The organism is Luteibacter sp. 3190 (assembly GCF_031456385.1).
GTDB lineage: Bacteria > Pseudomonadota > Gammaproteobacteria > Xanthomonadales > Rhodanobacteraceae > Luteibacter.
In genome coordinates this window covers 1,306,265-1,533,025 of the sequence record NZ_JAVDUO010000001.1, presented here as the reverse complement: position 1 = coordinate 1,533,025, position 226,761 = coordinate 1,306,265, and the positions used below count along the sequence as shown (strand labels likewise).

General features: G+C 67.7%; 204 protein-coding genes, 2 tRNA genes, 1 pseudogene and 1 riboswitch (2 of these 208 only partly in view). Of the genes and pseudogenes, 107 read left to right on the top strand and 100 right to left on the bottom strand.

Going from position 1 to position 226,761, the window contains the following annotated elements:
- Nucleotides 1-46, top strand: partial view of a response regulator gene (locus tag J2X58_RS07025; RefSeq protein ID WP_090052947.1) — the end only. It extends 329 nt beyond the left edge of the window; only the last 46 of its 375 coding nucleotides appear in the window; its start codon lies off the left edge, out of view; it ends in the stop codon at nt 44-46.
- Between the two features lie 12 nt (nt 47-58).
- Here J2X58_RS07025 and J2X58_RS07020 read toward each other — a convergent pair whose 3' ends face one another.
- Both J2X58_RS07020 and J2X58_RS07015 read right to left on the bottom strand, forming a co-directional pair.
- Nucleotides 59-757 carry a BON domain-containing protein gene (locus tag J2X58_RS07020; RefSeq protein ID WP_310047223.1) on the bottom strand — a complete coding sequence of 233 codons (699 nt, stop codon included), beginning with the start codon at nt 755-757 and terminating at the stop codon, nt 59-61.
- 103 nt (nt 758-860) lie between these two features.
- A complete protein-coding gene (locus tag J2X58_RS07015) occupies nt 861-1,559 on the bottom strand; it encodes an HAD family phosphatase (RefSeq protein ID WP_310047222.1) in 699 nt (232 codons plus the stop codon).
- A 145-nt stretch (nt 1,560-1,704) separates the two neighbouring features.
- Between J2X58_RS07015 and J2X58_RS07010 the strand changes: the two genes are divergently transcribed.
- The gene (locus J2X58_RS07010) at nt 1,705-2,742 is read left to right on the top strand and encodes a DUF4105 domain-containing protein (protein WP_310047221.1); all 1,038 of its coding nucleotides are present in this window, start codon (nt 1,705-1,707) and stop codon (nt 2,740-2,742) included.
- Here the strand turns inward: J2X58_RS07010 and J2X58_RS07005 are convergent.
- Nucleotides 2,709-3,713: a TraB/GumN family protein gene (locus J2X58_RS07005; protein WP_310047220.1), complete on the bottom strand. Its 1,005-nt coding sequence runs from the start codon at nt 3,711-3,713 to the stop codon at nt 2,709-2,711. The genes J2X58_RS07010 and J2X58_RS07005 overlap by 34 nt on opposite strands.
- A gap of 108 nt (nt 3,714-3,821) precedes the next feature.
- Between J2X58_RS07005 and J2X58_RS07000 the strand changes: the two are divergent.
- The 5 genes and pseudogenes from J2X58_RS07000 to J2X58_RS06980 form a co-directional block, all read left to right on the top strand.
- Nucleotides 3,822-4,523: pseudogene (locus tag J2X58_RS07000) on the top strand (NAD(P)-binding domain-containing protein); the annotation flags it as partial.
- Nucleotides 4,524-4,683: 160 nt separating this feature from the next.
- Nucleotides 4,684-4,929: a DUF2188 domain-containing protein gene (locus J2X58_RS06995; protein WP_090175723.1), complete on the top strand. Its 246-nt coding sequence runs from the start codon at nt 4,684-4,686 to the stop codon at nt 4,927-4,929.
- Between the two features lie 64 nt (nt 4,930-4,993).
- Complete coding sequence (locus J2X58_RS06990; RefSeq protein WP_090052955.1) at nt 4,994-5,230, top strand: hypothetical protein; 237 nt, start codon at nt 4,994-4,996, stop codon at nt 5,228-5,230.
- Nucleotides 5,231-5,240: 10 nt separating this feature from the next.
- Nucleotides 5,241-5,495: a DUF3820 family protein gene (locus J2X58_RS06985; RefSeq protein WP_090052957.1), complete on the top strand. Its 255-nt coding sequence runs from the start codon at nt 5,241-5,243 to the stop codon at nt 5,493-5,495.
- 402 nt (nt 5,496-5,897) lie between these two features.
- The gene (locus J2X58_RS06980) at nt 5,898-8,741 is read left to right on the top strand and encodes a TonB-dependent receptor (RefSeq protein WP_310047219.1); all 2,844 of its coding nucleotides are present in this window, start codon (nt 5,898-5,900) and stop codon (nt 8,739-8,741) included.
- On the opposite strand, the gene J2X58_RS06975 is transcribed toward J2X58_RS06980, so the two are convergent.
- A complete protein-coding gene (locus J2X58_RS06975) occupies nt 8,713-9,417 on the bottom strand; it encodes a Crp/Fnr family transcriptional regulator (protein WP_310047217.1) in 705 nt (234 codons plus the stop codon). The two genes, J2X58_RS06980 and J2X58_RS06975, sit on opposite strands and share 29 nt — an antisense overlap.
- 255 nt (nt 9,418-9,672) lie before the next feature.
- Between J2X58_RS06975 and J2X58_RS06970 the strand changes: the two genes are divergently transcribed.
- Nucleotides 9,673-9,843 carry a hypothetical protein gene (locus tag J2X58_RS06970; protein ID WP_310047216.1) on the top strand — a complete coding sequence of 57 codons (171 nt, stop codon included), beginning with the start codon at nt 9,673-9,675 and terminating at the stop codon, nt 9,841-9,843.
- Here J2X58_RS06970 and J2X58_RS06965 read toward each other — a convergent pair.
- The 3 genes from J2X58_RS06965 to J2X58_RS06955 all read right to left on the bottom strand — a co-directional run bounded on the left by J2X58_RS06965 (nt 9,840) and on the right by J2X58_RS06955 (nt 13,434).
- On the bottom strand, nt 9,840-9,989 hold the full coding sequence (locus tag J2X58_RS06965) for a hypothetical protein (RefSeq protein ID WP_175472744.1): 150 nt from the start codon (nt 9,987-9,989) through the stop codon (nt 9,840-9,842). The two genes, J2X58_RS06970 and J2X58_RS06965, sit on opposite strands and share 4 nt — an antisense overlap.
- 65 nt (nt 9,990-10,054) lie before the next feature.
- The gene (locus J2X58_RS06960) at nt 10,055-12,070 is read right to left on the bottom strand and encodes a response regulator (RefSeq protein ID WP_310047215.1); all 2,016 of its coding nucleotides are present in this window, start codon (nt 12,068-12,070) and stop codon (nt 10,055-10,057) included.
- 2 nt (nt 12,071-12,072) lie between these two features.
- Nucleotides 12,073-13,434, bottom strand: a complete 1,362-nt coding sequence (locus J2X58_RS06955) for an amidohydrolase family protein (protein ID WP_310047214.1) — start codon at nt 13,432-13,434, stop codon at nt 12,073-12,075.
- 149 nt (nt 13,435-13,583) lie between these two features.
- On the opposite strand from J2X58_RS06955, the gene J2X58_RS06950 reads away from it, so the two are divergent.
- Complete coding sequence (locus tag J2X58_RS06950; RefSeq protein ID WP_256374571.1) at nt 13,584-13,709, top strand: hypothetical protein; 126 nt, start codon at nt 13,584-13,586, stop codon at nt 13,707-13,709.
- Between the two features lie 125 nt (nt 13,710-13,834).
- Here the strand turns inward: J2X58_RS06950 and J2X58_RS06945 are convergent, their stop codons facing one another.
- Both J2X58_RS06945 and J2X58_RS06940 read right to left on the bottom strand, forming a co-directional pair.
- A complete protein-coding gene (locus tag J2X58_RS06945) occupies nt 13,835-14,020 on the bottom strand; it encodes a CsbD family protein (protein WP_090052964.1) in 186 nt (61 codons plus the stop codon).
- 92 nt (nt 14,021-14,112) lie between these two features.
- Nucleotides 14,113-14,730, bottom strand: a complete 618-nt coding sequence (locus tag J2X58_RS06940) for an NAD(P)H-dependent oxidoreductase (RefSeq protein ID WP_310047213.1) — start codon at nt 14,728-14,730, stop codon at nt 14,113-14,115.
- Nucleotides 14,731-14,831: 101 nt separating this feature from the next.
- Between J2X58_RS06940 and J2X58_RS06935 the strand changes: the two genes are divergently transcribed.
- From J2X58_RS06935 to J2X58_RS06925, 3 genes are all read left to right on the top strand, one after another.
- A complete protein-coding gene (locus J2X58_RS06935) occupies nt 14,832-16,151 on the top strand; it encodes an Nramp family divalent metal transporter (RefSeq protein WP_310047212.1) in 1,320 nt (439 codons plus the stop codon).
- Between the two features lie 72 nt (nt 16,152-16,223).
- Nucleotides 16,224-16,427 carry a hypothetical protein gene (locus J2X58_RS06930; RefSeq protein WP_310047211.1) on the top strand — a complete coding sequence of 68 codons (204 nt, stop codon included), beginning with the start codon at nt 16,224-16,226 and terminating at the stop codon, nt 16,425-16,427.
- A gap of 28 nt (nt 16,428-16,455) precedes the next feature.
- Nucleotides 16,456-17,058, top strand: coding sequence for a DNA-binding protein (locus J2X58_RS06925; RefSeq protein WP_310047210.1), 603 nt, complete (start codon nt 16,456-16,458; stop codon nt 17,056-17,058).
- Nucleotides 17,059-17,110: 52 nt separating this feature from the next.
- Here the strand turns inward: J2X58_RS06925 and J2X58_RS06920 are convergent, their stop codons facing one another.
- Nucleotides 17,111-17,269 carry a hypothetical protein gene (locus J2X58_RS06920; RefSeq protein WP_310047209.1) on the bottom strand — a complete coding sequence of 53 codons (159 nt, stop codon included), beginning with the start codon at nt 17,267-17,269 and terminating at the stop codon, nt 17,111-17,113.
- A 521-nt stretch (nt 17,270-17,790) separates the two neighbouring features.
- On the opposite strand from J2X58_RS06920, the gene J2X58_RS06915 reads away from it, so the two are divergent.
- The 8 genes from J2X58_RS06915 to J2X58_RS06880 all read left to right on the top strand — a co-directional run bounded on the left by J2X58_RS06915 (nt 17,791) and on the right by J2X58_RS06880 (nt 23,750).
- Nucleotides 17,791-18,903, top strand: coding sequence for an S-(hydroxymethyl)glutathione dehydrogenase/class III alcohol dehydrogenase (locus J2X58_RS06915; RefSeq protein WP_090052969.1), 1,113 nt, complete (start codon nt 17,791-17,793; stop codon nt 18,901-18,903).
- 8 nt (nt 18,904-18,911) lie between these two features.
- Nucleotides 18,912-19,328 (top strand): ketosteroid isomerase-related protein, encoded by a 417-nt coding sequence (locus tag J2X58_RS06910; RefSeq protein WP_090052971.1) that lies wholly within the window; start codon nt 18,912-18,914, stop codon nt 19,326-19,328.
- Between the two features lie 68 nt (nt 19,329-19,396).
- The gene (locus tag J2X58_RS06905) at nt 19,397-20,383 is read left to right on the top strand and encodes an MBL fold metallo-hydrolase (protein WP_310047205.1); all 987 of its coding nucleotides are present in this window, start codon (nt 19,397-19,399) and stop codon (nt 20,381-20,383) included.
- Nucleotides 20,384-20,416: 33 nt separating this feature from the next.
- Nucleotides 20,417-20,641 carry an RNA-binding S4 domain-containing protein gene (locus tag J2X58_RS06900; protein ID WP_090052974.1) on the top strand — a complete coding sequence of 75 codons (225 nt, stop codon included), beginning with the start codon at nt 20,417-20,419 and terminating at the stop codon, nt 20,639-20,641.
- A 71-nt stretch (nt 20,642-20,712) separates the two neighbouring features.
- The gene (locus J2X58_RS06895; RefSeq protein ID WP_310047202.1) at nt 20,713-21,771 is read left to right on the top strand and encodes a methyltransferase; all 1,059 of its coding nucleotides are present in this window, start codon (nt 20,713-20,715) and stop codon (nt 21,769-21,771) included.
- Nucleotides 21,768-22,475 (top strand): pseudouridine synthase, encoded by a 708-nt coding sequence (locus tag J2X58_RS06890; protein WP_310047201.1) that lies wholly within the window; start codon nt 21,768-21,770, stop codon nt 22,473-22,475. Before J2X58_RS06895 ends, J2X58_RS06890 begins: the two co-directional genes overlap by 4 nt.
- Nucleotides 22,476-22,588: 113 nt before the next feature.
- Nucleotides 22,589-23,119 carry a superoxide dismutase family protein gene (gene sodC, locus J2X58_RS06885; protein WP_090052979.1) on the top strand — a complete coding sequence of 177 codons (531 nt, stop codon included), beginning with the start codon at nt 22,589-22,591 and terminating at the stop codon, nt 23,117-23,119.
- A 7-nt stretch (nt 23,120-23,126) separates the two neighbouring features.
- On the top strand, nt 23,127-23,750 hold the full coding sequence (locus J2X58_RS06880; protein ID WP_310047198.1) for an alpha-ketoglutarate-dependent dioxygenase AlkB: 624 nt from the start codon (nt 23,127-23,129) through the stop codon (nt 23,748-23,750).
- Between the two features lie 8 nt (nt 23,751-23,758).
- On the opposite strand, the gene J2X58_RS06875 is transcribed toward J2X58_RS06880, so the two are convergent.
- From J2X58_RS06875 to J2X58_RS06865, 3 genes are all read right to left on the bottom strand, one after another.
- The gene (locus tag J2X58_RS06875; RefSeq protein WP_090052983.1) at nt 23,759-24,817 is read right to left on the bottom strand and encodes a GGDEF domain-containing protein; all 1,059 of its coding nucleotides are present in this window, start codon (nt 24,815-24,817) and stop codon (nt 23,759-23,761) included.
- A gap of 236 nt (nt 24,818-25,053) precedes the next feature.
- Entirely contained in the window at nt 25,054-25,983 is a 930-nt protein-coding gene (locus tag J2X58_RS06870) for an oxygenase MpaB family protein (RefSeq protein ID WP_310047195.1), read from the bottom strand.
- Nucleotides 25,984-25,985: 2 nt separating this feature from the next.
- Nucleotides 25,986-26,948 carry a CorA family divalent cation transporter gene (locus J2X58_RS06865; protein ID WP_310047194.1) on the bottom strand — a complete coding sequence of 321 codons (963 nt, stop codon included), beginning with the start codon at nt 26,946-26,948 and terminating at the stop codon, nt 25,986-25,988.
- A gap of 150 nt (nt 26,949-27,098) precedes the next feature.
- Here J2X58_RS06865 and J2X58_RS06860 point away from each other — a divergent pair, with 150 nt between their 5' ends.
- From J2X58_RS06860 to J2X58_RS06845, 4 genes are all read left to right on the top strand, one after another.
- A complete protein-coding gene (locus tag J2X58_RS06860) occupies nt 27,099-27,389 on the top strand; it encodes a GNAT family N-acetyltransferase (protein WP_310047192.1) in 291 nt (96 codons plus the stop codon).
- A 193-nt stretch (nt 27,390-27,582) separates the two neighbouring features.
- Entirely contained in the window at nt 27,583-29,637 is a 2,055-nt protein-coding gene (locus tag J2X58_RS06855) for a S9 family peptidase (RefSeq protein ID WP_310047190.1), read from the top strand.
- A 295-nt stretch (nt 29,638-29,932) separates the two neighbouring features.
- Nucleotides 29,933-31,480: an EAL domain-containing protein gene (locus J2X58_RS06850; RefSeq protein WP_090052991.1), complete on the top strand. Its 1,548-nt coding sequence runs from the start codon at nt 29,933-29,935 to the stop codon at nt 31,478-31,480.
- 73 nt (nt 31,481-31,553) lie between these two features.
- Entirely contained in the window at nt 31,554-34,574 is a 3,021-nt protein-coding gene (locus tag J2X58_RS06845) for a diguanylate cyclase (RefSeq protein WP_310047188.1), read from the top strand.
- A 541-nt stretch (nt 34,575-35,115) separates the two neighbouring features.
- Here J2X58_RS06845 and J2X58_RS06840 read toward each other — a convergent pair.
- Complete coding sequence (locus J2X58_RS06840) at nt 35,116-35,598, bottom strand: YajQ family cyclic di-GMP-binding protein (RefSeq protein WP_090052994.1); 483 nt, start codon at nt 35,596-35,598, stop codon at nt 35,116-35,118.
- An 81-nt stretch (nt 35,599-35,679) separates the two neighbouring features.
- Between J2X58_RS06840 and J2X58_RS06835 the strand changes: the two genes are divergently transcribed.
- From J2X58_RS06835 to J2X58_RS06820, 4 genes are all read left to right on the top strand, one after another.
- A complete protein-coding gene (locus J2X58_RS06835; protein ID WP_310047187.1) occupies nt 35,680-36,855 on the top strand; it encodes an NAD(P)/FAD-dependent oxidoreductase in 1,176 nt (391 codons plus the stop codon).
- Between the two features lie 24 nt (nt 36,856-36,879).
- Nucleotides 36,880-37,770 (top strand): NAD(P)-dependent oxidoreductase, encoded by an 891-nt coding sequence (locus tag J2X58_RS06830; RefSeq protein ID WP_310047186.1) that lies wholly within the window; start codon nt 36,880-36,882, stop codon nt 37,768-37,770.
- A 90-nt stretch (nt 37,771-37,860) separates the two neighbouring features.
- A complete protein-coding gene (locus J2X58_RS06825) occupies nt 37,861-38,142 on the top strand; it encodes a hypothetical protein (protein ID WP_090052999.1) in 282 nt (93 codons plus the stop codon).
- Nucleotides 38,143-38,202: 60 nt separating this feature from the next.
- Nucleotides 38,203-39,060: an arginine deiminase-related protein gene (locus J2X58_RS06820; RefSeq protein ID WP_310047184.1), complete on the top strand. Its 858-nt coding sequence runs from the start codon at nt 38,203-38,205 to the stop codon at nt 39,058-39,060.
- Between the two features lie 127 nt (nt 39,061-39,187).
- Here the strand turns inward: J2X58_RS06820 and J2X58_RS06815 are convergent, their stop codons facing one another.
- Together J2X58_RS06815 and J2X58_RS06810 are read right to left on the bottom strand one after the other, a co-directional pair.
- Complete coding sequence (locus tag J2X58_RS06815) at nt 39,188-39,661, bottom strand: YaiI/YqxD family protein (RefSeq protein ID WP_310047182.1); 474 nt, start codon at nt 39,659-39,661, stop codon at nt 39,188-39,190.
- Between the two features lie 2 nt (nt 39,662-39,663).
- Nucleotides 39,664-40,539, bottom strand: a complete 876-nt coding sequence (locus tag J2X58_RS06810; protein WP_090053003.1) for a PhzF family phenazine biosynthesis protein — start codon at nt 40,537-40,539, stop codon at nt 39,664-39,666.
- A gap of 138 nt (nt 40,540-40,677) precedes the next feature.
- Here J2X58_RS06810 and J2X58_RS06805 point away from each other — a divergent pair, with 138 nt between their 5' ends.
- The 9 genes from J2X58_RS06805 to lpxK all read left to right on the top strand — a co-directional run bounded on the left by J2X58_RS06805 (nt 40,678) and on the right by lpxK (nt 53,101).
- Nucleotides 40,678-41,283, top strand: a complete 606-nt coding sequence (locus J2X58_RS06805; RefSeq protein ID WP_310047179.1) for a rhomboid family intramembrane serine protease — start codon at nt 40,678-40,680, stop codon at nt 41,281-41,283.
- Nucleotides 41,284-41,451: 168 nt separating this feature from the next.
- Entirely contained in the window at nt 41,452-42,384 is a 933-nt protein-coding gene (locus J2X58_RS06800; protein WP_310047178.1) for a histone H1-like repetitive region-containing protein, read from the top strand.
- 111 nt (nt 42,385-42,495) lie between these two features.
- Nucleotides 42,496-43,128: a hypothetical protein gene (locus tag J2X58_RS06795; protein WP_310047176.1), complete on the top strand. Its 633-nt coding sequence runs from the start codon at nt 42,496-42,498 to the stop codon at nt 43,126-43,128.
- 204 nt (nt 43,129-43,332) lie between these two features.
- A complete protein-coding gene (locus J2X58_RS06790) occupies nt 43,333-45,633 on the top strand; it encodes a DNA internalization-related competence protein ComEC/Rec2 (RefSeq protein WP_310047174.1) in 2,301 nt (766 codons plus the stop codon).
- Between the two features lie 116 nt (nt 45,634-45,749).
- Complete coding sequence (locus J2X58_RS06785; protein ID WP_310047173.1) at nt 45,750-49,106, top strand: GH92 family glycosyl hydrolase; 3,357 nt, start codon at nt 45,750-45,752, stop codon at nt 49,104-49,106.
- A 146-nt stretch (nt 49,107-49,252) separates the two neighbouring features.
- Nucleotides 49,253-49,912 (top strand): MotA/TolQ/ExbB proton channel family protein, encoded by a 660-nt coding sequence (locus J2X58_RS06780; RefSeq protein WP_254779039.1) that lies wholly within the window; start codon nt 49,253-49,255, stop codon nt 49,910-49,912.
- Between the two features lie 3 nt (nt 49,913-49,915).
- Nucleotides 49,916-50,344: a biopolymer transporter ExbD gene (locus J2X58_RS06775; protein WP_090053011.1), complete on the top strand. Its 429-nt coding sequence runs from the start codon at nt 49,916-49,918 to the stop codon at nt 50,342-50,344.
- Nucleotides 50,341-52,116: a lipid A export permease/ATP-binding protein MsbA gene (gene msbA, locus J2X58_RS06770; protein WP_310047170.1), complete on the top strand. Its 1,776-nt coding sequence runs from the start codon at nt 50,341-50,343 to the stop codon at nt 52,114-52,116. The genes J2X58_RS06775 and msbA overlap by 4 nt, the downstream gene beginning before the upstream one ends.
- A 4-nt stretch (nt 52,117-52,120) precedes the next feature.
- Nucleotides 52,121-53,101: a tetraacyldisaccharide 4'-kinase gene (lpxK, locus tag J2X58_RS06765; RefSeq protein ID WP_310047169.1), complete on the top strand. Its 981-nt coding sequence runs from the start codon at nt 52,121-52,123 to the stop codon at nt 53,099-53,101.
- Nucleotides 53,102-53,332: 231 nt separating this feature from the next.
- Here lpxK and J2X58_RS06760 read toward each other — a convergent pair whose 3' ends face one another.
- Nucleotides 53,333-53,782 (bottom strand): glycine zipper 2TM domain-containing protein, encoded by a 450-nt coding sequence (locus J2X58_RS06760; protein ID WP_090053015.1) that lies wholly within the window; start codon nt 53,780-53,782, stop codon nt 53,333-53,335.
- A gap of 115 nt (nt 53,783-53,897) precedes the next feature.
- On the opposite strand from J2X58_RS06760, the gene J2X58_RS06755 reads away from it, so the two are divergent.
- Nucleotides 53,898-55,376: a deoxyribodipyrimidine photo-lyase gene (locus J2X58_RS06755; RefSeq protein ID WP_310047167.1), complete on the top strand. Its 1,479-nt coding sequence runs from the start codon at nt 53,898-53,900 to the stop codon at nt 55,374-55,376.
- Here the strand turns inward: J2X58_RS06755 and J2X58_RS06750 are convergent.
- Together J2X58_RS06750 and J2X58_RS06745 are read right to left on the bottom strand one after the other, a co-directional pair.
- The gene (locus J2X58_RS06750) at nt 55,315-56,502 is read right to left on the bottom strand and encodes a cation:proton antiporter (RefSeq protein ID WP_310047165.1); all 1,188 of its coding nucleotides are present in this window, start codon (nt 56,500-56,502) and stop codon (nt 55,315-55,317) included. The genes J2X58_RS06755 and J2X58_RS06750 overlap by 62 nt on opposite strands.
- Nucleotides 56,503-56,567: 65 nt before the next feature.
- Complete coding sequence (locus J2X58_RS06745) at nt 56,568-57,929, bottom strand: MFS transporter (RefSeq protein ID WP_345784562.1); 1,362 nt, start codon at nt 57,927-57,929, stop codon at nt 56,568-56,570.
- A gap of 213 nt (nt 57,930-58,142) precedes the next feature.
- On the opposite strand from J2X58_RS06745, the gene ligA reads away from it, so the two are divergent.
- From ligA to J2X58_RS06730, 3 genes are read left to right on the top strand one after another with little or no spacing between them, the layout of a single operon-like run.
- The gene (gene ligA, locus J2X58_RS06740) at nt 58,143-60,533 is read left to right on the top strand and encodes an NAD-dependent DNA ligase LigA (protein ID WP_310047161.1); all 2,391 of its coding nucleotides are present in this window, start codon (nt 58,143-58,145) and stop codon (nt 60,531-60,533) included.
- Nucleotides 60,530-61,480 (top strand): EF-P lysine aminoacylase EpmA, encoded by a 951-nt coding sequence (gene epmA, locus J2X58_RS06735; protein ID WP_310047159.1) that lies wholly within the window; start codon nt 60,530-60,532, stop codon nt 61,478-61,480. Before ligA ends, epmA begins: the two co-directional genes overlap by 4 nt.
- Nucleotides 61,481-61,485: 5 nt before the next feature.
- Complete coding sequence (locus J2X58_RS06730) at nt 61,486-61,869, top strand: VOC family protein (protein ID WP_090175664.1); 384 nt, start codon at nt 61,486-61,488, stop codon at nt 61,867-61,869.
- 106 nt (nt 61,870-61,975) lie between these two features.
- Here J2X58_RS06730 and J2X58_RS06725 read toward each other — a convergent pair whose 3' ends face one another.
- Nucleotides 61,976-62,662, bottom strand: coding sequence for a DUF2461 domain-containing protein (locus J2X58_RS06725; RefSeq protein WP_090053028.1), 687 nt, complete (start codon nt 62,660-62,662; stop codon nt 61,976-61,978).
- A gap of 8 nt (nt 62,663-62,670) precedes the next feature.
- Entirely contained in the window at nt 62,671-64,095 is a 1,425-nt protein-coding gene (sbcB, locus tag J2X58_RS06720; protein WP_310047158.1) for an exodeoxyribonuclease I, read from the bottom strand.
- Between the two features lie 105 nt (nt 64,096-64,200).
- On the opposite strand from sbcB, the gene orn reads away from it, so the two are divergent.
- From orn to J2X58_RS06700, 4 genes are all read left to right on the top strand, one after another.
- On the top strand, nt 64,201-64,767 hold the full coding sequence (gene orn, locus J2X58_RS06715) for an oligoribonuclease (protein WP_090053031.1): 567 nt from the start codon (nt 64,201-64,203) through the stop codon (nt 64,765-64,767).
- A gap of 4 nt (nt 64,768-64,771) precedes the next feature.
- Nucleotides 64,772-65,677, top strand: coding sequence for a dihydropteroate synthase (folP, locus tag J2X58_RS06710; RefSeq protein ID WP_310047156.1), 906 nt, complete (start codon nt 64,772-64,774; stop codon nt 65,675-65,677).
- An 83-nt stretch (nt 65,678-65,760) separates the two neighbouring features.
- Nucleotides 65,761-67,164: a phosphoglucosamine mutase gene (gene glmM, locus J2X58_RS06705; protein WP_310047155.1), complete on the top strand. Its 1,404-nt coding sequence runs from the start codon at nt 65,761-65,763 to the stop codon at nt 67,162-67,164.
- A gap of 64 nt (nt 67,165-67,228) precedes the next feature.
- Entirely contained in the window at nt 67,229-68,167 is a 939-nt protein-coding gene (locus J2X58_RS06700; RefSeq protein WP_310047154.1) for a 2-oxoglutarate and iron-dependent oxygenase domain-containing protein, read from the top strand.
- Nucleotides 68,168-68,376: 209 nt separating this feature from the next.
- Here J2X58_RS06700 and J2X58_RS06695 read toward each other — a convergent pair whose 3' ends face one another.
- The 5 genes from J2X58_RS06695 to J2X58_RS06675 all read right to left on the bottom strand — a co-directional run bounded on the left by J2X58_RS06695 (nt 68,377) and on the right by J2X58_RS06675 (nt 74,216).
- Nucleotides 68,377-69,273, bottom strand: a complete 897-nt coding sequence (locus tag J2X58_RS06695; RefSeq protein ID WP_310047153.1) for a DMT family transporter — start codon at nt 69,271-69,273, stop codon at nt 68,377-68,379.
- A gap of 158 nt (nt 69,274-69,431) precedes the next feature.
- Nucleotides 69,432-71,579 carry an AsmA family protein gene (locus tag J2X58_RS06690; protein ID WP_310047151.1) on the bottom strand — a complete coding sequence of 716 codons (2,148 nt, stop codon included), beginning with the start codon at nt 71,577-71,579 and terminating at the stop codon, nt 69,432-69,434.
- Nucleotides 71,580-71,811: 232 nt separating this feature from the next.
- On the bottom strand, nt 71,812-72,561 hold the full coding sequence (locus tag J2X58_RS06685) for a siderophore-interacting protein (RefSeq protein WP_310047149.1): 750 nt from the start codon (nt 72,559-72,561) through the stop codon (nt 71,812-71,814).
- Nucleotides 72,558-73,163: a PadR family transcriptional regulator gene (locus J2X58_RS06680; protein WP_254779041.1), complete on the bottom strand. Its 606-nt coding sequence runs from the start codon at nt 73,161-73,163 to the stop codon at nt 72,558-72,560. Before J2X58_RS06680 ends, J2X58_RS06685 begins: the two co-directional genes overlap by 4 nt.
- A gap of 81 nt (nt 73,164-73,244) precedes the next feature.
- Nucleotides 73,245-74,216 (bottom strand): thioredoxin family protein, encoded by a 972-nt coding sequence (locus J2X58_RS06675; protein WP_310047148.1) that lies wholly within the window; start codon nt 74,214-74,216, stop codon nt 73,245-73,247.
- Between the two features lie 118 nt (nt 74,217-74,334).
- Here J2X58_RS06675 and J2X58_RS06670 point away from each other — a divergent pair, with 118 nt between their 5' ends.
- Nucleotides 74,335-75,852, top strand: coding sequence for a fumarate hydratase (locus tag J2X58_RS06670; RefSeq protein ID WP_310047147.1), 1,518 nt, complete (start codon nt 74,335-74,337; stop codon nt 75,850-75,852).
- A 102-nt stretch (nt 75,853-75,954) separates the two neighbouring features.
- On the opposite strand, the gene J2X58_RS06665 is transcribed toward J2X58_RS06670, so the two are convergent.
- The 3 genes from J2X58_RS06665 to J2X58_RS06655 all read right to left on the bottom strand — a co-directional run bounded on the left by J2X58_RS06665 (nt 75,955) and on the right by J2X58_RS06655 (nt 80,221).
- Nucleotides 75,955-76,986, bottom strand: coding sequence for an acetate/propionate family kinase (locus tag J2X58_RS06665; protein ID WP_310047146.1), 1,032 nt, complete (start codon nt 76,984-76,986; stop codon nt 75,955-75,957).
- On the bottom strand, nt 76,983-79,349 hold the full coding sequence (locus J2X58_RS06660) for a phosphoketolase family protein (protein WP_310047145.1): 2,367 nt from the start codon (nt 79,347-79,349) through the stop codon (nt 76,983-76,985). The genes J2X58_RS06665 and J2X58_RS06660 overlap by 4 nt, the downstream gene beginning before the upstream one ends.
- Before the next feature lie 86 nt (nt 79,350-79,435).
- Complete coding sequence (locus J2X58_RS06655) at nt 79,436-80,221, bottom strand: restriction endonuclease (RefSeq protein ID WP_310047144.1); 786 nt, start codon at nt 80,219-80,221, stop codon at nt 79,436-79,438.
- 214 nt (nt 80,222-80,435) lie between these two features.
- On the opposite strand from J2X58_RS06655, the gene J2X58_RS06650 reads away from it, so the two are divergent.
- Nucleotides 80,436-80,963, top strand: a complete 528-nt coding sequence (locus J2X58_RS06650; protein ID WP_310047143.1) for a hypothetical protein — start codon at nt 80,436-80,438, stop codon at nt 80,961-80,963.
- Between the two features lie 31 nt (nt 80,964-80,994).
- Here J2X58_RS06650 and J2X58_RS06645 read toward each other — a convergent pair whose 3' ends face one another.
- A complete protein-coding gene (locus J2X58_RS06645) occupies nt 80,995-82,038 on the bottom strand; it encodes an HDOD domain-containing protein (RefSeq protein ID WP_310047142.1) in 1,044 nt (347 codons plus the stop codon).
- A gap of 114 nt (nt 82,039-82,152) precedes the next feature.
- Between J2X58_RS06645 and J2X58_RS06640 the strand changes: the two genes are divergently transcribed.
- Both J2X58_RS06640 and J2X58_RS06635 read left to right on the top strand, forming a co-directional pair.
- Nucleotides 82,153-83,016, top strand: coding sequence for a pseudouridine synthase (locus tag J2X58_RS06640; RefSeq protein ID WP_310047141.1), 864 nt, complete (start codon nt 82,153-82,155; stop codon nt 83,014-83,016).
- A gap of 44 nt (nt 83,017-83,060) precedes the next feature.
- Entirely contained in the window at nt 83,061-84,458 is a 1,398-nt protein-coding gene (locus tag J2X58_RS06635; protein WP_310047140.1) for a DHA2 family efflux MFS transporter permease subunit, read from the top strand.
- A 48-nt stretch (nt 84,459-84,506) separates the two neighbouring features.
- Here the strand turns inward: J2X58_RS06635 and aat are convergent, their stop codons facing one another.
- From aat to trxB, 3 genes are read right to left on the bottom strand one after another with little or no spacing between them, the layout of a single operon-like run.
- A complete protein-coding gene (gene aat / locus J2X58_RS06630) occupies nt 84,507-85,217 on the bottom strand; it encodes a leucyl/phenylalanyl-tRNA--protein transferase (protein WP_310047139.1) in 711 nt (236 codons plus the stop codon).
- Nucleotides 85,214-86,347: a GNAT family N-acetyltransferase gene (locus J2X58_RS06625; protein ID WP_310047138.1), complete on the bottom strand. Its 1,134-nt coding sequence runs from the start codon at nt 86,345-86,347 to the stop codon at nt 85,214-85,216. Before J2X58_RS06625 ends, aat begins: the two co-directional genes overlap by 4 nt.
- A gap of 38 nt (nt 86,348-86,385) precedes the next feature.
- Nucleotides 86,386-87,348, bottom strand: a complete 963-nt coding sequence (gene trxB, locus J2X58_RS06620) for a thioredoxin-disulfide reductase (protein ID WP_090053057.1) — start codon at nt 87,346-87,348, stop codon at nt 86,386-86,388.
- 223 nt (nt 87,349-87,571) lie between these two features.
- Between trxB and J2X58_RS06615 the strand changes: the two genes are divergently transcribed.
- From J2X58_RS06615 to lolA, 4 genes are all read left to right on the top strand, one after another.
- On the top strand, nt 87,572-88,636 hold the full coding sequence (locus J2X58_RS06615) for an alanine dehydrogenase (protein WP_090053058.1): 1,065 nt from the start codon (nt 87,572-87,574) through the stop codon (nt 88,634-88,636).
- Between the two features lie 97 nt (nt 88,637-88,733).
- Nucleotides 88,734-91,013, top strand: coding sequence for a DNA translocase FtsK (locus tag J2X58_RS06610; protein WP_255364459.1), 2,280 nt, complete (start codon nt 88,734-88,736; stop codon nt 91,011-91,013).
- A gap of 6 nt (nt 91,014-91,019) precedes the next feature.
- Nucleotides 91,020-91,448 (top strand): hypothetical protein, encoded by a 429-nt coding sequence (locus J2X58_RS06605; RefSeq protein ID WP_090053061.1) that lies wholly within the window; start codon nt 91,020-91,022, stop codon nt 91,446-91,448.
- Between the two features lie 32 nt (nt 91,449-91,480).
- Complete coding sequence (lolA, locus tag J2X58_RS06600; protein WP_310047135.1) at nt 91,481-92,131, top strand: outer membrane lipoprotein chaperone LolA; 651 nt, start codon at nt 91,481-91,483, stop codon at nt 92,129-92,131.
- A gap of 107 nt (nt 92,132-92,238) precedes the next feature.
- Here lolA and J2X58_RS06595 read toward each other — a convergent pair whose 3' ends face one another.
- Nucleotides 92,239-95,253 (bottom strand): ATP-binding protein, encoded by a 3,015-nt coding sequence (locus tag J2X58_RS06595; protein ID WP_310047134.1) that lies wholly within the window; start codon nt 95,251-95,253, stop codon nt 92,239-92,241.
- An 87-nt stretch (nt 95,254-95,340) separates the two neighbouring features.
- Between J2X58_RS06595 and J2X58_RS06590 the strand changes: the two genes are divergently transcribed.
- The 7 genes from J2X58_RS06590 (at nt 95,341) to J2X58_RS06560 (ending at nt 104,510) form a co-directional block, all read left to right on the top strand.
- Nucleotides 95,341-98,070 (top strand): DUF2339 domain-containing protein, encoded by a 2,730-nt coding sequence (locus tag J2X58_RS06590; protein ID WP_310047133.1) that lies wholly within the window; start codon nt 95,341-95,343, stop codon nt 98,068-98,070.
- Nucleotides 98,060-99,412: a DUF3999 family protein gene (locus J2X58_RS06585; RefSeq protein ID WP_310047131.1), complete on the top strand. Its 1,353-nt coding sequence runs from the start codon at nt 98,060-98,062 to the stop codon at nt 99,410-99,412. The genes J2X58_RS06590 and J2X58_RS06585 overlap by 11 nt, the downstream gene beginning before the upstream one ends.
- Before the next feature lie 64 nt (nt 99,413-99,476).
- Nucleotides 99,477-100,805, top strand: coding sequence for a replication-associated recombination protein A (locus J2X58_RS06580; RefSeq protein ID WP_175472750.1), 1,329 nt, complete (start codon nt 99,477-99,479; stop codon nt 100,803-100,805).
- Between the two features lie 156 nt (nt 100,806-100,961).
- Nucleotides 100,962-101,534, top strand: coding sequence for a hypothetical protein (locus tag J2X58_RS06575; protein ID WP_310047129.1), 573 nt, complete (start codon nt 100,962-100,964; stop codon nt 101,532-101,534).
- 452 nt (nt 101,535-101,986) lie between these two features.
- Nucleotides 101,987-103,267: a serine--tRNA ligase gene (gene serS, locus J2X58_RS06570; protein WP_310047128.1), complete on the top strand. Its 1,281-nt coding sequence runs from the start codon at nt 101,987-101,989 to the stop codon at nt 103,265-103,267.
- Between the two features lie 99 nt (nt 103,268-103,366).
- A tRNA-Ser gene (locus tag J2X58_RS06565) sits at nt 103,367-103,456 on the top strand.
- 841 nt (nt 103,457-104,297) lie between these two features.
- Nucleotides 104,298-104,510 carry a hypothetical protein gene (locus J2X58_RS06560; protein ID WP_310047127.1) on the top strand — a complete coding sequence of 71 codons (213 nt, stop codon included), beginning with the start codon at nt 104,298-104,300 and terminating at the stop codon, nt 104,508-104,510.
- 1,412 nt (nt 104,511-105,922) lie between these two features.
- Here J2X58_RS06560 and J2X58_RS06555 read toward each other — a convergent pair.
- Together J2X58_RS06555 and J2X58_RS06550 are read right to left on the bottom strand one after the other, a co-directional pair.
- On the bottom strand, nt 105,923-106,540 hold the full coding sequence (locus J2X58_RS06555) for a DUF5710 domain-containing protein (protein WP_310047126.1): 618 nt from the start codon (nt 106,538-106,540) through the stop codon (nt 105,923-105,925).
- Between the two features lie 666 nt (nt 106,541-107,206).
- Nucleotides 107,207-109,531 (bottom strand): AAA family ATPase, encoded by a 2,325-nt coding sequence (locus tag J2X58_RS06550; protein ID WP_310047125.1) that lies wholly within the window; start codon nt 109,529-109,531, stop codon nt 107,207-107,209.
- A 480-nt stretch (nt 109,532-110,011) separates the two neighbouring features.
- Here J2X58_RS06550 and J2X58_RS06545 point away from each other — a divergent pair, with 480 nt between their 5' ends.
- Nucleotides 110,012-110,767 carry a reverse transcriptase domain-containing protein gene (locus J2X58_RS06545; protein WP_310047122.1) on the top strand — a complete coding sequence of 252 codons (756 nt, stop codon included), beginning with the start codon at nt 110,012-110,014 and terminating at the stop codon, nt 110,765-110,767.
- A 349-nt stretch (nt 110,768-111,116) separates the two neighbouring features.
- Here J2X58_RS06545 and J2X58_RS06540 read toward each other — a convergent pair whose 3' ends face one another.
- Entirely contained in the window at nt 111,117-111,872 is a 756-nt protein-coding gene (locus J2X58_RS06540) for a hypothetical protein (RefSeq protein ID WP_310047120.1), read from the bottom strand.
- Nucleotides 111,873-112,362: 490 nt separating this feature from the next.
- The gene (locus tag J2X58_RS06535) at nt 112,363-114,393 is read right to left on the bottom strand and encodes an ATP-binding protein (protein ID WP_310047118.1); all 2,031 of its coding nucleotides are present in this window, start codon (nt 114,391-114,393) and stop codon (nt 112,363-112,365) included.
- A gap of 70 nt (nt 114,394-114,463) precedes the next feature.
- Between J2X58_RS06535 and J2X58_RS06530 the strand changes: the two genes are divergently transcribed.
- Nucleotides 114,464-114,892: a hypothetical protein gene (locus J2X58_RS06530; protein ID WP_310047115.1), complete on the top strand. Its 429-nt coding sequence runs from the start codon at nt 114,464-114,466 to the stop codon at nt 114,890-114,892.
- A gap of 45 nt (nt 114,893-114,937) precedes the next feature.
- Here J2X58_RS06530 and J2X58_RS06525 read toward each other — a convergent pair whose 3' ends face one another.
- Together J2X58_RS06525 and J2X58_RS06520 are read right to left on the bottom strand one after the other, a co-directional pair.
- Nucleotides 114,938-115,741 (bottom strand): acetoacetate decarboxylase family protein, encoded by an 804-nt coding sequence (locus J2X58_RS06525; RefSeq protein WP_310047113.1) that lies wholly within the window; start codon nt 115,739-115,741, stop codon nt 114,938-114,940.
- Between the two features lie 161 nt (nt 115,742-115,902).
- Nucleotides 115,903-116,865, bottom strand: coding sequence for a GlxA family transcriptional regulator (locus tag J2X58_RS06520; RefSeq protein ID WP_310047112.1), 963 nt, complete (start codon nt 116,863-116,865; stop codon nt 115,903-115,905).
- 111 nt (nt 116,866-116,976) lie between these two features.
- Between J2X58_RS06520 and J2X58_RS06515 the strand changes: the two genes are divergently transcribed.
- Nucleotides 116,977-117,618, top strand: coding sequence for an HD domain-containing protein (locus J2X58_RS06515; RefSeq protein ID WP_310047111.1), 642 nt, complete (start codon nt 116,977-116,979; stop codon nt 117,616-117,618).
- Between the two features lie 91 nt (nt 117,619-117,709).
- Here J2X58_RS06515 and J2X58_RS06510 read toward each other — a convergent pair whose 3' ends face one another.
- The 3 genes from J2X58_RS06510 to J2X58_RS06500 form a co-directional block, all read right to left on the bottom strand.
- Nucleotides 117,710-118,744: a hypothetical protein gene (locus tag J2X58_RS06510; protein WP_310047109.1), complete on the bottom strand. Its 1,035-nt coding sequence runs from the start codon at nt 118,742-118,744 to the stop codon at nt 117,710-117,712.
- Between the two features lie 442 nt (nt 118,745-119,186).
- The gene (locus J2X58_RS06505; RefSeq protein WP_310047898.1) at nt 119,187-119,339 is read right to left on the bottom strand and encodes a DUF2256 domain-containing protein; all 153 of its coding nucleotides are present in this window, start codon (nt 119,337-119,339) and stop codon (nt 119,187-119,189) included.
- A 77-nt stretch (nt 119,340-119,416) separates the two neighbouring features.
- Entirely contained in the window at nt 119,417-120,337 is a 921-nt protein-coding gene (locus J2X58_RS06500; protein ID WP_310047107.1) for a LysR family transcriptional regulator, read from the bottom strand.
- Between the two features lie 141 nt (nt 120,338-120,478).
- Between J2X58_RS06500 and J2X58_RS06495 the strand changes: the two genes are divergently transcribed.
- Together J2X58_RS06495 and J2X58_RS06490 are read left to right on the top strand one after the other, a co-directional pair.
- The gene (locus J2X58_RS06495; RefSeq protein ID WP_310047105.1) at nt 120,479-121,231 is read left to right on the top strand and encodes an SDR family oxidoreductase; all 753 of its coding nucleotides are present in this window, start codon (nt 120,479-120,481) and stop codon (nt 121,229-121,231) included.
- Between the two features lie 31 nt (nt 121,232-121,262).
- Nucleotides 121,263-122,012 carry a glucose 1-dehydrogenase gene (locus J2X58_RS06490; RefSeq protein ID WP_310047103.1) on the top strand — a complete coding sequence of 250 codons (750 nt, stop codon included), beginning with the start codon at nt 121,263-121,265 and terminating at the stop codon, nt 122,010-122,012.
- Nucleotides 122,013-122,049: 37 nt separating this feature from the next.
- Here the strand turns inward: J2X58_RS06490 and J2X58_RS06485 are convergent, their stop codons facing one another.
- The gene (locus tag J2X58_RS06485) at nt 122,050-122,688 is read right to left on the bottom strand and encodes a response regulator transcription factor (RefSeq protein WP_310047101.1); all 639 of its coding nucleotides are present in this window, start codon (nt 122,686-122,688) and stop codon (nt 122,050-122,052) included.
- Nucleotides 122,667-122,975 (bottom strand): GNAT family N-acetyltransferase, encoded by a 309-nt coding sequence (locus J2X58_RS06480; RefSeq protein WP_310047100.1) that lies wholly within the window; start codon nt 122,973-122,975, stop codon nt 122,667-122,669. Before J2X58_RS06480 ends, J2X58_RS06485 begins: the two co-directional genes overlap by 22 nt.
- A gap of 227 nt (nt 122,976-123,202) precedes the next feature.
- Here J2X58_RS06480 and J2X58_RS06475 point away from each other — a divergent pair, with 227 nt between their 5' ends.
- The 5 genes from J2X58_RS06475 (at nt 123,203) to J2X58_RS06455 (ending at nt 129,458) form a co-directional block, all read left to right on the top strand.
- Nucleotides 123,203-124,465 (top strand): c-type cytochrome, encoded by a 1,263-nt coding sequence (locus J2X58_RS06475; protein WP_310047099.1) that lies wholly within the window; start codon nt 123,203-123,205, stop codon nt 124,463-124,465.
- Nucleotides 124,458-124,949 (top strand): 2Fe-2S iron-sulfur cluster-binding protein, encoded by a 492-nt coding sequence (locus tag J2X58_RS06470; RefSeq protein ID WP_310047096.1) that lies wholly within the window; start codon nt 124,458-124,460, stop codon nt 124,947-124,949. The genes J2X58_RS06475 and J2X58_RS06470 overlap by 8 nt, the downstream gene beginning before the upstream one ends.
- Entirely contained in the window at nt 124,946-127,231 is a 2,286-nt protein-coding gene (locus tag J2X58_RS06465; protein WP_310047095.1) for a molybdopterin cofactor-binding domain-containing protein, read from the top strand. The genes J2X58_RS06470 and J2X58_RS06465 overlap by 4 nt, the downstream gene beginning before the upstream one ends.
- A 71-nt stretch (nt 127,232-127,302) precedes the next feature.
- Nucleotides 127,303-128,511, top strand: a complete 1,209-nt coding sequence (locus J2X58_RS06460; protein WP_090053100.1) for an MFS transporter — start codon at nt 127,303-127,305, stop codon at nt 128,509-128,511.
- Nucleotides 128,508-129,458, top strand: coding sequence for an MBL fold metallo-hydrolase (locus tag J2X58_RS06455; protein ID WP_310047092.1), 951 nt, complete (start codon nt 128,508-128,510; stop codon nt 129,456-129,458). The genes J2X58_RS06460 and J2X58_RS06455 overlap by 4 nt, the downstream gene beginning before the upstream one ends.
- 52 nt (nt 129,459-129,510) lie before the next feature.
- On the opposite strand, the gene J2X58_RS06450 is transcribed toward J2X58_RS06455, so the two are convergent.
- Complete coding sequence (locus J2X58_RS06450) at nt 129,511-130,218, bottom strand: alpha/beta hydrolase (protein WP_090053103.1); 708 nt, start codon at nt 130,216-130,218, stop codon at nt 129,511-129,513.
- A 209-nt stretch (nt 130,219-130,427) separates the two neighbouring features.
- Here J2X58_RS06450 and J2X58_RS06445 point away from each other — a divergent pair, with 209 nt between their 5' ends.
- Nucleotides 130,428-131,291, top strand: coding sequence for an alpha/beta hydrolase (locus tag J2X58_RS06445; RefSeq protein WP_090053105.1), 864 nt, complete (start codon nt 130,428-130,430; stop codon nt 131,289-131,291).
- A complete protein-coding gene (locus tag J2X58_RS06440) occupies nt 131,288-132,229 on the top strand; it encodes an MBL fold metallo-hydrolase (RefSeq protein WP_310047090.1) in 942 nt (313 codons plus the stop codon). Before J2X58_RS06445 ends, J2X58_RS06440 begins: the two co-directional genes overlap by 4 nt.
- A gap of 1 nt (nt 132,230) precedes the next feature.
- Here the strand turns inward: J2X58_RS06440 and J2X58_RS06435 are convergent, their stop codons facing one another.
- Nucleotides 132,231-132,881, bottom strand: a complete 651-nt coding sequence (locus tag J2X58_RS06435; protein WP_310047089.1) for a response regulator transcription factor — start codon at nt 132,879-132,881, stop codon at nt 132,231-132,233.
- Nucleotides 132,882-132,950: 69 nt separating this feature from the next.
- The gene (locus tag J2X58_RS06430) at nt 132,951-134,216 is read right to left on the bottom strand and encodes a hypothetical protein (protein WP_310047087.1); all 1,266 of its coding nucleotides are present in this window, start codon (nt 134,214-134,216) and stop codon (nt 132,951-132,953) included.
- 260 nt (nt 134,217-134,476) lie between these two features.
- Between J2X58_RS06430 and J2X58_RS06425 the strand changes: the two genes are divergently transcribed.
- From J2X58_RS06425 to J2X58_RS06415, 3 genes are all read left to right on the top strand, one after another.
- A complete protein-coding gene (locus tag J2X58_RS06425) occupies nt 134,477-135,277 on the top strand; it encodes a response regulator transcription factor (RefSeq protein WP_310047085.1) in 801 nt (266 codons plus the stop codon).
- 70 nt (nt 135,278-135,347) lie between these two features.
- The gene (locus J2X58_RS06420) at nt 135,348-136,217 is read left to right on the top strand and encodes a glyoxalase (RefSeq protein ID WP_310047084.1); all 870 of its coding nucleotides are present in this window, start codon (nt 135,348-135,350) and stop codon (nt 136,215-136,217) included.
- Nucleotides 136,218-136,343: 126 nt separating this feature from the next.
- Nucleotides 136,344-139,307 carry an ATP-binding protein gene (locus J2X58_RS06415; protein ID WP_310047082.1) on the top strand — a complete coding sequence of 988 codons (2,964 nt, stop codon included), beginning with the start codon at nt 136,344-136,346 and terminating at the stop codon, nt 139,305-139,307.
- A 16-nt stretch (nt 139,308-139,323) separates the two neighbouring features.
- Here the strand turns inward: J2X58_RS06415 and J2X58_RS06410 are convergent, their stop codons facing one another.
- The 3 genes from J2X58_RS06410 to J2X58_RS06400 form a co-directional block, all read right to left on the bottom strand.
- Nucleotides 139,324-140,019 carry a dienelactone hydrolase family protein gene (locus J2X58_RS06410; protein ID WP_310047080.1) on the bottom strand — a complete coding sequence of 232 codons (696 nt, stop codon included), beginning with the start codon at nt 140,017-140,019 and terminating at the stop codon, nt 139,324-139,326.
- Nucleotides 140,020-140,114: 95 nt separating this feature from the next.
- Nucleotides 140,115-141,962, bottom strand: coding sequence for a S8 family serine peptidase (locus J2X58_RS06405; protein WP_310047078.1), 1,848 nt, complete (start codon nt 141,960-141,962; stop codon nt 140,115-140,117).
- 8 nt (nt 141,963-141,970) lie between these two features.
- Complete coding sequence (locus tag J2X58_RS06400) at nt 141,971-144,112, bottom strand: YadA-like family protein (protein ID WP_310047077.1); 2,142 nt, start codon at nt 144,110-144,112, stop codon at nt 141,971-141,973.
- Nucleotides 144,113-144,259: 147 nt separating this feature from the next.
- On the opposite strand from J2X58_RS06400, the gene J2X58_RS06395 reads away from it, so the two are divergent.
- Nucleotides 144,260-145,918: an ATP-binding protein gene (locus tag J2X58_RS06395; RefSeq protein ID WP_310047076.1), complete on the top strand. Its 1,659-nt coding sequence runs from the start codon at nt 144,260-144,262 to the stop codon at nt 145,916-145,918.
- On the opposite strand, the gene J2X58_RS06390 is transcribed toward J2X58_RS06395, so the two are convergent.
- From J2X58_RS06390 to fumC, 4 genes are all read right to left on the bottom strand, one after another.
- A complete protein-coding gene (locus J2X58_RS06390; protein ID WP_310047074.1) occupies nt 145,878-146,606 on the bottom strand; it encodes a response regulator transcription factor in 729 nt (242 codons plus the stop codon). The genes J2X58_RS06395 and J2X58_RS06390 overlap by 41 nt on opposite strands.
- 88 nt (nt 146,607-146,694) lie before the next feature.
- Nucleotides 146,695-148,197, bottom strand: a complete 1,503-nt coding sequence (gene mqo, locus J2X58_RS06385; RefSeq protein WP_310047073.1) for a malate dehydrogenase (quinone) — start codon at nt 148,195-148,197, stop codon at nt 146,695-146,697.
- Complete coding sequence (locus tag J2X58_RS06380; protein WP_310047072.1) at nt 148,194-148,589, bottom strand: cupin domain-containing protein; 396 nt, start codon at nt 148,587-148,589, stop codon at nt 148,194-148,196. The genes mqo and J2X58_RS06380 overlap by 4 nt, the downstream gene beginning before the upstream one ends.
- Nucleotides 148,590-148,601: 12 nt before the next feature.
- Nucleotides 148,602-150,050: a class II fumarate hydratase gene (gene fumC, locus J2X58_RS06375; RefSeq protein WP_310047070.1), complete on the bottom strand. Its 1,449-nt coding sequence runs from the start codon at nt 150,048-150,050 to the stop codon at nt 148,602-148,604.
- Between the two features lie 275 nt (nt 150,051-150,325).
- Here fumC and J2X58_RS06370 point away from each other — a divergent pair, with 275 nt between their 5' ends.
- The 8 genes from J2X58_RS06370 to J2X58_RS06335 all read left to right on the top strand — a co-directional run bounded on the left by J2X58_RS06370 (nt 150,326) and on the right by J2X58_RS06335 (nt 158,009).
- Nucleotides 150,326-150,805: an AraC family transcriptional regulator gene (locus tag J2X58_RS06370; RefSeq protein WP_310047068.1), complete on the top strand. Its 480-nt coding sequence runs from the start codon at nt 150,326-150,328 to the stop codon at nt 150,803-150,805.
- Nucleotides 150,806-150,915: 110 nt separating this feature from the next.
- Nucleotides 150,916-151,350, top strand: coding sequence for a pyridoxamine 5'-phosphate oxidase family protein (locus J2X58_RS06365; RefSeq protein ID WP_090178620.1), 435 nt, complete (start codon nt 150,916-150,918; stop codon nt 151,348-151,350).
- A 174-nt stretch (nt 151,351-151,524) separates the two neighbouring features.
- A riboswitch (TPP riboswitch) is annotated at nt 151,525-151,631 on the top strand.
- 59 nt (nt 151,632-151,690) lie between these two features.
- Nucleotides 151,691-153,514, top strand: coding sequence for a phosphomethylpyrimidine synthase ThiC (gene thiC, locus J2X58_RS06360; RefSeq protein ID WP_310047067.1), 1,824 nt, complete (start codon nt 151,691-151,693; stop codon nt 153,512-153,514).
- Complete coding sequence (locus J2X58_RS06355) at nt 153,498-154,493, top strand: FAD-dependent oxidoreductase (RefSeq protein ID WP_310047066.1); 996 nt, start codon at nt 153,498-153,500, stop codon at nt 154,491-154,493. The genes thiC and J2X58_RS06355 overlap by 17 nt, the downstream gene beginning before the upstream one ends.
- On the top strand, nt 154,490-154,684 hold the full coding sequence (thiS, locus tag J2X58_RS06350) for a sulfur carrier protein ThiS (RefSeq protein WP_310047065.1): 195 nt from the start codon (nt 154,490-154,492) through the stop codon (nt 154,682-154,684). Before J2X58_RS06355 ends, thiS begins: the two co-directional genes overlap by 4 nt.
- A gap of 2 nt (nt 154,685-154,686) precedes the next feature.
- Nucleotides 154,687-155,466, top strand: a complete 780-nt coding sequence (locus J2X58_RS06345) for a thiazole synthase (RefSeq protein ID WP_310047064.1) — start codon at nt 154,687-154,689, stop codon at nt 155,464-155,466.
- A 366-nt stretch (nt 155,467-155,832) separates the two neighbouring features.
- Nucleotides 155,833-157,554, top strand: coding sequence for a ubiquinone-dependent pyruvate dehydrogenase (gene poxB / locus J2X58_RS06340; protein WP_310047062.1), 1,722 nt, complete (start codon nt 155,833-155,835; stop codon nt 157,552-157,554).
- Nucleotides 157,555-157,607: 53 nt separating this feature from the next.
- Nucleotides 157,608-158,009: a hypothetical protein gene (locus J2X58_RS06335; RefSeq protein ID WP_310047061.1), complete on the top strand. Its 402-nt coding sequence runs from the start codon at nt 157,608-157,610 to the stop codon at nt 158,007-158,009.
- Between the two features lie 58 nt (nt 158,010-158,067).
- Here J2X58_RS06335 and J2X58_RS06330 read toward each other — a convergent pair whose 3' ends face one another.
- From J2X58_RS06330 to J2X58_RS06315, 4 genes are all read right to left on the bottom strand, one after another.
- Nucleotides 158,068-158,343, bottom strand: a complete 276-nt coding sequence (locus J2X58_RS06330; protein WP_090053138.1) for a hypothetical protein — start codon at nt 158,341-158,343, stop codon at nt 158,068-158,070.
- Nucleotides 158,344-158,473: 130 nt separating this feature from the next.
- The gene (locus tag J2X58_RS06325; protein WP_090053139.1) at nt 158,474-158,740 is read right to left on the bottom strand and encodes a hypothetical protein; all 267 of its coding nucleotides are present in this window, start codon (nt 158,738-158,740) and stop codon (nt 158,474-158,476) included.
- Nucleotides 158,741-158,802: 62 nt separating this feature from the next.
- Nucleotides 158,803-159,606: a 2,5-didehydrogluconate reductase DkgB gene (gene dkgB / locus J2X58_RS06320; RefSeq protein ID WP_310047058.1), complete on the bottom strand. Its 804-nt coding sequence runs from the start codon at nt 159,604-159,606 to the stop codon at nt 158,803-158,805.
- 110 nt (nt 159,607-159,716) lie between these two features.
- A complete protein-coding gene (locus J2X58_RS06315; protein WP_310047057.1) occupies nt 159,717-160,289 on the bottom strand; it encodes a TetR family transcriptional regulator in 573 nt (190 codons plus the stop codon).
- Nucleotides 160,290-160,401: 112 nt separating this feature from the next.
- Here J2X58_RS06315 and J2X58_RS06310 point away from each other — a divergent pair, with 112 nt between their 5' ends.
- Entirely contained in the window at nt 160,402-161,247 is an 846-nt protein-coding gene (locus J2X58_RS06310) for an SDR family oxidoreductase (protein WP_310047055.1), read from the top strand.
- Nucleotides 161,248-161,292: 45 nt separating this feature from the next.
- On the opposite strand, the gene J2X58_RS06305 is transcribed toward J2X58_RS06310, so the two are convergent.
- From J2X58_RS06305 to J2X58_RS06285, 5 genes are all read right to left on the bottom strand, one after another.
- On the bottom strand, nt 161,293-162,420 hold the full coding sequence (locus J2X58_RS06305; RefSeq protein WP_310047054.1) for an L-dopachrome tautomerase-related protein: 1,128 nt from the start codon (nt 162,418-162,420) through the stop codon (nt 161,293-161,295).
- 120 nt (nt 162,421-162,540) lie between these two features.
- The gene (locus J2X58_RS06300; protein WP_310047052.1) at nt 162,541-162,873 is read right to left on the bottom strand and encodes a hypothetical protein; all 333 of its coding nucleotides are present in this window, start codon (nt 162,871-162,873) and stop codon (nt 162,541-162,543) included.
- On the bottom strand, nt 162,870-163,871 hold the full coding sequence (locus J2X58_RS06295; protein WP_310047051.1) for a VOC family protein: 1,002 nt from the start codon (nt 163,869-163,871) through the stop codon (nt 162,870-162,872). Before J2X58_RS06295 ends, J2X58_RS06300 begins: the two co-directional genes overlap by 4 nt.
- A 128-nt stretch (nt 163,872-163,999) precedes the next feature.
- Complete coding sequence (locus tag J2X58_RS06290; RefSeq protein ID WP_310047048.1) at nt 164,000-164,269, bottom strand: DUF3253 domain-containing protein; 270 nt, start codon at nt 164,267-164,269, stop codon at nt 164,000-164,002.
- Nucleotides 164,270-164,334: 65 nt separating this feature from the next.
- Nucleotides 164,335-165,096, bottom strand: coding sequence for an SDR family NAD(P)-dependent oxidoreductase (locus tag J2X58_RS06285; RefSeq protein WP_310047047.1), 762 nt, complete (start codon nt 165,094-165,096; stop codon nt 164,335-164,337).
- A 194-nt stretch (nt 165,097-165,290) separates the two neighbouring features.
- Here J2X58_RS06285 and J2X58_RS06280 point away from each other — a divergent pair, with 194 nt between their 5' ends.
- Complete coding sequence (locus J2X58_RS06280) at nt 165,291-166,010, top strand: hypothetical protein (RefSeq protein WP_310047045.1); 720 nt, start codon at nt 165,291-165,293, stop codon at nt 166,008-166,010.
- 21 nt (nt 166,011-166,031) lie between these two features.
- On the opposite strand, the gene J2X58_RS06275 is transcribed toward J2X58_RS06280, so the two are convergent.
- Entirely contained in the window at nt 166,032-166,781 is a 750-nt protein-coding gene (locus J2X58_RS06275) for a 3-oxoacyl-ACP reductase family protein (RefSeq protein WP_310047043.1), read from the bottom strand.
- Nucleotides 166,782-166,894: 113 nt separating this feature from the next.
- On the opposite strand from J2X58_RS06275, the gene J2X58_RS06270 reads away from it, so the two are divergent.
- Nucleotides 166,895-167,833 (top strand): LysR family transcriptional regulator, encoded by a 939-nt coding sequence (locus tag J2X58_RS06270; protein WP_310047041.1) that lies wholly within the window; start codon nt 166,895-166,897, stop codon nt 167,831-167,833.
- Between the two features lie 120 nt (nt 167,834-167,953).
- Complete coding sequence (locus J2X58_RS06265) at nt 167,954-170,218, top strand: FdhF/YdeP family oxidoreductase (RefSeq protein ID WP_310047039.1); 2,265 nt, start codon at nt 167,954-167,956, stop codon at nt 170,216-170,218.
- A gap of 12 nt (nt 170,219-170,230) precedes the next feature.
- Here J2X58_RS06265 and J2X58_RS06260 read toward each other — a convergent pair whose 3' ends face one another.
- The 11 genes from J2X58_RS06260 to J2X58_RS06210 form a co-directional block, all read right to left on the bottom strand.
- The gene (locus J2X58_RS06260) at nt 170,231-171,796 is read right to left on the bottom strand and encodes a cryptochrome/photolyase family protein (RefSeq protein WP_310047037.1); all 1,566 of its coding nucleotides are present in this window, start codon (nt 171,794-171,796) and stop codon (nt 170,231-170,233) included.
- Between the two features lie 7 nt (nt 171,797-171,803).
- A complete protein-coding gene (locus J2X58_RS06255) occupies nt 171,804-172,460 on the bottom strand; it encodes a ChrR family anti-sigma-E factor (RefSeq protein ID WP_090053165.1) in 657 nt (218 codons plus the stop codon).
- Nucleotides 172,457-173,035 (bottom strand): sigma-70 family RNA polymerase sigma factor, encoded by a 579-nt coding sequence (locus tag J2X58_RS06250; protein WP_310047035.1) that lies wholly within the window; start codon nt 173,033-173,035, stop codon nt 172,457-172,459. Before J2X58_RS06250 ends, J2X58_RS06255 begins: the two co-directional genes overlap by 4 nt.
- Nucleotides 173,036-173,105: 70 nt before the next feature.
- The gene (locus J2X58_RS06245) at nt 173,106-173,657 is read right to left on the bottom strand and encodes a lipocalin family protein (protein ID WP_310047033.1); all 552 of its coding nucleotides are present in this window, start codon (nt 173,655-173,657) and stop codon (nt 173,106-173,108) included.
- A gap of 11 nt (nt 173,658-173,668) precedes the next feature.
- On the bottom strand, nt 173,669-174,754 hold the full coding sequence (locus J2X58_RS06240) for a cyclopropane-fatty-acyl-phospholipid synthase family protein (protein ID WP_090178675.1): 1,086 nt from the start codon (nt 174,752-174,754) through the stop codon (nt 173,669-173,671).
- Nucleotides 174,751-175,539, bottom strand: a complete 789-nt coding sequence (locus tag J2X58_RS06235; protein WP_090053171.1) for a DUF1295 domain-containing protein — start codon at nt 175,537-175,539, stop codon at nt 174,751-174,753. Before J2X58_RS06235 ends, J2X58_RS06240 begins: the two co-directional genes overlap by 4 nt.
- A complete protein-coding gene (locus J2X58_RS06230) occupies nt 175,536-176,765 on the bottom strand; it encodes a cyclopropane-fatty-acyl-phospholipid synthase family protein (protein WP_310047897.1) in 1,230 nt (409 codons plus the stop codon). Before J2X58_RS06230 ends, J2X58_RS06235 begins: the two co-directional genes overlap by 4 nt.
- 53 nt (nt 176,766-176,818) lie before the next feature.
- Nucleotides 176,819-177,589 carry a DUF1365 domain-containing protein gene (locus J2X58_RS06225; protein ID WP_090053173.1) on the bottom strand — a complete coding sequence of 257 codons (771 nt, stop codon included), beginning with the start codon at nt 177,587-177,589 and terminating at the stop codon, nt 176,819-176,821.
- On the bottom strand, nt 177,586-178,857 hold the full coding sequence (locus J2X58_RS06220) for an FAD-dependent oxidoreductase (RefSeq protein WP_310047031.1): 1,272 nt from the start codon (nt 178,855-178,857) through the stop codon (nt 177,586-177,588). Before J2X58_RS06220 ends, J2X58_RS06225 begins: the two co-directional genes overlap by 4 nt.
- 1 nt (nt 178,858) lies before the next feature.
- Nucleotides 178,859-179,818 carry an acyl-CoA desaturase gene (locus J2X58_RS06215; protein WP_310047029.1) on the bottom strand — a complete coding sequence of 320 codons (960 nt, stop codon included), beginning with the start codon at nt 179,816-179,818 and terminating at the stop codon, nt 178,859-178,861.
- A 426-nt stretch (nt 179,819-180,244) separates the two neighbouring features.
- Complete coding sequence (locus J2X58_RS06210) at nt 180,245-182,158, bottom strand: glycoside hydrolase family 76 protein (RefSeq protein WP_310047028.1); 1,914 nt, start codon at nt 182,156-182,158, stop codon at nt 180,245-180,247.
- 137 nt (nt 182,159-182,295) lie between these two features.
- On the opposite strand from J2X58_RS06210, the gene J2X58_RS06205 reads away from it, so the two are divergent.
- Nucleotides 182,296-183,048, top strand: coding sequence for a nucleoside/nucleotide kinase family protein (locus J2X58_RS06205; RefSeq protein ID WP_310047027.1), 753 nt, complete (start codon nt 182,296-182,298; stop codon nt 183,046-183,048).
- Nucleotides 183,045-184,472, top strand: a complete 1,428-nt coding sequence (locus tag J2X58_RS06200; protein ID WP_090178691.1) for a sugar porter family MFS transporter — start codon at nt 183,045-183,047, stop codon at nt 184,470-184,472. The genes J2X58_RS06205 and J2X58_RS06200 overlap by 4 nt, the downstream gene beginning before the upstream one ends.
- Before the next feature lie 213 nt (nt 184,473-184,685).
- On the opposite strand, the gene J2X58_RS06195 is transcribed toward J2X58_RS06200, so the two are convergent.
- Together J2X58_RS06195 and J2X58_RS06190 are read right to left on the bottom strand one after the other, a co-directional pair.
- Nucleotides 184,686-185,153, bottom strand: a complete 468-nt coding sequence (locus J2X58_RS06195; protein ID WP_310047024.1) for a nuclear transport factor 2 family protein — start codon at nt 185,151-185,153, stop codon at nt 184,686-184,688.
- Between the two features lie 89 nt (nt 185,154-185,242).
- Nucleotides 185,243-185,791 (bottom strand): isoprenylcysteine carboxylmethyltransferase family protein, encoded by a 549-nt coding sequence (locus tag J2X58_RS06190; protein ID WP_175472754.1) that lies wholly within the window; start codon nt 185,789-185,791, stop codon nt 185,243-185,245.
- A gap of 225 nt (nt 185,792-186,016) precedes the next feature.
- Between J2X58_RS06190 and J2X58_RS06185 the strand changes: the two genes are divergently transcribed.
- The 4 genes from J2X58_RS06185 to J2X58_RS06170 all read left to right on the top strand — a co-directional run bounded on the left by J2X58_RS06185 (nt 186,017) and on the right by J2X58_RS06170 (nt 187,903).
- Nucleotides 186,017-186,538 carry a demethoxyubiquinone hydroxylase family protein gene (locus tag J2X58_RS06185; RefSeq protein ID WP_310047022.1) on the top strand — a complete coding sequence of 174 codons (522 nt, stop codon included), beginning with the start codon at nt 186,017-186,019 and terminating at the stop codon, nt 186,536-186,538.
- A 63-nt stretch (nt 186,539-186,601) separates the two neighbouring features.
- Complete coding sequence (locus J2X58_RS06180) at nt 186,602-186,790, top strand: DUF3606 domain-containing protein (protein WP_090053183.1); 189 nt, start codon at nt 186,602-186,604, stop codon at nt 186,788-186,790.
- Nucleotides 186,787-187,020: a hypothetical protein gene (locus J2X58_RS06175; RefSeq protein WP_090053185.1), complete on the top strand. Its 234-nt coding sequence runs from the start codon at nt 186,787-186,789 to the stop codon at nt 187,018-187,020. Before J2X58_RS06180 ends, J2X58_RS06175 begins: the two co-directional genes overlap by 4 nt.
- A gap of 136 nt (nt 187,021-187,156) precedes the next feature.
- Nucleotides 187,157-187,903 (top strand): glucose 1-dehydrogenase, encoded by a 747-nt coding sequence (locus J2X58_RS06170; protein WP_090053186.1) that lies wholly within the window; start codon nt 187,157-187,159, stop codon nt 187,901-187,903.
- A gap of 53 nt (nt 187,904-187,956) precedes the next feature.
- On the opposite strand, the gene J2X58_RS06165 is transcribed toward J2X58_RS06170, so the two are convergent.
- Both J2X58_RS06165 and J2X58_RS06160 read right to left on the bottom strand, forming a co-directional pair.
- Entirely contained in the window at nt 187,957-188,151 is a 195-nt protein-coding gene (locus J2X58_RS06165) for a 2-hydroxymuconate tautomerase (protein ID WP_310047020.1), read from the bottom strand.
- A gap of 13 nt (nt 188,152-188,164) precedes the next feature.
- Nucleotides 188,165-189,079 carry a LysR family transcriptional regulator gene (locus J2X58_RS06160; protein WP_090053189.1) on the bottom strand — a complete coding sequence of 305 codons (915 nt, stop codon included), beginning with the start codon at nt 189,077-189,079 and terminating at the stop codon, nt 188,165-188,167.
- 115 nt (nt 189,080-189,194) lie between these two features.
- Between J2X58_RS06160 and J2X58_RS06155 the strand changes: the two genes are divergently transcribed.
- On the top strand, nt 189,195-189,971 hold the full coding sequence (locus J2X58_RS06155) for an SDR family oxidoreductase (protein WP_090053191.1): 777 nt from the start codon (nt 189,195-189,197) through the stop codon (nt 189,969-189,971).
- 22 nt (nt 189,972-189,993) lie between these two features.
- On the opposite strand, the gene J2X58_RS06150 is transcribed toward J2X58_RS06155, so the two are convergent.
- Entirely contained in the window at nt 189,994-191,961 is a 1,968-nt protein-coding gene (locus J2X58_RS06150; RefSeq protein WP_310047019.1) for a M13 family metallopeptidase, read from the bottom strand.
- 313 nt (nt 191,962-192,274) lie between these two features.
- Between J2X58_RS06150 and J2X58_RS06145 the strand changes: the two genes are divergently transcribed.
- A complete protein-coding gene (locus tag J2X58_RS06145; RefSeq protein WP_310047017.1) occupies nt 192,275-192,964 on the top strand; it encodes a hypothetical protein in 690 nt (229 codons plus the stop codon).
- A 116-nt stretch (nt 192,965-193,080) separates the two neighbouring features.
- Here the strand turns inward: J2X58_RS06145 and J2X58_RS06140 are convergent, their stop codons facing one another.
- The 4 genes from J2X58_RS06140 to J2X58_RS06125 form a co-directional block, all read right to left on the bottom strand.
- The gene (locus J2X58_RS06140) at nt 193,081-193,449 is read right to left on the bottom strand and encodes a hypothetical protein (RefSeq protein ID WP_090053194.1); all 369 of its coding nucleotides are present in this window, start codon (nt 193,447-193,449) and stop codon (nt 193,081-193,083) included.
- A gap of 372 nt (nt 193,450-193,821) precedes the next feature.
- Nucleotides 193,822-194,214 (bottom strand): limonene-1,2-epoxide hydrolase family protein, encoded by a 393-nt coding sequence (locus J2X58_RS06135; RefSeq protein ID WP_090053196.1) that lies wholly within the window; start codon nt 194,212-194,214, stop codon nt 193,822-193,824.
- 53 nt (nt 194,215-194,267) lie between these two features.
- Nucleotides 194,268-195,473, bottom strand: coding sequence for an MFS transporter (locus J2X58_RS06130; protein WP_310047016.1), 1,206 nt, complete (start codon nt 195,471-195,473; stop codon nt 194,268-194,270).
- Between the two features lie 130 nt (nt 195,474-195,603).
- Nucleotides 195,604-196,467 carry a hypothetical protein gene (locus J2X58_RS06125; RefSeq protein ID WP_310047015.1) on the bottom strand — a complete coding sequence of 288 codons (864 nt, stop codon included), beginning with the start codon at nt 196,465-196,467 and terminating at the stop codon, nt 195,604-195,606.
- A gap of 84 nt (nt 196,468-196,551) precedes the next feature.
- Here J2X58_RS06125 and J2X58_RS06120 point away from each other — a divergent pair, with 84 nt between their 5' ends.
- The gene (locus J2X58_RS06120; RefSeq protein WP_090053200.1) at nt 196,552-196,890 is read left to right on the top strand and encodes a DUF3140 domain-containing protein; all 339 of its coding nucleotides are present in this window, start codon (nt 196,552-196,554) and stop codon (nt 196,888-196,890) included.
- Nucleotides 196,891-196,966: 76 nt separating this feature from the next.
- A complete protein-coding gene (locus J2X58_RS06115) occupies nt 196,967-197,419 on the top strand; it encodes an acetyltransferase (RefSeq protein WP_310047014.1) in 453 nt (150 codons plus the stop codon).
- A 25-nt stretch (nt 197,420-197,444) separates the two neighbouring features.
- Here J2X58_RS06115 and J2X58_RS06110 read toward each other — a convergent pair whose 3' ends face one another.
- The gene (locus J2X58_RS06110; protein WP_310047013.1) at nt 197,445-198,341 is read right to left on the bottom strand and encodes an AraC family transcriptional regulator; all 897 of its coding nucleotides are present in this window, start codon (nt 198,339-198,341) and stop codon (nt 197,445-197,447) included.
- Nucleotides 198,342-198,451: 110 nt separating this feature from the next.
- Nucleotides 198,452-199,399 carry a helix-turn-helix domain-containing protein gene (locus J2X58_RS06105; RefSeq protein ID WP_310047012.1) on the bottom strand — a complete coding sequence of 316 codons (948 nt, stop codon included), beginning with the start codon at nt 199,397-199,399 and terminating at the stop codon, nt 198,452-198,454.
- Between the two features lie 101 nt (nt 199,400-199,500).
- Between J2X58_RS06105 and J2X58_RS06100 the strand changes: the two genes are divergently transcribed.
- On the top strand, nt 199,501-200,508 hold the full coding sequence (locus J2X58_RS06100) for a zinc-binding alcohol dehydrogenase family protein (protein WP_310047011.1): 1,008 nt from the start codon (nt 199,501-199,503) through the stop codon (nt 200,506-200,508).
- A gap of 30 nt (nt 200,509-200,538) precedes the next feature.
- Here the strand turns inward: J2X58_RS06100 and J2X58_RS06095 are convergent, their stop codons facing one another.
- Nucleotides 200,539-201,573, bottom strand: coding sequence for a permease (locus J2X58_RS06095; RefSeq protein WP_310047010.1), 1,035 nt, complete (start codon nt 201,571-201,573; stop codon nt 200,539-200,541).
- 80 nt (nt 201,574-201,653) lie between these two features.
- Between J2X58_RS06095 and selD the strand changes: the two genes are divergently transcribed.
- Nucleotides 201,654-202,694: a selenide, water dikinase SelD gene (gene selD / locus J2X58_RS06090; RefSeq protein WP_310047007.1), complete on the top strand. Its 1,041-nt coding sequence runs from the start codon at nt 201,654-201,656 to the stop codon at nt 202,692-202,694.
- 191 nt (nt 202,695-202,885) lie between these two features.
- Here selD and J2X58_RS06085 read toward each other — a convergent pair.
- From J2X58_RS06085 to J2X58_RS06050, 8 genes are all read right to left on the bottom strand, one after another.
- A tRNA-Sec gene (locus J2X58_RS06085) sits at nt 202,886-202,981 on the bottom strand.
- Nucleotides 202,982-202,989: 8 nt separating this feature from the next.
- A complete protein-coding gene (selB, locus tag J2X58_RS06080; RefSeq protein WP_310047006.1) occupies nt 202,990-204,924 on the bottom strand; it encodes a selenocysteine-specific translation elongation factor in 1,935 nt (644 codons plus the stop codon).
- Entirely contained in the window at nt 204,921-206,342 is a 1,422-nt protein-coding gene (gene selA, locus J2X58_RS06075; RefSeq protein WP_310047004.1) for an L-seryl-tRNA(Sec) selenium transferase, read from the bottom strand. The genes selB and selA overlap by 4 nt, the downstream gene beginning before the upstream one ends.
- A 12-nt stretch (nt 206,343-206,354) precedes the next feature.
- Nucleotides 206,355-207,302: a formate dehydrogenase accessory protein FdhE gene (gene fdhE / locus J2X58_RS06070; protein ID WP_310047003.1), complete on the bottom strand. Its 948-nt coding sequence runs from the start codon at nt 207,300-207,302 to the stop codon at nt 206,355-206,357.
- Nucleotides 207,299-207,958, bottom strand: coding sequence for a formate dehydrogenase subunit gamma (locus J2X58_RS06065; protein WP_310047002.1), 660 nt, complete (start codon nt 207,956-207,958; stop codon nt 207,299-207,301). The genes fdhE and J2X58_RS06065 overlap by 4 nt, the downstream gene beginning before the upstream one ends.
- Entirely contained in the window at nt 207,955-208,875 is a 921-nt protein-coding gene (fdxH, locus tag J2X58_RS06060) for a formate dehydrogenase subunit beta (RefSeq protein ID WP_310047001.1), read from the bottom strand. The genes J2X58_RS06065 and fdxH overlap by 4 nt, the downstream gene beginning before the upstream one ends.
- A gap of 10 nt (nt 208,876-208,885) precedes the next feature.
- Nucleotides 208,886-211,960 carry a formate dehydrogenase-N subunit alpha gene (gene fdnG, locus J2X58_RS06055; RefSeq protein WP_090053219.1) on the bottom strand — a complete coding sequence of 1,025 codons (3,075 nt, stop codon included), beginning with the start codon at nt 211,958-211,960 and terminating at the stop codon, nt 208,886-208,888.
- A gap of 443 nt (nt 211,961-212,403) precedes the next feature.
- Entirely contained in the window at nt 212,404-213,717 is a 1,314-nt protein-coding gene (locus J2X58_RS06050; RefSeq protein WP_310046998.1) for an epoxide hydrolase, read from the bottom strand.
- A 307-nt stretch (nt 213,718-214,024) separates the two neighbouring features.
- On the opposite strand from J2X58_RS06050, the gene J2X58_RS06045 reads away from it, so the two are divergent.
- Together J2X58_RS06045 and J2X58_RS06040 are read left to right on the top strand one after the other, a co-directional pair.
- The gene (locus J2X58_RS06045) at nt 214,025-214,816 is read left to right on the top strand and encodes a histidine phosphatase family protein (RefSeq protein WP_090053223.1); all 792 of its coding nucleotides are present in this window, start codon (nt 214,025-214,027) and stop codon (nt 214,814-214,816) included.
- Nucleotides 214,816-215,664 carry an NAD(P)H-hydrate dehydratase gene (locus J2X58_RS06040; RefSeq protein WP_310046997.1) on the top strand — a complete coding sequence of 283 codons (849 nt, stop codon included), beginning with the start codon at nt 214,816-214,818 and terminating at the stop codon, nt 215,662-215,664. The genes J2X58_RS06045 and J2X58_RS06040 overlap by 1 nt, the downstream gene beginning before the upstream one ends.
- 6 nt (nt 215,665-215,670) lie before the next feature.
- Here the strand turns inward: J2X58_RS06040 and J2X58_RS06035 are convergent, their stop codons facing one another.
- Nucleotides 215,671-216,312, bottom strand: coding sequence for a hypothetical protein (locus J2X58_RS06035; RefSeq protein ID WP_310046995.1), 642 nt, complete (start codon nt 216,310-216,312; stop codon nt 215,671-215,673).
- A gap of 191 nt (nt 216,313-216,503) precedes the next feature.
- On the opposite strand from J2X58_RS06035, the gene J2X58_RS06030 reads away from it, so the two are divergent.
- The gene (locus tag J2X58_RS06030; RefSeq protein WP_310046993.1) at nt 216,504-219,491 is read left to right on the top strand and encodes an ATP-binding protein; all 2,988 of its coding nucleotides are present in this window, start codon (nt 216,504-216,506) and stop codon (nt 219,489-219,491) included.
- Here J2X58_RS06030 and J2X58_RS06025 read toward each other — a convergent pair.
- A complete protein-coding gene (locus tag J2X58_RS06025; protein WP_310046991.1) occupies nt 219,488-220,126 on the bottom strand; it encodes a response regulator transcription factor in 639 nt (212 codons plus the stop codon). The two genes, J2X58_RS06030 and J2X58_RS06025, sit on opposite strands and share 4 nt — an antisense overlap.
- 284 nt (nt 220,127-220,410) lie before the next feature.
- On the opposite strand from J2X58_RS06025, the gene J2X58_RS06020 reads away from it, so the two are divergent.
- The 4 genes from J2X58_RS06020 to J2X58_RS06005 all read left to right on the top strand — a co-directional run bounded on the left by J2X58_RS06020 (nt 220,411) and on the right by J2X58_RS06005 (nt 224,314).
- On the top strand, nt 220,411-220,917 hold the full coding sequence (locus tag J2X58_RS06020; RefSeq protein WP_310046990.1) for an AraC family transcriptional regulator: 507 nt from the start codon (nt 220,411-220,413) through the stop codon (nt 220,915-220,917).
- 65 nt (nt 220,918-220,982) lie between these two features.
- Entirely contained in the window at nt 220,983-221,630 is a 648-nt protein-coding gene (locus tag J2X58_RS06015) for a hypothetical protein (RefSeq protein WP_310046989.1), read from the top strand.
- Between the two features lie 86 nt (nt 221,631-221,716).
- Nucleotides 221,717-222,868, top strand: coding sequence for a calcium:proton antiporter (locus tag J2X58_RS06010; RefSeq protein WP_310046988.1), 1,152 nt, complete (start codon nt 221,717-221,719; stop codon nt 222,866-222,868).
- Nucleotides 222,869-222,952: 84 nt separating this feature from the next.
- The gene (locus tag J2X58_RS06005) at nt 222,953-224,314 is read left to right on the top strand and encodes a chloride channel protein (RefSeq protein ID WP_310046986.1); all 1,362 of its coding nucleotides are present in this window, start codon (nt 222,953-222,955) and stop codon (nt 224,312-224,314) included.
- Between the two features lies 1 nt (nt 224,315).
- Here the strand turns inward: J2X58_RS06005 and J2X58_RS06000 are convergent, their stop codons facing one another.
- Nucleotides 224,316-225,479, bottom strand: coding sequence for a zinc-dependent alcohol dehydrogenase (locus J2X58_RS06000; RefSeq protein ID WP_310046985.1), 1,164 nt, complete (start codon nt 225,477-225,479; stop codon nt 224,316-224,318).
- Nucleotides 225,480-225,573: 94 nt separating this feature from the next.
- Nucleotides 225,574-226,761 carry the 3' portion of a carbohydrate-binding protein gene (locus J2X58_RS05995; protein ID WP_310046983.1) on the bottom strand. The gene runs 105 nt beyond the window's last position, so the window shows 1,188 of its 1,293 coding nt (coding positions 106-1,293); its start codon lies beyond the right edge, outside the window — the gene reads right to left on this strand; the stop codon is at nt 225,574-225,576.

The following is a 226,761-nucleotide window of genomic DNA, read 5'->3' as shown; positions in this document are numbered from 1 at the left end:
GGAAACCGCATTGCACGAGGCCAGCCGACCGCAGCGGGTCAGCTGACCTCCGGCAACGTCAACCCAGCGACGGTTCGTCGAACAGGCCGCGTTCGCCGCGGCGATCGGAACCGGCCACCCTCAGCGTGTTCTCGACATCGCGGACGCCCACGGCGTCGGCCACGGTGTCTTCGGCCAGGTGTTTCATGTAGCGCTTCGGCACTTCGCCGGTCAGACGCACCACGCCCGTTGTCACCGTCACTTCGATGGCCGAGGCGTCGATCGCGTCGTGCTCCGTCAGCCGCTCGCAGATGTCGTCGCGAATGCGCTCGTCGCTGCGCTCGTAGCCCTTCGGTCCGACGCCGCGCCATCCGCCCGGATAGCCGGACGGACTCCAGGCGCGACGGGCGTCGTCGTCGCCGCGACCGAAGTCGCGGTGACCGGGGTGCCGTCCGTGCGTGTCGTAAGCATGGTGACCACCGAAGTCGCGGTGGCCCGGACGACGGCCACCGTCGCGTTCGTCGTCGCGCTGCCCGGTCCAGCCACCTCCCGAGAAATCGTCGCCCGGGCGGTAGTCGCGTCCGCCCGCGACGTCGCGCCGGGCATCGTAGGGACTCGCGCCAGCATCGCGATGGAGCCCCGCATCGCGGTGCCCATAGGTGCCTCCGAATTCATCGCCGGGATAGCGCGTGTCGTCGCGGCGTCCGAGGGGCCGTGCCCAGACGCTGTCGTCGTCGGGATGGCGGGTCGTGCCGTGGCGATCGTCTTGACGGTTCATGAGCGGCTCCAGCGTGAAGGACCACGCCAGTCTTCGCGCCGTGCCATGCAATACGTGTTGCGCGCGCGTCAACGCGGCGGAAACGTTTCTGAAGCGACGAGGCTCAGTGGGCCGGCGGCGCGGTCGCCACGCCGTGGGCCGTTTCACGCAGCCACTGGTTCACTTCGTCCAGATTGGCGGCCACGCTCGCGCACAGCCGGCGCAGTTCCGCGCTGGGCTGTTGCAGGTCGGGCACCATGATCGTCGGCACGCCCGCCGCCGTCGCGGATCGCACCCCGGCGAGCGAATCCTCCAGGGCGAGGCAGCGTGCCGTGGGCGTGTTCAGGATCCGGGCCGCTCGCAGGTAAGCGTCGGGATACGGCTTGCAGCGCTCGCAGTCGCCGGACGCCACCAGGGCGTCGAAGCGCTCGCGAAGGCCGAACGCGTCCAGGTGGTGGATCGCCGTGGCATGGGGAGACGACGTGGCGATCGCACGAGGGATGCCAAGCTCGTCGAGGGTGTCGAGCAGCCGGGTCACGCCGGGCTTCAGCCGCAGGTCGGTGTCGAAGAGAGCGTGGTATCGGGCGGATGCCCCTTCCCAGACGGCATCGAGATCGACCTCGTCGCCGACGTGTTCCCTGAGCAGAAGTCGCGCCGCGTGCCCGTGCAGACCCACCATCCGCTGGCACAGGGAGAGGGGCAGGTGGATGCCGACTTCGTCGGCGGCGGCGAGCAGCGCGTCGCGGTAGAGCGCCTCCGTGTCGAAGAGGACGCCGTCCAGGTCGAAGACGATCGCCTGGGGTGTCGCCGGAAATCGGACCATGCCAGCCCCCGTGCAGCAGTGCCGGACGGTGCTTCCGGACCTGGGCTCAACATAGCGCTCATTGATGCACCGCGCCATAGCCCGAATGGTGCGGGTCATTCGGGCATCATGTAGCGATGCATCGATTGGACAGGGGGCGGCCCCGATGAAACGCCGCCGCATGTGGGCACAGGGGCTGGCCGGCGCGGCCGCCGCGACACTGCTTTTCGCCACGGGCGCGTGGGGCGCGTTCGCGCTCGCCTACCGCGCTCCGGGGCCGCGCGGCGTCAGGCTGGCGGTCGCCGTCGCCTGGATGGCGGGTTGCGTGCTGCTCTGGGCTGCCTGGCTCGGGATGGGCGAGGACCGCGCCGCCGCGATTTTCGTCGCCGCCTATGCGGCACTGCTGCTGTGGTGGGGAACGATCCGGCCGAGCAACGACCGCGTCTGGGCCGACGACGTGGCGCGGCTGCTCTCGGGCGAAGTGGCCGGTTCGCACGTGACGCTGCGCAACGTGCGCGACTTCACCTGGCGCTCGGACACCGACTACGACATCCGCTGGGAAACGCGCGAGTACGATCTCGACCGGCTGGTGCGCGTGGATGCCGTCCTGTCCTATTGGGCGAGCGAGGCGATCGCCCACGCGATGCTTTCGTTCGGCTTCGACGATGGACGGCACGTCGTGTTCTCGGTGGAGATCCGGCGCAAGCGCGGCGAGGCGTTCTCCGAGGTCGGCGGGTTCTTCCGCCAGTTCGAACTCGTGCTCGTCGCCGCGGACGAACACGACATCGTGCGCGTGCGAACCAATGTGCGTGGCGAGGACGATTACCTCTTCCCGTTGCGCATGCCGCAGGAGGCCATGCGCTCGCTGTTCGTCTCCTACGTCGAGGCGGCGAACGGACTGGTCCGCCGGCCACGGTTCTACAACACGGTCACGTCGAACTGCACCACCATCGTCTATCGCATGGCGAGGCGCATCGACGGCGCCCTGCCGTTCGACCTGCGCCTGCTGCTCACCGGCTACCTGCCGGAATACTTCGCGGAGAACGGCACCCTGGACGAACGCTTTTCGGTCGACGAATGGCGACGCTTCGGCCGCATCACGGAGCGGGCGAGGGCGACCGGCCCGGGGGACGATTTCTCCCGCGCCATCCGCGTCGGCATTCCGCCGGCCTATTCGCCGCCGTCGGGCGATTCCACCGTGTAGCCCTTCGCGCGCAGGGCGGCGAGGTAGCCGTCCCCGCTGAGCAGGTCGTCGATGGGCACGATGGCGACGACCTGCGTGTTCGCCGCCATCGCCTCGTCCACGGTGGCGAGCCAGCGCTCGCGCACGGCCTTCGGCACGTCGGCGAGGCCGATGCGCTGCGCGACGCCGCCTTCGGTGACGGCGTTCATGCACGTGATCAGCTGCGCGGCCCGCCGGTCGTCGCGGAGCGCGGCGAGGTCGCCGGTGGCCCAGGCGTTCGCGCGGGCGGTCATGTCGGCGAGCTGCGGCTCGATGTTCTGCACGCTCTGGGCGAAGCACGAGACGTCGTCGAGCGTGGATTTCTTGAACGCCTTCACGGCGGCCCGCGGGTCGTCGACGAGGAGGGTGTATTCGACGGGGATCTGCTTCACACCGTGCTTCTGCGCGAGGTCCGTGACCGCGCGCGTGATCTGGCCCGACTTCGCGAGGCCCGTCTTCTTCACGGCGCTCTTGTAGAGCTCCAGCGCGGCGAAGATCGGGCGATAGCGCTCCACCCGACGATCGTCGCCGATGTAGCGCGCCTTGACCTCGAGCCAGCGGGCGTAGACGTCCGGCGGCACGGTCTCCTGCAGCGTCGCGCCGTCCGGCGCGTTGCGCACGCCGATGAGCGAGGGCAGGAGGACGAGCTTGCCGAAGAATCCGACGTTGGGCTTGATCTCCACGTGCGGCGGCAGGAGCAGTGCGCCCGAATGCGCGAGGGCGTCGTCGATCTCGTCCGTCTTCCAGGTCATCCCGCGGGGGATGGGCGTGAGGCTGCCGAGGATGAGCAGCGTGTGCCCGCCCCGCGTAGCCCGCCACAAGCCGGGGCCGGGCTGGACGCCGCTCACGGTGACCGCGTCCAGCGTCGGGATGGTCGGGGGCGTGTTCTGCGCAAAAGCCGTGGCAGGCAGCACGATGAGGCAGGCGAGGAGGGCGAGGACGATGCGGTTCATGCGCGGAGTCTAGGGCCGCCGCGTCGCGAGCGGAATTCCCCGATCACCGGTCGCTCGCCGCCCGTTCACGCCGGTTCCGGATGATCGAGGCATGGCCACTCGGAGAACCATGGGATGAAGATCGGCATCATCGGCGCGGGAAACATCGGCGGGACGCTGGCGCGGCGGTTTCGCGAGCTCGGCCACGAGGTGCTCATCGCCAATTCGCGGGGGCCGGAGACGCTCACGGCCATCGAGCGCGACACCGGCGCGGTCGCGGTGACCGCGCACGAGGCGGCTCGCGGTGGCGATGTCGTCGTGATCACCATCCCCGAATCGAAGATTCCTGCGCTCCCGTCGGACCTGTTCGACGGCGTGCCCGACTCGACGATCGTCGTCGATACCGGCAACTACTATCCCCGCGAGCGTGACGGACGCATCGCGGCGATCGAGGAGGGCGTGACCGAGAGCCGCTGGGTCGCGGACCAGCTCGGCCGACCGGTCGTCAAGGCGTTCAACACCATCGAGGCGGCGCACCTGGGGAGCAAGGGCAAGCCGTCGACGACGGATGGGCGCATCGCCCTGCCGGTCGCGGGCGACGACGCCAACGCGAAGGCGACGGTGCTCCGGCTCGTCGATCAGCTGGGCTTCGATGGCGTCGACGCGGGCACGCTCGACGAATCGTGGCGCCAGCAGCCCGGCTCGCCGGTGTACGGCGCGGATCGTGACCTGGAGGGCGTCCGCCAGGGCCTGCTCGACGCGACACGTGAGCGACAACCCGCATGGCGCGCCACGGCGGCAAGCCCGGGAAGCTATGACGCGCCGCGCTGAACGAATGTCGTGATTGCCGCGTGAAGGATCGGCAAACGCGGAATTCCGTTGTGGGCGCGAAGGGATACGGATAATCTTGCGCCCTTGAGGCAACCGCCGCGTGGTCTTCCTGTCGGCTCGACCGAAGGCTTGCGTACTTTCTGAGGTTACCCACCTTTCCATGGCTCTGGTGATCTACGACATCCCTTTCGCGCCCGATCTGGCCGGCCTCTGGCACGTGCAGATGAACGGCGTGCCGACGGAGAACTTCGAATCGCGCGTCGCCGCCATCGCTTACGCCGTTCAGCAGTCCAGGCTTCTGGGCGGCCAGAACGGTGTGCAGACGCTGGTCTCCGTCGAAGGTGCCGATGGCATGTGGCGCGAGTTCGAATCGAACGCCAAGCGTCCCGTCGGAGGCATGCAGTAGCGCTGCACGCCACGTTGATGCGCGATGCATACGATGGGATGAGGTAAGGAGGATCAACCCACCCATGGCGCATCGCAAGATCGGTTATTTCGACGTGGAAGGCACCTGCTACGTGGCCAAGCCGGGCCGCTGGCGCGGCAAGTACGTCATCAGCGAGGACGGTGAGGAAGTCGCCGAGCACCTGTGCAAGACGCTGCACGAGGATGAGGAGCAAGCGTGTCAGGAAGGCTTGACCCTCGGGATCACCGCGGCTCGCCAGCTGATGAAGGAACGCGAGGGTTTCGATCCCGGCGAAGAGTAGAATCGGTCGGATGACCGAACTCGAAGACCGCTTCCGCGACGACCTCGCGCGCCTGGCCACGGCGACCATGCCCTTCGGCAAGTTCAAGGGCAGGGCGGTGGCCGATCTGCCCGGCAACTACCTGGCGTGGTTCGCGCGCGAAGGCTTCCCGCCCGGCGAACTCGGCAGGCTGCTCGCACTGATGCTCGAGCTCGATCACAACGGTCTGCGCCGTCTGCTCGACCCGCTGCGTAAGCCTTCGCGAACACCGACCGTCCGCCCGTAGACCGCGGCGTGACAAGCCGTCATACCGGGGCAGGGCGGTATTCACGTCCTCGGTAAACGGTTTTCGCGAGGCGTCACACGCCGGAAACGTCATCGCGAGAACCGACCGCTTCGCCGTGGACCCCGGCGTGCGCCGGGGTGACGAACCGTCATACCGGCGCACGCCGGTATCCACGTCCTCGGTTCACGGTGTTCGCGAGGCGACACACGAGTCAGCACGTCGCCGCGACCTGCATAGCGCGTGCCACGTGCACGGGCGAAAGATATTCCGAATGGCCGATGGTGCCGCCCGTTTACGCGGCGTAAGTTTTCCTTGCGTCCCTGTGAATGAAGCGTTGCATCGCGCGTCCGCAGCCACGCGAAAAGTCCCAGCCCCACTCCCCTAAGGCTCCGGAGACTCACCATGAATAACACATCGCACAAGGCGCTCCGGCGTCACGGGCTCGCATTGTCCATCGCCGCCGCGATCGCCTGCGGCAACGCCGCCACCGCGCAGGATGCGCCGCCGTCGCCGGCCCCGGCCGCACCCCAGGCCGCCCCCGACGCCCAGAAGACGACCGACCTCACGGCGATCACCGTGACCGGTTCGGCATTGCCGCGCATCGACGTCGAGACGCCGTCGCCGGTGCAGACCATCTCCGCCGACCAGATCCAGAAGAGCGGCCTGAACACCGTCTCCGATGTCGTCCGTGCCATCTCGGCGGACAACAGCGGTTCGATCCCCGCGTCGTTCACCGCCGGCTTCGCGGCGGGTTCGTCGGGCGTCGCGCTGCGGGGCCTCACGGTCAACTCGACGCTGGTCCTCATCGACGGGCGCCGCGCGGCCAGCTACCCGCTCGCCGACGACGGCCAGCGTTCGTTCGTCGACCTCAACACGATTCCGTCGAACGCCATCGAACGCATCGAGGTGCTCAAGGACGGCGCGTCGTCGCTGTACGGTGCCGACGCCATCGCGGGCGTGGTGAACATCATCCTGCGCCCTGGCTACCAGGGCACGGAGTTCACCGCCGAGGCCGGCACGTCGCAGCACGGTGGCGGCACGACGAAGCGCGCGACGGTACTCTTCGGTGGCGGCGATCTCGACAAGGATGGCTGGAACGCCTACATGAGCGCGGAGTACCAGCGCGACGAACGCATCATGACCAGGGATCGCGGCTACCCGTACAACACGGCGGACATCCGTCGCAGCGGCGGCAACAACCTCATCGGCGGCCAGCCATCGCAGAACTCCGGCTCCATCTACGGCAGCGTGACGCCCGGCACCCTGTCGCGTCCGGGCGACGTCACCTCCGGCGTCCCCGATCCCGACGGCGTGGCGCAGCCGCTGCGTCCGTGCGGTTCGCTCGGCACGCTGGTGACGGACGACCCCGCGAATCCCGGCAGTTACTGCTCGCAGAATTTCGCGCGCTACGCGGCCATCCAGCCGACGACCGATCGCAAGGGCATCTATGGACGCTTCACGCTGAAGGTTTCGGACACGACCAAGGCGTACATCGCGGCCAGCTACTACGAGGTCAAGACGACCTTCCCCGGCGCGCCGGCGCAGATCCAGGCCGGAACCCCGCGCAACACCAACTCCATCGCGTTGCCCGCGACGCTGCCGGATGGCTCGCTCAACCCGAACAACCCGTTCGCGGCCAGCGGGCAGGCGGCATTGATCAACTATGCGTTCCCCAGCGCGCTGGCCAGCGGCGAGAACGACAACCACAACCTTCGCATCGTCGGTGGCATGAATGGGCGGTGGGGCGAATGGAGCTGGGACACGGCGCTGGTGTTGAACCATTCGTCGCTGGATACGCGGCTCAACGGGTTCCTCAACTACGACCGGCTGATCGATGTCGTCACGAATGGTACGTACAACTTCCTCGATCCTTCGGCGAATTCGCGTGCGCTGCTCCAGTCGCTGTCGCCGCAGCTGAAGAAGACCTCGACCAGCGACCTGCAGTCGATCGACTTCCATGTGACGCGTCCCTTGATGGATCTCGGTGGCGGTTCCCTCGGCCTGGCGACGGGCATCGACGTGCGCCACGAAGAGCAGGACGACCCCGACCTCAACCCGAATCTCGCGGCGCAGGGCCTGGGCATCGCGCACGTGAAGGGCGATCGCACCGTCTCCGGCGTCTACGTCGAGCTGGACGCGCCGTTCACCGAGTCGTTGGAAGTGGACGTGTCGGGTCGCTACGACCACTACTCGGACTTCGGCAACAACTTCTCGCCCAAGATCGGCGTGAAGTGGAAGCCGATCGAGGAGCTGGCGCTGCGCGGCACGTTCTCGAAGGGCTTCCGCGCGCCGAGCTTCGCCGAGAACGGTTCGAGCGAGGCGGAAGGTTTCGCCACGTACACACCGCCGGCGGAGTTCCAGGAGCTGCACGGCAACAGCGGCTACGTGCAGCCGTACGGCCTCGGGTTCCTCACGCGCGCGAACCCGGACATCAAGCCGGAGCGTTCGAAGAGCTGGACCTTCGGCGTGCTGTACCAGCCGACGCCCGACCTGAGCGCGTCGCTGGATTACTACCGGATCAAGAAGACGGGCGTGATCGCGCAGCAGAGCGCGAGCGCGGTGCTCGACGCGTACTATGCCGGCCTGCCGCTTCCCGCGGGCTCGGCGATCGTGCAGGACGTGCCGGATCCGGCCGCACCCGACGCGCTGCCGAGGCCGCTCGTCGTCGCGGCGCCGTACGTGAACCAGAACGCGCTGGAAACCAAGGGCCTCGACCTCAACCTGAAGGCCGGGTACGACTTCAGCGAGAACGTCCGCTTCACCAGCGATCTGAACCTCACGAAGATCATCAGCTGGCGGCTCACGCTGGAGGACGGCACGAAGCTGCAGTTCGTCGGCACGCACGGTCCGTACGGTCTCTCGTCGGGTGCCGGTACCCCGCGTTATCGCGGGTCGTGGGCGAACAGCATCCAGTTCGGCAAGGCGACGATCACCGGCACGCTGTATTACACCAGCGGCATCAAGCTGACCGCGCCCGACATCACCGAAGGCTGCTTCTCCACCAACACGGACACCGGCGCGAACGTTCCTTCCAACTGCCGGATGGCGTCGTTCACCGACTTCGACCTGACCGGTCGCTACGACATCACGGACAAGGTCGCGATCACGGGCTCCGTCATGAACGTCTTCGACAAGAAGGCGCCCTTCGACCCGCTCAACTATGCCGCGCTCAATTACAACCCGACGTACGCGCAGAACGGCGTCGTCGGACGCTTCTTCACGCTGGGCGTGAGGGTGAAGCTGTGATCGCCTCGGCATCGAGGACGTCGACGCCGTCCGCGCGGATCGCGATGGCACCCGCCGCGCGGAGTTTCGCCAGCATGCGGGTGACCGTCGCGGCGCTCATGCCGAGGTAGGAGCCGATGTCCTCGCGCGACATCGGAAGCGGGACGAACGTCGCCGGTCCCTCGATGCGCCGGCGGCGTTCCACCAGGTCGGCGAGGAAGCCGCGCAGGCGCTCGGCGGCGGGGCCGTCGGGGCACGGGGGCTCCACGTGGCGCTCCCGGCGGCGCAGCGCCCGAAGGTATCGGGCCGCGGTGCCGCCGTGTTCGCACAGCGCGTCGGTGGCGGCGCGGGGAAAGCGGCAGAACCAGGTCTTGCCGACGGCCACCACCGATGCGCCGTGCGTCTGGGAACGGGCCACGTCCAGCGCGAACAGTTCCCCCGGCAGATGGAACGCGACCACCCGTCCGGCGGCCACGGTCATCGCGAGTCCGGAAAGCACCGCGAACGCGGCGCGGTGGGGTGCTTCCGGCTGCACGAGCCGGTCGCCGTCGAAGAACGGGCCCACGCGCTCGACGGAGGGGCGCATCGCGAGCAGCGCGGGCTCCTCGCTTCGCGTCGCATCGCAGCGATGCGCGTGCCGGCAGGCGTCGTTGCAGCTTGGCGGACGGGGTGTCGTCGATGGGCGTTCCGGGAGCACGGTGATTCCTCGCGCTGCGTTGGACCCATTGTAGGAGCCGGGGCCGGCACGCTCCGGGCTCGTCAGCGCGATGCGCCGTTATGCCGCATGCCGTCCCGACCCGGTGGGTATCTTGACGCGGTCATGCAATTGCCGTAGTTACGGCGTTTGGGGGAATTCAGTACAGGGGGCCGTAGAGGCCATGGCACGTCGATCCACGTTCTACCGTTCGACCGTTCGTTTCCAGGAACCGAGCCATCCGGCAGGGGGCGCCGCATGACCGCGCCCATCGAGGACTCCGTCAGCCCGGTGCTGCCCGAGGGCTTCGTCCCCGGGAGCGTCGCGCCTTTCATGATGCGCTATGGCACGGGCTTCCTGCTCGCCATGCAGCGCGCGGCCGTGGCACACGACGCCGCCCGGTCGCCGGACGAGACCGAACCCGCCTAGCGCGCCGCCGGCTGCGACGAGGGTGCGCGCGCGCCGTCGTCCGGCTCGTCGCCTGCGGGACCACCCTTGTGGATCGCGCCCACCACGAAGATCGCGATCATCGCGACGATGAGGGCGATCACGGCGTAGTAGCGCGAACGGTTCATCCTTCGATCCTCCAGGCGTGCCGCGAGTGTCCCCGGCATAGGGTCAAGGGAATGGAAGACCGGCGTTAGGACGCCGTCCGGAGCAGTTCGGCGATGGAGCCGGTCAGCGCCTGCAAGGAGAACGGCTTGCTGAGCAGGGCCGCCCGCTCGGGCAAGTGGGGCGTTTCAGCAAAGGCGTCCCATGCGTATCCGGTGATGTAGAGCACCGGGACCCGGGGATGCATCTCGCGCATGGCGCGGGCGAACTGGTGTCCGTCCATGCCTGGGAGGCCGATGTCGGTGACCAGGATGTCGGGTGTCCTGCCTGCGTGCAGCTTTCCCAGCGCTTCGGAGGCGTCCGCGCACGCATCGACCTCGTAGCCGCTTTCCTCGAGCACCTCGCACGCGATCGAGCGCAGCATCTGCTCGTCTTCCACGAGCAGGACGCGGCGGCCCGAGCCATCCTGCCGTTCGACATCATGGGTGTGCGCGACGGAAGCCTCGCCGAGGTGTCGCGGGAGCCAGAGGCTCACGGTCGTTCCCGCGCCTGGCACGGAGTCGATGATGGCGCGACCACCCGTCTGTCGCGCGAAGCCGTCCACCATCGAGAGCCCCAGCCCTGTTCCCTGTCCGATCGCTTTCGTCGTGAAGAAGGGATCGAAGGCCTTTTCGGCGGTGGCCCGGGACATGCCTGTGCCGGTGTCGGTGACCGAGACGACCACGTAATCGGCTGCACCGTCGCCGATGTCCGTGCAGGGGGCGTTGCGCGTGACGATGCCCAGCTGGCCGCCTTGCGGCATGGCATCGCGCGCGTTGATGGCGAGGTTGAGGATCGCGCTTTCCAGCTGGCTCGCGTCGGACAGCGTGCGCCAGAGGTCGGACTGCGTGCGCAGTACGATCGACACCTGCTCGCCCAGCACGGGGCGAAGCAGCAGGTCGAGACCGCGGACGATCTGGTTCGCGTCCACGTCGGACAGCGAGAGCGCCTGTTGCCGTGAGTACGCGAGCAGCCGGTGCGTCAGCCCCGCGGCGCGTTTCACCGCGCCGGCCGCGGCGTCGAGCATGCGCTGGACGTTGTCGGCGCGGCCACTCGCCAGCCGTTCGCTGACGACTTCGATGGCGCCGCCGATGCCGCCCAGGATGTTGTTGAAATCGTGCGCGATGCCGCCCGTCAGCCGGCCCAGCGCTTCCAGCTTCTGCGCATGTCGCCACTGGTCTTCCATTTCGCGACGGCGCTCGACATCGCGGCCCATGCCGTACACGACGTCCCCGTCGGGTACGCAGGTCCAGGCGAACCAGCGGTAGCTGCCGTCGTGGGCGCGGATGCGTACTTCCAGATCCTCCACGACATCGCCGTCGAGCAGTTGGGATACGGCGTCGGTCGCGCGCGCCAGGTCGTCGGGATGGACCAGTTCCTCGAAGCCCGTGCCGACGACATCGGCGAGGTCGTGTCCCAACTCGTTCGCCCAGGCCGGATTCACGTTACGGTAGTGGCCGTCGCGCCCCATCACCACGTACAGGTCGCGCGAGATGGCCCAGAGCTGGTCGCGCTCACGCGTCCGCGCATCGATCTCGCGTTCGAGCGACGCGTTCAGCTCGCGCAGCGCCACGGCCGACCGCACGCCTCGCGTGGTCTCGTTGGTCACCGCCACCATGCCGAAGATCCGGCCCTCCTCGTCGCGCAGGGGCGCGTACGAGAAGGTCCACCAGGTGTCCTCGGGAAAGCCATACCGGGTCATCGTCAGGGGCAGGTCGCGATGCATGGTTCCCCGGCCCGCCATGGCGGCGTCGACATGTTCCGACACGGCGTCCCATACGTCGCCCCACAGTTCGTCGAAGCGACGGCCGATGGCGCCGTGCAGGCGGTGACCGAGGATCGGCCGATACGGATCGTTGAAAAAGAACAGCTGGCCGGGCTCGACGGAAATGAACATCGGCTGGGGAGTGTCCATCATCGTCGCGAGCATGCTGCGCAGCGCGGCGGGCCAGCCTTCGACCGCACCCAGCGGCGTGCCGCTCCACGGGAACGCGCGGATCTCGCCGGCCGTCGGCGAATCGACCGGCAGGAACGCGAATGGATCGGAGCGTGGCGGCTCGGACATGCTCAGGGCCGGAACGACGCCACCGGCCCCGACACCTGCTGGCCGCGTTCCCACACCGCGTGGATGGTGGTGGTGGCCTCGATGTCTTTCGACGGATCGTCGTCGAGCACGACGAAGTCCGCGCGTTTGCCGTTGGCGAGGACGCCGCGGTCGTCCAGGCGGAGCAGGGCGGCCGCGCGCTGTGTCGCCACGTGTATGGCCTGTAGCGGCGTGAGGCCGGCGTCGACCATGAGCGCGAGCTCGCGATGTTCCGCGACGCCCGGAATGCGCAAGGGCATGGCGCCCGAGTCGGTGCCGAAGCCGATGTTCACCCCCGCGTCGTAGAGCGTCTTGAGGTTCTTCAGGTTGACCTGGAGGGCGTCTTCGTTCGTCTTCGTCGCGCCGTCGCCCTGGACCCGGTCGCGCCAGGCGGCATCGGCGAACTGGCGCGCGAGGTCCGGCTGCACGGCGTGCGTGAAGAAGGGGCGGTCCATCCACGCGGGATGCCGGGCATAGATGTACGCGGCCTCGTTGAGGTCGAGCGTGGCGATGTACCAGGTGCCGTGGCGCTTCATCGCCTCGACGAAGCCCGCGTCCACGGGTTGGTCGCGCACGCCGTGCGCGAGGATGTCGACGCCGTCGTCGACCAGGCGGCGCGCGTCCTCCAGGTAGTACACGTGCGCGGCGACGCGCAGTTTCCTCGCATGCGCCTCGGCGATCACCGCGCGCCAGATCTCCGGCTTCATCTTCACCGGGAGGCTCCCGTTGAAGTCGTCGAGCCAGATCTTGATCAGGTCCGTGCCGCGGTCGGCGGCCGCGTCCACGGCGGCCCGCGCCTGATCCGGCGTCTCGGGGCGGTCGAGCTGGTCCGGTCCCGCCTTCATCATCTTCGCGGGCGGCGCGCCGTTCGGCACGCCGATGCCGCGGTCGGCGCCGAACAGATCGGAGCCCGGCGCCTTGCCGGCATGCAGCTCGGCGCGCAAAGGGTAGAACACGGCCGGGACGTTCACGCCGAGGGAGGTGACCGTGGTCACCCCATAGGCCTGCCACTGCTTCAGCTGGCGAAGGATGTTGTCGCGGTTGTAGAGCGCGGGCAGGCCACTCCGCGTGCCGTCGACCGAACCGACGTGCGAATGATCGGAGACGATGCCCGGGATGATCGTCTTGCCCGTGTAATCGACCACCTTCGTATCGGCGGGCATCTTCGCGCGCAGGCCCGGGCCCATGAGGGAGATCCGGTCGCCGTTGATCACCAGGGTCACGTCGCGCATCGGCGCCGCGCCGGTGCCGTCGATCACCGTCGCGCCGCGGATCACGGTGGCGGCATGCGTGCCGCCCGCCGCCGCGAGTGCGAGGAAGAGAAGGGTGGGACGAAGTCGGGACATGGTGTTTCCTTCGACGGGGACCGTGCCGGAATAATGCACGACCTGCGAAGGCGATGTCGTTGCGAAAATACTCGTGTCGCCGTTGTCACGCCCGATCCACGTTCCCGCACCGACCCTTGGCGCAAATCCACGCGAGGGAGGGACATCGCATGAACGACGAGAACACCCCGGTCACCGGCAAGCAACGAGGCGCCATCGGCTACATCCTGCTCTGGATCCTTGGCATTCCCATTCCGGTGCTGCTGCTGATCTTCCTGCTTCGCGGTTGCACGTGACGCGTAAGCCGTAGGAGCGCACCTGGGCGCGATGAGGGATTGCGGCAAGCCCCCAATCGCGCCCAGGTGCGCTCCTACCAGGCAAGAAAAAGCCGCGGGAGCCTGGGCTCCCGCGGCTTTCTTCATCAATGACGACGGTCGGCGTCGCGCGCCTTGTCCGCGGCCTTGCCCACTTCCTTCTGGACCTTGCCGGCGTTCTTTTCGATGTTGCCGGCCGCCTGCTTCGCATGGTCGCCGGTGACCTTGCCGACCACTTCCTTCACGGCGCCCTTGACCTCGTGTTTCATGCCTTCGGTGCGGTTCTTGTCCATGGTGTTCTCCTGTCTGGTTCTGCGTCGTTCGCAGGGTGCCGATGTAAGAGGTTGCGGGCTTACAGGAACGTGAAGCGCATGTGCGCCGTCGTTCACCCGCCTTTCAATGGCGCGGGATAGTTCGAGGCCTTCAGCAGGCCCGCGAGATGGGCAGCGTTCGACGCGAGCGTCTCGATCGCCTTGCCGACGTTCTCCGGCGTCTCCTTCAGATCGATGTAATTCGTCGAGCCCATCGCCTCGCCGACCCAGTACGCGGAACTTCCCGCCGGGATGGTGAACCCGAAGTCGGCGAGACCCTGGTAGAGCTCGGCCGAGACGTGGTGCGCGCCGTCTTCGTTGCCGACGACGCCGACCATCGCCACCTTGCCGAAGGTCGGGTATCGCCCGTCGTCGCCGATGTCGCCGAGGATCGCGTCGAGCCGTTCCAGCACGCGCTTCGCGATGCTCGAGGGCTGACCGACCCAGATCGGCGTGACCATCACCAGGATGTCGCTGGCCATGATCCGCTCGCGCACCTTCGGCCATTCGTCACCGCCGCCTTCGTCGTGGCTCACGCCCGGCTTGATGTCGAGGTCCACGAGGCGAACGCTCTCGGTCTCCACGTCGCGCTTCTTCAGGGCGTCGAACAGCTGGTCGAGCAGCTTCTGCGACGAGGAGGGCTTCGGCGACGGCGCGAGCGTGCAGTTGAGTCCAAGGGCTTTGAGCGTCATGACGGTCTCTCCGGCAAAACACCGATCGTCAGAGCACGTCCGTGCAACCGGCGTCGCGGGAAAGTGCATACGCGATGGGCGGATCCCGCTACGATGGCGCCATGTTCCCGTTACCCAAGACGGCCACCGCGCCGTTCTGCCCGTCCGAAGTGGCGGGCTCCATCGTCGTCCCCGCCGACCTGCCATGGTGGAAGAAGGCGCTCCGGTTCGCGGGGCCCGGGCTGCTCGTGTCCGTCGGCTACATGGATCCCGGCAACTGGGCGACCGACATCGAAGCCGGTTCGCGCTTCGGTTATCGCCTGCTCTTCGTCGTGCTGCTCTCGAGCCTGGCGGCGATGATGCTCCAGTGCCTCGCCGCGCGCCTCGGCATCGCCACGCAGAAGGACCTCGCTCGCCTGTCGAGCGAGCGCTATCCGAAAGCCGTCGGGCGCCTCCAGTGGGTTTTCGCCGAGATATCCATCATCTCGTGCGACCTCGCGGAAGTACTCGGCAGCGCGCTCGCCTTCAAGCTCCTCTTCGGCGTGTCGCTGCCGGTCGGCGTGGCGCTGACGGCGCTGGACACCTTCATCGTGCTCGGGCTGCAGGGCAGGGGCTTCCGTCGCGTCGAGGCGATCATCCTCGGGCTCGTCGGCACCATCGGCATCTGTTTCGTGGTGCAGCTGTTCCTCGTGGGGCCGGACTGGGCGCAGGTCGCCGCGGGCTTCGTGCCGTCGCTGCATGCGGTCTCCACGCAGGAGCCGCTCTACCTCGCGATCGGCATCCTGGGTGCCACGATCATGCCGCACAACCTCTACCTGCATTCGTCCGTCGTGCAGACGCGCGCCGTGACCGGTATCCAGGGCAAGCGCGACGCGATCCGCCTGACGCGCGTCGACACCATCGGCTCGCTCAGCCTCGCCCTGCTGATCAACGCGGCGATCCTGATCGTCGCCGCCGCCGCGTTCCACGGCACGGGACGCACCGACGTCGCGGACATCGGCGACGCCTACGAGCTGCTCGCGCCCATCGCGGGTACGACCGTCGCCGCCGTGGCCTTCGCCATCGGCCTCTTCGCGTCGGGGCAGAGCTCGACGTTCACGGGGACGATCGCCGGCCAGGTGATCATGGACGGCTTCCTGCACTGGAAGCTGCCGTGCTGGCAGCGTCGTCTGATCACGCGCGGTCTTGCGATCGTTCCCGCCTTCATCGGCGTGGTGACCATGGGCGACCGCGCCATCGGCGAGCTGCTGATCGCGAGCCAGGTGGTGCTGAGCATCCAGCTTCCGTTCGCGATGTATCCGCTCATCCGTTTCACGGACGACCGCGCACTGATGGGGGATTTCGCCAACGCGCGTCTCGTGTCGGTCGCCGCGTGGCTGCTGTTCGTCGTGATCTCGTGCGCCAACGTCTGGCTGGTGGCACAGGTGTTCGGGTTGGCGTGACGCCGGACAGACGGATACATCACACATGCCCGCGCAGTCTCATCGCCGACGACACCTATGGCGACCCACGCGATGCAAAGCCCGCTCGTACCCGAGGCACCCGGCCGCTCGCCGGTGATTCCCGACGAAACCCCGACGCGGCCGCGCCCCGAGATGCCCGGCGAGAACCCGTCCATCGACCGGCCCCAGGACCGTCCGGCCCACCCGGATACGCCGGAAGACGATGGCACGCCGCCGGCCGAGGCCCCCGAGGCGCTCGCGATCCGCATTCCCTGAGTCCACCGGCACGGAGGAGAACGAAACCATGCCTGAGAAGAAAACCACCGCCAGGGCACGCAAGGACGAGCGCGAAGGAAAGTCGGCCTCGACGCAGGCCGGCGAGTACGTCCGCGAGGAGATCGAGCACGTTCGCGAAGGCAAGCACGGTGCGCGCTCGGCGAAGCAGGCGATCGCCATCGGCCTCTCGAAGGCCAGGCGGGATGGCGTGAAGGCGAAGCCGTCGAAGACGGCCAGCAAGGCCACGAAGAAGAAGGCGACCCAGGATTCGCGCGCGGCGACGAAGAAGGCCACGGGCAAGAAGGCGACGGCGAAGAAGGCGACGGCGAAAAAATCCGCGGGCCGCAAGACCGCTACGAAGAAGACAGCCGCGCGGAAAGCGACGGCGAAACGCGCCACGGCGAAGAAGTCGGCCACGCGTTCGCAGGCGAGCACCCGCGCGCTCAAGCGGGAAGGGAGTTCGTCGGTCTTGAAGCGTGCCCTTTCGGCGCAGGGCCGGAAGAGCGCGGCGAAGCGCACGGCCTCCAGTCGATCGGCCGCGGCGAAGAAGGCGGCACGGACGAAGGGCGCGTCGGTGAGGAAAACGGCCGCCCGGAAGGCGGCGAAAACACGGGCGCGCAAGGCGTCCTGACAACGAAAGGCCCGCCGTCAGGCGGGCCTTTCGTGCGCGAGGTCGGTCTGGGTCAGACCGCGTCGTTGCTCAGACGGCTGGCGACTTCGCCCAGCCAGTCGTAGCCATCCATCTCGCCACCGAAGAGGTCGAAACCGCTGTTGGCTTCGGCACGGTTGCCGGTAGCCAGTTCGTAGGTCGAGATGCCGAATTCGTTACGCAGTTCGTTCATGGTCGTTTCTCCCAGTCGCAATGACCGGTTGCATCGATTCTCTGGCGCCAGCGCCGCCGGTCTCTGGCGTGGCGTGGACCTTACGCCGCCGGGATCTTCCAAGAAAGACGCGCCGGGGATCTGGTCCGTTTCGTTTGGTGAACAATCGGTTCGTTAGTCTTTCGTCACGCCGTCACAGGGCCGAATTTCTGAACTACCGAGTTTCGTTAAGCCCTTTTGTATGGGCGCCCCATGGGTTTACAAGGGCTCGCAAGGAACAAAAGGTTCGACAGCGGTTGTAAGCAAAAGGTTCAAAGAAATTCCCGATCGGCGCGATCGGTGTCCTCGATCGGATCCTTACCGTGGGCTTTCGTTCGCCGCTTGGGGGGTATCCGTTAACCCTAGTTTAACTCAACTGGGTCGGTTTCGCCAATGCGCGGCCGTATGGGCCCTTCGCCCCATGGGCGCGGGTGGCTAGAATCGGCGGTCCGGCCGGTCCGCGAACCGGCATCGCCATACCTATCGTCCAAGGGAAAACCACCATGAAGTCTCGTGCCGCCGTCGCCTGGGAAGCCGGAAAACCGCTGTCGATCGAGGAGATCGACGTCCAGGGACCCAAGGCCGGCGAGGTGCTGGTCCGCATCGTCGCGACCGGCGTGTGCCATACCGACCTGTTCACGCTGTCGGGCGCCGACCCGGAGGGCGCGTTCCCGGTCATCCTCGGGCACGAGGGCGGCGGCATCGTCGAGGAGGTGGGCGAGGGCGTCACCACGCTGAAGCCGGGCGATCACGTCATTCCCCTGTACACGCCCGAGTGCGGCGAGTGCAGCTTCTGCCGTTCGGGCAAGACCAACCTGTGCCAGAAGATCCGCGTGACCCAGGGCAAGGGCCTGATGCCGGACGGGACGTCCCGGTTCTCGCAGGGCGGCCGGCAGCTCCTCCATTACATGGGCACCAGCACCTTCAGCGAGTACACCGTGCTTCCGGAGATTTCGCTGGCGAAGATCGACAAGGCGGCCCCGCTGGATAAGGTCTGCCTGCTGGGCTGCGGTATCACGACCGGCATCGGCGCCGTGCTCAATACCGCGAAGGTCGAGCCGGGTTCGACGGTCGCCGTCTTCGGCATGGGCGGCATCGGCCTGTCCGTGGTGCAGGGCGCCGTGATGGCGAAGGCCTCGCGCATCATCGTCGTGGACACCAACCCGTCGAAGTTCGAGATGGCGAAGATGCTCGGCGCGACCGACTTCGTGAACCCGCGCGATTACCCGGACACCCCGATCCAGCAGGTCATCGTCGACCTCACGGATGGCGGCGTCGATTACTCGTTCGAGTGCATCGGCAACGTGGACGTGATGCGCGCCGCGCTCGAGTGCTGCCACAAGGGCTGGGGCGAGTCGATCATCATCGGCGTGGCCGGCGCGGGACAGGAGATCCGCACGCGTCCGTTCCAGCTGGTGACGGGCCGCGTCTGGCGCGGTTCCGCCTTCGGCGGCGTGAAGGGCCGCAGCGAACTGCCCGGTTATGTCGACCGCTACATGGGTGGCGAGATCAAGATCGACCCGATGATCACGTATACGATGGGGCTGGACGACATCAACCGTGCCTTCGACCTCATGCACGAGGGCAAGGCCATCCGCTCCGTCATCATCTATTGAGCCCTTCGATGAACGAAACGATCGACCTGATCCGCCGTTACTACGACGCCTTCAACCGCGGCGACTGGGCGGGCATGCTGGCGCTGCTCGACGAGCACGTGGCGCACGACATCAACCAGGGCGGCCGGGAAACCGGTCGCGACCGCTTCGGCGCGTTCCTTCAGCGCATGAACGTGAGCTACAGCGAGCAGCTGAGGAACATCGTCGTCATGGCGAACGCGGACGGCACCCGCGCCGCCGCCGAGTACGTCGTGCACGGCGAGTACAAGGCCACCGACGAGGGCCTCCCGCTCGCCCAGGGGCAGTCGTACGTGCTGCCGGGTGGCGCGTTCTTCGACGTGGCCGGCGGTCGCATCACGCGCATCAGCAACTACTACAACCTCGAGGACTGGCTGGCGCAGGTGCGTCGCGTCGAAGTGGACTGACGCCTTGAACGCCGGGATGGCGGGCCGCAGGTCTGATGATTCCGACCCGTCATCCGCAAAGGCGTCGCATGGCCTGGACCAACCCGTACTACGACCCGTCGAAGTCGCATCACACACCGGAAGGGTTCCGTAACCCCGAGCCGGAGACGCGGGGGCAGGGGGATCTCCAGCGCTGGCGGCGCGAGCGCAAGGAACAGCGCCTCCCCCGTGCGCCCGAGGAGGGCTACGAGGCGTTCTCGCGTCGCTGGTGGCAACGCGCCACGTTCGACGGCGCGGGCGACGCGGCCTGGTGGCTCGGCCATGCCACGATGCTCGTGCGCCACGGCGGTATCACGGTGCTGACCGATCCCGTCCTCGGCCGTCGCGCCTCCCCGCTGGCCTTCGCGGGCCCCCTGCGGCGGACCGCGGCACCCGTGGACGTGGCGGGGCTGCCTCCGATCGACGTCCTCGCTATCTCGCACAATCACTACGATCACCTCGACGCCGCGACCGTGCGAGCGCTGGCCCGCCGATTCCCGAGGGCGCTGTTCCTCGTGCCGCTCGGCCTGAAGCGCTGGTTCGCGCGACGCGGCATCGAGAACGTCCGGGAACTCGACTGGTGGGACAGCACGGACGTCGGCGGCGCGACGTTCACGTTCGTTCCGGCGCGTCACTGGAGCGCGCGCACGCTGTGGAACCGCAACCGTTCGCTATGGGGCGGTTGGGTAATGGCGTGTGACGGGTTCCGCTTCTGGTTCGCTGGCGACACCGGCTACTCGGAACGGCTCGCCGAGATCGGCGAGCGCATGGGACCCATCGACCTCGCCGCGGTGCCGATCGGGGCGTACGCGCCGCGCTGGTTCATGCGCGCGCAGCATGTCGACCCGGCGGAGGCCGTGCAGCTGCATCGCGAGGTCGGCGTCCGCCGCTCCATCGCGATTCACTGGGGTGCGTTCGAGCTGGCCGACGACGCGCTGGACGAGCCGCCGCGGTTGCTCGGCGAGGCGCTGGACGCGGCGGGCATGTCGCGCGACGAATTCCTGCTGCTCAACATCGGCGGCCGAATTGCGCTCTAATGACGCCCTTCCTCTCCTCCGGTTTCCCCGCCCATGCCGTTCCATGAATTCCGCCTCGAGGGCGACTACGTCGAGCTGAACCTGCTGCTGAAGCTCACCGGCATCGCGTCGAGCGGCGGCGAGGGCAAGCACCTGGTCGCCGACGGCCTGGTTTCCGTCGACGGCGCCGTCGAGCTGCGCAAGACGTACAAGGTGCGCGCGGGGCAGGTCGTCACGATCGGCGACGAGGAAATCAGCGTGCTGCCCGAGCAGGATTGATCGGCGCGGCGGCTCGTCCGCGATGGTTTCGCTAGAATAGCCGGCTCACCGATACCCAGAGGTTCGCCGCGTTGTCCGCCGGTACCGCTTCCGATGACGCGCTCGACGCGCTGTTCGTGCCGTTCGCCACCGGCGACCTCGCCTGGCCGGCGGACGGCGGCGTGCTGATCCTGCGCGCGCGCGACGGCTTCGCCTTGCGCGAAGCGCGCCGCCCGGGATGGACGCTGCAGCAGTCGTTCCTGCCGGCGGCGGATGCGCTCGAGCGCTCGGGCTTCACCACCACGGCGGAGATCCCCGAAGGCCGCTTCCGCCTCGTGATGGTGCTGCCCACGCGGCAGCGCGAGGAGTCGCGCGCGTTGTTCGCGCAGGCCATGGCGCACGTCGATGCGAAGGGCATCGTCGTCGCCAGCGTGCCGAACGCCGAAGGCGCGAAGACGGCCGAAGCCGACCTCGCCCTGCTGGCCGGCGGCGTGTCGAATCTCTCCAAGCACAAGTGCCGCGTGTTCTGGACGCGGCCCGGCGCGACGCCCGATCCGGCGCTGCTCGAACGCTGGCTGGCGCTGGACGAGCCGTTGCCGATCGACGACGGTCGCTTCGTCGGTCGCCGCGGCCTGTTCGCCTGGGACCGCGTCGATCGCGCCTCGGCGCTCCTGACGAGCGTACTGCCGGACGACCTCGCCGGCAGGGCGGCGGACCTCGGTGCCGGATTCGGCTACCTCGCGTGCACGCTCGTCGAACGCTGCGCCGGCATCGCCGCGGTCGATCTCTACGAGGCCGAAGCGCGTGCCCTCGGGCCGGCACGCACGAACATCGCGGCGTCGGTCTCGAGGACGGGCCGGGACATCGCGACATCGGTGCGCTGGCACGACGTGACGCAGGGCATCGACGCGGGCTACGACGTGATCGTCTCCAATCCACCGTTCCACCAGGGACGCGCCGACGATCCGGCACTCGGCCGCGCGTTCATCGCCGCCGCCGCGAAGGGACTTACGGCGCGCGGCCGGTTCTGGATGGTGGCCAATCGTCATCTCGCCTATGAAGCGACGCTCGACGCGTGCTTCGCCAGCGTGCGCACCGTGATCGAAAAGGACGGCTTCAAGGTCGTCGAAGCAAGGGAACCCCGCCGATGAAACTCGTACGCCTCCTCGCGAACCTCGGCTATGGCAGCCGTCGTCAGGTCGCGGACATGTTCCGCGAAGGCGCGGTCACCGACGCCACCGGCGAGGTGCTTTATGCCGACGACAAGCGGGAGCATGCCGACGTGCGCGTCGACGGCACGCCGCTCGATCCGCCGCAGGGCATGCTCCTGATGCTGCACAAGCCCGTGGGCTACACGTGCTCGCGCAAGGACGCCGGCCGGCTGGTGTACGAACTCCTGCCGCCGCGTTTTTCCGCGCGCGATCCGGTGCTCTCGACCGTGGGACGCCTCGACCGCGATACCTCGGGCCTCCTGCTGTTCACCGACGATGGCCAGCTTCTGCACCGGATCATCTCGCCGAAGGCCTCGGTGTCGAAAGTCTATGAGGCGACGCTCGCGAACGATCTGCGCGGCGACGAAGGCGCGACGTTCGCCGCCGGCACGCTGATGCTCGACGGCGAGACGGATCCGCTGGAGCCCGCGCGCCTCGACGTGCTCGGCCCGCGCCGCGCGCGCCTGACGCTCACGGAGGGTCGCTATCATCAGGTCCGCCGCATGTTCGCCGCGGTCGGCAACCACGTGGAGACCCTCGAGCGCGTGGCGGTGGGCGGTCTGTCCCTCGACGGCCTCCCGCCAGGCGAGTGGCGCCTGCTCGACGCCGACGACACGGCCCGCATCTTCCAGCCGCCCGGCTGAGTCGCGCATTGACAGGGCGCGCGCTTCCGCACCGTGCGCCGCTTTTGTTATGGACGCCTCGTGCACACCCGATGCAGTATCGGGAAGTCTTTCGACCCCAAGGAGTGTGCAAGATGAAACGAATCGCCGTCGCCCTGGCCGGGCTCGTGGTCTGCGTCGCCGCCCAGGCCGCCGAGAAGAGCGTGGTCGTGCCCCTGACCCTCGTCACCGCCGACGGGGCGGGCGCCTCGGTCGGCAAGGTCACCGTGACCGAGAGCGCCGGTGGCCTCGTCTTCACGCCCGACCTGAAGGGTCTGCCGCCCGGCGAGCATGGCTTCCACCTGCACGAGAAGCCGAGCTGCGCCCCGGGCGAGAAGGACGGCAAGAAGGGCGCGGCGCTCGCCGCCGGCGGCCATTACGACCCGAACAAGACGGGCAAGCACGAAGGCCCGGACTCGACCGCCGGCCATGAGGGCGACCTGCCGAAGATCACCGTGGGTGCCGACGGCACGGACACCACGGCCGTCACCGCGCCGAACCTGAAGTCGCTCGCCACGCTCAAGGGCCACGCGCTGATGATCCACGCGGGCGGCGACAATTACTCCGACAAGCCCGAAGCCCTCGGCGGCGGCGGTGCCCGCATCGCCTGCGGCGTCGTCAAGTAAGGAAGCCATGTCGCAAGGTGGGTTGTTCGCCTCCGGACCGCTCGTGATCGTCGACGACGAGCACGGGCGGTTCGCGTACGAGCCCGGCGTCGTCCCGCCCGGGCAGGCCGCGGACTGGTTCGCGTCGTTGCAGGCGGAGATTCCCTGGGAGGCGCAGCGCCGGGCCATGTACGGACGCGACGTCGCCGTGCCGCGTCTGGTGCAGCACTACGCGCTGGACGAGGCCGGCCTTCCTTCGGCGATCGCGGAAGCCGCCGCCATCGTCATCGCGCGCAGCGGCATCGCGTACACGTCGGTCGGGCTGAACCTGTATCGCGACGGACAGGACAGCGTGGCGCCGCACAACGATCACATCGAGGAGCTGGTCGAGGGCGCGCCGATCGCGCTGCTCTCCCTCGGCGCCACGCGCCGCATGACCCTGCGCGAGCGCGAGCCGCCGAAGCGGCGTTTCGACCTCGACATGGAAGCCGGCAGCCTGCTGACGATGAGTTACGCCACGCAGTTCCACTACGACCACGGCATCCCGAAGACGCGGACGACGGTCGGGCCACGGATCAGCCTGGCCTTCCGCGTCCGCCCGGGCGGCAAGGCCGGCGGGCGCCGCTACGTGACGCATCGCCAGCCCGCCTGAGGGCGTGCTCAGAACAGGTCGATGCTGCCCAGCGCCACCGGAGCGCTCAGTTCGCCGAGCGCCGCGAGCGTCTCGTATCCGTGCACGCTGTCGCGACCGTGCTGCTTGGCGAAATACAGCGCCTTGTCCGCACGGTCGAGCACGATCTCCGGGTAATCGTGCTCCGTGATGCGCGCATAGCCCACGCTGACGGTCACGTGTCCGACCTGCGGATAGGCGTGGGCGCCGACGAACGTCCGGAAGCGGTCCAGGACGTCGTGAACCTCCGCGTCGTCCTGCGCGGCGAGCAGCACGACGAACTCCTCGCCGCCGAAGCGGAACAGCACGTCGCTGGAGCGGAAGCACGCGCGCATCTGCTGCGCGAGCATCAGGATCACCTCGTCCCCGTACACGTGGCCATAGGTGTCGTTGATGCGCTTGAAGTGGTCGATGTCGAGGATGGCGAGGTAGAGCTGCGACACGCGGTCGCCCGGCACGCCGTCGTCGGATGGGCCCCGCGCGCGCTGGCGCTGGAGCTTCAGCAGGCGCTGCAGGCGCTGCTCGAAACTGCGGCGGTTGTACAGGCCGGTGAGCTTGTCGCGCTCGCTGTCGTTGAGCAGGGCAATGTAGTTGCCATAGATGCGCGCGAACCCCTCGACCATCGTGCGGACGTGGTCGAGCGCATCTTCGGATTCGAGCATCAGTGCGCCGATGGCCGCGTTGTCGCGCTGGATCGGTATGACGAGGCGGCTGATGCCGTCGTCGGTGACGTCGCTGATCGCCTCGAGCATCTCCATCGCGCACACGATGGTGTCGATGGGATCGCCCTCGCGGATGGGATCGATCGCCTCGACGACGAACGCGCCGTCCGGCTTGCGCGAGCACACCACGATCGATTCGACGGGGTGGTTCATGCTGTCGCCGCGCTTGCACAACGTGACGCTGTTGACGGAGACGAGTTCGGCGAGTGAGAGCACCACGCTATGGTCCAGCGCGTCGATGTCCCGGTGGTGCGTGAACTCCGCCACGGACGCGAGCAGGCGCGACTCCGGCATCACGCCGGCAAGGGCATGCCAGGGTGCTCTCATGTCGGGAGCGTCCCCATGCCGACGATGTGACTGACCTTACGGATTCGCACTTACCACCTCCCCCGAAGTCGGGCCGGATCGCGCCCCGGTGTGCATGTCTGCCGAACCCCGACTGGCATGTCCCCAGCAAGTAATTACGGCGGTCCAGCCGGAAACTTTAGGGGAAAAGTGGGCTGGATGTAAGGAAATGTGAAGGAGGTCGCAGTCGTTGGTCTTAACAAACGTGAAGGAGTGCGTTAGGGGGTGGTCGGCCAGCGGTCGAGAATCCCGGGATCGACGCCGACCCTGCGGCACGAGCGCGAGGCGACGCCTTCGGTGAGCGCGGCGCGGAACAGGGGCGCCATGCGGCGTAGCGCCGCCGATGCCAGCCGCGCCTTGCGGAGGTCTTGCTCCGACCGGCCGAGAAGCTCGTTCGCCCAGGGCGGAAGCAACGCGGCGCCGGCATGCAGGAAGACGTCGCGGGAAAGCCCCGCCAGGGGTACCGGCAGGTCGAGGCGCGCCAGGACGTCGAGCACGACGCGCGAGCGTTCGCCGTAGACGAGCGTCGGCCGCACGTGGTCGATGTACGCGTCCAGAGCCGCCACGGAACCCGGCACGTCGCGCGCGCCGAGTGCCTCGGCCACGCGGCGCGTCTCGTCCAGATACGCATCGGCGATCCGGGCGGGGACGTCCAGCGGGCCATACGCCCGATACCCCGCGAGGAAGCTCGACATCTCGCTGACGTGGACCCAGGTGAGCAGGTCGGGGTCGTCGGCGGCATAGGGCACGCCGGCTTCGTCGCTGCCGCGGACCTGCGCGTGGATGCGCCGCACGTGCTCGATCATCCCTTGCGCGGCAGCGGTGGGGGCATACGTGGTGCCGCCGACGAAGGCGGTGGTCCGTCGCAGCCGGCCGACGAGGTCCTCGCGGAAGTTGGAGTGATCCCAAACGCCGGCCAGCGCACGCGGATGCAGCGTCTGCAGGTAGAGCGCGCACAGGCCGCCCGCCAGCATGCCGCAGAAGTCGGCATGCACGCGCCAGGTGACGCTGGAGGGACCGAACAGGCCGGGATCGCCCGCGGGATGGTCGTAGTCGATGGCGCCGGTCTGCGGACGCGGGAACGCCGATAGCACCCAGCGGCGGATGGGGCCCGCGGCCGGTCGCAGGAGATGGCCGAACGCTCCCATGATCAGTCGCCCGACAGCCAGCCCCGCCATTTGAAGAACAGCACGGGCAGCAGGATGCTCAGCGCGATGGCGCCGAGCGCGAGCGGGTAGCCGAACGTCCAGTCGAGCTCGGGCATCCGCTTGAAGTTCATGCCCCAGATGCCCGCGAGGATCACGGGAGGAATCGTCGCCACCGAGGTGACGGTGAGCACCTTCATCACGTGGTTCTGGTCGGTACTGATGAAGCCGAGGCTGGCATCGAGCAGGAACTGCAGCTTGTTCGTCAGCTGGTCGTCGAACTCGTCGAGCGTGCGCAGGTCGTGGTCGACGACGCGCAACCGCAGCTCCACCTCGTCGGGCATCCAGTCGGGTTTCTTCGCGCGCACGAACGAGACGATGCGCTGCACGCCCAGCATCGACGAGCGGTTGCGCGCCTGCTCGCCCTCGAGGCGGCCGACCTCGAGCATGCAGTTGCGCAGCGCCGGCGTGCCGATGCGTTCGCGGGTGAAGATGCGGTCGGAAAGCTTCTTCAGGTCGGCCGAGACGTCTTCCATCCGCTTCGCGGCGAGGTTCACGATGGCTTCGATGAGCGTCGCCAGGACGTCCGCGCTCGACTCCCAGCGATGCACGTTGCAGCTTTCGTTCGCGAGATCGAAGGCGGGGGAGGGGGCGAAGCGGAGCGTCATCAGCACCCGGTCGGTCACCACGATGCCGACCGGCGCCGCCTTGTGCCCGTTCGCGCTGTCCGCGAAATAGGGGATGGACAGGTACATCGCGTCGTCGTCGGTGCGGATGCGGCTCGACAGCGCGAGGTTGTCCACGTCGCCGCGCTCCGGGATGCGGAGGCCGGTGATCTCCGCGGCGCAGGCACGCTCTTCCTGTGAAGGATCGAACAGGTCGATCCAGATCGGCTTGTCCGGACGCCCCATGCCGGGCTTCCAGGGGGCGGGCGGTCCGCTGTGTCCTTGCTCGTGGATGGTCAGCACGTGCGCTCGTGGCCTCGCGATTCGCAGGAAATCACCGGCCGCGAGGCCGGAACGTACGGCAGTTTACGCCCGCGGCGTTTGCGCCACGTGGATGGCGTCGGCCGCCGGAGACGCGCATGCTTGGCGCACGACCCCATGCCGGAGAGAACGATGAGCGACGTGGCCAAACCGCTGGAAATCATCCACGACGAGGCGAACCAGGTATTCAGGGCGGTCGTCGATGGCTACGACTGCGAGGTGGAGTACCGGCTGCAGGACAAGACGATGGTGATCACCCATACGGGCGTTCCCTCGCCGGTCGGAGGCCGCGGCATCGCCGCGCTGCTGACGAAGTTCGCGGTGCAGACCGCCGAGGCGAAGCACTGGAAGGTGACGCCCGCCTGCAGCTACGCCGCGACGTGGTTCCGGCGCAATCCCGAGTACGCGCATTTGCTGGCCTGAGCCAGCACATGGTCGATCGCGTCACGGGGCGGTAGGAGCGCGCCCTGCGCGCGACATCGTTTCGCGCAGCCGGCAAGCTGCGGCGCCAGCTCGTGGTCTGTCATCGAAAGATGTCGCGCGCAGGGCGCGCTCCTACATCCTCGTTCAGGTACGTGTTAGGTTTTGGGTTTCGATCAGAGAGCGGGACCCATCGATGCGTACCAAGTGGATCGTCGCCGCCGTCGCGCTGGCATGCGCGGGCGTGGCCCAGGCCGACACACCGGCGAAGACCGGGGAAGACCCGCGGATCGCCGCGATCCTCGAATCGCTCGGCAAGGTTCGCAGCATCGGCTCCGTCTCCCTCTCGCCCGACGCGAAGCACCTCGCCTGGACGGTGAAGACCAACGGCAAGCCCGTGCTCGAAGTGGCCGACGCCGACGGACGCAACGCCCGCCGCGTCACGGCCAGCAGGGGCTGCGGCGAGACCGGCGCCGTCTGGGCGCCCGATTCGCGGCACCTCGCGTTCCTCTCCGACTGCGCCGGCAAGGCGCCAGGCGTGGAAGAGGGCAGGCAGAACGACATCCATGTCGCCGACATCGCCGGCAAGGCACCTCCGCAGCGCATCACGCACCTCACGGGCTACGTCGACGGGGTCGAGTGGCGTCCGGACGGCAAGGCGCTCGGGTTCCTCTACGTGCCGAACGCGACCCGACGCGCGAGCGCCACCGCCGCGGCGAAGCCGCAGCTGGGCGAGATCGGTGTCGAAGGCATCGAAGTCCAGCAGGTGGCCACGGTCGACGTCGGCGGCGGGGCCGTGCGCACGCTGACGCCGGCCGGTCTGCATGTCTATGAATTCGCCTTCTCGGGCGACGGCGGGCGGATCGCCTACGTCGCCGCCGAGCCGCCCGGAGACAACAACTGGTGGATCGCGAAGCTGTACGTCCAGCCGGCGACCGCCAACGGTAAGCCGACGGCGATCGTCGACACCACGACGTTGACCGGTCCCCTGAAGAATCTGCAGGTCGCGGTGCCGCGCTTCTCGCCGGATGGGTCCCGCATCGCGTTCATCGGTGGCCTGATGAGCGATCAGGGCTCCACCGGTGGCGACATCTGGACGGTACCTGCCGCCGGTGGCGCCGCGCCGGTGGACGTCACGCCGGGCATCCGGACGACGCCGGCGTGGCTCGCCTGGACGGCGGCGGATCGCCTGATCGTCGGGGAACACGCGGCGGGCGCCAGCCGGGTCTCGCGTTACGAGCTGCCGGCGAGCGGCGACGCGACCGCCACGACGCTGTTCGAGGTGCCCATGACGATCGGCGACGGCCGGCTGTCGATGTCGCTCTCGTTGAGCGCCGACGGGGCGAAGGCGGCGTTCGCCGCCAGTTCGTTCGACAAGGCGAACGAGGTGCAGGTCGCCGACCTTTCGGGCCAGGGGACGCCGGTCGCCGTCACCGCGTTCAACGCCGGACTGAAGCCCTCGTGGGGCAAGGCCGAGTCCATCGCGTGGAAGAGCGAGGGGCAGGACGTCCAGGGCTGGCTCCTGTATCCCGCCAACTACGATCCGAAGAAGCGTTACGGGATGATCGTCTCGATCCACGGTGGCCCCGCGGCCGCGGTGACCCCGCGCTGGCCGGGCGTCGGTTACGGCGGCGCCCCGCTGTCGGCGCTGGGGTATTTCGTCTTCATGCCCAACCCGCGTGGCAGCTACGGGCAGGGCGAGGCCTTCGTGCAGGCCAATCGCAAGGATTTCGGCTATGGCGACCTGCGCGACGTGCTGGCCGGCGTCGACGCCATCGAGAAGAACCACCCGGTCGACGACCGCCGTCTCGGCCTCACCGGCTGGAGCTACGGCGGCTTCATGACGATGTTCGGCGTCACCCAGACGCAGCGCTTCCGCGCCGCGGTGGCCGGCGCCGGCATCTCCAACTGGCAGAGCTATTACGGCCAGAACCTGATCGACCAGTGGATGAAGCCTTATTTCGGTGCCTCGGTCTACGACGATCCGGCCGTCTACGCCAAGAGCTCGGCGATCAACTTCATCAAGCAGGTCAGGACGCCGACGCTGGTCGTGGTCGGCGAGCGCGACGCCGAGACCCCGGCGCCGCAGTCGTTCGAGTTCTGGCACGCGCTGCGGGCCCAGGGTGTGCCCACCTCGCTCGTGGTGTACCCCGGCGAGGGCCACGGATTCGCCCGCGATGCCAGCCGCCGCGACGTCCTCGCCCGGGCCCTGGCCTGGTTCGATCGCTACCTCGCGGCGCCCGCACCCTGAAGGACGCAGCCCGGCCGGTCGCCGTTCCGGGACCGGCGCATTGCGTTTTTTCGCGGACGCAGCATCATGCGGGACGGGAGACGGCGTCTCATGAAATGTGAAGACGCCAGCGGAATTCGTCGCATGACCTAAAGTCGAGGGCGGTGATGGCCGATAATCCTGGGGACAAGTGGCATAGCGTCCGGGCCGATCGCAGGCCCGCCGGTGTCGCCCTTGGGCATTTCGTAGAATCCGCGGGTCGGTCGCCGTGCGCGCCGGTCGGCGACGTGTCCCGTGATCCGGGCCGGAGCGTGGCGTGCTGACACATCGTAGCGTCGAGAGCGGCTTCATCGCCGCATCGAATTGCGCGCGCGGGTCCCTGTTCGGGGCCGGCGGCGGGTCGGCCTGCACGCCCTTCAGCACGGGCGGGGCCGGGCTGGGCTGGCTCCTCGCCCTGATGGCCGTCTGCGCCCTGGCGGCCATCGCCATCGGCTGGCTGCTGGGGCAGCGCCGCCGCCTGCATGCCCGCCTCGAGGATCCGCGCGAGCAGGCGAGCCGCGCGCTGGCCTTCCATGCCTACCACGACACCCTGACGGGTCTGCCCAACCGCGCGTTCATCATGCGCGAACTCGAGCAGGCGCTGGCGTCGCCCGACGGCGACTCGCTGGCCGTCATGTTCATCGATCTGGACGGCTTCAAGTCGATCAACGACACGCTCGGCCACGAGGCCGGCGACGTCTTCCTGCGTGCCGTCGCGTCGTCGTTGCGCAGCAGCGTGCGGGCGCGCGACACCGTATCCCGCTTCGGCGGCGACGAGTTCGTCGTGGTCGTGCAGGCGTACGGCGGCATCGAGAATCTGGTCCGGGTCTGCCGGAAGGTGCTCGATCTCGTCTCGAAACCGGTAAGCGTTTCCGGCCAGCTGGTGGCCGTCAGCCCGAGCATCGGCGTCGCCGTCGCCCCGAAGGACGGCCAGCAGGCGTCGACCCTGATCCGCAACGCCGACGCGGCGATGTACGCGGTGAAGGAAACCGGCAAGGCCGATTTCCGGTTCTACGAAGAAGGGATGCTGGAGCTGGCGCGCGAGCGGCTCGCCCTCACGGTCGATCTGCGCGAGGCGCTGCAGGCCGGGCAGCTATCGGTCGAATATCAGCCCAAGCGCAACCTGCGCGACGGCAGCCTCGCGGGGGTGGAAGCGCTGGCGCGCTGGCACCACCCGACGCGCGGCGATGTCCCCCCGTCCGTCTTCGTGGCGATCGCCGAGCGCTCGGGCCTGATCCATGCGCTGGGCGAATACGTGCTGCGCTCGGTGCTCAACCAGGTGCTGGCATGGGACGCCTCGGGCACGGTCGTCGACTACGTGGCCATCAACCTTTCGATGCACGAGCTCAGCCGGCCCGCGTTCGTGGACACGCTGCATCGCGCGGTGCGCTCGTATGGCGTCGACCCGACCCGCATCCGCTTCGAGCTCACCGAATCCACGGCGATGCGTCAGCCGGAAGAAACCATGCGCCAGCTGGTCAAGCTGCGCTCGCACGGCTTCGACCTCCTGATCGACGACTTCGGCGCCGGCTACTGGAACCTGAGCCATCTGCGCGAGCTGCCCGTCGGCACGATCAAGATCGACCAGTCGTTCGTCCGCGGCAGCACGCTGAACCTCGCCGATCGCGAGATCACCGAGGCCATCGTCGGCCTCGCCAAGAAGCTCAACATGCGCACCATCGCCGAGGGCGTCGAAACCGAGGCGCAGGCGGATTGGCTGCGCGACCTCGGTTGCGACATCGGCCAGGGCTATTTCTTCGCTCGTCCGATGACCGCCGACGCGTTCACCCGGTACCTCGATCCGACCGTGGCCTATGCCGGCTGACCGCCTCACGCGGCCCGCTCGTCCTCCGCGTCATCGAGCATGTCTGGTCGCCCTCCTGGGTTGGTTGTGCTGCGTGTTCGTCGCCACCGCGTCCGCGCAGACGGCCGTGCCGACGCCGCCGGTCGGCGTCGACCCGTGGGCGGTCTACGAATCGGCCTGGTTCGATACCGTCGGCGTCACGGACGGCCTGCCGCACTCGACCACCACGGCGATCGTGCAGGACACGCGCGGCCTGATCTGGATCGGCACGTTCGGCGGCCTCGTCCGCTACGACGGCTACCGCATGCAGGTGTTCGGCCAGGAGCCCGACTCCTACGCCGGCGCCGTGCTCCCCGATTCCTACGTGCGGGCGCTGATGCCGCTGCCCGACGGCGGCCTGCTGATCGGCACCAACGCGGGCGGGCTGGTCCGCTTCGATCCCGTATCGATGCGTTTCCATGTCTATCCGATCGGGCCGGGCGGCACCTCCAACGGCAAGATCTTCGCTATCGCCCGGGCCCGGCAGGCGGGCAGTTTCTGGATCGCCACCGAAAGCGGCGTCGACCGGCTGGACCTCGCCACGGGAAAAATCACCCGCGAGTCGATGCAGGACGGCGACGCGAAGGACATGGTCGCGCGCACGTTCGTGGTCAGCGAGGACAAGACCGGCAACCTCTGGGTGGGCACGGACAACGGGCTCTTCGTCCGAAAGCCGGGCGGCCGTTTCACCCGCGTCCGCTCCACCGATCCCGCCGTCGACGAGATCCTCCACGACCAGGTCTGGGCGCTGCTGCAGGGCGGCCACGAGCGTCTCTGGGTCGGCACCGGGCAGTCCGGCGCGATCTTCATCGACGCCAGCGGGCAAGGGCACCTGGTGCCCGGCTTCTCCGGCAAGAACGGTCTCGCGCGCCGGCGCACCGTGCGCGCTTTCCACGAAACGGCGCAAGGCGTGCTCTGGGCGGCGACCGACGGCGCGGGCGTCGTGACCTACGATTCGGTCACGGGCCAGTTGCGCATGCTGAGCCATGACGCCGCCATGCCGTCGTCGTTGCCCGGCGACATCACGCGCGACATCTTCCAGGACAGCTCGGGCAACATCTGGGTGGCCACCGAACTCGGCGCCGCGCACTACGATCCCAACGGGCGCAAGGTGTTCTCGGTGCTGCCGTCGCCGCTGGAGTCGCACACGCTCTCCAACGCCAACGTGCACGCCGTGTTCGTCGATCCGCGCGGTCGCGTCTGGCTCGGCCTCGGCATGGGCCGCGTCGACGTCCTCGACCTCGCGAAGGGGACGATGCGCCACCTGCAACTGGGCGGTGAGCAGGCCGAGCGCGACGTCCAGGCTTTCGTGGTCGCGCCCGACGGCTCGATCTGGGCCGGCGCGCAGGGCATATCGCGCATCGACCCGAACACGTTCGAGATGCGCAGCTCGATGATCCCGAGCCTCGACGGGCGGCTGATCCTGTCGATGCAGCGCGACGGCGACGACCTGCTCATCGGCGGCTACGACGGTCTGTTCCGCTACGAGACGCGCACGGGCAAGCTGACGCAGATGCGTCACGACGACGCCGACCCGAAGAGCCTGGTCGGCGACCAGGTGCGGCACATCGTGCGCATGCCCGACGCCTGGTGGTTCGCCACGATCAGCGGCATCAGCATCGCGTACGACGGCGAGAAGGGCTTCGTGAACCTGCGCCACGATCCGGCCAATCCGTCGAGCCTTCCGCACGATTACACGGGTTCGATGGCCTTCGATTCGCGCGGCCGCCTGTGGCTCGGCACCTTCGGCGGCATCGCCTACCTCGACGACTTCAAGCCGCGTGGGCCGTTCCGCTTCGGGGTCATCGGCGCTCGCGATGGCCTGACCAACACCAAGATCAACGCGCTCCTCGTCGATCACGACGACCGCGTGTGGGCGTCCATGGCCAATGGCGTGGCGATGGTCGACGCCGCGAGCCACCGCGTCGCGGATCTCGGTATCCGCGACGGCCTGCGCATTCCCAGCTACATCCATCGCGCCGCGGCGGAAGCGCCCGGCGGCGAGCTGATGTTCGGCGGCCTCGGCGGCCTGACCGTCATCCGTCCTTACTGGGAGGCGCCGGTCGCCGGTCCGGCGCGCCTCGCGATCACGCACGTCTCGATCAACGATCGTCCCGTGCCGCTGGACCAGGTGCCGGGCGACGGCGATGCCGTCACGCTCGGGGGCGACGGACGCAACCTGCGCGTCGACTTCGCGCTGCTCGACTTCCGGGCGCCGCTCGAGACGCACTACGCGTATCGCATGGACGAGGCCGACAAGGCCTGGAACGCGGTGCCGCGCGGGATCCCGCCCAGCGCCATCTACACGAACCTGCCCAGCGGCACCTACACGCTGCGCCTGCGCGCCACGGTGCGTGGCCTCGATGCGCGCACGGTGGAGACGTCGGTGCGCGTCGTCGTCACGCCGCGCTGGTACGAAAGTCCCTGGACGCTGCTCCTCGGCGTGGCGCTTGGCGTCGCCGTGTTCTTCGGGCTGGTGTCGCTGCGCACGCTCTACCTGCGCCGCCGCGCCGAGCTGTTGCAGGCCCAGGTCGATGCCCGGACCCGCGATCTGAAGACCGCGAACGAGCGCCTCGATCACCTGGCGGGCACGGACGAACTCACCGGCTCGCTCAACCGTCGCCGGTTCCTGGAGCAGGCCGAACGCGTGCGCCAGGGTGCCGCCAACGACGGCATCCCGTTCAGCGTGGTGCTCATCGACATCGACGATTTCAAGGCGGTGAACGACACCTACGGCCATCTGGCGGGCGACACGGTGATCCGCGAGACGATGCGCGTGATCTCCTCGATGTGCCGCGCCGACGACCTCGCGGGCCGTTTCGGCGGCGAGGAATTCATCCTCTGCCTTCCGGGCGCCCTGGCCGAACACGCGCTCGACATCACCGAACGCGCGCGTCACGCGCTCGGCGCCATGGTCATCGTCCACGGCGACTACCGCATCCGCATCACCGTGAGCGCCGGCGTCGCCATGTGGCGCGCACCCGAATCACTGCATTCGCTGCTGGGACGTGCGGACGAGGCGCTGTACCAGGCGAAGAACGAGGGACGCAACCGGAGCCGTATCGCGCGGGTGTGAGGCGCGGTCGCTACAACCGCGCACCGAGGACGTGGATACCGGCGTGCGCCGGTATGACGACAACCGTCACCCCGGCGCACGCCGGTGCCCACGGCGAGGCGATCGGTCTTCGCGACAACCTCCGGCGTTACGTTCCGGGTCTCGCGAAAACCATGCACCGAGGACGTGGATACCGGCGTGCGCCGGTATGACGACAACCGTCGCACCGGCGTACGCCGGTGCCCACGGCGAGGCGATCGGTCTTCGCGACAACCTCCGGCGTTACGTTCCGGTCTCGCGAAAACCATGCACCGAGGACGTAGATACCGGCGTGCGCCGGTATGACGACAACCGTCGCACCGGCGTACGCCGGTGCCCACGGCGAGGCGATCGGTCTTCGCGACAACGTCCGGCCGTATGTCCCGATTCTCGCGAAAACCGCGGACCGAGGACGTAGATACCGGCGTGCGCCGGTATGACGGCAACCGTCACCCCGGCGCACGCCGGGGTCTACCGCCCCGGTCCCCAAGGGAGGCGAGCACGCCTCATCGGCATGTGGCTCTCAGTCGCGGAAATTCTCGAACTGCAGCGGCAGCTCGATGTCCGACTTGCGCAGCAGCGCCATCGCATCCTGCAGGTCGTCGCGCTTCTTGCCCGTGACGCGCACCTTCTCGCCGTTGATCTGGGCCTCGACCTTCAGCTTGGCCTCCTTGATCTTCGCGATGATCTTCTTCGCGACCGGCTGCTCGATGCCTTGCTTGACGGTGATCTTCTGCCGCGCCTCGGCCAGGTTCGTTTCCACCTTGCCCTCGTCGAGCGCGCGCAGGTCGATCTTCCGGGCCGCCAGGCGCGCGCGCAGGATCGGCAGCATCTGGGTCAGCTGGAACTCGTTCTCCGCCTTCTGCGTGATCACGTTCTCCTCCAGCTCGAACTTCGCGCCGGTGCCGCGCAGGTCGAAGCGGTTGGAAATCTCGCGATTCGCCTGGTCGACGGCATTGGTGAGTTCGTGCTGGTCGACTTCCGAGACGATGTCGAAGGAGGGCATGGGAGGGTCCTTGTCGATGGGATCGACGGACGAGTTTACGCGAGGGCGGTATCATGTGCGTTTGCACGGCGGATAAGCGGCATGGAATACGACGTCCTCGTCGTGGGGGCAGGTGCGGCGGGCCTGATGACGGCCATCGTGGCCGGCGGCCGCGGGCGCCGCGTGCTCGTCGTCGACCATGCCAACCGCGCCGGCAAGAAGATCCTGATGTCCGGCGGTGGGCGCTGCAATTTCACCAACACCGCCACGACACCCGCGAATTTCCTCTCCGCGAATCCACATTTCTGCAAGTCCGCGCTGGCGCGTTACACGCCGTGGGACTTCATCGCGATGGTCGACCGTCATCGCATCGCCTGGCACGAGAAATCGCCCGGCCAGCTGTTCTGCGACGAATCCTCCAAGCAGATCGTCCGCATGCTCCTCGACGAGTGCGCCGCCGTGGGCGTCCGCGTGGAGACGAACTGTCCGGTCACCCGCCTGCGGGCGTCGGCCGGCGGTTTCTCGGGCGACACGCCGCTGGGCCACGTCCGCGCGGCGTCGCTGGTGGTCGCCACCGGCGGTCTCTCGATCCCCAGCCTGGGCGCCTCCGGCTTCGGCTACGACCTTGCCCGGCAGTTCGGCCACGCCGTGCTGCCGCTACGCGCGGGCCTCGTGCCCCTGACGCTCAGCGGGAAGCACCAGGAGCGCTTCGAGGGTCTCTCGGGCGTGGCGCTGCCCGTGGAGGCACGGGCGAACGGGGCGGCGTTCCGCGACGCGATGCTGATCACCCACCGCGGCGTGAGCGGCCCGGCGATCCTGCAGGTGTCATCGTACTGGGAGCCGGGCACGGACCTGCGCGTCGACCTGCTCCCCGGTGCCGACGCGGGCGAGGCACTGCGTTCCGCCCGCGCGGAGCGCCCCGCGGCGGAACTGAAGACCATCCTCTCGGGCCTCCTGCCGCGGCGCCTCGCCGAGCGCCTCTGCGAGGTCTGGATACCCAACCGCCCGATGCGCCAATACCGCGACGCCGAACTGAACGACATTGGCGCGCAACTCGCCGACTGGCCGATCGTCGCCAGCGGCACGGAGGGCTACCGCACCGCCGAAGTGACGCTGGGCGGCGTGGACACGGACGAGGTGTCGTCGTCCACGATGATGTCCCGTCGACAGCCGGGGCTGTACTTCGTGGGCGAGGTTCTCGACGTCACCGGCCACCTCGGTGGCTACAACTTCCAATGGGCCTGGGCCTCCGGCAATGCCGCCGGTCTGGCCGTCTGACCCGGACACTCCTGGAGCGAAGCGATGCGTATCGGATTCATCGGATTGGGCAGCATGGGCGCCGGCATGGCGGGCAACCTCGTCAAGGCCGGCCACGAGGTCACCGTCTGGAACCGCTCGCCCGAGGCGGCGGCGCCGCTGGCGGAGCAGGGCGCCACGGTGGCGGACACCGCCGCGAAAGCGGTCGCGAACGTCGAGGTGCTGCACAGCATGCTCGCCAACGACGCGGCGGTGCGCGAGGTGTTGCTGGATAGCGGCGTGCTCGACGCGCTATCGAAGGGTGCGGTGCACGTGAACCACGCGACCATCTCCGTCGCGCTCGCGCGCGAGCTGGTCGCGGCGCACGCGGACCGCGGTCTCGGTTACGTCGCCGCGCCGGTCTTCGGCCGTCCCGCCGTGGCCGCCGCGGGCGGCCTCAACATTGTGGCGGCCGGCAGCCCGGAGGCGCTGGCGACGGTCTCGCCGCTGCTCGCGCTGCTGGGCCAGAAGGTCTGGCCGATGGGCGACGATCCGGTCCGCGCGAACATCGTCAAGATCGGGGGCAACTTCCTGATCGGCGCGGCCATCGAAAGCATGGCCGAGGCCTCGGCGCTGACGCGCGCCCACGGCGTCTCCGCGAAGGACTTCCTCGAGGTGATGGGCGGTTCGCTGTTCGCGTCCCCCATCTACACCATCTACGGCGGCCTGATCGCCGAGGAGAAGTACTCGCCGGCGGGATTCAAGATGTCCCTGGGGTTCAAGGACATTGGCCTCGCGCGCGCGGCGGCCGAGGCGGAGCGCGTCCCCATGCCCTTCGCGAGCGTGATGCACGACACCCTGCTCGAAGCCATCGGGGCCGGCGACGGCGACCTCGACTGGGCCGGCATGGCCCGGGTGGCGGCCGCGCGGGCGCGCCTCGACGACGCGAAGCGTTAAGCCGGTTTACGCACGCCTTCACAATCGTTAGCCCGCCGGGTCCGCCACAATCGGGCCAGCACGTTGGGTGCGCTTACGAAGGTGGAAGACATGACGGCAACCTGGAAGACGGTGTACGAAGGCGAGCACGAGAAGCGCACGCTGACCGTGCTCGAGTCCAACGATGGCACGTACAAGGTGCTGACCAAGCAGAATTACTACGAGGACGGCGGCGCCTACCAGGACGGCAAGACCTTCGTGCACGTGTCGCCGAGCAGCGTGGGCGAAGAGGTCGAGAGCGAGGCCAACACGCGCGACGCCCTGAAGGAGGCGCTCCTCAAGCTGCACTTCTCGCAGGACACGGTCAGCGCCATCTGCGACCGCCTGCACTGACGGATCGCGACACGTTTCTGCCATGATGGCGCCTCGTTCCCCTGAAGGCGTCCACCGTCCATGGCAGAAACGATGTCCCCGGCGACCGAGCGCACCGTCCCCAGGATCCTGATGTGCGCGCCCACGTTCTTCGAGGTCGACTACGTCATCAATCCCTGGATGGATGGCCACCTGCACGACACCACGAGCGAACGTTCCGGTCGCCAATGGGACGCCCTGAAAGACACCGTCTCCCGCCATGCCGACGTCGTCGTGCAGCCGCCCGCGAAGGGCCTGCCGGACATGACGTTCTGCGCGAATGCCGGTCTGGTCTACGGCAACACCTTCGTGCCGAGCCGTTTTCGCTACGAGCAGCGGCAGGGTGAGGAAGCGCACGATCGCGCGTGGTTCGCACACCATGGCTTCGACGTCGTCGATCTGCCGGAAGGCGTTTTCTTCGAAGGCGCCGGCGACGCGCTGTTCGATCGCGGCGTGTCGCGGCGTCTGTGGATGGGCCATGGGCACCGGTCCGATGCCGAAGCGGCGCCTGCGCTGGCCAGCTCGCTCGACGTCGAGGTGCTGCCGCTGAAGCTCGTCGATCCCCGTTTCTACCACCTGGACACGTGCTTCTGTCCCTTGTCCGACGGCTACACGCTGTACTTTCCCGCCGCGTTCGACGCGGACTCGCTGGCGACGATCGAGCGGCACGTACCGCCGGGCCAGCGCCTCGTCGTCGAAGAACACGACGCCGTGCTCTTCGCCTGCAACGCCGTGAACCTGGGACGCGTCGTGATCCTGAATCGCGCCAGCGCCGACCTGCGCAGCCGGCTGGAGGGCGCGGGGTTCATGGTGATCGAAGTCGCGCTGGATGAATTCATGAAAGCCGGCGGCTCGGCGAAGTGCCTGACGCTGCGGCTGGACGAGCTCGAAGGCGCCTGACCGCCACGTGCCGAAGAACGCTGTGGGAGCGGACCTGGCCGCGACGGCTCTTCGCCCTTGAGCAGCAGGGCCTGTAGCATTGACGCTAAAAGCTGTCGCGGCCAGGTCCGCTCCCACAAAACTATGGCTACCGGGCTTCCGCCTGACGCCCGGCCGCGCGCCTCCGCGCCAGCCACTTGTCGAGTTCGTTCGCGAAGGCCTGCCGGTCGCGCGGGTGCATGGCGGCGGGGCCACCGGTGTCGACGCCGGCGCCGCGCAGTTCCTCCATGAAGTTGCGCATCGACAGGCGTGCCGCGATCGTGTCCTTCGTGAACGTCTCGCCGCGCGGGTGCAGGGCCAGCGCGCCTTTCTCGATGGCAAACGAAGCGAGCGGAATGTCCTGCGTCACCACGAGGTCGCCCGGCTCGACGCGTCGCACGATCTCGTCGTCGGCCACGTCGAAGCCCCCGGGCACCTGGATCGATTTCACGAAGCGTGACGGCGGCGTCCGGATCCATTGGTTCGCCACGAGCGTCGTTTCCACCTGCTCCCGCTCGGCGGCACGGAACAGGATGTCCTTGATGACGTTCGGACAGGCGTCCGCGTCGACCCAGATACGCATGCTCAGAGGTCCTGCCAGTCCACGTGGCCGTCGATGATGGTGTTCGTGCGGCCGCCGACCCAGACGGCGTCGCCGTCGATGCGGATGATGATCCGCGCATCGTGTCCCACCTCGCGACCCTGGCTGACGAGGTAGCCGCGCGCCAGCGGGCCGTTCGCGTCGCACTGGGCGATGTAGGCGGCGATCAGGCCGTTCGCCGCGCCCGACGCGGGGTCTTCGACGATGCCGACGCCGGCCGGAAACGCGCGCACGGCGATGCCGTCCGCGGAGCGGGCGAAGACGCACAGTCCCAGCGTGTCGGTGGCCATGGCCAGCGCGCGGATCGCCGCGTGATCGGGTCGCCAGCCGCGCAGCTCGGCTTCGTCGGCGAACTCGGCGATCCACCAGCGGCGGCCACCCTCGACGCAGGCCGGCGGCAGCACGCCGCGCTTCACGCCGTAGAGCACCGCCGAAAGCGTTTCGCCGCCACGGGAGGCGTCGCCCACGACGCGTGCCTTCGGCGACTGCACGAACAGCTCGCGCCCCGGGCCTTCGCCTTCGACACGGATCGGCAGCACGCCGGCGCCGCATTCCTGCCAGACGATACCGGCGGCATCGGCACGAATCAGGCCGGCGTCGAGCGCCGCATGGGCGCTGCCGATCGTCGGGTGGCCCGCGAAGGGAATTTCCTTCGTGGGGGTGAAGATGCGCGCGCGGTAATCGGCACCTTCGGCGCGCGCTGGCAGGAGGAACGTGGTCTCGACCAGGTTGGTCCAGTGGGCGAAACGCTGCATGCGCGCGTCCGACCAGCCCTCGGCGTCGATCACGACACCGAGCGGATTGCCGCCGCCGTGACGGGCGGCGAAGACGTCGAGCTGCTTGTAGCGAATGGAGGGCATCGAGGGGAACCAGGGACGGGGAGGGGCCATGATAACGGGCCGGGACACGCGCGGCTGCGTAGTCGGGCATTCGACATCGGCGCGCGTTCCCGCCAAGATGCGCGTTGGTTCGACGCGTCAGGACACCGGTTTCAACGCATGATCACGCTGCTCATCATCCTCGTGACCTGTGTGGTCTCGATCGTCGCCTTCCGCAACCAGCGCCTGCTGGACGACCTCATCCTCTGGCCGCCGGCCCTGAGCCGCAGCCGCGAGTACTACCGGCTGGTCTCGTACGGACTCGTGCATGCGGACGGCAGCCACCTGTTCTTCAACATGATCTCCCTGTACTTCGCGGGCCGGATCATGGAGCAGTTCTTCACCGCGGCCATGGGTCCGCTGGGGTTCCTCACGTTCTACATCGGCGCGCTGGTCTTCTCGATCCTGCCGTCGTACCTGGCCAACCGCCGCAACGCGGGCTATCGCAGCCTGGGTGCGTCGGGCGCGGTGTCGGCGATCCTCTTCGCGTTCATCCTCCTGGCGCCCTGGGCACGCATCTACCTGATCGTGATCCCCATGCCGGCGATCCTCTACGCCGTGCTTTTCGTGGTGTATTCGGTCTACATGGACAAGCGTGGCGGGGACAACGTCAACCACAGCGCGCACCTGTGGGGCGCGCTTTACGGCGTGCTCTTCACCATCGCGCTCAATCCCGCGGTGCTGTCGAATTTCATCGCGCTGCTGACGCAGCCGCGCCTGTCGTGAGCGCGAAGCTGAATTTTTCCGACAGATTTATGTGACTTCGGGCGACACCTGTTACATCATGCGTTCCGTCCGGAACGAATGGCTGTCTTATCGATGACGTCCGGCATGCACGCGGCTTTCCCCTCGACGGGTGGTCCGCGTCGGCTACTACCGCAGAGGAATGAACGCATGGCTACGACCCGTAAGTCCGCCGCGAAGAAGTCCGCGGCACGCAAGACGGCTACGAAGAAGACCGCCGCCCGCAAGAGCACCGCTCGTCCCGTGGCGAAGCGCGCCGCAGCGAAGAAGGGCGCCGCACGCAAGACAGCCGCCAGGAAGACCGCCGCCCGCACGTCGCCGCGCAAGGCCGCCGTGAAGAAATCCGCCGCGAAGAAGAGCGTGCGGAAGGCCGCCACGCGCAAGGTCGCCGCGAAGAAGGCGGTGGCGAAGAAGGCTATAGCGAAGAAGGCTGTAGCGAAGAAGGCCGTGGCGAAGAAGTCGGCGACCCGGAAGCCGGTGGCGAAGAAGTCGGTCGCGAAGAAGTCGCCTGCCACGAAGGCGTCGACGAAGAAGGCCGCGGCACGCAAGAGTCCGTCGCGCTCGACGGCGACGAAGAAGAGCGCCGCGAAAAAAGCTCCTGTGGCGAAGAAGACATCGGCACGGAAGGCGCCCGCGAAGACCGTCGCGACGCGCAAGAGCCCGGCCGCCCCCGTCCGGAAGACACCGGCATCGGGCGGCACCACCGCGCGCAAGGCGCCCGCGAAGCGGCCCGTCGCACCGACGTCCGTCGCGCCGGCCGCGGCTCCGGCGACGAAGCCGACCCCGGTCGCGAAGCCGAAGGCACCGCCGAAACCGCGTCCGAAGCCGGCACCCGCACCGGCGGTGATCGACGAGCCCGTCCAGCACATCAGTCAGGAAGAAGCGGTCGCGCATATCCAGGCGCTGCTCGACGCCAAGCGTGAACGCGATCGCCAGCCGCCCTCGTGGCCGACGGGTGAATCGCACGCGGCGGGCGCCGTGGACGATGGCGGCCCGAACCCCGCGCCGAAGGCCCCCTCGCCGGAGGCCAACCACCCGAACATGGCGCACGAGCGCGGCGATCAGCAGAAGAACAAGGGCTGATCGCGAAAGCTGAATGAAAGGGAAGGGCCGCCGTCGGGTGGCCCTTTTCTTTTATCGGCCATTCAATGGGCCGAGCGCAGTGTCCGAACCGTCCCCACGGAGGTCTGCCCCATGCGTCGTGTCCAAGCGATGGTGATGCTGCTCATCGGCTGCCTGCCGTTGGCGGGCTGTTACTACGACCCGGATTACGGCTACGTGCGTAACGGCACGGGCGCGGATACCTACTACGGCGAGGAAACGACCGTCGTTTCGCCGGGCTACGGTGGCGGTTATTACGGCGGCTACGGCTACGGCCCCGGTTGCTGCTATTCGTCGCTGTCGTACGGCACCGTCTGGGTCGACGGGTACGACGGACGCCGGTTCTACCGTGATCGCTATTACCGCGACCGGAACGCGTGGCGCGGTCCACCGCCGCGTGGCGACTGGCACGGCGGACGCGGCGATGGCCGCCCGGGCAATTGGCAAGGCGACCGTCGCCCACCCGGCGGCTGGAATCGCGACGACCGCGACCATCGTCCGCCGCCCGGTGCGTCCCGCGGTGGCGATCGCCCGCCGCGCAACTGGCAGGGCAATGGCGACAGGCCGGGCGGCAACTGGAACCGTGGTGGCGACCGTCCCCAGGGCAACTGGAACCGCGGCGGACAGAGTCGCCCGACACCGCCGTCCGGCGCTCGCCCCACGCCTTCACAACGTCAGTTCGGCGGTGGACGCGACCGCAGCCGCTTCCGCAGCACCACCGACTGATTCCGCCGTCGTTTTCCTTCCGAATGGCTGAAAGCCCGTTCGCGGCCAAGGCCGCGTAGCCGCGCCGCCGACGCCGCGGCTACGGCCCCTACCCACGGGTGGGAGCGCGCTCGCGCGCGAACGGGTGCTCGCGACACGCCGCCTACGGGCCACCCCCACGAAGACGGGACATAAGCTCGAGCGCCCCATGCCTGGCTCCGGCCCTTGCTCCGCACCCGCCTCTCGCTCGTCACGCTCGCGATCGCCGCCGTCGTTGGCTGCACGGCCGTGCAAGGCCTCGCGCAGCTGCCGCCTTGGGAGCTCTCGGCTGTCGCAGGCATCCTCGCGGGTCTCGTCGCTTCCGTGTCGAAGCGAACCTGGCTCCGCCTCGCCGCGGTGACATGCGCGTTCGCCGCCTGGACGGCCGTCCACGGACACCGCGCGATGGACGCGCGATGGCCCGCCGAGCGCGAGGGCGACGACATTGTCATCGAAGGCCGCGTCACCGATCTTCCCCGACGCATCGGCACCGACATCTCCTTCGTGATGGAACCGCAAGGCAGCGCGCCCTCCGTGCCGCGCGGCCGCGTTCGCCTCACGTGGTACCGCGCGAAAGCACCGCCCAGGGCATGCGAGCGCTGGCGCCTCGACGTGCGCGTGCGACGGCCACGCGGCGGCGTGAATCCCGGTGGCGGCGACGCGGAGCGCACGGCCCTGCAGCGCGGCATCGTCGCGACCGGCTACGTGCGCGAGTCGCGCGCGAACGAGCGACTGGCGGCACCGGTCTGCGTCGACGGCTGGCGCGAACGCATCGCGGAGGGCATCGATGCGTCCGTCGGAGCCCACGACGCACGCATCCTCAAGGCGCTCGCCGTCGGCGACACGCGCGGCCTCGACGCGGCGGACTGGGACGTCGCGCGCGCGACGGGCGTGTCGCACCTCATCGCGATCTCGGGGTTCCACGTCGGCGTGGCGGCGGGCGGCGGCGTGATCCTCGCCCGCCTGCTGTACGCGTGGTTGCCGTGGCTCGCGCTCCGTCTGCCGCGGCCCATCGCGCAGGCCACGGCGGGTCTCGCGATCTCCGCCAGCTACGGCTTGCTCGCGGGCATGAGCCTGCCGACCGTGCGCACGCTGCTGATGGTCGCCGTCGTCGTGCTCGCCGGACTCGGTCGCCGTCGCGCGGGTGGCCCGTCGCTGCTCGCCTTCGCCCTGCTCGCGGTACTCGTCGTCGATCCGCTCGCCGTGCTCTCCGCGGGCTTCTGGCTTTCCTTCGGCGGCGTCGGCTTCCTCATGGCCTGCGTCGCCCCGCGTTCCGCGGGTCTGCGAGGCCTGCTCGGCGAGATGCTGCGCGCGCAGGCGGCGATGACCGTCGCCCTCCTGCCTCTGTCGCTCTGGCTGTTCGGCACGGCCTCGCTCGTCGGCTTCCCCGCGAACCTCGTGGCGGCGCCGCTGGTGAGCTTCGTCGTCGTTCCCATCACGCTGCTCGGCTGCGCGACGCTTGCGATGCCCATGCTGTCCGGTCCGCTCTTCCATGTCGCCGCGTGGGTCATGTCCTGGCAGTGGCGCTTGCTCGAACTGATGGCGACGTGGCCCGGAGGGCGCATCGGCGTCCCCGAGGGGACGTTCGCGGCCACGGCCCTGGCCACGCTGGGTGCCGTGTGGCTCTTCCTGCCGCGCGGCATGCCCTTGCGAGGCTACGGGGCACTGCTTTTCCTCCCGCTGGCATGCCCCGCGCGCGACGAGCCGGCTCCGGGCGCGTTTCGCGCGTGGGTGCTCGACGTGGGGCAGGGACTCGCCGTGGTGGTCCGCACGCGGTCGCACACACTCGTTTACGACGCGGGTCCCGCCTACGCCGGCGGCGGCGACGCGGGGGCGGGCGTCGTGCTTCCGGCGATCACCGCGCTCGGCATCGGGCCAGTCGACCGATTGGTGATCAGCCACGGCGACAGCGACCACGCGGGCGGCGCCGGGTCGATCGTACGACGCTATCCCGAGGCGTCCCGGCTTTCCGGCGAGCCGGCGCGGCTTCGTCTCGACGCCCGGCATTGCTCGCGCGCGCCATCCTGGACGTGGGACGACGTCCGCTTTCGTTTCCTTCCCGTCCCGATGCCTCCGGGCGAGAAAACCAAGGGCAACGATCGCTCCTGCGTGCTCGCCATCGAGGGCGCGGGCGGTCGCCTGCTCCTCACCGGAGACATCGGCAAGGCCGCGGAGCGCCGCATGGATCCGCATGGCCTCGCGTCGACGCTGCCGACCGTGACCACCATCGCGCACCACGGCAGCCGTCATTCGTCGGACGCCGCGTGGCTCGACGCGGTGCGACCGCGGTTCTCGATAGCCTCGGCCGGCTGGCGCAACCGCTTCGGCCACCCGCATCCGTCGGTGATCGACCGACATGCCGACGTGGGTGCCGACGTCTTCGTCACCGCGCGCAGCGGCGCGATCCGGATCGATTTCCCGCGCGACGCGCCACCGCGCGTCGCGCGCGAATGGCGACGTCCTGCGGACCGTTACTGGCGCGAGTGATATTTCGCCACGCACGTCACAGCGCCGGCGCGAAGAACGGTTCTTGTTGCACCGCCGTTTGACATTCGAAATTTAGAACGATTTAAATGCGGATTCCGCAAACGAGGGGATAGCGCGTGACGGCATCGAAGCAGGCTTGGGGACGGGCGGTTCTCGCCCTGGCGACGGCAGCGGCAGTGGTACCGACGGGAGCCCTCGCGGCCACCCAGCGCTTCGACAGCTCGTTCGAAAGCGGCGATCCCTCCCTCGTGGCGAAGGCAGCCGGCGGTCTGGATGTCCAGGTCGTGGGCGGCCCGCCGGCCGAGGCCGTGCTGACCGCGAAGGCGAACGTCGGCTTCACCGGCACGCATTCGCTGCGTTACGCCGGCACCGCCACGGGCACGGCCACGACGGCGCGTCTGTTCGATACCGACATCCGCGTCGAAGACGGCACGACGCTGTCGTGGCTGGTCTTCCCGCGCTCGAACAAGGACGACCTCACCAACCCGGCGAACTACGTCACGGTGGATGTCGTCTTCGACGACGGCTCGCGGCTGTCGACCACCGCCGCGCGCGACCAGCACCGTGTGCCCGCGACGGCGAAGGGGCAGGGCGAGGGACGCGTGCTGTACCCGGACCAGTGGAACTACGTGAGCGTCGACCTCGGCGCCGTCGCGAAGGGCCGCCGCGTGCGCTCGATCGAACTCGCGGCCGACGCGCCGGCGGGCAAGGCCTTCGAGGGCTACATCGACGACGTCCGCATCGGCGTCGTCAAGCCGATGACCAGCACGCACCCGACCGATTACGTCGATACGCGCCGCGGTTCCAACGCCAACGCCAATTTCTCGCGCGGCAACAACTTCCCCGCGGTGGCCATGCCGCACGGCTTCAATTTCTGGACGCCGACGACGAACGCCGGCTCCAACTGGATCTACCAGTACCAGGAGCGCAACGGCGACGACAATCGGCCGCGCATCGAGGCGTTCGGCCTGTCGCACGAGCCGAGCCCGTGGATGGGCGAGCGCCAGACGTTCCAGATCATGCCGGCGCAGGTCGCGTCCGGCGCGCCGTCGCTGAAGCGCGAGACGCGCGCTCTCTCGTTCGGCCACGACGCCGAGCTCGCGCATCCGGATTACTACCGCGTGCGCTTCGACAACGGCATCGTCACCGAGATCGCGCCGACCGACCACGCGGCGATGTTCCGTTTCACCTTCACGGACAAGCGCTCGCAGTTGGTGTTCGACAACCTCGACGATCGCGCGGCGGTGACGCTCGACCCGGACCACCGCTCGATCCAGGGCTGGTCGGACGTCAAGAGCCGACTCTCCACCGGCGCGACGCGCCTGTACTTCTATGCCGAGTTCGACAAGCCGGTGGCCGAGAGCGGCCGCCTGACCGGCGAGAAGCGCGACGCCGCCTCGGCGTGGTTCGGTTTCGACACGTCGAAGAGCGCCGACCGCACCGTCACCATGCGTATCGCCACGTCGCTGATCGGCATCGATCAGGCGAAGGCGAACCTGTCGCAGGAGATCGCGTCCGCCGACACCTTCGACAACGTGCGCGAGCGCGCCCGCAAGGCGTGGGACGACCGCCTGGGCATGATCAGCGTCGAAGGCGCCAGCCGCGACGAGCGCACCATCCTGTATTCAAACCTCTACCGCCTGTTCCTCTACCCGAACAGCGCCTACGAGAACACGGGCAGCAAGGACCATCCGGTCTACAGCTACGCCAGCCCGTTCTCCGCGCCGGTGGGCGAGAACACGCCGACGCACACCGGCGCGCGCATCGTCGAGGGCCAGCCGTACGTCAACAACGGCTTCTGGGACACCTACCGCACGGCGTGGCCGGCGTACGTCCTGTTCACGCCGAAGGAAGCCGGCCGCATGATCGACGGCTTCGTGCAGCAGTACCGCGACGCGGGCTGGATCGCGCGCTGGTCGTCGCCGGGCTACGCCGACCTCATGGTGGGCACCAGCTCCGACGTCGCCTTCGCCGACGCCTGGCTCAAGGGCGTGCGCAACTTCGACGTGGCGTCGTTCTACCAGTCCGCGATCCGCAACGCCTCCAGCGTCAGCACCGACGTGAAGGGCGCGGGTCGCAAGGGCATCGAGCGCTCGCTGTTCAACGGCTACACCGACGACAAGGTCAGCGAAGGCCTGTCGTGGTCGATGGACGGCTACATCAACGATTTCGCCATCGGCAACCTCGCCGCCGAGCTCGCGAAGGCGGCACCCTCGGGCGACCGCTACGCGTCGTACCGCGACGACGCGGTGTGGTACCGGGCACGCGCGCTGGGCTACGCGAACCTCTTCGATCCGGCCGTCGGCTTCTTCGTCGCCCGTGACCCGGCGGGCAAGTGGCGCTGGGACGCGAAGGACTTCAGCCCCATCCGCTGGGGTGGCGACTACACCGAGACCAACGCCTGGAACATGGCCTTCCACGCGCCGCAGGACGGCGCGGGCCTCGCGGGCCTCTACGGCGGCCGCGAGGCGCTCGGCGCCAAGCTCGACACGTTCTTCAGCACGCCCGGCAATTTCCAGGTCGGCGACTACGGCGACGTGATCCACGAGATGCTGGAAGCCCGCGACGTGCGCATGGGCCAGTACGGCCATTCCAACCAGCCGTCGCACCACATCATCTGGATGTACGACGAGGCCGGCCAGCCGTGGAAGACGCAGGACAAGCTGCGCGACGCGGTGTCCCGCCTGTACGTCGGCAGCGAGATCGGCCAGGGCTATCCCGGCGACGAGGACAACGGCGAGATGTCGGCGTGGTGGATCTTCGCGTCCGCCGGTTTCTACCCGCTGCGCATGGGCACCCCGGAGTACGTCATCGGCGCGCCGCACTTCCCGCGCATGACCATCACGATCGAAGGCGGCGCGCGCATCGACATCCGCGCACCCGGTGTCAGCGACACGAACCGCTACGTGCAGTCGCTGAAGGTCAACGGTCAGCCCTGGAACAAGCTCACGCTCCCGCACGAACTGCTGGCCAAGGGCGCGACGCTCGACTTCGAGATGGGCCCGACCCCGTCGAAGTGGGGCACCGGCGCCGAGGCGCTGCCGGCATCGCTGACCGCCGAGGGGGCGAAGCCGGCCCCGCTGCACGACGTGACGAAGCCGGACGGCGTGACCCTCAACGGTCGCCGCGACGCGAAACTCGCCGCCGTGGCGGATAACGACTCGTCGACCGAGTTCACCCTTCCGGCGGGCAAGGCGGAAGTCGGTTACGCGCTGAAGGCCCCGGCCACGATCTCGGTGTACACGATCACGTCGGCGGCCGCGCTGGCGGCACCGTCGGGCTGGACGCTGCAGGGCTCGGCCGACGGCAAGAGCTGGACGACGCTCGACGAACGGCACGACGAGCGCTTCCCGTGGCACCGCCAGACCCGCGGGTTCGTCGTGGCGCATCCGGCGGCGTACGCCCGCTATCGCCTGGTGTTCGACAATGCCGGACCGGTGGGCGTGGCCGAGCTGGAGCTGCTGACGCCCTGACGGCGGCGATACGGCAAGGATCGCCGGCGCCCGGACGGGGCGCCGGCACCCGCGGCCGACATGTGAAGACTGCCAAGGACTGCTCAGTCCCCCGACCGGCGCCTGCTATCATGCCGGCCTGACTTTTTCTTGGCTCCGGGGTTCACGTGCTCGAGATCCTTCTGGCTGGCGGCTGGGCATTGCTGCCGATCCTCATCTGTTCGCTGGCGGCGCTGGCGATCGTGCTGGAACGTTTCTGGGCCCTGCGCCGCGCGGCCGTGCTGCCGCCGGGGCTCGGCGCCGAGGTCCGCGAGTGGGCCCGCTCGTCGAAGCTCGACGCCGCCCACCTCGCCGCGCTGGAGAAGGGCTCGCCGCTGGGTGAACTGTTCGCCGGCGCGCTCGCCGTCCGCGACCGCCCCCGCGAGCTCATCAAGGAACGCATCGAGGACACCGGCCGCCATGTCGTGCATCGCATGGAGCGTTACCTCAGCACGCTCGGCACCATCGCGCTGATCGGCCCGCTGCTGGGGCTGCTCGGTACCGTCATCGGCCTGATCCGCATGTTCATGAACGTCATGGCCGGCGGCATCGGCGATCCCACGAAGATGGCCGGTGGCATCGGCGAGGCGCTCATCTGCACCGCGTTCGGTCTCATCGTGTCGATTCCCGCCTACGTGCTGCATCGTTACTTCCGCTCGAAGGTCGGCGGTTACGTGGTGCAGATGGAGAAGGAGGCCACCGCGCTCCTCGACGATCTCTCGGCACCGCGCCCGGTCGCGCGCCGTCGCACCGCCGCGCCGGAAGCCGCCGCTCCGCAGGCCGGCTGATCCATGCGCATCGGCTCCCGTCGCGAGGACGACTTCGAGATCAACGTGATCTCGCTGATCGACGTCCTGCTCACCCTGCTGATGTTCTTCGTGCTCAGCACGACGTTCATCGAACACTCGCGCCTCAAGGTGAACCTGCCGAAGGCCGACGCCGAGGCCCGCGAGGGCACCGACAAGGCGCTCACACTGGTCGTCGACCGTGACGGCCATTACTCGGTCGGCAGCGACGAGGTATTAGGCGAAGGCATCGATCCGCTCAAGAGCACGATCGAACGCGTGGCGGGCCCCGACCGCGGCCGGTTGGTCGTGATCCGCGCCGACGCCAACACGGCGCACCAGAACGTGGTCCGCGCCATGGACGCCCTGGGCCAGCTCGGGTTCACCCACCTCTCCATCGCCACGACGCCCGGCGACACGGCGGCCAGCCGGTGAGCGGTCAGAAGGTATCGGTCTGGGACGTCCGCACCTGGCAGACCTACAAGCGTCTGCTCGGCTACACGCGGCGCTTCCGCACGGCGGGCTACATCGCCATCGTGGGCATGATCGTCGACCCGATCTGTCTTTCGGTGTTCACGGGCATGCTGAAGCCCCTGATCGACAACCTCTTCGTCGACAAGGATCCGTACACGATCTTCTGGATGCCGATCTGGATCGTGTGCATCTTCCTCGTGCGCGGCGTGGCTTCTTACGCGACGGACTACGGCATCGCGTACGTCGGCCGCAACGTGGTGCAGGCGATCCGCATCGACGTCTTCGCCGCGTACTTGCGGCTGCCCGCGACGTTCTTCGCGCGTGAGCCTTCCGGTCAGCAGATCTCGCGCATCACGTACACGAGCGAGCAGGTGGCTTCGGCGTCCGCCGACTCGCTGAAGGTCGCCGTCACCGAAGGCCTCACGGTCGTCGGCATGCTTTGCGTCATGCTCTACCACAGCGCCTACTTGGCGATGGCGCTGCTGGTGCTCGTGCCGTGCGTCGTCGCGATCGTCACGGTGATCAGCCGTCGCTACCGCAAGATCAGCAAGCGCATCCAGGGCAACATGGGCACGGTGACCAGCGCGGTCGAGGAAGCCGTGGCGGCCAATCGCGAAGTCCGCATCTATGGCGGGCAACCGCGCGAAGAGACGCGTTTCGGCGAGGTCGCCGAGCGTCAGCGCCGGCTCAACCTCAAGGTGTCGTCCACCAGCGCGATGTCGAGTGCCACGATCCAGACCACGGGCGCGGTCGCGCTGGCGACGCTCGTGTTCCTCGGTACGCGGCCCGATGTCCTGAACAGCATCACGCCCGGCGTCTTCACGGCCGTGCTCACCGCGATGGGCGCCATGCTTCCGTCGCTGAAGCGGCTCGCCGGCATCCAGGCCAGCCTGCAGAAGGGCGTCACGGCCGCCGAGGACCTCTTCGCGATCATCGACGAGCCCGCGGAAGTCGACAACGGCACCGAGGAACTGGTGCGCACGAAGGGCGACATCCGCTTCGAAGGCGTGAAGCTGGTCTACGAGCGCAACCAGCACGTGGCGCTGCGCGGCGTCGACCTGGTCTGCGCGCCCGGCACCGTCACGGCGCTGGTGGGTCGATCGGGCAGCGGCAAGTCGAGCCTCGTCAGCCTGCTGCCGCGTTTCTACGAGCCGACCGAAGGCCGCATCCTGATCGACGGCCGCGACTACACGCAGTACCGGCTGCCGTCGCTGCGCCGCCAGATCGCCTGGGTCGGCCAGCACGTCGTGCTCTTCGACGACACCGTGGCCGCGAACATCGCCTACGGCGAGATGGCCGGCGCGTCGGAAGCCGACATCGTCGCGGCGGCGCAGGCAGCGAACGCGATGGAATTCATCGAGCGCCTGCCGGAAGGCCTGAACACGCGGATCGGGCAGGGTGGCAATTCGCTCTCCGGAGGACAACGCCAGCGCATCGCCATCGCGCGCGCCATCCTCAAGAACGCGCCGATCCTCGTGCTTGACGAGGCCACCAGCGCGCTCGATACCGAATCCGAGCGCCTGATCCAGGACGCCCTGACGCGCCTCATGCGCGATCGCACCACGCTGGTCATCGCCCATCGTCTCTCGACGATCGAGCACGCGGACCAGATCGCCGTGATGGAGCAGGGCCGTATCGTGGAGCTTGGCACGCATCGCGAACTCCTAGACCAGGGCGGTCAGTACGCGGCGCTGCATCGCATGCAGTTCCACGAGCAGGCCACGGCGGGCTGAGCCGATGGCCCTCGGCGCGTCGCTGCAACGGCGTTGGTACGGCGGCGGCACGCCGCCGCTATGGACGCGGCCTCTCGAGGCGCTTTACGGGCTCGCGGTGCGTCGCCGTGCCGAGCGCTTTCGTGCCGATCCGGCGAGCGTCGTCAGGCTCCCGGTGCCGGTCGTCGTCGTCGGCAACATCACGATCGGCGGGACCGGCAAGACACCGCTGATCGTGGCGCTCGCGAAGGCCATGGCACAGCGGGGATTCCGTCCCGGCATCGTCAGTCGCGGCTACGGCGGCTCCGAACGCGGTCCCTATCTTCTGACCGGCGACGACGATCCGTCGAAGGTCGGCGACGAGCCCAGCCTCATCCGGCAGAGCGGCGTACCGGTGGCCATCGGCCGCGAACGTCCCGAAGCGGCGCGACTGCTGGTCGACGCCGGCTGCGATCTGGTGCTCGCCGACGACGGGCTCCAGCATCATCGGCTCGGCCGCGACGTCGAGATCTGCGTCGTCGATGGCGAGCGCCGCCTGGGCAATGGGCACCTGCTGCCTGCCGGTCCGTTGCGCGAACCCGCGAGCCGGCTCGCCACGGTCGATTTCATCGTCGTCAACGGCGGCGTGCCGCGCGATGGCGAGATCGTCATGCAGCTGGAGGGCGGCGTGGCGGTGAACATGGCAGACGACTCCCTCACCGCGCCGCTGGCGGATTTCGCCGGCCGACCGGCGCACGCCGTCGCCGGCATCGGCAACCCGGCGCGCTTCTTCGCCAGCCTCGCCGCGCAAGGCATCGCGGTCCACGGTCATCCGTTCGCCGACCACCACGCGTTCACGCGCGACGACTTCACGTTCGCCGACGGATGCCCCGTCCTGATGACCGACAAGGACGCCGTGAAATGCCGCGCCTTCGCGCGCCCCAACTGGTGGCGCGTCCCCGTGCGGGCCATCCTCCCCGAAGCCTTCTACGACGCCGTCGCCACACGCATCCGCGCCAGTCGCTGACCGGCGGTGCCATTGTCCGATGGGGGCCGATCGTATAGACGATCGCCCGGCAAGCACCCATCGCGGATACGATCCGCTCCCACCCCTCCGGTAGCACCGTCAATGAGCTCTGGTGGGAGCCGATCGCATCGGCGATCCCGCGGCAGCGGGCAAGCTCGCCACGAGCGCGCCTTCCACAAAGAAAAAGCCGGCCCAGTGGACCGGCTTTTCTCTCCGCGACAATCGCGAGCGTTACTGCACGCGCTGCACGTTGCCCTGGTCGTCCACGACGACGATGTCGCCCTGGCGGATGGCCGAGGCGTCCTTGACCTGCACGTTGGTGTAGCCACCCGTGCCCATCTTCAGCCGTAGGGTGTAGCTCTCGCTGCCGCCGCCCTTGCCGATGGCGTTGCCCGCGAAGCCGCCGCCGACGGCGCCGCCGACCGTGGCGAGCGTGCGGCCCTTGCCCTTGCCGACCTGGTTGCCCAGGACGCCGCCGGCGATGGCGCCGATCACCGCGCCGGCGGTGCCGTGCTCGCGGCCGGCCACGACGTTGTGCTCGATGCTCTGGACGACGCCGCACTGGTCGCAGCGGACGTAGATGCCGTCGGGACGCGTGAGCGTCGCGGCCGACGCGGGCGCCACGGCGGCGGTGGCGAGCAGGGCGGCGAGGGGAAGGCCGAGGACGGTCTTGATGTTCATGGAAACTCCTTTGGGACGACAGGGAAGGCGTCGTCTGCACTTACAGTCTAAGCATGGCGACTGAACGAAGATCGAGCACGATTCTCACGTCACGTAGTTCATGGATACTACGCCGATGAGTACAGCCATCGTATGGTTCCGCCGCGACCTCCGTCTTGCCGATAACCCCGCGCTGACCGCGGCGGCGAAGGCACACGACACCGTTCTCGCCGTCTACGTCCACGCGCCCGAGGAAGACGGCGAATGGGCGCCCGGTGCCGCCAGCCGCTGGTGGCTGCACCACTCGCTGAAGGCGCTCGACGCCTCGCTCGACCGGCTCGGTGGCCGGCTCCACGTGATGCGCGGCCCGTCGCTCGACGCCCTGCGCGCGCTGATCGCCGCGACGGACGCCGAGGCGGTGTATTTCAACCGGCTCTACGAACCGCGCGCGATCCGCCGCGACAAGGCGCTACGCAAGGCGCTCGAGGCCGACGGCATCGCCGTCGCGTCGTGCAACGCGGCCCTCTGGTGCGAGCCCTGGGACATCGCCACGAAGCAGGGCGAGCCCTACCGGGTGTTCACGCCGTTCTGGCGCAACCTGCGTCCGCGCATCGAAGGCCTCGAACCTTTGCCGGTACCGGACGGCCTGGCATTCGCCGGCGGAAAAGACGCGCTGTGGGAAGCGCGCCCGCGCGCGAACGGCGCCACGGCGAGCACCACCATCGAGAACCTGCAGCTCCTGCCCACCCTCGACTGGGCGCGCGGCTTCGCGGAGTGGACACCGGGCGAACAGGGCGCCCTTGACATGGTGGGAATCTTCGCGGACGACGCCCTCGGCCACTACGCGGACGGCCGCGACCTGCCGGCACGGCACGGCACCTCGCGACTGTCACCGCACCTGCATTTCGGGGAGATCTCGCCGGTGCAGATCGCGACATCGTTGCGCGAGCACGTGGCGCGCCGCCGTTCCGCCGACATCGAGCCCTACCTGCGCCAGCTCGGCTGGCGGGAATTCGGTCACCACCTGCTGTTCCACTTCCCGAAGACGCCCAAGGAAAATTTCAATCCGGCGTTCGACGGCATGCGCTGGGCCCCACGGGACGCCCACGCGCTCCGGCGCTGGAAGAAGGGCCTCACGGGCATCCCGATCGTCGACGCGGGGATGCGCGAGCTGTGGGCGACCGGCTGGATGCACAACCGGGTGCGCATGCTCGTGGCGAGCCTGTTGACGAAGAACCTGCGCCAGCACTGGCTGCTCGGCGCGAAGTGGTTCTGGGACACGCTCGTCGACGCCGATCTGGCCAACAACGCCATGGGCTGGCAGTGGGTGGCGGGTTCGGGCGCGGATGCCGCGCCGTACTTCCGCATCTTCAACCCGGTGACGCAGTCCGAGAAATTCGACCCGGACGGCGCGTACATCCGCCGTTGGGTGCCGGAGCTCGCGAAGGCGCCCGGGCGGCTCGTGCACGCGCCGTGGGAGGATGCCGATTTCCTTCGCCGGTCGGGCTACCCGAAGCCGATAGTGGACCTCAAGAGCTCCCGAGAGGACGCGCTCACGGCGTACCGGCAGTCCCGTGGCGGTCGCGCAGGAGAAGCGCCAGCACGGGAGGAGTGACCATCGCCGTGAGCAGGGACATCGCCACGATCACCGCGTAGAGCCGCTGGTCGAACACGCTGGCGGCCAGGCCCAGGCTGGCGATCACCACGCCGACCTCACCGCGCGGCACCATGCCGAAGCCGACGATCGTCGCGCCGCGACGTCCGAGGCGGATCGCGCCCAGGAAGCCGCCCGCCAGCTTCGACACGATCGCGATCGCCGTCGCCACCGCGAGCATCCCCAGCGCCGTCGCGCTGCCCAACTCCGCGAGATCGACCTTCGCACCCGTGACCACGAAGAAGAACGGCGTGAGGAAGGCGAGCAGGGGCGCCGTCTGCTCTTCGAGCTGGTGCCTCTGGCGGGTTTCGGAGGCGATCATGCCGGCCAGGAACGCGCCGATGATCGCGGCGAGGTGGAATCGCATCGAGAGATACGCCAGCCCGAGGCACAGCGCGAGCACGATCGCCAGCGGCGACATCGGGTTGCTCGGCTTGTCCAGCCAGCCGGAGCCCCGGCGCATCACGCGCGTGCCGCCCCAGCCGATGACGGCGACGAAACCCACGGCGCCGAGCAACGTCATGGCGAGGCTGCCGACGTCGACCTGGCCACCGCCCTGCAGCGACGACACGATGCCGAGCAGCAGCATCGCGAGGATGTCGTCGATGACCGCCGCGCCGAGGATGATCCGTGCCTCCTGTCGCTGCAGCACGCCGAGCTCCTGCAGGACGCGCGCGGTGATGCCCGCCGAGGTGGCGACGAAGGCCGCCGCCACGAACAGGGAACGGACCCAGTCGAAGCCCGACCCATGCGCCCAGACGGCGCCGAGGCCGAAGGGAACGACGACGCCGAGCACGCCGACGAGGAAGGCGCTCGCGCCGACCTTCTTGAGGTCGTCGAGACGGGTTTCCAGGCCCACGGAGAAGAGCAGCAGGATCACGCCGATCTCGGCGAGGACGTCGAGCGGGGTACCCACGGCGATGTCCGGCAACGTGACCCAGCCCAGCGCGGACGGGCCGATGGCGCAACCGGCGGCGATTTCCCCGACCACGGCGGGCAGCCGCAGGCGCTGGGCCACTTCGCCGCCGACCTGCGCGGCGACGAAGATGATGAAGAGGGTGAGCAGGATGCCTGCGGAGTCGTGCATGGGATCGTTCCGGATCGAAGCCGCGAAGGAAGGCGCGGTGTCCTTGAGGGTAGCTTATGCGGCCGTCAGGTGGCCCCGGCCGTTTCCGAAGGCGTGGCCCGCGTATCGCGCAGCCGCCCGAAGATCCAGCTCGCCGCCAGCGTGATCATGCCCATCACGATCACCGACCAGCGGAAGGCCCACACGTAGCCCTCGGCCGCATGGCTGCCGAGGAAGCCGGCCATCAGCAGCGACGCGAGCGCGATGCCGAAGCTCATCGACAGGTACTGCGCCGTCGAGGCCATCGACGACGCCATGGCCGCGTACTTCACGTCGAGGTCGACGTAGGCCAGCGTGTTCATCGAGGTGTATTGCACCGACATCACCGCGCCGTACACGAAGACGAACGCGGCGATGACGAGCGGCGGCGTCGACGGGCTGAGCAGCGCGAACGCGCAGAGCACGATCGCCACGAGGATCGTGTTGCCCAGAAGCAGGCGCCGGTAGCCGAAGTGCGTGAGCAGGCGGTCGATGAAGGGCTTCACCGCGATGGAACCGATCGCCTGCGGCACCATCATCAGGCCGGCGGTCAGCGGCGACCATCCGCAACCGATCTGCAGGAACAGCACCAGCAACAGGTACATGCCCGAGACGCCGAGGCGCGTGAACAGGTTGCCCGCGAGCGATACCCACACGCTGCGCACCTTCAGCAGCGACAGATCGCTCACCGGATAGGCGGTGCGGCGGCTGTGCCGTACGTAGAGCGTGCCGAGCGCCACCGCGCCGGCGGTATAGGCCGCCACGAGGAGCCCGTGGCCATCGCCGCCCAGCGTTTCGGCGGCCATCAGGCACAGCGCCGACGCGCCCGCGAAGAGCAGGAAGCCGCTGGTGTCGAAGCGATGCGCGCGATCGAGCCGGTAATCAGGCATCTCCCGCCGGTTGAGCAGCAGGCCCACGAGGCCGACGGGCACGTTGATGAGGAAGATGAGGCGCCAGTTCGTGTACTCGACCAGGGCGCCGCCGAGCAAGGGCCCGAACACCGAGCCGAGCAGGCCGAACGTCGCGACGGTGGTCATCGAACTGACGAACTCGCGACGGTCGATGCTGCGGACGAGCACATAACGGCCCACGGGCATCAGCGCGGCACCGCCCAGGCCCTGGATGATGCGCGACACGACCAGTTGCGGAAGGCTCTGCGCCACGCCGCACAGCAGCGAGCCGAGCGCGAACACCAGGATCGCGCCGCCGAACACCCGACGCGTGCCGAAACGGTCGCAGAGCCAGGGGCTCATCGGAATGAAGATCGCCAGCGTCAGCACGTAGCTGGTGAGCGCCGTGCGCATGCTGAGCGGCGTCACCGCCAGTGCGCCCGAGATGGCCGGCACGGCGGTGTTGACGATCGTGGAGTCCAGCGCCTGCATGAAGAACGCGGCCGAGACAAGCCAGATCAGGCCACGATAGCGGGCTCTGCTGGAGGGCTCGATGGGCGCAAGCGCCGGTCGGTCTGTCGGAAGGATCTGAACGTCGGTCGGCTCGGGATTTGCGACGTCGGAGGGTGGCATAGCGCCGGCATTATATCTGATGGGATGATTGCTTTCGCCGCGTCCCCGTCCGACAGTTCAGGGTCGCGTCGGTCAAGCGCATCATCACGGACCCTGCACATGGCACAACCAACCGCCCCCGTCGAAGCCGTCGAGCGCGCGCAGCACCTGCGCCAGCGCATCGAGGACGCGAATTATCGCTATCACGTGCTGGACGATCCGGACATCGCCGATGCGGAGTACGACAGCCTCATGCGCGAGCTCGAGGCGCTGGAAGCCGAATACGCGGATCTGGCCAGCGACGACTCGCCGACGCGTCGCGTCGGCGCGCGTGCGCGGGGCGGTTTCGCCGAGGTCGTGCACGCCGTGCCGATGCTGTCCCTCGGCAACGCGTTCGAGCAGGAAGGCGAGACCGATCGTGAGAAATATCGTGAAGTGGCCGATTTCGAACGTCGCATCGAGCAGACGCTGCATCGCAGGCAGCCGGAGTTCTCCGTCGAGCCCAAGCTCGACGGCCTCGCCATCAGCCTCACGTACGAGAACGGCGTCTTCGTGCAGGGCGCGACGCGCGGTGACGGCGCGGTAGGCGAAGACGTCACCGCGAACCTGCGCACGGTCAAGGCGATCCCGCTGCGTCTGCGCGGCGACGACTGGCCGCGCGTGATCGAGGTGCGCGGTGAAGTGATCATGCCGCGCGCGGGCTTCGAAGCGTTCAACGAACGTGCCCGCGCGGCGGGCGAGAAGCCGCTCGCGAATCCGCGCAACGGCGCCGCGGGTTCGTTGCGTCAGCTCGATCCGTCCGTCACCGCGAAGCGGCCGCTCGCGTTCTTCGCCTACGCCGTGGGGCGGGTCGAAGGCGGCGAGTTGCCCGATACGCATTCGGCCACGCTCGCGAAGCTGCGCGAATGGGGCTTCCCGGTTTCGCCCGAGGTGTCGAAGGCGAAAGGGTTCGAGGGATTGCTGGCGTATTTCCGCCGCATCGGCGAGAAGCGCGACAGCCTGCCGTACGACATCGACGGCGTGGTCTACAAGCTCGACGACTACGAGGGCCAGCGCACGATGGGCTTCGTCTCGCGCGCGCCGCGCTGGGCGATCGCGCACAAGTATCCCGCGCAGGAACAGATGACGACCGTGGAGGCCATCGAGATCCAGATCGGCCGCACCGGCGCCGCGACGCCGGTCGCCCGGCTGAAGCCCGTGCAGGTCGCCGGCGTCACCGTCACCAACGCGACCCTGCATAACGCCGACCAGGTCGCTCGCCTCGACGTGCGCGTGGGCGATACCGTGATCGTGCGCCGCGCGGGTGACGTGATCCCCGAGGTCGCGCGCGTCGTGGAGGCCGAGCGGCCCGCGGGCACCGTCCCCTGGAAGATGCCCGCCACATGCCCCGTGTGCCATTCCGAGCTGCTGCGCGAGGAGGGCGCCGCGGCCTATCGCTGCTCCGGCGGACTGATCTGCGCCGCGCAGCGCAAGGAGGCGCTGATCCATTTCGCCTCGCGTCGCGCGATGGATATCGATGGCCTGGGCGACCGATTCGTCGACGCGCTCGTCGAATTCGACATGGTGCATACGCCCGCCGATCTCTACGCCCTGACGGTCGACAGTTTCGTGCGCATGAAGACGCTCGCCGACGAGCGCGACGGCTCGACGCCCGAGACGGTGAAGCAGGGCAAGGTCGCGACGAAGTGGGCGGAGAACCTCGTCGAAGCCATCGAGGCGAGCAAGCGCTCCACGCTGCCGCGCTTCCTCTTCGGCCTCGGCATCATGCACATCGGCGAGAGCACGGCGAAGACGCTGGCGACCTGGCTCGGCTCGCTCGAACACGTGCGCCGCACCCCCGCGCCCGTGCTGCGCGTGCTGCCCGACATCGGCGACGAGGTCGCGACGTCGATCGCCGCGTTCTTCGAACAGGACGGCAACCAGAAGGTGGTCGATGCGTTGCTCGCCGCCGGGATCACCTTCGCCGACGAGGGCGCGCCGTCGCCGAAGCTGCGCGATCGACTCGGCCTCGATGTGCTGCTCGACGCCGCGAAGGTCCCGAAGCTCGGCCCGAAGAGCACCGGCATCCTCGCGCGCCACTATGCGAGCCTCGATGCGCTCGTGAAGGCGGGCGAACACCAGTGGATCGCCGCGGGCGTGCCGCAGGCGGCGGCCACGAATCTGTCGGCGTACCTCGCCGACGCCGAGCACATGGACGAGCTCCGCCGCGCCGACGAAGCGATGCGTCGTCTCGCGTCCGCGTTGCCGGCGAAGGCCGCCGCCGCGCTGCCGCTCGAAGGCCTTACCTATGTCATCACCGGCACGATGGAGTCGCTGAAGCGCGACGACGCGACCGACCGGCTCGAATCGCTCGGCGCCAAGGTCGCCGGATCGGTGTCGAAGAAGACGACGGGCGTATTCGCGGGCGAAGCGGCCGGATCCAAGCTCGACAAGGCGAACGAACTCGGCGTGCCGGTGTACACGGAAGCCGATCTCGTCGCGCTGCTGACCGAGCACGGGATCGCGCCGTGAGCGACCTGAAACACCTGCGCCTGCGCGCCGGCGTGTACGCCGGCATCCGCGCGTTCTTCGCGGAACGGCACGTGCTGGAGGTCGAGACGCCGATGCTCTCCGCCGCCGGCAACACCGACCCGAACATCCAGAGTTTCAGCACGCGGTTCACCGGCCATGTCGACGCGGGATCGCCGTGGCGCTGGTTGCGCACGTCGCCCGAGTTTCCGCTGAAGCGACTGCTCGCCGCGGGCGTCGGCGACTGCTACGAGCTCGGCCGCGTGTTCCGCGACGGCGAGGCGGGCGGTCGACACAATCCCGAGTTCACGATGCTGGAGTGGTACCGCGTCGGCTGGAACGACGCGACGCTCGCGCGGGAGGTGCTCGAACTCCTCGAGGTCCTTCTGCTGGGGGCGGGGCGCACCATCGACATCGTCGAGACGACGTATCGCGGCCTGTTCCGCGATGCTCTGGGCGTCGACGCGTTGACCGATCCCGTCGAGCGCCTGCGCGAGGCGTTGGGCGACATCGGCATCGATCCCGAAGGTCTGGAACGCGACGACTGGCTCGACCTGCTGATGACGCACCGCATCCAGCCGCATTTCCCGCGCGACCGCGTGACGGTGGTGTCCGATTTTCCGGCCAGCCAGTGCGCGCTCGCGCGCATTCGCCACGACGATCCGCCGGTGGCCGAGCGGTTCGAGGTCTACGTCGGCCCGTACGAAGTGGCCAACGGCTACCACGAACTCAACGACGCGGCCGAGCAGCGCGCGCGCTTCGAGCGCGACAACGCGAAGCGGCGCGAGCGCGGTACGCCCGAGGTGCCGATCGACGAACGCCTGCTCGCTGTCCTCGGCACGATGCCCGACTGCGCGGGCGTCGCGCTCGGCGTCGAGCGCCTGCTCATGGTGCTCGCGGGCACCGATGCGATCGCCGACGTGCTCGCTTTTCCGTTCTCCGAGGCCTGATCCCGATGCTCGAAGCCATCCACCATGTCGCGCTCATCTGTTCCGATTACGCGCGCTCCAAGGCGTTCTACACCGAGGTGCTGGGACTGCGCGTGATCCACGAGGCGTACCGCGAGGCGCGCGATTCGTGGAAGCTCGACCTGGAAGTCAGCCCGGGCGTACAGCTGGAGCTGTTCTCGTTCCCGTCGCCGCCGAAGCGGCCTTCGAGGCCCGAAGCGCAGGGATTGCGGCACCTGGCCTTCACCGTGACGGACATCGACGCGGCGGTCGCGAAGCTGGCGGGGCACGGTGTGCCGTGCGAGCCGATCCGCGTCGACGAATACACCGGCCGGCGTTTCACGTTCTTCGCCGACCCGGACGATCTGCCGATCGAGCTGTACGAACTGTAGGAGCGCGCCTTGCGCGCGACAGTTTTTCGCGATGAGCAACAGGGCCTGTTGCTCAAGGCCTCGAAAGCTGTCGCGCGCAAGGCGCGCTCCTACCACCGGGCAGGCCTCAGAACTCGAGTTCCTGCGCCGCGCACAGGTAGTCGACCATCGGTGCGAGCCGCTTGAAGTTGTCGATCACGAAGGGCAGCAGTTCGGCCGAGCATGCCATCGCCTCGTCGAAGTCCTGGCCGGCGGCGAAGTTCTTCCGCTTCAGGTCCTCGATCAGCTCGTGGCCCGGATCGAACCCGCGCGGCGGGCGCGTGAGGCTTTCGCCCCAGAACGAGAACCGTTCCTGGAAGGCCTTCGTGTGCGTGGCGCGTTTCCACGCGCCCGGGTTGTCCGCGAGGAACTCGCGCAGCTTTTTCAGCACCGGCGGTTCCGGATGCCACATGCCGCCGCCGACGAAGCATTCGCCGGGCTGGATGTGCAGGTAGAAACCCGGCGCCTGGATCTCGTGCCGGCGCTCGTGGAAGAACCGCGAGCCCTGCCAGCCCTTGTACGGCTGCTTGTCGTTCGCGAAGCGCGTGTCGCGATGGATGCGGTATAGCGATCCGCCGACCTTCCGCGTGTCGGCGCGGAAGTGCGGGCTGATCTTCGCCAGCGGCGCGGCCAGGTCGCCGATCAGGGCGAGGAAGGGCTCGCGCACGTGGCGCTCGTAGTCGTCCTTGTGGTCGTGGAACCACTCGCGATTGTTGTTGCGGACGAGGGATCGGAAGAAGCGGAAGGTGGCGGGGGTGAAATAGGGTTTCGGCATGGCGGTCGTCAGCGGAGTTCCTCGCCCCACGCTTCCAGCTCGTCGAGCAGGGCGAGCGGGGCGCCGGGCAGGGCGCGCAGGGTGGCGAGTTCGGTGGTGTATTCGTCGAGGGTGAGCGTGGTGAGCGGGCCGTGCCGGGTCAGCCGGTCGACGCGGAAGGCTTCCCAGCGCGCGTGTTCCTCCAGGCTGAGCGTCTCCGGCCAGTTCCGCGCGCGGTAGCGGAACAGCAGTTCGGGGTAGCGCGCGTCGCGGAAGGGGAACGAGCGGGTGCCGAGCTGGTCCGGCGGGGTCGCGCGCACGTCGGCGAGGAGGCGGCGATCGGCGTCCGGAAGGAACGATCCGTAGAGGGCGAGCTCCGGGTCTTCGGCAGGCGGCAGGTCCGACGCCTTCGCGTACACGCGGCGCAGCTTCTCCGCCAGGCCGTCGCTACCGCGCAACGCGTCGAGGTGCCGCTCCACGGCGCCCATGTCGATGCCCAGGCGGCCGTGGTCGGCACCCTTGAGCACCGACAGCGGCGCGAGCGCGGGCGCGTGGTTCGCGCGCACCGTGCGCAACGCGATGCGCTCCACGCCTTCCGGCAGGTCGGCCCGCGCGACGAACACGCGATCGGCGATGTCGTCGCTGTCGAGGGTCAGCAGGTCGGTCGGATCGGCGCTCAGGTCGTAGACGATCACCTCGCCCGCGCGTGTCGGGTGCGCCGCGAGCGGCGCGATCACGGTCAGGCAGTGGCGGCTGGCGGGGTAGCGCGAGGAGACGTGCACGACGGGCGTCATCGCGGCGACGTCCAGCAATTCGAACACCCGCTGCTTGCGGCGCAGGGCGTAGTACCAGTCCCAGAGCTTCGGCTGGTGCGTGCGGATGAGGCGTGCCAGGCCGATCAGGGCCTCGACGTCGGAGAGCGCGTCGTGCGCGCGATCCTGCTTGAGGCCGTTGGCGGTGGCCAGGTGCTCGAGCTTGAAACTGGGCGTGCCGTCGTCGCGCGTCGGCCAGACGATGCCCTCGGGACGCAGGGCCTGGCACATGCGGACCAGATCGATCAGGTCCCAGCGCGAGTTGCCGTTCTCCCACTCGCGCCCGTACGGATCGTAGAAGTTCCGGTACAGGAGGTGCCGGGTGAACTCGTCGTCGAAGCGCAGCGAGTTGTATCCCACCGTGCAGGTGCCGGGCCGGGCGATCTCGTCGTGGATCGCGGCGGCGAAGGCGGCCTCGGACATCCCCTCGCGCTCGGTCAGCTGGGGCGCGATGCCGGTGATCAGGCACGCCGCGGGCTGCGGCGGCATGTCGCGCGGCGGGCGGCAGTAGATCATCACGGGCTCGCCGACGATCCGCAGGTCCGCGTCGGTGCGGATGCCGGCGAACTGGCTGGGCCGGTCGCGCCGCGGATCGGCGCCGAAGGTTTCGTAGTCGTGCCAGAAGAAGGTCGGTTCGGCCATCCGCGGATGATCTCACGTTCCGTTCACCGGTACGGCCCGCAACTGTCGTCTGCGATACAGGCCGGCCCCCGCCGGGTTAGACTCGGCGGCATTCAAGGAGCGCCCATGACACCAGCGAACGACGACAACCTCATCTGGATCGACCTGGAGATGACGGGACTGGATACCGACAACGACTCCATCCTCGAAATCGCCACGATCGTGACGGACAAGGACCTGAACGTCCTCGCCGAGGGGCCGGTGTTCGCCATCTCGCAAACCGACGCGCGCCTCCAGCAGATGGACGCCTGGAACCGCAACCAGCACGGCCGTTCGGGTCTGTGGGCCCGCGCCGTCGAATCCGACGACACGCTGGAGCAGGCCGAGGCCGCGACCATCGCGTTCCTCAAGGAATGGGTGCCCGCCGGGAAGTCGCCGATGTGCGGCAATTCGATCTGCCAGGACCGCCGCTTCCTGCATCGCGAGATGCCGCAGCTCGAGCGCTACTTCCATTACCGCAACCTCGACGTCTCCACGCTGAAGGAGCTGTCGCGCCGCTGGTCGCCCGAGATCGCGCGCGGCTTCAGCAAGGACTCGGCGCACACCGCGCTGTCCGACATCCGCGATTCCATCGACGAGCTCCGCCACTACCGCCGCTTCATGGGCGCGCTCGGCGGCCAGCAGCCGGGCTGACCGCATGAACGTCGATCCGTTCGCCACCGTGCTCGACTGCAACGGACGCGTGCTGTCGCTCGATCGTCCGCGTGTCGTCGGCATCGTCAACGTCACGCCCGATTCGTTCTCGGACGGCGGCCGCCACGACACGCTCGAGGCCGCCTATGCGCATGCCATGCGGCTGGCGGAAGAGGGCGCGGACATGCTGGACGTCGGCGGCGAATCGACACGGCCAGGCGCCGACGAGGTGCCGGTCGAGAAAGAGATCCGCCGCGTCGTGCCGCTGATCGAGCGCCTCGCCGCCGCGACCACGCTGCCCATCGCCATCGACACCTCGAAGCCCGAGGTGATGCGCGCGGCCGTCGGCGCGGGCGCCGGCATGATCAACGACGTGTACGCCCTGCGTCGCGAGGGTGCGCTCGACGCCGCCGCGGACCTGCGCGTGCCCGTGTGCCTCATGCACATGCAGGGCGAGCCGCGCTCCATGCAGCAGGAGCCGGCGTACGACGACGTGGTCGGCGAGGTCCACCGCTTCCTGACCGATCGCCTGTTCGCCTGCGAACTGGCCGGCATCGACCGCCGCCGTGTGCTGGTCGACCCGGGTTTCGGGTTCGGCAAGAACCTCGAGCACAACCTCGCGCTGCTGCGCGCCACGGCCCGCTTCGCCGAGCTCGGCGCCGGCGCGTACATCGGCCTGTCGCGCAAGTCGATGATCGGCGCCCTGACGGGGCGCCAGACGCCCACGGACCGGGTCCACGGCTCCGTCGCCGCCGCCCTGATCGGCGTGCAGCGCGGCGCCGTCATGGTCCGGGTCCACGACGTCGCCGCCACGGTCGACGCCCTGGCGGTCTGGGCCGCCGTCAAGGCCGGCGACACCGCGCCCGGCCACGACCGGCCCGCCATGCCCCGCTGGCCGGACGACGACTGATCCGCCACGCCCGATCCGTGGCCGCTCCCGTGGTGCTCCATGGGAGTATCCTCGCCCGATCCGGAAGTAAGGACGACAACACCATGAGCGAACGCAAGTATTTCGGCACGGACGGCATCCGCGGTCACGTCGGCACGTACCCGATCAGCGCGGATTTCATCCTGCGGCTGGGACGCGCCGCCGGCGCCGTGCTGGCGCGCCGCCGCGCCGCTGACCGCCGGCCGCCGGGCGCCGGACCCGACCGCCGCGACCACAATCGCAAGGTGATGGTCGTCATCGGCAAGGACACCCGGGTGTCCGGCTACATGTTCGAATCCGCCCTCGAAGCCGGACTGGTCGCGTCGGGCGCCGACGTGCGCCTGCTCGGCCCGATGCCGACGCCCGGCGTTGCCTATCTCACGCGTTCCCTGCGTGCGGATGCCGGCATCGTGATCAGCGCCTCGCACAATCCGCACCAGGACAACGGCATCAAGTTCTTTTCCGGCCAGGGCGAAAAGCTCGACGACGACCTCGAGGCCGAGATCGAAGCCGAACTGGACGCCGAGTTCGCGACCGTCGCGTCCGAGGCGCTGGGCAAGGCCAGCCGCGTGGACGACGCCGTCACCCGCTACGCCGAGTTCTGCAAGTCCACCGTCTCCGACGATTTCTCGCTGGCCGGCATGCGCATCGTGCTCGACTGCGCGCACGGCGCCACTTACCAGGTGGCACCGAAGGTCTTCCGCGACCTCGGCGCGGAGGTCTCGACCATCGGCGCCGAGCCGGACGGCCTCAACATCAACCGCGGCGTCGGCTCCACCGACCCGGAATCGCTGGCCCGCACCGTCGTGGAGCGCGGCGCCGACCTCGGCATCGCCTTCGACGGCGACGGCGACCGCGTCCGCGTCGTCGACCGTGACGGCACGGTCACCGATGGCGACGACATGCTCTACGTGATCGCCCGGCACTGGAAGACGAAGGCCGCGCTCCCTGGCCCGGTCGTCGGCACGCTGATGAGCAATTACGGCCTCCAGCGCGCGCTGAAACAGCTGGACATCCCCTTCGTGCGCGCCAACGTCGGCGACCGCTACGTTCTCCAGCAGCTGAAGGAACACGGCGGCGTGCTGGGCGGCGAGACGTCGGGCCACATCCTCTGCCTCGACCGCTTCACCACCGGCGACGGCGTGGTGGCCGCCCTGGCGCTGCTCGAGGCGCTGGCGGAATCGGGCGAAACCTTCGCCGAGGCGCGCTCGGGCCTGGTCAAGCTGCCGCAGACCATGGTCAACGTCCGCGTCCAGGGGGCGAAGGAAGCGTTGAAGTCCGACGCGGTGAAACAGGCGCTGGCGGAGGTCGAAACCGCGCTGGAAGGCCGCGGCCGGGTCGTCCTGCGGGCCTCCGGCACCGAGCCGCTGGTCCGCGTCACGATCGAGGCCGCCGACGCGGCCGAGGTCGACCGTCTGGCGGGGCAGCTGGCCGAGGCCGTAAAATCGGCGGCCCAGGCGACGGCCTGACCCACGAGCGAGCGTCCGGCGCGATTCACGCGCCGGCCTCGTCACGCTGCCACGCAGGTACATCATGAAGACGGTTCCCACCCTCGATATCCGCCGCTACGACACCGATCGCGAGGCCTTCGTCGCCGAGATCGGCGCCGCCTACCGCGAATTCGGTTTCTGCTGCATCAGCGGTCACGGCATTCCGAAGGAAGCCATCGACGGCGCGTACGACGCGTTCAAGGCCTTCTTCGCGCTGCCCGACGACACCAAGCGCAAGTACCACGTTCCTGGCGGTGGCGGTGCGCGCGGCTACACGCCGTTCAAGGTGGAGACCGCGAAGGACAGCAAGTTCGCCGACCTCAAGGAGTTCTGGCACATCGGCCGCGAGATCCCGCGCGATTCGAAGTACGCCGACGTGATGCCGCCGAACGTGTGGCCGTCGGAAGTGCCGGCGTTCAAGGACAAGGGTTACGGCATCTACCAGCAGCTCGACCAGCTCGGCTCGCGTGTGCTGCGCGCGCTGGCGCTGCACATCGGCCTGCCGGAGAAGTTCTTCGACGACAAGATCGACTCGGGCAACTCGATCCTGCGCCCAATCCATTACCCGCCGATTCCGGAAGGCGACATCCCGAACGTACGCGCCGGCGCGCACGAGGACATCAACTTCATCACGCTGCTCGTCGGCGCGAGCACGGCTGGCCTGGAAGTGAAGACGCGCGAAGGCGAGTGGCTGCCGATCACGACCGAAGGCGACGCCATCGTGGTGAACATCGGCGACATGCTCCAGCGCCTCACCAACCATGTGTATCCGTCGACGACGCACCGCGTGACGAACCCGACGGACGGCGACGCCGCACGCAAGCCGCGCTACTCCGTGCCATTCTTCCTGCATCCAAACCCGGATGTCGTGCTCGAGGTGCTGGAATCCTGCGTCACGCCGGACAATCCGAAGCGTTATCCGGAACCGATCACGGCGCACGAGTACCTGCAGGAACGCCTGCGCGAAATCAAACTCATCTGACGCCTTCTTAGCGGGATATTCACCGGGCGGGTCGCAGCATCGATCCTCCCGGACCCTCTCCCGGAGCATCCCGTGAAACCCTCCAGCCCGCCCGTGCGAGCCAAGCGCTCGTCACCCCGGAAAACGTCGACGCGGTCGGCGGCGCAGCGCGCCCGTCGCCAGCGCACGATGAAGGCGCGCGGCCGCGCCTGAGCCAACCATCTCGACCGCTAGGGTGCCACCAGATCCCCAGCCTCCGCTCGATCCCCGCGATGCAGCCACGGATGAGCGAACACGGCGACCAGGATGATCGCGACACCCGTGTAGAACGTCCACCCCAGCTCCCGCTGCTCGCCGAGCAGCGGAATCGCCAGCACGATCGCATAGACCGGCTCGAGGTTCGTCACCATCTGCGTGGCGAAGGCGGACAGGTGGCGCAACGCGGACAGCGCCAGCGCGAAGGGCAGCAGCGTGCAGCCAAAGGCGAGCACGAGCAGCAGCGCGCCGTCGTGGGCGTCCGGAAGCGGAAAGGCGGGCGCGGCGATGAAGGGCGCAAGCAAAGTCAGGAATACGGTACCGGTGCCGAGTTCGACACAGGTGACGGTCAGCGCGTCGGCGCGATCGACGAGCCGCTTGTTCAACGCGCTGAAGAACGCCACGAAGAGCGCCGACAGCACGCCGATCGCAAGGCCGAGCCGCATCTCGCCCGGCAGTCCGCCGGCCACGAGCGCGACGCCGGGCACCACCGCCGCGCCGATCATCAATTCACGCGGATCGAAGCGGCGCCCCGCGATCCAGGGCTCCACCAGGGCGAGGAACACCGGGCATAGCGCGATGCACGTGGCCGCCACCGAGGCGTTGGCGAGCTTGATGGCGCCGTAGAAGGTGAGCCAGTGCAGCGCGACGATGACGCCGATGCCGGCGTAGGAGAACAGCAGACGCGCCGGCATGGCACGCAGGCCGCGCCAGACGCGCGGCACGCAGAGCAGCGTGCCCGACACCAGCAACATGCGCCACCACACCAGCGGCAACGCGGGCAGGGCGATCAGCTTGCCGAGGATGGCCGTGAAGCCCCAGAGCAGGACGCAGAAATGGATTTGCCAGTGGGCGATGCGGGAAGGCGACATGCGGGGAAGATTGCCCGAACGTCGCCGTACTGAACAGCCGCCGACGGTAGGAGCGCGCCCTGCGCGCGACAGCTTCTCGCGGGGAGCAACAGGCCCTGTAGCTCACGGCCTCAAGAGATGTCGCGCGCAGGGCGCGCTCCTACCGATCGGAGCGGGTATCAGCGCGCCGACTTACCCGCCGGCGGCGCCTTCGGCGGGCTGCGCTTCAGATCGTCGAGCAACGGCTCGCACTGCGTGGCGTCGGCCTTGCCGCTCTCCGGCACGGCCAGCGCGCCCAGGGCCGCCACGGGAGCGGCGAACACTGCAAGGGCGGCTGCGCCGCCCGCGCGCAGGATCAACGGACCGGCGTGCACGCCCGGCGCGGGATTCTTGAACGTCCCGTGCACGTACAGCGGCGATCTCAGCGAGAACAGGCGGAAGCCCTTGGTGTGCGGCACGATGTCGAGATCGAGCTTCTCGTCGCGGAAGTTCACGTTGCCCGTCACGTTGATCAACGCCTTCTCGGTGTCGAACGCGAACAGACGCGATTCCATGACGCCGTCCGTCGCCACCAGATCGGCCGCCATGCAGTTGATCTTCACCACGTCGTCGCCGAACAGCTTCGTCACCGCGTAGCTGCCCACGTTGAGGCCGGCCAGCTCCAGCAGCGAGCCGCTGATGGCGCCGTCGTTGATCAGCAGCTTCACCTCACCGTTCGAGGAGCCGAGCAGTGCGGCCGGCGAATTGCCGACGGCGGTCAGGGACGCGTCGCCGTTGAGCTCGCCGAAGCTCGTCTGCATCGGCGCGAACGTTGGGAAGAGTTCCTTCAGCTTGAGGTGTCGCGCGCCGAGGTTGAAGCCGCCGCGCATCGGCGTCTTCGAACCGTCGAGGCGCATGTTGCTGCCCACCGTGCCGCCGGCGACGCCGAATTTCAGCGGGTCGAGCGTGAGCACCGCATCCTTCATGATCAGGTGCGTGGACACGTTCTCGAACGGCAGCCGTTCGCCGTGGACGATCTTGACTCCGGTAAACGTGACATCGGCATCCATCGCGTTCCAGCGGTCCGTCTTGAACGGTTCGACGGGCAGCACCTTGTCGGGCGGCTGCTTCACCGCGTCGCCGCGCTCCGCCTTCTCCTCGTCCGAGCCGCCGCCCACGAGGGGTGCCAGGTCGGCGAAGAGCAGCTGGTTCGATTTCAGGTTGCCGCTGAGCTTCGGCCGCGCGCCGCCGGTGTCGAAGGTAAGGCTGCCGCCAAGATCGCTGCCGCCGACGCGCCCGGTGAAGTTCTCGTACGTGAACACGCTGGCGCCCTTCTTCAGGTTCGCCTTGAGATGCCCCTCGGTCGCGAAGGGCGGCGTATCCGGCAGCGTGACGCCGGTGAGGTCGTAAAGATGCGACATGCTCGTGCCCGAGAACCACAGGCGCACGTCGAGGGCGCCCATGTTGACCGGGTCGGTCAGCGTGCCGACGAAGGCGATATGCGTGTCGCCGAAGCGCGCATCGGCCTGGACCGGGAAGGGACGAGCGGCATCGCGAAGCGCGAGCACCCCGCCGGTCCGCGCCTTGGCGGAGACGGTCGACTTCTTGTAGGTGCCCTTGGCGTCCCATGCGAACTGATAGACCTGGCTCTTCTTGGTCTGGTCCTGACGGTCCTTCTCGTCGGCGTCGCTCTTCGCCATCGTCTTCGCGCTGGCACCGGTCGTCTTCTTCGCCTGCGCGCGGGCATCCTTCTCCTGCTGCGCCATGATCTCGTCGAACGGAATGCCCTTGCCCAGCGGCGTCACGTCGATCCCCATGACGATCTGGTTCGTCGCGTCGGAGAAATCGATGTGCCCCTTGTCGAAGGCGATCGCGTTGAGTTCGAGCTGCCACTCGGACGGGCCCGTGCTCTCGGGGAGCTTGAACGTCCAGGTGTTGTCGCCGTTCTTCGCGCGCTGCAGCGCCATGCGCGGCTGGCCGAGGCGAATCTCGGGCACGACGATGCGGTGGGCGATGAGCGGGAAGGGCGAGAGACGGAACTGGATCGTCTCCAGCGTGGCGAAGTGCTTGTCCTTCGCCCACTCGGGGTTCGCCACCGTGATGTCTCGCGCGGTGAAATGCGGCCAGGGAATCAGACCGACCAGGCCGCCTTCACCGGGCTCGCGCGACCAGCTCGCGGAGAGGTCGCCGTTGATCGCGAAGGGCCGCCCGATCGCCTCGGACACCTTTTCGTTGATGGTCGGCTTCAGCCGGTTCCAGTCGAAGAAGGCGATGAACAGAATGACCGCCACGACGAGCAGGACGACGATCCCGAGAACCCACGCCAGAATTTTCCTGCCACGCCGCATCGTGCCGCTCCCGATCCCATAACGCGCATAGGGTTAACGCGCGAGCCGCCAAGGTTATGTGTTCGCGGGCAGGAAGAATTAAGGGAAGTGAAATTGGCGGGAAGACGCCGGCCCCGCCAGGTAGGAGCGCGCCCTGCGCGCGACAGCTTCTCGCGAAGAGCATCAGGTCCTGACGCCCACGGCCTCAAAACATGTCGCGCGCAGGGCGCGCTCCTACCGCGTGACTGCACGGTCAGGCGGCCTGCCAGTAACCGGTGGCCTTGACCCAGTCCTTGTCGATGCCGCGCGTCTCGACGAGCAACGACCGCAATGCCCGCGCCCGCTTCGACTCGGTGGCGACCCACCAGAACGTATCGCCCGGAGGGATCGGCAGCGCGGCGAGCGCCTCGTCGAGCGTCGGCGACTCGCCGGGCACGAACCAGCGCACGTCGCGTGCGAGCGTCTGGCGCTCGGCGGGGGATGCGACCTCGACGAACACGATGACCTCCCGGCTCGCCGGCATCTCCTCCAGCCATCGCCCGATCGCGGGCAAGGCCGTCGCATCGCCCACCAGCACGTAATGGTCGTAATCGTCGGGCACGACCATCGATCCACGGGGGCCGCCCACGTGCAGCACGTCACCGGGTCGGGCCGTTTCGGCCCAGCTCGACGCCGGGCCGTCACCATGGATGACGAAGTCGATGTCGAGTTCGTTGGCGATGGGATCGTGACGGCGCGGCGTGTAATCGCGGGAGGGCGAGTGCTCGCCGTCCGCGTACACCGGTCCGTTGTCGCCGAACGTCGGCAGGTTCAGGGAGCCGTCCGAGGTGGCGAAGAACAGCTTCACATGGTCGTCCGGCGCGGCGGAAACGAAGCCTTCGAGATCGGGTCCCGTCAGCGTCACGCGGACCATGTGCGGCGTGAGGTTCTCCACCCGCGCCACCTCGAGCCGACGCATCTTCAGAGGATGGCGTACGCGGGTGATCGCATGGCGTTCCGTCATGGCTGGCGCTCTCCCACGGCTTTGGCGGCGGCGTCGACGAGCTTCGCGACGCGCGCGATCTCCGCGGCGTCCCACGCCTTGTGATGGTTGATCAGCTGGTACTTCAGGCGGTGCATGGCCTCGCGCACCTCTTCCGGCACGCTCATGCGGCGCATGTGGCGCGACATTACCTGCAGCCGCTCGGTCAGGGCCTCGAGGCTGTCGCGGTTCTCGGCGAGAAAGGCGCGGCCGGCATCGGTGATCGCGTAGAGCTTCTTGCCGCCCGTCTCGGCTTCCACCCGGGCATAGCCGAGCTCCTCGAGCATCGTCAGGGTGGGGTAGATCGCGCCGGGGCTCGGGCTGTACTGGCCGTCGAACATCTCCTCGATGGTGCGGATCAGCTCGTAGCCGTGGCGGGGCTGCTCCTCGATGAGGGCCAGGAGCAGGAGCCGCAGATCGCCGGTGCCGAACATCCGGCCGCCGAAACGGCCGCCGCCGCGACCGCCGCGGCCGCCCTCGCGGTCGTCGAATTCGAAGGGACTGCCGCCGAAGCGGCCGCCACCGCGACCGATCGCGTGCATCTGCTCGTGGAGGCGGTGCCGCGCGTGGTGGAAAAAGTGCATGGGCATACTCCGATATATCGTACGTAGTGCACGTACGATATATCGCAAGTAACAGTCACGCAAGAGGGGTGGAGGAGGGCCTCAGCCGAACGTGAAGGTGAACGCGTGGAAATTCGCCTTGGGAATCCGGATCGTCAGCACGTGGTCCTTGTAGTCGGTGGCGGTGTACAGCGTGTACAGCTGCGAGGCCTGGATCGTGACGGGCGCCTGCGGCTTGCCGTCCACCAGCACCTCCACGGTCACCGGATCGTTCGCGCTGGCCACCATGTGGACCTTCTTCGCCTTGAAGTGCAGGCGGATCTCACCGGACGGGCCTTCCAGCGTCGCGTTCTGCCGGCCGATCTCCCAGCGGCCCACGAGCGCGAACTTGTTCAGGTCGAGGCGCGACGGGGCGGTGAAGTCGCGCGTGCCGCCGCGGGAACCCTCGGGGCTGGCGTTGTTCTGGCTGCGGTCGCTGCCGAAGTACATCTCCGGCGAACCCAGCTGCGTGAAGTCGGGGGCGTCCTTGTCCTCGCCCGCGGCCGCGGCGTCGAGGCGCGGCAGGCCGAGCAGGGTGCGGATCGCGTTCTCCATCTCGGCGTAGTTGCCCTCGCCGAAGTGATGGGCGACGACGTTGCCGCGCTGGTCGACGAGGTACTCGGCGGGCCAGTACTGGTTGTCCCAGGCGTCCCAGGTGGCTAGGTCGTTGTCCTGCGCCACGGGGTAGTGGATGTTGTACCGCTTGATGGCGTCGCGGACGTTGCCTTCCTGCTTCTCGAACGGGAATTCCGGCGAATGCACGCCCACGACGACCAGGCCCTTGTCCTTGTACTGGTCGTACCAGCGGGTCACGTGGGGCAGGGTGCGCAGGCAGTTGATGCAGGAATAGGCCCAGAAATCGATCAGCACGACCTTGCCGCGCAGCTGCTTCATGGTCAGCGGCTTCGAGTTCTGCCAGGTGGCGATGCCGGCGAACTCCGGCGCGGTCTGCGCCGCGGCGGCAGGGCGCGCCAGTCCCAGTGCCGTGGCGGCGAGGGCGACGACGAGGAAGGCGGAACGGAACGGGTGGCGCATGGAGACTCCAGGGTTCTGGCGGGTACCGGAAGAAGACCGGACGGGGCAGCGGCACCTTACACGCCCGGGTGCGTTAAAATCGTGGTCTTTGCCAGCCTCGCGAGCCAGCCGTAGCGCCATGACCTCGATCAAGCAGGACGACCTCATCACCAGCGTCGCCGACGCCCTCCAGTACATCTCGTACTACCACCCGGTGGATTACATCCGGAACCTCTCGGCCGCGTACGAGCGCGAGGAATCCCCGGCGGCGAAGGACGCCATCGCCCAGATCCTGATCAATTCGCGCATGTGCGCCGAGGGCCACCGGCCGATCTGCCAGGACACCGGCATCGTCACCGTGTTCCTCAAGATCGGCATGAACGTGCGCTGGGACGACGCCACCATGGGCGTCGAGGACATGGTCAACGAGGGCGTGCGCCGCGCGTATAACCACCCGGACAACAAGCTGCGCGCCTCGGTGCTCGCCGATCCGGCGGGCAAGCGCATGAACACGCGCGACAACACGCCGGCCGTGGTGAGCGTCTCGGTGGTGCCGGGCGACAAGGTCGACGTCATCGTCGCCGCCAAGGGCGGCGGCTCCGAAGCGAAGTCGAAGTTCGCGATGCTCAACCCGTCCGACTCCATCGTCGACTGGGTGCTGAAGACCGTGCCGACGATGGGCGCCGGCTGGTGCCCGCCGGGCATGCTCGGCATCGGCATCGGCGGTACCGCCGAGAAGGCGATGCTGCTGGCGAAGGAAGCGCTGATGGAGCCGATCGACATCGTCGACCTGATCGCGCGCGGCCCGTCGAACCGCGCGGAGGAACTGCGCCTCGAGCTCTACGAGAAGGTCAACGCGCTCGGCATCGGCGCGCAGGGCCTGGGTGGCCTCACCACCGTGCTCGACATCAAGGTGAAGGATTACCCGACGCACGCGGCGAACCTGCCCGTGGCGATGATCCCGAACTGCGCCGCCACGCGCCACGCGCACTTCGTGCTGGACGGCTCCGGCCCGGTCGCGCTCGATCCGCCGTCGCTGGAAGACTGGCCGAAGCTCACGTACGACGCCTCGAAGGGCCGTCGCGTGGACCTCGACACGATCACCCGCGAGGACGTGCAGAGCTGGAAACCGGGCGAGACGATCCTGCTCAACGGCAAGCTGCTCACGGGCCGCGACGCCGCGCACAAGCGCATGGTCGACATGCTCAACCGCGGCGAAACGTTGCCCGTCGATTTCACCAACCGCTTCATCTACTACGTCGGTCCGGTCGATCCGGTGCGCGACGAGGTCGTCGGTCCGGCCGGCCCGACCACGGCCACGCGCATGGACAAGTTCACGCGCCAGATGCTCGAGACGACGGGCCTGCTGGGCATGGTCGGCAAGTCCGAGCGCGGTCCGGCCGCGATCGAGGCGATCCGCGACAACAAGGCCGTGTACCTGATGGCCGTCGGCGGCTCGGCATATCTCGTCTCCAAGGCGATCAAGGCCTCGCGCGTGCTCGCGTTCGAAGACCTCGGCATGGAGGCGATCTACGAGTTCGAGGTCAAGGACATGCCGGTGACGGTCGCGGTCGACAGCGCCGGCACGTCGGTGCACGAGACGGGCCCGAAGGAATGGCGTTCGAAGATCGGGAAGATCCCCGTGGTCGTCGTCTGACGCCACCCTGTAGGAGCGCGCCCTGCGCGCGACATCTGTTGAAGCCGTGAGCAACAGGACCTGCGGCTCACGGCGAGAAGATGTCGCGCGCAGGGCGCGCTCCTACGAAGCGAGGCGCCAGGTGTGCCTCGCGATCTGTTCGTCCTCTTCCGTCGCGATCACGCGAACCTCGAAGTCGCCGAACCACTGCAGTCCCGCTAGGATCGCATCCCGCGTGGCCGCGTCGTTCTCGCCGATGCCACCGGTGAACACCAGCAGGTCGAGACCGCCCAGCGACGCCACCATCGCCGCGACGTGCTTGCGTGCGACATGCACGAACACATCGCGCGCCAGCGTCGCCGCCGCGTCGTGCGACTCGCGCAGCTTGCGCATGTCGCTGATGCCGCCCGAAAGACCCTTCAGGCCCGACTCTCGGTCGACCAGCAACTCGAGGCGTTTCGCGTCGTAGCCGCGTTCGCGCATCAGGTACAGCAGCACGCCGGGATCCAGATCGCCCGGCCGCGTGCCCATCACGATGCCGCCCGTGGGCGTCAGACCCATCGTCGTATCCACCGATTCGCCATCACGCACCGCGCACAGGCTCGCGCCGTTGCCCAGGTGCGCGATCACGACGCGCAACGGCATCGAAGGCCCCAGCTTCCGCACGATCGATTCGTACGACAGCCCGTGGAACCCGTAACGCTCGATACCGCCCTCGCGAAGATCGGCGGGAAGGGGCAGGGCGCGCGCGACGGCGGGCATGGTGGCGTGGAACGCCGTGTCGAAACAGGCGACCTGCGGCGCATCGGGGAATGCCTTGCGCGCCCGTTTCACCATCTCGACCGCCGGGGGAACGTGCAGCGGCGCGAACGCCTTCGCCTCTTCCAGGTGCGCCATCAGGGCATCATCGATACGCGCATGCCGGCGGATGTTCGGCCCGCCATGCACGAGACGGTGCCCGACGGCGTCCGGCGTGGGCAGCGAACGCGTGCGCAGGGCATCGACGATCGCCGCCACCGGGTCCGCGTCACCGCCCGGCGCGTCGGTCTGGTCGGCGAAGAGTGCCTCGCACATGTCGCCTTCCACACGATAGAGCCCGTATTTCAGCGACGACGAGCCCGTGTTGAGGGCCAGCACGTGCCCGGCGCGACTCACGAGGCCTCCTCGGCCTTCCACTGCCAGTCGCGCACGTCGGGCAGGTCCTGCCCGTGTTCGCTGACGTAGAGCTTGTGCCGCTCGATGTCCGACCAGTAGCGCTGTGCCGCCTTTTCGCGTTCGCCCGCCAGGCGCGGTATGCGGTTGATCGCGTCGAGCGCGAGCTGAAAGCGGTCCATGTTGTTCAGCACCATCATGTCGAGCGCGGTGGTGGTCGTGCCTTCTTCCTTGTAGCCGCGCACGTGGATGTTGTCGTGGTTGTGCCGGCGATAGGTCAGCTTGTGGATGATGCCGGGGTAGCCATGGAAGGCGAAGATCACCGGACGATCCTTCGTGAACAGGCCGTCGAACTGCTCGTCGTCCATGCCGTGCGGATGTTCGTCGGGCGTTTCCAGCGACATCAGGTCGACCACGTTGACCACGCGGATGCGGATGTCGGGCACGTACTCGCGCAGCAGCATCACCGCGGCGAGCGTCTCCACCGTCGGCGCGTCGCCCGCGCAGGCCATGACCACGTCCGGATCGTCTCCGCCGCGTCCTGCCCATTCCCAGATCCCCGCGCCGGCCGTGCAATGGCGCACGGCGCTCTCCATGTCCAGCCACTGCCAGTCGGGCTGCTTGCCGGCCACGATCACGTTGACGTAATGGCGGCTGCGCAGGCAATGGTCGGCGACCGAAAGCAGGCAGTTCGCGTCCGGAGGAAGGTAGACGCGCACGATCTCCGATTTCTTGTTGGCGACGTGGTCGATGAAGCCCGGATCCTGGTGCGAGAAGCCGTTGTGGTCCTGGTGCCACACGTGCGAGCTCAGCAGGTAGTTCAGCGACGCGATCGGCGGGCGCCACGCCATCTTGCGCGTCACCTTCAGCCACTTCGCGTGCTGGTTGAACATGGAATCGATGATGTGGATGAAGGCCTCGTAGCACGAGAAGAAGCCATGCCGGCCCGTCAGCAGGTAGCCCTCGAGCCAGCCCTGGCATTGGTGCTCGCTCAGCACCTCCATCACGCGCCCGGCCGGCGAGAGGTTCTCGTCGACGCTTTCCGTTTCGGCCAGCCATGTCTTGCCGCTGGCTTCGTACACCGCCTCGAGCCGGTTCGAGGCCGTCTCGTCGGGGCCGAACAGGCGGAAGGTATCCATGTTCTGCCGCATCACCTCGCGCAGGAAACGGCCGAGGACACGCGTCGCCTCCGACTTGTGATCGCCGGGCGTCTTCACGTCCTCGGCGAAACCGCGGAAGTCGGGCATGTGCAGGGGCTTCAGCAGCAGCCCGCCGTTCGCGTGCGGGTTCATGCCCATGCGTCGGCGTCCCGTCGGAGCGAGCGAGGCGAACTCCTCGCGGAAGCGGCCGCGCTCGTCGAAGAGCTCTTCCGGCTCGTAGCTCTTCATCCAGCGCTCGAGGATCGCGACGTGTTCGTCGTTCTCGAACTTCGCGATCGGCACCTGGTGCGCGCGCCACGTACCTTCCACGGGCTTGCCGTCGACCTCCTTCGGGCCCGTCCAGCCCTTGGGGCTCCGGAACACGATCATGGGCCAGCGCGGACGCGTGGCCGCGTCGGCGTCGCCGCCGCGCGCCTTCTCCTGGATGCGGCGGATCTCGTCGAGGCAGCGGTCGAGCGCCGCGGCGAAGGCCTGGTGCATCGGTTCGAACTCGTGGCCTTCGACGAAGTGCGGCTCGTAGCCGTAGCCGCGCATGAGGTCGCGCAGCTCGTCGGGCTCGATGCGCGCGAGCACGGTGGGGTTCGCGATCTTGAAGCCGTTGAGGTGCAGGATCGGCAGCACCGCGCCGTCGCGCGCGGGGTTCAGGAACTTGTTCGAGTGCCAGCTCGTCGCGAGCGCGCCGGTTTCGGCCTCGCCGTCGCCGACGATGCACGCGACGATGAGTTCCGGATTGTCGAAGGCCGCGCCGTACGCATGCGAGAGGGAATAACCGAGTTCGCCGCCTTCATGGATCGAGCCCGGCGTTTCCGGGGCCACATGACTCGGGATGCCGTACGGCCACGAGAACTGCCTGAACAGCTCGCGCATGCCGGCCGCGCTGCGATCGATGTGCGGATAGACCTCGGTGTACGAGCCTTCGAGGTACGTGTGCGCGACGAGGCCGGGTCCACCGTGGCCCGGGCCGATCACGTAGATCATGTCGAGGTCGCGTTCGACGATCGCGCGGTTCAGGTGCGTGTAGATGAAGTTGAGTCCGGTCGTCGTTCCCCAGTGACCGAGCAGGCGATGCTTGATGTGCTCCTTGCCCAGCGGTTCCTCGAGCAGCGGATTGTCGCGCAGGTAGATCTGGCCGACGGAGAGATAGTTCGCGGCGCGCCAGTAGGCGTGCATGCGGCGCAGCAGATCGGGCGCAAGCGGATCGGTCATGGGACATTCCAGGCGACGAGGTCGCCCTTCAGCCTAGGCCCGGGTGGATTCGCCTGGCGTGAAAGAACGTCGCGCCGCTTGGCGGGTCATTCCGCCGAGCCGAGTTCCCGCGTGTTTCGCTCCATCACCTTCATCGCGTCCTCGGCCTGGCGCTGCGTGCCGTGGCGGGAAGCTTCGGAGCGCGATTCCTGCAGGCGCGCGCGTTCGGCGAGCTCGCGCGAGAGCGTCGGCGAGGGCAGGTCGTTCCGGGGGCGCGTCGCGACGACGGGCGGTGTGGTGGCGGCTGGGGCCTGTGCGGCCGGAGGAGCGGCCGGCGTCGCGGCGACGGGCGGTGGCGTCGCCGTGACCCGCGTCATCGCGCGCCAGACGAACAGGCCGAGCAGGCAGACCACCACCGCGGCGACGATCGAGGGAAGCAGCCAGGGCCGGTCGTGACGGGACGCCGGAACACGTGCGGGCTTCTCCTTGCGTGCCGGCTTCTCGCTGGCGGCGACGTGCGAGGTCACGCCGGTCGCCGGGCCGTCGAGCTTCAGCATCACGCGCAGCACGTCGCCGTCGATCAGCTGCAGCCGCGGCTGGCGAAGCTGCACCGTGCGCGCGTCGCCGCTGAAGGTGCCGCGCGTGACGAGGATGCCGCCCGACGCGCCTTCGTTGAGCATCGTCGCGAGGAGCTCGTTGACGTCCTGCACCTGCACTTCGCTGGCGTCCCACTGGCGGCACTGGAGGATGGTGACCTCGTTGCCGCGGCGCATGCGCAGGTCGAGACTCGCGCCCAGCGCCTTGAGGGATTTCGGACGGGAATCGTATTCGACACGCCAGCCCTGCTCGCGGTAGTGCTCGGCGAGCAGGTGCTCGAACGTATGCCAGCTCATGCGCGCCAGGGCATCCGTGCCGACAGGTGGGTGCGATCGCGCGTCGAACATGGGGTGGCGGGATTCCAGACGTACAGGCGCCAGATGATAGCGGGGTTGGCGGCGACGCGCTCCCGGCCGCGCATCCGTCCCTTCACATTCCTGACTTTCTTGCCGCATATGCACATGCCCGGTACATTGGGAGGTCGAGTCAGGGGAAATCGGGGAAAGACAGGTGTTGAAGCATGTAATCGTCGCCTCCGCGGCGCTGGCGCTGGCCGGTTGTGGCGGTCGCGCGATGATCGAAAGCGACATGAGCCGCGCGGTGTCGGCAAGCCCATCGTCGCCTTGGCTGACCGTGGAAAACCCGGGCGCGCGGGTGCTGACCGTGGCGGGCCTCGAATCGAAGGAAAAGGTGCAGGTCACGCCGGACATCGCCAGCGTGGTCGAAGCGCGCCTGCGCACGGCGCTGCAGCCGAAGTATTTCACCGACCTGATCATCAACTGCCGTGGGCTCGAGGTCCTGGTCGGTGCGAAGGCCGACGCCGAGCCGCCGTCGCTGGACATCGACATGGCGATCGACTGCCGCATCGTGGCGCGCGGGCTGATCGCCGCGAAATCGTATCGGCTTCACGAATCGCGGAAACTGGACCCGGCCTCGCCCCGGCTGGATGTCGCGGTGCCGACGCTGATCGATGCCGCCTCGGCCGATCTGGCCGAGCGTCTCTGGACCGACGTCCTCGGCACGGGCGTGAAGCGCTAGCCTAGCGCCAGGTGGTCGCCGGAGCGCGTGCTCAGGCCTCCGCGACCGCCACGGCCGTGCGCAGCTCGTCCCGGCAGGCCGCGAGCCGCTCCTGGCCGAAGCCGAGCGCGGCGTGCGCCAGCAGTACCGCGTCGGGATCCGCCGCGCCGCGTTCCGTTAGCACGTCCAGCATCGCCACGCGGCTGGCGGCGAGCAGCGCCCGCCCCAGCGGCGTTCGCGCGCCCGCGTCGGCCGGATCCGCGCGCTCCGCCAGCGCCTGCACCACACGCGAGGGAAAGCTCCAGTGCCGCGCCGCGTGCAGCGACAGGCGTTCGATCTGTTGCCCTATCGCCGCCATGAACGGACGGCTGTACGCCAGACCGGCCGCACCGGGCACGTTGGCCACCTCGCGGATGATCGATTGCGCGCCCGCCTGGCTCGCGATGCCGGCGAGGAACGCCTCGAAGGGGTCGCACACGCCACGGCTCAGAAACGCACAGGCCCGCGCGCAGCGTTCCGCGTGTTCCCACAGCCGCTCGCCGGCGTCGCGCCCCAGCGGGCCGTCGTCCGTGCGCAGGATCGGTCGCATCACCATCTGCATCACCACGCGGCGCAGGCCGTCGTGGCCCATGATCGCGATGGCCTGGGGCAGGCCCGAAACGGGCCGCGCCGTGCGGAAGTAGGCGCTGTTCGCCACCCGGAGCACTTCGCCGACGAGGACGGTGTCGCGGGAGATCTGTTCGGCCAGCGCGCGATTGTCGGCATCGTCGTTGCGCAGCGAGCGCATCAGCTGCGGCACGACCGCGGGCAGCCGGGGCAGGGTGGCGACGTCGAAGCGCTCGCTGCCGAAGGCGTCGCGCACGCGGCGCAGCACGTTCTGTTCGGCGGGCGTCAGGCCCGGGTCGCGCGCGGGACCGATGCCGAACACGAGGCGATAGAAGCGATCTTCGATCTCGTCGCCCGTGAGGGCGCCAGGCGGTGCGTCGGACGGTTTGGGCACGAATGGCGCGGCATCGGGCAGCGACAGGTGCGCCGATGCGTCGGCGGACCGCGCTCGCGCACCTCCGAACCACTTCCTGAAGAACCGGCCGATCACGTGTGGCTCCGCGTTGGGATGGGGACGATGCGGCAGTATATGCCCCATGGTGGGTCGAAACGATTGGCGAGGCGTGTCGCCTGTCGCCGGACCGGACGGCCGTAAGATACCGACATGACCCATCACCCCACGAGCCGCATCGTCCTGCCTCCCGGCGGCTGGGCGTCCGTCCTCGATTTCCTTTGCGAGCGCTTCGCCACGATCGATCGCGCGACGTGGATCGACCGGATGGAGCGCGGCACCGTCACGGCCGACGGGCAGCCGGTGTCGCGCACGTTGCCTTATCGCCCGGGCGCGGTCGTGGCCTACCGGCGCGAGGTGCCCGACGAACCACGCATCCCGTTCGACGAATCGATCGTCTTCATGGACGACGACCTCGTCGTCGCCGACAAACCGCACTTCCTTCCCGTCATGCCCGCCGGTCGTCATGTCGAGGAAACGCTGTCGGTCAGGCTCATGCGCCGCCTGGACAATCCGGACCTCGCCGCGCTTCATCGACTGGACCGAGGCACCGCGGGCCTCGTGGTCTTTTCCGCGCGTCCCGCGAGCCGCGACGCGTACACGCGCCTGTTCCGGGAGCGCGCCATCGCGAAAATCTACGAAGCGATCGCGCCACCGATGCCGGGGCGTGACTTCCCCTTCGTCCACGCATCGCGCCTGGAACGCGCCGAGCCATTCTTCCGCATGCGCGAGGTGTCCGGCGAGCCGAACGCGCGAACGCGTGTCGACGTCATCGAGCGCGGCGAGCGTCACTGGCGTTACCGCCTGGAGCCCGAGACCGGTCGCAAGCATCAGCTTCGCGTGCATATGGCCAGTCTGGGCGCGCCGATCCTCGGCGACCGCACCTATCCCGAGCTGCGCGACGATACGGGCGATTACGGCGATCCGCTGCGCCTGCTCGCGCGCGAGCTGCGCTTCGTCGACCCGCTCAGCGGCGAGCCCCGCCACTTCCGCAGCGGACGAAGCCTCGACCTTTGACGCTTGCAGGCGCAAACTATGCGCCTCTCAGCCGCGCGTCCCCGATGACTTCCGCACCAGGCTTCCGCACCGTCGCCCTGATCATCGCGAGCGCGATGTTCATGGAGCAACTGGACGGCACCATCCTGGCGACGGCGCTGCCGTCGATGGCGCAGTCGTTCGATGTGTCGCCCCTGCACATGAGCGTGGCGCTCACGTCGTACATGCTGAGCCTGGCCGTGTTCATTCCGGCCAGCGGCGCCATCGCCGATCGCTACGGCTCGCGCAACGTCTTCCGCGCCGCCATCGCGCTGTTCACCCTCGGCTCCATCCTCTGCGGCGTCTCCGGCAACCTGCCGCTGCTCGTGACCTCGCGCCTGCTGCAAGGCATCGGCGGCGCGATGATGGTGCCGGTCGGGCGCCTCGTGCTCCTGCGTTCCGTGCCGAAATCCGAGCTGGTCTCGGCGATGTCGTGGCTGCTGGTGCCCGCGCTGATCGGCCCGGTGGTCGGACCGCCGCTGGGCGGTTTCATCGTCACGTGGGTGTCGTGGCGCTGGATCTTCTACATCAACGTGCCCATCGGACTCGCGGGGATGTGGCTCGCCACGAAATACATTCCCGACGTGCGCCTGCCGGACAAGGTGCGGTTCGACCGGCTCGGTTTCGTGCTGTCCGGCGTCGCGTTGTCGTGCCTGGTGTTCGGTCTCGAAATGGTCAGTCACGGCACGGCGTCGTCGAACCTCTCGGCCCTGCTGATCGTCGGCGGGTTGCTGGTGGGCGCCTTGTACGTATGGCATTCGCGCCGCGTGCCGAACCCGATCCTCGACCTGTCGCTGATGCGCTTCACCACGTTCCGTCTTTCGGTGGTGGCCGGCTCGCTCACGCGCATCACCGCCGGCGCGGTGCCGTTCCTGCTGCCGCTGATGATGCAGCTCGGATTCGGCCTCTCGGCCGCGCACAGCGGTGTCGTCACGTTCGTGTCCGCGCTGGGCGCGATGCTGATGAAGGCGACCGCCGCGCCGGTGCTGCGCCGCTGGGGATTCCGCGCCACGCTGATGTGGAACGGCGTGCTGTCGATGGTGTGCGTGGCGCTGTGCGCGGCGTTCCGCCCCGACTGGCCGCTGTGGACGATCTACACCGTGCTGCTGCTTTCGGGATTCTTCCAGTCGCTGCAGTTCAGCGCGTACAACACCGTGGCCTATGCGGACGTGCCGAGCGAGCGCTTCTCCAGCGCGACCAGTTTCTACACCACGTTCCAGCAGCTGATGCTGTCACTGGGCATCTGCGTGGCGTCCGCCGCGCTGCATGTGTCCGTGGTGTGGAACGGGCACGCGAGCGCGCAGCTGCCCGACTTCAGCGCGGCGTTCCTGGTGGTGACGTTCGTGTCGCTGATCGCGGCACCGGTGTGCGCGCTGTTGCCCCGCAACGCCGGCGCGGAAATGAGCGGTCACAGGGCACGCTGAATCGCTTGGCCCTAAAACATGTCGCGCGCAGGGCGCGCTCCTACGTGGTCAGGGCAACGCGAGCGGATACTTCACCCACGACCCCGTCACGCCCGGCATCCCCGCGAGGCGGCGGGCCTGCACGACGAACTCGGCGCGTGGCACTTCCACGGCGCCCATGCTGAGCAGGTGGCTGTTCGTCACCTGGGCATCGAGCAGCGGAAAGCCCCAGCCATGCAGCAGGTTGCACAGCGCGGCGAGCGCGACCTTCGATCCACCGCTGCGCGCGCTGAACATCGACTCGCCGCAGAACAGCCTGCCGACGGCCACGCCGTAGATGCCGCCCACGAGCGATCCGCGATCCCACACCTCGACGCTGTGCGCGTGCCCGCGCCGGTGCAGTTCCTCGTACGCCGCGATCATGTCGTCGCCGATCCAGGTGCCGGGCTGGCCGTCGCGCGGCGCGGCGCACGCGTGCATCACGCGGCTGAAGGACGTATCGGCCGTGACCTGCCAGTTCGACTGGCGCAGCTGCTTGCGCAGGCTGCGACTGAGGTGCACGCCGTCGGTGCGAAACACGCAGCGCGGATCGGGCGACCACCACAGGATCGGTTCGTCGGCGTTGAACCATGGGAACACACCCTGGCCGTAAGCCGCGAGCAGCCGCTCCGGCGAGAGGTCGCCGCCCCAGGCCAGCAGGCCGTTCGGATCCTGCAGGGCCGTCTCCGGATCCGGAAACAGGGTGACGCGCGTCCGGTGCAGTTGTGGCAGGCGGATCATCGATCGGCGTAAGGCGAGTGGGTCATGAGCTCCTCGCGATACGCCTCGCGATGGCGGGCCTCGTGCTCCAGCGCGTCCGCCACCGCGCGGCGGAAGCCTTCGTGGGCGATGTAATGCCGCGAGTGCGTCGGCGTGGGCAGGAAGCCGCGCGCGAGCTTGTGCTCGCCCTGCGCGCCGGGTTCGAACCGGGCGAGCCCTTCGCGAATCGCGTAGTCGATGCCACGGTAGTAGCAAAGTTCGAAATGCAGGCCCGATACCTCCACGCTGGCACCCCAGTAACGTCCGTACAGCGCACCGCCGCCACGGAGGAACAGCGCCATGGCGACGATGTCGTGCGAATCGCGCGCCAGCGCCACCTGCACATTCGAGCCGAGGGTACGGCCGAGGTATTGGAAGAACCGCGCGGTCAGGGCCGCGTGGTTGCCTTTCATGTCGAACGTAAGCTCATACAAGGCGTGGATCTGCCGCCACTCGGTGTCGGACAGCTCGTCGCCACCGCGCATCTCGATCGTGAGGCCCGACGCGTGCGCGCGTGCGCGCTCCTGCCGGATGTTCTTGCGCTTCTTCGCGGTGAGCGCGGCGAGGAAGGCGTCGAAGTCGGCATAGCCCCGGTTGTGCCAGTGGAACTGGTAGTCGGAGCGCGCGAGCCAGCGGTCGTCGAAGGCGTCGAGGTCGGCGTCGGCCAGGAAGTTGGCATGGATCGACGACAGCCCCAGGCGGTCGGCCTCGTCGACCAGCGCGGCGGTGAGGCGATTGCGGATCACCTCGGCGGCCGGTCCTTCCGGCACCAGCAGGCGCGGGCCAGGCACGGGCGAGTAGGGCGAGGCGACGAGCAGCTTCGGATAGTAATCGCCACCGGCCCGCTCCCAGGCGGAGGCCCAGCTCCAGTCGAAGACGAACTCGCCGTGCGAGTTGCCTTTCAGGTACGTGGGAGCGGCGGCGACCAGGCGGCCCTGTTCGAACAGGGCCAGGTGGTAGGGCTTCCAGCCGTAGTCCTCGCGCAGGCAGCCCCGGGACTCCAGGCCGCTCAGGAACGCGTGCGAGACGAAGGGGTTGCCGTCCGGGACGAGCGCATCCCAGTCGGCGGACGCGATGCCGCCGAGACCGTCGAGGAAGCGGATGCCGTCCATGTCGCGGAACGCCCCGCGTGGGTCGCGGGGCGGTTCCCTCAGGCCAGCATGTTCTGCTGGTCGAGCCAGCGCTCGGCGTCGAGCGCCGCCATGCAGCCGAAGCCGGCGGACGTGATCGCCTGGCGATACACGTGGTCGGCGACGTCGCCCGCGGCGAACACGCCCGGCACCGACGTGGCGGTGGCCATGCCGTTCAGGCCCGACTTGATCTGGATGTAGCCGTCGGTCATCTCGAGCTGGCCTTCGAAGATGCCGGTGGCCGGGGTGTGGCCGATGGCGACGAAGAAGCCCTGGACGTCGAGATCGCGCTTCGCGCCTGTGTTGACGTCCTCGACGCGCACGCCGTTGACGCCGGAATCGTCGCCCAGCACCTCGTCCACCTTGTGGTTCCAGAGCAGCTCGATCTTGCCGGCCGCGGCCTTCTCGAAGATCTTGTCCTGCTGGATCTTCTCGGCGCGCAGCTTGTCGCGGCGGTGGACGAGATAGACCTTGCGGGCGATGTTCGACAGGTAGAGCGCCTCTTCGACGGCCGTGTTGCCGCCGCCGACGACCACGACGTCCTGGTCGCGGAAGAAGAAGCCGTCGCAGGTGGCGCAGGCGGACACGCCGCGGCCCTTGAACTTCTCCTCGGAGGCGATGCCCAGGTACTTGGCCGTGGCGCCGGTGGTCACGATCAGGGCGTCGGCGGTGTACTCGCCGGCGTCGCCCTTGAGGCGGAACGGGCGGGTCTGCAGGTCGACGCTATGGATGTGGTCGAACACCATCTCGGTCTCGAATCGCTCGGCGTGCTCGGCCATGCGGCGCATCAGTTCCGGGCCCTGCACCCCCTTCTCGTCGCCCGGCCAGTTGTCCACCTCGGTGGTGGTCATCAGCTGGCCGCCCTGCGCCAGGCCGGTCACCATGGTCGGCTTCAGGTTGGCGCGCGCGGCGTACACCGCGGCCGTGTAGCCGGCGGGACCGGATCCGAGGATCAGGAGACGGCTGTGCTTGGGGGTGCTCATGTATAATCCTTGGGTTTTACTGCGGCGTGTTTTAAGTCGTACCGCTCGCCTCTTGCGGCAGGATGCTAAGGCCGTATCGAGGTCCGCGAGGACATGGTCGACCCGGAAGAATGGGGAAGACGGGGGTGCGATTCAAGACGCTCGGCTCACGATGGTGCCCGCTTCGTCCCCACGGAGCGGCTTACTCCCGACTTTTATCGGCTCATTCAGGATCCTCCATAAGATGCGCATCGGTATTCCCTCCGAAACCAAGACCCTCGAAGGCCGCGTGGCCCTCATCCCGGCCGCCGCGGCCGATCTGGTCCGCCGTGGCCACGAGGTCTTCATCCAGTCCGGTGCCGGCACCAAGAGCGGCTACGCGGATGCCGACTACGCCGCCCTGGGCGTCACCGTCGTGCCCGATGCCGCCGCCGTCTACGAGAAGGGCGAGCTGATCGTCAAGGTGAAGGAGCCGATCGAAGGCGACCTGAAGCTCCTGAAGAAGCACCACCTGCTGTTCTGCTACCTGCACCTGGCCGCCGAGCCGGCGCTCACCAAGAGCCTGCTGGACATCGGCCTGACCGGCGTCGCCTTCGAGTCCGTCGACGAGAACGGCGCGCTGCCGCTGCTGCTGCCGATGTCCGTCATCGCCGGCCGCATCGCCACCCAGATCGGCACCACGCTCCTGCACCAGCCCAACGGCGGCAAGGGCAAGCTGCTGGGCGGCATGGCGTCCACGCCGCGTGGCAAGGTCGTCGTGCTCGGCGCCGGCGCCGCCGGTGGCAACGCCGCCGCGCTCGCCGCGTCGGCCGGTGCCAACGTGGTCGTGTTCGACAAGCGTCCGGACCGCATGGCCGAGATGATGGCCCTGGGCCCGAACGTCACCGCGCTGTACGCCTATGAGTCGTCGGTCGCCGAGGAAGTCCGCAACGCCGACATCGTCGTCGGTGCCGTGCTGATCCCGAGCGCCAAGGCCCCGCGCGTGGTCACCGAAGCGATGGTCAAGACGATGGAGAAGGGCTCGGTGCTCGTCGACATCTCGATCGACCAGGGCGGCTGCTTCGAGACGTCGCGTCCGACCACCTGGAAGGAGCCGACCTACGAGGTCCACGGCGTGACGCACTTCTGCGTGACCAACATGCCGGGCGCCGTGCCGCAGACGTCGTCCACCGCCATCTCCGCCGCCATCCTGCCGTACGTGCAGCGCCTGGCCGCCGGCAACGAGTGGCGCGACTACGCCCCGCTCGCCGCGGGCATCAACATCGAGAACGGCAAGATCGTGCACCCGGCCCTCCAGGGCATGGCATGATGCCGGCAACCGGGACCGAGGTCGTTCGTTAGTGGCGCGAAGCGCGAAAGTCGTAAAGAAGCAGGCGAAGGCGCAGGTCAAGGCCCAGCGGGAGGGCTTGAGCGAAGAGCTCAAGCGCCGCCTCCGCGAGGCCGGGGCGCTGCTCCTCCTGCCGTTGGCCCTTTACCTCCTCGTCTGCCTGCTCAGCTACAACGACCAGGACCCGAGCTGGGGGCACATGGGCGTCGCCGAACACGCCACCAATTTCGGTGGCTCGGTCGGCGCGAACATCGCCAACCTGCTCCGGTACATCTTCGGCCTGGTGAGTTACGGCTTCCCGTTGCTGCTCCTCGCGCTGGGCATCCAGGTGCTCCGTCATCGCGGGGAGCGCAACGTGCAGCCGTGGGAGCCGTCGCTGCGGCTCATCGGTTTCGTGTTCTTCTTCATCACCGCGCCCGCGCTGATGTATCTCAACGTCGACACCGCCGTCCTGCCGGAAGGCCCGGGCGGCATCGTCGGCAAGTGGGTGGGGCGCGGCCTGCACGGCGCGTTCGGTGACAAGGGCGCGCCGCTGCTGCTGCTCGCCGTGTGCCTGATCGCCGTCACGCTGGCCACCGGCCTCTCCTGGTTCCGGCTGATGGACGCCACGGGCGAGCTCGTCATGCGCATCGGCGGCTGGTTCGGCGGCAAGCTGCGCAGCGCGCCGGACGTCATGGCCGCGCGCACCGCGCGTGCGGAGCGCGAGGTCGTGAAGAAGGCCGAGGCCGTCAAGCAGGCCAAGCGCGAACCGGTCCGCATCGAAACGCCTGCCCCGGTGGTGGTCAAGAGCGACCGCGCCACGCGCGAGAACCAGATCCCGCTGTTCACCGGCGCGTCGATGGACGGCGAACTGCCGCCGCTGTCGCTGCTCGACGAAGCGCCGCCGCAGGGCCCGGGCTACTCCGAGGAAACCCTCGAGGTGCTCTCGCGCCAGGTGGAGCTGAAACTCAAGGATTTCCGCGTCGAGGCCCGCGTCGTCGGGGTCTATCCTGGCCCGGTCATCACCCGTTTCGAACTGGAACCCGCCGCCGGCGTGCGCGGCAGCCAGGTGTCCAGCCTCGACAAGGACATCGCGCGCGGCCTTTCCGTCGTCAGCGTGCGCGTCGTCGACGTCATTCCGGGCAAGAACGTCATCGGCCTGGAAATCCCGAACACCAAGAAGCAGATCGTCTACCTCTCCGAGATCCTGCGTTCCGAGCGCTACGACCAGGTGAAGTCGCCACTGGCGCTCGCGCTGGGCAAGGACATCGGCGGCAAGGCCGTGGTCACCGACCTGGCCAAGATGCCCCACCTGCTCGTGGCCGGCACCACCGGCTCCGGTAAGTCCGTGGCGGTGAACGCCATGGTGCTCAGCCTGCTCTACAAGTCGAGCGCCAAAGACGTCCGGATGATCATGATCGATCCGAAGATGCTGGAGCTTTCGGTCTACGAAGGCATCCCGCACCTGCTGGCGCCGGTCGTCACGGACATGAAGGAAGCCGCCAACGCGCTGCGCTGGTGCGTGGCCGAGATGGAGCGCCGCTACAAGCTCATGGCGGCGGTCGGCGTGCGCAACCTCGGCGGCTTCAACAAGAAGGTGAAGGACGCCGAGAGCAGCGGCCAGCCGTTGCTCGATCCGCTGTTCCGCGCCAATCCGGACATGCCGGGGATGACGGCCGAGCCGCTCGAGCCGCTGCCGCACATCGTCATCATCATCGACGAATTCGCCGACATGATGATGATCGTCGGCAAGAAGGTCGAAGAACTCATCGCGCGCCTGGCGCAGAAGGCGCGCGCCGCGGGCGTGCACCTGATCCTCGCCACGCAGCGCCCGTCGGTCGACGTGATCACCGGCCTGATCAAGGCGAACATCCCGACGCGCATCGCGTTCCAGGTGTCGTCGAAGATCGACTCGCGCACCATCCTCGACCAGTCCGGCGCCGAAGCCCTGCTGGGCCACGGCGACATGCTCTACCTGCCGCCGGGCACCGCCACGCCGGAGCGCGTCCATGGTGCTTTCGTAGACGATCACGAGGTGCACAACGTCGTGGAATGGCTGCGCGCGCAGGGTGCGCCGAACTACATCGAAGGCGTGCTGGAAGAGGTCCAGTCCACCGCCGACGGCAAGATCATCAACGACTCGGGCCTGCCGCAGGACGCCGAGGGCGAAGGCGACGGCGACAACGCGCTCTACGACCGCGCCGTTCGCGTGGTGACCGAGACGCGCCGCGCCTCGATCTCCGGCGTGCAGCGTCACCTGCGCATCGGCTACAACCGCGCCGCCCGCCTCGTCGAGCAGATGGAGCAGGACGGCATCGTCAGCGCGCCGCAGCACAACGGCAACCGCGAAGTGCTGGCGCCGCCGCCTCCGAAGGACTGATCCCGCATGAACCCGATGAAGCCGGGCGCGCTCCGCCAGCGCCCCTGGAGCCTGCTCGTCACCGGCGACCTCGCGCCCACGGCCGAGGTGCTCGACGAGGTCGAGAGCATCTTCGAACTGAACCCGTCGATTCCCGGGCTGGAGCTGCGCGCCGACGACGGCCGCGCATGCTTCGTCACCCGCGACTACCCGAGCGGCCATACCGCCGGGGTGGACGACGCGCTGGAGGTCATCTTCGCCGAACAGCCCGAGATCGCGGAGATCGCGGTGCTGGGGCAGGAGGCCCGCCCGGTGCACACGGCCACGCGCGACGCGCCTTACTGGCACCGCGACGGCAAGGCCATCGCCGACATCAGCGAGAAGATGGAGGCCGGCGAGATCACGCCCGCCGAGGCCATCGACATGCTTAAGTCGCTGTTCGAAACCGATCGCTGACAATCGCGCCGAATCCCACGGAATCCACGCCCATGAAACGCCTCCTGCTCGCCGCGACGCTGTCCCTGCTCAGCCTGCCGACCTTCGCCGCCGGCCCGGCGCGCGACCGCCTGGACGCCTTCGCCAAGGGGATGCATTCGCTCGCGGGCAGCTTCACGCAGACCCTGTCGGGCCCGAACGGCGAGGCCGGCAAGACCAGCAAGGGCACGCTGGCGCTGGAGGCGCCGCGGCAGTTCCGCTGGGAGACCACGGCGCCGTACAAGCAGACCATCGTCGCCGACGGCAGCCGCGTGTGGCTCTACGATCCCGACCTGGAGCAGGTCACCGTGCGCAAGCAGAGCAGCGAAGAGGCGCAGAGCCCGCTGACCGTGCTCACCGACATCTCGCAGCTCGATCGCGACTTCCATGTGACGGAGCAGGGCCAGCACGACGGTTACCAGTGGCTGCGCCTGACCTCGACGAGCGCGGATCCGCAGTTCACCTACGCCGACCTCGGGTTCGATGCGAAGGGCGCGCTCGCCGCCATGCGTTTCCAGGACCAGCTCGGCAACCTCACGAACATCACCTTCGCGAACCTGACGCGGAATACCGCGTTGCCGGAGAGCACGTTCACCTTCGTCCCGCCGCAAGGCACCGACGTGGTCGGCGACGCCCCGGTCCTGCAGACCCAGCCCGTCCACTGATCGCCTGGTAGGAGCGCGCCCTGCGCGCGACAGCTTTTGAGGCCGTGAGCGCCAGGACCTGAGGCTCTTCGCGAAAAGATGTCGCGCGCAGGGCGCGCTCCTACCAATCAGCGTTTCTTCCGATCCCGCGCGTACGCCACGCGTGCCGGCACCTTCGCCGTGACCGCGACACCGCGCTGCGGTAGTGATACGACATCGAGCCGGCCGTTCAATCGCGCGGCGCGTTCGCGCATGCCGACGATGCCGTAATGCCCCTCGCCGGGCATCATGCTCGGCGAGCCGTCGAAGCCGTCGCCATCGTCGCGCACGGTCACCGTGAGCCATCGCCGCGCGTATTCGATCGTGATCCAGATCGACTTCGCGTGGCTGTGCTGGGTGGCGTTGAGCAACGCCTCGCGCACGATGCTGTGCAACTCGTCGGTCGCCACCTCGCTGACCGGACGGCGCATCCGCGGTGCGATCACCTCGAAATGCACCGGAATGCCGATGTCTTCCGACTGCGCCGCGATGCGCTCCTCCAGCGACCCGTGCACGGACGCCTGCGTGCGCAGGCCCTTGACGCGGTCGCGGCCCTCCACGAGCAACGCCTCGGCGCGATCGATGGTGCGCTCCAGTGTCGTGCGCGAGCGGTCCTCGGGCGATAGTCCATCGACGAAGGCCTGGAAGCGCAGGATCAGCCCCTGCACGCCCTGCAGCAGCGTGTCGTGCAGATCGCGGGCGATGCGTTCGCGCTCGCGATGGCGTTCGTCGAGCCGCATGCGCAGGCGGCGCGTCAGCAGGCGGACACGCCACCGGTGCGCCAGCCAGACGAGCAGTCCGACGAGGCCGAGGCAGGCGAGCTGGAACCAGCGCATCTCGAACAGCCGCGCCGGCACGTGCACCGCGAGCGGCTCGGAGCGACTCCAGTGCCGACCGTCGTACGACGCCTCGGCGACGAAGCGGTAGTCGCCCGGCGCGAGGTCCATGTAATGCGCATCGCGATGCGCGGTGCCGTCCTGGTACGTGGCGTCGACGCCTTCCAGCCGATAACGGAACAGCACGCCCCGCGGCCGTCCGGGCGCGAGCGCGGTATACGACACGTGCAGGTCGCGGCTGCGCTTCAGCACCACGTCTTCGCCAGGGCGGATGGTCGTCGTGCCGGATTCGATCGAGCGGATGATGACCGGCGGCGGTGGCGGACGGGCGAGCGGCTTCGAGGTGTCGAGCCACGCGAGCCCTTGCGACCCGGAAAACCATAGGTATCCGTTGCGCGCCGCGAACACGGTGGGCAGGGGCCGCACGAGCTGCGCCGGGCCGGGCACGCCGTCTTCCATCGTCAGCACCATGGCCTCGACGGGTGTCTCCGGCTTCGCCAGCGCGGCCTTCCACGCGTCGTGCGTGAAGTGGATCAGGCCGTTCACACCGTACGCCCAGACCGCGCCGTCGCGCGTGCCGACGATGCCGGTGACCATGTCGAGACGGTTCCGGGGCAGGGAAGTGAGCATGCGGAAGCGGTCGTCGTCGAGGAACGACATGCCGTGTTCGGAACCCACCACCAGCGTGTCCCCGACCGACGCGACCGCCGAGACCGGCCCCAGTCGCAGCCCCTCGGCCTCGCCGTAACGGCGCATCCTCGTGCCGTCGAAGACCGAGACCGAGCCATCCTGGTAGCCGAACCAGGGACGGCCGCGCGGGTCGATGTGGATGACCCAGGGGGCGACGTCCGGCGGCGCTCCGAACGGCGTGGCCGACTGCCACGCTCCGTCGCCATCCTGGTAGAACACGCCGCGCAGGCGCAGCGACAGCCAAAGCCGTCCCGTCCCGTCGCGCGCGATGGCCTGAACGATCGAGCGTCGCTTCGCCGCGCCCTCCGGCAAGGGCACGGACACGGGCAATGCGCCCGTCTTCTTGCGCCACATCTCGCCATAGCCGCCCATCAGGGTGCTGCCGTCGGGGTCGGTCCACACGCTCGTCAGCGCGCCGGTAAAACCCGGAAGCGGCCGTGGATCGGGCGTGAGCGTCCACAGCCGGTCGTCGTAAGCGGTCAGCGCGGCCGTGCCGGTCCACACCGTGCCGGCGGCGTCTTCGAACACGGAGAAGTACAGCGACATCTGCGGGAAGCGGACGGTCGCCAGCCAGCTGTCGCGGAAGCGGTCGAGGCCCGCCTTGGTCGCGACCCAGATGCTACCGTCGCGGTCCTCCAGCATGGTCATCGTGCCTTGCGACGTCATGCCGAGCTGCTCGCTCATGGCCTGTAGCTTCGGGTTCTCGGCGAGGTCGCCCGTCTGTCGCACCGAGCCCGCCGGAACGCGACAGAGGTTCCGGTCGCAGGCGACCGTCCACAGCGTGCCGTCCCGATCCAGCAGGCTCGTATTGCCGTTGGCGCGCCGCTGTCGCGCGAAGGGATGCGGCTTGCCCCAGTCGCCGGGAAGCGGTGCCACGCCGGATTCCTGGCGGCGCCAGATGCTGCCGTCGTTGTCGAGCAGGAGCACCTGCGGCGACGGCGTCGGCAGTCCGGTGTCCTCGAAACGGCGGGCGCCCTTCGGCAGCACGAAGGTGCCCTGATCGGTCACCACCCAGAGCACGCCGTCCGGCGCTTCGAGGAACTGGTCGAACTCGCCCTTCAGTCCCCAGTCCGACACGTCGTTCCAGCGCGAACCGTCGAAACGGAAGATGCCCGCCTCGGACGCGACCCAGAGCGCACCGTCGCCCGCGGTGGCGAACTCGTCGACCGCGACGTGATCCGGCAGGCCCTCGTTGGCGCCGTACGACGTGACGGTGTCTCGGCGCAGCCGCAGCAGACCGCCGCCGGCGCGGGCCACCCAGAGGTCGCCGCCGGGTGCCGCGTAAAGCGCCCACATCGCTTCGCTCTCGTTGCTCGCGGGCGGAAGCAGCGGGTATTTCTCGAACTCGAAACCGTCGTATCGGAACAGGCCGATCCGCGTGGCGAACCACAGCCAGCCGTCCTCGGTCTGCGCGATCGACGTCGCCCCGACCGGCGCGCCGTCCTGCGCACGCAGCGCCGTGTGATGCAGCTGTTCGAGCGTGCGTGTCGGATCCGTGGCATGCGCGGCCGGCACGCCGGTGCACAGCGCGGCGAGGCACAACAGGAAGCGGATCGCGCGACGCGCAGTGAAGATCATCGGCACAGGACGGGAGGGACGAACGCCCAGCGTACCGTATCGAGGCGGTGGCGCGGCCGGGCGGCCGATCCGCAACGTCCCGCTTTCATGCCAGACTCTCCCGAAGACAACGGACGTGGTCGGTGGGGGAGCAAGGGCATGTATGTGGTGTGGGCCATCGTGGGTGCGATCATCGGCGCCTTTGTGGGTGAGGGCGTTGCCGGCGCCGTTGCCGGATTCGCCATCGGATTCCTCTGGGCGCGCACCGCCCAGCTGCGTCGCGATCTCGACGACGCGCGGCGGCTGATCGACGACCTGGCCGGCGGCAAGCGAGCGGAAGCCGCGGATACGACACCGCCCCCGATACCGTCGCCCCGGCGCGCGCCGGAGCCCGTATCCCCGGTCCCCCCGGTCGCGCCACCCGCGCCACCCGCGACTGCGGTCAGGCCGGCGGCAGCCGTCCACGCCGCGGTCGAACCACCCAGCGGTCCGACCGTCGCCGAGCGCCTCGCCACCGCCATCAAACGCTGGTTCACCGAAGGCAACGTGCCGGTGAAGGTCGGCATGCTCGTGCTCTTCGCCGGCGTCGCCGCGTTCCTCAAATACGCCGCCGACACCGGCCTGCTGCGCGTGCCCGTGTCGGTGCGCCTGTGCATCGTCGCGCTCGCCGCCATCGCGGGTGTCGTGTTCGGCTGGCTGCAACGCGACCGGCGGCGCGCGTTCGCCCTGTCGCTGCAGGGCGGCGCCATCGGCGTGCTGGTGATGACCGTCTTCGCCGCATACCGCATGTACGGGCTGCTTCCGGCCGGATGGGCGTTCGCGCTGCTGATCGTGTTCGTCGGTGCCCTCGGCGTGCTCGCGGTGCTGCAGGATGCGCTCGCGCTCGCGGTGCTCGGCCTCGTCGCCGGTTTCGCCGCGCCGATCATCGCGTCGACCGGGCAGGGCAACCACGTCGCGCTGTTCTCGTACTACGCGGTGCTCAACCTGGGCATCCTCGGCATCGCCTGGAAACGCGCGTGGCGCGTGCTCAACGTGCTGGGTTTCGTCGGCACGTTCGGCGTGGGCACGCTGTGGGGCGTGCTCAGCTATCGGCCCGGGCTGTTCGCCAGCACCGAGCCGTTCCTCGTGCTGCATTTCCTGCTCTACCTCGCCGTGCCCTGGCTGCACGTGCTGCGTTCGCCGCGGCGCGAGCGGGCGATCCTCGACGGCTGCCTGATGTTCGGCAATCCCATCGCCAGCCTGCTGCTGCAGGGCGCGCTGCTCGACTGGCGGCCCATGCCCCTGGCGATCTCCGCGCTGGTGGCCGCGGCGATCTATTTCGCGATCGCCTTCGCCATCCGTCGTCGCGACGACATGACGCTGCTGCGCGAGACGTGGGCCGTGCTCGCGGTCGCGTTCGCGACGATCGCCGTGCCGCTCGCGCTCAGCGCCAGCGTGACGGCGAGCGTGTTCGCGCTGGAGGGTGCTGGCCTGATCTGGCTCGGTTTCCGCCAGGGCCGGCGCCTGCCGCGCTGGGCCGGCGTGTTCCTGCAGTTCGCGGCGGGAGCGGCCTGGGTGATCGCCGCGCTGTTCCGCCACGGCGTGGACGACGTGCCGTTCCTCAATGCCGCCTTCATCGGCAGCCTGCTGCTCGTGATCGGGGCCGTCGTGGGCATGTGGCAGTTCGATCGCCATGGCACGTCTCGCGGCGTCTCCGCGCTCGCGCGCATCGGCCTGCTGGTCTGGGCCACGCTGTGGTGGCTCGTCGGTTTCGCCGACCAGATCGATCGCTTCGTCGTCGACGGCGCACCGCAGGCCGCGAGCTGGCTCGCGTTGTCGTCCGTCACCGCCGCGTTGCTCGCCATCGCGTGCCCGCGTGCGCGCAAGCTCGATCTGGGCACCACGCTCGCCTTCGGCGTGCCGCTGTTCTTGCTCGTGGGCATGGCCGTGATCCTCGATGCCGCGAACGCCGGCACGCAGTGGCTCGCCGGATGGCCGCTCGTCGCGGTGGCGGTGATGGGTGTATCCGGCTGGTTCGCGCTGGCCGGCGAAGCGAAACACCCGATCGCCGCGGTGGCCACGTCCACGATCTGGTGGGTGCGCTGGCTCGCCGTGTTCACCGTCGCGATCGCCATCGCGCTCGATGGCCAGTCGCTGGGGCAGGGCTGGCGATTGCTCGCCGTTTCGATGCCGACGCTGTTGCTCGCGGCGCTCGTGCTGTGGGGCACGCGCTGGCTGGCGATGCCGCTGCGCGCGCATGCCCGCGAGATCCGTCTCGCCGTGGGGGCGTGCACGACGCTGGGCATGATCGCGATCGGCATCGGCGCGCTCGGCGCCGCGGGCGATCCACGACCGCTGCCGTTCGTGCCGGTGCTCAACCCGGTCGACCTGCTGCTGGTTGCCGTGCTGCTGTTCGTGGCGCGCGCGATCTCCGACGACGCCATTCCCTCCGAGGTGCGGCGTCTGCGACCCGCGGTGCTCGCGGCCCTGTTCTTCGTGATCGCCACCAGCATGACGCTGCGTGCCGTGCATCACCTGGGCGGCGTGCCGTGGGACGGCGACATGCATCGCAGCAGCCTCGCCGAGCTGTCGCTCACGGTGGTGTGGAGCGTCATCGGCGTGGTGGCCTGGGTGCTGGGCTCGAAGCGAGGGCAGCGCATGCTCTGGCTGGCAGGCGCGGTGACCATGGCGCTGGTGCTGCTGAAGCTCCTGATCGTCGATCGCGGGCACCTCGGCAACCTCTTCGGCATCGCGTCGTTCATCGCGTACGGTCTGCTTTGCACCGTGATCGGTTACCTCGCGCCCGCGCCGCCAAGGCAGGGTTCGGTTCCTCCTCCGGAGTCGTCGCATGCAGCGTGACTGGCGTCGTGTCCTTCCCCTCGCTGGCCTGCTCGCCACCCTGGCGCAGGCCGACGCACCGCCGCGCTTCGCGGTGAGTTATCCGCTGACCGCGGCGCCTGGTGCGAAGGCGTACGTCGTGTCGATGCCCGAAGACGTCTACACCTGGGCCGTCCGCGATGCGGGTCTCACCGACGTCGTGGTGGTGGATGCGAAAGGGCGCCAGGTGGCGGCGGGCATCTACCACGCCGCCACACCGACGTCGCATCCGCTGACGGTGGACGCGCCGATGCTCACCGTGCCGCCGAGCGCGAACGGTGCCGTGGGCCCGCGCATCCAGCGCAGCACCACGGGCGACATCCTGATCGAGCCCGGCGCCGCGGCCACGAGCGGCAAGCCCTCCGAATGGCTCATCGACGCGCGCCAGCCGCTGCGACCCGAGCGCATCGAGTTCGCGCCGCTGGGACGCGACGCGAACCTGCGGATCGACATCGACGCCAGCACCAACCTGCAGGACTGGACACCGCTCGTGCGTGGCGCGTCGGTCGTCTCGCTCGGCAGCGGCGATGGCGCGGTCGACGCGCGCGTCGTGAAGCTCGCCGGCGACACGGCACGCTATTACCGCGTGCGCGTGACCTCGGGCGACGCGCCCTGGGCCGACGGCCACCCCGGCAGCGTGACGCTGTCCGGCACGGTGACCGATGCCTCGGCGAAGGACGAATCCCCGCGCCGATGGCTCGACCTCGGCCCGACCGACACCGCGACCAAGGATCAGGGCGTCGACTACGACTACCGGCTACCTGCCGCGGTTCCCGTCGGCGCGCTGCGCGTGAAGCTGGGGCGGGGCGACAACGTCGCGCGCCTCGACGCCATCGCCGTGCAGGACACGATGCGCGGCGAGCAGCTCGGCACGCTGGTGGTGACACCGGGCGCGCCGAACGGCGACGTCCACCCGCTGGAACTGACCCCGATCCGCCGCGATCTCATCCGCCTGCATTCGGTGACGCCGCTGCGCGAGCCGCCGCGCCTGCTGGTGGGCTGGCGACCCGATCGCATCGTCTTCCTGCCCGAGGGCGACGGTCCGTACCGCCTGCTCGTCGGGAGCCGCTCCGAACGGCGCCCGGCCTGGCCGATCGACGAGGCCGTCGCGGCGTTGCGCAAGGAAGGCGGCCCCGCATGGCGTCCGGCGGAAGCCACGACGGGCAAGGCGCAGGAGCTGGCGGGCAAGAAGGCCGTCGACCCCACCGAGGCGCCGTTCGACTGGACGCGCCCGCTCCTGTGGGTGGTGCTGCTGCTCGGCGCGGCGGTGGTCGCCGCCATGGCCGCCAGCCTCCTGCGGAAGCCGAAGAACGGCGGCGAATGAGCCGTTGAGGCGCCATGCACGGTGAACGCGCGATAATGGGCGTTCACCGCACGTCATGAGCCCCATGTCCTTCCAGTCCCCCGGCCTGTTCGCCGAACCCGAAGCCCTGAAGCCGCTCGCCGAGCGCATGCGGCCGCGCGCCCTCGACGAGATCGTGGGCCAGCAGCGCGTGGTGGGCGAGGGCAAGCCGCTGCGCCGTGCACTGGAGGCGGGCAGGGTGCATTCGATGATCCTCTGGGGCCCGCCGGGCTGCGGCAAGACCACGCTGGCCCTGCTGGTGGCGCGTTACGCCGACGCCGACTTCCGCGCGATTTCCGCGGTGATGAGCGGACTGCCCGACGTGCGCAAGGCGCTGGCCGAAGCGGAAGGCAACTTCGCGCAGGGGCGCCGCACCGTGCTGTTCGTGGACGAGGTGCACCGCTTCAACAAGGCGCAGCAGGACGCCTTCCTGCCGCACATCGAACGCGGCGTGATCATCTTCGTCGGCGCCACCACCGAGAACCCGTCGTTCGAGCTCAACTCCGCGTTGCTCTCGCGCTGCCGCGTGCACGTGCTCGACGCCGTCGGCGTCGACGACATCGTCGCCGCGCTGCACCGTGCGCTCGCCGATACCGAACGTGGGCTCGGCGATCTCGGGCTGCATGTCGACGAAGGCTCGCTGCGGCTCATCGCCAGCGCGGCCGACGGCGACGTGCGCCGCGCGCTCACGCTGCTGGAAATCGCCGCGGAGCTCGCGGAAGACGGCCGCATCGACGACACCACGCTGGAGCAGGTGCTCGCCGACCGCACGCGCCGCTTCGACAAGAGCGGCGAGCAGTTCTACGACCAGATCTCGGCGCTGCACAAATCCGTGCGCTCGTCCGATCCCGACGCGGCTGTCTACTGGCTGACGCGCATGCTGGACGGCGGCTGCGACCCGCTGTACCTCGCGCGCCGCATGACGCGCATGGCGGTGGAAGACGTGGGCCTCGCCGAGCCACGCGCGTGGCGCATGGCGCTGGACGCATGGGACACCTACGAGCGCCTCGGCAGCCCCGAAGGCGAACTCGGCCTTGCGCAGCTCGCCATCTGGCTCGCCATCGCGCCGAAGAGCAACGCGGCGTACATGGCGTACAACAAGGCGAAGGCCACGGTGAAGCAGATGGGCACGCTCGACGTGCCCATGCACCTGCGCAACGCGCCGACGAAGCTGATGAAGGGCCTCGGCTACGGCAAGGACTACCAGTACGACCACGACGCCGAAGGCGGCATCGCCCTGGACCAGCAATGCCTGCCCGACGAGCTCGAAGGCATGACGTTCTACGAGCCCGTCGATCGCGGCCTCGAACTCAAGCTCGGCGAAAAACTCAACGCCCTCCGCGCCGCACGAACCGAAGCCCGCAAGAAGCGCTGAACGCGCGCCAACCTACCGAAGGGTGGGAGCCGATCGCATCGGCGATCCCGCGCCAGCGGGCAGTCTCGCCAACGCCCGCACCCCTGCCAAAAGTCCGATACCCCCAACGCCACGCCGGACGTACCCTCGGCCCATCCAACCCGCGGGAGCACGGCCATGCGCATCGCCATCGCAACGTTGCTGGGCGGCATCGTGATGTTCCTCTGGGGCGCGTTCGCGCACATGGTGCTGCCGCTGGGCGAGATGTCCATGCGCGCACCGCTCGACGAAGACAAGGTGCTGGCCGCACTGCACGACGGCCTCCCGGGCGAGCACGGCATCTACGTGCTCCCGCACTACGACCCCGCCACGCAGGGCGACGAAAAGTCCATCGCGACATTCTCCGCCAAAGCCAAGGCCAACCCGTACGCCTTCATCGTCTACACGCCCTACGGCAAGGACCCCATGGCGTCGATGCCGTACAACCTGTTCCACCAGTGGCTCTCCGAAACCCTCGCCGCCCTGATCGTCGCGCTGATCATGATCCGCGCAGGCACCGGCGCCGCCAGGGGCCTGCTCATCGGCCTGGGCTTCGGCATCTTCAGCTGGCTCTCGCTCAGCGTGCCGTACTGGAACTGGTACCGCTTCCCCGGCGCCTTCACCCTCGGCAGCCTCGTCGAACAGGCCTTCGGCTGGCTCGTCGCCGGCGCCATCATGGGCTGGTGGCTAGGCCGCCACCGCACCCCCTGAAGCCCGTCACCGTCGTACCGGCGCACGCCGGTACCCACGGCGAGCACGCCAGGCAACACGACACGCTTCCTCCCGAGCCCCGGCACGTTGCCACAACACCACAAACCCCCTCACCGTCGTACCGGCGCACGCCGGTACCCACGGCGACCACGCCCAGGAAGCACGACACGCTTTCCTCCGAGCCCCGGCACGTTGCCACAACACCACAAAACCCCTCACCGTCGTACCGGCGCACGCCGGTACCCACGGCGACCACGTCCGGTCAACACGACACGCTCGCCCCCCGAGCCCCGGCACGTTGCCACAACACCACAAACCCCCTCACCGTCGTACCGGCGCACGCCGGTACCCACGGCGACCACGCCCGAAAGAACGCCCACGCCCCGACGCCCCACCGTCCACCCCCCAAACTTTGCGATAATCCCGAATCCACCCGCCCTCGGAACGCAAACATGCTGGATCCCGCCCTCCTGCGCGGCCGCCTCGCCGAAACGGCAGAACGCCTCCGCGCCGCCCGGAACTTCGACCTCGACGTAGCCACGGTCGAGCGCCTCGAATCCGAGCGCAAGTCGCTCTCCACGGAGACGCAGGAGCTGCAGAACCTCCGCAACACGCGTTCCAAGGCCATCGGCCAGGCCAAGGCCAAGGGCGAAGACGTCGCCCCCCTGATGGCGGAAGTCGCCGGCCTGGGCGAAAAGCTCAAAGCCAACGAAGACGCGCTCGCCGCCGTCCAGGCGAAGATCAACGAGATCGCCCTCGGCATCCCAAACCTGCCCGACGCCTCCGTGCCCATCGGCAAGGACGAGAACGACAACGTCGAGATCCTCCGCTGGGGCCACGCGCGTCCGTTCGACTTCGAAGTCAAGGACCACGTTGACCTCGGCGCCCGCCACGGCTGGCTCGACGCCGACGCCGGCGCGAAGCTCAGCGGCGCGCGCTTCACCGTGCTCCGCGGCCAGCTCGCGCACCTGCATCGCGCGCTCGCGCAGTTCATGCTCGACCTGCACACGACCAAGCACGGCTACCTCGAACACAACGTCCCGCTGATCGTGAACAGCGCGGCGATGGAAGGCACGAGCCAGCTGCCGAAGTTCGAGGAAGACCTCTTCGCCACCGAAGTCGGCGAAGCGAAGCGCTACCTGATCCCCACGGCCGAAGTCACGCTGACCAACCTCGTGCGCGAGAGCATCACCGAAGCCGACGCGCTGCCCATGCGTCTCGCCGCGCACACCATGTGCTTCCGCGCCGAAGCCGGCAGCTACGGCCGCGACACGCGCGGCATGATCCGCCAGCACCAGTTCGAGAAGGTCGAAATGGTGCAGATCGTCGCGCCGGAGACGAGCATGCAGCAGCTCGAGGAACTGGTCGGCCACGCCGAAGCCGTCCTCCAGGCCCTGAAGCTCCCGTACCGCAAGGTGCAGCTGTGCACCGGCGACATGGGCTTCGCCGCCGCCAAGACCTACGACCTCGAAGTCTGGCTGCCCAGCCAGAACACGTACCGCGAGATCAGCAGCTGCTCCAACTGCACCGACTTCCAGGCGCGTCGCATGCAGGCGCGGTGGCGCAACCCGGCCACGAACAAGCCGGAACTGGTGCACACCCTCAACGGCTCCGGCCTGGCCGTCGGCCGCACGCTGGTCGCCGTGATGGAGAACTACCAGCAGAAGGACGGCTCGATCGAGGTCCCCGAAGTGCTCCGCCCGTACATGGCCGGCATCGAAGCCATCGCCTGAGGGTAAGGGCAGGGTACAATCGGCGCGCCGGCCGCCCAGCGCCCGGCCTGCCGACGCAGGAAACCGCCAAGTGCAACGCGTGGCGGTGAGGAACAAAACGGAGAGATGGCCGAGTGGTTTAAGGCAGCAGTCTTGAAAACTGCCGTAGGTGTAAGCCTACCGTGGGTTCGAATCCCACTCTCTCCGCCAAGTCTTTGTAAGCTATTGATTGGGATGGGAGTTAGTCCCGATTGAGCATTTCAGTGCGTGGACACTCGCGTGGACAACACGCATGCGTTTACCCCATCACCTAGTTCGCTCGCCGCACGGCGTGCCTCACTCTCGCCAAGTGGTGTCGATAGAGTTGCAAGGCGCCTTTGGGGTGCGGGTCATCAATCGGAGTTTGCATACGCGTGATCCTGCTCTGGCGCAGATACGCGCGTGTGCGTTGTCGACCTATGTCAGCATTTGTTTCAGCCGAGCACGGAGGCTTGTGATGGCACTGAGGATGGCACGCCGCTGGACACTGATTACCCGGCCACCTCTTTTTATATCCCTCGCTACAAGGTCGAGAAGACCCAGGGTAGATTCTCGCTAGAGACCGATGGCAGTGCCGCGGACCATGCGCGAGCGCTCGAAGCGCTACGCATGCTGCTGGGAAGCGAACCGACTGCATCGGCACCGGTTGCCCTGGTTACGCCAACTGTCGCAATCCCCTGTGGGCTCGGCATCAGCGTCGGTGAGGTGGCGCGGAAGTATCTGTTGACGCTTGATGCCCGCTTGGTGTCGGACAAAACCTGCTGCCAAAAGAGGACGCTGTGAATGGGTTTGCAAATTGGCGCGGGCTGACGCATTCGCTCGCTGCCTGTACCCGCACGGATGTCTCGGAGTGGGTGCAGAGTTTGCGCGCCGAAAACCTAGCCACGCCCACCTTGACTAACAAGACCAGCTATCTCAAAGCGCTTTTCGAATGGACACAGACGGCAGGACACTTGCCCAAGGGAGACAATCCGGCGCAAGTCCACGTCAAGCAAGGGGTGCGGGAAAGCGCTTGCGGCGGAAGCTGAGATTCGAGGCGTTCACGGCCGAGCAGCTCGCGCTCGTCTACGGCCGCGCCTTCTCAAAGCTCAGAAAGGATATCCAGCTCGGTGCGCTGCTGGGGCTTTACACCGGTGCGCGCGTATCGGAACTGGGTGAATTGCACTTGGAAGACTTGATAGAAGAAGACGGCTTGCCTTGCATCCGCATCAGTGCTGAAGGATAGGGACAGAGCCTGAAGGCGGATGCCAGTGCCCGCACCGTGCGACTGCATTTGCACCTCATCGAGTGGGGTTTGATGCGTCATGTGGAGGCTCTATAGAAATCGAAGGAAACGAGGTTGTTCCCCAGGACTACGGTTGGCTCCGTCAATGGTCATTGCAACCTTTTGCCTGCCGCATTTGGTCGCTACATCAAGTCGGTCGGTATCGAGGTACGGAATGGCGAAATGCGCATTCATAGCCTTCGAAAAACGGTCGTTCAAAAGGTGCAGGGTGGCGCCTTGCGATCGGAATACCGTGCGCAGTAGGTCCGTCACGATTTAGGCGACGAACATCATGCGGCCGGCTCGAGGCAATACACGATAGGAGAGTTGGGGATGGGAAGTGCATCTGGCTCTGATCAACTTGGCTACCAGATTTACTTCGAAGGAGTGACTAGGAATTGACGAGCGCGCGTGGGTGCGGCTCTACACGACTGAATCCGAACCTCAACTGTCATTGCAACGGCTGGCCGACGCGGCGGAACAAACCTCCCTCAAAATCGACCGGACGACGTAGAGGCATGCTGGCAACCGATGTGAGGAGGCATATTGCAAAGCGGCAAGGACGGCTCGATGCCGCCCTTTCCTTTCACTAGCGCACGGTTAGGACGGTTTTTCGGACCGAGTGGGCACACTCGGGAGAAAGCCCAAGGTCGATGGCGAGCTGGAAGAAAGCATCTGCGCTGGTTCGGCCAAGCCGATGTTGTCGCACTAGCTTCCGGGCCAACACGCGAACGGGTTCCAAGTCGCCGCTGGTGAAGTACCTCGGTTCACCAACGGCCTCTCGCATGGCGTGCTGCACGGCGTGCGGGAGATTGGAACCATGTATGAAGTACCGCAGGTGTCTCAAAAAGTTGCCATGCCCGAACACCTCGTCGCCTGATGTGCCGTTTCGGGCGAAGGTGTCAATGCGCGAGCGTTTGCCGTCATGGAACGCTGCATCCGTGAAATATGCGATGCGCTCTGGAGGTATGGCTCGGCGCGCGAGTAAGCGCGGGGTTAATTGGGCCGAAGCGGCGCACGAACGTTGCAAGGATTCGTGGGAATGATTATGGAAGTCAATCTGCGAGAGTAATCGAGCTTCTTCGCTAGTCAGGTCGATTGTGCCCAGCATTGTGGTGCGCTCCCTTGCTTGCCGCCTCTGGGGCCGTAGGTCGAGCTTAGCTCGGGCAGGACCATCGCACATCTTTGCTCAAGCTCTGACCGACAGCGCCCTGGTTCCGAAATCGGCAAGCCGCCATTCTGTTAGTCTTGTTCAATCAGAATAGCGCCCACCCGCAGATTTTTCAGCCAGTTACGTGCCAAGGCATCTAGGGGGAGCCAAGCGTCAACGGCCATCGCAACAGAAACGTAAACACCACAGAACACCGCCTGAATCAGCAGGCAGTCCAGCCGTCGTAGTTCGGCAGGAACGTACTGAAACTTGTGCCAGCGCAGGCATGCATCGGTTGATACACCCGCTGGAAACCTAGGCGGCGCAGCTCTGCATCGTCGGTCGGATAGAACGCGCCGCCTGGCTCGCAATGCAATGAAAAGTCGCCTTGCTTCATCCTGCAGTGGCGGCAATGGTTCATCCAATAGTGGCTCCCGGTGGTTTTGCTGTAGTCCATTCCGAGCAGAGGACACCGCTTGCGTAGTTCGGCAAGAGCCCCATCGTCCACCTCAGTGAGATACATCAAGAACTGCAAATACTCCTGCGGTTCCCAGCGGTCCCCCTCGTCATCGGATACCAAGATTTCATGGCCCGGCGGGACGGCCAGAGCATGGACGGTCGTCGGCTGATGGCATTTCCAGCAATGTGTCTCGCCGGAGACCACCCAGTAGCGGTTGGACCGCACATCCCAATCAGGGGCCGTCGGCATCCACTGAGAAAGCGGCTCATATGGCACGCCATTGGGCACGAACCAGACCCGTTGCTGTGGGTCCCACCGCGCGCCCAGCGCCTTAGCTTGGTCTTTTTGGTCGAAGGGGACCACAAGATTCACTCGTGCCATCGCCACGCTCCTTGTGCTTTAGCTTCACGCGCACACCATTGGCGCGCCTCTCCGAATCTATCACCGTCTGAGGATCCGCTCAAAGACGGTGGAATGGAAATGCTCGTCACTATGGCGCTCCGGATAAGGAACCGCCAGCCTGGGCGTGTAGCGGCGGTGCCCCGCGCGGGAAAGCCCTGCGGCTTTGAAAAAAGACGCCGAAGTGTCGACCTCGGCGTTTCTTGGACAGGGCGTGAGGGTGATTACCACCAAGGTCAGGAGGTGGTACTTCTGCCCTTTTTTATGCCTGTATTTCCGGAAAGAATCGATGTGAGCGCAGATGGGGGCTAGGGGTGCCCCACCTCCTGAGCCGCTGCTGAGGCTGGATGCCGGAGACCGACCGGCGGCACGGCGAAGCGGCAGCGGACATACGGATGTGGAGCAGTGGATGCATCGAACGGTCTCGGCGAAGGGCGGGGTCATACGTGGACGGACCGCCTGACCCTGTCAAGCGAATCTGCCGAAGTTTTTCGCTGAAGCTGACTGGTCAGCTTAGGATTAGAATCAATCAGATACGGAGGAAAAACATAAATGCGAATGCTCGAATTTCTCTAAGCCGCGCGCGGTGCATTTGCCGATGACACGTAATCGGCGTACGTGCGCTCGCCGAGAGCGGGCAGGGTGGGTTCAAGGTCCTCCCGCTGCATTGGCAGGTTGAACCGCAGCTATGAGAGCGCTGAAATGGGGAGCATCTTCCCGCAGCAACTCAATCAACTCGTCGACGACCGGGCCGATGGCGGCGACCAGTTGGGTATGGCTCGCGACGCGGTCAACAGTTTCTAGGTGGCTGAAATGGTGAAGCAGCTGGGTGACCCGCACGGCGGATTCGGGTCCCACCAGAACACCAAGCCGTGTCTCGACATTCGTATCAGCCATGGGAAGGCGCATATAGGTGTATAGCTCGACAAAACGGCGCAAGGCATTGGGTAGCGCGAGGAGCTGTTCGAGGTCATCCTTCGTGGGGTGCTCGGAGAACGCGTAGATGACGCTGAAGAGGTAGTGGTACTCCGAAGTGTACTGCCTTAGAGCGGCCGGCAAATCCACTAGGGTGGAGTTCTTTGGGCCGATGCGTTTGACAAGGTAGTAGCGAGCGCCGTCTGTTTGAGTCGGCTTTTGCCGGTCGATCGGCAGTTTCTTTAGCATCTCGAAGAATTCGAAGTTGTGTGTCGAGATGAAAAGCTGTTTGCAAGCGGTGACCCACTTCGGTTTGCCATGGGCATCATTGACCTTCTGGAAGAAGAGATGCTTGAGGGTGGCATAGACCTGAAAGACATGATTGCTGTCCAAGCTCGAGATGGGGTCATCGATATAGACGATGACCTCGTCCAGGCTCTTATGTTCTTTCAATTTAGTCAGGAAGTAGGCGAATGCGATCGCGGTCCGTTCGCCATCGCTTAAATTGCGAGCAGGTTGGCCATGCCGGCGCAGCGCAAAGCGGTCGACACCCTCGACCGAGACGACCTCAATCTGGACCGCATCGGTCCCAAGAAGTAGGGCGATGCGTTCATTGAGCGTCTCGCGACCGTGCTGTGCGCGGTTGATGCTCGCCTGAAGTGCATCGACGGTGCTTTTGATTCGAGTCCCCGAGGCCAAAATGCACGCATCGGCCTTATTGAGCTGCTCAATCTTTGCCTTGACGGTGGCAAGCGTCGCGTCGCACGCAAATGTGGCTACCAAGTGCGCCTTCGCACGACGCAAGGCGTCACCACGTGTGTCTTTGAAGTTTCCGACCGTTTCATTATTGCTGGCAATGAGGTCTGTCGCTTCAGCAAACGCCTGCGCCAAGCTAGGTGCGAGAGATGGTTCCAGAGCGGGTAGGTCCTGAACCTCGAAGGGGCGTTCAAGCTTGCGCTGGACTGCAGCGTCAAGGCTCAACAAATCCTTGTTGTAGGCTTTGATCAAGGTTTGCAATCGCTGTTCAACGCGCGAAGCGGCCGCCTGATGTTCGGGAAGGAGTCGCGAGGCATCAAGGCCAGTGGCCGTGGGCAGCGCGGCGAGCCGAATATTTCGCGACAAGGCAGCTAGCTGGTCCTTTTGCTCGGTGAGTGCCTTCGAAAAGTGCCCTTGAAGGAGCCGAAGTCGGTCTTGAGTAAAGGGGCCACCGCAAAATTCACAGTTCTGCTGACCCGCGTGCAGGGGCAGCCCCTCGCCGACCCACACAGCGATTGCGGGGTGGTCGCGAAGATGTTGAATGACCGCCGATACAGCCGGGACTTGGGCAAGGAGCGTTCCCGCCTCGCTCTGCCAGCGCGCTAGGCGAAAAGTCGGCGTTGTCAGTGCGGGGGCGCTCCTAGGTCTCTCGGAGTCACTGGTCAGTGCGACTTTGAGTTCAGCCGCAAACGATTCTGGGGGAAGGATGGCGGCGGTGGCATTGGCGGAAAGTTGGGCGATGGCCGTGGTCAACTGGGTTGCCCCGAATGCCTCGACGATTTGCAGCGTGGTTTTGATTTGCTTGGCGGCAGCGGTTTTGGCCTCGCTAATGGTCTGGTTGGCGTCTTTGACTGCGTTGCGAGTTGCCGCCAGCTGTTGGCGGCGCTTACCGCGCAGCAGATTGAGGCGTTCGATTCGCTCCTGGGCCTCGATGGATTCGTCCCCGAGCAACAAGATGGACTCGAAGTCCTCGCCGGACCAGCTCAGGTTGGTCGACACGAAATCGGTGTTGAACACCTCGACAGTGACTTTGGGCGGGCTGAGTGTCGTTTCGGTGACGGAAATGCCTCCCTCCATACGCACCTCAAAGGGTGCGCCTGGACAGTCGGCATACGGGACGCCACTGCCGAGGCTCGCGAAAAGCCGAGACAATGTGGTTTTGCCCGAATAGTTCCAGCCATAGATGATGTTCTTGGCCGCGAACTCAGGAATGTCGTTGGTCTTGCGGAAGTCGTCAAAGACGCCGAAGCCGCGTAGCCGTTGAATTGAACGAATCACCCTGTTCCCTGTGGGCACGGACATGGCGTTCGCCGTCCTTGAGTGTGCCCAGGAAAAATGGTGCGCCGAGTCCGGTGCAGTTGCAACGGGGCACCATGACGGCACAGGGGAGGACGCTGGACGCGGGGTGGCTGGAGTTGATGGAACAGTGAAAGTGCCAGGCGTGCTGCACTGGGCGCGCCTGAGTGCATGTGGCTACCCGTCGAGCATTTCTCGTGATATTCTGCGTGTACTCTGGCGATAGGTGCTTCGCGGCCTATTCCCCTTACTCAGCCACTAAGTGGTTACGTTAAGTACGTCTATGGTTATCCATAGATGTGCTGCTGTTGGTTATGTGTCCATGCGCGATGCGCTAGGCGAGCCAGAGTTCGAGTAAGGGAGGATCTTCGATGAAAAATTTCATCCGCAAGACCCGCCTTGTCCTCGCGTGCATGAACGTCCTTGCTGGCCTCGTCCGGCTCGTGATTGCACTCGTGGACATGGCATCTAACTACAGTCATCTTTATGGCACAGAAGTGGCGCGACCGGTTTGAAGTGAAGCCTGGACGTTGGGTATTTGTCCCGACGCGTGAGTCTGCGGATCGCGGCATTCAAATCAAGGCGCTAATCGGAGGGCAGTGGAAAGCTCCTAATTTTTTCTACCATCTTCGCCATGGCGGGCATGTCGCCGCCGTCCGCGCACATGTCGAGAACAGATATTTTTTCCGTGCGGATATTGACGATTTCTTCGGCCGAGTAGGGCGCTCACGCATCACGCGCTGCTTAAAAACGTGGTTTTCGTTTGCTGATGCGCGTGAGATGGCTGACATTAGCGTGGTGAGGCATCCAGTTCACGGAAGCCATATTCTTCCCTACGGATTCGTTCAATCCCCGATTCTTGCCTCCGTCGCGCTCGATATGAGTAGGCTCGGTGCTTGCCTCCGTAGTCTGGCCAAACATAAGCCGTTGAAGGTGAGCGTCTACGTCGATGACATCATCATTTCGAGCAATGATTTGGAACTCTTGAACACCGCCGCCGATGCAGTTTTACGTCGAGGAGAACAGGCGTTATTCCCCATTGGCGCGCTAAAGCGCGAGGGTCCCTGTGAGGCAATCACAGCTTTTAATATCGAACTTGCTCAGCACTCTCTCAACATCTCGGAGCAGAGGATGAAGGTTTTCCGCGATCGCTATTTAAGTTCAGACGACGAGTCCGTTAGGGCGGGAATCTTGGGCTACATCGGGGCGGTGAATCCGTCACAAGAACTTTTGACTCATTAACCAACGGCGGACGGCGGCTATGTGGCGCGCGCGGACGGCTCCAAGCAGGACAACGCTGCCGCATTGAACGCATTGGATATCATCCGCACATCGCATTCCCGGGCGGCCTGAGAGGCAATCGGCGGTGCCTCACCCAGCGGTCCCTCTCGCAATGGCTCCGAAGCCGAGGAGCACATCCCGACCGTCGGCGAGGCTCAAACTCTTACGCATGGGTGGAGGCTCCAAACCTGCGTCCGAATACGTGGCAGCAGCGAGAGTGTGCGCTCATGTGGTTTATGGATTACTTCGGAAAGGGCGTGAAGCTCCACGCCGTCGACATAGATCCTGCCCATGTGGGTCAAGCCGTTGGTTAGAGTGACTTCAGCAAGTCCTCCACCGATGCCGTCAGCACCTCCCAGGAGGCTCGGCACGTGGCCTCATCGAAGTTGGCACGTGTGGATAACTCGTTCCATGGGTGGACGGCGTTGCGGGCTTCTCTCAACGCGTGACTGAACTTGCCCCGATCGGATTTTAGCCATCTCAGATCGACCGCAACATCAATGAGGCTATTGAGCGTCCAGTCTGGGATTGCGGGTATGCGCCCGCCACTGGCTTTCGGCGCTTTGGATGATTGATATGCTGCGCTTGACCCGAGTGTTGCTCGGGCCAGTAGCAACGCCTCCAAAATGCTGCCCATCATGATGATTGCCGACGTATAACATTCGATATGGACGCATTTTTGAGCCTCCCGCCATCGGCGATGAATGGCTGCCTCCAGATCGGGCATGGTTATGGTCAAGGCCGAAGTGTCTGGGGGCGCGATGATCGTCTTTTTGGGGTTTTCTTTCGGTGCGACGGCAAGAAACCGCAAGCAGCTTTGTATGTTGGCGGCGAGTGCTTCCAGTCGGACACGGCGGCTCTGGGCTTGGAAGTCCTCCGTGGTGTCGAATTGACTAAGCATGCTGGGAGGTAGCCCTCCGACCCCTTCCATAATGTGGCGGACGTCGCGCACCTTCGCGTCTACTTGCCGCAAGCCTGGATAGGCCTCAATGTCGGCTGAGCCGTCAGGAAGGCGGATCTCACCAAGGATGTCCTGCAGTAACTTGATCGCGGTTGCTCGTTCCATAGGTCATCCCCTCTCAGTGTTTGGTTTTTCGGCGCGGCGGTTTCATTTCAGGATCTTCGAGATCGCCGGCATGGTCGCCAGCGTCATACGACTGCCACCGCTTTTCTGCCGTCGAGTTTCATTGGTGCCTCCCTCCGCCTAATCCTACGGCCATACGAGTCGGGCTGCGCCGGGATTCTAACGGTCGGGCGTAGGCGTTCGAACTCCGCGAAGGCATTAACCTCGGCTAGCGGTCCATATAGGCAAAATGCGGCACCTCGTTTCGGCTGCTTTCGCCAAGGCCTCGCGGCCCTTAGGATAGGGTCGGTTGCCGAGTTGGGCCTGCTCGCAGAGCGTTTTCAGGTAGTCGGCATACGCTTGGGACGGCGGCTCGCGGTGATGCCGTTCACCGTCCAAGTAACGCGTGACGAAGTATTGGAGGACGGCGCCAACCATGACGCTGACAACGGCAATGATGGCGATCATAGACGCTCCAGTTTGCGGTCAGGCGTCAGTGTTTCGTCGATGTCGTGGCACTGTCGTCTGCCGGCACCATGGAAGCCTGACTGGGCTGACCCATGACCTTTTGAACAAGGTCGTATCCATTTACGTCTTCGTATCGCGAAGGAATGCTCTCTTTGAGTCCATGAAGACGTCGGTTCGCCGTGTCGGTGAGTTGAGAATATGTCGTCGCTGTCACCCGCGCGATGATTTCCCCGCCGTTGCCCTTAATATCGCGGCTTGGCGCTAATCCCTTCGCAATTGCATGCCCCACCACGTAGGCATGGAAGAACGGGGCGCCGGTTAAGGCGCCATCCGTCGTGAAATCCTGGATGTAGCCTTCCGCTTGGAATACCTCCTGACGATCGATCGTGGAATGTCCCTTCTTTAGTTCGATTAGGAGTACGTGCTGAATGGATGAGAGATGGTCAGTGCTACTGTCGAACGTTTCGGTGCCAACCACGGACAACGTGGCATCTTGCAAAATGACCAAGTCGGGACGGTTCTTTGGTTTTCGAAACGTCGTGTCCTGTTTCTTTGACCCGAACACTTTCACCGCCACCGTGCGCAGCGTGCTGTTGGATGCATATTCGGAACTGTCGAACTCGGGCCCAAACAGCCAGCGGGCCTGTGTCACCAGTGGATGTAACGTGTGAAGTTCGTCGGTGGCCGTGTCGTGCGCCAGTTTTTCAATCGCGGCAATCACAGACAGTCGAGCGTCGATTTCGTCCAGCACCACGAGCGCATCTTGGACTGACCATTGTTCCAGCATCCGGTCCAGGCCATCGAGGTCGCTGTCATCGAGCAGCAGAAGTCGGTCGAGCAAGCGCATGCCGTTGCGCGCAGATTGGAGTTTGATAAGAGCCTTGACCGCCTTGTTGAGGCTCTCGGGATGAATGCCAGGTTGTTCCTTCACCAAGTCGTGTGTGAACTGTGCCACTTCGACTTTCGACCCAATGGGAAGCGTCCGAAACTCTTCGCGGTTGCGCATCAGGGCGTCTTCGGAATTCTCCTCAATGAACAGGGCCGAGAGTGTGTCGACGGCCTCTTGTGCATAGGCAACGACTGCCGCAAACAAGCGGGCGGAGAGATCCGTGGGTTTGAACCGGGACCAGTCGGGCTCAACATTGGATGCCCACGCATCCCCGCCCTGAATGACGATGGCAAACCGCTTCGCAAAACGCGATCGTCCGTCGATGACGGGGGTGGTGCCCACGGCCCAACTGGGCTCGCCGACCAGCCGATTGTTCACCCAGAAGGCAATTCCTTGGTAGCGGGTGCTTCGAGCCGATTTGGTGGTGTCCACAACGTTGGCGATGACGAAGAAACCGGGCTCGATTTCGAGTTGCTTGGTTTCGATGAGGCCTTCGTGTTCCGACAACGGCACGGACAGGCCATTTACCTCGACCACGAACTGAGGATCGTGGAGGAAGCGTGCCGACAGCACGGTTCGAATGGCTTCCGACTTAGGCAAATGTCGGTTGATCTCAACAGACAGTCGCGTGCCGTGACCGCTCCGCCGCGCTGATGCTTCACGTTCGATGTGGAAGGGCGACTGGTCGTTTTTGGTGCTGACGACAAAGGTGGTCAAGATGCCATCTACCCAGGTCTCGACCGTATACCGATCCGCAAAACACAGGAGACCGTGTCTCCCGATGCCATTGCGACCAAACGCTTTCCGGCGCCACGTCGCGCGTTCGGGCGGAAACTGCACGCCGTTGCCTTGGTTCTTCGTTCGGTTGTAGCCGAGTTTCATCCATCGCGATCGGAACTGGCTCGGCGTCATTCCGTGCCCGTCGTCTTCGACAGTCAGAGTTCCGTTGGCGTCGGTGGGGATGATGACGTTGACGCGGGCAGCGCCGGCATCCCACGCGTTGGCGACAAGTTCGGTAAGCGCGGTCTCATAGTCATGCCCGATTTTCCCGAGCGTTCGCAAGACAAAGTCTTCTTCGAACAACGCTCCGCTCGCTTCTGCAACAGCCTTCGCCTTTGCCTTCGCCATCGTCCCTCCCTGGTAGGGCAGCCCTATGATCTGGCCCATGAATATGCCTGCTCTGTAGTCCGGTATCAAACAGGCTAGGACGTGGGAAGATCACGGCTTGAGACGGCCAATGGTGATTCCGCCACCAGAGCGGCCTATCGCGCTGTGGGCGTTGGCGGATGCCACGCTTGCCGCGGGGCAGGCCGAACGCGCCCGGGCGTTCGCCGAGCGCTTCCTGGCGGTGGTGATGCCGACCGAAGAGCCCACATGGCAGGCGATGGCCCAGGAGGTGAGGGCACGCGTGGCCCTCTCCGAAGACGATCGCTCCACCGCCGCGGCTTGCGTCCAGGCGGCGCTGGACATCGTCGACCAGCATGGCGCGCCCATCGCGGAGTGGCGGGTGCACCGGGTAGCCGCGCGTCTTGCGAGCATGGAGGGGCAGGAGGATGTCGCCCAGGCATGCTTCGAGCGTGCGGCGCACGCCGCGCAGCGCCTGCTGCACACGCTTCCGCCGACGCACGCACTTCGCCATGCGTTCGAACGCCTGACAGCAGCTTGATGGCCGTCAGGCGTCCGGGGCGCCGCGGTGCGGCGCCCATCGACGTCACGCCTTTCGATTGTCTCGCAGAATCTTCAGATCGGTGACGGAGTACGACATGCCGAACCGATAACCGCGGCCGACGCGAATCGGTGCGATGGCATGCATGTCTTCGCCGCGCACTTCGGGGATGCTGAGTTCCGCCGAGCCGGCCCACAGGTCGACCAGCGTCAGGTTGTCGGTCAGCGACAGCGTGAGCTCGTCCACGGCCGGCTTGTCCCAGTGGCCCGCGGTGAGGTTAGGAAAATAGCGGCGCATGACCGACGGACGCGAGAACACCGTGCGCGGATCGGGGATGGCCTCTTCGAGCTGGATGCGAGCGGTCGCGAGGCGTTCGCCGTGAGCGCTCAAGCTGCCGCCGAAGCGGCTGCCCGGTGCCAGGGGCGCCGCCGCCGGACTCGGAGCGGAGAACGACCGCGTCTGGAACACGCTGGCCAGTTTCTTCGGGTAACCCTGCGCCCATCCACGCGCCAGGGCCGCATCGTTGTCGACGAAGATATACGGGCAGTAGTTCACGGGCTGGCCTTCGTAGAGCGCCTCGACCATCACGAACGCCTCGCGATACTGGTAGCGCGCCGGGTCGGTCAGTTCGTCGTTCGAACCCGTGAACTGCCAGTCGAGGAACCAGAAGAACGCGCGCCCGTCGCTCGCGGTGTCGGCCGAAAGGCCAGGCGGCAGCAGCGCCGCGATCGCGCTGGGTTCGGCCCAATACTCCACGGCCAGGCAGTCGCTCGAGTAGTGCCAGGGTGGATTCCTGTTGAGCGTCGAGTCGCCCTGGGGCGTGAGCGGAACCGTGAAGCCTTTCAACATGGCGCGTTCTCCGATGCGAAGTGGGGAGGAGCGGCCAGAAGTCTGCGCGGGTGGCCACGTGCGGCCATCCCCCGTTTGGGGCGCGGACTTGAACGGTTTATCCGCGTCGCACGCGCGAGGCGCGTGCACTATCCCGATGCATGGTGCGGCGGCGTCGCAGCTCACGAGCCCGCGTGCAGTCGCCTGTACTGCGCCGGGCTCAACCCGAAGCTGCGGGAGAACGCGCGGCTGAAGCTGTCCGGATCGGCGAAGCCGCATGCGGCGGCCACCTGCTTTGGCGTCCGGTTGGCATCGAGCATCAACCTCGCGGCGGCGAGTCGGACGTCGGCCAGCCACGCGCCCGGAGCCTTGCCCACTTCGTCCGTGAACATGCGCGCGAAGTGCCGTGGGCTCAGGTGCAATCGATCGGCGAGGCTTGCGACCGTGTGCGGCAGCTCGGGATGCGCAAGGACATAGCGCTGCAGCTCCTGCAGCGCGGCGCGGCCCGAGACGCGCGCCGTACCCGCTTTCGAGAAGGGCGCCTGGCCACCAGGGCGGCGAAAGTACATCACCAGTTGTGAGGCGACCTCGTGGGCGGTGTCGGGCCCGAGGTCCTCCTCGACGAGCGAGAGGGCCAGGTCGAGCCCCGCCGTCACGCCGGCGGCGGTCCGCAGCTTGCCGTCCGCCACATGGATGGCATCCACGTCGACGACCACATCCGGAAAGCGTGAGGCGAACGCATCGGCATGCGCCCAATGCGTGGTGATGCGCCGACGCGCAAGAAGCCCCGTCTGAGCGAGAAGAAACGCTCCGGTACACACCGAGCCGAAGCGTCTCGCCGCTTTCGCATGCGCGGCGAGCGCGGCGATGGATCTCTCGGGGAGGACGGTATCCGGAGCATCCGGCGCGCCGGCGACCAGGAAGGTGTCACAGGGTGCGGCGTCGCCCAGGACACCGTCCGGCATAAGTCGCACGCCGGCCGACGAAACGAGGGGGCCCTTCGTCAGCGCGTGGACGCGGGTCTGGTAGTGCGTCCGGCCCGAGCCGCGGTTGGCTTCGGCGAAAACGTCGAGTGGTCCCGCCACATCGAGCAGCTGAAACCCCGGCATGGCGAGGACGATGACGGTACGGGGTGGCTTCGGCATCGGATTTGGCAGGTTCTGCGGGGCGGATGTCCGGATCGGACGGTTTCCGGTGATTGAGGACAGCATGCGCCGATCCTACGCTGGAAACCACCCCCTTCATCGAGGCATCCCATGCGTTCCTCCATCCACGGCATCGCCATCCCCGATAGCGCGATGGCCCGCCAGATAACCGAGCTTGTCCGGGACACGGAAGGCGAATTGCTCTTCAACCACTCGTCGCGCGTGTATTGCTGGGGAGCGCTCCAGGGCGAAAAGCGCGGTCTGAGTTTCGATCCCGAACTCCTCTATGCCGGCGCCATGTTCCACGACATGGGTCTCGTCGCTCCCTACAGTTCGGCGACCGAGCGCTTCGAGGTCGACGGCGCGAACGCGGCCCGGGCGTTCCTGCGCACCCACGGCATCAGCGAATCCGACATCGACCTCGTCTGGACCGGCATCGCGCTGCACACGACGCCCGGCATTCCGGTCCACATGCACCCGGTGGTGTCGCTGGTGACGGCCGGTGTCGAGATGGATGTGCTGGGGCTGACCTACCACGAGTTCAGCGACACCGAGCGAGACGCCGTGACACGGCTCTTCCCACGGTCGCCGACGTTCAAGGAAGACATAATCGACGCGTTCTACAACGGCATCAGGCACAAGCCGGAGACGACGTTCGGCAACGTGAAGGCCGACGTCATCGCCGACAAGGACCCACATTTCCGTGCAGGCAACTTCTGCGACGTCATTCGCCAGTCCGCCTGGCCGGCCTAGGCAGTCCTGTGTCGGAGGAGGGAAAAGGCAGCGCGGGCCAGCGCTGCCTTTGGGCCGGGTGGGCGGGAGACCGGAGCATATCCCACCGGCTCTATCGCCTGTCCGAAGTACGAAGACTCATGATGCATTGATCGGCTTGATTGATTCGCATGACATCGCGTGTCGACACGACGATGGCGACATCGCCGCTCACGAACGATGCAGACGAAAGCCCTCCATTCTCGAAAGGCCCGAGCTCTTCGCGAAAGCCGTAGATGAGAAGCGTCTGCCGAAAGGCGCGATACTTCAGGGCGCAGACACTCGCGGGGTCCGCCGCGGCGTCGCGGTTGTGGAAGCCGAACTCGAAACCGGGTTTGAATTCCGCGCTGGGCGGGTTGTATCGCAATGAGTAGGTCCAGCCGTCACCGAGTTCACCGCCTTGATACAGGGATGCGCCGCTCATAGTGCGGGTGGGCTGACCGAAGTGTTCGTTGATCACGCCGGGTGTGAGCTGACGTGTCGACGCAAGGCGGGTAACGATGTCGACGAGCTTGCGTAACACATCGGCCGCGGCGGGTGAGGGTGTCTGAGGCCGCGCCGGTGGTTGCTGCCGTGCAGCGCTGGTCAACGAGGGCGCCTCGGACGACCAGCGCCCCGGGAAATCGTCGGTCGCTCGTCGGCCAGTCCGCGAGACCGTCGGCCGGGCCAGGGAATCCGTGGTCTGGAGGGAAACGACACATCGGACGATGCCGACACCCGCCTCGTCCGCGCGTGCCAGCGAAAAGACAATGTCGCCTCGGCTTAAGATGAGATCGTGTGACCAGCCCAGCTCCGACCATGCGTTTGCTTGCGCGAATCCGTGTTTCACGAGATCGGCTTCCAGCAGGTCGGAAGGAAGCGCGCAGATCCTGGCCGGTTCCGACAGAGTCTGATGTTTTTCGAACCAGAAATGAAAGCCAGGCTTGAATGGAGGTTGGCCCGGGGCCACCCGTACGCCATAGGTCCAGCCGTCGCCGAGATCCGGGCTGCGGTAGACGAACCATCCCACGCCACGCTCCGCATCTGGCTGAAGGTCGACACCCAGCTTCTGGCTCACGTTCGTGGCGCTGAAGTCCGCAGTGGACTTGGCGCCGTACAAGAACGTCATCACACGATCGGCTGTCGCCCTCGCGCCTGGAAGCGAGGTTACTTGAGCCAGATCGGGCGCCATCGGGATACCGGGTGGTTCGGGCGGCGGCGGATAGTCCTGCGTGTTTGCTCTCGACGTACCGCAACCTGCACAGAGCAAAGTGGCCGCGACCGCCGCAATCGGGAACGACATCCTCTTCGACGTGGACGCGTCGGTCGGCCGATGTTTCCTGATCATCGAGAACGCTCGAAGGCGTCGGACTTCAGTACGCGCTTGCTCCGTTGGGGGCGTCATCCGTGGCCTCGTCTGTTGTCGATGGCGAACATGGTAGCGCAGTGCCGGAGCGGCGGGGCGCTGCCGCGGGCAGAACTCCATATCAGCATCAGGCTGATCGGAGCTCGGCGGCGATGCGAATGCTTCGAAGGAAGCAAAGCGTGGCGGTCGCTTCGGATCGTAACCGCTAGGCCGATGGCGTCGCGGCGCGCTTCGCGTTCCGGCATCGATCCGAGCAATAACGCACCTGCTCCCAGTCACGCGCCCACTTGCGCCGCCAGGTGAAGGGGCGCCCACAGCTGGCGCAGGTCTTCTGCGGGAGCTCCGTTTTTTTCTTCATGCGGGGCATGTCGAAACCTTACCGCGTTTGCGCGATGACGTGGACTCGTTGTCGGCGCGACAACCGACCGTCCCGTCTCACCGATGGGCGTCGACGGTCCGATCCCATGGGGTCGGGGCGACGAGCGTCTGTTCGAGGAAATCGACGAACGCCCGCACGGCCGGATTCTCGCGCCGGCTTTCCGGCCAGAGCGCGACGATCGGCGCGCGGTCCACGGTCAGTTCGGGGAGGACGGGGCGCAGGAGGCCGATCGATACGTACTGCGCGGCGACGTAGGTGGGCGATATGCCGATGCCACCCCCGGCGACGAGCGCGGCGGCGACGGCCTCGCTGGTATCGATGACCAGCGACGCGACCACGTCGAAGGGACGTTTGCCCCGGTCGCCCGGCCAGCGCAGGAGTTGGCCGGTGCTCTGGAAACGGAAGTTGACGAGGTCGTGCTCTGCGAGATCGTCGATGCTCGACGGAATGCCGCGCTCGGCGAGGTAGCCAGGCGACGCGAAGGCGCCGATGCGGTGCATCGCGATCGGGCGCGAGATCAGCCGCGAGTCGGACTGATCGCCGACGCGCAGGGCGATGTCGATGCCCTCGCGCACCAGGTCGACGAAGCCGTCGCTGAGGCGAAGATCGATCGTCACCTTCGGGTAGCGGCGGCGAAAGGCCGGAAGGTAAGGCGCGAGCACATGCACGCCCGCGGGCAGGGGTGCCGTGATCTTCAGCATGCCCGACGGCTCGGCTTTCGCGGCGAACGCGGTCTGTTCCAGCGCGTCGACTTCCTGCAGGAGGCGTATCGCCCGCTCGTACAAATCGCGGCCACCCGCGGTGAGCGTCAGCGAGCGGGTGGTGCGCGCGAACAATGCGAGACCGAGCTCGCGTTCGAGCCGGTTGATGCTCTTGCTCACGGCCGACGGCGATACACCGAGTGCGCGCGCCGCCGAGGTATAGCTGCCGAGCGCCGCGACGCGCGCGAAGGCGATGAGCCCGGTGAGCCGGTGCAAGCCGATTTGTTCCGTCATGGAAAGAGTGAAACGACCTTCGGGTGAGTGGTGAGGGTGAATCGCGATGCATACAGTGTTTGCTCGTCACCACGAGATAGCAAGCAACACGTCCGCTGTTTCCCTGCTCCAGGAGAGCCACGCTTGAACGTTTCCTCGCTTCATTCGACGCCGACGAGCGGACGCCTCGACGGCAAGACCGTGCTCATCGTCGGTGGCACCTCCGGTATCGGTCTTTCGGCCGCGATCCAGGCCAGCGCGATCGGCGCGCGTGTGATCGTCACGGGCTTCAACAGCGAGCAGGCCAGGGACGTGGCCGCGACGCACGGGTTCGCCGGCTGGCGAGCCTTCGACATCACCGACGAGGGTTCGGTCGCGGCATCGCTGGCCGACCTGGATCGTGTCGATCATCTCGTGGTGCTCGCCGGCAGCTTCGTGGTCGGCAAGGTGCTGGAGGCCGAGCTCTCCTACCTGCGCCGCGCGTTCGACGAGCGCGTGTGGGGCGCGCTTCATGTGCTTCGTGCGCTGGGCGGACGGCTCGCTCGCGATGGCTCGGTGACCTTCATCTCCGGTGTGCTGGCCGACAGGCCGAACGCCATGGGAACGGCGGTCATCGCCTCGGCGTCCGCCGCGATGGAAGCCCTCGCGCGAGGCCTCGCGGTGGAACTCGCGCCGCTGCGCGTCAATGCACTTTCGCCCGGCACGATCGATACGCCGCTGCTGGCGAAGGCGCTCGGCGAGCATCGCGCAGCCTATGTCGCCGGCGTCGCTGAGAAGCTGCCCGTCGGGCGCGTCGGCGCGGCGGAAGACGCCGGCGCGGCGATCCTCTTCCTCATCACCAATGGCTTCGTATCGGGCGAGACGCTGCACGTCGATGGTGGCGCGCGTCTCGTCTGACAACACCGTATCACTCAACCGCAGGCATACCATGAGCAAGCTCAAAGACAAGGTCGTACTCGTCACGGGTGCGTCGAAAGGCATCGGCGCCGGCATCGCGCGCGCGATGGCGGAGGAGGGCGCGGCCGTGGCCGTGCATTACGGATCGAGCGCGTCCGACGCGAAACGCGTGGTCGACGACATCGTCGCGGCGGGCGGACGCGCGCAGGCCTTCCAGGCCGACATGTCGCGGCCCGACGAAGTACGCAAGCTGTTCGCCGAGGCCCGCGCGGCGCTCGGCACGATCGACGTGCTGGTGAACAACGCCGGTATCTACGAGTTCGCCGCGCTCGACGACATCACGGAGCAACACTTCCGCAGGCATTTCGACCTGAACACGCTCGGTCCCCTCATCGCGATGCAGGAGGCGGCGCGTCAGTTCCGCGCGTCGGGCGGGTCGATCATCAACGTCAGCACCATCGGCACGGTGTCGCCGACGCCGACCGCGTCCGTCTACTCGGCGTCCAAGGGCGCGCTGGACACCCTCACGCGCGTGTTCGCCAAGGAACTCGGGCCGCGCCAGATCCGCGTCAACGCGATCAATCCCGGCCCGACCGCGACCGAAGGCCTGTCGGCGGCCGGCATCAGGGGTAGCGACTTCGAGAAGGTCATGATCGACAGCACGGCGCTTGGGCGCATCGGCACACCGCGGGACATCGCCAAGGTCGCCGTATTTCTCGCCTCGGACGATGCGGGCTGGCTCACCGGCAACATCGTCATCGCGGCGGGAGGCATGACGTAACGGCGATAGACGACCGCGGCGACACGGTCGTCTAGTCCTACCTCAGAAAGCCCCTCTCGATCGCGATCGCCACCGCATGCGTGCGATTGTTGGCGTGCAGTTTGCTCATCGCGTGGGAGAGGTGTTCCTTGATGGTCTCCGGCGAAAGGCCGAGGCGTTCCGCGATCTGCTTGTTCTCCAGGCCCGCCGCGGCCCCGCGAAGGATCGACACCTCCCGTTCGCTGAGGACCTTCGTCGCCGGGTGGTCGGCGAGATCCCTGGCGACGGAGGCGGAGATGTGGTGCCGCCCCGCGTGCACGCCACGGATCGCCGCGGCCAGGTCGTTGCCCGCGGTCGTCTTCAGGAGGTAGGCCTGCGCGCCGGCGGCCAGCGCGCGGCGCGCCTGCGTGTCGCCGCCGTAGGTGGTCAGCACCACCACGCGGGCCGCGGGATCGATCAGACGGATGGCCTTGATGACGCCGACGCCGTCCGTGCCGGGCATGACGAGGTCGACCAGCGTCACGTCGGGGCGCGTTCGCTCGAAGGCGGCGATGCCCATGAGGGCGTCTTCGACCTCCGCCACGACGGTCATGTCCGGCGTGCTGTCGATGAGTGCGACGATGCCGGCGCGGTAAACCGGATGATCGTCGACGACGAGGATGCGGATGGCGTGGGTCATCGGCGGAGCAGCTGCCATCCGTCGCTCGTGAGAAGGTCCTGCGTCTCGGGATGTTTCCGCATGTAGTCGACGACGAAGGCGCACGCGGGCTCCACGAGCAGGTTCTGTTCGCGCGCCTGCGCCAGCGCCACGCGAATGAGTTGGGTCCCCACGCCATCGGCTTCGAGGCTTCGGGAGATGTCGACGCGATGGAAGCGCAGCACGCGCGCGTCGCGCTCGTACCACGCGCTCGCGGTCTGCGAGCCCAGTTCGGCCACGAAGCGCCCCTCGTCGGGCGCGTCCCTGATGACGATATCCGCTGCCATGCTCGCGCCAGTGGAAGAGCCGGATCTCCGGCGACCGCGAAATCCTAGCGCGGACGGTTCCCTTGGGCTTGCACGATCGGCATCGCGCGGTCACGCATGTTCAAGCGATCGCGTCTCATCGCGTCGTGTAATTCCTGACGACTGACATTCGTTCAATCCCTCGCGCGCCCGCTGTAGCAGCATGCCGGGTACATGGGGCGTGCGCCCGAAGAACCGGGATCGGAACGATGCGCTGGAGACGAACAGGATACCTGGCGGGTGCGGTACTTCTCGCAGGCGTCATCGTCTTCGCGGCCATCGCGTGGCAGCCGGCGATTTCGCCGGTGAAGTCGCCCGACATCGCGATCACGCCGGCACTCGTTTCGAAAGGACGAAAGGTGGTCGCCCTGGGTGACTGCGCCGTGTGCCATTCGCCGGAGGGCCACCCGGCGTTCTCGGGCGGCCTTGGCCTCCGGACACCGTTCGGCGTCATCTACACCACGAACATCACGCCCGACGTCGAGACGGGCATCGGGGCATGGTCGCTCGATGCCTTCATGCGTGCGATGCGCCGTGGCGTGTCGCGCGACGGGCATCTTCTTTATCCCGCGTTTCCCTACATCCATTACACGAAGGTCACCGACGACGACCTTCGGGCCGCTTACGCGTATCTCATGACACAGCCGGCGGTGCACGCGCCCGCGCCGCGCAACGATCTGCCGCTTCCGTTGCGGTTTCGTCCGGCGCTCGCCGTGTGGAACCTGCTCTACCTGCGACCCGGCGCGGCACCGGCCCTGGATGCCTCGCCGCGCGAGCGCGGACGATATCTCGTCGAGGGGCTGGGCCATTGCTCGTCGTGCCACACAGCTCTCGGGATCATCGGCGGCGAATCCGGCAGGTACCTCGGCGGCGGCGATGTCGACGGATGGCATGCACCCGCGCTCGACGTGCTCGCGCACGCGCCGCGCCCGTGGACGGCGGAACAACTGTCGGCCTACCTGACCACCGGTCTGGCGAGCGAACACGGAGCGTCGGCGGGCCCCATGCGGCCGGTCACCGACAACCTCGGGGACGTGCCGCCGGAGGATGTGCACGCGATCGCCACCTACCTGATGACGATTCAGGCCTCGCAGCCGCCGACGGCACCCAAGGCGGGCGCGGTGGCCGATGTCTCGCAGGTCGCACGGGGACATGCCCTGTTCGATGGGGTGTGCGCGACGTGCCATGGCGATGGCGGTCCCATGGAAACCCACCTAGGACGCCCCCCGCTGACCGCCAGTTCCGCGCTCCAGGGGCCGACGCCACGCAACGCCATCATGACGGTGCTGCAGGGCATCCCGTGGCCATCGCACCCGAAGCCGACCGCGTACATGCCCGTTTTCGCAGACAACCTGACGGACGACCAGATCGCCGATCTCGTCGTCTATCTGCGGTCGACCACCAGCCAGCCACCCTGGCCCGATGTGCGGGACGAGGTGCGTCGCGCACGCAAGGATCTGTCCCATGATTGAACTGACCGTCAACGGTGCGACACATCGCGTGGACGTCGATCCCGCCACGCCGCTGCTTTATGTGTTGCGCAACGAACTGGCGCTCAATGGCGCCAAGTTCGGCTGCGGGATGGGGCAGTGCGGTGCGTGCACCGTGCTCGTCGACGATCGGCCCGTGTTCTCCTGCCTCTATCCCGTGTCGTCCACGGCCGGTAGTCGGGTCCGCACCGTCGAAGGCTTTGGAACACCCGCGAAGCCAGGGCCCCTGCAGCAGGCCTTCATCGAGCGGCAGGCCGTGCAGTGCGGCTACTGCATCGCGGGCATGATCGTGCGGGCCCAGGCGTTGCTGGAGCGCGTGGCGCACCCGACCGAACAGCAGATCCGCGAGCATATGAATCCCAATCTGTGCCGCTGTGGCACGCACATGCGCATCCTGGACGCGATACGGGACGTCGCCGCCGCGGGCGAACTGCACCGCGCCGGGGAGAAGGGGCCGGCATCATGACCACCGATAGGGACGAACCCGTCAGCAGGAGCCGTCGCGCTTTCCTGGCCGGTGGCGGTCTGATGGTCAGCTTCGCGCTGTTCGGCTCCCTGCGTGTGAGCGCGGGGCAGGAGAACACGCTGGGGGCCACCGTCCTGAATCCGAAGCTGCCGGGCGACCTCAAGATCGAGCCGATGCTGGACGCGTGGATACGGATCGATGCTTCGGGCGTCACGGTGTGCAGCGGGAAGGTCGAGCTGGGCACGGGCGTTCGAACGGCACTCTGGCAAGTGGCGGCGGACCAGCTGGCCTTGCCGCTGGAGCGGTTTCGCTTCGTCACGGCCGATACCGCGCTGACGCCCGACGAAGGCTACACCGCGGGGTCGCACACGATGGCCGACGGCGGTACCGCCATCTTCCACGCGGCGGCGCAGGTGCGGGCGATGCTCGTCGACGCGGCCGCGCGCAAGCTCGCCGTGCCGCCGGAACGGCTCGTGCTCGAGAATGGCATCATCAAGGCCGCAGACGGGAGGCAACTCACCTACGAGGACGCCGCGGCCGGTCTCGACCTGCACCGCATGGCCACGGAGACGTCGCCTCCGTCCGATCCTTCGGCCTATCGCTACATCGGCAAGAGCGTTCCCCGCGTCGACATCCTCGCGAAGGTCACGGGCGGCGCGGCGTACGTGCAGGACATGCGACCCGACGGCATGCTCCATGCGCGCGTCGTGCGGCCGCCGAACCACGGAGCCACGCTTGTCTCGGCGGACGTCGATGCCGTGTCGCGAATGCCGGGCGTGGTGCGTGTCGTCCGCGATGGCGATTACCTCGCCGTCGTCGCGCGCGGCGAATGGCAGGCGGTGCTCGCGATGCGCGCGCTGCAGGCGTCGGCGCGCTGGCGCCAGACGGAGACGTTTCCGGACAACGCCACCATCCATGACGTGCTGAAGACGCTTCCCCGGCTCGACTATGTCACGACGCGACAGGGTGGTGACGACGAGGTGCATCAGGCGGCGCCCGTGGCGAACGCCGCGGCGCCGGCGACGTTGACCGGTGCGCGCGTCGAGCGTGTCGAAGCCACGAAGCAGTACGTGCTCCACGGGTCCATCGGTCCGTCCTGCGCGCTGGCGGTCTGGCGGGACGGCATGCTCACCGTGTGGACGCACAGCCAGGGCGTGTTCCCGTTGCGGGCGGGCATCGCGGGCCTGCTCGGCCTGCCGAAGGAGCAGGTCCGCTGCGTGCACGTCGAGGGGTCCGGCTGCTACGGCCACAACGGCGCCGACGACGTGGCCGCCGACGCGGCGCTGCTGGCGCATCGCATGCCGGGCGCGCCGATCCGGGTGCAGTGGATGCGCGACCAGGAGGCCGGCTGGGAACCGCTCGGGCCGGCCATGGAGACGAGCCTCGAGGTCGCGACAGACGCGGACGGCGCGCTCACGGCGTGGCGTCACGCGCTCTGGAGCACGCCGCACAACGAACGCATCACCAACCCCGGCCGCTTGCTTCCCGCCTGGCTCGTCAGCCAGCCGATCGCGCCGTCGCCGCCGTCGCCCATTCCGCAGCCGGAGGGCGACGCGGACCGGAACGCCGTCCCGCTCTACCGCGTGCCGGATGTGCGGGTCGACATGCACTTCGTCACGCAGATGCCCTTCCGCACGTCGGCCATGCGGTCGCTGGGCGCGCACATCAACGTGGTCACCATCGAAGCGATGATGGACCGGCTCGCCGCCGCGCATGGCAAGGACCCCGTGGCTTACCGGCTCGCGCAGCTCGACGACCCGCGTGCGAAGGCGGTCATCCAGCGGGCGGCCGAGGCGTTCGGGTGGACGGCCAATCCGGCGCTGCCGCCGAACCGCGGCGTGGGTTTCGCCTTCGCCCGCTACAAGAACCTGATGGGCTATTGCGCGATCGCGCTGGAAGTCGAGGTCGGTCCCGACCGGCGAGCCGTGCGCATCGATCGCGTGGTGACGGCGGTCGACTGCGGCCAGATCGTCAATCCCGACGGCCTGACGAACCAGATCGAAGGCGGCATCGTGCAATCGTCGAGCTGGACGCTGTACGAACAGGTGCGCATCGGCGCCGTCGGCGTGGAGAGCGTCGACTGGCAGAGCTATCCCATCCTGCGTTTTCCGCAGGTGCCGGCGCGCGTCGACGTGCACATGATCGACCAGCCGGGCATGCCGTTCCTCGGCGCGGCCGAGATCGCGCAGGGACCCACCGCGGCGGCTCTCGTGTCGGCCGTCGGACAGGCCACCGGCCGTCGTCCGCTCCGGTTGCCGCTCGTTCCCCACCTATGGCCATGATGTCGCGGTGACGCGCGTGGCCCGTCCAGCGCGTAGCATGCGTCCCCTGATTCGTTCCCTGGAAGTGCAGCATGTCGTCATCCACCCAATCCGTCGGCGGTCCCGGTCGGGGCACGCTGTTCGCCATGGCGCTCGCCGCGGGTCTCGCGGTCGCGTCGATCTATTACAACCAACCCATGCTCGGCGTGATGTCGGGCGCGTTCCACGACGCCCGTGTCGGTGGCTGGATCCCCACGCTCACCCAGCTCGGCTACGCCGCGGGACTGCTGTTCCTGCTGCCGCTGGGTGACATGCTCGAGCGGCGCAGGCTGATCGTCGTGCAGTTCGGCGTGCTCGCGCTCGCCCTGGTGATCATGGCGCTGGCACCGGGACTCGCCGTGCTGGCCATCGCGTCGGTGCTGGTCGGCGCGGCCGCCACCGTCGCGCAGCAGATCGTGCCGTTCGCGGCCATCCTGTCCGCGCCGGAGAAACGGGGCGCCGCCATCGGCACGGTGATGAGCGGCCTGCTCACGGGCATCCTCCTCAGCCGCACGCTCGCCGGTCTCGTCTCGAGTCTCGCGGGCTGGCGCGCGATGTTCTGGCTGGCGGTGCCGCTGGCCGTCCTCGGGGCGGTGCTCATGGCGCGGACCCTTCCGGCACACCATCCGGCGAGAAAGGTTCGCTATCGCGAGCTGTTCGGCTCGCTGGTTCACCTCTGGCGTAACGAGCCCGTGCTGCGGCGCGCGGCGTTCACCCAGGCGCTGCTGTTCGCGTCGTTCTCGGCGTTCTGGACGACGCTCGCGCTTCGCCTCGCCCAGCCGCCTCTCCATCTCGGCGCGGCATCGGCGGGCTTGTTCGGCATCGTCGGCGCGGTCGGCGTGGCCATGGCGCCCGTGGCAGGCCGCATGGCGGACCGTCGCGGGCCGGCGCCCGTGATCGCGCTGGGCGCGGCGTCCACGATCGTCGCGTGGCTCGTGTTCGGGTTCTGGCAGGGCATCGCCGGCCTCGTCGTCGGTGTGATCGTGCTCGACTTCGGCGTGCAGATTTCCCTCGTCTCGAACCAGCACCTCATCTACGGCCTGCACCCCGAGTACAAGAGCCGCCTCAATACGCTCTTCATGACCACGATGTTCGTGGGCGGCGCGCTCGGTTCGCTCGCGGCGTCCACGGCATGGGGTCATGGCGGCTGGGCCGCGGTGTGCGTTCTCGGCGGTGTGCTTCCCGTCGGCGCGCTGCTGCTCAACGTCGCACGGCGTCCCTCACCTCACTCGCTCGACCGAATCGACGGAAACTCACCATGACTGCCATCTCGCTGATCCGATCCTGTTCCCTGCGTGCCGCGACCACCTTCTGCTTCGCGATGGCGGCCGCGTCCGTGGCGCACGCGGGCGATGCCTCATCCGCCGGCTTCCTGAAAATGCCGTTCGGGAAGATCACCGTCGTCGCGCTTTCCGACGGCAGCTTCACGCTCCCGGCATCGAAGCTCATGGTCGACGCCCGCAAGGGCGAGGTCCGGGACGCCCTCGCGAAGGCGCACCTCGGCGACGACGTGCCGACCTCCGTCAATGCGTTCCTCATCGACACCGGGGACAAACGCATCCTCATCGATACGGGATCCGGCGTGCTGCTCGGGCCCACGCTGGGCCAGGTGAACCAGCATCTTCAGGCGGCGGGTTATCGCCCCGATCAGATCGACGAGATACTCATCACGCACCTGCATGCGGATCACGTCGGCGGACTCGTCGACCGTGGCCGGATGGTGTATCCGAACGCTACCGTGCGCGTGGACGCGCGTGAGAAGGCGTTCTGGGAGAACCGCGGCAACCTCGACAAGGTCGATGGCTCCGTGAAGAACACGTTCGAGGCGGTACCGATGGCGCTTGGGGCCTACGAAGCGGCCGGTCACGTCAGGACGTTCACCGAGGGCGAGCGTGTCGGTCCGGGTATCACCGCGGTGAGCGAGCCCGGACATACCGAAGGCCACAGTGGCTTCCGTGTCGAGAACGGCGGCGAGGTGCTGCTCGTCTGGGGCGACGTCATCCATCTCGCGGTCGCGCAGTTTCCCGATCCGAAGGTCACGATCCACTTCGACAGCACGCCCGCCGACGCGGTGAAGACGCGCGAGAAGGCGCTTTCGGCAGCGAGCGCCTCGCGGTACCGGGTCGCCGGAGCCCATATCGCGTTCCCCGGGATCGGCACGGTGGGCAAGGCGGCAAGCGGCTACACGTGGACGCCCATCGCACCGTAAGAGCAGCAGGAACAAGGGCGCCGTGGGCGCCCTTGTTCTTCCGTGGGTTCGCTCAGCCTCGCGTGGCCGCCGCGGCGGCGGCCACGATGGCATCGACGACCGCGTCGGCGTGGGACAGGAGCGACATGTGGCTCGACGGGACTTCCGTGACGGTCGAACCCATCAGCTTCGCCGCGTCGCGCTGGAGATCCGGCGACACCGCGCGGTCGCTCGTCGAGAGGATGAACCACGACGGGCGGGTGCGCCATGCGGTTTTCGTCAACGCATCGGCGAACGTGCTCTTGGCGAGAGGCCCTTGCGTGGCGGCGAGAAGCCGCGCCGTGTCCGCCGGAAGGTCCTGTGCGACGTCGTCGACGAACGCCTGTTCGGAGAGATAGACGAAGCCGTTGCCGTCGTCGCGGATGCCGCCGAGTGCCGGCGGCGACGGATACTTGCCGACCAGCTCTCCGGTCGTGTTGCCGACATCGCCGGAAAAGGCCGAGACGTACACGAGCGATTTCACCTTCGCGTCCTCACCGGCCTCGGTGACGACGAATCCCGCCCAGCTGTGACCGACGAGAACGACCGGCCCGTCGACGAAATCGATCACGCGCTTCGTCGCGGCGACGTCGTCGGCAAGGGAGGTAAGGGGATTCTGCACGGCGACGGCCTTCAGGCCCTTCGCGAGCAGCCGGGGAATCACGGCGCTCCAGCTGGAGCCGTCGGCCCAGGCGCCGTGGATGAGGACGATGGTGGGTGCGGGTTGTGACGTGGCGTTCATGATGGTTCCTTCGATGGAGCAAGCGACGGTGGGTCGGGAAGCGATCGCCACACGCTAGGCCAACCAGGGGCATCGGGCTTGCAGGAAGACGAAGCGGACGATCGTGCTACGCGCGTGCTCACGCCGGGCCAACGGGCGTTCCATTCGTGCTATTGCGGCTTCTCTCGTGTCGTTACGCTGAAGCTCTTCCTGGTTTCCGTCGAAGCGCAATGAAACACCATACCGTCAAGGCCAACGGCATCCGCCAGCATTTCATCGAGGCGGGGGAGGGCGCGCCGGTCGTCCTCCTCCATGGCTTCCCCGAGACGAACTACGCCTGGCGTCACCAGATCCCGGTGCTGGCGAAGACGTATCGCGTCATCGCGCCGGACCTGCGTGGCTACGGCAAGACCGACAAGCCGGCGTCCGGCTACGACAAACGCACGATGGCGAACGACCTGATCGCGTTGCTCGACCATCTGGGCATCGATCGCATCGCGCTGGTGGGTCACGACCGCGGCGCGCGTGTGGCGACGCGTTTCGCCAAGGATCATCCCGATCGCCTGGACCGTCTCGTGGTGATGGACAACGTGCCCACGCGGATCGTCGCGACATCGATGAACGCGAAGGTCGCGAAGGCCTACTGGTTCTTCACGTTCCACCAGGTGCCCGACCTGCCCGAAGCGCTCATCGCGGGGCGCGAGGACGTCTGGCTACGCCACTTCTTCAGCGACTGGTGCTACGACCCGCACACCATCGCGGGCGCGGACTTCGACGCCTACGTCGCGGCGTATCGCGAACCGGGCGCGGTGCGCGGCGCCATGGCCGATTATCGGGCGGCGCCCGAGGACGTGCTGCAGGACCAGGAAGACGCCGATCGCCTCATCGCGTGCCCGACGATGTCGATCTGGGGGGCCGACTTCGAAGCCGTCGGCGGCACGTTCGACATGGCGGCCGTCTGGCGCGGCATGGCGACGGATCTTCGCGCGGAGCCGATCGCCCAGTGCGGTCATCTGCCACAGGAGGAACAGCCGGAGATCGTCAATCGCCTGTTGCTCGATTTTCTTGATGGATGGAAAGGGGGTGCGGCATGAAACGCGTCGCGCTCATGGTCGCGCTCCTGCTCACGACGGCGGTCGCCGCCGCCGGCGACGTGCGCATCGGCCCGCAGGGCCCGGGTTTCTATCGTATGCGCGTCGGCGCGGACGAGGTCACCGCGCTGCTCGACGGCACGCATCCGTTCCCCGCCGACGAGCTCCTGACGCACGTGGATCGGGCGAGGGTCGACGATCTTCTGAAGGCCGAGTACCTTGCCTCGCCCGTGCAGGGTTCCATCAACGCCTTCCTCGTGAAGACCGCGGATCGCCTGGTGCTCATCGACACCGGCGCCGGCCCCCTGTACGCGGGCGACGGCGGGTTCCTGCCCACGGCGCTGCTCGCCTCGGGCTATCGTCCGGAGGACGTCACCGACATCCTGCTGACGCATCTGCATCGCGACCATGTCGGCGGACTGATCCGCAACGGCACGATGCTTTTCCCCAACGCGACGGTCCACGTCAGCAAGGCCGATGCCGATTTCTGGCTCGACACGGCTAACGAGCGCAAGGTCAAGGACATCCTCCTGCCGATGTTTCCCGGCGCCATGGACTCCCTCGGGCCTTACCTGAAGGCCGGGCGCGTCGCGACGTTCCAGGGAGAAACCGACGTGCTGCCGGGATTCCATGCCATTCCGGCGCCCGGACATACGCCGGGGCATACCTGGTACCTCGTCACGAGCGGGTCGGAACACCTGCTCGCGTGGGGCGATACGGTGCACGTCGCCGCCGTGCAGCTCGCGGAGCCCGGCGCCTCGATCCGCTACGACGTGGACGAGGAAGCGGCGGCCGCGTCGCGCAAGCGCGCGCTGGACGAGGCGGTGGCGAAGGGTTACTGGGTGGCCGCTGCGCACGTCTCGTTTCCCGGCCTCGGGCACATCCGGCGCACGGCATCCGGTTACGCATGGGTGCCGGTCAACTACACGCGTACGCCGTGAATCAGGCGAGATAACCTCGTTCCAGCGCGATGGAGAGCGCGTGGGCCCGGTTGGTCGCGCGAAGCTTCGCCATGGCGTGCGAGAGGTGCTCCTTGACCGTGTCCGCCGCTATCCCGAGGTGCCGCGCGATCTGTTTGTTCTCCATCCCGGCGGCGACGCCGCGCAGCACGGACAGCTCGCGTTCGGTGAGGTCTTCGTCGCCGCGGTACTCGGAAAGGCGCCTGGCGACTTCCGCGGAGACGCGATGCTGCCCGGCATGCACGTCGCGGACGACACCGATCAGATCGTTGGCGAGCGCCGTCTTCAGCAGGTAGGCCTGTGCCCCGGCAGCAAGCGTCCGCCGCGCCGCGGCGTCGCCGCCATAGGTGGTCAGGACGATCACCCGGGCCAGCGGCTCGATCCTGCGCATGGCGCCGACGACCTCGTCGCCGTCCATGTCGGGCAGCTTGAGGTCGACGACGGCCACGTCCGGCCGCATGGCGCGAAACAGCTCGATGCCTTCCGCCCCCGTTCCGGCCTGCCCGACGATCAGGATGCCGGGCTCGCCGGCGAGCATGGCCACGACGCCGGCGCGGAACAGGGGATGGTCGTCGACGACGAGGATGCGGATCGCGGTGGACGTCATGACCGTGCCAGGGAACCAACTGGTCACGAGGATATCCGGGGGCGGGCCGTCTGGCTTGACGGCTTGCATGGCCGGATTCACCGATGCGCCCGGCCTTCAGAACGCATACGAGAACATCACGCGGTTGTACGAGAAGGGGCGGTTGCGGGGGTTGAGGTTGTTCGTTCCGCCCGTCGAGCGTTCCCAGCGGTTGCGTAGCTGCAGCCCCTTCAGGGCGCCGGTGAAACGGTAGATCACGTCGAGGTACACGTCGTGGCTGTCGCCACGGTAGAGCGTGCGGTACCGGGTGTACGCCGCCACCACCTGCAGCCGTTCACCGAAGACCTGCTGGGCGACCTTCGCCTTCCATGCGTACCCCGGGCCTTGCTCGACCAGTCCCCTGAGCATCGAGGTCGTGTAGAGCGGGTCGGTGGCGTACGTCGCCGTGAAGGGCGACACGAGCGCACCGCCGCCGATCGTTCCCCCGGCCTGACGGAGGATACGGTTCCAGGCCACATCGGCACGCGTATGCCCGATGCGCACACCGGCATCGACGCCGAGCACTTCGCTTCGCACCCGTCGTCCGGGCACGCCCAGAAGCTTCGTTCCGGTGTCCACGAGGGTGTTGTCGCCCGTCGTCCATTCCTCGACGAGCTGCGCGGAGACGAAGGGCGTGGCACGGCCCACGGCCGGCAACGTCAATGTTCCATCGGTGTAGGCCATGCGGGCGAAGCGGAGGAAATCGTAGAGCCAGGTCTGTCCGCTGAACCGGCCGCGCCGGTAGGTCGCACCGACCAGCCAGGTGCCGTCGTACGCCCGCGCGTCGGCAGGCAACGACGCGTTGCCGCCGTAGATCGGATCGCCGTCGAAGCGGGTGGGGTAATAGAGGTTGTCCGCGAAGAAGCGCTCCGACGTGCGGCTCTTCCAGCGGAATGTGCGCGCGAACTGGAACGAGAGGCCGGGGCTGGCGTCGAAGCGCGCGCTCACGGCGCGGTAAGCCGCGGGAATCAGGCGTGAATCGCTCATGCCCTGCCAGGGGGTGTCGAGGTACTGATCTCCCGCGCGTAAGGTCCAGCCCGCCGCGCGGTACTGCACGTAGGCCTGGCTGGCCGTACCGATCGCGTTCTTCCTTCCCATGAGCGTCACGTCGATGCGATTGGCCGGCGTGTCACGTGTTCCGAGGGCGTTGGCGTAAGCCAGCGACATCGCACTGGAGAACCCATCGGCCTCTCCGGTGCGCAGGTTGACGAGCAACGCGGTGGCGAAGGCGGACGCGTCGGGCATCGCAGGCGCCGCGTACATGCGGTGGTAGTCGTAGAGGCGAAGCGACCCGTCGACGTGGCCGCCGGAAAGGAAATCATCCGCGACGCATACGCCTGGCATCAGTGAAAGCGCGATCCGCACCCATCGGGCGGCGTGCCGCGTGCGCGAGTGAATGCGGGAGAGGAAAGCGGGTGACTTTACGACGGACATGGTACGGCATTCGGCGGCGGCCGGTGCAGTATGCGAGCGTGCGCGCGCCGTCGATTGGCCGCGCCTGTGGCTGCGCAAGTGACATTACGACTAAAACGTCGCTGCACCGGGCGTCCGGGGCGCAGCCGGTTCCCGACGCTGCGAAAAGAGACCCCCCATACAGGGGGTCAGTGCATCGACGTGCGCGGTTAGCATCCGATCCGCAATCGTCCGGAGCCACCTTTCCATTTCATTCAGGCGTCATCGAACCCGATGTACCGCACACCTTCCTGCAGCGCCCGCCCGTTCCACCCATGACCGCTCCACCGTTCGACCCCGCACTGGACCCCGCATTCCCGGCTTCACCCACGCCGCCCATCCGCATCCTCGTCGTCGACGATCACCCGGTGTTCCGCGCGGGCCTCGTCGCCATTCTTTCCGGCGCCCCGGATCTGCATGTGCTGGGTGAAGCGGCGACCGGGCAGGAGGCGATCTCGCTGTTTCGCATGCATCGGCCGGACGTGACGCTCGTCGACATGATGCTGCCGGATTTTCCCGGCGATCGCGTGATTCTCGGCATCCGTCAACTGGATCCCGGCGCGCGCAGTGTCGTCGTCACCGCCTTCGCCGGTGACTGCGTGGCGCGACGCGCGCTGAACGCCGGCGCGCAGGCGTACCTGCTGAAGAGTGCGACAGGCGCCGACCTGATCGACACCATCCGTGCGGTCCACCGCGGCGAGCAGCGCATCGACGCGGAGGTGGCGCAGCAGCTGGCCAGCTTCCAGGGCCAGGAAGTGCTTTCGGAGCGCGAACTCGACGTCCTCCGGGGCGTGGCGATGGGCTTCGAGAACAAGCAGATCGCGTCGCGGCTCGGTCTCTCGCCCGAGACCGTCAAGGAATACGTTTCCAACGCCATGGCGAAACTGCGCGCGAGGAACCGCGCGCACGCGGTCTCCCTGGCCCAGGCGCGCGGGTTCTTTCGGCAAGCATGAAACGACGAAACATCCGATCCTATCGACGATCGCGTCGCGTTCCTTCCCCCCGATGACACGGATTCTTCCCATGCGCCCGACCTTCCTGATCGCTTCTCTCGCGCTGCTGGCGTCGTCGGCAAGCCTGGCCTCGACGCCCGACTATGCCGTCGGTGCGCAGTACGACACGACCCACGTTTACGTGGCGCCGTCCGATGTGGACGCGTTCGTCCGGAGCTTCACGGCCACGTTCGGGGGTCGGTCCACCCCGCAGGTGGTGGTCACCGTGACGCCGACGTCGTCGAGCACGTCTTCCCAGCTCGTGCAGACACCGGTCGGTAGCGTATCGGTGTTCGGCTTTCGCACGCCGGTGCCGTATCCGTTCGGCCTGGAGCGCACGGGCTATCTCGTGACCGACGTCGACGCGGCGGTGAAGGCCGCGAACGCCGCCGGCGCGGCGACGCTGGTGGCGCCGTTCGACGATCCGATCGGACGCGACGCCATCGTCGCCTGGCCGGGCGGCGTCAACATGCAGCTCTACTGGCACACGAAAAAGCCTGTGTACGCGGCGCTCGAGCACGTGCCGGAGAATCGTATCTACCTTCCCGCGGAGTCGGCCGATGCGTTCGTCGGCGCCTTCGTCCGCTTCGCCCACGGCAAGGTGGTGTCCGATGTGCGCGATGCGCCGGGTAGCGAACTCGGGCGCAGCGGCACCTATCGCCGCATCCGCATCGCATCCGGGTACGGAAAGGCGACGGTGCTCGTCACCGACGGCCACCTCGACTGGCCCTACGGGACCGAAGTGACGGGCTACGAAGTGTCCGATCTCGACGCCACGCTCGCGCGCGCCCGGGCGAGCGGTGCGAAAGTGGTGGTCGATGCGCACGCGGAGGGCGACCGCCGCGCCGCGATGCTGCAGTTTCCCGGTGGCCACGTCGCCGAAGTGCACAGCGAAAAGTGAAACGTGCGGGCCGCGGGGCCTATTGACGGGTCGACGCAAGCGCCTCGATAGTCGACCGCACGATGTCGCGTCGGTCTGCGCGCGACGTTCAGGGGTGGCGATGTGAGACACGGGATCGATCGGCGAATGAAGGTGCTCCTGGCCGCGCTGGCCCTCGCCGCGGGCGTCTCGGCCTGCACCGCGGTGGCCGCCGAGGATGTGAAGATTCCGGGATACGTCGTCACCGTGTGGGGCGCGTCCGAGGGTGCGCCGCAGGATGTCGGCAATATCGCGCAGACGACCGACGGTACGCTCTGGCTGGGAACGAACAACGGATTGTTCCGCTTCGACGGTCATCGCTTCACCGAATACGACGTGGCCCCCCGGCCGCTGCCGGCGTCGCGCCAGGTGAGGGACGTCGTTCCCGACCCGAAGGGCGGCCTATGGGTGCTCTACGGCGATGCCGTCGAGATCCATCTCGCGGCGGACGGGCGCACGGTCAGCGTGCCGACCGGATTGCCTCCGGGCGGTATCGGCGGCGTGTTCGTGCACGCCGACGGGCGCACCTTCGTCACCGCGAACGACGGGCTGTACGTCCTCGAGGGCGATCGCTGGAAGCGGTGCGAAGCGCCCGAATGGACGTTGCCCTCGGGCGAGATGGACACCCCATCCAGCGACGCCGAGGGTGGCATGCTTACCGCCGCCGGCGACGCGATCTATCGCCTGCCGCGAGGCTCGCAGCATTTCGTCGAAGTCGCGAAGCTCGCCGAACCCGGCTTCGGCGGCCAGCTCGTGGGCGACCCGACCGGGAGGCTCTGGGTGACGTACCGCAAGTACACGGAGGTGCCCGGTGTCGGCATGCCCACGCGGCCCGCGCCGGTGAATACCAATCACATCACGCTGTTCGATCCGCACGGCACGTTCTGGACGGTACAGCAAGGATGCGACGGCCTCTGCATGGCGCCTTTCGACACCGCCGTCGCCGACATGCGCGAGGGACGCCGTCCAACGCGCGCCTCCGTCGTCCCCGCAGGAAACCTGACCGCCCTCACGCTGATGCGCGACGCGACCGGTGACATCTGGGTGGGCGCACGGCAGGGACTGATCCGCCTGCACAAGTCGGTCGCGCAACCCATCACGGCCTTCGAGAGGGGACTGGGCTGGTTCGGCGTGTCGCCGGGCGCGGACGGTACGACGCTGGTGACCACGTACACGCGCGGCGGATACAACAAGATCGGACGCATCGATGGTCAGGACGTCGAGCTGATCGGAGGGGAGAAGGCCATCTCGGCACTGACGCGTCTTCCGGACGGCAGCGCGGTCCTGGTGGGCGACGACGCGATGTACCGGGTGACGGGCAGCGCGATCGAGACGATGTCGCAACGGCCCGGCGTCGGCCCCGCCGCCCCCGTGCATCCCGCGCAGATCGTGTTGCCGCAGGCACCGGGTCGCTTCTGGGTGAGCATCCGGGACGAGGGACTCTATCTCGTGGACGGCACGAACTGGCGCCACGTCGGTGCGAAGGAGGGATTCCCGACCGTGTATCCGATGAGCGGTGCGCGGGGGCCCGATGGGACGACGTGGTTCGGCTACGCGGATGGCGCGCTGGCGGCGCTGTCGCCGGGTGACACGTCGGCACCGCTGATGAGCCGCGTGCCGTCCATCGGCGCGATCAACGCGATCAGCCCGGGCGACCCGTTCCTCGTCGGTGGCGAAACGGGTGCCGGGGTCGTGGAGAACGGAACATTCAGCCCGCTGCGGCTTCGCCGCGGTGGACTCCTCCGCGGCGTCACAGGCATCGTCCGCACGCCCGATGGAGACGCGTGGTTCAACACGGCCAGGGGCCTGATACGCGTGGCGGCGGGCGACCTGGCCACGTTGCGTGACGACCCGACGCGAGTCCTTCCGTACGACATCCTCACCACCGCCGATGGCCTGCCGGGTGGCGCCCAGCAGGTCCGCCCGCTGCCGACGCTCAACCTGGCCTCGGATGGTTTGCTCTGGGTCGCCGGCGTTTCGGGCCTGGCCACCGTGGATCCCCGCCACGTTCGCGCCGCGAGCGCCGCGTCGCCTGTTCTTCTGGACATGCGCGATGGAAAGGGTGCGTCGATCCTCGCCGGTGGCGTGTTGCAGCCGGGGTCGCGCGCGATCGACGCCGAGCTCGCGGGGGTGTCGCTCGGCGATCCGGGATTCGTGGACCTTCGCTATCGGCTCGTCGGCGTCGACCCGGACTGGCGCCACGCCACGGACGAGGCGCGCATCAGCTACGCGGATCTCCCGCCCGGTCGCTTCCGCCTCGAAGTGCAGGCGAGGGGACCGACGGGGGATTGGTCGCCCAGTGTGTTGTCGGCGCCGGTCGATTCCATGCCCGCTTTCTTCGAGACGCGCTGGTTCGCGGCGCTGATGGTCGTGCTCGTGGTCGCCGCCGCGTTCGCGGGGCATTTCTTCCGGATGGCCGTCGTGCGTCGACGGCAGGAGGCGACCGCCAACGCGAAGCTTCGCGAGCGCGACCGCATCGCGCGTGAACTGCACGATTCCATGCTCCAGGGCATGGCGGGGGTCATGCTGAGGGTGATCGCCTGGGAACGCGACCAGCGGGCGCCCGATGAGTTGCGATCGGGGTTCCGCACCGTCGCCGACCAGCTGTCGTCGCTGATCATGGAGGCGCGGGCGCGCGTGATCGCGTTGCGGAGCGTCGCGTCGTACCGCATGCCGTTGTCCGAGGCCCTCGCGATGGTCGGCGAGGATTATGGCTCGGCGAGCGCGGCGAGCTTCCACCTGCGGGTCGAGGGGCAGGAGACGCCGCTCGACGACGTCGCGCACCTGGCCGTCATGGACGTCGTGCGCGAGGCGCTCAACAACGCGTTCTCGCACGCGCGGGCCTCGGCCATCGAAGTGACGCTGCGCTACGGTGACGCCGATCTCGTCGTCGCGGTGAAGGACAACGGCGTTGGCCTCCCGGAGCTCGTGACCGCCGAAGGACGGCGTCCGGGGCATTGGGGCATGGTGACGATGCGCGAGCGGGCGACCGAGATCGGCGGCAGCGTGTCGATCGACACGGACGGGAGCGGCACCACGGTGACGCTGGTGGTGCCGAAACCCCGCACGTGACGGCTACCGCGCGCGGTCAGCCCAGGTGCTTCCTCAGGAACGCCCACGTCCGGTCGTTCGCGGTCCGGGCGGCCTCCGCGTTGTAATGCGCGCCACCGTGACGCGAGAACGCGTGGTTGCAACCCGCATAGCTGTGAATGGTGACGTTGGGCTTGCCGTCGAGCGCCTTCTTTATCGCGTCTTGCGCGTCCTGGGAGATGAACTCGTCCTCGTCGGCCAGGTGCATGAGCAAGGGGGCGCGGATCGCGTCCGCCTCGTCCAGGTATTTGTCGGTGTCGCCACCGTGGAAGGCCACGGCGGCATCCACGGGATGCCGGGCGGCGGTAAGGAAGGTCATCAGGCCGCCAAGGCAATAACCCATGACGCCGACCTTGCCGCTCGCGCGCGGCAGGGACGCCGCCGCGGCCATGGTCGCGACGACGTCCCGGACGCCCGCGTCGCGGTCGTACGCCATGTAGAGCGAAAGGCCCTTCTTCCAGTCGGCCTCGGAGGTCACGCTCAGGTCGACGCCTCGCTCCTGCCGCCAGAACAACTCCGGCGCCACGGCGATGAAGCCTTGCCCGGCCAGGGCGTCGCACGTCTGACGGATGTCGTCGTTGACGCCGAAGACTTCGTGGAGCACCACGACGGCGGGTGCGCGCTCGGCCTGGGGATACGACACGAAGGCGTCGAACTGCCCGTCGCCGGTCGTCACGGTGATGTTCTCGTGCATGGTGATGCTCCTTTCGTCGGGCGGAACGCCCCGCCCGAGAGATTACGATACCCGCGCTACCGTGACGCCGGTGGGCCGACGATCCGTGCCGAGCCTCAGGGCTGTACGAACGAGCCGACGACGGTGAAGTTCGCGCTCTGCGTTTCGCCCACGACACGCACGTACCAGCGACCCGACGCGGGCGAGCTCGACGCCACGACTTCCGCGTTGCCCGCATGCCGCGAGACGAGCGTCGCATCCGAACCGTCCGCGGCGGGTAGCTGGCCCAGACGCGCGTAGAGGGTGACGTCTCCCGATCCGCCGGTCGTCCTCAGGGTGAGGGCGCGCGCGCCAGTCGGAACGTCGAGGGCGTATGCGCTCGAACCACCCGTCGGAAGCGCCGCGCCGGTCACGGGCACGTTGCGCGTGAGGATCGTCAGAGGCGGCGGCAGTGGCGTGCCGGCGGCCGCATGGATGGCGGCGTTGGCGTCGATGATCCCGGCGCCTAGCGAAGGATTCTGCGCGCTCGGGAACGGTCGCGACGTGCTGACCAGGAGCGATTTGAGTTGGGCGGGCGTCAGCGCCGGCAGTTGGGCCGATCGCGCCGCGGCGATCATCAGGGCGAGGGTTCCGGCCACATGTGGCGTGGCCTGCGAGGTGCCGGCCATGCCGCCATAGGCATAGCCGTCGGTGGACTCGTCCGGTTCGTGCGCCCCCGTGTTGACCGCCGACCAGACGAAGCCCGCGTCGACGAGTTCGCCCGAGGCCGCGTCGCCGGCATACGCACCGCCGCCCGGTGCCGCCACCGTGACGGTGCTGCCCCAGTTCGAGTAGAACGCGCGCCTGCCGCCGACACCGACCGCGCCCACCGTGATGACGCCGGGGCAGCTCGCCGGCGAGTAGCCGGCGGCGTTGTCGGCGCTGTTGCCGGCGGCGACGACCACCGTGATTCCGCGCGACACGGCGTTCTGGATCGCGATCGCTTCGGGCGAGTCCGGATAGCACTGGCCGGGACCACCGAGGCTCATGCTGATGACGTCGGCCGGATGGGTGTTGTCCGGAACGCCGTCCACGTGGCCACCCGAGGCCCATTCGATCGCATCGGCGATGTCCGACTCGTATCCGCCGCAGTGGCCCAGCGCGCGAACCGGGAGTACGCGTGCGCCGGGCGCCACGCCCGCCATGCCGATGCCATTGTTCGTGAGTTCGGCGATGGTTCCGGACACGTGCGTGCCGTGCCACGAACTGTCCTCGGCGGCCTCCGGCGTGGTGCACCCGCCCGGCGCGTCGTACGGCGCGCCGCTGGTCCAGTCGCCGGTGTCCCATCCGCCCGGCGCACGGTCGTCGGTGTCGCGCCCGGAGATGAAGCCGCTGGAGATGAAATCGTAGCCGGCGTCGCCCAGTGTCAGGTCGATGTCGGGATGATGCGTCAGGCCGGTGTCGATGACCGCGACGGTCGTGCCGGTGCCGATGCCGACCTGCCATGCGTCGACGGCGTTGACGCCGCCGAGGTTGGCGACGGCGGACGCATCCCGCCCGATCGTTTCCATGCTGCCGTTGCCGGGACGGAGGTGCCATTGATACCGCGTGAAATACGGATCGTCCGGGGTCGCCGCGTTCGCGTACGCGTGGCGGAGGTGGTCGGGTCGCACGCTGGCCACCGCGGGGTCGGCCGCGATCGAGTTGACGAGATCGGCGAGCGCGGCGTCGGAAAGCTTCGCGTCGATCGCCACGACGTCGAAGCCGCTGGCGAGGGTGCGGACGGGTCGGACGGTCGCCCGCGCGGTGCCGCCACGGAGGCGCGACTGCGCCGCGCGAGAGACCACGGCGGCGGCGTTGGCGGCCGTCGACGCGACGCCGGGCTGCATGCGGACGATCAGACGGGTCTGGAAGGCGGGTGCGGCGAGCGTGGTCTGGCAGGCCGCGAGCGCGGCAACGAAGGTCAGTGAGCGAAGGATGGTCATGGAAGTCCTCAAAGATCGAAACCGAAGCCGACGCCGGCGGAGTTCTGCGATCCGCTGAAGGCGCCGCCGACACTGACGTGCGCGCGTTCCCCGATGGAGCGCGCGTAACCCACCGCCATGGCCTGCTGTCCTCCCTGCGTGCCGATGCCGACGGCGATGCGACCTCCTTGCGTGGACGCACCGCCCGCGTTGATCGCCATCTGCGTCGACGCCTGACCCATCGCGCCCGTGCGGTTGAGATCGCGATCGAGCGACCGGAAGCGGCGGTTCGTCTCGTCGCGGAACGCGTCGAATTCGTTCCGGCCGACGCCGAAGCTGCCGATGCGCGCATCGGTGTACGCATTGGCTTTGGCCAGCGTCGTGGCGTCGCCCTGGTCCGCGTACGAGCGCGCCGTAGTCAACGCCTCGTCGACCTGGCCGACGTTCGCCGCGTCGGTGGCGTGCACGCCGGCGGCCACGTTGCTGACGCGACGCTCGCGACCCTGCGTGCCGACCGAGACGGTGTCGGCCTCCGTCGCGACGGAACCGGCGCCGAGCGCGACGCTGTTGGCGGCTGGTGCGGAGGCTCCGGATCCGACGGCGACCGACGACGCGTCGCTCGCCGCGCTGCCCGTCCCGACGGCGAGTCCGGGACCGGTGCCGGCCGGCACGCCCGACGATGGTCCCTGCGACACGTCCGCCAGCGATGTCAGCGTCCGGTCGACCGCACCGAAGGCGTCCTGCAGGCTCGTGTAGACCGTGCCCTGGATGAGGTAACTCGCACCGGGGCCGCCGATGGCGGACAGCGAACGGTTGAGCTGGCCGAGGTTGACCGCGTCGAAATCGTCCGTGCCGTCGGCGACGCCGGTGAGCTGCCGGCGGAGCACCGGCGATCCGTCGCTGCCGTCGCTGCCGAACGAGACCGTCCCGGCGCGGAAGTTGCGTGCGCCGGAGCCGAGCGCGACGCCGTCCTCGACGTCGACCTGCGAGTACGCGCCGATGGCAATGGCGCCTTTCTGCTCGAGGTTGGCCACGGCGAAGTTGCCGATCGCGATGCTGTCCTCGCCGGTCGCCTGCGCGGCGGAACCGAGCGCCGTCGCGGAAACGCCGGTCGCGACGGCGCCGCTGCCGAACGCCGATGCCCGGAACGCGAGGGCGGAGGTGACCTGGTACGTGCCGAACCCGTAGTCGTGCGCGCCGCCCACGGCGGTCGCCTCGTTGTCCACGGCGCGCGAGAACATGCCGATCGCGACACCGCGGTCGCCGGTCGCTGCCGAAAGGCGTCCCATGGAAATGCTGTCGGGCGACGCGGCGTACGCGGTATAGCCCGATGCGAACGCGTACATGCCCTCCGCGAACGACCCGGCGCCGATCGCGGTCGCGTAGTCGCCGACTGCCTCGCTGCCCGACCCGATCGATGTCGACGCGAGTCCCGCGGCGTTCGGCGCGAGCAGTGGCGATCCAGGGGAAAATTCGAGCAGCGCACCCGTGGCATCGCGGCCCGCGCCGCCGATGGCGATCGCGCTGGCGCCCGTCGCCTGGGCGCCGGTGCCGATGGCGGTACCGTTGGTGCTGGTGGCGCTCGCGCCGAATCCGGCGGCGATGGCGTAGTCGCCGCTGGCGTTCGCGCCGCCGCCGAGCGCCGTCGCCGCCTGCCCCGAGGCGGACGTGAGACGCGACACCGGCGTGCCATAGTCGTCGACGCCTTCCGCGTAACCGCCGATGGCCAATGCCGACGTACCGGTCACCGAGCTTCCCGCGCCGAACGCCGACGCATAGTCCGATGTGGCGGTCGCGCCGTCGCCGATCGCGCTCGAGTGCGCGCCGGCGGCGAGGGAATAACTGCCCAGCGAGAGCGCGCCGATGCCGTAGGCCTGCGCGAAGTAGCCGAGCGCCGTGCTCGCGTCGCCCGCCGCGACGGACGACGCGCCGCCGGCGACCGATCCCGCGCCCAGCGCCAGGGCGTCGTCGCTGCCGTCCGCGGCACCGTCGCCCTGGAAATAGTTGCTTCCCGCCGCCTGCGCCGCGCGCGCGGCGGGCGCTTGCTGTTCGGGCGCGTTACCATCGACTTTTGCGTTCGATGTGCCGGGCAGGGCAAGCGCGACGCAAAGCGCAAGGAACAGTGGTGCGTATCCGGCACGGGGGTGCCGGGAGGATGGCAGGCAGGACATGTGGTTTCCCCGGATGGTTCTGGTTTCGCCTGCGAAGCAGGGCCGTCTCGGTGACGGCGGCGTCTTTTATAGGCGTCATCTGCCTGCAATACACGCACGTACGCGCACGGAAACCTCACGGACGCTCACTTTTTCCGGAGCCCTGCCATGCCCGTCGTTCGTCCCGCCATCGCCTGGTTGAAGGCGGCGCCCGTCACCGATCCCATCGATGCACGGCACTCGCCCGCGATCCAGTTCCTGCTGCTCTTCATGATGGTGACGCTGCCGCTCAACTGGGCCTATCACCTGTTCCTCGTCAGGACGCCCGTGCGGCCGGACATGGTGGTCGACCTTGGCGTCGACGTGATGGTGTGGACGACGGCGTTACTCTGCGTGCGGCTCATTCGCCAGGGACGCCTGCGGCGTGCGGTGCAGTGGTTCGTCACGGCCATGCTCGTGGCGCTGGCCATCATGTACCTGTCGATCGGCCTGACGCGGCAGATGCTGGACCAGACCTATCCGGTGCTGACCATCGTGCTCGGCGGACTCATCCTCGGCCGGCGTTCGTTGTGGACGATCTACGCGCTCATCGTCCTCATGATGTGGGGCGGAGGCATCGTCGACGTGGTGCACCTGACCGCGCGGAACTATCCCCGTCCGTGGCTCGGCGCGGCCAATGCGCCGTCGATGTCGATGAGCTACTTCGTGATCACCCTCGTGCTCGATCGCTGCGTGTGGGCGATGCGCGCGGCGCTCGAGGAAGCGAGGAAATCCGGTGCCGAACTGCTGTCGGCGAACGCGGCGCTGCGCGCCGAGATGCAGGCCCGCGAACGCGCGCAGGAAATGACGCTCTACGCCCATCGCATGGAGACGGTGGGGCGTCTTTCGGGCGGGATCGCGCACGACGTCAACCACCTCGTCGCGATCGTCGAGGGCGCGGCGGAGCGAAGCCATGCCGTGGATGAGCCGCGCGAGCTGCGCGCGCTGATCCGCGACATCGGTTCGGCGGCGACGCGCGCCCGCGAGCTGGTCCGCCGCCTCACGGCGTTCGCACGGCGCGGCGGCGCCATGCCGGAAAGCTTCGACGCCACGCAGGCGATCGACGATATCCGGCCGGTGCTCCGGCAGATCTTCCCGGCCGCCGTGACGCTCGACGTCGATGCCTCGGCCGCCTCGATGGTCTGGATGGACCGCAGCCACTTCGACCTCGCGCTGATCAATGTCGCGACGAACGCACGCGACGCCATGGGCGCGTCGGGACGGTTCGTCGTCCATGTCGGCCGGCGGCGCCGAGGCGACATCATGGGCGTCAGCGTCACCCTGACGGATAGCGGGCCCGGCATGACCGAGGCCATCCTGCGACGCGCGTGCGAGCCATTCTTCACGACGAAAGCGCCGGGCAAGGGGACCGGGCTCGGACTGGCGATGGTCAAGGACATGCTCGTGCGGAATGGCGGAGATCTCGCGATCAGGAGCGAGCCGGGATTGGGTACCACGGTCGAACTCTGGCTGCCCGAGCGCGTCGAGGACCGGCCGCTCGCGACGGTCCGCGTCATGGTGATCGAATCCGACGATGCGCGCCGCGACGCCATGTCGACGGCGCTCGAGGACATGGGCTGCATCGCCGTGGCCGTGGCCGGCACCGGCGAAGCCTCGACGATCCTCGAACATATCGCCGACGATCTCGACGTTATCCTGGCCTCGGATGTCCCCGAGGGCACGGGTCACCTTGTCGTGATCGCACCCCGGCGCGACGTCGCCGCGGACGCCGCCGCACGCATGGCCATCAACGCCTTCCGGTCGCCGGGGCGTCCGGCGGCAGCATGACGTAACCGCGTGCGCGCACGGCACGGACGGGCAGCGTGCCGGCGTTCGCGCGCGACACCTTCGTGCGCAGCCGATGGATCGTCATCTCCAGCCGGTGCGGATCGAAATCGCCCGACCCGTCGGACAGCGCCGCGATGAGCGCGTCGCGCTCGACGGCGAAACCCCGCCGTTCATGCAGGAGCTCGAGCACGCAGCGCTCATGCGCCGTCAGCGCCACCGAGGTTCCGTCGGGCGAGCGGAGGACCCACCCGCCGTCGTGAAACGTCCAGTCCGCGCCGACGCTCGCCGCGCTCGTCGACGGGCCGGATGCGAGACGACGCGCCACGCTGCGGATGGTCGCGGCGAGTACCGGTAGGGCGACGGGTTTCGCCAGATACGCATCGGCGCCGTCTTCCAGGCCGCGCACGCGATCGGTGTTCTCGTCGCGTGCCGTCAGGAGGACGAGGCCAAGCGACGGCGTGCCACGCAGCCGCCGCACGATGCTGAACCCATCTTCATCGGGCAGGCCGACATCGAGAACGACCACGTCGACCGCCGCGGACGCGAGGATGGCGTCGAGTTCCGCGGGACGGCCGGCGGTGCGCACGTCGAAACCGTAGGTCTTCAGCTCCGGCGCGAGGACGCGTTCACGCAGCGCCTCGTCGTCCTCGAGCAAGGCGACGGACAATGCTGGAAGGGGCTGGGTCATGATCGGTCGGAGCGGCGGGACAGGCGTGCATCGTAGCCTCGCTTCCCCGACGGGTCACGGGCCATCGCTCGTCCGCCGCCCGACGCGTTCAGGGCCCGACGTTCTCGATCTTCAGCACGGCGGCGGTGGCCGCCCGCGTGGCATCGCACGCTGCCGCATCCTTCGTGAGGTCGATGCCGTAGGTAGGGAAGATCGCCCGGAGCTTCGGCAGCCACGCGGACTCCGTGAGTCGATCGGGGAAGCATGTCTGCAGCACTTCCACCGCGATCGCCGCGGCGGTGGACGCGCCGGGCGAGGCGCCAAGCAAGGCGACCAGCGACTTGTCCGCCGCGGCCACGAGCTCGGTACCGAAAATCAGCCGGCCGCCATGGTCGCCGTCGTCCGGCTTGATGATCTGCACCCGCTGGCCCGCCACAGCTTCCTTCCACTGAGGCCGCCGCGCGTTCGGGAAGAACGCCTGGAGCATCTCGAACTGGTGGTGCGCGCTCTGGAACACCTGGCCGATCAGGTACTCCTCGAGCGAGGCGTTCTGTTTCGCCACGGACAGCAGCGGAAGGATGTTGTGCGCCGTGACGGATTCGAGCAGGTCGGCCGGCGAACCGTGCTTGAGGAACTTGGTCGAGAAGCCGGCATAGGGACCGAACAGCAGCGACGTCTTGCCGTCGATCACGCGCGTGTCGAGATGCGGCACGGACATCGGCGGCGAGCCGGTGGACGCCTTGCCGTACACCTTCGCGTGATGCCGCGCCGAAACCTCGTCGACGTCGCAACGCAGCCAGATGCCGCTCACCGGGAAGCCACCGTAGCCCTTCGCCTCCGGGATACCGGACTTCTGCAGCAGACGGATCGCGGCACCGCCGGCACCGATGAACACGAAGCGCGCGGACAGGCTCCGTGGCGTGCCGTCCGAGGTATTCCCGAAGGTCACGTTCCAGCGTCCGTCACTTGCACGTTCGAGCGCGGTGACTTCGCTATCGTAGTGCACGTCGACGCCATCGCCCTGCAGATGGTGGATCAGCAGATGGGTCAGGGCGCCGTAATCCACGTCGGTGCCCGTGACGATCCGGGTCGCCGCGACTTTCTGGTCCGGGTCGCGTCCTTCGATGATCAGCGGGGCCCACTCGGCGATCCGCGCATGGTCCTCCGTATACTCCATGCCCCGATAGCAGTGATGAGCGCTCATGGCGGCATGCCGGGCCTTGAGGAACGCGACGTTTTCCTCGCCCCAAACGAAGCTCATGTGCGGGCAGGGGTGCAGGAAAGCGCGCGGATCGGGAATGGCGCCGCTCTCGACGAGGTGCGCCCAGAGTTGCCGCGACACGTCGAACTGGGTGTTGACCTTCAGTGCCTCCGCGATGTCGACGCTCCCGTCGGCACGTTTCGGCGTGTAGTTGAGCTCGCAGTTCGCCGCATGCCCCGTGCCGGCGTTGTTCCAGGCCATGGAGCTCTCCAGCCCGCAGTCCTCGAGCCGCTCGACCACGGCGATCTTCAGTGTGGGATCCAGCGCGTGAAGCAGCGTGCCGGTGGTGGCGCTCATGATGCCCGCGCCGATGAGGAGCACGTCGACGCGCGCCGCGTTGTCCTGGCTCATGCCTCGTTCCTCTTCGCCGTGAAATGGAGTGGGGTGTTCGCGTCATAGACGGCGTACGCGCGCCGCCACGGTTCGTTTCCGATGAGGCGCCAGCGATGGCCGCTGCCCGAGTCGTCCTGTGCGATCAGCACGTCGCCCGGACGGATCGTGAACGTCGCCCCGGACTTCACCTCGAATTCCACGGTGCCGGCGAGCGTGATGACGAACTGGGGCTGCGGGTCCTGGTGCCATTCGAAGGAACCGCCCGTCGCCGTCTCCTGGAACGAGAGCTCGCGGACCGCGATGGGCAGGCCGGACGCGCGGCCGTGCAGTCCCGCACCGATATCGAGCTCGCCTTCCTCGAAAAGCGAGTTCCCGTCGGGCCCCGTCCACATTCTTACGCATCGAATCATCGTCGTGCTCCTTCAGGCGCCGGCCAGGCCATGGCCGACCATGTCCAGCGGGCGGATCGTCTTCTCGAACAGCGCTTCGTCGACCAGCCCGGAGGCGAGCGCGGCCTCCTTGAGGCTTGTTCCGTCGGCGATGGCCTTCTCGGCGATGTGCGCGGCGTTCTGGTAGCCGATGACGGGCGAGAGGGCCGTCACGAGCATCACGCTGCCCGCGACGTACTGCGCGATCTTCTCCGGCACGATCGCGGTGCCTTCCACGGAGAACTCGCGGAAGCGGTCGCAGCCGTCGGCGAGGATGCGTATGGAATGCAGCACGTTGTTGATGATCACCGGCCGCATGGCGTTGAGTTCGAAATTGCCCTGGCTGCCCGCGATGGCGACGGCGGAGTCGTTCCCGAGCACCTGGATCGCGATCATGACGATCGCCTCGCACTGCGTGGGATTGACCTTGCCGGGCATGATCGACGAACCCGGCTCGTTGTCAGGCAACTTCAGTTCGCCCAGTCCGCAGCGCGGACCGGACGCGAGCCAGCGCATGTCGTTGGCGATCTTCATCAGCGCGACCGCCAGGCCCCTGAGGCCCGCGGACGCACGCACCATGGCGTCGAGCGATCCCTGCGCCGCGAACTTGTTGGGCGCGGTGACGAAGGGCTTGCCCGTCAATGTCGCCACGCTGGCCGCGACGTCGCGCGAGAACCCGGGCGGCGCGTTCAGTCCGGTGCCGACGGCGGTGCCGCCCACGGCCAGTTCATAGAGCCCGCCACGCGTCGCTTCGATAGCCTCCAGGCAGGCGCGAAGCTGGCCGGCCCAGCCATGCCATTCCTGGCCGACCGTCAGCGGCACGGCGTCCTCGAGATGCGTCCGGCCGATCTTCACCACCGTCATCCATTCGTTGGCTTTGCGCTCGATGACCTCGACGAGGCGCGTCACCGCCGGGATGAGCTGCTCGTCGATGGCGAGCACCGTCGCGACGTGCATGGCGGTCGGGAACGTATCGTTGGACGACTGGCCCATGTTGACGTCGTCGTTCGGGCCGACGGGATGCTGCGTCCCGAGCGTGCCGCCGAGCAACTGGATCGCGCGGTTCGACAGCACCTCGTTGACGTTCATGTTCGACTGCGTGCCCGACCCTGTCTGCCACACGTACAGGGGGAAGTGCGCATCGAGCTTCCCCGCGATGGCTTCGTCGGCCGCCTGCACGATGGCGTCGCGCTTCCACGCCGGCAGTCGTCCCGCCGTGGCGTTCACCAGTGCGCAGGCCTTCTTCACGTACCCGTACGCGCGGTAGACCGCGACGGGCATGTGGTCGCCGCCGATGTCGAAATGGTGCAACGAGCGCTCGGTCTGCGCACCCCAGTAGCGGTCGGCCGGCACGGAAACCTTTCCCATGCTATCGAATTCTTCGCGGCGACCCGTGGCATCGATTCCGATCGGTACGGGACGCAGGCTTGGCGTGTCGTTCAAGGCGGTCTCCTCGGTCAGGCGGTGAGCGGGATGCCTCCCGGAGGCTAGGTCATGCGGCCCCGAAGCGGCTTGAAGGAAGCGGAAGCGGACGATTTTTCTATGCGACGCAAGGTTCGCCGATCGACGACGCGCCCCCCCATACAGGGGGTCAAACGGAGAAGGCGCTTCGATAGCATCGGGTCCGTCTTCGACCACTGAAGATGGTGACCCTCATGCGAATCGACAGCTCACTTCCATCGGCGCCCGCGGGCGTTGGAAGTTCCCCGATACACGATGTGCAGCGGCTGCTCCAGCTCGCGCTGCGGCAGATCGCGGACACGGAGCGCGCCGACCGCCGCGCTTGCGCCTACTACATCGAACAGGCGCTCCGGCTCCACCGGCACGCCGCTTCGGTACGGGCCCGGCCCGGCACGCACAACGGACTGGCGCCGTGGCAGGTCGCTACCGTGGAGAAGGTCGCGCTCGCTCGCCTGGACAACAACCTGTCGATCTCGGACCTCGCCTCCGCGTGCCGTCTCTCCCGGGGCTATTTCAGCCGCGCGTTCAAGGCGACGTTCGGTGAAAGCCCGCATCGCTGGCGCCACAAGAAGCGCATCGAGCATGCGTGCCGGCAGATCGTCGGTACCACGGACACGCTGGCGCAGATCGCCGTGGCATGCGGCTTCAACGACCAGGCCCATTTCACGCGGTCCTTCAAGGCCGCGGTCGGCACGACGCCGAACCTTTATCGAAAGGAACAGGGCGCCTCCGTCTGACATGCGGGACGACTCGCGGTCACCGCGCCGTGTGACCACTTTGGCACCACCCGCTTTTCACGGTGTCCTGCCGTTTCGCATCGCAGTCTCTTCGTACCAAGGAGACCCCCATGACGATAAAGACGCTCGAAGACCTCTCGAAGAAAATGGCTGGCATCGACTTCGCGATGCTGCAGACCCATGCGGCGAACGGCGAGATCGCCGGACGCCCGATGAGCAACAACGGCGACGTCGAGTACGACGGCGACAGCTGGTTCTTCTCGCTGGAAGAGACGCACGTCGTCGGCGAGATCGAGGCCAATCCCGCCGTGGCGCTGTCGTTCACCGGTTCGAAGTCGCTGCTCGGCAAGCCGCCGCTGTTCGTGGCGGTGGAGGGTCGCGGGCAGATCGTTCGCGAAAAGGCGGAACTCGAACGCCATTGGCAGAGCGATCTGGAGCGCTGGTTCAAGGACGGCGTGGACACACCCGGGCTGGTGCTGATCAAGGTGAAGGCCGTCCGGATCACGTGGTGGGACGGCATGGACGAGGGGGAGATCATTCCCTGATCGTCCGCCTGTAGGAGCACACCTGGGCGCGATTGGGGCCTCTCGCGAGCGCCCGATCGCGCCCAGGTGCGCTCCAACCTGGCCGTCGTAACGTTCGTCGCCTTCCGGATCCGATCTTCACGCGGTGCCTCATCCGGGGGCTTTCGCCGTGCCGAAAATCTGCGGTAGGCTCTGACCCGTTCCGAGGGGTGTCCTGCGTTGGCAGGGCTGAGATGGCGGCAGCCGGACCCTTTGAACCTGATCCGGGTCATGCCGGCGAAGGGACGGGAATGCAGCGCGCCGAGGGCGTGCGCCCTGACGATCGTCACCCGGATCTCCCATCGTCCAGGAGAAGAGATCCATGATTTCCAGCACGCCATCCAGCCACGCCGCACCGGCCGATGTCACCACCGGCCCGATCCGCGGGTCGCGCAAGATCCATCTTTCGCCGCCGGGCTACCCGGACATGCGCGTCCCGTTCCGCCAGGTGGTCCTGAGCGATCCGAAGGAAGCGCCGCTGAACCTGTACGACGCGTCGGGGCCGTACACCGATCCCGAGGTGGTCATCGATCTGGCGAAGGGCCTCCCGCACGTGCGACGAGCGTGGATCGAGCGCCGCGACTTCGAACGCATCGAGGGGCGGCCCGTGCGGCCCGAAGACAATGGCAGCCAGAGCGCCGACGCCGTCGTGGCGGCGTGTCCCGCCAGCGTGCCGTTGCGTCGCGGACGCACCGGGCAGCCGGTCACCCAGTTCGAGTTCGCGGTGGCGGGCATCGTGACGGAGGAGATGGTCTACGCGGCGTTTCGCGAGAATCTCGGCCGGACGATGGCGCTCGAGGATGCCGATGCGCGCCGCGCGGATGGCGAGGACTTCGGGGCGGAGATTCCCGCGTTCGTCACACCGGAATTCGTGCGCAGCGAGATCGCCCGTGGACGTGCGATTCTGCCGGCGAACATCAACCATCCCGAGCTCGAGCCGATGGTGATCGGCCGGAACTTCCTCGTGAAGGTGAACGCCAACATCGGCAACTCGGCCGTCAGTTCCGGCGTGGCCGAGGAGGTCGAGAAACTCGTGTGGTCGACGCGCTGGGGCGCGGACACCGTGATGGATCTTTCCACGGGGCGGAACATCCACAACATCCGCTCGTGGATCATGCGCAACGCTTCCGTGCCCATCGGGACCGTCCCCATCTACCAGGCCCTCGAGAAAGTCGGCGGCGACCCGCTGAAGCTGACCTGGGAGGTCTTTCGCGACACGCTGATCGAACAGGCGGAGCAGGGGGTGGACTACTTCACCATCCACGCGGGCGTCCGGCTCGCGCACGTGCCGCTGACGGCTCGCCGTGTTACCGGGATCGTCAGCCGCGGCGGGTCGATCATGGCGCGCTGGTGCCTCGCGGGTCATCGCGAGAGCTTTCTGTACGAACGTTTTCGCGAGATCTGCGAGATCTGCCGCCAGTACGACGTGTCGCTTTCGCTCGGCGACGGACTGCGGCCCGGCTCGATCGCCGACGCGAACGACGCGGCGCAGTTCGCGGAGCTCGAAACGCTGGGCGAACTCACGCGCATCGCGTGGGAGCACGGGTGTCAGGTGATGATCGAAGGACCGGGTCATGTGCCCATGCACAAGATCAAGGTGAACATGGAGAAGCAGCTCGCGTCGTGCGGCGAGGCGCCGTTCTACACGCTCGGGCCCCTGACGACGGACGTGGCACCGGGCTACGACCACATCACCTCCGGTATCGGCGCGGCCATGATCGGCTGGTTCGGCACGGCGATGCTGTGTTACGTCACGCCGAAGGAGCACCTCGGGCTGCCCGACCGGGACGACGTGAAGGTCGGTGTGATCACCTATCGCATTGCTGCGCATGCGGCCGACCTCGCCAAGGGCCATCCGGCCGCGAAGCTGCGTGACGACGCGCTTTCGCGCGCCCGCTTCGAGTTCCGCTGGGAAGACCAGTTCAACCTCGCGCTCGACCCCGACACGGCGCGCGCGTACCACGATGCGACGTTGCCGAAGGACGCGCACAAGGTCGCCCACTTCTGTTCGATGTGCGGTCCGAAGTTCTGTTCGATGAAGATCTCGCAGGATCTTCGCCAGGATGCCGAGGCGCTCGCCGGCATGGCGTCCAAGTCCGAGGAATTCCTCGCGGGCGGTGGAGCGTTGTATGTCCCGGCCGCTTGAAGGCATGCCCGTGGCGATCATTGGAGCGGGCGTCGCGGGTCTGTCCGCGGGGCTGGCCCTGTCGGCACGCGGCGCACGGATCAGCATCTACGAGCGGACCCCCGCAATCGGGCGCGATGCCTGTTCGTGGATGGCCGGCGGGATGCTCGCACCGTTCTGCGAGATGGATGGCGCCGAGCCCGTCGTCTGCGAGCGGGGGCGGCTCGCCCTGACATGGTGGCCCGCGAAGGTTCCCGCCGTCACGCAGGCGGGCACCCTCGTGCTCGCGCTTCCTCGCGATGGCGCGGAGCTCGAGCGCATGGCGATGCGGACCCGCGATCACGCGTGGGTCGACGGCGAGGGCATCGCCGCGCTCGAGCCGGATCTCGCGGGCCGCTTCCGTCGCGGGCTGTGGTTCGCCAACGAGGCGCACCTCGATCCGCGCAAGGCGCTTCTCGCGGCGGCCGCCGCGATCGAGCGTGACGGTGGGCGCATCGAATACGACGGCGACGTGCGGCCCGACGACTTCGACGGGGTACCTGTCGTCGACTGCCGCGGCCTCGCGGCGTTCGACGATCTGCCTGACCTGCGAGGCGTGCGTGGCGAGATGGTGATCCTGCGAAGCCGCGACGTAAGCCTGTCGCGTCCCGTGCGGCTGTTGCATCCACGGACGCCCGTATACATCGTCCCACGCGACGACGGTCTGCTCATGGTCGGCGCCACCACGGTCGAAAGTCCGGACGGGCATCCGGTCACCGTGCGCTCCGCGGTGGAGCTGCTCAACGCCGCCTACGCGCTGCATCCCGCGCTGGCCGACGCTGAAATCGTCGAGCTCGGCGCGGGCGTTCGCCCGGCGTTTCCCGACAACCTTCCGCGACTGGTCGAGAGGGGCAGGGTGACCGCGTTCAACGGACTCTACCGACACGGGTTCCTGCTTTCGCCGTGGTATGCGGAAAGGCTGGGCGACCGGTTGTCGGCACGCTACGCGGAGGCCGCATGACCCTCTTCGTCAATGGCGAGGCGCAGCCGCATGTGGCGAACCTCGCCGCGTTGCTGGAGCGCATGGCGCTGTCGGACGCCGCCGTGGCCACCGCCGTCAACGGTTGCTTCGTTCCTCGTAGCCAGCGCGAGCAGACGCGCCTCGACGATGGCGATCACGTCGAAGTGCTCGCCCCGATGCAGGGAGGATGACGATGGACGACCTCGACCTTTACGGGCGCAGGTTATCCTCGCGACTCCTGCTCGGCACGGCCCAGTACCCGTCGCCGGCTTGTCTGGAGCATGCGGTCCGTGCCGCGCGAAGCGAGATCGTCACGGTGTCGCTGCGACGTGAGTCCGGTGGGCCCAGCGGCGGCCAGCCGTTCTGGAAGCTGGTCCAGGGGCTCGGCTGTCGCATCCTGCCGAACACGGCGGGTTGCCACACGGTGAAGGACGCGATGACGACCGCCCACATGGCGCGCGAACTGTTCGATACGCCATGGATCAAGCTGGAGGTGATCGGCGACGACGACACGTTGCGTCCCGATGTGTTCGGGTTGGTGGAGGCGGCGCGGATCCTCTGCGCGGAGGGTTTCGAAGTCTTTCCGTACACGACCGACGATCTGGGCGTCGCGGGCCGCCTGCTGGATGCCGGCTGTCGCGTGCTGATGCCCTGGGCGGCGCCGATCGGTAGCGGCCGGGGCCTCACGGACCCGTATGCGCTGCGTACGCTGCGCGCGCATTTTCCGGACGTGCCGCTCATCGTGGACGCCGGGATCGGTCTTCCATCCCAGGCCGCGGCGGCGATGGAAATGGGCTTCGACGCCGTGTTGCTCAATACCGCCGTCGCACGTGCCGGCGACCCGGTGCGAATGGCCGCCGCGTTCGCCGCGGCCGTCGGCGCGGGGCGCTCGGCGTGGCTTGCCGGCCCCATGGGCGAACGCGACATGGCGTCCCCATCGACGCCGGTCATGGGGCTCGCGCAGTGGACGTGAGTGTGTCGGGAAACGCGATGATGACCCGGGCGGCCTGTCCAGCGATGGGTGTTCCCGCTTAGCCCCCGGCCCGGGTGCCTGCGTGACGGCGCAGGCCAGGCGATAGCGACCGCGTCCAGCAACGGACGCCTGCCGCACCGGCTGTCGTCCCGATGGTCCACGTTCGTGCGGTTGTCGCATCTTGCGCACGAGGGATGCGTTGTCCAAATGCGCACCCCATGCGGGGGATAGGCCCAAGATATTTGTGCCGGGCAGACTTCAATCTGTGTCGTCGACGACGAGTGTCCATGCCGCTCCGGCGCGCTGCATGACGTGCCCGTGGCACGCCTGTCGGTTGGCGCAACCCACCCATCACAAGGTAAGACCATGACGAGAAAGGCTGCGGACTATATGGCGGAAGCGCTGGCGTCGGCCGGCGTAGAGAGAATCTACGGCGTGGTCGGCGATTCCCTCAACGGATTCACCGATTCCCTGCGGCGCATGGGTTCCATCGAATGGATCCACATGCGCCACGAGGAAAGCGCGGCCTTCGCGGCCGGCGCCGAGGCGCACCTGACCGGGAAACTCGCCGTCTGCGCCGGCAGCTGCGGCCCCGGCAATCTCCACCTCATCAACGGCCTGTTCGACGCCCACCGGAACCGCGTCCCCGTCCTGGCGATCGCCGCGCACATCCCGAGCACCGAGATCGGCATCGATTACTTCCAGGCGACGCACCCGGAGCAGCTGTTCAAGGAATGCAGCCACTACGTCGAGCTGGTCAACCAGGCCGACCAGCTGCCGCAGGTCCTCCTGCGCGCCATGCGCACCGCCGTCGCGAAGAAGGGTGTCGCGGTCGTGGTGCTTTCGGGTGACATCGCGCTTCGCCCCTTGTCGGCACCCGTGCCCCGCTGGCTGGTGCCGTCGACGCCCGTGCTCGTTCCCGCCGAAAGCGACCTGCGCCGGGTCGCCGACATCCTCAACGAAGGGACGAACGTCACGCTCTTCTGCGGCGCGGGGACGGCCGGCGCCCATGCCGAGATGGTCGAGCTCGCTGGCAAGCTCAAGGCACCGGTCGTCCATTCGCTGCGCGGCAAGGAGCATGTCGAATTCGACAATCCGCACGACGTGGGCATGACCGGGCTGCTCGGATTCGCGTCGGGCTACAAGGCGATCAAGGCATGCGACACGCTGCTGCTGCTCGGCACCGATTTCCCGTATCGGCAGTTCTATCCGGAACACGCGCGCATCGTGCAGATCGACGTGCGACCGGAAGCACTCGGCAACCGTTGCGGACTCGAACTCGGCGTGCTCGGCTCGGTCGGCGAGACGTTGAAGGCGTTGCTGCCGCTCATCCATGACAAGTCCGACAGCCGCCATCTCGACGCGGCCACCAAGGACTATAAGCAGGCGCGAGCGGACCTCGACGCGCTCGCCGAGAGCCGGCCGGGTGGCAGCATCATGCATCCGCAGTACGTGACGCGCGTCGTCAGCGAGCTGGCCAAGGAGGATGCGATCTTCTCCTGCGATGTCGGAACGCCGGTCGCGTGGGCGGCTCGCTACCTGAAGATGAATGGTAAGCGGCGACTGCTCGGTTCGTTCAATCACGGCTCGATGGCGAACGCGATGCTCCAGGCCATCGGCGCGCAGGCGACGCATCCCGATCGCCAGGTCATCTCGCTGTCGGGCGATGGCGGCTTCACCATGATGATGGGCGAGTTCGTGACCCTCATCCAGCACGGTTTCCCCGTCAAGGTCATCGTGCTTAACAACGGTACGCTTGGTTTCGTCGAGATGGAAATGAAGGCGGGCGGGTTCGTCGACGTCGGCGTGGACCTGAAGAACCCGAACTTCGCGGCGATGGCATCCGCGATGGGTATCAAGGGCGTCCGCGTGGAGAAGCCCGACGACCTCCAGGCGGCGTTGACCGAGGTGCTTCAGCACGACGGACCGGCGCTGCTGGACGTGGTCTCGGCGCGGCAGGAACTGGTGCTGCCTCCGGCGAAGACGTTCGAGGAGTCCTACAACTTCGGCATGTTCCTGCTCCGGGCTGTCATGGACGGCCGCGGCAAGGAACTCATCGATCTCGCCCGGGTGAACCTGGTGCGTTGACGGAACCTGCCGTCACGGCCCATGGGTCCGGCATCACGCGAAGGGAGGGGCAGATGGTCGCTCGCATCAGGAAAGACATCAGGATTCTCTATATCGATTTCGATCCGGCGAACGATTCGAGCCGGGGCGAGGGGCTGGTGGCGGTACTCAACCACCCGCCCTCCGCCTTGTGGCGCGTGCGCTTTCTTCGGGCCATCGCGATGAACGACGCCTGCGCGTCGTTGCTCGCAGCCGTGCAGGTAAAGAAACGCTCGATACGTTTCGTCGCTCTTGGCGAGCGCTCGCTCACCGCGATCGCGCAGCTCGGGCTCCTGGTCGAAGCCACCAATGTCGCGAACGCGGAACGCAGCGTGGTGCCCGCCACGATGACGGTCGATCCGCCTTTCGGCGCGTATGCCGGACGACGGATCGGACGGCGCCTGCGCCGATGGGCGGTCCATGCGGCATCGACGTGAATGCCAGCCAATACCGGCTTCGGGCGGGAGCGGTGACAAGGTCAGGGCCATTCGGCGCTCAGGAATAGAGGATATGCCCGAAGCCGGCGATCTCGTGCTCCGACTCTCGCAGCAGTTTTCGCATGGCGGAGGCGAGCTCGTCTTCCTTCACGCCGTCGCTGGCGATTTCCTCGATATGCCGGGCATGCCGGGCGACGCGCACGAAGCGCGTCGGTTCGGCGGTCTGCTGGATGCGCCGCGCGAGACGTCGCACGTCGGAGACGTTTCCCTCGGCGACGGCGTCGGACATGAGGAGGAGGTCGATGACGATGGAGGACGCGGGACTCAGCGACACGGCAACACTCCGATATGCAATATCGGCAGCGTGACGTGCGTCACGTTTTCAGGAGCCGGTCAGTCCATGAAATCGGCCTTCATGTCTGTGAATCGTTCAGCGGCGAAGACACCACGCCGTCTTGCGGCATTCACATCTTCAAGAGGTTGCACAGTCGCAGCAGGGCCCGGCCTATACCGCGGCTGGGAAGCCGGGCCTCGGGTGGCAGGAGGACGATGACGAGCAGGGCGGCGTGGGCCACGTCGTCGAGGCAGAGATCCTGGGCTTGCTTGCGCACCAGGTGCGCGCGGAACCGGGCTTCGTCCATGTCGCCGTCGAGGATGGCGTTGCCCACGGCGGACGCCTCCAGGGCGAGGTGAGCGCGGGTCAGGACGATTTCGGTGTCGACGGTAGCCATGGGTCGAGATTAGGCCCATGGCTTGGCCGAGGACATCCGACGGGCGGCGTATGCCGGGTGGATCAATCCCAGACAGGCGCGAGGCCGGCCGGGCTGACTTCGCGGCCGTTCCGCTCGAGGCGCGCGATACGGGCCATGTCGTCGTCGTCGAGGCGCAGGTCGCGGGCCAGCAGGTTGCTGGCGAGGTTCTCGCGCTTCGTGGACGAGGGGATGACCGCGTAGCCGAGCCGCAGCGCCCAGGCGAGGGCGACCTGCGCCACCGTGGCGCGATGTTTGTCCGCGATCTGAGCGAGCACCGGATCCGCGAGGACCTTTCCGTAGGCGAGCGTCATGTACGACGTGACGCGAATGCCTTGCGCGGCGAGGAACGCGGTCAGCCGTGCGTTCTGCAGGTACGGGCTGAGTTCGATCTGGTTGGTGGCGATCGCGTCGGCGCCCACCGCGGCGATGGCCTGGCGCGTGAGGTCGATGTTGAAGTTCGAGATGCCGATCTGGCGGGTCAGGCCGAGCGATTTCGCCTCCGCCAGCGCCTCCATGTACTCCGGCAATTCGATGCAGTTGCCGGGCGCGGGCCAGTGGATCAGCGTGAGGTCCACATGGTCCATGCGCAGTTTGTCGAGGCTTTCGCGCAGGCTCGGAACGAGCTTCCGGCGGCTGTAGTTGTCGGTCCAGATCTTGGTGGTGACGAAGAGATCGTCGCGGCGGACGCCGCTTTCGGCGATCGCCTTGCCGACATCGGCTTCGTTGCCGTAGATCTGCGCGGTATCCACGGCGCGATAGCCGAGTTCGAGCGCTGTGGAGACGGAATCGACGGCGGCCTGGCCGGTCAGGCGGAAGGTGCCGACGCCGAAGGTGGGAAGGGTCATGGGTATTCCTCGTTGCGAACCGGGGAATACTTTGCACGCATCATCCTTGCGGAATAAGCCGGCAATGAGGGAAATACTTTTCCTCCGGGGTGGAAAGTGCCGGTGTGAGCTCACATGGTCTCGGCAGCGGCGAGCAGGCGAACGGCGGCGGTCACGCGCTTTCTCAGTTGCGCCTGGTGCCTTGCGGCCTCGGTACCGGTGGACATGCTGAACGCGTTCGCAGCCGTCCATGCGGTGGCGACGGTCATGATGATCGTGAGCAGGAACTCGGGCGGGAATGCGCCGCCGATGGCGCCGGCTTTTCGCGCGTCCGATAGGGCGCGGATCTTCGCCGCATGCGACGCGTCGCGTTCGGATGGCGCCTCGGTGCGTTGCTCCAGGCTGTGCCACGCCAGCAGGCGCATCAATTTCGGGTTCGCCATCGAGAAATCGAAGACTCGGCCGGCATAGCCCGCCAGGTCGTCCGGCGTGAAGGCCAGGTGCTCGTACGCAGGCACGAGGTAATGGCCGAGCACCGCGGTGAAGAGCGATTCCTTGTTTCCGAAGTAGATGTAGATCAGGTTCTTGTTACATCCGGCCTCGGCGGCGATGCGGTCGACACGCGCACCGGCGATGCCGTATGCCGAGAACTCGGTCATGGCGGCATCGAGGATCCGCTCTTTCGTCGCTTCGGCATTTCGCACAGGTCGCTCCCGTTGCTGGCGTTCCGAATGCTAGCACTTGACTAACCGGTTAGATATGCCCACATTACATCTAACCAGTTAGTTAGAAATGCTCGACATCCAGGAGATTCCAATGACGCAGCGTACGTGGTTCATCACGGGCATCAGCAGCGGCTTCGGGCGCGAGATGGCCATACAGCTTCTCTCGCGCGGCGATCGCGTGTTCGGCACGGTCCGGCAATCCGGCGCCGCGGACGATCTGAGCGAAGCCCATGGCGACGCGCTGCGTATCGCCACGCTCGATGTCACCGATGTCGCGGCCATCCACCGTGTCGTGGCGGAGGCGTTCGCGTCGTTCGGCCGCATCGATGTCATCGTCAACAACGCCGGGTACGGTCTCTTCGGCGCGGTCGAGGGCCTCGATGGCGAACAGATCCGTCACCAGATCGATACCAATCTCGTCGGTCCCATCGAGGTGACACGCGCGGCGCTGCCATTCCTTCGCCGCCAGGGCGGTGGCCGGATCCTGGCGCTCTCCACCTACGGCGGCCAGGCGACCCATCCGGGCGCGTCGCTCTACCACGCGAGCAAATGGGGTCTCGAAGGGTTCTTCGACGCGCTGTACGGCGAGGTGGCGCCGCTCGGGATCGGCGTGACGATCGTGGAACCCGGCGGCGCCCGCACCGCTTTCCGCGCCACGGCGGGTGCTCGCATGGGCGGAGAACCCGAGGCGTACAAGGACACGCCCGTCGGCATGATCCGCAGCATCCTCCACGACCCGACGCGCATCCCGAACGGCGATCCGTCGAAGATGGTGGCGCGGATGATCGATAGCGTGGACCGGACACCTGCGCCGAAGCGGCTGGTCCTCGGCAGCGACGCGTACGCGATGATCGCGAAGGCGTTGCGCGAGCGGCTCGCCGACGTGGAGGCGCAGGAAAAAGAAGCGAGCGCTACGGACTTCCCGGCCGCCCGCTGATCGAGGCCGGAGGGCCGCGTCGTCGCGGCCCTCCGGACCTGTGGACTACTTCAGCAATACCGGCCCTGCGCCGATCTTCACGCGGAGCAGCTCGTAGGGCTGCCTGCGCTCGTCGTTCCCCTCGTGGAACCCGGCCTGGCGATACAGCTGGTTGGCGGTGAAATACAGGTAGCCGTCCGTGCCGACCGAGAGCGTGTCCGGCCAGAGAATGCGCGGATCGGTGACCAGCGTGTCCCACTTGCCGCCAGCGTAGCGGCGGATGGCGTTGTGCTCGTAGTCGCCGCCATAGATGCGGCCCGCGTCGTCTTCGGCCAGACCGTCGGAAGCCCCCTTCATGCCGAGGTCCACGATCGATCTGGCGAGTTCGGCATCCGGGATCGTCTCGTCGCGCAGCAACGCCGTCGGCACGCTGAAGAGATGGCGGCTGGATAGAGCGCAGTAGTAGAGCGTGCTGCCGTCGGCGGAGATGGCGATACCGTCGCTGGCGACGAGCCACGGAGTCGGCTTGCCGCCTGCGGGACGGCTCATCAGCGGCTTGCCTTCGATGACCGGCACGAAGCCCTTGTCAGGGCTCGTACTCGGGTGACCACTCAGACGGCGGATGGCGTGGCCGGAATCGAGGTCCACGACGATGAGGCCACCGGGTCCCTTGATCGAGCTATCGGTGATGTAGGCGACGCCAGCCTTGCCGACGCGCAGATCGAAACGCACGTCGTTGACGTACGTGGTGGGCAGCACGACGTTCTGGTCGAGGACGATCGTCTTGACGACTTTGTCGGTCGCGAGGTCGACCGCGACCAGCTTCGCGCCACCCGGGATCGGCGCGGCGAACCCAGGGGCACCGGTGTCGAGGATCCACAGCCGGTTGGCGGCATCCGCGACCACGCTCTGCACGCTGATCAGCGTGGCGGTGGCATGGGCCGGATCGGCATCGTTGAGCGCCTGCGACGGGTAGGCGGCGACTTTCCCGTCCTTGAGTTCGCCGACGGTGAACGCCGGCTTGTCCCCCCACTGCGGAAAGTTGACGAAGATGCGGCCGCCCGGCGAGACGGTGACACCGGTCGGCATCGGGCCACGGAAGGTGGCGACGCGCTCGACGACCGGGGCCGGCGCATCGGCCGCCATCGCGCCGAACGGGGCGACCATCAGGGTGGCGAGCAGGAGGGTTTTCATCGCATGTGTCTCATCAGGCGGCAGGTGCACGTAGCGTGCGACCTGGCCGCGCTGGGAGAAACGCGGAGCGGGGCGAAACACTTTCGCGATTTCGGAGAAGATGGCCTCCGCTGGGCTGGATCAGCCCAGCGGTCCGAACTCGCCCCATATCTGGATGGGCGTGTCCCAGGTCACCTCTACGCGATCGATCAGCGGCCGGCTCGCCTCGAGGTACGCCTTGCGATACGGCCGCGTGCCCTGCGTCATGGCGAACTCCTCGCGCGTACCGCGCCAGAGTTCGTATAGCGTGAGTTCGAGCGGCCGTTCGGGCGAACGATGCAGGATCGCCGTGATGAAGTCGTCCTCGCGGGCACACAGGTTGAGGATGTCGCGTATGTGGCCGAGGAGCTCGTCGACCTTGCCTTCCTTGATCACGTAGTGAAGATGCAGCGACGTGCTGCGAGCGTGGATCATGGGGTGCTCCTCGCCTTACCCTGCGGAGCGGGGTCGAGGAAGACGCTGGTGGACGCGATCTTCCCGTCCACCAGCGTCAGGATGTCTTCGCCGCTGATCTTCGCTGGCTCCGCGGCCGGTCCGAAGGTCCATTTCACGCGCACGCTGCCGTTCTGGATAGTGGCGGGGCCGACGACACGGAAACGGAAGCCCCGATTGGCGGCCTGCAGTTTGCCTACGAGGTCGTTCAGGCCGCGCTTGCCTTCGATCAGGCCTTCGGGGTCGTTGAACACGGTGTCGTCGGCGTAATAGCGGTCGATCGTCTTCGCGCGGCTGTCGGCATTCGTGTCGTTGAGCATCGCGACGTAGTGCGTCACGACCTCGTCGACGACGGTGCGATCGAGCGACACGGGACCCGCCTTGACCGGGGCCCTCCACAACCGCACGCCTGCGGCGGCTTCGCCTGCCTGGCCCTGCGGATAGCTCACCAGCTCCATCTTCGAACCCCAAGGAGTGAGGAAGTACACCCAGGTATTGCCGGCTGCCGGCCCCTGCGTCATGCGGATGGGATCGGTCAGCACCTTGATGCCCTTCGCACGCAAGGCGGCCACGGCCTTGTCGATGTCGTCGGTATAGAGGGCGATGTGCGACGCGCCGATATCGTCGTAGAACGGCTGCTCACGAGAGGCGCGCGGCGAGTCGTACTGGAAGAGCTCGATGTTCGCGCCGTCGCCGGCGCGCAGCATGCGGATGCTCTTGACCTTCGCATCGTCGTGCATGTGGAAGGTGCGACGGAATCCCGCATCGACCGGGATGTCGCGCATCTCGGTCACGGGGACGAAGCCGAACGTGTCCGCGAAGAAGCGGCTCGCCGCTTCCACGTCGGGCACGTTGATGCCCACGTGATCGACGCCGCGGACCTCGACGGCGGGCGCGGGCGATGCGGTAGCGAAGCCGGACACCGGAGCGAACGAAAGGAACGCGGTCGCGATCGCGACCGACAGGAGACGGTGGGTCATTGCAGGGCTCTTGAGGATGGGGCCCGGCGAGATGGCCGGTCGTGCCCCGATAGATCCATTGTTGCCAGATCCGTCCGCTGCTCAATGAACGATCCTGCGGTTTGGGTCTGATCCTGCGGCGGCGAGGGTCACACGCTGCTAGTGACCCGGAACGCCGGGCCACGGCGCAGGCGGATGGGGCCACGGCCTAAATCGTCCGGGTCGAGCTGCCGCTCGCCCCGGGTGATGACGATACGCCCGTCGCGCGCCAGGTCCGAAGCCTCGTCGCGGACCCGGGGCATGAGCGCGCGCCACGCTGTTTCGTCGTCGGCGAGGGCGCGCGCCACGTCCGACGGGCAGATGGAGGCTTCGGGTGCGCGTGCGTCGAGAAGGCGCACGATGGTCGCGGCGATGTCCATGCGCGGGAGGCTAGATCGCCTACCGTGAGGAACGCGTCGAACCGCGACCGTCGTGAGCGGACGCGTCAGTCGACCGGGATCGGGTTGTCGACGAGCATCTGGTTGAACTCGGCGATCAGCTTGTACTCGCCCGTCCCCGGGTTGTCGCGAAGCGCCCGGATGCCGTCGACGATGATCTCCTGCGCGCCGGCGCCCAGCTGGCGGATGGTGTCCTCGATGTACGCGTCGAGGGGCATCGCGCGCGGGTCGCCGCTCTTGTGGATGAGGTCGGTGTCGACCCACGGCGGGGCGATCTCGATGACTTCGACCGAGGTGTCGCGCAGGGCGAAGCGCTGGGTCTGGGTGTACGAGTGCAGCGCCGCCTTGCCGGCCGAATAGACCGCGTTGCCGGCGAGCGGCATGAACGACACCACCGACGTGTTGTGGATGATCGTCGCCGACGGCTGGGCCTTCAGGTGTTCGATCAGCGCCGAGGTCATGCGGATGGGGCCGAGAAGGTTGGTCGTCAGGATGTTGAGCGTGACGGCGTCGTCGATGGCCGAAGCCGGATCGTCGAACGGCATGAGGCCCGCGTTGTTGATCAGCACGTTGAGCGTGGGATGGTTCGTCTTCAGCCACGACGCGACGGAGGCGATGCTGTCCGGCGAGGTGATGTCGAGCTCGATGCCCTGCATGCCGGGGTTGGCCGCGGTGACTTCGTCGAGGAGGTGCTTGCGGCGGCCGCTGATGATGACCTGGTTGCCGAGGCGATGAAGCGCTTCGGCGAGGCCGCGGCCGATGCCGGACGTCGCGCCGGTGATGAAAACGGTGTTTCCTGACAGCTTCATGGTGTGCTCCGGATGCGGGTAGAAGTGCGCGACGAATGCCGTCGCTGCCTCGCCCCGTTGTAAGGGCGGCGCGTCCGCGGCCAAGGACGAAAAAGCCTCGTTTCCGGACATGCGGGTGGTCGGCGCATGCCGGTGCAAGCGCCGCCGTGCTCCGCCGACTAACGTGGCCGCGGTTCCCCTCACCGAGATACGCGATGAAGACGCTCGTCCAGGACATCCTCGCCGCCCATGGCGGACTCGATACGTGGCGCCGGTTTCGCCACGCGAGTGCGACGCTCGACCAGGGCGGTGCGCTCTGGGGTCTGAAGGGCAAGGCGGGCGTGCTCGATCGCACGACGGTGACCGTGGCCACCGACGCGCAGTGGGCGGCCCATGCGCCGTTCGGCGAGGTCGCGGCGCGTAGCGACTTCACGACGCCGCGTATCGCCTTGCTCGACGCCGACGAGCGCGTGCTCGACTCGCTCGACGACCCGCGCCGGTCGTTCGCGGGACATACGCTCGAAACCCCGTGGAGCGACCTGCAACTGGCCTTCTTCGCAGGCTGCGCCATGTGGACGTACCTCAACACGCCGTTCCTGCTGGCGTGGGAGGGTGTCGAATGGGAAGACGCCGGCGCGTGGGACGAAAACGGCGAGACGTGGCGGAAGCTCATCGTCCGCTACCCGGCGTCGCTGGAGGTCTTCAGCGAGGTCCAGGCGATCTACGTCGGCCCGGACCTGCTGGTGCGCCGACTCGATTACGACGTCGAGATCGCGGGCAATACGCCCGGTGCGCATTACGTTTCTGACTACACCACGGTGTCGGGCATCCGCATCCCGACGAAGCGCCGCATCTATCCGCGTCAGCCGGACGGCCAGCGCGTCGCCGACCTGCTCGTGGTGTCGATCGACCTTTCGGACATCAGGCTGAGCTGAGAGCCCGGCTGCGTCCCGCGATCAGGCGGCGAAGCCGCCATCGATCATCAGGCTGGCGCCGGTGATGTTGCCCGCTTCCGGGCCCGCGAGGTAGGCGACGAAGCTGGCGACCTCATCGGCATGGCCATAGCGGCCGGTGGCGAGCATCGGGATCAGACCCGCGGCCATCGGGCCCTTGGCGGGATTCATGTCGGTGTCGATCGGACCGGGCTGCACCACGTTGACCGTGATGCCCCTCGGGCCGAGGTCGCGCGCGGTGCCCTGCGTCAGGCCCTGCAACGCCGACTTGCTCATGGCGTACACCGCGCCACCGGCGAACGGCATGCGCTCGGCGTTGGTGCTGCCGATGTGGATGATGCGACCGCCATTGGCCATCACACGTGCCGCGGCACGGCTGGCGATGACGGCGGCGCGCACGTTCACGGCGATCGTGCGATCGATGTCCTCCGTCGTGAATTCGTCGATCGGGGCGATCGCGAGGACGCCCGCGTTGTTGACCAGGATGTCGAACGAACCGAACGTTTCCTTCGTCGTCGCCACGGCGCGTTCGATGGCGTCGTCATTCGCGCTGTCCGCCTGGATGGCGACGGCGCGCCCGCCGGCACGGGTGATGTCGTCGACGACGGCATTGGCCGCGTCGGCGCCCTGCACGTAGGTCAGTGCGACCGAGGCACCGCCGGCGGCGAGGCGACGGGCGATGGCGGCGCCGATGCCGCGCGAACCGCCGAGGACGAGGGCGCTCTTGCCCTGGATCGAATTGAGGTCGTTCATGGCTTTGCTCCGGTGGGTGAGTGGATGGCCAAGCAAAGTTAGTCCTCGGTCGCGCCAACCGGTAGTCGCGTTTCGGTCGTTTCATTCGATCCGATCGGTTTACTATCGGTGCCATGGACACCCTCAACGGCATCGCCAGTTTCGTCCGCAGCGCCGAATCGGGCAGCTTCGCCGCGGCGGCCCGCGCGCTCGGACTGACGCCCGCCGCCGTGGGCAAGAACGTGGCGCGGCTGGAAGCCGAACTGGGCGTCCGCCTGTTCCAGCGCACCACCCGCCGCCTGGCGCTGACCGAAGCCGGCGAGGCGTTCCTCGGGGAAGTGCAGGGCAGTCTCGACCAGCTGCGCGGCGCCATGGCGAACGCGCGCGGCATGACGACGGGACCGGCCGGCGTGCTCCGCGTGGCGCTGCCGAACGCCTTCGGGCGCGAATACATCGTCCCGATGCTCGACGGGTTCCTTCGCGCCCATCCGGCGGTGACGGCCGACTGGCGCTTCGACAATCGCCCGGTCGACCTGATCGCGGAGGGCTTCGACGTCGCGATCGGCGGCGGCTTCGATCTTCGGCCGGGCGTGGTCGCCAGGGCGATCGTGCCGGCGCATCGCATCCTCGTCGCCTCGGCTGGTTTCATTCGAGAGGGAAAGACCATCGCGGTCCCCGACGATCTGACCGGCCGCGAGGGCATCCTCATCCGCTCGCCGCAGACGGGCCGCATCCGTGACTGGGTGCTTTCGAACCGTTACGGGGCGGAGGCCCCGGTATCTCTTGATCGCCGCATCGTCTTCGACGATCCGGACGCCGCCTGCCACGCGGCTGCGATTGGCATGGGCATCGCGCTCGTGCCGGTCCAGTCGGCGCGCTCATGGATCGAGCGCGGCGCGCTTTCGCGCGTGCTTCCCGACTGGCGGGTGGATGGTGGTCACGTCTCGATCTACTACCCCGCGCAGAAGCTGCTCCCGGCGAAGACGCGACTCTTCATCGACCACGTCGTCGAATGCGTGCGCGAGAAGGACCTCGCGGCGCGGTTCTCCGCGTGGCACGCGGACGTCGTCTGAGGCGCGAGACAAGGACGTTCAATCCCGCGACGCACCATCGCTGCCATAAAGGATCGCCGGATCGATGGCTTCCCGATGGCGAGTGTCGCCTCGACGTCGATCCCATAGAGGATCGTCGTCATGGGGAACACGCGTATTCCAGGAATCAACCGCTACGACGCGCCGGCCGGCGGCTGGGGCGCGTTGCGCGCGACCGCGAAGGCGGTGGTCGAACAGATGCGCGTGGCCGAGGCGCCGGGGCTGCTTCTGCGCCTGAACAAGCCGGATGGCTTCGACTGTCCGGGCTGCGCCTGGCCGGACAAGGACCATACCTCCACGTTCCAGTTCTGCGAGAACGGCGCGAAGGCGGTGACCTGGGAAGCGACGAAGAAGCGCGTGACGCCGGAGTTCTTCGCCGCGCACACCGTGACGGAACTGCTCACGCAGAGCGACTACGAGCTGGAGAACCACGGACGCCTCACCCACCCCATGGCGTACGACGCGGCCAGCGACACGTACGTGCCCATCGCGTGGGACGACGCCTTCGCGCGCATCGGCGCGACCTTGCGCGGCCTGGCCTCGCCGGACATGGCCGAGTTCTATACCTCGGGGCGCGCGTCGAACGAGGCGGCCTTCCTGTTCAACATCTTCGCCCGCGAGTACGGCACGAACAATTTTCCCGATTGCTCGAACATGTGCCACGAAGCCACGAGCGTCGGCCTTCCGCAGGCGATCGGCGTCGGGAAGGGCACCGTGTCGCTCGACGATTTCGACCACTGCGAGCTCATCATCGCGATCGGCCACAATCCGGGCACCAACCACCCGCGCATGATGGGCACCCTGCACGAATGCGCGCGCCGTGGCGCGACGATCATCGTGCTCAATCCCCTGAAGGAACGCGCGCTCGAACGCTTCGCGGATCCGCAGAATCCCATCGAGATGATGAGCTTCAGCGCCACGCCGATCGCGTCGACGTACCACCAGCCCAAGGTGGGTGGCGACAGCGCGGCGCTGCGCGGGATCATGAAGGCGGTGCTCGAGCGCGCGGACGCCGGGGAGGACGTGCTCGACCGCGCGTTCATCGCCGAGCATACGCATGGCTTCGAGCCGTTCGCCGAGGAGCTGCGCCAGGCGTCATGGGACGAGATCGTCTTCGCGAGCGGGCTGACGCGCGAGGCCATGACGCAGATCGCCGATGCCTACGTCCGCTCCAACGCGACGATCATCACGTACGGCATGGGCCTGACGCAGCACGACCGGGGCACGCACAACGTGCAGCAGGCGGCCGCCTTGCTCATGCTGCGTGGCAACTACGGCAAGCCCGGCGCCGGCATCTGCCCCTTGCGCGGCCATTCGAACGTGCAGGGCAACCGCACGGTGGGCATCACCGAGAAGATCGACCCGGTGATGTTCGACAACGTCGAGAAAGTGTTCGGATTCCGGCCGCCGAACGTGCACGGGCACGACGCGGTCGCCACGATGAAGGCGATGGTGGAGGGCCGGGCCAAGGTACTGATCTGCCTCGGGGGCAATTTCTCGGTGGCGCTCTCGGATAGCGACGTGAGCTTCAGGGGCATGCGCAACCTCGATCTCGCCGTGCACCTCGCCACGAAGCTCAACCGGTCGCACCTGCTGATCGGCAAGGACGCGCTGATCCTGCCCGTGCTCGGGAGGACCGAGTTCGACGTGCAGGCGGGCGGCGTGCAATCGATCACCGTCGAGGATTCGATGTCGATGGTGCATGCCTCACGCGGCAAGCTGGAGCCCGCCTCGGAGCACCTGCGCTCGGAGCCAGCGATCGTCGCGGGCATGGCGATGGCGACGTTGCCGGAGAGCAAGGTCGACTGGGCGGGATTGATCGCCGACTACGACGCGATCCGCGACAAGATCGAGGCCGTGTATCCGGCCTTCCGCGATTACAACGCGCGCATCCGCAAGCCCGGCGGGTTCCGGTTGCCGTTGGGCCCGACCGAGCGGGTATGGCATACGCCCTCGGGGAAGGCCGAATTCATCACGGCGGCCGTGCCTGAGGATTCCGCGCTTCCCGCGCCGGACGCGCTGATGCTCACGACCCTGCGCAGCCACGACCAGTACAACACCACGATCTACGGCCTCGACGATCGCTATCGCGGCGTATTCGGGCGGCGCGACGTGCTGTTCGTCAACGAGGACGATCTCGAGGCCCTGGGCGTGGCGCATGGCGACGTGGTGGAGGTGTCCACCGCCCTGCGCGGCGAAGAACACCGCTGTCTTCGCCTGACCGCCGTCGCGCACGACATCGCGCGTGGTTCGGTCGCGGCGTACTACCCGGAAGCGAACAATCTCTGCCCGCTGGATCACCACGACCGGCAAAGCGGCACGCCGTCGTACAAGTCCATCCCGGTGCGCATCGTCCGGGCGGGCTGACGCGCGTCGCGGTCAGGGCTCCGGGTCACCCTGGCCGCCGGTCGCCCATGCCGCGCGCAGCGTCGCGGCCTTCTCACGAATGGCCGCGATCTGCGGATCGGAGAGCCGATCCAGAGAACGCCATTGCAGCGCCGCGCGCGGATGGTGCCGGAAGCGTTCGCGATGGCGGTGGAGGAAATCCCAGTAGAGCGTCGTGAACGGACACGCGTCGTCGCCGGTGGCTTTCGAAGGATCGTAGCGACAGCCATCGCAGTAATTGCTCATGCGCTGGATGTAGCGACCCGAGGCGGCATACGGCTTGGAGACCATACGGCCGCCGTCGGCGAACTGACTCATGCCGAGCGTGTTGGGTGCCTCCACCCATTCCACCGCGTCCACGTAGATGGCGAGGTACCACTCGTGCACGAGGCGCGGCTCGACGCCGAGAAGCATCGCGAAGTTGCCGGTGACCATCAGGCGCTGGATGTGGTGCGCGTAGCCCGTGCGCAGCGTCTGCCCGATCGCTTCCTTCAGGCAGGCCATGTCGGTATCGCCGGTCCAGTAGAAGTCGGGCAAAGGCATGTTGGCCTTTAGCGCGTTCGATGCGAGCAACTTTTTCGGGGCGAGCCAGTAGACGCCGCGTACGAATTCGCGCCAGCCGATGACCTGGCGCACGAATCCCTCCACCGAGGCGAGGCTCGCCTCGCCGCGCGCGAAGCGCTCCAGCGCGGCGTCGACCACTTCCCGGGGCGAGAGGAGGCGGAGATTCATCGACGATGAGAGACGTGCGTGGTAAAGCCAGGGCTCGCCGGTCCACATGGCATCCTGCCATTGGCCGAACGCGGCCAGGCGACGATCGAGGAAGTCGGCGAGCGCGAGCCGCGCGTCGTCCCGGGTGACCGGCCAGTCGAACGCGTCCAGGCTTCCGGGGTGGTCCGGGAAGCACCCCGCGACGTCGTCCAGCGCCTCCCGCGTCGTCGCATCGGGCGCGAAGGCCTGCGGAGGCGGCAACCATCCCGGACCCTGCTTGCCGAAGCTCTTGCGGTTTTCGGCGTCGAAGTTCCACCGGCCGCCGACCGGCTTGCCCGCGTCCATCAGAACGCCGAGGCGCTGGCGCATCCAGCGGTAGAAGTGTTCCATGCGCAGCTGCGTCTTGCCCTTCGCCCAGGTCGCGAAGTCGTCCGTCGACACCAGGAAGTGCCGGTCGGGGCGCTCGACGTAGTCGACGCCGCAGTCGCCCGCGGCCGCGCGGATGCCTTCGCGGAGGCGTTCCTCGCCCGGTTTGACGAGGACGACGCGGCGCGGACGGAGCGTCCTCAGCGCTTCGGCAAGATGCGCGACGAGGTCGTCGGGGCCGGCGTCGGTGATACGGGTATAGGACAGCGGGATGCCGTCGCCGCGAAGCGACGCCGCGAAGTGCCGCATGGCGGAGAGAAACAACGCCGTGCGCGCCTTGTGCGACCACACGTGCTCCGACTCGCCGCGCCGTTCCGCCATCCAGACGCGGTCGGTCGTTGCGTCGAAATCGTCGAACGCCTGCGAATCCCGGTTGAGCTGGTCGCCCAGGATGACGACGAGGTGCCGGAGGCCCGAGGGCATGCGGAACCTAGAGCCGCACGAAAGGCTGCAGCGCGCGTGCCATCCAGCCCGAGAAGCGCAATGGCGCATCCGTCGCGGCGACGCAGATGCACGGCACGCCCGGCGCGGTCACCGGCTGGTGTTCGGTGTCCTCGTCGAGATCGGCCACGTCGCCCGGCGCGAAGTGGCCGAGCGTATCGTCGTACGCCCCACGCAGGATCATCGTCAGTTCGTTGCCGCCGTGGGTGTGCATGGGCAGGCTGCGCCCGGGGGCGACGCGCAGCAGCATCAGGTGCCCGTCGTCGGTGCCATGGCTGCGGATGTGATGGATGCCCGGGCCGATCCACTTCCAGCGGAGCGCCTTGTAGGAAGAGCCGAAGTAGGGCCAGAGCGGTTCCGGCAGTTCGTCCGGATCGTGGCGCCGCGACTCCGGCGGAGGCGTCGGCGTATCGGGTTCGGTGTGTTCGAGCTTCGCCAGCAGGCGCTCCGCGGCGCCCTCGGACAGTGCGAGCCCCTCCTGTTGCCCGAGCAGACCGCCGCCGATCGTGTCGGTGGCGCGCAGGCGATCGCGGCACAGATGGCAGACGCTCAGGTGCGCCGAGACCACGGCCGCGAAGGCGACCGACAGGCCGCCGGACGAATAGCCCATCAGCGTGACGATGTCGGGATGGTGGTGCGGGTTCATGGTCGGTTTCTCATGGCCGCCTGCAGCCGGGCGAAGGCGCGGCGCAGGTTCGATTTCACGGAGCCCAGCGGCTGGTGGAGCTCGCGTGCGATTTCGCTGTGGCTCTTGGCCTCGAAGTAGGACATGCGGATCATGCGGGCCTGCTGGGGCGGCAGCCCGTCGATGGCGCGGTCCAGTCCGACACCGTCGGCATAGGACTCCGTGCTGGTCGTGCCGTCCTCGCCAGGCAACTCGTCCAGTCGATCGAGGCCGTCCTGTATCGGCAGCCAGTGCGGTTCGCCGCGCACGCTGTCGATGTAAAGGTTGCGCGCGATCCGGAACATCCACGTCGAGAGGTTGGCGCGCGAGGCGTCGAACATGGCGGCCCGCCGCCAGACCCGCAGCATCGTTTCCTGCACCAGCTCCTCGGCCTGTGGCGCCGGCACCGCGAGACCCACCAGGTAGCGCTGAAGCCGCGGGCCGTAATGCGCGAAGATGCGCATGAACGCGTCCACGTCGCGGCGCGACGCGACCGCGGTGACCTGGGCCGACCAGTAGACCGGATCGTCGGTATGCGGGGAAGCCGTCTGGGTCATGCGCCGGGCAGCCTGGATCGGGGTGACGGGAACTAGTGGATGCATGCGCATGATAGCGGTTCGGCGACGATCATCGCTCCTTCGGTTCCGGCCACTGCTGCGGTACCTTGCGCAGCTTGCCCACGTCGTAACCCATGGCCGCCACCTTCGCGACGAGCTGGGCGTACTCGGCGTCGCCCATGGTGGGGGTGCGCGCCATGATCCACACGTAATCGCGCTTGTCCCGCGCGACCACGACCGATCGGTAGTCCGGGTCCACCCAGGCGATGACGTACTGGGCGCGAATGGGCCAGATGAACTGCATGCCCCAGACCGCGTTCTTCGTCGACGCGTCGGCGTAGCCGGTGGCGTGGATCGTCTTCAGGTCGTTCCGAACGTTTTCCTTGCGATAGCGGAACGTCGTCTCGATCTTTCCGCCGGGGGCCAGCCGATACGATTCCACGGCGTTGACAGCGTCTTTTTCGGGCCGCGAGGGGATCGAGGCGATGACGTACCAGTCGCCCATGTAGCGCGAGACGTCGACCTCGGCCGCGCGCGGCACGGGTGGCGCGCCCGAGGCGCAGGCAGTCAGTGGCCAGGCGACGAACAGCAGCTTGCCCAGGCGGGAGGTGATCGATGCCATGGTGCTTCTCCTCAGGACTGACGGATGAACCGGTAGTGGGCCACGAGCCATTCCTGGCCCCCGGCGTAGCCGAACAGTTCCGCGCACGACATCCAGAAGATGCGCCAGCGCTGGAACCATAGCCGGGCGAGGGCCCGCGTCGGATAGACGCGCGAAAAGACGTCCATGATCGCGTCGCGGTGACGATCCTGGTTGGCGAGCCAGGCGTTGGCGGTGCGCTCGTAGTGCGTCCCGTCCACGAGCCACTGGCCGTCGATCCGGAGATCGTGCTGGAACCACAGCAGGGTATCGATGGCCGGCATCATGCCGCCCGTGAAGAAGTGCCGGCCCATCCAGTTGTCGTCGCCTTCGGTGTCGAAGAGATAGGCGGCGTGCCGGTGCGCGAAGATATGGACGAACAGCGCGCCGCCCGGCCGGAGCCAGCGGGCGATGCGCTTGAAGAGCGCCTGATGGTTGCGCACGTGCTCGAACATCTCGACCGACACGCAGCGGTCGAACTGGTCGTCTTCCAGATCCAGCGCGTTGATGTCGCAGGTGATGACGCGAATGTTCGCCAGGCCCTGGCGCAGTGCCTCCGCCTCGATGTGCATGCGCTGCGAGTGGGAATTGGACACGGCGGTGATGCGCGCGCGCGGATAACGCGCGGCCATCCAGAGGGTAAGCGAACCCCAGCCGCAACCCAGTTCGAGGATCGACTGTCCGTCCGCGAGGCCCGCGCGCTCCGCGTAGAGCTGCAGCATCGCGTCCTCGGCCTCATCCAGCGACGTCGTCGCTTCGGGGAAATAGCAGGACGAATACTTGAGCCGCGCCCCGAGGCATTGCTGGAAGAAGGCGGTGGGTACCTCGTAGTGCTGCGCGTTGGCTTCTTCCGTGTGGATCGCCAGGGGCGCCTGCGCGAGGGCATCCATCAGGGCCGCATGGCGTCGCTTTCGCTCCTGCGGATCACCCTGTTCGCATTCGCGCAGTCGCTGCTCGCAGAGACGGCGGATGCCCAGGCGGATCAGCGAATCGGGAAGCAGGCCGCGTTCGGCGAGGCCTAGCAGGCCGGGCCCGGCGCGGTCGGCGGCCAGTTCGCGGGATACGGCGGCGGCGTTCATCGGGACGCTCCTTTGGCGTGGGAGGGGAACCAGGGGATCAGCATCGGCGTGGTGCGCTGGTACTCGCGGTAGTCGTCGCCGCGCGACCGCACCGCCTGTGCCTCGGTGAACGGAATGCCGCTGATCCAGCGCAGGAACGCGTACATGACGACGGGACCGCTCCAGGCCAGCCATCCCATCGGCGAACCGATGGCGAGCGCCACGTAAGTGAACCAGTGCACCCATTCGAAGAAGTAATTCGGATGCCGCGAATAGCGCCAGAGTCCGCCGCGGAACGTTTTGCCGCGATGCGCCGACTGCGCGCGATGCCGAGCGAGCTGACGATCGGCGATCGCCTCGCCGGCGATGCTCACGATCCAGACGACGGTCGCGAGCACGATCCAGCCGATGGACACCCGCGGGTTCGCTGCGACGGCCAGGAACGGGAGCGCGAAGAGCACGACCAGCAACGCCTGGGCCTGGAAGAACAGGAACCATTTCGTCTGGCTGCCGTTCCAGTGTTCGCGAAGGTAGCGGTAGCGGCCGTCCTCGCCTTCGTGACGCACGCGTTTCCACAGGTGCAGCGCGAGTCGCGCGGACCACGCGGCGCCGAAGGCCGCGAGCAGGACGCGGTTGACCGCCGCGCCGTCGCCCATCAGCGCCAGGAGGATGGCGGCGATGCCCAGGCCGCTCGCCCAGAGCACGTCGACGATGCCGGCGTTCCGGTGACGTCGCTGCCATACCCAGCCCGCGGTCATGATCGCGATCATCAGCACGGCGAGCAGGAGCAGACTTCCGGCACTCATGGCGACACCGTGTCGGCGCCCCAACGGGCGGCGGCCGGGCGGGCTTCCGGTCGCGCGAGCAACAGGTGAGAGACGCCGATGGAACGTTCGAGGAAGCCGCCTTCGCAATAGGCGAGATAGAACTCCCACAGGCGCACGAAGCGCTCGTCGAAGCCCTGCCGCCTCACCTCGTCCAGCCGGGCGAGGAAGCGCGTACGCCATTCGCGCAGGGTGCGCGCGTAGGAGAGGCCGAAATCCTCCAGCTGCACGAGCGCGAGGTCGCTCGACCGCGTCTTGGCGGCGAGCATCGCGCTGATCGAAGGGATGAAGCTGCCCGGGAAGACATGCCGCTTGATGAAATCGACCGACGCGACCGCCTGGGCGTAGCGGTGGTCCTCGATCGTGATGGCCTGGACGAGGGCCATCCCGTCGGGCGAGAGAAGGCTTCCGATCTTCGCGAAGTACGTCTCCATGTAGCGGGCGCCGATCGCCTCGATCATCTCGATCGAGACCACGCGGTCGTACGTCCCCTTGAGGTCGCGGTAGTCGTCCTGGCGTACCGTCACGCGGTCGCCCAAGCCCGCGGCCTGCACGCGTTCGCAGGCGAGCTTGTACTGTTCCGCCGAGATCGTCGTCGTGGTGACGTGGCAGCCGTAATGCGTCGCGGCGTGCACCGCGAAGCCACCCCAGCCGGTGCCGATTTCGACGACGCGCAGGCCGGGGCGCAGGCCCAGCCTGCGGCAGATCACGTCCAGTTTGCGCGTCGAGGCGGTCTCCAGCGTATCGCCGTCGTCGGTCCAGAGCGCCGAGGAATACATGAGGTCGTCGGAGAGGAAGAGGCGGAAGAACGCGTTGCCCAGGTCGTAATGCGCCGCGATGTTGCGCCGGCTGCCGGAGCGCGTGTTCTCGCGCAGCGCGTGCCACGCGCGGAGGGCCGTCGCACCGAGGCGGGCCATGCCCGTTTCCATGCCGTCGAGGAGGTCGCGGTTGCGCACCAGCAGGCGGACGAGTCCGACCAGATCGTTGCACTGCCAGTAGCCGTCGATGAACGCCTCCGCGGCGCCCACGCTGCCATGCGTGGCGAGCTGGCGGTAGAAGCGCATGTCGTGCACGACGATCTCCACGGACAGGGCGCCCGCGTGGTCGAGACCGAGCACCTCGACGCCCAGCGGATCGCGCACGGTGAGCGGGCCGTCGCGCAGGGTGGCCAGCGTGTCCAGCAGGCGGCGGCGCAGGAAGCGGTCCATCGCGGACACGACATCGGGGGATGCGCCCAGCGCTGAATCCTTGACGAGCTCGTTCACGTGAGGTCTCCGGAAAGGGGGTGGTCGTGCACGGGCACGCGCTTGAGCCACAGGCGAAGTGCCTGCCAGTGGATGGCGCCCATGACCTGCGCCGTCATCAGCGGGTAGCGCCACAGCACGCGGGCGAGCGAGCCGCCGTCGAGCGGTCGACGTTCCAGCACCAGCGTGGCCGTGAATTCGCGCGCATCGCCCTGGCTTACCTGCATGTGCACGCGAAGGTCGTCGCCGGGTGCGGTGAAGCGCCAGTCGTAACGGCGGGCCATGGCCATGAAGGGTGAGACGTGGAAACGCTTGTCGAACCGCCAGCCCATCGCGCGTCCGTTCACGGACGCGTCGTCGACGGGCAGTACATACGCATGGCGTTCGCCCCACGGCGTGTTCGTGATCTCGGCGACGATCGTCTCGAGCGTCACGCCATCGTCCGCGTAGCAGTAATAGAAGCTGACGGGATTGAAGACGTAGCCGCCGTAACGCAGGTGCGTCAGCAGCCGGATGGGCCCGGTCGGACGGCGGCCGGTGTGCGCGAGGACGCGGTCGCGCACGGCGTCGGCGAGCGGCACCTCGGCCGGCCCGAGGTAATCCGCGCGACGCCATTGCGCGAGATTGGGCCGGTTCACCGACCAGAACCATCGCGAGCGGAAGAGCTCGTCGATCTCGTCGAGGTCGAGGTACAACTGCGCCATGCGGTAGGTGAACGCATGCGCACGGGGGCTGAAGCGACGATGCGTCACGCGGCCTTCGTACACGGCGCTCGCCAGGCCGCTCATGCGGGGACCCTCTCGGCATCGTGCGCGGCGCGATGGCCCGAAAGCGCGGACACGACCTCCGCCGCGCTGCGCATGCCGTCCTCGTGGAAGCCCCAGCCCCAGTACGCACCGGCGAACCACGTGCGCCGCTGGCCCTGGATCTCCGCCTTCCGCGCCTGAGCGCGAACCGACGCGTGCGTGTAGACCGGGTGGGCATAGCTCATGCGGCGAAGCACGTGCGCCGGGTCGATGGTGGCCGTCTGGTTGAGGCTGACGATCAGGGGGCGCGGCGAGTCGATGCCCTGCAGCTGGTTCATGTGATAGCTGACCGTGCACTGGTCGTCCGGCGTCGCGGGAATGACGGCGTTCCAGGCCGCCCAGGCCTTGCGCCGGCGCGGGAGCACGCTCGCGTCCGTGTGCAGCACGGTGTCGTTGCGCTGATACGGGATGGCGCCGAGGATCTCGTGCTCGCGGTCGGAGGCGTCGCCGAGCAGCCGAAGCGCCTGGTCGCTGTGGCACGCGAGCACGACGTGGTCGAACGACTGGGTATCCGCGAAGGTCTGCACCTCGACGTGTCCCTCGTGGCGGGCCACGCGGAAGACCGCGCATCCCAGGCGCACGTCCACGTTCCAGCGCCGGGCCATCGCCGCGACGTAGGTGTTCGAACCGCCTTCGACGACCTGCCACTGGGGACGGCCGGCGATCTGCAGCATCTGGTGATTGGCCATGAAGCGCACCAGGTAGCGCACCGGGAACTTCATGATCGTCGCCGCGGGCGACGACCAGAGCGCCGATGCCATCGGGATCAGGTGCTCGTCGCGGAAGGCCGCGCCGTAGCGATGTTCGGCGAGGTAATCCGCCAGGCTCGGACCGGGAGCGGGGCCGTCGAGCACGGAGGGCGCCTCGCGGTAGAAGCGCGTGAGGTCGCGGACCATGCCGAGGAAGCGCGGCGACAGCAGGTTCCGACGTTGGCAGAACAGCGTGTCCAGCGTCGTGGCGTTGTACTCCAGCCCGGTGCCGGCGTTGCGCACCGAGAAGCTCATCGTCGTGGGCCGCGACGTCACGCCGAGCTCGTCGAAAAGCGCATGGAGCAACGGGTAATGCACCGGGTTGTGCACGATGAACCCGGTGTCCACACGGTAGCCACGGCCGTCGAGTTCGATGGCGTGCGTGTGCGTGTGTCCGCCGAGGTAATCGTTCGCCTCGTAGAGGGTGACCTCGTGCTCCTTGCTCAGGCGCCAGGCGCTGGCGAGGCCCGAGATGCCCGAGCCGATGATGGCGATCCGCATGTCAATGCCTCGCCTTGTCGTGGACCCACGCCGGGACCTGCTTCAGGTCCCAGACGAGGCCGAGGGCCTGCATCAGTTTCAGGCCGTACCAGGTGATGTCCACCTCCCACCAGCGGAAACCCTGCCGCGCAGAGCCTGGAAAGTAGTGGTGATTGTTGTGCCAGCCCTCTCCGAAGGTGAGCAGCGCGAGCCAGACGTTGTTGCGGCTGTCGTCGCGGGTGTCGAAACGCCGCGAACCGAACCGGTGCGCCAGCGAGTTGATCGTGACCGTCGCGTGGAAGAGCACGATGGTGGAGACGAAGAATCCCCACACGAGCATCTGCGGGCCGGACGTTCCGAGGGAGGGGGCGTGGGTCTTCAGGATGTTGCCCAGCGCGAACAGCGCCGCGGCGAGCGCCACGGGAACGGCCAGGTCGTAGCGGTCCAGCCAGCGCAGTTCGGGGTACTCGCGGAAATCCGGCAGGCGCTTCAGGTCCGTCGCGAACGCGGCGGGCGTCAGGAACCAGCCCGCATGGGCCCAGAGAAACCCATGGACGGAGGGCGAATGCGGATCGAGCGGCGTGTCGGCATGCCGATGGTGATGGCGATGGTGCGCGGCCCACCAGAGCGGCCCACGCTGGACGCATGACGCACCGATGAGCGCGAATACAAACTGGATCGCGCGCGAGGTGCGGAAGGCGCGGTGGGAGAAGTAGCGGTGGTAGAAGCCGGTCAGCGCGAACATGCGCACGGCGTAGAGGGCGACGGCGACGGCCACGGCTATGGGCGACACGCCGACGACGAAGACGGCCAGACAGGCCAGGTGCATGCCGATGAAGGGCAGGGCGCGCACCCAGTCGATGCGGCGCGCGTCCACGCCCGCCACCGGGGCCGCCCCGCCGTCGAACCATTGGCGGAGGCTCAGCCATGGGCTGCGACCCGCGCCGGGCAGTGCTTCGTCGTGCGTGTCGCTGACTTTCATCGGTGGGTCCCTGACCGTTCTCAAGGACCTCTACGCAAATGGCGGCCGATCGGATGCACGTTGGAGCGGACCTGGCCGCGAGGGCTTCCCGCGAGGAGCCGCAGGGCCTGTGACGCCCGGCTCAAAAGGCATCGCGGCCAGGTCCGCTCCAACAACGGCAGTGGGAGCGGACCCGGCCGCGACAGCTTTTCGCGAGGAGCCGCAGGGCCTGTGGCTCCTGGCCTCAAAGGCATCGCGGCCAGGTCCGCTCCAACAACGGCAGTGGAACGGCCCCGGCTTCTTGTGGGAGCGGACCTGGCCGCGACGGCTCTTCGCGAGGAGCCGCAGGGCCTGTGGTTCCCGGCCTCAACGGCATCGCGGCCAGGTCCGCTCCAACAACAGCAGGTGGACCCGGCTTCTTGTGAGGAGCCCAGGTCCGCGAACGCCCTACTCCACGATATTCGCGGTCACGTGATAGACGCGGCCGCCCCAGCCATCGTTCGGGAACGAGTCCGAGACCTTCAGGTACACCGGCTTCGTGCCGTCGGCACCGGCGCGAAGGAACGGCGTCAGATCGATCGTCTGCACGCCCTTGTTCGAGCCGTCCGTGATCGGGCGGGTCTCGTGCAGCACCGTCGTCCAGATCTCGTTATCGGAGCTGGCCTGCACGAGGTATTCCGCGTCGATGGTCAGCGTCACCTGGGCGGCGGTCGTGTCGGCCGGGAACGGGAAGCGATAGGTGAAGTGCGCATTGCCGTCGGCGAAACGGTTCTGGACGCCGTTGCTCTGCGAGCGGTCGGGATCGAACAGCCACGGGTTCTCGTTGACGGTACCGGTGTCGAAGTCGATCGTGTGCGCGACGAGCACATCGGCCTCCGTGCTGAAGCGCAGCAGTCCCGCGACGAGCTTCGCCGTCACCGTGTGATGCCCGTCGGTGGCCTGGCTCGGCACGGTGACCTGCAGGGGCAGCGTCCCGCTCACCGGGTTCGCATTGCCGCGCGGCTTGAGCGTCAGCAGCTTCGCGCGCGGCGTGGCGCTCCACCCGGCTGGCGCGTCGACCGACACGAGCGTCAGCAGCGGCAGGTAGCCGGTGGCCGAGGCGCGCAGTTCGAGGGGGATGGCGGTCGCACCCGAGGCGGCGGGAATCACCACCGGCTGGGCCGGCGAGAGCGTGGCGGCGAGCGACTCGATCGGGGTGAAGGCCGGCACGTCGCCGATCAGCGCGCTGAGCGCGCTGGCCTGCGTGCGCCAGTCGAACACGTTCGGATGATCGTCGTTGGTGATACCCGACCAGCGCGTGCCGAGGCGACCGGCCGCATCGCGATCGTTGGCCCAGATGCCCTCGGCCTGCCGATCGAGGAACGCGGCGTAGCCGCCGTCATGCGTCGTGTCGACCAGATCGGTCCAGTAACGCATGAAGATGCCCTTGAACTGCTTCGCGTTGTCGTCGCAACGCTGGTCCGAAGCGTCGCAGCTTTCCGTCAGCACGCCGTCGGTGACGAGGCCCTTCGGCCCGATCGCGGCGTCCGCGAGGCGGCGCACGGTGGTCAGGATCGATGGATCGCGGGTGGCGCGCCACAGTTCCAGTCCCGCGCCGATCGCGAGGCCCTGGTTGTAGCTCCACACGGTCTGGCCGTTGTTGGTGCACGCCTGGGTGATGCCGTCGTTGACGAGGCCATCGGCGTTGATCATGCCGCTGCCCTGGAACCAGGCCCACGCGGTGCGCGACCGGCCCAGCCAGAGCGTGTCGCCCGGAATCCGGTTGTGCAGCTCGGCGGTGAGGCGGATCCACAGGCCATTGGTGACGGCGTTCTTGTACGTGCGTTCGCCGTCCCACCACACGCCGCCACCGCAGGTGCCGGTGTCCCAGTAGCCGTTGACGTAGTTCGCGATGGTCACCGCCATGTCGAGGTACTTGGGATCGCGGGTCAGGTCGTAGGCCTGGATCCAGGTGAGTCCCCACCATTCGGAATCGTCGATCGCGCGACTGGTGAAATTGCCCAGCAGCGGATCGCCGGAGAGCACACCCGCGGGAAAGACGCCCTTGTCCTTCTCGAAGGTATTGTCGAGCTGGCCGAGGTAGCGGCGGTCGCCGGTGCGCTGCATGTAGTCGCCGATGGTCTGCAGGGCGACGGCGGAATTCCACCAGCTGGATGGGAACCACGCCTTCTCGGGATCGTAGGAACTCATCAGAACGTCCGCGGCCACGCGTGCCCGCGCCATGGCGACGGGCCCTTCGGTCAATCTGTCGAGGCCGCGCTCCTGCTCGGCGGCCATGGAAGGAAAGGCGACGGTGAGTACCGTCAGGCTGGCGACGGCCAGCATCGTCTGGACACGCGAGCGTAATGCGCGGAACTTCATGATCTGGAGCGCTCCCTCTGAATACCCACAACGGGATGGAGTCGTCACCGGACCGTGGGTGGAGGTCCGGTTGCCCTGTCATCGCATTGCGCCGTCTGGACGGCCGGAAGAGGCAACGGCTCGCGCGAGTCCACGGAGTGTTGCAGAGGATTTCTTGCGAAAGTGAGAACCCGGTCAAGGCAAGCGATGCCTGCGGGTGTTCTCGTGACGGATCGCTTTCATCGTACGCTGACAAATCCAGGTCTACCTTCACACGAATGATCGACGCTTCCATACGCGCGCGGCTCGACGCATTGCTCGGGCACGGCGGCCGCATCATCCTTGGCATCGCTGGCTTACCGGGATCGGGCAAGTCCACCCTCGCATCGCAAGTTCTCGCGACCTATCCCGGCATCTCGGTGAACGTGCCCATGGACGGTTTCCATCTGGCCAACGCGGAATTGCGGCGCCTGGGGCGCGCATCGCGCAAGGGCGCTCCCGATACCTTCGACGCCAGCGGTTACGTGGCCCTGCTGCGGCGGCTGCGCGAGCCCATCGAGGGTGAAACCGTCTACGCGCCCGCCTTCCATCGCGAGATCGAGGAGCCCATCGCCGGCGAGATCGCCGTATCGTCGGACGTGCGGCTGGTCGTCACAGAGGGAAACTACCTGCTGATGGAAGAGGGCGCATGGGCCGACGTGCGTCCGCTGCTTGATGAAACGTGGTTCGTGGACGTCGACGACGCCCGACGCCACGCGCAGTTGCTGGAGCGCCACATGCGGTTCGGTCGGTCGCGACAGGCCGCGCTGGACTGGATCGAGACCACCGACGAACCGAACGCCCGGCGCATCGCCGCCACGGCGCATCGCGCGGATTTCCGCGCACGAACCCTTCCCCTGGAGTCTGCATGAACGCGGTAACGTCTTCTGCGTCGGTGGCGAGCGACGCCACCCCACGCAACGGTGTGGTCATCGGCATCGCGGTGATCGCGGCGCTCGGTGGCCTGTTGTTCGGCTACGACACGGGCGTCATCGGTGTCGCGCTGCTCGGTCTCGGCCGGCAGTTCGCGCTGGACGACACCACGAAACAGCTCGTCACAGGCGCCATCATCTTCGGCGCGCTGTTCGGCTGCCTGCTCACGGGTCCGCTGTCGGACCGGCTCGGGCGCCGGCGCATGGTGATCTTCGTCGGCGTGCTCTTCGCGCTGGGCTCCATCGCCTCGGCGCTCGCGCCGTCGGTGGGCTGGCTGATCGCGGCGCGCTTCCTGCTCGGCCTGTCGGCGGGCAGTTCGACGCAGATCATTCCCGTGTACATCGCCGAGGTCGCGCCGCCGAAGCACCGCGGCAAGATGGTGGTGCTGTTCCAGTTCATGGTGGTGTTCGGCATCACCGTCGCGTACTTCACGGGCTTCGCGCTCGGCGAGCACTGGCGCTGGATGTTCGGCCTGGGGCTGATTCCCGCGTTGATCCTGCTCGCCGGCATGGCGTTCCTGCCGGAGAGCCCGCGCTGGCTCATGGCCGAACATCGCAAGGACGAGGCGATGAAGGTGCTCGAGCGCGTTCGCGGCAGCACCGCGGCGGCGCGTGCCGAGATCGCCGAGATCGAGACGGTGTCGCAGACGGAACCGACCGGCCGGTGGAAGGACCTGGCGAAGCCGTGGATCCGTCCTGCCGTGATCGTCGGCGCGGGCATCTCGATGTTCTCGCAGATCACGGGCAACAACGCGCTGATCTACTACGCCCCGACGATCCTGACCAAGGCTGGCTTTTCCGAGCAGGCCGCGGTGCTGGGCACGGGCGCCAGCACGGTGTTGGTCGTCATCATGACGGTCATCGGCAGCTTCCTCGTCGATCGGATCGGCCGGCGCAAGTACCTGCTCTGGCTGATTCCCGGTTCGATCGTGGCATTGCTGCTGATGGGTTACCTGTTCCAGGGCGCGGGTCCGCAGACCGACTTCAGCCGCTGGCTCACCGTCGGCTGCCTCGCCGCGTACATGATGCTCAACTGCGGCGGATTCGGCGTGTGCATCTGGCTGATCAATGCCGAGGTGTATCCGCTGTTCGTTCGCGGCAAGGGCGCGAGCCTCGGTTCCTTCAGCCACTGGATTTTCGACCTGATCGTGACGCTCACCACGCTCTCGCTGGTGACCTGGCTGGGCGCCACCCACACGTTCTGGCTGTACGCGGCCATCTCGGTCGTGGCCCTGGTCTTCATCTACTACCTGCTGCCCGAAACCATGGGCAAGAGCCTCGAGGAGATCGAACACGAACTGCGCGAGGATCGCTTCTACCCGTACCAGCAGAAGCGCCTGGCCCGGGCGGCGCGGCAGTCTTGAGTCGCGGCGTGATCCTGAAGGTCCCGCCAGGCTGATCTGGTCGTGATGTGGCGACAACCGATCGCTTCGCCGTAGGCACCGGCGTACGCCGGTGCGACGAGCCGCACGGTTCGCCCTCATCGTCACCCCGGCGTACGCCGGGGTCCACGGCCCCGGTCCCCGATGGCGCGGCGGCGCGCAAGGCACGAGCTCTGGCACTCGGCATCACGACATTCAAGGAAGCGCACGGTGCCCATAACTGAGCACACGCGTCGCCTGCCAGCCCGCGGGAAGCTTGTGCCAGACGATCACGAACTTCGCGATCCCCGAGCACGCGGAGGCGCCCATATCGCAGAACATGTGTTCACCTTCCTCGATCGCGCCGAAATCCTTGATCGGATAGACATGGACGCTGCCTTCGACCAGCTTCCGGTGGAAGTGGCCGCACACGTTCTTCCGCGTCTTCTCCAGATACTCGTCCCTCGTCCAGCTCACGCCCCCGTTGTCGTGATAGAACTCGATCTTCGGATCCAGAAGCGCCGCATGCTTCTTCAGTTGCCCCGGCTGGTCGCATCGGTTGAAGCTGTCGAAGAACGACGTGTCGAGCCCGATGACCGTGCTCGTGAGCATGCTCGCCGAATCGTCCGCGTGCGCGCCCGGAACCCAGATCAGAGCCGCCACCGCGGCCGCAAGCCATTTCATCCCCATGACGCACCCATCCCCCTGTCGATGTCTCTTGCCGAGTATGGACGGGTGCAGACGACGATAGCCAGTTCGCCGAGGCCGCGCGGCTAGAGCAGCTTCGGGATCAGGGCCTTGGTGCGAGCCCGGTAGTCGAGGTAAGTGCTCCCGAAGTGATCACCGAGCCACCGTTCCTCCAGCCGCAGCTTTCGCCAGAAGGATGCGAAGACGATCGCCACTGCCAGCAATCCACGCCAGTCGCCCACCATGATGGCGTTGCCGAGGAAAAGGAGCAGGAAGCCCGTATAGATGGGGTGCCTGATCAGGGCGTACGGGCCGGCGGTGACCAACTCGTGCTCGCGCTTGAGGTCCACCGTCGCGCTCCAGTTCCGTCCGAGCAGAATCCGCGAGACGATCGCGAGCGTGGCACCGGCCACGCAGCACGCGAGACCGACGGAATACACCAGCGGGGTGTGAGGGACGAATTGCTCGCGTAGCGGTGAACCTTCGAACCACTCGCTGGGGCCAAGGAGGACGCCGGCAACGATCAGCGGCAGCCAGTAAACGGCGATACGCCGCGCAAGCGGTTCCTTCTGTATGGAGGGCCTGGCGGTGCGCGCGGCCCAGAGCCAGTAGGCGAGAACCGAAAGCCAGCTCATGCGGAGCCCGTGTTCGAAAAGAGGAGGCATGCGTCGTCCTTGTTCTGGCTGGGGATGATGAGGTGTCGCACGTCAAGCTTGGCGTGCCGGCGGCGTGCAGGCATCCTTGCCGGGACGGTCGGCCCCCTGCGAGGGACGAACCGCGGGGACACGGGGCCGGAGCGCCGCCTCGTCACATGGTCGGGATGGCGAATGTCGAGGGATGCGATGCCGGAAAGGCAAGCCATGGCACGAACGAAACGGGCCGACCGGATCCTCAAGGTCGATCATGCGGGCGAGTTCGGAGCGATCTCGATCTATACCGGGCAGATTGCAGTGGCAAAGGTCTTTGCCCGGGAGCTCGTGCCGGAGCTGGTCGAATTTCGCTCGCACGAGCGCGGCCACCGGGCGATTTTCGCCGCGGAGCTGGCGCGCAGGGGGCAGCGCCGCTGCAGGAGCTACTGGCTATGCGGCCTGGGCGGGCTGACGCTCGGGCTGATCACGGGTCTGTTCGGGCGTGCCGCCATATCCGCGACGACGGTCGCGGTGGAGAGCGTCGTGCTGCGCCACCTCGCGAGTCAGCGTCTCGAACTCTGCGGTGTGGACGACGCGGCGGTTGTCGCCATTTCGGCCATCGTCTCGGAGGAGCAGATGCATCACGACCAGGCGGCATCGCACGTGGCCGACACCAGCTTGTGGTTCCGGGTGATCCACCCCGTCGTCACCGCGGCGACCGAGGCGGTGATCTGGTTGGGGATGCGGCTCTGAGGCCGTATCACACCCATGTAACACCCTGTGTGTCATAGCGGGTCTCCATCAGAGACCAAGCACATGACCGACGCCGTATTTGTCGCGCGACCCGACGACCTGACCCGGGTCAACACCTGCCTGCGGTCCGACATGCGCTACTGGACCCGGGTCCTCGGCGTCAGCGACAAGGTGTTGCTGAAGGCCGTCATGTCCGTGGGGGTCGATTCCTGGGCCGTGCGCGCGGAGATCCGCAGGCTGCGTCGCAAGTGAACGATGACAACAAGCAGCGCCGTATCTTCATTTTCTTTCCCGGCATGAACGAACGTTTCTGGCGTGTCCTGGTGCCAGGCGGTGTCGTGCGGACGTTCGGGACGGAAGGCACCGCCGTCGAGTACGCGCTCGAGCGGGCGACGCAGTCTCGCGAGAACGATCGTCGTCTCGTCGAGGTGCTGAAGGAAACCGCGTCGGGCGGATGGATGCCAATCACCGTGCCTTACTAAGGACGCCGTGGCGGCGATTCCATGCTCGCCAGTCAAAGGCATTGTTCTCGACGATGCAATAGTCTTGGCGACTCATGCCTCCAAGTGAAGCAATAGCTGGCCCATGTCGGGCTGGCGTCACTTTGAGGATTCAAGCATGGGCAAGCTTCAGGACAAGGTCGCCATCGTCACCGGCGCGTCGAAGGGTATCGGCGCCGGCATCGCGCGCCGGCTCGCGGCCGATGGTGCCAGCGTCGTCGTCAACTACGCCTCCAGCAAGGCGGGCGCGGACAAGGTGGTCGCGGACATCGAGGCGGCAGGCGGCAAGGCCATCGCGGTCGGTGCCGACGTCAGCAACAAGGCCGAGGTCGATGCGCTGATCAAGACGGCCATCGATACGTATGGCCGTCTGGACATCGTCGTGAACAATTCCGGCGTGTACCAGTTCGCCAAGATCGAAGAGACGACCGAAGAGCTCTATCGCAAGATCTTCGACATCAACGTGCTCGGCCTGCTGCTCGTGGCCGGCGCGGCGGCTCCGCACCTGGGCAAGGGCGGAAGCATCATCAACATCGGTTCGGCCGTCACCCGCGTCGTTCCGGCGGAAAGCGCGATCTATTCGGGCACGAAGGGCGCCGTTGACGCGATCACCGGCGTGCTGTCGCGCGAGCTTGGCCCGCGCGGCATCCGCGTGAACTCGGTGAACCCGGGCATGATCGAGACGGAAGGTACGCACACCGCCGGCTTCATCGGTTCGGAACTGCAGACGGCCATGGAAAGCCAGACGCCGCTGGGCCGCATCGGCAAGGCGGAAGACATCGCTCCGATCGTCGCCTTCCTGGCGTCGGACGACGCGGGCTGGGTCACCGGCGAACTGATCCTCTCGACGGGCGGCCTGCGCTAAACCGTCCGCGCGGATGGCGTGCCGCGAGGCGCGCCATCCGCGCAGCGCGCGCGTCAACCGCCGCGCAGCTGTCTTATGGTTTTTCCACCCACCGCCCAGTTCGCGGCCTCGCTTTCCTGCAGCACGATGGTCACCGAGTGGTCGGCCACGCCGAGGTGGCGCACGACCGCGTCGTGCAGGTCGGCGATCAGGGCCTCCTTCTGGGCGTCGCTGCGGCCTTCGAGCATCTGCACGGTGACGATGGGCATATCGGTCTCGCTGTCAGGTGATGGGTGAGGCGCCGGCCCGCGCCGGGAGCGCCTGGGCGACCCATTCGACGAAGGCGCGAAGCCGGGGATTATGCCGCCGCGTCGGCAGGTAGACGAGATAGACGGGCAGGGGCGGCGGCTGCCAGGTCGGCATGACATCGACCAGACGCCCGTCGTCGAGCGCATCCGCGACCTGGAAGCGAAGGGTCTGCACGAGGCCGAGCCCCGCGAGCGCTGCCGCCGAATGTGCGTTGCTTTCGTTGACCTCGAGCGCGCGCGCGATGTCGACCGTGTGCACCGCGCCGGACGGATCGCTGAGCCGCAACGGCTGCGAGCGCCCGGTGCGCGCGGAGAAATAGCCGACCATCGCGTGGTCTTTCAGATCGCTCAACGTCTCGGGCATACCTTGCCTGGCGAGGTAGGCAGGCGTGGCGGTGAGCGCCCACGGCAGTTCGGCGATCTGCCGTGCGACGACCGCCGGATCGTCCCCCGTGCTCCGGATCGCGCAGTCCACGCCTTCGCTCAAAAGATCGACGGTCCGATCGCTCACGCCGATCTGCAGTTCGATGCCGGGGAACCGTTCGCGGAATTCGCCCAGTGCCGGAATCAGGAGTCGCGCGGCCACCGAGCCGCCCGTCTCGACCCGCAAGGGGCCGATCGGGCTGTTGCCGCCTCCCGCCAGATCGGATTCGAAGTCGTCCAGATCCGCCAGCATCCGCCGCGTGTGTTCGTAATAAGCGGCGCCCTCGGCGGTGACGGAGATCCGGCGTGTGGTGCGCTCCAGCAGGCGCACGCCGAGTTCCGACTCGAGCGTCTGGATCATCTTGGTGACCGTCGACTTGGGCAGCCGCAGCGCATCGGCGGCCTTGCCGAAGCCGCCGGTGTCGACGAGGCGGGTGAACACGCGCATGGCCAGGAGACGATCCACGGATTATTCCTGCAAAGAAATAAAGTAATCGCAATATGCCAGTTTATTGGCCGAGGCTAAATAGCGAAACTGTCGCCATCAGCCGCGACGCGGCTTCACTCACCGGAGTTTCGCCATGTATACGCTCGCCAACAGCAACGTCCATACGACCCGCCATGCCGGCAAGATCGTCCTCGTCACCGGCGGCAGTTCCGGTCTCGGCGAGGCCACCGCCGAGCGGTTCATCCGCGAGGGCGCCACCGTCTACATCACCGGCCGTCGCGAAGGCGAACTGGCCCAGGTGGCGGCGCGCATCGGCGCCACGGCGATCCAGGGCGACATCGCGGTCGCCGCCGACCTCGACCGCATCTTCGACACGATCCGTGAGCGCAGCGGCCGGCTGGACATCCTCTTCGCGAACGCCGGCGGCGGCGAGTTCACGGCACTCGACCAGGTCACCGAGCCGCAGTTCGACAAATACTTCGGCATCAACGTGAAGGGCACGCTGTTCACCGTGCAGAAGGCGCTGCAGCTGATGGGCCCCGGCTCGGCGATCGTGCTCAACGGCTCGATGGTGTCGGTGAAAGGCCCCGCGACGTTCGGCGTCTACGCGGCCACGAAGGCGGCCGTCCGCTCGCTGGCGCGCAGTTTCGCCAGCGACCTCAAGGGCCGAGACATCCGCATCAACGTCGTGGCGCCGGGCGTCGTCGTCACCCCGGGTTACAAGACCGAGCTCGGCATGAACGACGAGCAGATCGCGGGCTACGTCGCCGCCATGGAGGCCATCACCCCGCTCGGCCGCACCGGCACGCCGGACGAGGTCGCCAAGGCCGTCTCGTTCCTGGCGTCCGATGAAGCCAGCTTCATCACCGGCATCGAGCTCTTCGTCGACGGTGGCCAGGCGCAGGTCTGACGACGGGACGGCGAAAGGTCCGTCACCAGATACGGATCCGTTCGGAGGGCGGCAGGTAAAGCCTGTCGCCCGGTTCGACGTCGAACGCGCGGTACCAGGCATCGACGTTGCGTACCTCGAACGTCCGCTGGTGGCCCGGGGCGTGCTCGTTCGTGAGTAGGACGTGCCGCAGACCATCCGCGGTGTACTTTCCATGGTTGTTCTGCGCGAAGGACAGGAAGAACCGCTGGTCGCCGGTGAAACCGTCGACGACCGGTGGTTCCTTACCATCCAGCGCCGCGCGATACGCGTCGTAGGCGATGTTGAGGCCGCCGAGGTCAGCGGTGTTCTCGCCCAGCGTGCGCTTGCCGTCGACGTGCATGCCCGGCGCGGCTTCGTACGCGTCGTACTGTTTCACCAGGGTGTCCTCGCGCGCCAGGAATCGCTCGCGGACGGCCGCCGGCCACCAGGGCGCGCGAAGGCCGTCCTCGTCGAACGTGCTGCCGGCCCTGTCGAACTGATGCGTGAGCTCATGGCCCACCGTCTCGCCAAGACGCCCGTAATTCTGCGCGGGGTCGGCATCGGGATCGAACGTGGGTGCCTGCAGGAAGCCGGCTGGCAGGAACAGGGCGAGGCGGGTGTCGTCGGAGCACGCGTTGACCGTCGACGGATACAGGCAGCGCCATTCGTGGCGATCGACCGGCACGTCCAGCTGCGCCACGTTCCAGTCGTGCTGCCATGCCTCGCCTCGGACGACGTTGCCGAACAGATCGTCGTCCTCGAACCGCAGCCCTTTGTATGCGCGCCAGGTATCCGGATAGCCAACCTCGATGATGACGTTGTCGAGTTTGCCGAGTGCGCGCTTCCTGGTCGCGTCGTCCATCCAAGTGACGTTGGCCAGCCGCCTGGCGAACGCATCGCGCACGTGTCGCGTCAACGCCTTCACCTCGGCACGCGCGGCGGGCGAGAAGTACCGGGCGGCGTAGATCGACTCGACGTCGTCCGGGATGAATCGGCGAATCAGGTCGGCTCCGCGCTCCTTCCGCGGTTTCGGCGCCGTCACGCCCTTCAGCACACCCTGATCGAAGGCGAACGCCAGATCGGCGACGTCATGCGAGAGGTACGGAGCATAGGCGTCGAGGAAGCGTACGATGAGGTAGGCGCGCAGCGTCTCCACGGACGCCTTTCGGAAAGCCGCGGCTCGCACCGCGAGCACCTCGGGTTCGTCGACGAGCATGGCGCGGCCTTCCGGCCAACCGAATGCGCGCGTCACCATCTGCCAGGGAACGCCGGGCATGCGCCGCTCCATGTCGCGCAGACTGACCTTGTCGTACACCGGTGTGCCGCCCTCGGGCGGTTTCGGCGCGGCGAGCTGCCGTTCGAACGCCAGCACCTCGGCCGCCAGACGCGGTGCATCCGGTACGCCGGCGCGCGCGAGCAACTGGCTGACATAGGACTGGTAGGCCTGCGCCACCTTCGCCGCATCGGCGGTGCCGGGCTGGTAGTAGGCACGGTCGCCCATGCCGAGGCCGTCACTTGTCCAGTGCAGCGCGCGGTGGCCGGGACGGCGGTCGTCGTCGTCGACGGTCCCGGACAGGAATGTCGAGACGCCGAGGTTCCCGTAGCGGCCCATCGCTTCGGCGATCGCTTCCTTGCTGCGCAGACTCTTCAGCTCCCGCAGCATCGGCTCGGCCGGCCCGACGCCCAGAGCATCCAGGCGGGCTTCGTCCATGAAGCTGCGGTACAGCGCGCCTGCGCGCGAGGCCGGGTCGGCCGCCAGTTCGTCGACGATCGAACCGAGCCGCTCGATGGAGGTCCGTCGCGCGTTGACGGTTCCAAACACGAACGGGGCACCGGCCGGTATGACGGTGTCCCTGTCCCATTGGCCGTTGGCGTAGAGGTAGAAGTCGTCGCCGGGCCGGACCGAGCGATCCATGCCGCGGATGTCGAACGAAGCGGCGGAGGCCGTGGCGCTGGCGATGGCCAGGACGGCGAAAGCGGATCTGAGCATGAGTGCGAAGAGGCGCAGGGAAGAGAATACGTATTGTTGGTGGGCGTCGTCCCACCGCAAGGAACGTTCCTGCTGTTTGTTGTCCTCGTTGGCGGTACCTCCACCGCGACTGGGCCTCTCCATGGCGTCGCACCGGCGCACGCCGGTGCCTACGGCGAGGTGGTCGGTAGTCGCGTGTAGTGCCAATGGCGAAATTCGTTAAAGATCCCGGTCGATCGCCGATAGCTCCGGCTACCGCCGTGCCTGAGGGATTCGAAAGGTTTCTCGGAGCGCCGTGACCGTGTTGGACCGGATACTTCAGGGGAACTTACGCATGCTCTTTTTCTATCGCACCGCGATGGTCTGCTCAGCGCTCATGCTTTCGGCATGTGTCGCTCCGAAATACAATTACGCGCCAAAAGCAACGCGCCTGAGTGAGCCTGCCGTAGGACAGATCGTTACCGCGTCGGTGGGCGATGAAATGCTGAAGCAAGGCGTGCTCTTCGAGCGCGAGGCCATTCTTCTTCAGAAGGATGTCAACATCGGGCTGTTCAGCCCATATACGCTTCACCACGGCTACTTCGTAAAGCAGGGTGAGAACAAGAACTCGGACTTCTATGTGCCGAGCCCTACAGCCGATGGCGGCCGAATCGAGAAGGCTGCTCTTGCTGACCCGTTTCAGGCCGTGCAGGCATACAAAGGCGACAACCGAATTTGCGTCGTGACAGTCTTCAATGCATCGGTCTGCAAGAAGAGCGATGACTTTCGCCGGGTCGTGAAGGCTATCGCTACCGATGAGTCATTCCAGCAGACATTGATCTACAGTGGAAAAATAGGTCAGAAGGTTAATATCGGTTATCGCGAGTTCTCGGGAAACGTGGCGCGACCAGCTTTCAGTAATGACGTCGAGTACGATTTATCGGAATCCGCGACCATAGGCTACAAGGGTGCGCGACTCGAAATTCTGGAGGCGACTAACGATCACATCAAGTATCGGGTGATCTCGAACTTCAACGCGAACTAGCCTCGGAATCCTCATCCGATCGGCGCCTGGTTCTTCGTGATGTGACGGCCGGTGGAGAGTGGCGAATAGATGCGTTTCGTTGCGTTCTCAGAGTCATCACCGGCCGGAGCGTCGTCTCAGCGCGTTGCCGATACCACGGGCTTACCGTCCCGGAGCTCGAAGCGGAACGCGTAATCGAGGCTGAAGGGGGACGTGCTCCGGGTGGTGCTGAAGTTGCCCCTGGCATCCTCGTGATCCTGCACGACCGTCATCGGGGTGTAGGTCCAGTGCATCGCCGCCTCGCGCGTCGCCGCGAAGAAGGCGACGTGCTGTGGGTCTCCGAGGTCGTCGAGGTCGCGTACCTCGGTGACCTTGCCCGCACCGTCGACGATGACCTTGGCTCGGATCGTCACGGGCGGCAGGTTCGCCGCGATCCAGCCCGGTGGGTACGCCGGGGGATCGTTGGCGACCGGCTGCGCACCCGATGCGTGCTGCTGGGTCGTCATGTGATATCGGGCGCCGCTCGAGGCGGGAAGCGCTTCGTAGCTGGAAGCGGCAATGCGCGCTGGTGGCGGTGCGGCCGGCATCGAAGCCCGCGGCCGTGCGCACCCTCCGAGCAAGGTGAGCGAAACGACGAGAGATTGACCGAGTACAAAGGTCATGTAGTGAACGCGGGGACGGTGAATGGACACGCTCGACATACCTCGTTACGACCTCGCCTGTGACTACCGATACGGCCGACATGACCAGGGCGATGATGTTCGTACTCTGGTCGACATGCAATCGGGTCGGCCCTAAGCAGTCGTGGCCGCCGAGTGCCGCCCCTCGCGCGGGGCCGAGACGTGTAACACACCATCAAACGTTCGCCGCGCCGCCTTTTACGCCGGAATCGCAGCGAGCTGCCGCTCGAACGTGCCGAGGTCGAAGTAGTCGCGCCACACGGTGATCTTTCCATCGACGAAGGTCAGCGTGCCCATGACCGGCAGCGAGATTTCGGCGCCGGAGACGTGACGGAAGAGGTCCAGGCGCTCGTTCAGCACGACGTCGCCCGCGGCGGCGATGCTGACCACCTGCCAGTCGACCGCGTAGTCGCGACCGACGCCGAAGTCCTTGTGGAACGTTTCCACGCCGCTCCGTCCGACGATGTCGGGCAGGGGCACGTTGTCGTAGAGCACATCGTCGGCGAGCATGGCCAGCGCGTCGTCGATGCGGCCGCCGCTCCAGTGGCCGAAAAAGAGGCGGGCGAGTGCCAGGGGGGACGTATCGTTCATCGAAGTTCCTCGAAAGACGACGGGACACGGGTCCCGTCGGGTTGAATGGGGCGTCAGTCGCAGCAGGCTACGGATACCACTCGCCGTCCGTGCTCCGATTGGAAGATCAGGGCGGCGGTCGCGATCGCCATGGCGCCACCCATCCACATCGTGGCGGCCACGCCGAGGTGATCGACGACGAGACCGCCGAGCAGGGCGCCGGTGCCGAGGGAGAGCTGCGCGATGGAAACGAACAGGGAAGCCATGCTTTCCAGGCGGTCGGGTGTGGCGCTGAACAGCCAGGTCTGCATGGCGATCGGCATCATGCCGAAGCCGACGCCCCAGGCGATGACGGCGACGACCGCGGCGGCGGGATGCGCGCCTGTCAGCGCGAGCAGGACGACCGACCCGCCGACGATGAGCGCCGTGATGCTCAGCGCCTTGCGCACGTCGCGGCCGGCGGCCCAGCCTCCGAGCGCGTTACCCGCGAAACCCGCCACGCCATAGCCAAGCAGCACGGCACTGACCGTGCCCGCGTGGATGTTCGCCACCTGGTTGAGAAACGGCGTCACGTAGGTGTACGTCGCGAACTGTCCGACGAAGAGCAGCGCGGTCGCCACGAGGCCCGTGAGCGCGATGCGATGCTTCAGCAAGGCCGGGATCTGCCTGAGGCCGGTGCCCGGCTGCGCCGGTAGTGAAGGCAAGCGCGCGGCGAGCGCGCAGAGCGCCACGAGTGCCATGATCGCACCGCCCGCGACCGACCAGCGCCAGCCGATCATGCCGCCGATGAGCGCGCCTGCGGGAACGCCCGCGACCGTGCCCAGCGAGACGCCCGAGAAGATGATCGACGTGGCGCGCACGCCTTCGGCGCCCGGGCGCAGCCGCGGCCCGACGGACCCACCGATCGTCCAGAAGCCACCGACCGCGATGCCGAGCAGCACACGACCGAGCAAGAGCATCGGCAGGTTGCCGGCGAGCGCGACCACGGCGTTGGAGCCTGCGAGCAGGACCAGGAGGGCCAGGAGCACGCTGCGCCGGTCGCGCCTTGCCGTGACGACGGGCGTGAGGAGCGCGGCGACAGCGGCGAGGAAGCCGGGCATGGTGACCATGAGCCCGGCTTCGCCGTCGGTGATGCGGAGGTCACGCGCGATCTGCGGCAGAAGGCCGACGGGAAGGAATTCGCTGGTGACCAGCGCGAACGCACCGAGCGACACCGAGACGACGGCGGACCATGGCGACGCGCGGTCGCCGGCCGCGACGGTAGTGTGGGCAACGGACATGGCGATTCTCTGGAAAAGGCATAGGCCTAGTCTGGGTGCCGCGACCGCACGGCGGTAGCGCACGGCCGCTCACATCACCTTCAACGGGCAGTTGAAGATCGATCGCTCCTGGGAGGGCCGATCTTTCGCGTCAGGCCTGCGATGACGCGCTCAGGAGCATGGCCGGCGCCCAGCTGTAATCGTGCACGTGCTCGACGTCGATGCGCACGAAACCGCAATCGCGCAGTTCGTCGATCCATGCGGCGATGGGCTGCTCCCAGTTGGAGGGTCGGGCGGCACGGATCTGGCCCAGCAGCATCGGTGCGAGGAATCCGCCCGCGACGAGTTCCGCGTCCGCGCCGTACTCGCTCGCCGCGCGCTCGTAGCGGCGGGCCAACGAGGCGCTCATCTCGTCGCTGGCCCACGCCAGATCGGGTACGTCGAACTCCACGATCGCCAGTTCGCCCACGTGCGGGCGGAGACGCCGAAGCGCTGCGCGCCGCGCCTCCGGAGCGACCGATTGCAGTGCGAAGGTGGACTGGGCGAGGTCCCAGCGATCGTTTTCGGTCAGGCTCGCGGCGAACGCCTCGAGCGTCGCCGCGATCGCGCGAACGGCCGGCCGCCGGGCGGTCAGCGACGCCAGAAGACCGGGATGCGGTTCGACGACGGTGACATCGGCCGGCGGATGCGATGCCTTCGCCAGCGCGGGAAGCAGGGCCATGCCGTCGCCGGTGCCGATGTCCAGCAGTGTCGCGGGACGCCGCTCGTCGTACACGGCCGCCAGCGTGTCACCGACCGACGCGTAGAGCGGCACGTTGCCGCCGGCCCGGATGAAGGTCTGGAAGGCGGCCGCCTCGTCGTACGCGCCATTCGTGGCACCGTCGTTCAGCGCGTGGAGCAATGCGCGCGCCATGATCGATCCGTCGCCGGAGACGCGCCGCAAGGCGTGGGTCGCATCGTCGTCGCGTCCGGCGACGATGGCGGCGAGGGCGGCGGAAAGATCGTTCAACGACATCGCATGGGTTTCCTTGTCTGTCCGCAGACATTATGTCGACCCCGGCGATGTTTGAGTACGCGGACCTGGGCACGGGATATCGCCATGAGCATCGACGACGAACGCGCGAGCATCATCAAGGACTTTCACGCAGCGGTGAACATGACCGCGAAGCGCCTCGAGACCTGGCTCGCGACGGACGAATCGAAAGCGGTGGGCGCTAAAGAGGGTGGACGCGAGTCGGTCGGCCACGCGTCGGGACGGCGTATCGTGCGATTGCTCGGCAAAGCGCAGCGCGATCTCACCGAAGGCGACCTCAGGCACATGCGCAAGGTGAATGGTTACGTGGCACGGCACCTCGCGCAGCGACCGGCCGGGAACGTGAAAGACACGCCGTGGCGTTATTCGTTGATGAACTGGGGTCACGATCCGCTGCGGCGATAGCGCCGGTGGCCGGAGACTTCGCGTCGCGCATCACAAAACGGTACGCTCCGCATCCCTGATGCATCCTGACCGAATCATGTCGACCATCCGCCTTTCGCGATCCGGCGACGCCGGGCTCCTGTTGTCCCTCTGGCTGCGCTCGGTACGGGCGACGCACGACTTTCTATCGGAAGCCGATATCGAGGCGCTCATTCCCGCGGTGCGCGATGGCGCGCTCGCGCAGCTGGAGGTATGGGTGCTGACCGGCGAGGATGACGAGCCCATCGGCTTCATGGGCCTCGATGGCGCGAAGCTCGAGGCGCTGTTCGTCGATCCGTCGCACGCCGGCATGGGCGTGGGATCGAGGCTGCTCGCGCATGCGCGCATGCTGAAGGGGGCGTTGACCGTCGACGTCAACGAACAGAATCCGGCGGCACTCGCGTTCTATCGCGCGCGCGGCTTCGTGGTGGTCTCCCGCTCGGAGACGGACGGCGAGGGCCGGCCGTTCCCGCTGTTGCATCTGGCGGAACCGACATCGAATCCGACGTAGCTTCGTCGGTATGGCGCGCGCCGCGTCAGGCGCGGCTGCGACGCCAGGCCGATGGGGTGCACCCGGCGAACCGCCTGAACGTGCGCGCGAAATGGGCGTTGTCCGCGAAGCCGCAGGATTCCGCGATGTCCTCGAGCGTATCGGTGGTCGTCACCATCAACTCCTGCGCGCGCTTGATGCGCATGTCGAGCTGCCACTGGTACGGGGCGAGGCCGGTCGAGAGCCTGAAGGCGCGGCTGAAATGCGCGAGCGACAATCCGGCCACACGGGCCAGTTCCTCGAGGTCGACGCGCAGCGGTAGCCGGTCGTGGAGGTAGTTCGTGACCCTTCGCACCTGCCAGGGCGCCAGCCCGCCTTTCGGTGTCTCGACCGGCCGACCGGGCCGCATCAGGCACGCGACGAGGCTGGCGATGAGGCTGTCGCCGTAGAGCTGCACGGAGGGGTCGTCGTTCTCGACGACCTCGCCGAGCAGCCGGAGGATCGAGGCGATGCGCGGGTCCACCATGCGCACCCGTGGCGCCAGCAACGCCGATCGCTGGAAGATGCCCTCGAAGCGTCGCTCGAGCACGTCGAGATCGAACGCTACCGTCGCGTCCTTCATGTAGACGATGTCGTCGCTGTGGCCGTAGAGGTCCATGCCCGCCGGAACCAGCGTCATGTGGCCCGGCTGGTATTCCACCTCGCAACGCCTGTCGGCCTTGATCCGCGGTTCGGCCCGGCCCGTGCCGACTTCCTCGAGCAGGGCGGAAAGGCGCGTCTCGTTTTCGTAGCACAGGTGGTGACACACGCGGCCCCGGCTACGTTGTTCGTGGATGTCGACGCGCGCACCCGCCCAGTGATGGTGGCGCCCCGTGATCGAGAGGACGTTCTCCGGCAACGGCTGGAGCCGCTCGGTACGTGAGAAGGGTGTCGCGGTCGTCATGGGTACGGTGCGGCGGTTCGGCGATGGCAGGGTAGGCGATGCGTTCGCGCATGCAAAGCCACTTTCGTGCGAATCGCCCGCACGTCGGGGGCAAGCCGTCGCGATCGCGGTCAGGCCGCCGCGCGTGCGTCGCGGCGCAGCGCCTGGGGACTGATGCCGTACCCACGCACGAAGGCGTCGCGCAGATGCTTCCGGTCGCGGAAGCCGGTCTCGCGCGCGATGGTGTCGAGGGCATGCCGGCCGCGCTCGACCATCGTACGCGCGGCCTCGAGGCGCAGGCGTTCGATCGCTTTCGCGGGCGAGGTGCCGGTTTCCGCCTGGAACACCCGGCTGAACTGACGCGCGCTCAGGTGCACGGCCGCGGCCAGTTCGTCCACCGACAGCGACCGGGAGAGATTGCTCCGCGCGAAGTCGAGCGCCGCCTGCACGCGATCGGAGCGTGGCGCCATGCGCAGCAGCTCGGAATGCTGGGACTGGCCGCCCCCGCGCCGGTGGTGCATGACGAGGACGCGCGCGACCTGGTTCGCCACCTCCCGGCCCAGATCGTCCTCGACCATGGCGAGCGAGAGGTCCATGGCCGCGGTCAGCCCTGCCGAGGTCCAGATGGCGCCATCGGCGATGAAGATGCGGTCGGCCTCGACCCGGGCGTCGGGGTGGCGCGCGCGCAGGGCATCGGCGAACGCCCAGTGCGTGGTGGCGCGGCGGCCGGCGAGGAGTCCGGCGGCGCCCAGCGCGAAGGCGCCGGTGCACAGTCCCGCGACGCGACGACTGCTCGTCGATGCCGCGCGGAGGAAGGCGAGCTCGTCGTCGGCGACGACCTGTGTCGTCGGATCGACGACGCCGCAGATCATCCACGTGTCCGCGTCCGTGCCACCGGTGACCGGATCCGTGCTCACGCGGCCGCCCAGGGACGACGTCACGCTACCGCCGGCCAGCGAGTGGTTCGTGACACGGTAGACCGGCTCCCGCGCGACGACGTTGGCCATCTCGAACACCGTCTGGGTGCCGAAGGCCATCACCTGGAAACCTTCGGTGAGCAGATAGCCGATCCGATGCATCGCGTGGTCCTGTGCCGTGTCCTGATTCGAGGTCGTTATTGTCGTTTATCCGCACCATAGCGACTTGCATAATGCAACCTTCTGTCACGAAAGGTAGCGCCATGAAAGCCATCGTCTACGACCGCCCCGGGCTTCCGGCCAGCGATCCCGCCGCTCTGTACGACATCGACGTGCCCCTTCCCGAGCCGGGCGAGCGCGATCTGCGGGTGAGGATCGAGGCCATCGCGGTCAATCCCGTGGACACCAAGCTGCGCGCGGCCGTGCAGCCGCCGGCGCCGCGCATCCTCGGCTGGGACGGCGTGGGCGTGGTCGAGAAGGCCGGCGCGGGCGTTGGCGGCTTCCGCGAAGGCGACCGGGTATGGTTCTCCGGCGACATCACGCGTCCCGGCTCGTACGCCGAGTACACGCTCGTCGACGAACGGATCGCGGGACACGCGCCGCGTTCGATTTCCTCCGCCGAAGCGGCCGCTCTGCCGCTGACGGCGATCACGGCGTGGGAGCTGCTGTTCGACCGTCTGCGCATTCCGGAGGGCGGCGGCGAAGGGCAGAGCCTGCTGGTGATCGGCGCCGCGGGAGGCGTGGGATCGATCCTCGTGCAGCTCGCGCGGAAGCTGACCGGCGTGTCGATCATCGGCACGGCGTCCCGTCCCGAGACGCAGGCGTGGGTGCGGGAGCTCGGCGCGCATCACGTGATCGACCACGCGAAGCCGCTCGGTCCGCAACTGGTCGAGGCGGGTCATCCGCAGGTGGATCACGTGATCAGCCTGACGCATACGGGCGATTACTACGCGCAGATCGTCGAGGTCCTGAAGCCGCAGGGTCAGCTGGCGCTGATCGACGACCCGGCCACGCTCGATGCGATGCCGCTGAAGCGAAAGTCGATCTCGTTGCACTGGGAGTTCATGTTCACCCGCTCCATGTACCGCACGCCGGACATGGGCAAGCAGCGCGAGCTGCTGGATCGCGTGGCGACACTGATCGATCAGGGTGTCGTGCGCACCACCGTCGGTGAGCACCTCGGTCGCATCGACGCCGCGAATCTGCGTCGGGCGCATGCGTTGCTGGAAAGCCATCGCGTGCAGGGGAAGCTGGTCCTCGAGGGGTTCTGAGCCGGATCGGGCGTGTGCCTCGCCGCGCCGCTAGCGGAAGCCGAGCAGGCTCGCCAGCGTGCCGGCGAGGACGCCGAACGCCACGACCGTCAGGGCGATGGTGACGAGGAGCTTCATCGGCAGCGAACGCACCAGCATCGCGAGCGACGGGAGGCTCACGGGCGGCAGGGTCATGAGCAGGGCGGCCGCGGGCGCGGCGCCCACGCCCAGCGCGAGCATGGCCTGCACGATCGGCACCTCGCCGGCCGTCGGGATGACGAAGAGCATGCCGGCCAGCGCGAGACCCAGCACCCAGAACCACTGATCGCCCACGTCGGGTCCGACGTGCGGAAACATCCATGCGCGCGCCGCGCCGAGCAACAGCACGATGACGAGGTACTCGGGGATCAGGCGCACGGTCATGCGCAGGAAGATCTGCCCCCAGCGCATGAGGACGTCGCCGAACGTGCGCGTTTCCGGTTCCGCAGGAGGCGTCGCGACGATGGGTTCTCCCGGACCGGCGATGCGATTGGCGAGCCAGCCCAGGCCGAAGACCAGGGGAATGCTCAGCGCCAGGCGAAGCCCGGTCCAGTGCCAGCCGAGCACGAAGCCGGTGAACACCAGCGTGGCGGGATTGAGCATGGTGTTGGAGAGCCAGAAGGCGACCGACGCTCCCGGCGCGGCGTTCTGTTTGCGCAGGCCGACCACGACCGGCGCGGCACAGCAGGTACACATCATCCCGGGAATGCCCATCAGCCCGCCCATCAGCGTGCTGCCGAGGCCGCGTCCGCCGAGCGCGCGATGCACGGCGCTCGCGGGGATCAGCGCCTGCAGCGCCGAGCCGAGCAGCAGTCCGAGCAGCATCGCCTTCCAGATCGCCTTGCCATAGGCCACCGCGTAACCGAGCGCCGCGTCCCACGACGCCGCCGGCGCGCTCGCCGCGTCACCCATCAGGATCGACTTGCCGATGGAATGATTCGCCGCCGCTTCGAACGCGCGCCCGTAATACGGATACCACTTCACGTAGAAGAGGCCCGCGACGGCGAGCAGGAGGAAGACGGACCAGCGCATGGTGGCGACGGACATGGGGACCCCTGGATTTGGCTCTGCGTTATGCTGCCGCACAAGCATACCGGCGCGCTATCGCGCACTTGTTGGAATCTGTCATGACTTTTCCACGTTTGACCGAACTTGCCCACGGCGGCGGCTGTGGCTGCAAGCTGGCACCGTCCGTGCTGCGCGACCTGCTCGCCGACAAGCCTTCCGCGATGCCCTTCGCTCAGTTGCTGGTCGGCACCGAATCCAGCGACGATGCCGCCGTCTGGCAGGTCGACGACCGCACCTGCGTCATCGCCACCACCGACTTCTTCATGCCCGTGGTCGACGACCCGTTCGACTTCGGGCGCATCGCGGCCACGAACGCCTTGTCGGACGTGTACGCCATGGGCGGCAAGCCGATCATGGCCCTCGCCATCCTCGGCATGCCGCTGGGCAAGATAGACACGGAAACGGTGCGCGCCATTCTCGCGGGTGGCGAGGCGGTGTGCGCGGAGGCCGGTATTCCCATCGCGGGCGGGCATTCCATCGATTCCGCCGAGCCGATCTACGGCCTCGCGGCCATCGGGCTGTGCGCACCGGGCGAAGTGCGGCGGAACACCGGTGCGCGGCGCGGCGACGCGCTGATCCTGACCAAGGGTATCGGCGTCGGCGTGTATTCGGCGGCCTTCAAGAAGGAAGCGCTGTCGAAGGACGCGTACGACGAGATGATCGCCTCCACGACCTTGCTCAATCGCATCGGGCACGAGCTCGCGAAGGATGACGATGTGCATGGCATCACGGATGTCACCGGCTTTGGCCTCCTCGGCCATGCGCTGGAGATGGCGCGCGGCAGCGGGGTTCGTCTCGCCATCGACCACGCGGCCGTGCCGTGGCTCGCGCAGGCGGAGGCACTGGCGCAGGCCGGTTTCATCACCGGCGCGTCCAAGCGCAACTGGACCAGCTATGGCGACGGCATCGCGTTCGCGGACGATCTGCCGCCGTGGCGCCGTGACCTGCTGACCGATCCGCAGACGTCGGGTGGACTGCTGGTCGCGTGCGACGCCGCGCATGCCGAGGCGATCCTCCGTCGCATCGTCGATGCCGGCTATCCGCGGGCGAGCATCGTCGGCGCGGTCGTCGAAGGCGCGCCCGGCGTCGACATCCTGTAGGAGCGGACCTGGCCGCGATGGCTTGTCGCGAAGCGCTTCAGGCCCTGTGGCTCACGGCTTCAACGACGTCGCGGCCAGGTCCGCTCCAACACGCTGCGACACGATGGCTTTTCGCGAGGCGCTTCAGGCCCTGTCGCTCACCGCTCCAACGGCGTCGCGGCCAGGTCCGCTCCCACGGGCCGCGGCTGAAATGGCGGAAGAGCATGGGAGTCGAACCCACCCGAAACAGTCTGGCTGCCTCACCCGGATTTGAAGTCCGGACGCCCCACCGGGGACGTTGCTCTTCCAGTGACGGTTACGGCGAGGGACCGCCGTAGAGGTCGACGTAACGCGGCTGGATCCGGCGCAACGTGCCTTGATTGAGCATAACACCCTGCCGGTCGAGGAACTCCAGGATCTGGATCGCGACCTTGCGGCCGCAGTCGAGGCGGTCGCGGAATTGCGCGGCGGTGAAGCGGCCATCCGCGGCGTGCGCCGCGATGTCGACGGCGATCTGCACCATCTCGTGCATCGTGGCGCGCAGGAAGAAGTGATCGTGCGCCACTTCGTCGACATGGCCCAGCCGGCCGGCGAACTTCAGCATCCGTCGGACCTGGTCTTCCGGCGTGCCGAGTTCGCCCGCGATATCGCGCACCCGGGGCGGCTTGAACCGCGCCTCGCCGCCGAGCAGTGGTGCCACCTTGTTCCAAAGCGCCTCGCGCTCGGGGCTCATCTGCAGCGAGTGGGAGGCCAGGCGCACGAAGGCACCGTCGCGAACGACGGTGCCGGCGACGTCGGGGTGTTGCAGCGCCAGCGCGAACGCGCCGGCCGTCAGGCGCGGCAGCACGGCGAGGCGGAGTTTCTCGCGCGCCATGCCCTGGACGTCCGGTTGGGCGGCGTGGAACGTTTCGAGGCGTTCGTTCACCGCCGCCACGAAGCGCCGCCACGCGGGCATGGCGATGGCTACGCGCTCGTCGCCGCTGTCGAAGCGCACGAGGTCCATGTCCGCGACGAGGGCGCCGAGCGTCGACGGCGTGAGCGCGCGATCCCGGGCGAATACGTCGAGGTCGCGCGCGTACGGCGCGATGTCGAGCAGGGCGGCGAGGCTCTCTCGTGGATCGGCGATCGCCATCGCCTCGCGCTCGGCGATTCGCTCGGGCTTGCGCCGCTGGCGTTCGGGCGCCCGCAGGTCGATGAACGTGCCGCCGCCGATGGTGCGTCGCGCGGACACGTCGCGGAGCACGTAGCGGTCGCCGACGGCGGCCGCGATCGGGCGGTCCAGCACGAGCTGCACGTCGGCCGTCTGCCCGGGCCGGACCTGTTCGCCCTGAAGCGGCACGAGGCGGACGCCGACCTCCGTGGCACCGTGATGCAGGCGCGCCGGGAACCACGCCACGGCCGACTTCGGCTCCCCGGGCAGCAGGTGCAGCCGGGCGTCGATGCGGTCGGTCGGCGCATGCAGCGACGGATCGACGACCATGTCGCCACGCTGGATCGCATCCTTCGCGACGCCGTCGCCGGCGAGGTTCAACGCGCAGCGATCGCCGGCGCGCCCCGTCGTCACCTGGCGATTCTGCGCGTGGATGGATCGCACGCGAGCGGCGAGGCCGGAGGGACTGATCGTGACCTGATCCTTCACGTGCACGCTGCCCGAGAGCACGGTGCCCGTGACGACGAGGCCGATGCCGGGCAGGGTGAACACGCGGTCGACGGCGAGGCGGAAGCGGGCATCGTCGCTGCGCTCGCCGAGTGCGCGCGCTTCCGCGGCGAGGCGCGCGCGCAGGTCGTCGACGCCAGCCCCCGTGCTCGCCGAGACCGGCAGGATGTCGGCCCCTTCCAGGACGGTGCCTGCGGTCGCTTCGCGAATCTGGGCCTCCACGTTGGCGAGCCGTTCGGGCGTGGCGAGGTCGGCCTTGGTCAGGGCGATCAGGGCGCGACGCGTGCCGAGCAGGTCGAGGATCGCCAGGTGTTCGAGCGTCTGCGGCATCACGCCGTCATCGGCGGCGACGACGAGCAGGGCGATGTCGATGCCGCTGGCACCGGCCACCATGGTATGCACGAAGCGTTCGTGGCCCGGCACGTCGATGAAGCCAAGCGTCCGGCCGTCGTCCAGCGGCAGGTAGGCGAAGCCGAGGTCGATGGTGATGCCGCGCGCTTTCTCTTCCTTCAGCCGATCGGTATCCACGCCGGTCAGCGCGCGCACCAGCGACGTCTTGCCGTGGTCGATGTGTCCCGCGGTACCGACGATCACGGCGCCTCGGCGCTCCGTTCCGCGAGCGTGGCCAGGAACGCGGCCTCGTCCGAGTCGGCGAGGCAACGCAGATCGAAGTGCAGCGCACCGTCCGCGACCCGTCCGATGATGGGTCGCGCGCCGGTGCGCAGGCGGGCCGCCAGCGCTTCGAGCGCGGACTGGCTGCCGTGCGCGCGGATCGTCAGCGCGGCGCTCGGCAGGGTGTCGAGAGGGAGCGCGCCCGAGCCGACCTGGCTGTGACAGTCGCCTATGTCGGCATGGAACGCCTCGCCGAGTCGCGCGGCGACCGCGGGAAGCAGTCGCGTCGCCTGCGCACGGATCTCGCCGACCGTGCGGGAGAGATAGCGCAGTGTCGGAAGGTGTTCCGCGAGACGATCCGGATCGCGATAGAGCCGTAGCGTCGCCTCGATGGCGGCGAGGCGCATCTTGTCGACGCGCAGCGCACGCTTGAGCGGATTGCGGTTGATCTGCTCGATCAGGGCGCGGTCGCCGACGATGAAACCGGCCTGCGGCCCGCCGAGCAGCTTGTCGCCGGAAAAGGTGACCAGCCGTGCGCCTTCCTGCACGGCTTCGCGCACCGTCGGCTCGCGGGCGAGGCCATGCATGGAGAGGTCGACCAGGCTGCCGGACCCGAGGTCGTTCAGCAGCGGCACGCCGGCCTTGTCGGCGATGCCGGCCAGCTCGCGCGCGCCGACTTCCGACGTGAAGCCCTGGATGCGGTAATTGGACGTGTGCACCTTCAGGATCAGGCCGCTGCGCTCGTTCAGCGCGTCGCGGTAATCCGCCGGGTGGGTGCGGTTCGTCGTGCCGACCTCGACCATGTCCGCGCCGGCGCGCGCCATGATGTCGGGCATGCGGAACGCGCCGCCGATCTCGATCAGCTCGCCGCGCGAGACGATCGCTTCACGACGCAGGGCGAAGGTGTTGAGGCAGAGCAGCACCGCCGCCGCGTTGTTGTTCACCACCGTGGCATCGTCGGCGCCGGTCAGTTCGCGCAGCAATGCGCGCACGTGGTCGTCGCGTTCGCCCCGCGCGCCCGTGCAGAGGTCGTATTCCAGCGGCACCGGGTGGCGCATGGCGTCGACGGCCGCCTCGATCGCGGACTCCGGGAGCAGGGCGCGGCCGAGGTTGGTGTGCAGGATCGTGCCGGTGAGGTTGATGACCGGGCGGAGGGTGGGCGGCGTGTCGAGCCGCCTTGCCGCCGCGTGGACGATGTCGTGCGCCGAGGGTGGCCGATCGCCCGCGAGCGCGCTCCCGTCCTGGCGCTGGAGGGCCTGGCGTGCGTCGGCGAGCGCGTCGCGGATGGCGTTCGTGGTGGCCTGGCGCCCGTGCCGCCCGGCGAGCGCCACCGCCTCGGGCGTGGCGAGGACGGTGGCGACGGCGGGTAGGTGGCGAAAAACGTTGTCTGGGTCGGCCATGGCGCGTGGAGTTTACTCGAGGGCGTCGTCGTCCCCCGCGAGGAGCAGCGGGTTCGGTGCGTGCCTCGAGTATCCCGCTTCGGCGACCAGCAGGTCGAGGCCGAGCGAGGCGAGGTCGTCCGCGTACGGGTCGACCTGCATGTCGCGCAACTGGTAGAGCAGCTTGCTGTAGGTATGGCAGTCGCCGCAGGTTTCCACCTTGACGACTTCCGGATCGCCCTCGATGCCCTGCACGGAGAGCTTCCGGGTGCCCTTGCAGTTCAGGCACACGGCACGGACGTGGTTCCACGACGTGGAGCACATCGAGCAGTACAGGAAGCGGCTGCCGGGCGTCGTGCCGCTGGCGGTGATGAGGCCCGACACGGAGGGCGAGCCGCAGCAGGGGCAGAGCGGGCGCTCCTCGAGCAGGCGCAGCGCGTCGGCGTCGAGCCGTGCGGCGGACACCGTGAAGTACACCTGCAGGGCCGCGGCGACATAGACCGCCGCGGCGGCGTCCGCCGTGGCGACGCGACCGCGCAGGAACTGGTCGGCGAGCGTCTCGATCGCGTCGGGCGTCATGCCGCGGAGTTGTGCGATCGCGTCGCGGGCCGGCGGCGGCAAGGACGCCGCGTCGATGCCGTCGAGCAGGCGGGTCAGTCCGTCGCGCCACGCGGCGTCGCGTCGGTGGCCGTCCGCGGCGAGCGGCGGCAGACGGGCGTCGACGGCACGCGCGACGTCGTCGTCGGCGAGCGTGGCACCCGGCGCGATCGCCGTGGCGACGTCGTGTTGCGCCCGCGAAAGCGTGGCCATGAACCGCAGCCACGGCTCCAGCGGGTGGCCGTCGGCCATCCCGTCCAGCCGCTTCGCCGTGGTGGCGAAGCGGGTGGCGGGATCGGGGAGGACGATCGGATCGGGTGCCTTGACGCCTGCGTGGGACGGGCCACTCCATTTGGCGTTCGGCGGTGCTTCGGCTTGCTTCACGGATTCTTCCTGGGTTCGGTCTTCACGCGTTGGCCGGACGCCAGCTGATAGAACCACTTGCGGTGATGGTGCCATGCCCAGCCTGGCGTGACGTAACCCTGCGTCATGCTGCGCACCGAGTCGCGGATCCAGATCGCGGCGTACACATGCACGATCCACACGAAGATCGCACCGAGCGCCGCCAGGCTGTGGATCAGGACGGCCGCGCGCTGCACCGGGATCGACGTCGCCTTGCCGAAGTAGACCTCCCAGATCAGCAGGCCGCTGACGAACAGCGTGGGGATCAGCAGCGTCATCGCCCAGAACACCGCCTTCTGGCCGCTGTTGTTGCGGCCGATCGGCGGCACGTTCTCGTCGTCGTTGGTCACCACGTGCACGATGGACTTCGACCAGGCGGCGTCGTCGCGGTTGAACAGGTTGGACCGCCAGAACTGCACGAACATGCCGATCCAGCTGATCACGAGGCAGCAACCGAACCACGGATGCACGGCGCGCGCCCACTGTCCGCCGCCGAACAGGCCCGAAAGGAAGAACAGGATCGGGTCGAAGAACGACAGCCCCGACAACACCAGAAGCACGAACAGGATGGCGTTGATCCAGTGGTTCACGCGGTTGACGGTGGTGTAGCGCGTGAGGGCTCGCTTCGGACGGGTCATGGCGTCTTCTCCTCTTCCTCGATCTCGCGCAGGGCCCGATCGGCTTCGGCCTCGTCCTCGTCCTGGACTTCGTTGGGACCGATGGTGACCCAGTGGAAGAACGAGCCGATGACGGCGGCCGCGATACCGATGACCGCGAGCGGCTTCAGGATGCCCTTCCAGACACGGACCGTCGGGCTGATGCGCGGTTCGTCGGGCAGGCCGGAGTACAGCGACGGCTTGTCGGCATGGTGCAGCACGTACATGACGTGCGTGCCGCCGACTTCCGCGGGATCGTACAGGCCGGCCTTCCCGAAGCCCCGGGATTTGAGGTCTTCGATGCGCTCGCCCGCCTGGCGGTGCATGTCGGTCTTGGAACCGAACATGATCGCGCCCGTGGGGCAGGCCTTCACGCAGGCCGGCTCGAGCCCCACCGTGACGCGGTCGGAGCACAGCGTGCACTTGTACGACTTGTGGTCGGTCTTGCTGATGCGCGGGACGTCGAAGGGACAGCCCTTCACGCAGTAGCCGCAGCCGATGCACTTGTCGCTGATGAAGTCGACGATGCCGTTGGCGTACTGCACGATGGCGCCGGGCGCCGGGCACGCCTTCAGGCAGCCCGGATCCTCGCAGTGCATGCAGCCGTCCTTGCGGATCAGCCACTCGAGGTTGCCCTGTTCGTTCTCGTACTCGGCGAACTTCATCAGGGTCCAGACGCTCGGACCCAGGTCGTTCGGGTTCTCGTACGAGCCCTCGAAGTGCCCGATCTCCGGGCGCAGGTCGTTCCATTCCATGCACGCGGACTGGCACGCCTTGCAACCGATGCAGCGGCTGACGTCGATCAGCTTGGCCACCTGGTCTTCATGGTTGCGCGCCATCGGCGGCGTCAGGGTCGTCGCCGAGCGGCGGACATAGTCTTGCGATTGCAGATCTGACATGTCGGAGGCCTCAGGCGGTGACCGGTGCGGTCGTCGATTCGACGTTGACGAGGAACGCCTTGAATTCCGGCGTCTGCGTATTGGCGTCGCCGACCGACGGGGTCAGCGTGTTCGCGCCATAGCCTTTCCTCGCCTGGCCGGTGAAGCCCCAGTGCAGCGGCACGCCGATGACGTGGGTGGCCTTGCCGTCCACGGTCAGCGGCTTGATGCGCTTGGTCACGTACGCCTTGCAGATCACCTCGCCACGCTTGGACGACACCTTGACCCAGCCGCCCTGCGCGATGCCTTTCTCCTTCGCCAGGACCTCGCCGATCTCCACGAATTCCTCCGGCTGGAGGATCGCGTTGATCAGCGCGTGCTTGGTCCAGAAGTGGAAGTGCTCGGTGAGGCGGTAGGTGGTGGCCACGTACGGGAAGTGCTCGGGCGTGCCGAAGTTGGCCTTGTCGTCCGCGAACACGCGTGCGACCGGGTTGTGGCTCACCTTCGGGTGCAGCACGTTCTCGACGGGCGATTCCATCGGTTCGTAGTGCTCGGGGAAGGGGCCTTCCACCATGAGATCGCGCGCGAACAGGCGACCCATGCCCTCGGCATTCATGATGAAGGGACCGACGCCGTCCGACGGCTTGATCGTGGGGCCGTAGTCGGGAACGTCGACGCCCGTCCACTTCGTCCCGTTCCATTCGATCACGGGCTTCTTCGGGTTCCAGGCCTTGCCGTTCGGATCGGCGCTCGCGCGGTTGTAGAGGATGCGCCGGTTGGCCGGCCACGCCCATGCCCAGTTCGGCGCGATGCCTTGCTCGCGCGGATCCGTGGCGTCGCGGCGGGCCATCTGGTTGCCCTTCTCGGTGAACGAGCCGGAGAAGATCCAGCAGCCCGACGCGGTGGTGCCGTCGTCGCGCAGCTGGCCGAAGCCGTCCAGCAGGGTGCCGGCCTTGGTCACCGCGCCGGTGGTGGCATCGGTGAGGTCGGCGAGCGCCCGGCCGTTCATCTCCTTCGCCAGCTCCTCCGGATCCGGTTGGCGCGGGTCCGTGTACTTCCAGGTCAGGTTGAGCAGCGCGTCGGGGAAGGCGCCGCCTTCCTTGCGGTACAGCTCGCGCAGGCGCTGGAACAGGCCGGTCATGATCCAGATGTCGGACTTGGCGATGCCCGGGGCCTCGGCGGCTTTCCAGTGCCACTGCAGCCAGCGGGCCGAATTGACCAGCGAGCCGTTCTCCTCGGCGAAGCAGGTGGTGGGCAGCTGGAACACCTCGGTCTGGATCTCCGACGGCTTCGCAGGATTCTGCGGGCCGAAGTCCTGCCAGAAACGGGAGGTTTCCGTATCCAGCGGATCCATGGTGACAAGGAACTTCAGCTTGCTCAGGCCGCGACGGATCTTGCCGCGATCGGGGAACGCCTGCAGCGGATTGAAGCCCTGGCAGATGTAGCCGTTCATCTCGCCGTTGTTCATCATCTCGAACGCCTTGATGATGTCGTACAGCGGGATGTCGAGCTTGGGCAGCCAGTCGTAGGCCCAGTTGTTCTCCGCGGTGGCCGCGTCGCCGAACAGCGCCTTCTGCGAGCTGACGATGAACTTGCGGTAGTTGGACCAGTAGCTCGTCTGCCCGTTGCGCAGGGGCTTGAACTGCTTGGTCTTCATGTAGTCGTCGAACGTGGGCTCACGGTCGTACGGCATGCTGAGGTAACCGGGCATCTGGTTCGACAGCAGGCCCACGTCGGTGAGGCCCTGGATGTTCGAGTGACCGCGCAGCGCGTTCATGCCACCGCCGGCCACGCCGATGTTGCCCAGCAGCAGCTGGACCATCGCCATGGCGCGGATGTTCTGCGCACCCACCGTGTGCTGCGTCCAGCCGAGCGCGAACAGGCTGGTCATGGCCTTGTCGGGCGCGGAGGTCGCGGCGATCAGTTCGCAGATGTGCAGGAACTTGTCCTGCGGCGTGCCGGTGATACGCGAAACCATCTCCGGCGTGTACCGGGAAACGTGCTGCTTCAGCAGGTTGATGACGCAGCGCGGGTTCTGCCAGGTGTCGTCCGACTTCGCGAAGCCGTTCTCGTCCAGCTCGTAATCCCACGACGAGCGGTCGTAGCCGTGCTTGGCCTCGTCGTAGCCGCTGAACAGGCCGTCCTGGAAGCCGAAGCCCTCCTGCACGATCAGGCTGGCGTTCGTGTACGAGCGCACGTACTCGTGCTGGATGGCGTCCTTCTCGAGCAGGTAGCGCATCAGGCCGCTGAGGAACGCGATGTCCGTGCCCGGCCGGATGGGGGCGTAATAATCCGCGACCGACGCCGTGCGCGTGAACCGTGGGTCGACCACGATCAGCTTCGCGCCGTTCTCGATCTTCGCTTCGATCACCCATTTGAAACCGCACGGGTGCGCTTCGGCGGCGTTGCCGCCCATCACGATCACCACATTGGCGTTCTTGATGTCCTGCCAGGTGTTCGTCATCGCACCGCGACCGAATGATGGGGCCAGACTGGCCACCGTCGGTCCGTGTCAGACGCGCGCCTGGTTGTCGAACACCACCATGCCGAGCGAGCGGGCCACCTTCCACGTGAGGTAGGCGGTTTCACTGGACGACGCGGATGCCGCGAGCATGCCCGTGCTGGTCCACCGGTTGACGGTGGTGCCGGCGTCGTTCGTCGTCTTGAAGTGCTTGTCGCGGTCGTCCTTCATGAGGCGCGCGATGCGGTCGAGCGCGAAGTCCCAGGAGACTTCCTTGAAGTCCGTGCCACCGGGCTCGCGATAGCGCGGAGCCTTCAGGCGCGTGGGGGCATGGACGATGTCGAGCAGCGCCGAACCCTTGGGGCAGAGCGTGCCCCGGTTCACCGGATGATCCGGATCGCCTTCGATATGGATGATGTTCGACACCGCATTCTTGGCACGGTCGCCCATGCTGTAGATGAGGATGCCGCAGGCCACCGAGCAGTACGTGCAGGTATTGCGCGTCTCGGTGGCATGGGTGAGCTTGAAGGGCCGGACGGCGGCGGCCTGCGCCACCCCCGCCGCCCCGAAGCCGAGGAGGCCGAGGCTCGAGGCGGTGATGCCTAGGCCGGTGAACTTGATGAACTCGCGGCGGGTCATTGCCATCGCGTGAGCTCCCTGGAATCTGGCTGGACGTACCGCCCATGTGACCGGACGGCGGCTGGCTTGACGTTTCTCATCGAGCACCCCGCATTCACGAGGTGTTCGCACAAACGCTAGCACGAGTCCCGGGGAGCGTCGATGACGATCCTGCTCTTTCGGAGTGCTACTTTTGGGTGAGGCCGAAGAGCCGGAGGGGTTGGAGCGCACCTGGGCGCGATGGGAGCTCGCCGCGACTCCTTATCGCGCCCAGGTGCGCTCCAACGGGCGCGATGGGAGCTTACCGCGAACCCTTATCGCGCCCAGGTGCGCTCCAACAGGCGCGATGGGAGCTCGCCGCAGAACCTTATCGCGCCCAGGTGCGCTCCAACGGGCGCGATGGGGGCTAGTCGAGACCCCGATCGCGCCCAGGTGCGCTCCTACGGGCGTTTCGTTGATCGCGGGAAGGCTCAGCGGACCGGGCGGAACGCTTCGCGCAGTTCTTCGGCGAAGATCTGCGGTTGCTCCCATGCCGCGAAGTGGCCGCCCTTCGGGACCTGGTGGTAGTAGTAGAGGCTCGGGTAGGCAGCCTGGCTCCAGCTCTTCGGCGCGCGGTAGATCTCGTGCGGGAAGACGGTGATGGCGACCGGCACCTTGATGTCCCTCGTGTGCTGGGTGGCCGAGCTGAAGTTGTTGTTGTTGTTTTCCCAGTAGAAGCGGGACGACGACGCGCCGCTGTTCGTCAGCCAGTAGAGGGTGATGTCGTTGAGCATCTCGTCGCGGCTGAGGACGCGCTCGGGCACGCCGTCGCTGTCGCTCCACTGGGCGAACTTCTCGTACATGAAAGACGCGAGGCCGGACGGGGAATCGGCGAGCGAATAGCCGATCGTCTGCGGACGGGTCACCATCATCGCGCCGTAGGCGGCGTTGCGGCCGAAGAAGGTGCTGAGCGCCTCGTACGCCTCGCGTTCGTCCTTCGTCAGGTCGGCGGGGGCCGGGTCGCCGGCGTTGATCGGCTTGGACAGCTCGCCCGGTACCGTGGCCGGCATGTTGAGGTGGATCGCGAGCAGGCCCTTGGGTGCCTGGCGGGCGAGGGCGTCGGAGATCACCGAGCCATGGTCGCCGCCCTGCGACACGTACTTCGTGTAGCCGAGCCGCTTCATCAGCGTGTCCCAGGCGCGGGCGGTGCGGTCCGGGCCCCAGCCGAGCTCGCGCGGCTTGCCCGAGAACCCGTACCCCGGGATGGAGGGGATGATCACGTCGAACGAATCCTCGATCTTGCCGCCGTAGGCGACCGGATCGGTCAGCGGCCCGATGGTCTTGAGGAACTCGAAGGTGGAACCGGGCCAGCCATGCGTGAGGATGACGGGCAGGGCGTTCGGGTTCTTCGAGCGCACGTGGATGAACTGGATATCGACGCCGTCGATGGTCGTGACGAACTGCGGCAGGGCGTTGAGCTGCTTTTCCGCCTTGCGCCAGTCGTAATCGGTACCCCAGTACTTCACCAGCGCCTGGACCTGGGCGAGCTGGATGCCCTGCGACTGGTCGGCCACCGTTTCGCGGTCGGGCCAGCGGGTCTCGCGGATCCGGCGGCGCAGGTCGTCGAGCTGTTCCTGCGGGACGTGGACATGGAACGGGCGGATGCTTTCGTCGTCCTTGGTGGCGGGTGCGGGGGCGGCCGTCGCCGCGTCCAAGGCGCTGGCGGGCATGGCGTGAAGCGTGGGCGCCAGCGTGGCGAGGCCGATGGCGAGGGTCAGCGCGCGGCGTGCGAGTGCGAATGACATCAGTGTTCTCCCTGGATGTGTCGATGAATGGATGCGCTCGGCCGTCAGCCGTGGCACGCCGTCAGACTAGGCAGGGGATGCACCTGCCTCGTGTCGCGGGCAGGGGCTTTTTGCATCCGAACGTATCGCAGGGCGGTGGCTTACAAAGCGATACAAACGCGGTGGGAGCGGCCCCGGCCGCGACGGCTTTTCGCCCCGGTGCCGAGCCTCGCGCGCCAGCGCGATGGGTTGTCGCGAAGAGCTGTCGCGGCCGGGTCCGCTACCACGGGTGACCGGGTTGCTACGGTGCTTTCACGGTGCGGGTCCGATGCTCGGGTGCGAGACCAAACGAGGAGCCTGCATGGCCGGATCGTCCCGAAAGCCCAGCGGCAAGCTGTACATCGTCCGGCATGGCCAGAGTGCCGGGAACGTCGCGCGCGACGTCGCCGAGGCGAACGGCGACGAGTTGATCGACCTGAACCATCGCGACGCGGACACGCCGCTGTCCGACCTCGGCTGGGCCCAGGCGCGCGCGCTCGGCGAATGGCTGGCGGGCCTGCCGGAGGACGCCCGGCCCGACGCGATCCTGGCCTCGCCATTCGTCCGCGCCCATCAGACGGCCGAAGTACTGGCCGAGGCGCTCGGTTTCGATCCGAAGAGGATCGAGGTCGACGAGCGGCTGCGCGAGAAGGAATTCGGCGTGCTCGACCGCTACACGCGGCACGGTATCCAGTCGAAGTTTCCGGAGCTCGCCGCCCAGCGCGGCATGGTCGGCAAATTCTACTTCCGGCCGCCGGGTGGCGAGAGCTGGTGCGACGTGATCCTTCGGCTACGAAGTGTGGTCGACGGCATCCGCCTCACCAAGCCCGATTGCCGCGTCGTGGTCGTCGGCCATCAGGTGATCGTCAACTGCTTCCGCTACCTCCTCGAAGGCATGCGCGAGGAAGACATCCTGGCGGTGGACCGCGAGGGTGACTTTCCCAACTGCGGTTACGCGGAATACGACATCGATGCCGGTCCGCCCGTGCAGTTCGCGCTGCGGCATGGCCGCTTCGTGGCCCCGACCCTCGAATCGATCGAGGTGACGAGCGAGAGCGACGTGCCGACGGGGCCACGCTGATGGACGCGACGCGCGTTACCCGGGCACTGCTGACGTCGTGGCCGCTTCCGTCCGCCGACGACGCACAGAGCAAGGAGGACCGCGGCCGCGTGCTCGTGGTCGGTGGCTCGCGTCAGGTGCCGGGCGCGGTCACGCTCGCGGGCGAGGCGGCGCTGCGTGCCGGTGCCGGCAAGCTCATGGTCGTCACGGGCGCCGAGGCCGCGGCTCATCTGGGCGTCGCGCTGCCGGAAGCCGCGGTCGTCGGCGTTTCGCTGGACGAGGCCGGGGAGCTGCGTGCGCTCGAAGCCGCCCAGGTCGATCTGGTGCGGCAGGCGGGCGTAGTGCTGGTCGGGCCGGGGATGGCGACCCGCGCGTCGCCCGTGTCGGCACAGGTGGCGCGGGCCGGCGTTCCCGTCGTCGCGGACGCCGGCAGTCTTCACGCCGAGGCGCTCGAGCCGGCGGCGGGCCGCCTGGTCATCACGCCGCACATCCCCGAGATGGCGGACCTGATGGGCCTGCGGCCGAAGGAGGTCGCGGGTGACTGCGTCGGCGTCGCGACCGCGGCCGCGGAGCGGTTCCGCGCGATCGTCGTGCTGAAGGGCCCCACGACCTGGATCGCCGACCCCGAGGGTATGCTATGGAAGCACGTCGTCGACGCCCCAGGTCTCGGCACGTCGGGCTCGGGCGACGTGCTCGCCGGCGTCATCGCGGGCTTCGTCGCCCGCGGCGCGACGCTGCCGCAGGCGGCGGTGTGGGGTGTCGCCGTTCACGCGCGCGCCGGGCTGATGGCGGGTCGGCAGATCGGACGGATCGGCTTCCTCGCGCGCGAGTTGCTGCCCAGGATTCCGCGGGTGCTCGCGCAGTGGTAGGCATGCCTACCGCGGGTTGTCCGCGACCAGGGTGGACTCCGCACGGGCGTTGCGGTGCATGAAGAAGAGGGCGCGCACGTCGACGTCCACCGACATCGCCGTGGCGACCATCGCATCGGTGCCCGTGGCCGGGCCGAAGGCGTAGCCGATGTCGATCTTCTTCACGCGGGCGAGGAAATTGCCAGCACCGTCGTGCATGCGCAGGTCGACATGGCTGACGTACGGCCGGCCCGAGGCATCGGTGCTTACCTCGGCGGTGCCGTCGAACAGGCCGTCGTCGCCTTCGCCGTCCATCTGCACACTCACGCTGCCGGCGCGCGTGAACGCCTTCGGCACGTGCCGCGTGGTGAACGTGTAGACGGTGCGCCCCGCATCGCGGCTCGCGACCTGCGCGTTCGCGCCGATGACGTCCTTCAGTTCGGCATACGAGGCGAGCGCTTTCTTCGGTTCCTTGCGCGGGTCCACGATCACCGTTTCGACCTCCGGCGCGTCACCGCCCGTGACCGTGGTGGTCGTGCGCAGCATGCCGCGGACGTTCCCGGGGGCCAACGCGTCGCGCGCGAGCGCTTGCTGGAGCAACGCGTCGGCCGATGCCGTGCCGGCAACGACGAGCAGCGCGATGCCCGCCACGATGTCTTTCAGTCCCATGGGCTACTCCCTGATCGATACCGCCGACGGTAAGACGCGCGCGGGAACGGGCCATGAGCCATTGGTCACAGGGAGGTCGCAGGTCATGGCGACTCGACGCATGGCTACTTGTGGCTGACGGGTACGAGGTAGCAATCTTGCCGGGAATGTCCGGGATGAGGCCTGGTGGGCCGCGGGGATCGAAGGCGACGATGCGCGAGTGGTTGAGGGGGATGGGCAGGGCGGTGTTGATCGCCGTGACGGCGCTGCTGCTGTGCGCGGCGGCCAGCGCGCCCGACACGCTCGGCAGCTACCAGCACACCGCCTTTCTCAAGAAGGATGGCGCGCCCGGTGACGTCGCCGGGCTGGTGCAAGGCCGCGACGGATTCCTCTGGATCATCGGCACGAAGGGCCTGACTCGTTTCGACGGGGTGTCGTTCACCGCGTTCGAGCCGCCAGCCGGCGAGCGGTTCGAACAGGCCCAGCTCGATCGGATCGTCGCCGCGCCGGGCGGTGGCGTCTGGGTCACGAACATCCGGACCGGTCCGTCCCTGGTGAGGCACGGCCACATCGAAACGTTCGGGCCGGCGCAGGGCTTCCCGGGACGCGGAGGGCGTTTCTTCACGGCGCGGGACGGCACGGTATGGATCGCCACGCCCGACGGGTACCGCTCGTTCGACGAGGCGCGCCACGCGTGGGTGCGCCGTCTTCCGGCCAAGGACGACCTCGACATGATGGATGCCGCGTTCGATTCCGACGGCAACCTATGGATCGCGCGCGCGGGTCTCGCGCCGGTCGTCGTTCCCGAGGGACGCGAGGCTCCCGTCGACGTGGCTGCCGCGTCCCGTGACATCCGGAAAATCCGGGTCGGCCGGTCGGGACGCATGTATCTGATGGGGACGGATTCGGTGCATTTTTTCCGCCGCGAGGGCCTCTCGCTGACGGAAACCGCGTTGCCGTTCGACTTCCACGCCTTCGGCCTCTGCGAGGACCGCGAGGGGAACGTGTGGCTGACGTCGCCGACGAACGGGGTGGTCTTCATCTCGCGCGCCGCCATGCAGGCAGCGGAGGAACGTCACGCGCTGCCGGCGTACGAGACGATGCGCAAGGCGGAAGGGTTGAGCGGCGGCGTCGCGTGGCCCATCGCGGAGGACACCGATGGCAACGTCTGGATCGGCAGCGAAGGCGGGATCGATCGCTTCACCCGTTCCGTGTTCACGCAGGTTCGCCTGCCCGAGGGCATCCACGAAGTGTCGGCGGCGGTCCTGAAGAACGGGGAAGTGTGGGTGGCAAGCGAGACGCGGCCCGCGATCCACGCCGTGCCGCCGGCGTCCTGGCAGGAGGCCGGGATCGGCAAGCACGGTTTCGCGGCGTTCCTCGACCGGCATGCCGATGCCGCGCTGATCGCCAACACCACCGGTCTGTGGCGCGCCGACGAGCGGGGCGCCACGCCCGTGGCCACGTTCGCCGAGCGGGTGGGCGTGGGTCGTCCCGCGTGCGTGGTCAGCGACGCGAAAGGGCGGATCTACCTCTGCCCGATTTCCGACACGTCCGGCGCGGTCTCGTGGGACGGCACGGCCTGGAACACGGTCATCCCGCCGCCCGCTTTGCCGCGCGTGGCGGCCGTCGGCGACGACGACGCGATCTGGATGGGCGGCGTCGGCTCGCTGTGGAAGGTCCTCGATGGAAAGGTCACCGCATGGACCACGCGCGATGGCCTGCACAATCGCGCGATGAGCGTCATCGCGCCGGTGCGCGGTGGCGCATGGATCGGCGGCGAGAGCGGCATCGAATTCTTCGACGGCCATCGCTTCACGACGCTTCGCGGCAGCGAGGCCGAGGCGTTCGTGCCGACGACGGGGCTCTTCCTCGACCCTGCCGGCAACCTCTGGGCGCACACGCTGGGCGGCGTGGCACGGATCGATGCGGCGAGCATTCCGGGCGCGCTCGCATCCGGCGGCAAGCCGTTCACCTACCGGATGTTCGACGAATCCGACGGCGTCCCCGGCGCGCCGGATCCGGACCGGACGCTGCCCACCCTGCGCGCGAGCGCGGACGGGCGGCTGTGGGCACAGACGACGGCCGGGCTGGCGTGGATCGATCCCGCGAGCATGCCCGTCTCCCGGAAACCGGTCAGCCCGGTCATCGAGACGATCGCCACGAGCCAGAGGCGCCTGCCGGCGAACGAGGCGGCGACGCTCGACGGCACCGAGCGGTCCGTGCGCATCGCCTATACCGCCCCGGCGCTCTCCGATGGCCCCCGTCTGCATTATCGCTACCGCTTGCGCGGACTCAGCGACACCTGGGAAGACGTGAGCAACCGGCGCGAAGCGGTGTTCACCAACCTGCCGCCTGGCGCATACACCTTCGAAGTCGCGGCGGTGGGGCAGGACGGCGCGGCGAGCGAGCGCGTCGCCACCTTGCGGCTGACGCGCAATCCGGCGCTGCACGAGACCTGGTGGTTCCGCGCGCTGGCGTTCCTGCCGCTGCTGGGACTGATCTGGCTATGGCAGCGCATCCATGCGAGGAACCTTCGCCGGCGTCTGAAGATCCGCGCCGACGAGCGCGACGCGGTGGCGCGCGACATCCACGACACGCTGCTGCAGCGTTTCCATGGCCTCACGCTGACGCTGCAGGCATGGGCCGCGGACGACCGCTTCCCGGCGTTCTGGCGGAAAGAACTCGACGACATGGCGCTCGAGGCGCGCGACGCGATCGTCGAAGGGCGGCAGCGCATCCTTTCGCTACGGCGCAGCGGCGACACCGGCCTGGCGCTCTACGACGACCTCGCCGCGGAAGGCTCGCTGCTGCAACAGCGCCACGCCATGGCGTTCGTCCTCGACGCGAAGGGTGAGCCGCGGCCGCTGCGTCCGGAATGCACGTACGAGCTGCGCCAGATCGCGCTCGAAGGCATGCGCAACGCCTTTACGCACGCGAAAGGGACGACCGTGAGCGTCACGCTGAACTATGCCAGCGACGCGCTGTGGCTCAGCATCGTCGACGACGGCATCGGGATGCCCGCGGAAGCGACCGGCACGACAGGCGCCGGGCGGTTCGGCCTGGTGGGGCTGCGCGAGCGGGTGGCGCGCGTGGGCGGCGTGCTCAACGTCGATTCCGCACCCGGCGAAGGCACCGAGCTGCACGTGAAGATCCCGGCGCGCCGCGCCTATATGCGGGCGGGAGCGTCGCCGGCGGCCTAGTCGAGAAACCCGCGCTGCACGGCGATCATCACCGCGTGCGTGCGGTCGTGCGCGCCCAGCTTCGCCATGATGCTGCGCATGCGCGACTTGACGGTGTCCTCCGAGACGCAGAGCTCGTCGCCGATCGTCTTGTTGCCCTTGCCCGCCGCCGCGAGGCGAAGAACGCTCAGTTCGCGCGCGGTGAGGTTGTCGGCGGCGGCGTGCAGCGCGATCTGGTAGGCCAGTTCGGGCGCCACCACGTGTCGGCCGGTGAGCGAGGCCCGGATCGCGTGGATGATCTCGTCGAGCGTGGCCGACTTGAGCAGGTAGGACGTGGCGCCCAGCGTCAGCGCGCGCATCACGCGTGCGTCGCCCGGGTAACTGGTGAGCACGATGATGTTGGCGTCCGGGAATTCCTTGCGGATGGCCTCGATCGCTTCGAGGCCATCGACGCGGGGCATCTGCAGGTCGAGCAGCGCGACCGTGGGCCGGAGCTGGCGGAAACGCTCGATGGCTTCGGCGCCGTCGGCGGCCTCGCCGACCAGTTCCATGTCCGGTTCGCGCGCGATCGCCGACGTCAGCCCCTGTCGCATGGCCGGATGGTCGTCGGTGATCAGGATCCGGATCTTCTCCGGCGCGGCGCTCGTATCGCTCACCAGGGTCTCCTCCCCGTATGGACAAGCCTGGGCCGTCCCGCCCGTTCTCCCCGGACCACCGCAGCCCCGCCATGGTCGTGTGATGCCGCGATCCGTTCAATACCCAAATGGATGAATCTCGCGGTCGGCCCGCGCATGACACGAAAGTGTGACCGGTCGTCCCACGAATGGGCCGGCGAGCGCCACGTCGGAGGGTATCGACGGACCGCGAGCGCCCCTAACCTGATGTCGCCGGGTCCACAGGGGGGCCGACGATCCGGCACGCAGCCTCGAGGGAGTCGCCCATGTCGTCCATGCTGATGTCGTCCGTCGAGGACGCGCTGATCCTCCTGCTCCAGCGGGCGAGGGTGGATCGTGTCCAACCGTCCGACGCGTTCGTCGAGCACCTCTCGAATGCGTTGCTGGCGGCGCGCGATGCGGCGGACGCACCGCTGGAAGCCGGCGCGCCCAGCGTCCGCGGGGGCCTGGCGACCTGGCAGCTGCGGCTCGCGTTCGAGCACCTGACGCGGGAACTCGATGCGAGCCGCGCCGTGCAGGGCGCGGCCCAGGCGTGCCGCACGTCGCGCGGGCATTTCTCGCGCGCGTTCAAGGCGAGCACGGGCGTGTCGCCGTCGCGCTGGCACATGGAGCGACGGATCAGGGAGGCCGAACGCCTGCTCGCGCAGCGCGACATTCCGCTGGTGGAGATCGCCGCGCGTTGCGGCTTCTCGGACCAGAGCCACTTCACCAACGTCTTCTCGCGCCACCGGCACGTATCGCCGGGCGCGTGGCGCAGGCGCGCGGCGGCCTGATTCGCATCGAAGGCGACGGGTGTCCCGCGGTAGGATGCTTCCGGCTCTTTCCCGGGAACCCTTCGGTGTCGCGTCTTCTTCGATCCTCGCCCTGGCTCTTGCTGCTCGCCAGCCCGCTCTGCGTGGCATCCGGCGGGAGCTATCTCGTGGACGACGGGGCGATCACGCCGGCGGGGCATTGCCAGCTGGAGAGCTGGCTGCAGTTCGGCCGGGCGTCGCGAAGTGCGAACAGCGTGCCGGCCTGCAGCTGGGGACCGGTCGAGTTCTCGTTGCCGCTGTCCACGGGCTGGCACGTCGGCGGCCCCGGCGTGGCGCCCGGCGTGAAGTGGCAGGTGGTCGACGGCGCACGGGTGCAGACCGCGCTCGCCGCCGGTGCCACCTTCCAGCACGCGCGCACACGTTCGACGTATGCGTATGCCGCCACCACGTACCAGCCCGACCCGAACGGGTGCTGGGCGTTCAACGTCGACGTCGGCGCGACGCGGCCGCAGGGGCAGGGCGCGCAGCGGCTCCTCGGTGGCGGCGTCGAGTTCACGGTGTCGCCCGACATGACGCTGCTGGCCGAGGTCCTGGATACCGCCGGGGCTGGACGCACATGGCAGGGCGGCGTGCGTCTGCCGTTCGGCGACGACAGCATCGACCTCGTCGTCGGGCGCAGCGTCGGGCGGCAGGATGACCGCTGGATCAACATGGGCCTCAATCTGGCGTTCTGAACGCACCGCGCGAAACGAGGTGGATGGTACCTCCCGACGCGGTGCTAGGATCGACACGCCTCCCGACCGACCTTGCCGGACGCGACATGGAACCCTCGCCGGAAACCGCCGATGCAGCGCCGCCCGTCCACCGTATCCGTTGGGCTTCGGTGATTCGTGGCGAGAAGCTCCTGCCCCTGGCCTGGCTCACCTGTCTTGCCTTCCTGATCTTGCCGGAGACGCTCCTGGCGCATCTGGAGCGCACCGAGTGGCTCGTCTGCGTGTTCGCGTGGCTGTTCCTCATCGTGCTCGGCTGCGCCGTGGCGGTGGTCCGGCACGCGGAGCATCTGGCGCACCATCTGGGCGAACCGCGCGGGACGCTGGTCCTGACGCTCGCCGTGACATCGATCGAGGTCATGAGCGTGACCGCGGTGATGCTGCACGGGGAGAACAATCCGACGCTGGCGCGCGACACGCTGTTCTCCGTGACCATGATCGTGCTCAACGGCATGGTCGGCATGTCGCTGCTGCTCGGCGGCCTGAAGCACAACGAGCAGGCCTACAACCTCCAGGGCGCGAACGCGTACCTGGGGCTGATCATCCCGCTGGGCGTGCTGGCGATGGTCATGCCGGACTTCGCGCACGGCGCGGTGGGAGCCTATCGTCGACTGCCGCATCAGCTGTTCATCGCGATCTTCGCGTTCGTTCTCTACGTCACCTTCGTGTTCCTGCAGAACCGGCGCATGCGCGGCTACTTCGTCGAGGACTCCGCGAAGGTGCGGGACACGCGCGAGCGGCCGGTCGACCGGGGGCCGGGTACGTCGGCCGTGCTGCTGATCGCCTACATGGTCCCGGTGGTGTTCCTCGTCGATCACCTCGCGGTGCCGATCGACTACGTCATGGAGACGCTGCACGCGCCCATCGCGCTCGGCGGCCTCGCGATGGCGATCCTGGTGGCGATGCCCGAGGGGCTCGGCGCCATCCGCGCGGCGAACCGGAACGAACTGCAGCGGTCGGTCAACGTGTTCCTCGGTTCCGTGTTGTCGACGATCGGGTTGACCGTGCCCGCGATCCTGCTGATCAGCCGCGTCACGGATCATCCGATCACCCTGGGCCTCGACCATAGCGATCTGGTGCTGTTCGTCCTCACGCTGTTCATGTCCGTGGTGACCTTCTCGAGCCCGCGCACGCATCTGCTGCAGGGCGCGGTGCACCTGATGCTGTTCGCCTGTTTCATCTTCTTCGTGTTCTTCCCCTGATCCACGGCGGCGGGCATCGCGCCGTCCGCGCGGGTATCATGGGGAACTCCGAAGCAAAGGCCCTCCCCATGCCGCTTTCCGCCGATGAGTGACCGGCGCGCACGCATCGCGGCGCGTTTCGAGCGCGTCACGAACCACGACTGGCTTTCGCCGACGCAGTGGCGCAGGCGTATCGTCTTCTGGGTTGGTGCCATCGTCGTCGGCCTGGCCGCGGTGCTCTTCGCACGGGCGGCGGACTTCGCGTCCGAGGCTTTCCGCGGGATGGCCGCGCACGGTCGCTGGGTGCCGTTCCTCGTCACGCCAGCGATGTTCGCGCTGCTGTGCTGGCTCACGCAGGGAGCGCTGAAGGCCACACGCGGCTCCGGCATTCCACAGGCGATCGCGGCGCTCAAGGTGGAAGACGACGGCTTCCGCTCGCGGCTGCTCGCGTTGCGCGTCGCGGCGGGCAAGATGGCGTTGACGCTCGCGGCGCTGCTTGGCGGCGCGTCTGTCGGGCGTGAGGGGCCGACCGTGCACGTCGGCGCGGGACTGCTGTATTCGCTGGGGCGGCGATTCGGTTTCGACGAACCGGCCGCCGCCGGCCGCTTCATCCTCGCCGGCTCGGCCGCCGGTCTGGCCGCCGCCTTCAACACGCCACTGGCCGGCGTCGTCTTCGCCATCGAGGAGATGTCCGGCACGTTCGAGCACCGGATGAGCGGCACGCTGCTCACGGCGGTGATCGTGGCCGGCGTCGTGTCGCTCGGCATCCTCGGAAACTACGCCTACTTCGGCGATATCACCGCGGCGCTGCCCTTGGGGCGCGCCTGGATCGCGGTGCTGCTGACTGGCGTCGTGGGCGGCCTCGCCGGCGGGCTCTTCGCGCGTCTGATCATTCCATCGGCGACCGGCATGCGCGGCGTCCTCGGGCGACTGCGCGCGCGGCAGCCGGTGATTTTCGCCGCAGCGTGCGGCCTCGCCCTGGTGCTGCTGAGCCAGCTCAGCGCCGGCGGTCTCTATGGCACCGGTTATGCTCAGGCGCGCGACATCCTGCAGGGACATGGCGACGCCGGGCCGCTGTTCGGCGCCCTGAAATTCCTCGGCAACATCGCTTCGTCGTGGGCCGGCATCCCGGGCGGCATCTTCTCGCCGGCGCTGGCGGTCGGTGCAGGACTGGGCGGCAACATCGCGCACTTCCTGCCGGGCGCCGACGCGTCGGCCGTGGTGCTGCTGGGCATGTCGGCCTATCTGGCCGGCGTCACGCAGGCGCCGCTGACGTCCGCCGTGATCTCCCTGGAGCTGACGGCGAACCACCAGATGGCGTTGCCGATCATGGCGGCGTGCCTGCTCGCGCGCGCGGTATCGGCGCTGGTCTGCCGCGTGCCGGTGTACAAGGCGATGGCGGATGCCCTCATCGCCCAGTATGCGGCCGAGCGCGATGGCGCCGCCCGGCCGCCGTCGGCACCCTAGTTCAAGGCGTGAGCACGACCTTGCGGCAATCCTCCTTCTTCGCATCGAAGACGTCGTAACCGCGCGCGGCGTCGGCCAGCTTCATCCGGTGCGAGATGATCACGTCCGGCTGGAGACGGCCGTCCTCGATGGCGTCGAGCAGCTCGGGCAGGTATTTCTGCACGTGCGTCTGGCCCATCGCCAGCGTCAGGCCCTTGTCGAAGGCATCGCCGAGCAGGAAGCCGTGGATGAAGCCCGCATAGACACCGGGGATGCTCACGATGCCGCCGCGGCGGGTCGCGGCGATGCACTGGCGGATCACCTCGCCCGAGCTCGTCTCAAGTTTCAGCGTGCTCATCACGGTTTCGACCGTGCTTCCCTTGGCTTCGAAACCCACGGCATCGATCGACGCGTCCACGCCGCGGCCGTGGGTCTTCTCGAGGATCGCCTCGGAGGAATCGACTTTCGAAAAGTCGATGGGGATGGCGCCGTAGGTCGCCGCCGCGAAGTCGAGGCGGTACGGTTCGTCGTCCACGATGAAGATGCGCTCCGCGCCGAGCATGCGCGCGCACGCGGCGGACATCAGGCCGACCGGCCCCGCGCCGAAGATGGCGACGGACGAACCCGGACCGATCTTCGCGTTGAGCACGGCCTGGTAGCCCGTGGGAAGGATGTCCGAGAGAAACAGCACACGCTCGTCGTCGAGGCTGCCCGGGATGACGAACGGGCCGACGTTCGCCTTCGGCACGCGCACGAACTCGGCCTGGCCACCGGGCACGCCACCGTACAGGTGGCTGTAGCCGAACAGCGCGGCCGGCGGCGTCATCATGGCGCGCTTGCGCAGGCTGGCGCCCTGGTCGGGATTGGTCGTTTCACAGGCCGCGTACTGCTCGAGCTCGCAGAAGAAACAATGGCCGCAGGCGATGACGAAGGGAATGACGACGCGGTCGCCGACGGATACCTCGGTGACGCCGGGGCCGGCTTCCTCGACGACGCCCATGAACTCGTGGCCGAAGATGTCGCCGTGCTTCGTTTCGGGGATCTTGCCGTGATAAAGGTGCAGGTCGGAGCCGCAGATGGCGGTGGCGGTCACGCGCAGGAGGATGTCGTCGGCTTCGACGATGCGCGGATCGGGAACGGTTTCGACGCGGACGTCCCTGGAACCGTGATACGTCAGTGCTTTCATCGGGGTGGGGGCTCCATGAAGAGAGCCCCCACCGTTGCACCCGCTATCTCAACGTGCGGTCATCGCGGCGTGCGATCGCGTTGACGACGCCGTCTCACTTGCCGAGGTTGGTCAGGAACTTCTTCGTGTACTGCAGCACGGTCGTGCCGGGCACCGAGTTGCACGTCGGCGAGGCGAAGCCGCCGCCGCAGGGGTTGTCGCGGTCCAGCGACCAGAAGTGCACGCCCGCGAGCTTGTTCGCGGCCGCGTATTGCGTGACCTTGTCGATATCCGCGACGGTGAAGGTCTCGCTCACCACGTCGTTCAGGCCGATCATCGGCGTGATCTCGATCCGGCTCAGCGGGATGCCGTAGGTGTGCTGCAGGTTCTGCACGGCCTGGATCGCCGACTGGCCCATGTCGCAGCTGCCGTTCTTCACGACGCAGATGGAGGGGCCGGCGCTGCCGTAGTCCATGGTCATGAGGTTGATCGTGTAGTTCTTCAGGCCCGAGGCCTTCACCGCGCGCACCACCGCGTCGCCCGTGGCGTTGACGCCGCCGTAGCTGCCATCGGAAGCCGCGAGAGTCGCCAGCGTGAAGGAGAAACGCAGGTTGGGATACAGGCTCTCGGCGTAGACCGCGTTGCTGACGAGTGCGTTGAGCTGTGCGGGCGTCTGCCCGGACTCGATGTCGAAATCGACGCCGACCATGTGCGGGGTCATGTACGTGGAAAGGAACTTCGCCATGCCCGCCGCGCTGCTACAGGTGAACACGCCGGCCTGGCCGCCTGTGGAGACCACGTAGTTGATGCCTGCGCTGTTGAGCCGCGCGATGTTCGCGCTGGCGAAGGCCGAGGCGGGCAGGCCGCCCCAGTTCTCGCTGCCGCATTCGCCAGAGGCGAAGGCGAGCGTGATGGCGCCGAGGTTCGGAACCTGCGTCGAGACGAGGCTGCCGCTGCCGACGACGGGTATCCGCGTACCCGTCACCATCGTCGACATGATGTTCGTGTTCCAGTCGAGGTTGATGGTGATGTCCTTGTAAGGACTGAAGAGCAGGTCGCCCGCGGCGGGCGGCGGATTGTCGGGCGGGTTGTCGGGCGGATTGTCCGGAGGCGTGCTGCCGCCGTCGCAGGCGCCCTGGGAGGTCCAGGGCTGGCCCGATCCGGGCCCACCACTGCTGGTGGCGGGGTCGTTGCCCTGCGTCCACCAGTTGGCCACGTAGTTGGTGCCGTTGCGGCTGGCGGTGCTGCCGCCGGTATAGACGGCCGTGGCGGACCACGCGGCGGCGCATGCGGTCGCTGCATG

What these genes read in the sequence shown, in the direction of transcription:
- J2X58_RS06145 (WP_310047017.1), top strand. Translation starts at nt 192,275, where the DNA reads ATGCTCTTTTTCTATCGCACCGCGATGGTCTGCTCAGCGCTCATGCTT.
- folP (WP_310047156.1), top strand. Translation starts at nt 64,772, where the DNA reads ATGAACGTCGATCCGTTCGCCACCGTGCTCGACTGCAACGGACGCGTG.
- J2X58_RS06950 (WP_256374571.1), top strand. Translation starts at nt 13,584, where the DNA reads ATGAACGACGAGAACACCCCGGTCACCGGCAAGCAACGAGGCGCCATC.
- J2X58_RS06520 (WP_310047112.1), bottom strand. Translation starts at nt 116,865, where the DNA reads ATGCCGAAGCCACCCCGTACCGTCATCGTCCTCGCCATGCCGGGGTTT.
- J2X58_RS07005 (WP_310047220.1), bottom strand. Translation starts at nt 3,713, where the DNA reads ATGAACCGCATCGTCCTCGCCCTCCTCGCCTGCCTCATCGTGCTGCCT.
- thiC (WP_310047067.1), top strand. Translation starts at nt 151,691, where the DNA reads ATGATTTCCAGCACGCCATCCAGCCACGCCGCACCGGCCGATGTCACC.
- J2X58_RS06210 (WP_310047028.1), bottom strand. Translation starts at nt 182,158, where the DNA reads ATGAAGTTCCGCGCATTACGCTCGCGTGTCCAGACGATGCTGGCCGTC.
- J2X58_RS06420 (WP_310047084.1), top strand. Translation starts at nt 135,348, where the DNA reads ATGCGCCCGACCTTCCTGATCGCTTCTCTCGCGCTGCTGGCGTCGTCG.
- J2X58_RS06120 (WP_090053200.1), top strand. Translation starts at nt 196,552, where the DNA reads ATGAGCATCGACGACGAACGCGCGAGCATCATCAAGGACTTTCACGCA.
- J2X58_RS06525 (WP_310047113.1), bottom strand. Translation starts at nt 115,741, where the DNA reads ATGTTGAAAGGCTTCACGGTTCCGCTCACGCCCCAGGGCGACTCGACG.
- J2X58_RS06795 (WP_310047176.1), top strand. Translation starts at nt 42,496, where the DNA reads ATGCGTCGTGTCCAAGCGATGGTGATGCTGCTCATCGGCTGCCTGCCG.
- J2X58_RS06335 (WP_310047061.1), top strand. Translation starts at nt 157,608, where the DNA reads ATGGTCGCTCGCATCAGGAAAGACATCAGGATTCTCTATATCGATTTC.
- J2X58_RS06000 (WP_310046985.1), bottom strand. Translation starts at nt 225,479, where the DNA reads ATGAAAGCACTGACGTATCACGGTTCCAGGGACGTCCGCGTCGAAACC.
- J2X58_RS06655 (WP_310047144.1), bottom strand. Translation starts at nt 80,221, where the DNA reads ATGAGCTGGCATACGTTCGAGCACCTGCTCGCCGAGCACTACCGCGAG.
- J2X58_RS06240 (WP_090178675.1), bottom strand. Translation starts at nt 174,754, where the DNA reads ATGAACGCCGCCGCCGTATCCCGCGAACTGGCCGCCGACCGCGCCGGG.
- J2X58_RS06820 (WP_310047184.1), top strand. Translation starts at nt 38,203, where the DNA reads ATGGCAGAAACGATGTCCCCGGCGACCGAGCGCACCGTCCCCAGGATC.
- J2X58_RS06825 (WP_090052999.1), top strand. Translation starts at nt 37,861, where the DNA reads ATGACGGCAACCTGGAAGACGGTGTACGAAGGCGAGCACGAGAAGCGC.
- J2X58_RS06130 (WP_310047016.1), bottom strand. Translation starts at nt 195,473, where the DNA reads ATGTCCGTTGCCCACACTACCGTCGCGGCCGGCGACCGCGCGTCGCCA.
- J2X58_RS06180 (WP_090053183.1), top strand. Translation starts at nt 186,602, where the DNA reads ATGACCGACGCCGTATTTGTCGCGCGACCCGACGACCTGACCCGGGTC.
- J2X58_RS06165 (WP_310047020.1), bottom strand. Translation starts at nt 188,151, where the DNA reads ATGCCCATCGTCACCGTGCAGATGCTCGAAGGCCGCAGCGACGCCCAG.
- J2X58_RS06640 (WP_310047141.1), top strand. Translation starts at nt 82,153, where the DNA reads ATGACCCATCACCCCACGAGCCGCATCGTCCTGCCTCCCGGCGGCTGG.
- J2X58_RS06275 (WP_310047043.1), bottom strand. Translation starts at nt 166,781, where the DNA reads ATGAACGACCTCAATTCGATCCAGGGCAAGAGCGCCCTCGTCCTCGGC.
- J2X58_RS06195 (WP_310047024.1), bottom strand. Translation starts at nt 185,153, where the DNA reads ATGAAATGGCTTGCGGCCGCGGTGGCGGCTCTGATCTGGGTTCCGGGC.
- J2X58_RS06005 (WP_310046986.1), top strand. Translation starts at nt 222,953, where the DNA reads ATGAGTGACCGGCGCGCACGCATCGCGGCGCGTTTCGAGCGCGTCACG.
- J2X58_RS06695 (WP_310047153.1), bottom strand. Translation starts at nt 69,273, where the DNA reads ATGTCGCCTTCCCGCATCGCCCACTGGCAAATCCATTTCTGCGTCCTG.
- J2X58_RS06515 (WP_310047111.1), top strand. Translation starts at nt 116,977, where the DNA reads ATGCGTTCCTCCATCCACGGCATCGCCATCCCCGATAGCGCGATGGCC.
- J2X58_RS06100 (WP_310047011.1), top strand. Translation starts at nt 199,501, where the DNA reads ATGAAAGCCATCGTCTACGACCGCCCCGGGCTTCCGGCCAGCGATCCC.
- J2X58_RS06545 (WP_310047122.1), top strand. Translation starts at nt 110,012, where the DNA reads ATGGCACAGAAGTGGCGCGACCGGTTTGAAGTGAAGCCTGGACGTTGG.
- lolA (WP_310047135.1), top strand. Translation starts at nt 91,481, where the DNA reads ATGAAACGCCTCCTGCTCGCCGCGACGCTGTCCCTGCTCAGCCTGCCG.
- J2X58_RS06505 (WP_310047898.1), bottom strand. Translation starts at nt 119,339, where the DNA reads ATGAAGAAAAAAACGGAGCTCCCGCAGAAGACCTGCGCCAGCTGTGGG.
- J2X58_RS06690 (WP_310047151.1), bottom strand. Translation starts at nt 71,579, where the DNA reads ATGCGGCGTGGCAGGAAAATTCTGGCGTGGGTTCTCGGGATCGTCGTC.
- J2X58_RS06285 (WP_310047047.1), bottom strand. Translation starts at nt 165,096, where the DNA reads ATGAAGCTGTCAGGAAACACCGTTTTCATCACCGGCGCGACGTCCGGC.
- J2X58_RS06755 (WP_310047167.1), top strand. Translation starts at nt 53,898, where the DNA reads ATGAGTACAGCCATCGTATGGTTCCGCCGCGACCTCCGTCTTGCCGAT.
- J2X58_RS06585 (WP_310047131.1), top strand. Translation starts at nt 98,060, where the DNA reads ATGCAGCGTGACTGGCGTCGTGTCCTTCCCCTCGCTGGCCTGCTCGCC.
- J2X58_RS06995 (WP_090175723.1), top strand. Translation starts at nt 4,684, where the DNA reads ATGGCTCTGGTGATCTACGACATCCCTTTCGCGCCCGATCTGGCCGGC.
- J2X58_RS06875 (WP_090052983.1), bottom strand. Translation starts at nt 24,817, where the DNA reads ATGAGAGCACCCTGGCATGCCCTTGCCGGCGTGATGCCGGAGTCGCGC.
- J2X58_RS06670 (WP_310047147.1), top strand. Translation starts at nt 74,335, where the DNA reads ATGACCTCGATCAAGCAGGACGACCTCATCACCAGCGTCGCCGACGCC.
- J2X58_RS06410 (WP_310047080.1), bottom strand. Translation starts at nt 140,019, where the DNA reads ATGCACGAGAACATCACCGTGACGACCGGCGACGGGCAGTTCGACGCC.
- dkgB (WP_310047058.1), bottom strand. Translation starts at nt 159,606, where the DNA reads ATGACCCTTCCCACCTTCGGCGTCGGCACCTTCCGCCTGACCGGCCAG.
- J2X58_RS06880 (WP_310047198.1), top strand. Translation starts at nt 23,127, where the DNA reads ATGTCGCAAGGTGGGTTGTTCGCCTCCGGACCGCTCGTGATCGTCGAC.
- J2X58_RS06810 (WP_090053003.1), bottom strand. Translation starts at nt 40,539, where the DNA reads ATGCCCTCCATTCGCTACAAGCAGCTCGACGTCTTCGCCGCCCGTCAC.
- J2X58_RS06635 (WP_310047140.1), top strand. Translation starts at nt 83,061, where the DNA reads ATGACTTCCGCACCAGGCTTCCGCACCGTCGCCCTGATCATCGCGAGC.
- J2X58_RS06685 (WP_310047149.1), bottom strand. Translation starts at nt 72,561, where the DNA reads ATGACGGAACGCCATGCGATCACCCGCGTACGCCATCCTCTGAAGATG.
- J2X58_RS06040 (WP_310046997.1), top strand. Translation starts at nt 214,816, where the DNA reads ATGGACGCGACGCGCGTTACCCGGGCACTGCTGACGTCGTGGCCGCTT.
- J2X58_RS06860 (WP_310047192.1), top strand. Translation starts at nt 27,099, where the DNA reads ATGAGCGACGTGGCCAAACCGCTGGAAATCATCCACGACGAGGCGAAC.
- J2X58_RS06305 (WP_310047054.1), bottom strand. Translation starts at nt 162,420, where the DNA reads ATGAAAACCCTCCTGCTCGCCACCCTGATGGTCGCCCCGTTCGGCGCG.
- J2X58_RS06450 (WP_090053103.1), bottom strand. Translation starts at nt 130,218, where the DNA reads ATGAACGCCACGTCACAACCCGCACCCACCATCGTCCTCATCCACGGC.
- J2X58_RS06230 (WP_310047897.1), bottom strand. Translation starts at nt 176,765, where the DNA reads ATGGACCGCTTCCTGCGCCGCCGCCTGCTGGACACGCTGGCCACCCTG.
- J2X58_RS06155 (WP_090053191.1), top strand. Translation starts at nt 189,195, where the DNA reads ATGTATACGCTCGCCAACAGCAACGTCCATACGACCCGCCATGCCGGC.
- sodC (WP_090052979.1), top strand. Translation starts at nt 22,589, where the DNA reads ATGAAACGAATCGCCGTCGCCCTGGCCGGGCTCGTGGTCTGCGTCGCC.
- J2X58_RS06485 (WP_310047101.1), bottom strand. Translation starts at nt 122,688, where the DNA reads ATGGCAGCTGCTCCGCCGATGACCCACGCCATCCGCATCCTCGTCGTC.
- J2X58_RS06815 (WP_310047182.1), bottom strand. Translation starts at nt 39,661, where the DNA reads ATGCGTATCTGGGTCGACGCGGACGCCTGTCCGAACGTCATCAAGGAC.
- J2X58_RS06760 (WP_090053015.1), bottom strand. Translation starts at nt 53,782, where the DNA reads ATGAACATCAAGACCGTCCTCGGCCTTCCCCTCGCCGCCCTGCTCGCC.
- J2X58_RS06255 (WP_090053165.1), bottom strand. Translation starts at nt 172,460, where the DNA reads ATGAACCCGCACCACCATCCCGACATCGTCACGCTGATGGGCTATTCG.
- J2X58_RS06855 (WP_310047190.1), top strand. Translation starts at nt 27,583, where the DNA reads ATGCGTACCAAGTGGATCGTCGCCGCCGTCGCGCTGGCATGCGCGGGC.
- J2X58_RS06135 (WP_090053196.1), bottom strand. Translation starts at nt 194,214, where the DNA reads ATGAACGATACGTCCCCCCTGGCACTCGCCCGCCTCTTTTTCGGCCAC.
- J2X58_RS06325 (WP_090053139.1), bottom strand. Translation starts at nt 158,740, where the DNA reads ATGGCTACCGTCGACACCGAAATCGTCCTGACCCGCGCTCACCTCGCC.
- J2X58_RS06490 (WP_310047103.1), top strand. Translation starts at nt 121,263, where the DNA reads ATGAGCAAGCTCAAAGACAAGGTCGTACTCGTCACGGGTGCGTCGAAA.
- J2X58_RS06345 (WP_310047064.1), top strand. Translation starts at nt 154,687, where the DNA reads ATGGACGACCTCGACCTTTACGGGCGCAGGTTATCCTCGCGACTCCTG.
- J2X58_RS06590 (WP_310047133.1), top strand. Translation starts at nt 95,341, where the DNA reads ATGCCAGACTCTCCCGAAGACAACGGACGTGGTCGGTGGGGGAGCAAG.
- serS (WP_310047128.1), top strand. Translation starts at nt 101,987, where the DNA reads ATGCTGGATCCCGCCCTCCTGCGCGGCCGCCTCGCCGAAACGGCAGAA.
- J2X58_RS06380 (WP_310047072.1), bottom strand. Translation starts at nt 148,589, where the DNA reads ATGATTCGATGCGTAAGAATGTGGACGGGGCCCGACGGGAACTCGCTT.
- J2X58_RS06260 (WP_310047037.1), bottom strand. Translation starts at nt 171,796, where the DNA reads ATGCCCTCGGGCCTCCGGCACCTCGTCGTCATCCTGGGCGACCAGCTC.
- J2X58_RS06035 (WP_310046995.1), bottom strand. Translation starts at nt 216,312, where the DNA reads ATGGGACTGAAAGACATCGTGGCGGGCATCGCGCTGCTCGTCGTTGCC.
- thiS (WP_310047065.1), top strand. Translation starts at nt 154,490, where the DNA reads ATGACCCTCTTCGTCAATGGCGAGGCGCAGCCGCATGTGGCGAACCTC.
- J2X58_RS06555 (WP_310047126.1), bottom strand. Translation starts at nt 106,540, where the DNA reads ATGGCACGAGTGAATCTTGTGGTCCCCTTCGACCAAAAAGACCAAGCT.
- J2X58_RS06605 (WP_090053061.1), top strand. Translation starts at nt 91,020, where the DNA reads ATGAACCCGATGAAGCCGGGCGCGCTCCGCCAGCGCCCCTGGAGCCTG.
- J2X58_RS06615 (WP_090053058.1), top strand. Translation starts at nt 87,572, where the DNA reads ATGCGCATCGGTATTCCCTCCGAAACCAAGACCCTCGAAGGCCGCGTG.
- J2X58_RS06935 (WP_310047212.1), top strand. Translation starts at nt 14,832, where the DNA reads ATGTTCCCGTTACCCAAGACGGCCACCGCGCCGTTCTGCCCGTCCGAA.
- J2X58_RS06170 (WP_090053186.1), top strand. Translation starts at nt 187,157, where the DNA reads ATGGGCAAGCTTCAGGACAAGGTCGCCATCGTCACCGGCGCGTCGAAG.
- J2X58_RS06915 (WP_090052969.1), top strand. Translation starts at nt 17,791, where the DNA reads ATGAAGTCTCGTGCCGCCGTCGCCTGGGAAGCCGGAAAACCGCTGTCG.
- J2X58_RS06625 (WP_310047138.1), bottom strand. Translation starts at nt 86,347, where the DNA reads ATGGACGGCATCCGCTTCCTCGACGGTCTCGGCGGCATCGCGTCCGCC.
- J2X58_RS06020 (WP_310046990.1), top strand. Translation starts at nt 220,411, where the DNA reads ATGTCGTCCATGCTGATGTCGTCCGTCGAGGACGCGCTGATCCTCCTG.
- J2X58_RS06870 (WP_310047195.1), bottom strand. Translation starts at nt 25,983, where the DNA reads ATGGGAGCGTTCGGCCATCTCCTGCGACCGGCCGCGGGCCCCATCCGC.
- J2X58_RS06365 (WP_090178620.1), top strand. Translation starts at nt 150,916, where the DNA reads ATGACGATAAAGACGCTCGAAGACCTCTCGAAGAAAATGGCTGGCATC.
- J2X58_RS06125 (WP_310047015.1), bottom strand. Translation starts at nt 196,467, where the DNA reads ATGTCGTTGAACGATCTTTCCGCCGCCCTCGCCGCCATCGTCGCCGGA.
- J2X58_RS06840 (WP_090052994.1), bottom strand. Translation starts at nt 35,598, where the DNA reads ATGCCCTCCTTCGACATCGTCTCGGAAGTCGACCAGCACGAACTCACC.
- J2X58_RS06955 (WP_310047214.1), bottom strand. Translation starts at nt 13,434, where the DNA reads ATGTCCCGACTTCGTCCCACCCTTCTCTTCCTCGCACTCGCGGCGGCG.
- J2X58_RS06250 (WP_310047035.1), bottom strand. Translation starts at nt 173,035, where the DNA reads ATGACCCAGACGGCTTCCCCGCATACCGACGATCCGGTCTACTGGTCG.
- J2X58_RS06045 (WP_090053223.1), top strand. Translation starts at nt 214,025, where the DNA reads ATGCTCGGGTGCGAGACCAAACGAGGAGCCTGCATGGCCGGATCGTCC.
- J2X58_RS06190 (WP_175472754.1), bottom strand. Translation starts at nt 185,791, where the DNA reads ATGAGCTGGCTTTCGGTTCTCGCCTACTGGCTCTGGGCCGCGCGCACC.
- J2X58_RS06730 (WP_090175664.1), top strand. Translation starts at nt 61,486, where the DNA reads ATGCTCGAAGCCATCCACCATGTCGCGCTCATCTGTTCCGATTACGCG.
- J2X58_RS07020 (WP_310047223.1), bottom strand. Translation starts at nt 757, where the DNA reads ATGAACCGTCAAGACGATCGCCACGGCACGACCCGCCATCCCGACGAC.
- J2X58_RS06470 (WP_310047096.1), top strand. Translation starts at nt 124,458, where the DNA reads ATGATTGAACTGACCGTCAACGGTGCGACACATCGCGTGGACGTCGAT.
- J2X58_RS06985 (WP_090052957.1), top strand. Translation starts at nt 5,241, where the DNA reads ATGACCGAACTCGAAGACCGCTTCCGCGACGACCTCGCGCGCCTGGCC.
- aat (WP_310047139.1), bottom strand. Translation starts at nt 85,217, where the DNA reads ATGATCCGCCTGCCACAACTGCACCGGACGCGCGTCACCCTGTTTCCG.
- ligA (WP_310047161.1), top strand. Translation starts at nt 58,143, where the DNA reads ATGGCACAACCAACCGCCCCCGTCGAAGCCGTCGAGCGCGCGCAGCAC.
- J2X58_RS06940 (WP_310047213.1), bottom strand. Translation starts at nt 14,730, where the DNA reads ATGACGCTCAAAGCCCTTGGACTCAACTGCACGCTCGCGCCGTCGCCG.
- J2X58_RS06065 (WP_310047002.1), bottom strand. Translation starts at nt 207,958, where the DNA reads ATGACCCGTCCGAAGCGAGCCCTCACGCGCTACACCACCGTCAACCGC.
- J2X58_RS06805 (WP_310047179.1), top strand. Translation starts at nt 40,678, where the DNA reads ATGATCACGCTGCTCATCATCCTCGTGACCTGTGTGGTCTCGATCGTC.
- J2X58_RS06535 (WP_310047118.1), bottom strand. Translation starts at nt 114,393, where the DNA reads ATGGGCCAGATCATAGGGCTGCCCTACCAGGGAGGGACGATGGCGAAG.
- J2X58_RS06540 (WP_310047120.1), bottom strand. Translation starts at nt 111,872, where the DNA reads ATGGAACGAGCAACCGCGATCAAGTTACTGCAGGACATCCTTGGTGAG.
- J2X58_RS06910 (WP_090052971.1), top strand. Translation starts at nt 18,912, where the DNA reads ATGAACGAAACGATCGACCTGATCCGCCGTTACTACGACGCCTTCAAC.
- J2X58_RS06295 (WP_310047051.1), bottom strand. Translation starts at nt 163,871, where the DNA reads ATGACCCACCGTCTCCTGTCGGTCGCGATCGCGACCGCGTTCCTTTCG.
- J2X58_RS06030 (WP_310046993.1), top strand. Translation starts at nt 216,504, where the DNA reads ATGCGCGAGTGGTTGAGGGGGATGGGCAGGGCGGTGTTGATCGCCGTG.
- orn (WP_090053031.1), top strand. Translation starts at nt 64,201, where the DNA reads ATGACACCAGCGAACGACGACAACCTCATCTGGATCGACCTGGAGATG.
- J2X58_RS06300 (WP_310047052.1), bottom strand. Translation starts at nt 162,873, where the DNA reads ATGATCCACGCTCGCAGCACGTCGCTGCATCTTCACTACGTGATCAAG.
- J2X58_RS06680 (WP_254779041.1), bottom strand. Translation starts at nt 73,163, where the DNA reads ATGCACTTTTTCCACCACGCGCGGCACCGCCTCCACGAGCAGATGCAC.
- J2X58_RS06395 (WP_310047076.1), top strand. Translation starts at nt 144,260, where the DNA reads ATGCCCGTCGTTCGTCCCGCCATCGCCTGGTTGAAGGCGGCGCCCGTC.
- glmM (WP_310047155.1), top strand. Translation starts at nt 65,761, where the DNA reads ATGAGCGAACGCAAGTATTTCGGCACGGACGGCATCCGCGGTCACGTC.
- J2X58_RS06460 (WP_090053100.1), top strand. Translation starts at nt 127,303, where the DNA reads ATGTCGTCATCCACCCAATCCGTCGGCGGTCCCGGTCGGGGCACGCTG.
- J2X58_RS06225 (WP_090053173.1), bottom strand. Translation starts at nt 177,589, where the DNA reads ATGAGCGGCCTGGCGAGCGCCGTGTACGAAGGCCGCGTGACGCATCGT.
- J2X58_RS06580 (WP_175472750.1), top strand. Translation starts at nt 99,477, where the DNA reads ATGTCCTTCCAGTCCCCCGGCCTGTTCGCCGAACCCGAAGCCCTGAAG.
- J2X58_RS06440 (WP_310047090.1), top strand. Translation starts at nt 131,288, where the DNA reads ATGAAACGCGTCGCGCTCATGGTCGCGCTCCTGCTCACGACGGCGGTC.
- J2X58_RS06290 (WP_310047048.1), bottom strand. Translation starts at nt 164,269, where the DNA reads ATGGACATCGCCGCGACCATCGTGCGCCTTCTCGACGCACGCGCACCC.
- J2X58_RS06215 (WP_310047029.1), bottom strand. Translation starts at nt 179,818, where the DNA reads ATGAAAGTCAGCGACACGCACGACGAAGCACTGCCCGGCGCGGGTCGC.
- J2X58_RS06105 (WP_310047012.1), bottom strand. Translation starts at nt 199,399, where the DNA reads ATGCATCGGATCGGCTATCTGCTCACCGAAGGTTTCCAGGTGATGGCC.
- J2X58_RS06245 (WP_310047033.1), bottom strand. Translation starts at nt 173,657, where the DNA reads ATGGCATCGATCACCTCCCGCCTGGGCAAGCTGCTGTTCGTCGCCTGG.
- J2X58_RS06200 (WP_090178691.1), top strand. Translation starts at nt 183,045, where the DNA reads ATGAACGCGGTAACGTCTTCTGCGTCGGTGGCGAGCGACGCCACCCCA.
- J2X58_RS06270 (WP_310047041.1), top strand. Translation starts at nt 166,895, where the DNA reads ATGGACACCCTCAACGGCATCGCCAGTTTCGTCCGCAGCGCCGAATCG.
- J2X58_RS07015 (WP_310047222.1), bottom strand. Translation starts at nt 1,559, where the DNA reads ATGGTCCGATTTCCGGCGACACCCCAGGCGATCGTCTTCGACCTGGAC.
- sbcB (WP_310047158.1), bottom strand. Translation starts at nt 64,095, where the DNA reads ATGGCCGAACCGACCTTCTTCTGGCACGACTACGAAACCTTCGGCGCC.
- J2X58_RS06725 (WP_090053028.1), bottom strand. Translation starts at nt 62,662, where the DNA reads ATGCCGAAACCCTATTTCACCCCCGCCACCTTCCGCTTCTTCCGATCC.
- J2X58_RS06390 (WP_310047074.1), bottom strand. Translation starts at nt 146,606, where the DNA reads ATGACCCAGCCCCTTCCAGCATTGTCCGTCGCCTTGCTCGAGGACGAC.
- J2X58_RS06445 (WP_090053105.1), top strand. Translation starts at nt 130,428, where the DNA reads ATGAAACACCATACCGTCAAGGCCAACGGCATCCGCCAGCATTTCATC.
- J2X58_RS06415 (WP_310047082.1), top strand. Translation starts at nt 136,344, where the DNA reads ATGAAGGTGCTCCTGGCCGCGCTGGCCCTCGCCGCGGGCGTCTCGGCC.
- J2X58_RS06510 (WP_310047109.1), bottom strand. Translation starts at nt 118,744, where the DNA reads ATGACGTTCTTGTACGGCGCCAAGTCCACTGCGGACTTCAGCGCCACG.
- J2X58_RS06185 (WP_310047022.1), top strand. Translation starts at nt 186,017, where the DNA reads ATGGCACGAACGAAACGGGCCGACCGGATCCTCAAGGTCGATCATGCG.
- J2X58_RS06930 (WP_310047211.1), top strand. Translation starts at nt 16,224, where the DNA reads ATGCAAAGCCCGCTCGTACCCGAGGCACCCGGCCGCTCGCCGGTGATT.
- J2X58_RS06775 (WP_090053011.1), top strand. Translation starts at nt 49,916, where the DNA reads ATGCGCATCGGCTCCCGTCGCGAGGACGACTTCGAGATCAACGTGATC.
- J2X58_RS06530 (WP_310047115.1), top strand. Translation starts at nt 114,464, where the DNA reads ATGGTGATTCCGCCACCAGAGCGGCCTATCGCGCTGTGGGCGTTGGCG.
- J2X58_RS06110 (WP_310047013.1), bottom strand. Translation starts at nt 198,341, where the DNA reads ATGACGACCGCGACACCCTTCTCACGTACCGAGCGGCTCCAGCCGTTG.
- J2X58_RS06355 (WP_310047066.1), top strand. Translation starts at nt 153,498, where the DNA reads ATGTCCCGGCCGCTTGAAGGCATGCCCGTGGCGATCATTGGAGCGGGC.
- J2X58_RS06900 (WP_090052974.1), top strand. Translation starts at nt 20,417, where the DNA reads ATGCCGTTCCATGAATTCCGCCTCGAGGGCGACTACGTCGAGCTGAAC.
- J2X58_RS06265 (WP_310047039.1), top strand. Translation starts at nt 167,954, where the DNA reads ATGGGGAACACGCGTATTCCAGGAATCAACCGCTACGACGCGCCGGCC.
- J2X58_RS06920 (WP_310047209.1), bottom strand. Translation starts at nt 17,269, where the DNA reads ATGAACGAACTGCGTAACGAATTCGGCATCTCGACCTACGAACTGGCT.
- J2X58_RS06960 (WP_310047215.1), bottom strand. Translation starts at nt 12,070, where the DNA reads ATGTCCGAGCCGCCACGCTCCGATCCATTCGCGTTCCTGCCGGTCGAT.
- J2X58_RS06010 (WP_310046988.1), top strand. Translation starts at nt 221,717, where the DNA reads ATGGAACCCTCGCCGGAAACCGCCGATGCAGCGCCGCCCGTCCACCGT.
- J2X58_RS06150 (WP_310047019.1), bottom strand. Translation starts at nt 191,961, where the DNA reads ATGCTCAGATCCGCTTTCGCCGTCCTGGCCATCGCCAGCGCCACGGCC.
- J2X58_RS06115 (WP_310047014.1), top strand. Translation starts at nt 196,967, where the DNA reads ATGTCGACCATCCGCCTTTCGCGATCCGGCGACGCCGGGCTCCTGTTG.
- J2X58_RS06970 (WP_310047216.1), top strand. Translation starts at nt 9,673, where the DNA reads ATGACCGCGCCCATCGAGGACTCCGTCAGCCCGGTGCTGCCCGAGGGC.
- fdxH (WP_310047001.1), bottom strand. Translation starts at nt 208,875, where the DNA reads ATGTCAGATCTGCAATCGCAAGACTATGTCCGCCGCTCGGCGACGACC.
- J2X58_RS06280 (WP_310047045.1), top strand. Translation starts at nt 165,291, where the DNA reads ATGAAGACGCTCGTCCAGGACATCCTCGCCGCCCATGGCGGACTCGAT.
- J2X58_RS06095 (WP_310047010.1), bottom strand. Translation starts at nt 201,573, where the DNA reads ATGTCCGTCGCCACCATGCGCTGGTCCGTCTTCCTCCTGCTCGCCGTC.
- J2X58_RS06980 (WP_310047219.1), top strand. Translation starts at nt 5,898, where the DNA reads ATGAATAACACATCGCACAAGGCGCTCCGGCGTCACGGGCTCGCATTG.
- J2X58_RS06675 (WP_310047148.1), bottom strand. Translation starts at nt 74,216, where the DNA reads ATGCGCCACCCGTTCCGTTCCGCCTTCCTCGTCGTCGCCCTCGCCGCC.
- J2X58_RS06310 (WP_310047055.1), top strand. Translation starts at nt 160,402, where the DNA reads ATGACGCAGCGTACGTGGTTCATCACGGGCATCAGCAGCGGCTTCGGG.
- J2X58_RS06405 (WP_310047078.1), bottom strand. Translation starts at nt 141,962, where the DNA reads ATGACCATCCTTCGCTCACTGACCTTCGTTGCCGCGCTCGCGGCCTGC.
- J2X58_RS06925 (WP_310047210.1), top strand. Translation starts at nt 16,456, where the DNA reads ATGCCTGAGAAGAAAACCACCGCCAGGGCACGCAAGGACGAGCGCGAA.
- J2X58_RS06830 (WP_310047186.1), top strand. Translation starts at nt 36,880, where the DNA reads ATGCGTATCGGATTCATCGGATTGGGCAGCATGGGCGCCGGCATGGCG.
- J2X58_RS06990 (WP_090052955.1), top strand. Translation starts at nt 4,994, where the DNA reads ATGGCGCATCGCAAGATCGGTTATTTCGACGTGGAAGGCACCTGCTAC.
- J2X58_RS06890 (WP_310047201.1), top strand. Translation starts at nt 21,768, where the DNA reads ATGAAACTCGTACGCCTCCTCGCGAACCTCGGCTATGGCAGCCGTCGT.
- poxB (WP_310047062.1), top strand. Translation starts at nt 155,833, where the DNA reads ATGACGAGAAAGGCTGCGGACTATATGGCGGAAGCGCTGGCGTCGGCC.
- J2X58_RS06595 (WP_310047134.1), bottom strand. Translation starts at nt 95,253, where the DNA reads ATGATCTTCACTGCGCGTCGCGCGATCCGCTTCCTGTTGTGCCTCGCC.
- J2X58_RS06835 (WP_310047187.1), top strand. Translation starts at nt 35,680, where the DNA reads ATGGAATACGACGTCCTCGTCGTGGGGGCAGGTGCGGCGGGCCTGATG.
- J2X58_RS06550 (WP_310047125.1), bottom strand. Translation starts at nt 109,531, where the DNA reads ATGTCCGTGCCCACAGGGAACAGGGTGATTCGTTCAATTCAACGGCTA.
- J2X58_RS06800 (WP_310047178.1), top strand. Translation starts at nt 41,452, where the DNA reads ATGGCTACGACCCGTAAGTCCGCCGCGAAGAAGTCCGCGGCACGCAAG.
- J2X58_RS06905 (WP_310047205.1), top strand. Translation starts at nt 19,397, where the DNA reads ATGGCCTGGACCAACCCGTACTACGACCCGTCGAAGTCGCATCACACA.
- mqo (WP_310047073.1), bottom strand. Translation starts at nt 148,197, where the DNA reads ATGAGCCAGGACAACGCGGCGCGCGTCGACGTGCTCCTCATCGGCGCG.
- J2X58_RS06475 (WP_310047099.1), top strand. Translation starts at nt 123,203, where the DNA reads ATGCGCTGGAGACGAACAGGATACCTGGCGGGTGCGGTACTTCTCGCA.
- J2X58_RS06455 (WP_310047092.1), top strand. Translation starts at nt 128,508, where the DNA reads ATGACTGCCATCTCGCTGATCCGATCCTGTTCCCTGCGTGCCGCGACC.
- J2X58_RS06575 (WP_310047129.1), top strand. Translation starts at nt 100,962, where the DNA reads ATGCGCATCGCCATCGCAACGTTGCTGGGCGGCATCGTGATGTTCCTC.
- J2X58_RS06050 (WP_310046998.1), bottom strand. Translation starts at nt 213,717, where the DNA reads ATGTCATTCGCACTCGCACGCCGCGCGCTGACCCTCGCCATCGGCCTC.
- J2X58_RS06965 (WP_175472744.1), bottom strand. Translation starts at nt 9,989, where the DNA reads ATGAACCGTTCGCGCTACTACGCCGTGATCGCCCTCATCGTCGCGATG.
- J2X58_RS06945 (WP_090052964.1), bottom strand. Translation starts at nt 14,020, where the DNA reads ATGGACAAGAACCGCACCGAAGGCATGAAACACGAGGTCAAGGGCGCC.
- J2X58_RS06660 (WP_310047145.1), bottom strand. Translation starts at nt 79,349, where the DNA reads ATGACCGATCCGCTTGCGCCCGATCTGCTGCGCCGCATGCACGCCTAC.
- J2X58_RS06465 (WP_310047095.1), top strand. Translation starts at nt 124,946, where the DNA reads ATGACCACCGATAGGGACGAACCCGTCAGCAGGAGCCGTCGCGCTTTC.
- J2X58_RS06430 (WP_310047087.1), bottom strand. Translation starts at nt 134,216, where the DNA reads ATGCCAGGCGTATGCGTCGCGGATGATTTCCTTTCCGGCGGCCACGTC.
- selD (WP_310047007.1), top strand. Translation starts at nt 201,654, where the DNA reads ATGACTTTTCCACGTTTGACCGAACTTGCCCACGGCGGCGGCTGTGGC.
- J2X58_RS06700 (WP_310047154.1), top strand. Translation starts at nt 67,229, where the DNA reads ATGAAGACGGTTCCCACCCTCGATATCCGCCGCTACGACACCGATCGC.
- selA (WP_310047004.1), bottom strand. Translation starts at nt 206,342, where the DNA reads ATGGCCGACCCAGACAACGTTTTTCGCCACCTACCCGCCGTCGCCACC.
- trxB (WP_090053057.1), bottom strand. Translation starts at nt 87,348, where the DNA reads ATGAGCACCCCCAAGCACAGCCGTCTCCTGATCCTCGGATCCGGTCCC.
- J2X58_RS06140 (WP_090053194.1), bottom strand. Translation starts at nt 193,449, where the DNA reads ATGACGACCCAGCAGCACGCATCGGGTGCGCAGCCGGTCGCCAACGAT.
- J2X58_RS06220 (WP_310047031.1), bottom strand. Translation starts at nt 178,857, where the DNA reads ATGCGGATCGCCATCATCGGCTCGGGCATCTCGGGCCTCGCCAGCGCC.
- J2X58_RS06480 (WP_310047100.1), bottom strand. Translation starts at nt 122,975, where the DNA reads ATGGCAGCGGATATCGTCATCAGGGACGCGCCCGACGAGGGGCGCTTC.
- J2X58_RS06235 (WP_090053171.1), bottom strand. Translation starts at nt 175,539, where the DNA reads ATGAGTGCCGGAAGTCTGCTCCTGCTCGCCGTGCTGATGATCGCGATC.
- J2X58_RS07010 (WP_310047221.1), top strand. Translation starts at nt 1,705, where the DNA reads ATGAAACGCCGCCGCATGTGGGCACAGGGGCTGGCCGGCGCGGCCGCC.
- lpxK (WP_310047169.1), top strand. Translation starts at nt 52,121, where the DNA reads ATGGCCCTCGGCGCGTCGCTGCAACGGCGTTGGTACGGCGGCGGCACG.
- J2X58_RS06400 (WP_310047077.1), bottom strand. Translation starts at nt 144,112, where the DNA reads ATGTCCTGCCTGCCATCCTCCCGGCACCCCCGTGCCGGATACGCACCA.
- J2X58_RS06750 (WP_310047165.1), bottom strand. Translation starts at nt 56,502, where the DNA reads ATGCACGACTCCGCAGGCATCCTGCTCACCCTCTTCATCATCTTCGTC.